Raw genomic sequence first — 226,383 nt, forward strand, 5'->3', positions numbered from 1 at the left:
GCACGGATTAAGCGCTGTTGGGGGCGGTTGAAGATGAGCCATTCTGGATGCCACTGCACGCCAATCAGAAAATCGTGATCCCGAGACTCAATACCCTGGACCAGGCCATCGCGGTCGCGGGCGACAATGTCGATCCCTTGGCCCGCCTGGTTGACAGCTTGATGGTGGAGGCTATTGACGCGGCACCAAGTGACACCTAACAAGCGATGAAGCTGGCTGGCACCCACAATATCCACCGTTTTACGCGGTAGGACAGTGCGTCGACGCTTCAAGCCTTCGTGGGTGGTATAAATATCCGGGTCCAGGGTGCCACCTAAATGCACGTTTATCAGTTGAGCACCACGACAAATGCCCAACACCGGCGTATGCAACGGGATGAAATATTCTAGCAACGTGAGTTCTAGTTCATCCCGGGCAGGATCGAGGCGCACGTCAAGCTGTACTTCCCCCCCATACAGAGAGGCTTGAATATCGTCACCCCCGCCGATAATCAGCCCGTCTAAGTGGTCGGGCATGCGTCGAGAGGGTGATAATCGCAGCGGTCGGCCACCGTGGCGCCAAACCGCAAACCAGTCAAACCACCAGGCAAGCTGGCTTTTTGCATCGGAAGTGGTGATGCCAATTAACGGGCGAACCATGCAGCGGCACTCTTAAAGAAGGTGAAAATATCAGCGTTTCGTTGAAGCGAGGCTGCCCCACCAGTGTTTAACGCGGCTTGCCAGGCGAGTGATCAAAGGCCGGTTATGCTTGGCAATGTAGTCTTCGCAGCGGCTGGCAAGCGTTTCTCGAGAGGCGGCCAGGCGCTCCACCGCCACCCAGCGATTCCATTCCTTGGCGGCCCCCCAATGAGGCTCCGAGAGCTGCGCGTTGGGTAGCCGGTAGTGGAAAGTCGGTCGCGGCTTGATCAATTCGGTATGCAGCAGTTTATGAGGGTGGCTGGGGCGCAGATAAGCAAACAGCGGTAGTAGATCCAGTTCCCGGTTGCGGGTGGGATTGTAATGAAGATAGTCGTCAATCAGCGTATCGATATCCGGCGTGTACTGGCTGCTCAAGACTTTAAACGCATACTCTTTTGGGAAAGGGTTGGCGTGAGGCAGCACCTCGCGTGTGATGTCCACTTTAATCTCATCGCGAAGCCAGCTTGCCAAGAGCAGGTAAGCGCGCAGCATGGCCAGTAAGTAATCTACATCGCTACGTTCAATTTCGAGATTTAGATGCAGCCCAAATCCGTATAGCAGGCTGGCATCCGTGCCCTTGGCACCATGGGCACGAAGTGCTTCAAACAATGCATCTAAATCTTCCAGCTCATTCCACGGAACCGGTGGGCAAACGATTTCAGTGGGGACCAGGCCCGTCACCATATCGCCAATCAGTGCGCGGGTTTTACGGTGGAATTCGAGACGATGTTGGTGCTGCTGACGTGCCCATTCGCCGTCCTGCTCGTGACTCTCTTCCAGTAGCGCCTTATCAGGGTGGGCATACTGGGTATCCAGTTCAATGCCAAATTTACCCCAGCGTGTGCCTTCCACGAGTAGCCGATGAGGACTGACCACGTTAAGCTCGCCACCAAACAGCTCGCGTACAATCTGGGCTGTGTCGCGGGGTGGTAAACCGGCGAACTCGATTTCGACACCGATATGGCGAGTTTGACCCTTAGCATTCTGTCCGTTAGGTGGCGCATCTAACGTCATCTCGGCATCCCGTGAGGTGAACGATTTATGCGCTCAGCCTATCATAGTCACGCACGTGGGCTGAGAATATTCGCTCAGCCCACGCCACGAGAATTGGATCGCGTGGCAATGCCCGTTTACGTCTTGGTTCAGGAGTAATATGTGCGACCGCACTGGCTAATTAATACCGTTCTAAGCCTGGTTTTTATTGTGCTGTTGGGGGGCGTGGCCACCCAGGCTCAAGCGCAATCAATTTCGCTGCCCGGTTTAGGCGGTGATGAGTCTGAACAGCAAACCGACGTTAACAGCGAGGAATTCCAGGGGTCACTTGACGACGTTATCTCGATGCTCGATGACGAAGAGCGACGCAACGAATTACTGGATTCACTACGTGAGCTACAAGCCACGTCAGAAGAGGCGAGCGAAGATGAGGGCATCGTTCGCCAGGGTTTGCTGGGTGCATTGGCTGACACGCTGACCGATATTGGCGAGCAAGCCCAAGCGGGCGGCTCGCCAATCGAGGAGTGGTCGCGGCAGCTGGTGCATGGTGGTGAGGAACTGAAAGCCGTGGTCAGCAGCGCCGATCAAGGGGAGTCCATTCGTGCGGTGGCCGAAGGGGCGGTGCTCGCCTTGATATGGGTGGCGTTGCTGGTAGCGATGATTGGTGCTGGCCGGGTGATTGCCAATCGCCGTGAGTGGCCGCTTGATTTGCCGCGCGATCCTAAAGGCTGGCTGATGGTCGTGCACTTCTTTCGGCGGATACTGCCCTGGATACTGGCATTTGCCATTACCCTCGGGATCGGCCAACTGATGCCTTACAGCCCAGGCCGTACCATGGTGCTGGTGGTCGCCTATATTTGCGTTTGTGGTCGGCTACTGTCGGTGGTGTTTGAAACCGTGGTGGCGTTCTTTAGCCGCGGGCATCGGTTTACTGCCGTTCAGTTGCTACACCAGCAGGCGCTGCGTGGTCTATTCGTGATTGGCGCGCTGATTGCCCTGGGCGACGCGGTAAATTCAAGCCGTATCGTCGAGATGCTAGGCGAAGAGCTTTCCAGTCTTGTCTCAGTACTCGCTAACATGATGGCCGCGCTACTGTCGGCGCGCTTCGTCTTCAAGTTCAAAAGGCCGGTGCGCCACCTGATTCGTAACCGCCCTTACAAGCAACGCCGCGATGCCAGTGCAGCCGTGGAAATGATCCGCAGCCTTGGCGGGTTGTGGCATATCCCCGCGTTGCTGCTAGTGGGCGGTTCGCTGTTGGCAATCTTTATTACCGTGGGCGACGTGGGTACCGCGCTGGCACGCTCAATTATTTCTGCCAGCCTGCTGGTGTTAACGTTGGTGATTACCGGTCTGCTGCGTCGTCAGGCCGAGCGTTTGGGTAAGCGTCGGCATCGCCGCCGGCAAAGTCAGTACCGTAAACGGCTGGAGCGCTTTGGGTTTGTGCTGGCGCATATTTGTGCGTGGGTGGTATTCGCTGAGCTGTCGATGCAGGTGTGGGGCAGTTCAATGTTCGGTTTAGGCCAACGCGGCCTGGCCGGCGCGAAAATCGGCCCAGCCTTGGTGAGCCTGGGTGGGACGGTGCTACTGTCGTGGCTGGTATGGATTTTTGCCGATACCGCAATTCAGCGGGCGCTTGTTTCGTCGACGCGCTCCCGTGGGCGGCGGGTTAATCAGGCCCGCGCGCAAACCATTACGCCGATGATTCGCAATGTCATTTTCGTGACCATTCTGATTATTGCGTTCATCGCCGCGCTCGCCAACTTAGGCGTGAACGTAACGCCACTGCTGGCGGGTGCCGGTGTTATCGGTCTGGCGATTGGTTTTGGGGCGCAAACGCTGGTGCAGGATTTGATAACGGGGATATTTATTCTGATCGAAGACTCCCTCGCAGTGGACGATTTCGTCGAAATCAACAGCCACACGGGCACGGTCGAAGGCCTAACCCTGCGCACCGTCAGGCTGCGCGACCTCGATGGCATCGTACATATCATCACCTTCAGCCGCATCGAGTCGATCCACAATATGTCTCGCCAGTTTGGTATTGCGCTGATGCGGATCCGCATTCCCCACGATATGAAAGTGGATGATGCCATTCATCTGATGCAGGAAACCGCCCAGGAACTGCGCAAAGACCCGATGATGCGCCATTACATTTGGTCGCCGCTGGAGATGCAGGGAATCGACAGTTTCGACGACGGCGGTGCCATTCTGCGCATGCGCTTCCGCACGGCACCGGAAATGCAGTGGGACGTGGCGCGCGCCTTTAATCTGATGCTGAAACAGCGCATGGAAATTGACGGTGTTGACCTTGGCTTGCCCCGCTTGAGTGTCAGCATGGAAGGTCAGATAGGTGGCTCCCTGACGCCGGACGGCAGCGTGGACATGAACCTGGAAGGCGACGGCGAAGCAGCCGAGAACAGCCCGTCAACTGATGAGGCCAGCGGTGCCGAGGAGACACCAGAGGGAAGAGAGAGGCCAACACCGCCAAAACCCGCGCCGCTTCCGACCCAGGCCGAAATCAAAAAGGATGAACGTCAGCGCACAGCGAACAAACAAGACGCTCGTTTATCCGGCGGCAAGCCCCATGCAGAGGGCAAAACCCATTATGATGCCGATACCGGCCCCGGTCGCGAACATGGCGACGAGTAGCCAGGGGCCTCGCCAGCGCCGCCAGCGGTTATACAGAGAGACCGCGTTGCTGACGCGGTCGACCAGCTCATCATGACGCGAAATGGCTTGATCGGGTGGCAATGAAAAATCATTGGCAACATCGCCTTGCCAGTGCGCCCCATGGGTTAAGCCTAAGCGTGCGCGCAGGCAGCCAATATCGCTGAGCGTATGGTGTAGCGTGTCGTAGGCATCGCGGTGCTCGTTGACTGCGAGCACACTCTCCGCATCCTGGCGCAGAGCGCTGTTTTGGCAGCGCATCACGGCGTTGTGGATGTCGTGCTCGCTGGCCTGTGATGAAAGCGATAGGCGTTGATACAAATCGCGCATATGGGTGTTTTTATTCCGTCGGTCGCCGCTGCGTCGGTTTAGTAGGTTTGCATCAGGTAATCATACGCGTTTTTGATGCGCTGAAAACGGGCGGATGCCAGCGCCACTTGATGATCGCTCTCGGTAAAGAAGCGATCTGGATGGTGCAACTGTGCCATGCGCCGGTAAGCAAGCCGCACGTCGCCCCGGCTGGCGCCCGGCGGCAGCCCAAGTACGGCAAGGGCGCGCGTCGTACGGTCGGGAGGTGGTGCGGTGCGCTGCCACTGGCGGCGTTCCCCTCGAGCGCCTTCGTGGCGAGTCCTTTCCTGTCGCGCTTTTTCCCGCTGGGCCTGCTCGCGTCGATACTGTTCATCTTGCTTTCGCTGGCGGTCACGCTCTTGGCGAGTATGCTCTTGGCGCGCATGGGCCTCTTCTTGTTGGCGCTGTTTTTCCTGCTGTTTACGTTGTTTTTTCTGCTCGCGCTGTTGGGCTTGTCGATGCGCCTGCTGTTCCGCTGCCTCGCGCGCCTGCTTCTCGGCGGCGGCATCGCGTGCCTTTTGGCTAAAATAGTCTGGGTTGTGCTGTTGCCAGTAGGTATGACGGCTGGGATCCTCCGGGGATCCCATCTGGCGGCCGGTTAATTCGTAAAACAGAGTGCTCAGCGTGGTAGGCGACACGTTGAGCAAATCAGCCAAAAAACGCAGGATATAATGGTTAGCTAACGACAATTCGCCATCGTCGGTGGCCACGGCGATCGACTGATGCAAGATGCTTAGGCTACGCTCCTGGGAGCATTCTTTGCGTAGAATTTCGGCGGCTAACTGGATCGCCTGAAGATCCTGGCTATGGGCAATGCCCATGACCGGGCCTAACTCATGCCCATGACGAAACTGTGCTGTGACCTGGGCCAAGCGACGCCGCCGCTGGCCTTCCGACACATGCTGGCGGTGCACAAGCACCCAGGCCAGCAATAACAGTGTTGCCGTATCCACTTGGCTGCGGCTTTTTAACAGCACGAGCTCAAAGGGTGAAAAACGGGCCATGGACATTCCCAAGCTCCCAATACGAATAGGTAAACAGCGGGCAATAGTGGCGTTAGGCGCCCATTAAGGCAAGTCCTCCCCATACCCGATGCCGTACCATGTTATCGCATCGTCAGATCCAGGGAAGTAGGAGATTAGTTAGTTGATCAATGTTGAGCGTAAAAATAGCTATCAGCTGCGTATTTCGCGTCGTTTAAAGGAGGAGACCTCTCACACGCTGGATGTCTATCTGTTCGTGCCGGGTGAACTGGGCCTGTCCACCCAACTGATTTCAGAAGAGGCGTTTTATCACTCGGCTATCCAGGTGTCGCGAACCTATTACAGCGACCAACATCACCTGCCGTTGGTACATAGCCGCCTGGCCACTCGCAACCAGATGGGCAGCGACTCCTATCGACTGAGTTTGAGCCTTTACGCATACCAATACGTAGGCGCAATGGAGCGCACCACCCAGACCATGCTGGAAAGCGCGCGAGACATCCGCCGTGGTCAGGACAAGCAGCAGGCCGATCAAGAAAGTATCAATAGTCTGTGCGAGCAGCTTCAAGAGATGAGCGACTTAAGCGAGGGCATCTTGAAGCGCCTGCGCCGCCACCCACCCGAGGACGAGCGACTGTATAAATATTTTGCCAATATCGATAATTATCTGTCGTGGTTTACCGAGCAGCAGCTATTGGCCTTGGTGGCCCATATGCCCAGGGGCGGAGAATTTACCCCGATTCGTCGCCGTTTTGTGGCGATTTGCCAGCGCGAAGCCGAGTACCGCTACGAACAGGATTACAATGCCGTACGGGTCATGGATGACCCCACCCGCATGTCGAATAAGATGCGCTTATTGCGCCGTTTAATCGAGTACCCCATTACCCTGAAACAGCGTTCCCAGGAACTGGGCGGCGGTGAGCAGAAAGCTGTCAAAGCCCTGGCCACCGCCGTGGTCATGGGTTTTGTATCGTTTGGCGTGCTGCGCCTCCGCGATACGCTGGGCGATATTACCGCGCTGTTTGTGATTGCCATGGCGGTGCTTTATGCGATGCGCGAGGTATTCAAAGATGATCTACGCAACACGCTTTGGCGCTGGCTTCGACGTGGGCGTCCCAAGTGGCGGCGGCAATACGTCGACCCCAACCGCAATGTGGCGGTCGGTCACCAGCTCGAGTGGTTCGACTATAAACGCTATGCCGCATTGGACACTGAAATTCAGCAGCTTCGCCGCCGTACGGTCGCTCAGCGTGAAGAGGTAGTGCTGCATTATCGTTCCCAGTCGCGCATGTCGCCGACGCGATTTTTGAGCGGCTATGAGCACACCCAGGAGGGTTTGACGCTGGACATTTCCATGCTGACGCGTCTGATGAGCAAGGGAAAGCATGCCATCTACCGGCTCAAGGAAGGTCAGGCCGTGCGCGAGACCGTCGAACGCCGTCACCTGTTCAACCTGGTGATCCGTGAAACCGGCAGCGAAGACCAGCCTTATCTTGCCCGCTGGAAGGTAGTGGTCAGTCGCTCAGGGATTGTTTCGGTGGAAAAAGTCGAGGAAAGCGATACCGAATAGGTGCAGACGTAAACTGCGCTAGATCAAGTATTGCGTCATCCCATTCAAGCCAGCATAGGCAAATGTCCACGAGGGAACTAGGCTTAAAGATAGGCAATGCACCCTGCATTGGCGACGACATCGCAAGGTTCGTCGCAAGGAGAAGAATGATGCAAGCAATCGATATTATGACACCCAAAGTCGTCAGCGTGTCTCCCGACACGGAGGTGCGTGATATAGCGCAACTGCTACTTAGGCACCGAATTAGTGGCGTCCCAGTAGTGGATGGTCAGGATCGCGTGGTGGGCATGGTCAGCGAGGGTGATCTGATGCGCCGACTGAAAAACGACAGCGGTGAGGACCACGGCGGATGGCTATCGCTGTTCAGCGCCGGTAAGAATGCCGGCGAGTATGTGAAGTCGCATGGGCGCAAAGCTCAAGAAATCATGACCCCTGATCCGCTGACCGTTGAGGAAAATACACCGTTACATAGCATTGCGCGATTGCTGGAAAAGCACCATATCAAACGCGTGCCTGTGCTGCGTGATGGCAAGCTGGTGGGCATCGTCAGCCGCGCTAATTTACTGCAAGGCATTGCCAATGCGGCGGTGGGGGCCACTCAGTCGCCTACCGACGATCGGGCAATTCGAGAAGCTATTCTCAATGAAGTCGAGCATAGCACTGACGTGCGGACCGAAAACATCAGCATCATCGTGGACGGCGGTGCCGTGGAAGTGTGGGGACTGGTGGACTCTCTGGAGCAGAAGCAGGCCGTCAGTGTAGCGGCGGAAAATGTGCCGGGGGTGACGCAAGTCGAAAACAACCTGGGTATGATGCCCCGCGGCGTGGGCTTTATGTAACTGCTTCGCCCGTGTCCGCGTATTGTCGGACCGCCTGTTGGGTTGGGTAAAAAGGCACGCCAAAGCCCGCTAACGCTAATAGCGGGCTTTATTAGTTCTAGCCTACCGCCTTGATGGCGTTTTCCAGGCTATCGACACTGCGTTGGGTGTGGTGAAGCTTATCGAGGCCAAACAGGCCAATGCGGAAGGTCTGGAAGTTGTCGCCCTCATCGCACATCAGCGGTACGCCGCCTGCCACTTGCACACCTGCCTGGGCAAGTTTGCCGACCAGGCCGGCGTCGTTGGTGAAGCACACCACCACGCCAGGCGCCTCAAAGCCCTCGGCGGCAACGCTTACAAACCCGTGGCGTTTCAGCATGGCGCGGACTTCCTGGCCGATCGCCTGCTGCTCGGTTTTGACCTTGGCAAACCCATACTCGCGGGTTTCCTGCATGATGTCGCGAAGCTTGCGCAGCGCATCGGTGGGCATGGTCGCGTGATAGGCGTGGCCGCCGTTTTCGTAGGCCTGCATAATGCTGTGCCACTTGCCCAAATCGCAGGCAAAGCTGTTGCTTTGCGTCTCGGAAAGACGCTCAGTGGCACGTTCTGAAAGCATCACCATGGCGCAGCAGGGCGAGCCGCTCCAACCTTTCTGAGGCGCGCTGACCACCACGTCCACACCTAAATCCTGCATATCCACCCACAGCGTACCCGCGGCAATCGCGTCGAGAACAAACAAGCCGCCTACGTCGCGGGTCGCCTGGGCAACTGTGCGAAGGTAGTCGTCGGGCAGCAACAGCCCGGCTGAGGTTTCCACCTGCGGGGCAAACACCACGGCGGGCTTTTCCTCACGAATGCGCTTGGCGATCTCGTCGGCGGGTACCGGCGCAAAGGGTGACTGAGGATCATCGGCGTTAAAGCGACGCGCTTTCAATACGCTGTGCTGGTCAGTCAGGCGGCCCATCTCGATAATCTGCGTCCAGCGGTAGCTGAACCAGCCGTTACGAATCACCAGGGTTTTCTGGTCGACGGCAAACTGGCGGGCGACCGCTTCCATGCCGAAGGTGCCGCTCCCCGGTACGATCACCGCCGCATGGGCGTTGTACACCTCTTTCAGCGTGGCGGAAATATCGCGCATTACGCCCTGGAACTGTTGCGACATATGGTTTAGCGAGCGGTCGGTATAGACCACCGAATATTCCAGCAAGCCGTCGGGATCGACGTTGGGCAGTAGGCCAGCCATGGCGTTCTCCAAAGAAGTGGTGTGCTCTTGACGGCACACTCTGCGTCAACAAAAGCGTGAGCTTAAGAGTACGAGTAATAAACGCACAAAACCAGCCCGTGGGCTGGTCTGTGGTGGGGTACCTGACGGCTTAGCGCGGCGGCAGTTGCTCGGGGCCGAAGGCGTCGGGTAGCAGCGTTTCCATGGTGTAGGTTTTCAGCACCTCGCCTTCGCGGGAAAGCACCAGGATCTGCGTGTCGGGCGTGGCAAATTCGCGGATACGCTGGCGGCAGTCGCCGCAGGGTGTACACAGATGCTCGCCGGGGCCCATCACATAGACCTTGGCAAGCTCGCGCTGCCCGGCGGTCGCCATGGCGGAAATCGCCGACGCTTCGGCGCACAGCCCCTTGTAGTGGGCGACTTCTACGTTGGCGCCGGCGAACTGCTGGCCGTCGGGCGTCTCCATCACCGATGCCACCGGGTGTTGGGAGTAGGGCGCATAGGCATTGCCCAACGTCTTGAGTAGTGTTTCAACCAGCGCGGGGGCGACTTGGCTCATGGCGATTTCCTCGGTGTTGTCCGCTCAGGCGTGCGCGGCGTCGTCGCGCAGCACCGTATCCAGCGCAATGGTCATCATGTCGTCGAAGGTGGTCTGACGGTCGGCGCTCGACAGCGAGTCGCCTTTCAGAATATGGTCCGACACGGTGCAGATGGTCAGCGCCCGGGCGCCGAATTCCGCCGCCACGCCGTAGAGGCCTGCGGCTTCCATCTCGACGCCGACAATGCCGTAGCGCTTGAGCAGCTCGGCCATCTCGGTCTGCGGGTTGTAGAACAGATCCGCCGAGAAGATGTTGCCCACCTTGACCGGCACGTTCTGTGCGTTGGCGGCGGCTACGGCGTGCTGGGTCAGGTCAAAATCGGCAATCGCGGCGAAGTCGTGGTCGTTGAAGCGCATGCGGTTGACCTTGGAGTCGGTGCAGGCGCCCATACCGATGACCACATCGCGGACGTTGACGTCGTCGCGTACCGCGCCGCAGGAGCCCACGCGAATAACGGATTTAACGCCGTAGTCGGTGATCAGCTCCTTGGCGTAAATCGATACTGAGGGGATGCCCATGCCGTGTCCCATGACCGAAATCTCGCGGCCTTTGTAGGTGCCGGTGTAACCAAACATGCTGCGCACGTCGTTCACCTGGCGAACGTTCTCCAGGTAGGTATCGGCAATGTACTTGGCGCGCAGCGGATCGCCGGGCATCAGCACGGTATCGGCGAAATCACCTGGGGCAGCGTTAATGTGCGGGGTCGCCATGAAATGCTCCTATGTCTATTACGGGAGGTCCGAACAACCCTCCGCGGGGGCGCTGTAAACCCATCCCTGGGCGCTACTTTCGCCATCCATGGCGAAAAACCCCCGCTACGGGTTGATTCTGACCTTGCACTCTATGGTGCTGGTCGTTTGTTAGCCGCACTCAAGCAGCGTTTGGCAAAAAACTGTCGCCGTCGGCCATGGCCTCGAGCGCGAAGTAGTCGGCGAGCGTCTGTCCAATATCGGCGAAGGTGCCGCGTTCGCCCATGGGGCCAGGGGCAAAGCCTGCGCCGCGCACCATGACCGGCACGTATTCACGGGTGTGCTCGGTGCCTTCCCAACTGGGGTCACAGCCGTGGTCAGCGGTGAGCAGCAGCAGGTCGTCATCGTTTAGGGCGGCAAAAAGCTCGGGCAGGCGGGCATCGAAGTGCTCAAGCGCCGCGGCATAGCCCGGCACGTCGCGGCGGTGACCGTAAACCGAGTCAAAATCGACGAAGTTGGCCATGATCATGGTCGGGCGGTCGCTGGTTTCCTTGGCAGTACGCGCTATCTCGCCAAGCGTCGCTTCCATCAGCGCATCGTGGCCGCTGGCTTTGACCTTGTGGGTGATCCCGCAGTGGGCGTAGATATCGGCAATCTTGCCGATCGAGACCACTTCGCCTCCGGCCTCGGCAAGCTTTTGCAGCACGGTAGGCGTCGGCGGCTCAACGCTGTAGTCGCGGCGGTTGCCGGTGCGGGCGAAGCTTGCGCTGTCGTCGCCAACAAACGGGCGGGCGATTACCCGGCCAATGTTGTAGGGCTCAAGCAGTCCGCGCACGGTTTCGCACAGCTCATAAAGCCGTTCAAGGCCATAGTGCTCCTCGTGAGCGGCAATCTGGAACACGGAGTCCGCCGAGGTGTAGACGATCGGCTTGCCGGTAGCGACGTGCTCTTCCCCCAGGCGGGCGATGATCTCGGTGCCCGAGGCGTGGCAATTGCCGATTACACCGGGAAGGTTGGCCTCCTCGACAATCCTGTCGAGCAGCTCAGCCGGGAAGCTATTGGTCTTATCGAGAAAGTAGCCCCAGTCAAAGCGGACGGGGACGCCGGCAATTTCCCAGTGACCGGAAGGCGTGTCCTTGCCGCTGGAAATCTCCTTGGCGTGGGCGTAAGCGCCTTCCAGCGTGTTGGGCAGGTCAACGCCTTCGGCAACGCTGCCAGTGGCATCGCGGTGGGCGTGAAACAACCCCAGCGCGGCCATGTTGGGTAGTTTCAGCGGCCCGGAACGTTCGGCGGTATCGGCCTCACCACGCGCGCAGGCGGCGGCGATGTGGCCCAGGGTGTCGGCCCCCTGGTCACCGAATTTTTCGGCGTCCGGCGCGCTGCCGATGCCAAACGAATCGAGAACCACGACGATGGCACGGCGCATTAGGCTTCTCCTCGGAAAGTGTCTTGAAGTAGCTTGTCGGCGGTAGCGGGCTGCTCGCCCAGCGTAACCGCCGCGCGTAGCTGATCGGCGGCGCGGGCGGCAGCGTCTTCGCTTTGGGCGTGCACCATGGCGATGGGGCGCTGGCTGTCGACACGAACGCCGATTTCGGCGATGTCGCTGAAACCGACGCTATGGTCGACGCTGGCGTCGTTGCGCAGACGGCCACCGCCGAGTTCCACCACGCTCATGCCCACGGCGCGAGTGTCAATACGTTGCACGATGCCATCCTGCTCGGGATAGACCGCCTGAACCACCGACGCGGTGGCCAAATAACTATCCGAGCGCTCCATGAAGTCGGCGGGGCCGCCCAGCTCGTGCACCATGCGGGCGAAGACCTCGGCGGCCGCGCCGGAGGTAAGCGCTTTTTCAAGCTTGGCTAGCGCTTCGTCACGGCTGGCAGCCAGCTTGCCCGCCATCAGCATTTCCACCGCCAGTTCGCGGGTTACCTGCATGACGCGGCTATCGGAGCGCTCGCCGCGCAGCAGCGCCAGGGTTTCGACGATCTCGACCGCATTGCCGGCGCAGGGGGCCAGCGGCTGGCTCATGTCGGTGAGCAGTGCGGTGGTGGGAGTGCCTGCCTGGGTGGCCACGTTGGCGATGCTCTTGGCCAGTTCGCGGGATTTCTCTGGAGTGGGCATAAAAGCGCCGCTGCCGACTTTGACGTCCATCACCAGGGCGTCAAGCCCCGAGGCCAACTTTTTACCCAGAATCGAGGCGGTGATCAACGGGATGGATTCCACCGTGGCGGTCACGTCGCGCACCCCGTAGATACGCTTATCCGCGGGGGCGAGGTTGCCGGTTTGGCCGATAATCGCCACGCCGGTGGATTTCACCACATCGCCGAAGCGTTCCGGGGCGGGGTAGGGGTTGTAGCCGGGAATGGACTCGAGCTTGTCCAGCGTGCCGCCGGTGTGGCCCAGGCCGCGGCCGGAAATCATCGGCACAAAGGCACCGCAGGCCGCGACCCAGGGGCCAAGCACCAGCGATACTAGATCGCCCACGCCGCCGGTGGAGTGTTTATCGACGACCGGCCCCGGTAGGTTGAGTGAGTCCCAGTTCATCACATGGCCCGAATCGCGTGTAGCCGTGGTCAGCGCCACGACTTCTTCGCGGCTCATGCCGTTCAAGAACACCGCCATGGTGAACGCGCTAATTTGCGCATCGCTGATGCGGTCGTCGGCAATGCTTTGTACAAAGGCTTTGATTTCTTCAGCGGGCAGCGGCTGGCCGTCGCGCTTCAGGCGAATCAGTTCTTGGGGAAGCAAGGTGTGCTGGGAAGCCATTAGTAGCCTCCCTCAGTGGTGGATCGCGGGTTGCCATCCAGCGTATTGAGCAAGTTACCCAGCAAACTCGACGCGCCAAAGCGAAAGTGTTTAGCCGAGACCCACTGATTACCCATGATATTGGCCGCCAAGGCTAAATACTCGGCGGCATCTTCTGCTGTTTTGACACCACCGGCTGCTTTGAAGCCAACATCTTTACCACTGGCTTTGATCGCCTTGAGCATGATCTCGGCGGCTTCCAGCGTTGCGTTGACGGCCACCTTGCCGGTTGAGGTTTTGATAAAGTCCGCGCCGCCCTCAATGGCCAACTCGCTTGCCCGTTTAATAAGGGCGGGATCCTTGAGTTCGCCTGATTCGATGATGACTTTTAAGAGCGCCTGGCCGCCGCAGGCCGCGTGGCACATTTCCACCAGTTCGCGGCCAGTATCTTCATCACCTGCCATGAGGGCACGGTAGGGGAACACCACATCGACTTCATCCGCGCCGGAGGCAACGGCTTCACGGGTTTCTCGGGCAGCGCCCATGATGTCGTCACCGCCAAGGGGGAAGTTGGTCACGGTGGCAATTTTGACTTCACCACTAAGCTTGTGGGCGGTGAGTGCGCGACGTGCCGTCACCACAAACTGGGGGTATATGCATACCGCTGCCGGATGGCCATAGGGCGTTTTCGCCTGCTGGCAAAGCGATTCGATGGTCGCATCAGTATCGGTATCGTTAAGACTGGTTAGGTCCATTAGTGAAAGCGCCTGGCGCGCGGCAAGGGTCACGTTAATCGAAGCGGTCATGGACATCTCGCACAGTTATTATCAACGGAAAAAAACGGGCACTACCGTATATGACAGCAGCGCCCGAGATATAGCTTATTATTACGTTAAGTAGCGGCGCTGCCTAGGGCGATAAAGAAGCCTGCAATGGAGGCTGACATCAGGTTAGACAGTGTACCGGCCAATACCGCTTTGACACCAAAACGGGCGATTTCCTTGCGACGTGTCGGGGCAATGCTACCCAGGCCACCCAGCAAAATCGCAATCGACGACAAATTCGCAAAGCCACACAGGGCAAAGGAAAGAATCGCCGTGGTATGCGGCGTCATTGCCTGGCCAGTGGCCGCCACCATCTGCTCGCCCTCAATATAGGGAGCCAGGTTGATATAGGCGACAAACTCATTGACCACCAGTTTTTGGCCGATGAACGAGCCGGCTAGCGTCGCTTCTTCCCAGGGTACGCCCAGTAAAAATGCCAGCGGGGCAAACAGCCAGCCGAGAATCCACTCAAGGCTCAGCGACTCGAAGCCAACCCAGCCGCCGACGCCACCCAAAATGCCATTGATCAGCGCGATTAACGCGATAAACGCTAGTAGCATGGCGCCGACGTTAGCGGCCAGCATAAGACCAGAGGTCGCACCGGATGCAGCCGCGTCCAACACGTTGGTGGGTTTGTCTTCCTGTTCTTTAAGCTCTTCTTCCACTTTGGAGACGCTGTCGCTGTCCTGGGCATCCTGGGTTTCGGGCATAATCAGCTTAGCGAACAGCAGGCCACCGGGGGCTGCCATAAAGGAGGCGGCGACCAGATATTCCATGGGAATGCCCAGGGCGGCGTAGCCCGCGAGCACCGAGCCGGCGACGGAAGCCAGGCCGCCGCACATAACGGCAAATAGCTGAGAAGGGGTCATCCGGGCAATAAACGGACGAACCACCAAGGGCGCTTCGGTTTGACCAACGAAGATGTTAGCCGTGGCCGACAGCGACTCGGTGCGCGAGGTACCCAGTGCTTTTTGCAGCGCGCCACCCAAGATGCGGATCACCCATTGCATGATGCCGAGGTAATACAGTACCGCGATCAGCGAGGAGAAAAAGATAATGACCGGCAGAACTTTAATGGCAAACACGAAGCCGACTTCGTCAGCATTGGCCAAGTCGCCGAACAAGAACTCGATGCCGTCATCGGCAAATACCAGAATCTGGCTGACGCCCGCCGAAATGGTTTGCAGTACCGTCTGGCCAAAAGGGACGTAGAGCACAAAGGCGCCGATACCCGCTTGAATGCCAAACGCGCCGAGCACAGTACGCAAGCGGATCGACTTGCGATCGTAAGAAAAGATCAGGGCGATGGCCACCAGAGTGACCATGCCGACCAGGCTCATCAGGAGTGTCATAGGGAAATCCTTCGCATCGCGTTAGGCGGTGTTACAGCAGGTTGAGCTTCACGGTGTAAATCATCGCATTCTGATAGTTGTCAGGCGTGCCCAACTTTTCATCAGAATAGCGATACTGGACGCCGGTGGTGACCAGCTCAGTCGGGTGCCACCAGAGACTTACCGCGCCATTGGTGCCTACGCTGTTGGCTTTATCGCCCACATAGTTCTGTTCCAGGTACTCATCGTCGCGGCCAAAGGTTTGCTCATGCCAGTTGGTGACGCCAAAGTCCTGTCCGAACGCGGTAAAGTCGTAACCCGCGACCCAGCCCGCCATAAAGCCGTTTGAGCCGGTGTAGCCGTCGCTTTGTACCCGGGCGGCGCCGATAAACGGCTTGAACCACAAACCGTTGTCTAACGTCTTGCGGTAGCCCAGGCCGAGAATCTGGTCCTGTTCACGGCTGTCATAACCGTAGTCCCGGAAGTCGTAAAGATGTGCATAGATAGAGAACGGGCTGTCGCCCAGGTAAATATGTGAGGTCAGCTTGCCCGCCGTGCGAAAGTTGTCCTTACCGCCGCTAGCCTCGTCGAACTGGTCGTTGGTGGGGTTTTCAAAATCAAAAAAGCCGTAAAATTCACCCCATTCGTAGCCCAGGCCGCCTTCGATTTCGAGAAACATGAAATCGCTTTTCGCCGCATTGTCAGCGGTACGGTCTTCGGTGCCGTCAGACCAGTCGAGGTAGTTGACCGATACATTGGCGAATGACCAAATTGGGTCGAAGGTGTCCGCGTTAGCGGTAGTGGCGGTACCGGCCATTAATACGCTGGCGCAAAGCGCTGTGAGCGAAGCGCGAGATGCAATAGCAGTAGTAAAACGAGTACGAGCAGTCATGGTAGCCTCAACAGGTTTGTTAGTTGCAGTTTTGATCCGCCTCGACGACGGACGTGAGGGCTGGCGTTGACCCGAGTCAGCGGGTTTTATTGAGTTGTAATGTTAAAATTATAACATTTAGTGTTATTTTTCTAACGCCAATTTGCAACTTTTATCACTTCAACGTCTATTAAATGAAAAATTGGTAACATAAAGTTTAATGGTCGTTGATTTAATGGTAATTCCGTGAGCGCTCGCTCAGCATAGGGAAGGCCCTCAGTGAAAAGGGATAAGCTCAGCGATAACCCTAGGCCCATCCAACGTACAACAGGCCGTTACCAGGAGAAGCTGTCAATGAAAGACCGAAGCGCGTTGCGCCTGGCAACGTTGCAGGAGACGTTAGCAAACGGTGGGACTCTGCATTTGCGCGATGCGGCTGAGCTGTGCGGTGTGTCCGAAATGACGATTCGACGGGATGTGAATGCCCATCCTCACGTCATTAGCTTGTTAGGTGGCCGGCTGGTCATGGCGCATACCCCAGGCGTTACGCCGGTATACGACTTAACCGAGCAGCAGGCCAGCCATTACCAAGCAAAAAACCGCTTATGCCAACGAGCTCAACGTTTCATAGAGGATGGCGATACGCTATTTGTCGACTGCGGTTCAACGCTCATGCCACTAATGAACCAGTTGGGCAGCTATCGCGAGCTCACCGTGATCACCTATGCCCTAAACGTGGCGAACGCGGTAGCCCCTTTGCCCAACGTACGGCTGGTGCTGCTGGGTGGATTGTTTTATGCCGCGTCGCAAACGTTTGCCAGTGACAGCATGGCGGAGTCAATCGAGCGGTTGGGTATCAATAAGGCGTTTATTTCGGCCGCGGGTGTCGATGTGCAGCGTGGGGTGAGTTGTTTTCACTTCCATGAGGTGCTGCCTAAACAGGCAGCTATGGCTGCTGCCATGCAGCGTCTATTGGTCGTAGATGCAAGCAAATTTGGTGTTGTGCGCCCTGCCTATTTTGCCTCAGTGAGTGAGTTTGATGTGATAGTGACTGACGAAGAGGGCGCATCACCCTTTCTCAGTGATGGGCTCCGTGACCAAGGTCTCGGCCTGCCGACTATTACGGTGGCGTAAGCTTAGTTTTCATTAAATTAGCCAAGTTTTCTTTAAGCCGCAGGCCATTCGTGGCAAAATCCGCCGCGTTTACCTGCGGCAAATCGTCTCTTCTCTTCTGCATCATTGATGCGAGAATAGCGTCCGTCTGCGGTAATTGTGTTTGGCGATAGTCTGCCAAGCGATCCTCTCTCGCGATCAGACGTCGACGTTAAGCGGTTGCTTATCGGCTGCGTTTGCTCAAGAGACTTTGTTGGCTTGCTACCTTAGCAGCTTGTTCACAATGTTTGCCTCCCAGCCCTGACGAGGTCGTAACATGAGAAAAAACCTCTACGCCAAAGCGGCAGGTCTTCTACTGCTGCTTTCTTTATTTTTACTGCTGGGTGGTTGTAGCTCGGCGTTGATGGACCCGAAGGGTCAAATCGGCGCCGAGCAACGCACCCTGATTCTGACAGCCTTTGGCATTATGCAGATCGTCGTGCTTCCCGTTATCGGGATGACGCTGTTCTTTGCCTGGCGTTATCGCCGCGGCAATCATAATGCTGCTTACACGCCTGATTGGGCTCACAACACCTGGGTCGAAGTGGTGGTGTGGCTGATTCCGTGCGTCATCGTTCTCTTCCTTGCCGGGTTGACGTGGTATACCTCGAACAGCCTGGATCCGCACAAGTCCATTGCTGAGGAAGACGAAGAGACGTTTGAAATCCAGGCTGTAGCGATGGATTGGAAGTGGCTGTTCATCTATCCCGAGCAGGGCATTGCCACGGTCAACGAGGTGGCGTTCCCCGCGGATACGCCGATACGGTTCCGGGTGAGTTCTGCGTCAGTGATGAATTCGTTCTTCATCCCTGATCTCGGCAGTCAAATCTATGCCATGGCGGGTATGGATAATGACGTTCATCTGGTTGCTGATGAGGAAGGCACTTACCCAGGCCGTTCCACCAACTACAGCGGTTCAGGCTTCTCTGGCATGACCTTTGAAGCGCATGCGACCTCTGATGAAGGCTTCGATGAGTGGGTGGACGAAGTGAGAGAGTCCTCTGATTCGATAAGCTTCGACGATGGCTATCTCGAGTTGTTAAAGCCAAGCCGTAATCATCCGGTCGAGTACTTCTCTGAAGTATCGCCGACCCTTTATGACGACATTCTCAACACTTACCACAGCGGTGAGCCTGTTGATGTGTTGCCTAATGAGACCGGATACAAACATGCCAGTAGCGATCATCAAGAGCAGGACGGCGATATGGCGATGAACGCGGAGGCAGCGGAGTAAACTATGTTTGGAAAACTCGGTTTAGACTCGATCCCCTTTTACGATCCCATCATCGTATCGCTCATGATCATGACCGCCTTGGGCGGAGCGGTGGTGTTAGGGGGTGTTACCTACTACCGCAAGTGGGGCTATCTGTGGAGCGAGTGGGTAACCTCGGTCGATCATAAAAAGATCGGGATCATGTATTTCATCGTGGCCCTGGTGATGCTGGTCCGCGGTATTGGTGAAGCGCTGATGATGCGTGCCCAGCTGGCGATTGCCTCTGGCGGAGCAGAAGGCTTCCTGCCGCCGGAGCATTACGACCAACTGTTCACGACCCACGGCGTGATCATGATCTTCTTCGTGGCCATGCCCATGGTCATCGGTTTGATGAACTTGGTCGTGCCGCTACAGATCGGTGCCCGCGACGTTGCCTACCCGTTCCTGAACAACCTCAGCTTCTGGCTGTTTGTATCCGGTGCGATGATCGTCAACCTATCTCTGTTTATCGGCGAGTTTGGTACCACTGGCTGGTTGGCCTACGCGCCTCTCTCGGGGATTGAGTACAGTCCAGGGGTCGGGGTCGATTACTGGATATGGGCGTTGCAGATATCCGGGGTAGGGACCACGTTGACGGGTATCAACTTCTTCGTGACGATCCTGAAAATGCGTGCGCCGGGCATGAAGATGTTCCGCATGCCGATCTTTACGTGGACATCGCTGTGCGCCAACGTGCTGATCATCGCGTCGTTCCCGATTCTGACCGCGACGATTGCGCTGCTCACCCTTGATCGTTACCTGGGGATGAACTTCTTCACCAACGATCTTGGCGGCAACGTGATGATGTACGTCAACCTCATCTGGGCCTGGGGCCATCCTGAGGTGTACATCCTGATTCTGCCGGCCTTTGGGGTATTCTCTGAAGTCGTGGCGACGTACGCCCGCAAGCGATTGTTCGGTTACACCACCATGGTCTGGGCGACCGTTGCGATTACGCTGCTGTCCTTCATCGTATGGCTGCACCACTTCTTCACCATGGGGGCGGGGGCCAACGTCAATGCCTTCTTCGGCATCATGACGATGATCATTGCCATTCCCACGGGTGTGAAGGTATTTAACTGGCTGTTCACCATGTACCGCGGCAGCATCGAGCTGTCTGTGCCCATGCTGTGGCTCATCGGTTTCATCATCGTCTTTACCATCGGTGGTATGACCGGTGTGATGCTGTCGGTGCCAGCCGCTAACTTTGTGCTGCATAACAGCCTGTTCGTTATTGCCCACTTCCATAACGTCATCATCGGCGGCGTGGTCTTCGGCATGATGGCGGGAATGTACTACTGGTTCCCGAAGGCGTTTGGCTTCAAGCTCGACGAAAAGTGGGGCAAGCGCAGCTTCTGGTGCTGGTTGATCGGCTTTCTCATGGCCTTTATGCCGCTCTATGTGCTCAGCTTCGATGGGGCCGTGCGTCGCATGTCGTCTTACGAAGCCACTGAATGGCAGCCGTTGATGATCGTCGCCTTTATCGGAGCATGTATCATCATGCTGGGTATCTTATCGACACTGATCATGGTGGCGGTCAGCATCAAGAATCGTCATAGCATGAAGTATGCCGACATGAGCGGTGACCCGTGGGATGGCCGTACCCTGGAGTGGGCAACCTCTTCGCCTGCGCCTTTCTATAACTTCGCGCATCTGCCGAAAATCAGCGGTATCGATGATTTCTGGCGCCAGAAGCAGGAAGGTCGTGAAGCAATTGGTACTGGGCCTTACCAGGACATCCATATGCCGCGGAATACCATTGCGGGACCGGTGATCAGTCTGTTTTCGATGATCTTTGGCTTTGCCCTGGTATGGCACATCTGGTGGTTGGCGATTGTCGGTGGTATCGGCATGTTCGTCGCCTTCATCGCCCGTGTCGCCAATGACGATATCGATTACTACGTGCCGGCGGCTGAAGTCGAGCGTATTGAGACTGAGCATAAGCAACGCCTCGAAGAGTATCGGGAGTGGGTCAAGCAGCATCCCGAAGAAGCGTCTCATCTACAGGTTCGGATGCAGGGGTAACCATGGCGAGCGAAGCAGTAAGTAACCACGACGATCACGCGCATCCAGTGACGCATGATCACCACGATACCGGCAGCATCAAGGTGTTCGGTTTCTGGGTTTACCTGATGAGCGATTTGGTGATCTTCGGAACACTATTCGCAACTTTTGCCGTGCTCCTTCGGGGCACGGCCGGTGGACCCGACGGCTCCGAGATCTTTGATTTACCGCTGATTTTAGCCGGTACATTTGCACTGTTGATCAGTAGTTTTACCTACGGGATGGCGGTGCTGGCAATGACCGCCGAGAAGGTTGACCAAGTCAAGAAATGGCTGTGGATCACCTTCGTGCTGGGGGCGGCCTTTATCGCCATGGAGATTTATGAGTTCCAGCACCTCATTCATCTCGGCTACGGGCCTGATCGCAGCGCCTTTTTATCTGCCTTCTTTACACTGGTTGGCACCCACGGTCTCCACGTGACCTTCGGGCTGATCTGGATCCTGGTGGTACTTTATCAATTGCGCACCAAGGGTCTGAACGACATGACACGTCCGCGTATCCTATGCTTAAGCTTGTTCTGGCACTTCTTGGATATTGTTTGGATTTGTGTGTTTTCATTCGTCTACCTGATGGGGGTTCTGTAATATGGATGATTCACCCACTTCACACGGCAGCGTAAAGTCGTATGTGACAGGCCTCATTCTGTCCATCGTGCTCACTATTATCCCCTTCTCGGTGGTAATGAGTGGTGCGTTGAGCATGAATGCCACCGTTTGGACGATTGTTATAACCGCCATAGCCCAGATTCTGGTGCAGCTTGTGATGTTCATGCACATGGACACTAAGCAAGAGGAAGGTTGGAACTTCATGTCCTTCGTCTTCACCCTGATTATTCTCGGCCTGGTTGTTGGAGGTTCGTTGTGGATCATGCATCACCTGCACCTCAATCTGCACATCGGGTAACGTTTATGGCAAAGATGGGCGATTATTTCGCCCTCACCAAACCGGGTATCATTGGTGGTAATACCATTTCAGTCATGGGCGGCTATTTTTTAGCCGCCCGCGGCGATTTTGATTTGCTGCTGTTTTTGAGCGCGGTGGTGGGCTTGGCGCTGGTGATTGCGTCAGGCTGTGCCTTTAATAACGTGATTGATCGGGACATTGATGCGGTGATGAGCCGCACGCGTACGCGGGCTCTGGTCCAGGGTCGTATCACACCGTTTGCGGCATTGTGCTTTGCGACGCTGCTGGGCATTGCCGGCTTCGCCGTGTTGGCGCTAGGTACCAATGGGTTGACGGTTGCTCTGGCAGGCTTTGGTTACGCTATTTATGTAGGGGCCTATAGCCTCTATATGAAGCGTCATTCTGAGTTTGGCACTTTGGTGGGCAGCCTTTCTGGTGCAGTACCGCCAGTGGTGGGTTATTGCGCCGTGACTAACCAGCTGGACGCCGGGGCCTTAACGCTACTGTTGATTTTCTGTCTTTGGCAAATGCCGCATTCTTATGCGATTGCTATTTTCCGGATGGAAGATTACCGCGCTGCTTCAATTCCGGTCTTGCCGGTGGTACGCGGTATTGCGTCAGCACGTCGCTATATTCTTGGCTACATAATTGCGTTTATTGCCGCATCATTGGCGTTGGTACTGGCCGGCTATGCTGGCGTTGGCTACCTGATCGTAGCATTGGTGATGGGTAGCTACTGGCTTTATCAGGCCGTACAGGGCTATCACGGTAGCGATGAAGTCCGTTGGGCTAAGCGCGTGTTTGGCGTTTCAATCCTGGCGATCACGGTGTTGAGCGTTGCCATGTCACTGGATGCCAGCCTGCTGTCGTTACCACCGTTGTTAGACCGTTGGTTATGAATTTCGTCAGAAATTAGGCAGGAGTGCAATGCTCCTGTCTATACTGTCTGTAAGCCCGATGTGGGTTTGATCGACTATCCCGTCGGTTAGAATAATAAGGACAGTAGGAGACGTACCCATGCTGACACACGTCTGGGGTCTGATGGCCCATCCTCAACGCGAATGGAAACAGATGCACGACGAGCATGAAACGGTGTTTCACCTCTATGCTCACCATGTATTGATTCTCAGCGCTGTCCCCGTTGTCTGCTCTTTTATCGGCACTACCCAGTTCGGCTGGGGACTTGGCGGTGAGCGGACCATTCAGCTTAACCTGCTGGATGCATTTTATGCGGGTATCGTGTTTTATCTGGTCATTCTGGCGGCCGTGTTGTTCATGGGTAACGTTATCCATTGGATGGCCCAACGCTTTGTAGACCCCCCCAATCGTCGGCGCTGCGTAAAATTTGCAGGTTATGTCGCAACCCCCATGCTACTTAGCGGTATTGTCGCCCTCTATCCCATTGTATGGCTGTGCCTGCTAGCCGGGGTGATAGGGCTGTGCTGGTCGGGTTATCTGCTCTACGTCGGAATTCCGAACTTTCTGGATATTTCTGATGAGCAAGGGTTTATCGTTTCCAGTGCCACCCTGGCGATCGGCGTGCTGGTGCTTGAGATGTTGCTGGCCGCGACGGTGCTGCTCTGGGGTTACGGCGAGCAGATTATTCTCGGTATCCTGTCCTAGCCGACCATCGGTAACGTCCTGCCCGTTAAAACCGCTACCTCGCTATGCTGCGAGGTAGCGGTTTGCGCTATGCGTTTTGCTGGCTTGCCTGAATGGCGGTCAAGGCGATGGTATAGACAATATCGTCCACCAATGCCCCGCGGGATAAGTCATTCACGGGCTTATTCAAGCCTTGCAGCATTGGGCCGACGCTTACCACCCGGGCGCTGCGTTGAACCGCCTTGTAAGTGGTGTTTCCCGTATTCAGATCGGGAAACACAAACACCGTTGCGTTACCGGCGACCGGTGAGTCGGGCGCTTTTTGCTTGCCTACACTTTCGATGGCAGCGGCGTCGTATTGCAGTGGACCGTCGATAAGTAAGCCGGGCGCACGCTGTTTGGCGATGCGCGTGGCTTCGCGCACTTTATCGACATCCGCACCAGTCCCCGAATCCCCCGTTGAATAGCTGATCATTGCGACCCGTGGTTCGATTCCAAACGCTTGTGCCGAGTGGGCACTTTGTATAGCGATTTCTGCGAGCGTTTCAGCGTCAGGGTCGGGATTTATTGCGCAATCACCATAGACCACCACTTGTTCGGGTAGCAGCATAAAGAAGATCGACGACACCTGACGGTATTCCGGTGCGGTTTTGATCAACTGGAAGGCGGGTCGCACGGTATTGGCTGTGGTATGGACGGCCCCTGACACCAAGCCGTCGACCTCATCCAACTGAAGCATCATGGTGCCAAGTACCACGTTATCCTGCAGTTGGGCCTCAGCCGTTAACTCATTGAGCTTACCGCGTCGACGCTTAACCATGGGGGCGATGTAATGCGCACGGGTACTTTCTGGGTCAATAATGGTGAGCGCCTCCGGTAGCGTCAATCCCCGGTTGCGGGCGACATCTTCTATGTCATCGCGATTACCCAGCAGTACGCAGTTAGCGATGCCGCGCCGCTGGCAAATAATCGCGGCTTCGATGGTTCTTGGTTCATCGCCTTCAGGCAGCACGATGCGCTTTTTGGCTTGCTGAGCATGCTTGACCAGCTGGTGACGAAAGGCGGAAGGCGAAAGCCGATGCGTGTAGCCACGGCTAAGATTGGTTTTTAGCCAGTCTAAATCGATATGAGCAGCAACATAGCGAGCGACCTGTTCGGCACGCTCGAAATCATCCATGGGAATTTCACTGCTTAACTGGCTTAAGTTTTGCGCGGTGGTCAGGCTGTCGGTGTCGACTGCCAGCACCGGCAAGCCAGTTTTTAGCGCAGGCCGACACATTTCAATCATATTGTCGTTGGGCATAAAGCCGTTGGTTAGCAGCACACCGGCCAGGCGGGTACCGTTCATGGTGGCAAGGGCAGAGGCCAGCACCACGTCATCGCGGTCGCCAGACGCGACCACCAGGCAACCTGGCTTGAAAATATGCAACGCATTGGCGGCACTGCGGGCGCAAAGGCTGGTGGAAAGCACCCGTCGGCTGGCGGCTTCGCCTTCGTTCAGCAGCGTCGCATTCAGCGCCCTGGCGACGTCCAGCGTGCGCGGTGCACTGAGCGCATTGCTGTAGGGGACAACGCCAATCAGATGAAACTTATCCGTGGCAAGCGACGGCGAGTAGCGGCGTAGCTCGTTGAGCAGTGAGGCTTCCAACTGGGGTTTAATGCTCCCTGGTGCCGCGGAAAGATCGTCTTCCTGGCCGTAGGGCAGGTTTTTCATACGCATCAAAATGCCGCCCAGTGTGCGGCTGGAGCTAACGCCGCCGAAGCTTCTTGCGTGCATATCCAGCTCTTCGGCGAGCCGCTGAGGGTCATCCAAATCGCCGGTGCCCACCAGAATAATGCGTGCATTTAATGCATTGGCCAACTGAGTGTTGGTTTGGGTGGCGTAGGTGGTGTACTGGGTGGGGACCACTCCTTCGACCACCACCAAATCCAAGGTGCTACCGTCCCGGTAAGCCTGCTGGGTGACCTGATCGTAAAGCTCGATCACGTTTTCCATCAGCTCGTCGGTTTGATCGTCGCGCAACAGTCGCTCAAGCCGGGCCTGGGAAATAGGCGAGGGCGGTCGTTGATTTAATGTACGCGAAGCCAGCGCCGTTGAGCGGTCCAACCCGGGGCCATTTAACTCTTTTTGCATAAATGGCTTTAGAAAACCCGCTTTAAGACCAATGGTGTCCAGCGCTTGAATCAACCCCAGGCACGCGGAGGTTAGGCCTGCTCCTTGGCTGGTGGGTACCAGCAAAATAGCCTGCGGTGCATCAGCGGGCGTGTTCATGCGTGAGTCTCCAGACAGTGACGGGTTTCCATGGCGATACGGCCTTCTTCATCCGTGGGAATGACCCACACCTGCGCCCCTTGGTGATCAGGGTTATCCAGCCTGCCTTCTTTACCGCGAATCGTGGCCTCGTTGGCTGCGTCATTCAGCGCAACGCCGAAGTGCGGCATCAGGCCAATTACTTGGCGACGTACCTGTGGTGAGTTTTCGCCGATACCGCCGGTGAAAATGACACCATCCAACTGGGGCAGCGCACAGGAAAGCCCCGCCAGTGATTTAGCAATACGGTAGCAGAATACTTCCAGCGCCAGAGTGGCGCCTGTATGGCCCTGGGCGGCGGCCTGTTCTATTTCACGCATATCGTTGGTTAGGCCGGAAAGCCCCAGTAGCCCGCTTTGTTTATTCAGTACCTTGTCGATTTCATCCAGCGACCAGCCAAGCTGGCGATGCAAATGCGCGTGCAGGCCGGGGTCGACATCGCCGCTGCGCGTGCCCATTACCACCCCTTCCAATGGTGTTAATCCCATGCTGGTATCCAGGCTTTGGTTCTGCCACACGGCGCTGGTCGAGCAGCCGTTGCCCAGGTGCGCGGTCAGCCAGCCGCCAGCACCCCGGTCGCTCAGTTCACCGGCGCGCTGGCTAACGAAGGCGTGACTGGTGCCATGAAAGCCGTAGCGGCGAATGCCGTGCTCGGTGTAAAGCGCCTCGGGCAGCGCATAGCGGTAGGCGCGCGGCGGCAGCGTTTGATGAAAAGCGGTATCAAACACGGCGACCTGGGGAAGCGATGGAAAGACTTGTTGTGTGGCGGTAATACCGGTCAGGTTGGCCGGGTTATGTAACGGCGCGAGGGCGGCGGTACTTTCAATAGCGGCGATAACGTGTTCATCAATCAGGGCTGCCTGGGTAAAATGCTCGCCCCCGTGGACAATACGGTGACCAACAGCATTAGGCAGGCGGCCTTCCAAACAGTCTAGAATGGCGCTTATTGCCTGGGCATGGTCGGCGCCGGGCAACGACTTGGTAAAACGCTCACCGGCGCTGTCGTTTCCTTTAAGGCGTGCTTCGGGGCTGCCCAGGCGCTCAGCAATGCCGTCAAGACGCGCTGCCTTTGGGTCTGCATCAATAAGGGCATATTTAATTGAGGAGGAGCCGCAGTTAATGACCAATACCGATGCGTTCATAAAGGGCCTTTTTGACAAAGAGATAAAGTAAAAAGTTAGACCTTAGTATAACATGTAGCAATACTGACCATCAGTTCGTTAATCTCGTTAGCCTTCTAGCTAAAATCTCGGCATGCTAGGCAATGCCGTTACTGCTTTCCATCATCACAAAAAGAGCCCGCTGTTACTATGCAACCCCCTGCGCTCCCGTCTTTTCTTCCACGCCATCTTGCTATCCTATTATTAATGACGGTGGCGACGATGTTCGCGGCCAACCATGTCTCGGCCAGGTTAGCGTTCGATAATGGTACCGGGCTACTACTGGCGGTGCTGACCCGTTCCGGGGTGGCCTGTTTGATCCTGCTGTGCTTGGTGGTCGCTCAAAAAAAGCGTCTCTGGCTGCCGCCGGGTACTTGGCGGTGGCAGCTCGCCGTCGGGCTTTGCATCACAGTGCAGAGCGTTTGCTTGTACTCCGCCGTGGCGCGGTTGCCGGTGGTGATTGCCTTGCTGCTAGTCAACACCTTCCCGATCCAACTGGCGCTGCTCAGTTGGGCATTAGGCGGGCCGCGACCAACGCTGCGCAGCTGCTTGATAATGGGCACAATTTTGATCGGCCTACTTGTGGTGCTCGATATACCCGCATGGTTTGCCAGTGCTGAGGGTATGGGCCCAGGCTGGTTGGCGGGTATCGGCTTTGGTTTAACGGCGGCGTTTGCCTTCGCCTGCGCGCTTTGGACCACCGAGCATAGGCTGGCAGGGGTAGGAAGTACCTTACGTAGCTTGCTTACGATGCAAACAGTGTTCATTGCCATGATCATAGGCGGCTTAGCTGGCGTGGTCCCAGGAGGTATGAGCCTGCCGGAAAACAGTCAAGGCTGGATTGGACTCACACTATTGGCAGTGTTGTATGGTTCGGCCTTTTCGATGCTGTTTATTTTTGTGCCCCGCTTGGATATGGCGCGCAACGCACCGGTGATGAACATCGAGCCCGTCGCCTCGTTAGTGATTGGTTACTTCGTCTTGGGCCAAATGCTCAGCCCTAGCCAGCTAGTCGGCGGGGCGGTGGTTGTGGGTGGAATTGTGGTGTTGAGTCTCTCCAAACAACGGTAAATTTGTTAGCGTGCTAATTAAATGATAAGCTAGTGATGTCATTAACACGCTAATGAGTTCCGCATGTCCCCCGAACAACGCTTTGCCCGCTGGGTAAAGGTGGCGATTGCCGCCTTTATCCTTGTATTTTTATATTTCCTCATCGCCGATAGCTTTATGCCCATCACTCCGGAAGCGCGGGTGATGCGCCCGGTGACGCACATTGCGCCTGAACTGAGCGCGCCTGTTAAAGAAGTTGTGGTGCGCGACCACCAACAGGTCGCAGAAGGGGACGTACTTTTCCGCTTAGACGCTGCGCCTTTTCGCGTGGCCTTGCAACAGGCGCAGCTGGATCGCGAACAAGCCCAGCAAGACAATGCCCGCTTAAAAGCTGAACTAGCCGCGGCGCGTGCCTCCCTGATGTCGGCAGAGGCGACGGCAGAGGAACGCCGCGGCGAACGTCGTCGTGGGGAAGCGCTGCTCGCACGGCAGAGCCTTTCTCGCCAGCAGTACGATCAGCAGGTTGCCGCCGAGCATACGGCGCAGTCGGCGGTGGCCTCGGCCCAGGCAGACATCGAAAGCTTGCAAGTGCAGTTGGGTGAAGAAGGCGAGGCCAATTTGCGCTTACGCAAGGCTGATAACGCCCTGAAAAAAGCACAGCTGGATATGGCGCATACCAACGTCCGAGCGGCCGAGTCGGGGGTGATAACCAACCTACAATTGCAGGCGGGCGACTATGTGCAGGCCGGTCAGCCGGCGTTGGCATTAGTGGCTGATAAGATGGATATTATTGCCGACTTCCGGGAAAAAAGTCTCCGCCATGTGAGCTTGGGCGACTCGGTCAAGGTCGTGCTGGACGGCTGGCCGGGGCAGGTGTTTGAGGGCAAGGTCAGCGCCTTTGATGCAGGCGTCGGCGAAGGGCAAATCGCCCCGAACGGCCAACTGGCGGATATTCCGACAACGGATCGCTGGGTGCGCGATGCCCAGCGTCTGCGACTCCACGTGGCGCTAAACAAATCACTATCTGCGTTACCCGCCAGTGGTGCTCGAGCCACCGTGCAGTTGGTGCCGGGAGATCACCTGCTGGCTAAACCGTTTGCTGCACTGCAGGCGCGTTTAATCAGCTGGCTTCATATGGTGTATTGAGTATGGCGTTCAATAAACGTTTGGAGCGCAAGCGTGCCGTCGCCATAGAGACAACTGCTCAGCGACCCGCCGGGTTAACGGAGAACGGCCTGCGCCAATGCTTGCGAATCGCGGGTGGAGGCTCACTGGGTTTTATTATCAGCCAGTTGATGGGCTGGAATTACGGCGTGTTCTTCACCGTTTTCCCGATGTTTTTACTGGGCATGGTGCCCATCTTGAACGGCCATATCGTGCGACAGTTTCTGGCTAACGTCTCGATCAACGTGCTCGAAGTCAGTTTGGTCGTAGGGCTGCTCAAGCATATGCCCGTAGTGATGACGCTGGTGGTGCTGGCGATCTTCTCGTTTCGCTTTTATCTCATGGCCAAAGGCCCGCTGTTTTTGTTTGGGGCCAACGGCGTACTCACACTAAGTATTCTGCTGCACTTTGCCAGTTACCCAAGCGTCGATTTGAGCGATTTGCTGGCCAGCAATATGGTCGCCAGTGGGCTTGCCGTGTTGATTGCCATGCTGATGCACACCTTGTTTCCCGATGTGGAACCTCGCAACCCACCGCCTAGAGGCGCAAAGCCCGCTGCGCAAATTCGCCATGAAACCCTGATGGGCGGGATCACCGCGACGCTCTCCTTTGTGGTGTTCCAGGTGTTTGATTTGCAGGGCTCGCTGTCGGCCCAGATGGCGACCATTCTGGTGCTGTTCTCACTGGGATATGGCGGTGCCAAAGTATCTGCTGGCAAACGCGCGGTGGGCACGCTATTGGGCTGCAATCTGGCGCTTGCCATGCAGCTGGTGCTGTACACCCAGAGCCATCATTTTTTACTGGTGATGCTGCTCTACTGGCTGGGCCTTATGCTGTTTGCAAGGGAGCATATTCTGGAAGGCGGCGGTTCGGGTATTGGCTTTGGCGGGCTAACCACGCTGGGTATTTTATTTGGCCAGTCCCTCGGGCCCCAGCAGGATCTCGTTTACAGCGCGCTCTATCGTTTTTCGTCAATGAGCGTAGCGCTACTGGTGACGCTGTTGGTGATGGCGTGCTTGCACTTCATTCTTAATCGCTTTGCGCCTACACGCTTACCTAGTGCAGCAGCCTAAAAGAAGTTGAGGCAATTTTGCCGATAACGACTACGCTGATGACTAACCCACGCATGAAGTAAGCATTCACTACAGGCGTGGTATTACCCCACTAACGGATTAGAGGTGTTTGTCATGGCAAATGGTAAAGAAGACAAAGCAAAAGGCGCTGCCAACAAGGCTGCCGGTAAAGTGAAAGAAGCGGCGGGCAAAGCTACCGGCAGCGGCAAGACCGAAGCCAAAGGCAAAGCTCAACAGGCAAAGGGCGGCATCCAAAAAGGCGTGGGTGAGGCCAAGGAGAACCAAAAGAAAAAACGCTAGCCGTATAACACTGACACCAACAGGGGGCTTCGGCCCCCTGTTGACGTTTAACACCGTGAAGCTTGATCCAGCGCAATATGGCGCGTTGCCTTCTGTGCCGTAATGGTGAGGAATTTCGACTTCCCGACTGAGGAGACGTGCCATGCCTGCCATGATGAAAGCGGCCATTTTTGTCGAGCCCGGCCGCATCGAGATTGATGACAAACCCATTCCTGAGATCGGCCCCAATGATGCCTTGATGCGCGTGACCACGACGACGATCTGCGGCACCGACGTGCATATCCTCAAAGGCGAGTACCCGGTGGAGCGCGGCCTGACCATCGGCCACGAGCCGGTGGGCGTTATCGAAAAGCTGGGCGCCAACGTTCAGGGCTACCAGGAAGGCCAGCGGGTGATTGCCGGGGCGATCTGCCCGAGCTTTACCTCCTATGGCTGCCAGGACGGTTGCGCCTCGCAGGATGGCGGCCACCATAGCCACGGCTACAAGCCGATGGGCGGCTGGCGCTTTGGCAATACCATCGACGGCGCACAGGCAGAATATCTGTTGGTGCCCGATGCCCAGGCCAATCTCTCGCCGGTGCCGGATGGCCTGACCGACGAACAAGTGCTGATGTGCCCAGATATTATGTCGACCGGCTTTGCCGGTGCCGAAGCCGGGGGTATCAAAATCGGTGACACGGTAGTGGTCTTCGCCCAAGGCCCGATTGGCCTTTGCGCGACGGCGGGGGCGAGGCTGCGAGGCGCAGGGATGATCATTGCGGTAGACGGCGTGGATGAACGCTTGGCTATCGCCAAGCAGATGGGCGCCGACGTAACGCTGGATTTCCGTAAGGTCGACGTAGTGGATGAAATCCTCAAGCTCACCGGTGGGCGCGGTGTCGACGTTGCCATCGAAGCCCTCGGCCTGCAGCAGACCTTCGAGTCTGCCCTGCGCGTACTAAAACCCGGCGGAACGCTATCCAGCCTCGGCGTTTACTCTGAAGACCTGACGATTCCGCTGGGTGCCTTCTGCGCGGGCCTGGGTGACCACAAGATCATTACCTCGCTGTGCCCCGGCGGCAAAGAGCGCATGCGTCGGCTGATGAGCATCATCGCCGCCGGTCGGTTGGATCTTGGCCCCATGGTCACCCACCGCTACGCGCTTGAGAACATCGTCGATGCCTATGATCTCTTCTCCCATCAGCGCGACGGCGTGCTGAAAGTAGCACTTGAGGTTTCCTGAGTATCAGGCACCGCATAAAACAACGAGGCTATTAAACGAAAAACCCGCTAACGGTCATCTGTATAACCGTCAGCGGGTTTTATTGCTGGCGGCAATAGCCGCTAGGTCTTATTCCAATTCCGCCGAAAAACTCATTTCGACCCCTGCATCATCGACTCGGAGCCAGTACTCCATATTCTTGTAGATATCAGCATACTGCCTGACGGCGTCAATATCAGACGCTGACACCTCGTCGGAAGAAACCTGCTCCATGACATCGGCCAGCGAATGATAAAACTCACTAGTCAGGTGACCATGAAGCAGTAGGTCTTGCTCTGAAGCAGGGGCTTCCAGCGCTTTCTGCAGTGAGGCCGGGTCGCTGATGTCAGCGCCCAGGGCAATGGCATTGTTAGACATAGCAGCATGCAGTGCCGGTGTTTCTGGAGGTAGCATCATGCTTTCGATTTGCTTGGCGTCTCCGCCTGGTTCAAGTTCCAGAGCCCCTAGTTCAGGCACGAAGGCGCTTGCGGTAGTCACCAGCCCCATAGGGTTCGGGGAGGCAAGGGTCAGAATACCGCTGCCGCTGGGTTCGCCATTGGTCATTGTCAGACTGTCGATGCGAGCCCTCAAACCTGATAGCGCTGAACCAATCATCATGGTGGCCGGGTTGTTCATCGCCGTGTTGATTTCGCTCCAGGCGCTGTTCAGGTCCTGCAGCTCATCACAGCTGAAGGGGTTCTGACGCACTTGCTGAGCATATTGCTGAACCGTCTGAAGCAGTAACGGTAAATTCAGGCCCATGCCGATGCTGGCCATACCGTCAGTGCTGCCGAGACCTGGAACCTGGGTCGTCAGGGCGCGCAGGTCGCTGACAATCTCTTCATCGGTTTCCAGAATGACATTCATCTCCATGCGGTCTTGGTTGTACTCACGCATGCCCATAACGAGGCCGGGGAAGCGGCTGGTGATGCGGTCAATATCAGCCTGACAGGCAGACAGATCCAATTGCTCTGCCTCAACGGCGTCCATCAATGCCTGAGTACCTGCATGGGAAGGAGAGCTGAGCTCATTAAGCAGGCGTGAAAAGTCGACCTCCCCGGCGCCATAAGGGGTAAAGTCATGGCGCTGCTCAAGTTCTGCCAGCGCGCCAGAATCTTCGAGGTTACTGTCAGGCAAATCGCTACCCAGTACCTGCGCCATCAACTCGTCACTGGCGTCCTGCGGCACGATAGATATCAGTAACTGCTGGTCAATAATGGCCAGGATCGCCTTGACCGGTGCCTCAGGTGTCAGCACCCAGTAGTCCGTGCCGTTGGTAGTGGCCGTGCTGGGAGTGATCTCTGCCTTGGTCAGGATACGCTGAAGCGTTTCGCGAAACGCTTCTTCATCCTGCAGTTGCATGCGCAACACAGGCAGGATGCCCAGCCCATAGAAGGCGACCTGGGGGCTCATCTTCAGGCCCAGGGCATGCACATCCTCCAGTGATTCAACACCTACCAGTTCTTCACCCATGGCGATTAACAGCGCCCCCAGCGCATGCTGCACTTTATCGTCTTCTAGCTCGGGCAGTGTGTCGCGCAGTTCATCCAGATCAGACTCAAGACTCGACATAGGCTGCATGCGCTGAAAGAGATCAAAGGCCTCCTGTTCAGGCATGGTGTCACTTGAGGCCATGAAGTAGGGAGAATCGGCCGGGATATAACTCAGTGTCGATGCCTCCTTGGCTGACTCTTTATCATCGCTGCAGCCGCTGAGCAGGCCTGCGCTGACCAGGGCCAGGGTAACCGCCAGGGAAAGTTGGGTTTTCATCGTGTACTCATTCCTTGAATAGTTTTGGTTTTAGATGGTTTATTGATCTAATTAATCAGCAAATGATAATAATACACTAAGTTTTCTTTATTACCTTCTCCTTAAGTAAAAAGTGACTCTCGAGATTTGTTAAGACTCAAGAGCCACATTCCATCGCTAGGCCGCTACGTTACACCTCCTGATACAGCTCGCTGCCTTTCTGACGAAACTTCTCCGCCTGCTCTTCCATGCCTTTCATCACCGCTTCCTGATCGCCGTTTAGCCCGTGTTCGTTAGCATAGTCACGCACCTCTTGGCTGATCTTCATGGAGCAGAACTTCGGCCCGCACATGGAGCAGAAGTGGGCTACCTTGGCGGAGTCCTTGGGCAGGGTCTCGTCGTGGTACTCACGGGCGGTGTCCGGGTCCAGGCCCAGGTTGAACTGGTCTTCCCAGCGGAACTCAAACCGCGCCTTGGAAAGCGCATTATCCCGCCGCTGAGCCGCCGGGTGGCCCTTGGCCAAGTCCGCTGCGTGGGCGGCAATCTTGTAGGTGATGATGCCGGTTTTAACGTCGTCTTTATTGGGCAGGCCCAGGTGCTCCTTGGGCGTCACGTAGCAGAGCATCGCACAGCCAAACCAACCGATCATCGCTGCGCCAATGCCCGAGGTAATATGGTCGTAGCCGGGGGCGATATCGGTGACCAGTGGGCCGAGGGTATAGAAGGGCGCCTCGTCGCAGTACTCCAGCTGCTTATCCATGTTCTCTTTCACCAGGTGCATGGGCACGTGGCCGGGGCCTTCGATCATCACCTGCACATCGTGCTTCCAGGCGATATGGGTCAGCTCGCCGAGGGTTTTCAGCTCCGCCATTTGCGCTTCGTCGTTGGCATCCGCCACGGAGCCGGGGCGCAGACCATCGCCCAAGGAGAACGCCACATCGTACTGCTTGCAGATCTCGCAGATGTCTTCGAAGTGGGTGTACAGGAAGCTCTCCTGGTGATGGTACAAACACCACTTGGCCATAATCGAGCCGCCGCGGCTGACTATGCCGGTGACCCGCTTGGCGGTGAGTGGCACATAGCGCAACAGTACGCCCGCGTGAATGGTGAAATAGTCCACGCCCTGTTCCGCCTGCTCAATCAGGGTGTCGCGGAACACTTCCCAGGTAAGGTCTTCGGCCACGCCTTTGACCTTTTCCAGCGCCTGATAGATGGGCACCGTGCCAATGGGCACCGGCGAGTTGCGCAAAATCCACTCGCGGGTTTCGTGGATGTTTTGCCCCGTGGAGAGATCCATGATGGTATCCGCGCCCCAGCGGATGCCCCAGGTCATCTTGTCCACCTCTTCTTCGATAGAAGAAGTCACCGCGGAGTTGCCCAGGTTGCCGTTGATCTTGACCAGGAAGTTGCGGCCAATAATCATCGGCTCGCTTTCCGGGTGGTTGATGTTATTGGGAATAATCGCCCGCCCGCGGGCTACTTCATCGCGCACAAACTCGGGTGTGATCTCTTCTGGTAGGCTGGCGCCAAAGCTCTGACCTTTATGCTGGTGGCCCAGAATGCGCTCCACTTCTTCAGACCCTAACGCCTGGCGGCGCTGGTTTTCGCGAATGGCAATAAACTCCATTTCTGGGGTGATAATGCCCTGTCGCGCGTAATAAAGCTGAGTGACGTTTTTACCCGGCTTGGCCCGCCGTGGAGTGCGGGTTAAATCAAAGCGCAGCTGGGCAAGGGTGGGGTCGTTGGCGCGGCGGTTACCGTACTCGGAGGTGGGGCCGGTGAGAAACTCGGTGTCATCGCGTTCTTCAATCCAGGCCCGGCGTAGGGCGGGTAAGCCTTTGCGTAAATCGTTGTTAGCCTCTGGGTCGGTGTAGGGGCCGGAGGTGTCGTACACCAGCAGCGGCGGGTTCTCTTCATCGATGCCGGTGGTTTTGGTCGGCGACAGTGAAATTTCCCGGAACGGCACGCGAATATCCGGCCGCGAGCCTTCCACGTAAACCTTCCTTGAGCCGGGCAGCGGCGCAATGGCGGCGGCATCGACCTGGGCGGTTTCGGCTAAAAAGTGACTGGTTCTATTGTTGACGGACTTAGTCATTACGGTCTCCATAGGTTGTTGTCGTGCTGCATCAAGCTGTCAGGTCTTGGTCTATCAGCGCTAAGCCCATCTGCCAGAAGTCGATTTCCAGGCGGGTGGCATCGCGGAAAATTTTGCTGAGTTCAGCAAAGCGGGCGGGGGGGACATCGGCTAAGCGGGTATTGAGCCATTCAAGCTCTGCGTGCATGGCGGCCTGAAACTCGTCGCCTTCGTACATGGCGATCCAGGCGTCATAGGGGTTTCGCTCGCCGCGTAAAGTAGATGGCTGGGCGTTTAGCCAGTTGGCGATCTCGCCATAGCCCACCAGGCAGGGGGCCATCGCCACGTGTAAATCCAGCAGGTCGCCACGGTTGCCGGTATCCAATACATAGCGGGTGTAGGCAAGCGTCGCCCTGGCTTCGGGAAGCGCTTCCAATTCCTGTTCGGAAATCCCCCACGCCTGGCAAAAGCCCACGTGCAGACCCAACTCGACATCCACAATGGCTTTCAAGCCTTCATGGGCCTGGCGAAGATCGGCAAGGGTAGGGCTTTTATAGGCCGCCAGCGCGTAGGCACGGGCGAAGTGAATCAAAAACAGGTAGTCCTGCTTCAGGTAGTGGCGAAACGACGCTTCAGGCAGCGTGGCGTTGCCCAACTGGCGCACAAAATCGTGCTCGATATAGGCGCGCCAATCGTTATGGCAGGCGGTGGTGAGATCAGTAAAGCGGTAGCCCATGATGCCTCCGGTAGTAATGATCCGGAAGGCAGGCGGGCGAGATCGAGGAAATGGCGCGGAAGGTGGCGTGCGATCGTAAGAGAGAGCTAGCCATGGCCATCGCTTGATCCCTACGCCGGTACCCGTGCTGCTCGTTATGTTAAGCAGCACATTAGCCGGATCAGGTTCAGCGGGACCAGCGCTCGGCAGCAAAAAATGCTCGCCCTGCGCCATCTCAGCCGGATATCACCGGCACCCCGTCAAGCTGTTCGTTGGTGGAGTGTAGGAGGCGGGTGGGGGAGATGCAAGGGGAGGGAGATGGAGAATCGTTCGGGATACGAATTTTAGGTATACTGCCAAAATTGGCTTTGCTAACAGAAGAATCAATGGGGTAGAGTCGAATTAGGTGGCTGCAAAATCTTAATCAAGGCACCGTCGCGTTCATTAAGGTTTTGCTGCGGGGCGTAGAATCACTGTTAGCTGTACAAGGATGACGATGAGCACATCTACTAAATTAGATAATCCCGAGATTGCGGGGGAAATAAATACAAATTCAATGCGAGTTTTATATATCGAAATGTACTTCGATAATGCAAAACTCTCTTCCGGTACAGCATTCTTTATCAACTCTAAAAAAGGCCCTGTTTTCATAACCAACAGGCACAACATAACTGGGAGACACCAAGAAACAGGAGAGCCTCTTAATAAAAATCTTGGCATTCCCAATAATATTCGATTTCAGATAATTGGCTCTCATGAACCTGTTTGGTATGCATTTGATTTGTATGCTGACAATGAAATGGAGTGCCCTGTATGGGTAGAGCATCCGGAATTTGGAGCTTCAGTTGATGTGGTTGCAGTACCTATATCCGAAATAAGTAATGCCATTCATCACTTCGTTGAAACTAAAGAAGATTGGCATAAGTGGCGCATAGCGGATCAAGTTCATGTATTGGGTTTTCCATTTGGTATGAATGAAAATTTTGCCATTTGGTCAACTGGTTACATTGCCTCAGAACCAGATACAAATTATAAAAAACTCCCTAGTTTCCTAATTGACTGCCGGGCTCGGCCTGGGCAATCTGGATCTTTGGTCATCGCCAGATTTAAAGTAGGCGATATAGTTGATCACAAAGGAAAGCAGTATCAGGCAAAAAAAGAAATGGTACATTTTTTAGGAATATATAGTGGTAGAATCAATTCTGAGTCTGATTTAGGTATCGTCTGGAAAATGGAAATATTGAGAGACTTTCTTGCTGAAATTGAATCGAGAGATGATCTTATTCAAATTAATTGCGCATATAATCGGCTTCGTAATGAGTCTTGAGCAAGCGACATCACCCCCTGATTGAGTAGCGCTACACTTTAGAGTCCGATCCTATGGGTAAGGAGATTGGACATGAAGAAGCGTTTCAGCGAAGAACAGATCATTGGTTTCCTGGGCGAAGCCGAAGCGGGGCTGCCCATCAAAGAGCTATGCCGTCGGCACGGTTTCTCAGAAGCCAGTTACTATCTATGGCGGAGCAAGTTTGGCGGCATGAGCGTCCCCGATGCCAAGCGACTCAAAGAACTCGAAGCCGAAAATGGACGCTTGAAAAAGCTGCTCGCAGAGTCGCTACTGGAAATGGAGGTCACTCGCGAGGCGCTGAGAAAAAAGTGGTGAGCGCCCCGGCACGCCGAGACGTGGTGCGCTTTATGGTGTCACGTGGCCTGAGTGAGCGCAGAGCGCTCCGTGTCATTCGTATGAGTGCCAGTGCATTGCGCTACCAGCCGGCCCCTGACCGCAATGAGACATTGCGTGAACGCATTGTTGCCTTGGCACACCGGCATCGCCGCTATGGCGCTGGCATGATCTACCTGAAGCTGCGTCAGGCCGGAGAACCGGTCAATCACAAGCGTGTTGAGCGTCTGTATGCGGAAGCTCGCTTGCAGGTGAAGCGTCGCAAGCGCAAGAAGGTTCCCATGTCTGAGCGAAAGCCACTTGGTCGCCCTGGGGCTGCCAATCAGGTCTGGTCAATGGATTTTGTGTTTGACCGGACGGCAGACGGACGAGTGATAAAGAGCCTCACGGTTGTCGATGACGCCACCCATGAAGCCGTGGCGATCGTGCCTGAACGTGCCATTAGCGGACTGTTTTTAACACGTATTCTGGATCACCTGGCCCTACAACGTGGCCTACCGAGCGCCATTCGTACGGATAATGGAAAGGAGTTCTGTGGGCGCGCCATGCTGTCATGGGCGCATCTACGTGGCGTTGCCCTGTTTTTAATCGAACCTGGAAAACCCAACCAAAACGCCTACATCGAATCGTTCAATGGGCGCTTTCGAGATGAATGCCTAAATGAGCATTGGTTCACCAGCCTTCAACACGCCCAGGCTGTCATCGAGGCATGGCGGCGGGAGTACAACGAAGAAAGACCGAAGAAGAGTCTTGGAGGGCTGACACCGTCAGCCTATGCCGAGCAACTGGTGGTAAAACACGATAAAGTTATTTCTGACTCTAAACCCGGGTGCTACTGAAGATGGGGTGACGTCGCAAGCTCCACAGCTATCAAAGGGCTCAAGCCAACCAGTTTTCCGCTCCGCTCCAAGCCGGCGGCTGAGCCCAGGCGTCCGGTAGATTGGTAGACAAATATGACGGTTATCGAAATATTTGGTGTAGTAAGCGGGGGAGCATCCATTATTGGCCTCGTATACGCGCTCTATTACGCCAAGCAGAATCGAAGACAGAAGATACTGGCCTATCACCGCTCAGGGTCAATTCCTCTCGCTAGCGTAAAGACTCCGGAGAAAGGGTATGACATTTATGTCGTCTTTAAACCCACAGATCAACCTGAGCAGCGTTTAAAGGGCGTCCACGTTAGTTTCGTTCGTTTTGCAAACTTTGGAACGGAACCGATTCGTCGAAACGATATTGCTTCCGCAAATCCTCTGCAGATCGCGGTGGACAATGTCCGAATACTGGATATCAGTTTGACCGCTGTCAGTAGGGAGGTCTGCCAAGTCGAACTTAAGCAAGACCCGGATGACGGTAGCAAGACGCTCATTGATTTCGATTTTCTTGACTACGAGGATGGCGCACTTCTAAAAATATTGACGGAAGATCGACCTAAGTCGGTCAGACTTGAAGGAGACATTATTGGGATGCCAAGGGGTATTAAAACGACTAAAGAGCTGGGCAATAAGCCCTTCCTTGGTAGGCTCGGCGTTGGGCTTTCTATTCTACTTTTTCTGTCTTCATTCGCCGGTTCTGCATGGCTCTTTCATTGGGCCGTCGGCTCATGGTCGCAGGCATGGGTTCTAATATTGCCCATTGTTGCTCTCATTCTTCCTGGCGCTATCATCGGCATGGTGGCCTCTACCGTTTGGCCTGATGCTACCCCGAAGTTCTCCGACAGTTTGCAAACACCTTCGTGGTTCGGTAGGTCTATACATATGCGCCACATTGAATACCTAGATCATGAGCACTTGGTCTTCTATGGTGGCCAAATTGATGATTATAGTGAAACAAAACCGAACAATAGCGTGCAGCCGACGCCAAAGACCGGCGCGGCTGACGCTTGACGTTGAGCCTGTAGAAAAACCCCGCTGACGGCTATGTTTTGGCAGGATCGAGAAAACAGACGAGGAGTGGTCAGCATGCCGCGCTTCAAGGCTTATAACTGCGATCAGAACGCCATGGTGGTGATCAACTTACCTGATTGAACACCCTCCTCACCAGGGATGGAACAATGCGACCACTTCATCCTCAACTGTCATCGATACCGGCGTGACGATGGAAAATCCGGCTTGTACCAGCAAGAGGCCTTTCAGAAGCATGAACGCTGCCACGCGCTTCCCGCTACAGAGCATGCGTTTCGGGATAGAGTCTCAGTGGCCTTTACAGGCTTTCAAGGAGCGATTATTCATGGTTGTACGCGTTACTCTAAAGTAGGTGTTTATTTTTCCAGGAGGCACCATGCTCTTTCCCAAACGCGGTGCAAATCTCGCTGTCACTCTGTTAGCAAGTTTGCTGGCCATCACCTTGATCACCGGCTGCTCGAACCCGTCCTCGGGCACAGAGGAAGAGGCGGCGCAATCGTCGTCGACCTCGCCGTCAGCCGAGGCGCCCAATGATTCCGACAAACAGGAAAGTGCCGTTCCCTCGGGGCAGACCCAGGGCGGTGATGGTTCCGAGATTACGCTGAACGCTCTTACGGAGGAGGACATGAGCGAGGCCAACCTTCCCGGCGAGCTGGGTTGCCAGTTCACCACGGATAATGGAGAAGTGTTGCTGATTGCCATGGGCAATGTGGGGTCGTCCGATGCGGCGCAAGGGGTGGTCAAGGTTGCCGGTTATGTGGAGCGCGTGTCGGCACCGGGTGGCTTTAATGGCATAACGGAGTCTCCAACCTTCAGTGGCAAGGGCAAGACCGTCCACATTGAGGTCACCGGTGAGCCCACCGAAGGCGGGGAGTCGCCGCCAAGGCCGGCGACGTTGACGTATGACCGGGCCGACGGCGCTCAGCGTGACTGGAAGGGCGAATGGCGTTGCGGGCCTTAAGGCGCTGGGTGTCAAAGCGGCATACACCAATGTCAATCAGCGCTATAGCCGTGGAGTGCCTCTGCGGGGAACTGGCGTTCAAGGTAGAGGGCAAGCTGCCTAATCGGTATTAATACCGCTGTTCGCTATGCCTTCAGTCGACTTTTCTGCCTGGATGGTAGAGTCGTTGGATCGTGAAGTGGCTCAATTCCATTGATTTAATTCCCGTTCGCGATATTAACCGATTGTTCGATCTCCATTTTGAGGCGATTTACCTTGTCGGTGGCCCACTCCTGTGCATCGTCACCAAAGACGAAACGGGCGGGTGGCTCGTTCGACATGCCGAGGGAGACGATTCGTTCTGCGAGCATGGCCGGGTCACCAGGCTGATTATGGTTGGCGGCGGCGATAAACGAGCGAAACTGCTGGGTCGCTTCTGCATAATCGGGAACGTCGATATCACCGTGCTCGGCTGACTTGTCGTCAAGGAAATCCGTACGCAGCATTCCCGGCTCAACCACCATCGATTTAATATTGAGGGGTGCCAGCTCCTGTGCAAATCCCTCGATCCAGCCCTCAATGGCAAATTTTGACGATGCGTAGACGGATCCTCCCGGGTTTGCGAGCAGCCCGTTAACGGAGGAGATGGTAACGATGAGGCCTGACTGGCGCGCACGCATGTGTGGCACTACAGCTCGGGTTACGTTCATCGTGCCGAAAACATTCACCTCGAACTGGCGCCGTACTTGTGCGCTGCTGATCGTCTCAAACCAGCCGAGCTGTGCTTGGCCTGCGTTGTTGACCAACACGTCGATCGTGCCAAGCCTATTCACTGCCTCCTGTGCCACGGCGACGGCCGCATCTTCGTCCGTAATATCGAGTGCCAGCGCGTGTAGTCTGCTGTTGGGTCCAAGTGTTTCCGTAATGTCGTTGGCAGACCGAGCCGTGGCGACGACGGTTTCACCAGCAGCAAGCGCCGCCCGGGCGATCTCCATACCCAATCCACGGCTTGCGCCGGTGACGAGCCAGTTTCTAGCCATAAGTTGCTCCTTATCTGTCATGTTGTTACATAGTATGCTCACTAATAAATCCTGATAACCTGCTTATTAGTTATAGGGTCTATAAGGAGAGCTAACGAATGCGCCCAAGCCTGCTCGGCGATCTGGAAGTTTTCCGCGTCATCGCTGCTGAAGGCAGTTTTACGCGCGCCGCTAAGCGGCTGGGCGTCACTCAGTCGGCGCTCAGCCAAACGCTCAAGCGGTTGGAGGAAGACATTGGGATCAGGCTTCTGGCGCGCACGACGCGCAGCGTTTCCCCTACGCATGCCGGCGCCCGTCTGCTGACAAAACTTTCGCCGGCGCTTGATGAACTGACCAACGAAATCAAGTTGCTCGCCAGCCAGCGCGATGAACCGGTCGGTACTGTCAGGGTGAGTGCCGGAAAACACGCCGCCGACACGATTCTCTGGCCAGCGCTGAGTTCTTTAATCCGACAGCATCCAGGTATTGAAATCGAAGTCTCCGTCGAAAACGACTTCGTGGATCTCATCGCGGGTAGGTTTGACGCTGGCATCCGACTGGGCGAAAGGCTTGAGAGCGATATGGTGGCACTGCCAATTGGCCCTCGGATGCGGGTCGCTGTTGTCGCCGCGCCTTCTTATCTCTCGCAACACGGCGAACCTAAACAACCTTCAGAACTGTCCCAGCATGCCTGCATCAGTTTCAGAAATCGCAGCGGGGAGTTATCGCCTTGGGATTTCGAAAAGGATGGGCGCAGCCTCACCGTTAAGCCTGGTCGAGGCCCCATTTTCAACGACAGCGATTTGATGGTTGCCGCAGCAACCGAGGGGTACGGCGTTGCTTACATCCTTGAGGACATAGTGAGCAGGCAAATAGCGTCCGGTGCGCTGGTACGTGTGCTGGAAGAGTGGTGTGAGCCGTTCGCTGGTTACTACCTCTACTATCCGAGTCGCCGACAGCAAACGTCCGCCTTTACACACTTCAAGAATGCACTGCGGGACGTGGTCTCGTTGAGTTAATGGGGTAAGGTTATCGCGGGATAATAAGCCACAGGATGTGCCTATGACTATGATTGACACCATCAGATTTCCGCGACTCAAGCTCGGCTTGCTCCTGTTCCTTGCAGGTATGCTCGGTGTGGTTGCCCTCACCGTCACGGTGCTTCCCCAGGTGTTGGGCGACGCGTCACTCCCTTTACCCTCGTGGTTCGTTTTGATGGCGAGCATCGCGCAGAGCGGGCTACTTGTCGCGCTTGCCGTGTGGTTGGGCGTGTTGCTTGCACCGAAGGTTGGCCTCAGTGCGCCCGCGTTTGAGGCAGCGGTAACCCGTCAGTCGGTAGCCGTAGCACTCCGACCCCAACTCTTACCCGGGCTTCTTGGTGGGTTGCTGGGAGGACTTGGGCTCTTTGCGATTGGCGGCTACGCCCCTGCGGAGCTTGCTGACGTGGAGCAGCCGTTCACCGTGCCACTCGTCGCCCGGGTTCTCTATGGCGGTATCACGGAGGAGCTGCTTTTACGGTGGGGGCTAATGACGGTGCTGGTTTGGATGGCGTGGCGACTCCTGCAACGTCGAAAAGGTACGCCACAGATCGTCTACATGTGGTTCGCCATTGTCGTAAGCGCACTCTTATTTGGCGCAGGTCACCTGCCAGCTGCTGCAGCGCAGGTAGGGGCGTTGACGGCTGACCTGGTAGCGTTCGTCGTCGGCGCGAACGCTGTCTTTGGGGTACTGTTCGGCTCCCTGTTCTGGCGATACGGCTTGGAGGCAGCGATTATCGCTCACGCGTTTGCGCATGTGGTGAGCCATGTCGTTAGCATTGTAGTGGCATAACAATGCAGGGGGCGCCAGAAAGCATCACACCTTTCGTTTTCACAAAAGCTGCACCGCTAGCCGGCACCGCTGATCGCCGACGTTAAAGACGAACCGTTTTCCGCTCTGAGTCGATGACCGAAGCGCCTCTAGATTCCAGGTAGAGGCGCTTTTTCCAACAAAAACTTACCTGCCGTAACCGAATCTTCCTTGTTTTCGAACAGTGTTCTGCCTATGTTTGATACGTGTCAATCAAACGACTGTCACATTGCGTGAGTCAAGGCAGGACCGCCTTTCAATACCATGACGATTCATAGAATCGTTCTTAGCAAGTCGTCACAAGGAGAATACACGTGAAACTCAGAACCCTACTTACCGCCTCGTTTGCCTCTACCGCTCTGCTCGCCGCGGCACCGTCGGCCTTCGCCGCACCCAATGCTGATGGGCTCTATTTGGGCATCGGTACCGGTTTTAGCTCGCTGGAGAACGACAACGACGATGTCGACGATTTCATTTCCGATGGCGCTGAAGACTTTGATGTGGATGATGACGAAGACAACGTCTTTAAAGGTTTCGTCGGCTACGAATTCAATCCTTACTTCGCTACCGAAATCTTCTATGCCGATCTGGGTCGTACCCGCCTAGAGGGTAATAGTGGCGCCAATACCGATTTGGAATCCAACGCCTACGGGGCGAATCTGGTCGGTCAATTGCCCATCACTTCCTGGTTTACCGCCTTCGCCAAGGCCGGTGTGGCCAAGTGGGAAACCGACGTCGACGGTAATCTTGGCGGTGCTAGCGTTGATCTTGAAGATCAGGACGGCACCGATCCGGTCTACGGTGTCGGCGCGCAGTTCAACTTCGATCCCTTCCTGGTCCGTGCCGAATACGAGCGTTACGACTTCGACAGCGACTACAAGATCGATACCTTTACCGCGTCGGCCGGTTTGCGCTTCTAACCGTCAATTTGTTTTGCCATGTGCGATATCAGCGCCGGGGCTAGCCCCGGCGCTGTCGTTTTCAAGAAGTTGGTTTTCCAGACCACCACCTTGCTCCAGCTCGGCAACGGACTCTAACAAACGGCGGGCGTTCTTAGGTGTACCCAGGAGATAGGCTGTCTCTTGCAGCGCCTCATAGTCTTCGAGAGAGATCATTACCACAGACGGCGCTTTGTTGCGGGTGATGATCATGGGTGAATGGTCTTCACAGACCTGCTCCATGGTTTTTGCTAAATTGGTTCTAGCGGCCGTGTAGCTGATGGCATCCATAATGTCGTTCCTGCGCGGGATGTTTAATGTACAGAATGTCGAACGTTACGAGGTTTGACAATCGACTGCGCAGCGTTCGGTTTACCATCGCTTCGCGGCGCCAGAATTGCCACAAAGTCCTATGCTATGTGTCCAGGGAGCGCCTATGAACCTTCTATTCATCTGCAGCGAAAATAGGCTACGCAGCCCAACCGAGGAAAATGTCTTTTCAGCCTATCCCGGTATCCAGGCAATCGGCGCTGGGACAGGGGCACATGCGCAAACGCCTGTTTCCCGGGACTTGATTGAGTGGGCCAATATCATTCTGGTGATGGAAAAGCACCACCAGGATGAAGTCGCCAGTACGTACAAGGACGTGTTGAAGGGAAAGCCGCTGGTCTGTCTGGATATCCCCGATCACTACGAATTCATGCAGCCCGAACTCATCAAATTGCTCAAGGAAAGGGTGCCAGAGTATGTGCGGTTAGCGACAGTCGAAAAATAGCTAGGTTAGCCACCGCCAAGAAGCGATGCAGCTGAGCTGGGGCGTTAAGCCAACAAATATGATAACTGCTTCAAAAAGGCTGACATTAAGGCACCATAAGCCCGAGGATATCGCTTCAATCTTTGAAAGCTATACTGGTGACCTCAAATCAGCAAGATATCTTGCGAGGCTGCCACACTTCGGTATCGAGCAAACCGAACGGATGCTTCAGATGCTTTCAACCCCGGAAATTACTGTGATCGGCGGCAACAATTTACTCTTTAACGACAAGCACGACCTTGCCTTGAACGCCGCCTTGCATAGCTCGCTGATGCGCAGCCGGTGCTTCTGCCAACGAATAGGTACTGTCGATCACGATCCGAATGGTACGGTTGTCGAGTAAGCGACTGGCCTGCGCCAGCAGCATTCCGTTTGAGTGCACCTGTAGTGAGGAAACCGTAATTCCTAGCCTGTGGGCTTCATCCCTGGCAGAAAAGCCCAAGGGGTTGACCAGAAAGAGCGAGCCGCCTGGTTTAATAATGCTGAGGAAGCGTCCCATGTTCGAACCACCCACAGCGTCAAGCACCAGATCCACGTCATGTGCGACCGTTTCGGCGGCTGCCTTGGTGTAATCAATGAAGTCGTCAGCACCCAGCTCACGAAGAAGCCCTTCATGCTTACCTGAAGCAACCGCGATCACGCGTGCCCCTTTCCATTTGGCGATTTGAACCGCTAGATGCCCCACGCCACCGCCAGCTCCATTGATCAAGACGGCCTTGCCTTCGAGCGGGACAGGCACATGCTGGAATGCCTGGAATGGGTTTAGTCGGTTGTGGCCAGGATCCACCAGAAACTGCCAGACAGTAAGCAGTGACATCGGGGCACCTGCTGCCTCGACATGAGAAATGCCCTTTGGCTTCAACGCCAGGTGGCTTTCAGGAACGCTGACATATTCGGCATAGGCGCCGCTGCCCGTCATCAGGTCTTCGGGAAAACGCACCATTGCAAAGACGTGGTCACCTACGCTGACTTTGGAAACCCCGTCGCCGACGGCAGCAACGACTCCTGACACATCAGTGCCCAATATCAACGGGAAATGTGGGCTAGGCTGCCATTCTGGAGGTAGCGCCCGATAGCCGTCGCGCAGGTAAAGGTCTGGTGGGTTAAGACTTGCCGCACGAACCTGGATAAGCACTTCACCGGTTTGTACTGCGGGTCGGGGCGTATCTTCGTAAAGCAAGACCTCTGGGTCACCGAAACTATGCAGCTGCACTGCTTTCATCATGTCGTTCATCACAATCTCACTCATGAATGGTTACATGGCAAATAGTAAGAAAGTTCCTTGCCGTTGATAATGGTGCGTAGATTCGTTTTAATTGTTCCATGAAAGAACAAATTGGATTAGAACGCCTCACGGGCCTTATCGCATTTGCACGCGCCGGTTCATTAGGCAGCTACACCGCTGCGGCGCGCTCGTTGTCTGTTTCGCCCTCTGCGATAAGCAAAAGCATTCAGCGGTTGGAGCGTCACTTCGGCGTCTCTCTTTTCACTCGCACGACACGATCTCTGTCTTTCACGGCCGAGGGCCGCGACTTGCATGGACGTGTGCTAGAGCTGCTGCGCCAAGCAGAAGAGATAGAGCAGGTGGTCAAGTCTGCTCGTACCGAGCCCGCAGGCACGTTACGAATTGCGACATCACTTCCACTGGGACTGCATCTGATTGCTCCTGCTATTACGGATTTTCGAACACGCTACCCGAAGGTAGCGATCGACCTGCGGCTGAGCGACCACATCGTCGGTATGGTTGAAGAGGGCATTGATCTTGCAGTACGGATCGGTGAACTTGCGGATTCGTCACTTTTGTCCAGGCGACTCTCACCTTACAGGCTCTCTTGCTACGCTTCGCCAGACTACTTGGCTAGGTATGGTGCTCCCGAGCATCCTGATGAGCTGGTGGGGCACGAAACGATCAATTTGCGTTACCAAAGTACGGGACAAATGTTTCGCTGGCCGTTCCGGATCGGCGAGAGGGAGGTTGAGATAGTGCCATCTTCCCCTGTCATCGTTGACTCAAGCGAAGCCGTCATCGCCGCTATGACCGCAGGAGCAGGCATCGGAATGGCTGCAAGTTTCATGGCTGCCCCGCGGGTTAGACGAAGTGAACTTATACCCATCCTGCCTGACTTCGGCGTAGAGCGTCATAATATAGTTGCGTTATGGCCGCAGAGTCGGCGCACCAACCCTGCTGTACGCGCCTTTATTGATATGTTGATCGAACGACTTTGAATACCTAACACTTGATACACACAAAACTCTGTAATCAGCGAACAGCAGTTTTACATCGTTCAGCATAATTGACATACATGCAGCTCCGCAGTGCTTGTGTTAAGTAGGATTTGGCAGTGCTTCCGGCAGCGTTTCAGTGCTTCGCAACAGTCCAGCATCGCGCTCAATAAGGGCGCGCCAATCTTGCTGGCAGGAGGTGATGAGATCATTAAAGCGGTAGCCCATGATGCCTCCGGTGGTAATGATCCGGAAGGCAGGCGAATAAGATCGAGGAAATGGCGCGGAAGCTGGCGTGAAATGAAGCCGTGTCCATCGCTTGATCCCTACGCTGGTACCCGCGCTGCGAACTTGAGTAAGCAGCAGCGCATTAGCCGGATCAGGTTCAGCGGGACCAGCGCTCGGCAGCAAACAATACTACGTCCTGCGCCATTTCAGCCTGATTTCGCCGGCACCCCGTCAAGCTGTTCGTTGGTGGAGTGTAGGAGGCGAGTGGAGGAGCGCGTAAGCATGTGAATTTCGAATATGATGTCAAACTTAGCTTTTCCTTTATTAAAATCAATGGGGTAGAATCAAGGTTGGTGAACGGATAAACTCAATAAATGCTTTTTTTACGTTTATTGGAATTATGTAAATCACTCGTAAGTGTTTGGGTGAACTGGAGTATGTATGAAATTAATCAACATTGACGAAGACGCACCTGACATATTCTATATATTTGTCAATCAGTTTAACCCTATTACTCATCACAATTTTAATCTCACTAAGACATTTTCCTCAGGTGCTGTAGCTTCATGTTCGGATCCAGAATTCATGAAAAAATACATAGCAGGCAAGGTGCGATACCTTCCCTATGAGCCTTGTCATAGTGACGCTCTAGCGGTATCTCCTTACTTCATGACGGCAATCAATGACTACCGTATAGAATATGATGCCGAAGTGTTTCGAGAGAAGTATTACCCGCTATATCCGTCGAGGTTGTCCGCTCTATATGCTTTTGGTGATATGGAAACGTGTAAGCTTGTATCAGCAAAATATGGGTGGCCACTAAATTCTGTTCAGAAATTTATAATTAAAGATTGGCCCCTAACAAGAATTGTAAAAGTAAATATGGAGCATGTTACATTGGCAAGGCATGCCTATAAAGTTTCTATGCTCAAAGATACTAATCGGCTATGGGGCGGATATTGGTCAGGATTTGACAATATTATATTGGAGTTGCCAGCCGCGGGATTTGAGCGCAGGGAATATGATTCAGGTGTAATATGGGAATATTTAATAGAAGGGATTGTTGAATGCGCCTAGTGGAATTGTTGAACATAGCCATGCTATGCGTTCAAGCATTTTGTTGCTTCGCTCGGTGCATTTTGTCCGTGCTAAGCGCCATAAGGAGTAACTATTGAGTATCAAGGAATTCTCAGAATCTGCGAAGGGATTTACCAAAAGTCCCTTAGGGATTATTGCTCTATTTATTGTGCTTGTGTATGGCTTTGCTTCTTTGGTGGTTAGCTTTGGCCAAAATGTATCAGATCACATAACGCCTCTAATTTATTTTATGGTTTTTTTCCCCATCTTGGTTTTTTTGGGATTTCTTTGGCTTGTCGCCAATCATCATAATAAATTATACGGGCCATCGGATTTCAAAAATGAAGAGAACTTTTTGAAGTCACAACTTTCATCTGCCATTTCATTGGCTGCTGCAATATCAAAGCAACCTGGTGGTAGCGAAGTGCTCAATAAAGATCAACTGAATGAAATTGTTGACATTTTTTTGAAAATGAAGAGAAGGCCTTCATCTGATAAATGGAAAAATAGAGTTTTGTGGGTTGATGATTGTCCGGAGAATAATATTTATGAGCGCCAAGCTTTTGAAGATCAAGGCTTACACATAGAGCTTGCTATTTCTACCGAAGAAGCCTTGCAAATATTAGAACATGAAAAATTCGCAATTATTATCTCAGATATGGGTAGAAAGGAAGGATCGGAAGAAGGCTATGTGCTACTCCATGAGCTAAGAAAATCTGGTAATAGAACGCCTTTTGTGATTTATGCGGGTTCTAATCTTTATGAGCATAAAAAGTTGGCTCGTGAACGAGGCGCTATCGGTAGCACTAACAGGCCGCAAGAACTGTTCCAACTAGTAATGCGAACAGTGCAAAATGGCTCTGAATAAGGTCATTAAAATTTCCTTATAGTCACCAGATGTTCACAAGCTCACGCTTTTTGATCCTGCCTCCAAAACTAACGTCATGCATTTGATGAGATATCCAGCTAACCTTGGATAAAGTAGACATAACGTTAACTTATGCGATCCACCCATAGGCGCGAAAAACATCATGGTTGTGTTAGCTCATCGCGGTGCTTGGCCGTTCAAGTGTCGCCTTAATATTGAACAGACCCGTTAACCCCTGAATTCAAACATTAAGCGCGGTACGCAGTGCCTTTGCCTCCGCGTCAAAAGCAACAGTGCTATGACTTTATCGTTTGGATTCAAAACTTTTCCAGGCCAGCCCAATCAGAGCAATCGCCAACACAGAGAACAGCACAGCGGCGCCCGACGAACCCAGCACCTGCAACGTCAGGCCTGAAACGACCAGCCAGAGCGCAGGAATGATGGCGGCGATCCATAGGGCGAAACCCCGCAACATGATAAGCACCAGGCCCAGCGTAGTCACCGCCGTGGGGTCGGCGTGTATGCCGAACACTTCCGCCTGAAGCCAGGCACCACCACTCAGCGGAGCTACCAGCGGCATGATGATCAGGCCGAAGAGGGTGACGGCGATGCCGATAATAACCGGTGGGTGTGTTGCGCGTGTTGCGTTATCCATTCCCCATCCCGTTAGCGCCATCACTACCAGCAGCAAGGCCTGGGCGATGAAAGCGTAACCAACATAGCCCCCGGCCCAGTTAAGTTCTGCATAGCGCTGAATGAAAAACGCCACGGCCACAAAGGCCCATAGCGGGGCGGGTAGTAGGCAGGCTATTCGCGTGCGGTGTCTCAGCGCCAGCACCAGGGTGGCGGCGCCCAGGGCGAGGGTCAGTAATTGCAGCGGCCAGAAGGTTTCGCCCATGCGTTCCAACAGGCGAAAGTACACCTCCGCCGTGAAGGGAATAAAGTCCTGTACCTGGTAGCTTGCCCACGCGTTCATAGCGACTCGATATAGTCAGCCATCCGCTGCCGTGCATCGGCCGAGGGCATGGGGGAGTGGCCGGCGCGCATGTTCTCGCGCATATGTTCGACCTGGGTGGTGGCGGGTATCGCGCAGGTGATCGCCGGATGGCTGACGATGAATTTCAGCAGGAAGTCCGCCCAGGTTGTGCAGCCGCATTCCTCGTTGGCCCATTCGGGCAATTCAGCGTTACGCTGCTTGAGATGCTTGATCAGGCTGCCGCCATCGTAAGGCCGGTTGGCGATCACGCCGATGCCGCGTTCTTCCGCCAGGGGCAGTAGTCGGTTTTCGGCCTCGCGGTGGGTGATGTTGTAGGTGAGCTGAACGAAGTCGATATCCTCTGACGACATGATTTGCTCCACCTCGTCGTGGCGGCGCCCGTGGGAGGTGGTGATACCGACATGGCGAACCGTGCCTTCAGCTTTCATTTCCTGCAGCGCGGCCAGGTGATCGCGCCAGTCGGTCAGGTTGTGCACCTGCACCAGGTCGAAGTGATCCAACGTCCAGCGGTCTTTCAACTCCGCCACCTGCTCCCGGGCGGAACCACCGGCGGGGCTCCAGACCTTTTCGGCGGCAAACAGGCGCTCAGGTGTGCCGAGTTTTTGCAAGGCATAGCCCATCACGTCCGGTGCCGAGCCGTACATGGGCGAGGAGTCGATCAGGCCGCCGCCATGTTCGAAAAAGGCCTTCACCACCTCGGTGCGCGCATCGAGCAGCGTCTCGTCACTGCCAACGTTGAACGTGCGCCAGGTGCCCATGCCAATCACGGGCAGCTTTTTGTCACTCCCCGCAAGGGTCTTCCGGTGCATCCCGTCGGTGTTGGCCAGCAGCGGCATGCTTGGCAACATCATGGCGGCCAGCGTGGCCCCCATGAGCTTGAGGTTTTCTCGGCGCGTGAGGCGATGCTTGATGCGATGGTTCATAGCGGTCGCTCCTTCCATTTTTTGGGGATCGGCACCGTGGCCGCCAACACCAGCACAAAGCAGGTCAGTACAAACACCTTATTCACAAACCAGTTGGTGCGCCAGATCGACCACTCGGGGTCATTGAGGAAGCGCACAAACAGGGTGCCGATGATGAGGATTTCAATAACGGACATACCCACCGCCAAGGCGCGCGTGTAGCGGGGCTGTTTGAGCAGCGCCCAGCCTAGCCAGACGTGCGCCAGCGGCCATAGATCCCAATAGATATACCGCGACCAGGGCTCGCCGTATGCCAGCGCGTAGCCAATGGGGAACAGGTATTTGATGAACAATGTCCACGCCGCAAGAATAAATAGCAGGTGGGCGAGAAAGCGGATCCAGGCATTGGGTGGTGCGGGCTGTGGCATGGCATCGCTCCAGTGCAGGGCCGTTGATGGCCTGGCCTTACACCATCTGCAAGGACTGCTTGCGCGTTGGCGGAGGAAAGGCGGCGTCGATCTGAGCCAGGTCATCGTCGTCGAGTCTGACGTTATCTGCCTTGGCGTTCTGTTTGAGGTGATTCAGGTTAACGGCTTTGGGAATAGCGATCACCTCGGGATGGCGCAGTGACCAGGCGAGGGCGACTTGCGCGGGGGTGGCGCTGTGCTTGTCGGCGATGCGTTGCAGGGTGGCGTCATGCAGTAGCGCGCCGCCTTGCCCGATCGGGCAATAGGCCATGAGCGGCATGTTGTGCTGTGCTTGCCAGGGCAGTAGGTCGACTTCAATGCCTCGTGCGTCGGGGTTATAGAGCACCTGATTGGTGGCGCAAGCGGGCGCGTCGAGCTCTGCCAAGTCGTCAGTGTCGAAGTTGGACACGCCCCAGCGCAGAATCTTGCCCTGCTCGCGCAGCCGCTCAAAGGCGTCCACGGTTTCGCTCAGCGGGTACTGGCCGCGCCAGTGAAGCAGGTACAGATCGATAGTGTCAGTGCCCAATCGGTGCAGGCTGCGCTCGCAGGCAGCTTGAACACCCTGGGTGCTGGCGTTGTGCGGGTAGACCTTGCTGACCAGATACACCTCATCGCGCCGATCACGGATAGCTTCTCCAACGATTTCTTCTGCGCCGCCTTCCGCATACATCTCTGCGGTATCGATTAGCGTCATGCCCAGATCGAGACCTTCACGCAGCGCCCTGACCTCAGCCTGCCGCTGCCCAGCATTCTCGCCCATATGCCAGGTGCCCTGGCCTATTCGGGGTACGCTGACTCCACCTAGCTCAATCGTCTGCATATCTCTATCGCCTGATGTGATACTGCGCTGGCTGCCTGCCGCCATCGCGGTTCATAGATCTACACCAGCATCATACGTATACCGGCTCGTCCTACGATATCAGGCCCCCTATCAATCCAAACAGCGTACCTCCGATATCGGCATGTCGCCAGATCCGCACGGTCTAGAGGCTTAACCACGTAGCTGCCGGTTGCCGTTAATCGGTAATCCGGCATTGATAATGAGGCGCTCAGCGCAGAGTGCGTATCAAGACCGGCTACTCTTCAAACACCAGCGCGTCCGGGTTGGCGCCCAGCTCTTTCAGAGCTGCCATGATGCTCTCGTTGAACGGGTCCGGGCCGCACACGTAGAAGGCCTGGCTCATGTCCTTGATATGCGAAGTCAGAAAGGCCTTGTCGATCACACCATCGGTAAAGATGTGGTCGCCGGACGGCTTTTCGTCGGTGATGACGTTGATGCACTGATCTCCCAGCATCGTCTCGAATTCTTCCTTGAGGATGATGTCCCGTTCGGTCTTGTTGGAGAAGACCAACTGGTTATTGCCGATCTCGCCCTCGTGGTCCGGATAGATTTTAATGACAAATTCCAGCCACGGGTCCGAAACAAGCGAAGAAAAGATGAACGGCCGTTTCTCGCTTGCCCAGGCGTGAAGGTGTATTCCTCAGGCTTGGCAAGTCGTATCTGTGTGGGTGAGACTGCGGATTTCCTGGATTTCGAGTGTATGGTCCATACTTCGCCTTATGCCTCTCATCGATGGGTTGCAATGATGGACAAAGTAGATTCCGCCCATGTGGGATTCTTTGGAGCTTGGTCAGCGCATGTCGCATCGTTTAAAGTTGCCGGGAATATCGGACTTAATAGTTCCTAATCCATTGAAATTAAAAGTTTTGTGGTGCGTTTATATCGATTGGTGTCGGGGCAATGGGAAACAATGCATAATCGCTGTTAACACTTACAAGGCTCGTGGGTGCTCCAGTGCAACGGAAGGCAATATGGAAAATATCTCCAATAAAAAAGAGGTCTGTTATGAAAAAGCTAGTTGCTTTCCTGTTCGCTTCAATGATGATTGTCAGTGTAGCCCATGGCCACTCTGGCGGAACTGATAAAAACGGTTGTCACGCCGGTTCTGAGCCTTATCACTGTCATTGACCAGTAGGTAGCTGCACTGCGGGCGCGGCGTCAGTACTGTTCGGAAAAACGTCAAATGGACAACGAGGCTTACAAAAGGACTACACCGTTTTCCAGCTCACCAGAGCACCCATCGCAACGAAGACAGCGGAAAGAGCGGACACTGACGTGAAGCCCGATCCGGCATAGATGGGGCTCATGATCAACGGTCCGGCAAAAACGGCCGAGTACGTCACTGCGCTATTCATGCCCATTACCGCTCCGCGCGCTTCTGCCGCGTACCGACTTAACAAAACGATCAGTGCGTTCAGCCCCATTTGGTTTAAGGCTCCCCAAACGACGGCCGCCGCGACAGCCGTCGGCCGAGTCTCAAGCGCAAGACTCCAGCAGGCATAACTTATTGTAATGCCTGACAGCACCAGCATCATATAGTGTCGCGTGATATTCGGTGTGACGATGCCCAGCCCGATTCCGGCCAAGCCGAATCCCATCCCGTAGGCCAACACAAATGTTCCGGTACCTTGCGTAGAAAGACGGAAGGCCTGCCGCACACCTTCACCAAAAAAAGCAAAGCTGCCGTAAAAGGCCGTCATATAGGCAAACATCACGACAAGCAGCTTCGCCACGCCCGGCAGTCGCATTGCCTGCCAAGCTGATGTTCGTAACGCAACGCCAGGGTGTACGCCACGCAGGGTAAACATCAACCCGATGGCGGTTAAAACTGAAAGCCCAGCTAGAAGGGCATAGACCATTCGCCAGCCGGCCCGTTCAGCAACGATGGCCGCTAGGGGCACCGCCAACACGAGAGAAAGCGCCCAACCTGTCAGCACAATCCCAAGTCTTGAGGCTTCAGCTCCCTTTGGGGCTGTTGCTGCCGCTGTCGCATACGCTCCGGGCAGAAGCACCCCGATGGCCACTCCAGCGACCCCTTGGGACAAACAGAGCCAGAGCCAGTTCTGGCTTGTGCCGCTTGACGCTTGTGCTAGCGCCAGAATTAACGCGGCACCACCCAAAACTCGCCCGGCCGGCAAGTGGTCGATCAACCGCGCAAGCGTCAACGCCGACACTGCCGTTGCTGCGCCGAAAGCGGATATCGACCAGGTGATACGAAAGGGTTCCGTAGCCAGCCCTTCCGCCACTTCTGAAAGAAGAGGACTGAGGACAAAGGCATTTGACCCGACCAAAAGTACCGCAGCGAGCAATGCGATCACCTGAAGATGCCGAATATAAACAGGCATAATGTCTGATTTGCAGCATGTCATACGACACTATGCTAGCGTGTAGTAAGGTTCAGGCAATTGAAAACGGGGTTTTCAATGATGAAATCGAATGCCATTCGGAAAGATTCCTCACACCCGTCCGGACTCGACCGGACGGACCGAATGCTGTTAAGGCTGCTTGCCGAGCGCGCGGACCGATCTTATGTCGAACTGTCCGAATTGGTTCATCTATCGCCTCCCGCTGTGCACGAGCGTGTGAAGCGTCTACGCCGTGACGGCGTCATTCAGGGTACCGTCGCGAAACTTGATGGTGAAAAAATTGGTTGCCCACTTCTCGCTTTCGTTCACGTGCTGACGGAGGGCTGGGGCATGACGGAGCCCATCCTTAGCCTGCGGCAATTGGCCGACGTGGAAGAAATCCACACGGCGACGGGTGATACATGTCTCATCCTTAAGTTGCGCTGCTCCGGCCCCGCCAACCTTGAAAAACTTCTGTCACGCATTCAGAAGGTTAAAGGAGTGCAATCAACCCATAGCTATGTGGTGTTAGGCACCTATCTCGAACGCGGACCGATACCAGAGGTGCCCGCGTCAATTAATCACTCAGGATCAGACAACCCCTAGACCTCAGCAACTTAACCAGCAGCGGTTGTATCGAACACGCCTACACTGGCACCCCTGGTGCTTCTCAGCGATGGCGTCGCAGATGTCTTAGGATCGCCCGGATAAACTGCTGCTGAGCCTGACGCTGATCCCGCCGTACCTGCTCAATATCGATGCCCCCCATCCCATCTTGGTATCTCAATGGGATGGTTCCCTGGTCGTCGACGCTATTATTTTTAACGTCTACATTATTCCGGTGAGTTAATAGACCACCGGCGTTAAAGGACTGCACTTCTTTTGATTTCATCATGCCTCTGACCTCCATAACGCCGCCCTTGGTAGCAGGACGTTTTGGTTATCTTGTTGCGTTAGGGAGATGCTAGTATTGTTCTAATACGCAAGCTATTCCATAAATATGAGCGTGGACTTTGCAAAAACGAACAGTAAGAAAGGGCAAGCAGCCTTCGATCACCACACAAAAAACACGCAGTTATCTGGCGTGGAATGACTTCGAGATCATCCTTGCCATCGCGACTGAAGGCTCGCTTTCTGGCGCCTCACGCGTTTTGGGGGTCAGTCATGCCACTGTTTTCCGGCGGCTGGGTGAAGTTGAGCAGCGCTTGGGCGTTACTCTCTTTGAGAGGAGCCGTACCGGCTACCGGCCCACGCTGGCAGGGGAAGAGCTTGCCGATACGGCTAGGATTATGGATGAGGCCGCACTGGCCGCGGAGCGTAAAGTCGCTGGTCGCGACTTGGAGCCCAGTGGGGAAATCTATACCACTACAACGGACTCTTTGTTGATGGGGCTGCTGGCGCCTCTGTTCACGCAATTTCAGGATAAATACCCGGCCATTGTTCTGGATGTTGCCGTCTCTAACCAGTTGTTCAACCTGACTCGCAGGGAGGCGGACGTTGCTATTCGCCCCTCCAACCTTCCGCCGGATAACCTGATTGGTCGGCGCCTGGCAACGATAGGCCAGGCTGTCTACGGACATCGAAGCCTTGGTCTAACGCCGGGAGCCTCCATTGACACCCTTGCCAGCCAGCCGTGGATTGGTGCCGGGCCACGACTGCAGGATTCAGCGCTAGACCAGTGGATGACCAAGCATGAACTGAAGGCGGCCTGCGTCTACCGTGTTGATACCTTGGTCAGCATACTCAGCGCTATTCGCTCTCGCATGGGGTTAGCCGTTCTACCGTGTTATTTGGCGGACAACGATCCAGAAATTATCCAGCTCAGCGATCCTATCCCCGAACTTGAATACGGCCTATGGTTTCTGATGCATCCAGATCTTAGAGGCGTGGTGAAGATTCACGCCCTGAAGGACTTCTTGATGGAAGCTGTTCAAATGCAGAAACAGCGTCTGGCCGGGCCACTATTGCGCTAGCCAGCTATTTCAAACTATGCAGGGAGTGCATTGCGGTTACTGGTCCTTCGGTAAGTACGTATTTCGATATTCGGTTCATACTGATGTTGTCATTATTTTACCTGTTTGGGATGGGTCTTGAAGGTGAACGATAGCAATGTAGCCAGCCGCTGTTGCCGGATAATTTTTTATCGCTTTGTTGCTCCAAAATTACCGCAAAGCTGATCGTTAACTGGGGAAGTGACCATGAATCAGAACCTTGCCGATGAACTGGTTATGATCACTCGGCCCCTTGTCTTCATTTCGCTGCGTTAGGACCACGGGTGCGCGCTACATAAGACGCGACATGGTGATATGACTCGCAAAATTTGCTACTCCAGTCAGGGTTGTTGAGACACTAGAGGGTAACGACTGGCATTGCAGTGGATATCCTGACGGGCATTGGTTTCAGGCATCAAGTAGATCGTTGAGGTTATGTATGCAGTTCATCGTAAACATTGATGTGGAAGAGCTTGGGAAAGCCATCTCCTTCTACGAGAGTGGGCTTGGTTTGCAGCTTAGTCGGCGACTATTTGGCGATACGGTTGCAGAAATGGTCGGAGGACCTGCGCCCATTTATCTGATCGAGCAGCCTGAAGCGAGCGCTGCTGCCCCCGGTACTTCCCACCAGCGTGACTATAAGCGCCATTGGACACCAGTACATCTGGATTTCATTGTTGAAGATATAGACGTGGCAGTAAAACAGGCAGTGTCGGCGGGCGCTTCCCAGGAAGGGGAAATCAAGACTTACGCTTGGGGCAGGCTTGCAACAATGAGCGATCCTTTTGGAAATGGGTTCTGTCTACTAGCGTTTGCTGAAGGAGGTTACGGCCATGCGGAGTAATGCCCAATAAATGGCTGCAGCAGGTGATGAACGCAATATCGTCGTGACTTATATCGAGAGGATATTTTCTCATGATTGCTTATACGATGGTGGGCACGAGAGACCTGGAAAAAGCCCTTAAATTTTACGACCCACTTTTTGCAGAAATGAACTTGGAATTATGCTGGCAAGATGAATCATCTGTTTCATACGGTAAAGTGGAGGATATGAGTTTTCCCCGATTCTTTGTTGGGTATCCTTTTGATGGGAAGACGTCGAGCGTTGGCAACGGTTCGATGACTGCCTTCCAGTTTCATGACCCCGGAGTTGTTGACAGACTATATGAAATTGCCATGAATCACGGTGGCAACTCGGAAGGAGCGCCTGGCTACAGGCCTCAGTATGCTGAAGGTTTTTATGCAGCCTACGTGCGTGACCCGGAGGGTAACAAGTTGGCATTTGTTGTGTACCCGCAAGAGTAGCAAAGTAAATAACTAAGCCATTAAGTCGCCCTCTGTGGACGCTGTCCGCTCGTTCCTCGAGCCGTTTATGACGGCCATTGAGAATAAGAAAATACATCGAAGCTTGTCGATTTCGCTCACTCTCGAACGACTAGGTAATAGTTCGGTCATTCGATCGCAGCCCGTTTTGGGTGGGCTCAATGATTTCGTGGATGAACAACATTGATGATTAGCTGCCTACAATCGTCGCTTGGCAGCATAAGGGTCTTCACTACTTTGGTGAAGTTTGTCAGTGCTGGTGCGATGAGAAGGCGCACATGGAATACATAGGAGAGCCTGGTAATGACCACAACTAAACAGCCGTTGCCGAGTGTCGTATCTTCAGAAGAGTGGAAAGTGGCGCTGGATCAGCTGCTTATAAAAGAGAAAGCGCTAACTCGCGCTCGTGACGCGCTAAATGCAGAGCGTAGGCGGTTACCGATGGTTAAGGTAGCTAAGCACTATGCGTTTCAGGGCGATAACGGCACAGTGTCTTTGCTTGACCTGTTTGAAGGGCGTCGTCAACTCATTGTCTATCATTTCATGTTTGCCCCTGAATGGAGCGCGGGCTGTGACGGATGCTCCTGGGTTGCCGATGCCATGACACATCCGGCCCATCTGCATGCCCGCGATACCACGCTGGTGATGGTGTCACGCGCCCCATTGGAAAAGCTCAAGCAGTACAGGTCGCGGATGGGATGGACGTATCCCATTCCATGGTATTCGTCTTACGAAAGCGATTTTAACTATGATGTTGGCGTAACCACCGATGATGGCGAGAGGCACGGTGCCAGTGTGTTTCTGCGTGACGGTGATGCCATATATCGCAGTTATTTTACAGGGGCACGTGGCGTCGAATATCTCGGCAGCCTCTGGACCTATTTAGACTTAACCCCGTTTGGGCGTCAGGAGACCTGGGAAGACTCTCCGGAAGGCTGGCCGCAGACTGAACCGTATGGTTGGACTCGTCGTCACGACGAATACGACCTCTGAAATCCATACGCAGAACTTGAGGGCTTTAAAAGCCAAGGAGAGGCCAATGGATAACGCAGTGTATTGGTACGCCGTCGCGTCGGTGCTGCTTTTTCTAAAGATGTTTGCCATTTCGGTGTATCAAGGATTTCATCGCATCACCAAGATGACCTTCAAGATCCCCGAAGATGCCGCTTTTGTGGGCAGGGAAGCCGCTAAGGAGGAATTGCCCCAGGTACAAAGGGCAGCGCGTGCCTGGTCAAACGATGTTGAAAATATCCCCATCTTTCTGGCGCTTGGCGTTGCTTACGTGTGGGTGGGTGCTGCGCCAGGCTTGGCGGTCTGGCTCTTTTTGACGTTTACCGGCGCCCGTTACGTGCACACCTTGTGCCTGTTGGCAGGGCTTCAGCCATGGCGGACGATGGCATATTTCGTCGGCGTGGGGTGCATGTTTGTGATGTGTGGCCTGATTATGGCGGCGCTTCATTAACTAGGCGCTCGAGGGTGGCCGATAACCGACTAGTGGTTTCGCTTTTACTGCGTAGTTAATTGGGTGTTTTAATTAAAATTAAAAGGCTTAGTGCATGAGTTCGAAAAAGTTTAATTCAGTTGAAGATTACCTGAGTTCATTGGACTCAAAGCAGGGAAATACTCTCAGAGATGTCATTGACGTTATCCTCAAGAATTTTCCTGACTTGGATTGCAAACTATCGTGGAATGTCCCTCAGATTTGTAGAGGCAGTGATTACGTATTCGGCGTTTCGGCGTTGAAAGATCATCTTGCGCTTGCCCCTTGGAGTGCCAGAGTGATGGAGGACTTTAAGACCAGGCTTGAAAACGAAGGATACGTTGTTAAGAAAAATTTATTTCAAATACCTAACAACTGGGAAATTGACGAAAAGTTATTAACTGGCCTTGTAACAGCTAGGCTTGCTGAGCTGGATTAATAGAGCTTCTGCTCTATTGGCAACTGATCCCCATAACGACGGCCGTAGTACTTCGCGATGGGTGCGGCAGTCATGCCATGCACTACCAGTGAGGCGGCCACCAGCAGGCTGGCAACTACCCAGATCGTATCATTGCCGGTCTCGTGGTAGACCAGCATGGCGTAGAAAACCGCCGCCACACCAATGGGCCCGAACCAGCCAGCCAAGAGCGCTACCGGCAGGTCACGCCAAAGCCGGATGGCAGGGCGTAACAACAGTATCACCGGCAGGCGGCGTAGCACCAACACCGCCAGGCTGAGCCCCAACCCGGCCCACCCAAGGTTCAGCCAGTCCGACCAGGGGATCATAAGCCCCACTAGCATGAAGACCGGCAGGGTGAGGAACAGGTTTACCGCCTCCTGAATTTCGCTTTCCTCACTACGGTCCTTGCCGTCCACCCGCTGATCGAAGGCAATGCCGGTGGCAAACACCGCCAGAATACTGTCCGTGCCGAGGAGCTTGGCGGCGCCTAAGGCCAGCAACGTCAGCGCCAGAGTAGTCACCAGAAAAGAAGGCTGGTCGATCAGGTCGCGAGCTTCCGCCGTGCGCAGGGCCGTGCCAGCCAGGTAGCCCAGCAGGGCGCCAATCGCCACCGCCCCAAGCACTTGCCAGCCTAGAACATGGACAAACCATTCATTTAGCGCGGTATCAGAACTTTTGATCAGCAGAATCGGCAACATGACGAGCGGCAGGGCCAGACCGTCATTAAGGGCAGCCTCCGCTGACAGGGTATGGCGGAAACGGTCAGGCAGGTTGTCGGTGGCCACCCCGCCAGTCACGATTGAACTGGAGACTACCGGGTCAGTGGGGCAAACAGAGGCTCCCAGCATGAGCGCAGTCATTAGCGCCACATCGAGAAACCCTAGTGCCAGCCCGCTACTTATCAGCCACATCAGGGGCATTCCGAGCGCCAGAATCACCGTCAAGGGTCGGCCCTGGTCGAACACGAACCGTGGCGGCATACGCAGGGCGATACTCATCAGGCTGACCCCCAGGCTCACTCGAGCGACTTCCTCCAAGATTTTCATCTCATGGCCCCAGCCGGCAGGGTCCAGCCAGCCCAATACGGGGCCTGCCAACACTCCCAGCAGGAATGCTAGCAAGGGCAGCGACAGAATGCTTCGGTTCAGCAGGCGGGAAACCATCCCAATAAATAGTACTGTGGCGCCAACGAGCGCTAGGGAGATGTTGAATTCACTCACGCTACGCCTCTTTTCGGATTGGGGCTCAGGAAAGTCCAATAGAGCTTTGTTAGTTTGGCTTCCATGTGCTGGACTTCAAGGGCTGTCATCGAAGTTATTCGGCTGAAGCTCTATGGCATTAGCGTTTGTTTGGCGTCGGGGATCCTTATCCGTGGTGGCTAGTCGAGCTTTATAATCGCTTTGGAAAAGCCGACTGGCTCGACGATGCGTTCAGCGCGGGGGACATTTTGATGGTGCAGGTTCTGCGCAGACTGAATGGGCTGGGTTTGCGCAATGAGTATCCGAATCTCCCTGCCTATGCCGCCCGCGGCTATCTACCGAAGCAGTTGACAAGGCGTGAAGCTAGCGCCGAACGTCATTTCGAGAAGAACGCGCCGGGCGTCCATCACCCAGCTGCTTAGGCAGGCACCGATGTTGCCTGCGTGCCCCGCAACTGGCTAACGTCAGCCCGTGGCGGCGCGCCAAACATGCGGCTATATTCGCGGCTGAAGTGGGAGGGGCTTTCGTAACCCACCCGGTAGCTGGCGGTGGCCGCCTCAAGCCCCTCGGCGAGCATTAACCGCCGGGCTTCGTGCAGGCGTAGCTTCTTCTGGTACTGCAGGGGCGACATCCGGGTGACCTGGCGGAAGCTGTGATAAAGCGTCGACTCGCTCATATTGGCGCTCGCCGCCAGCTCACGGATCTTGAGCGGCTGCGCATAATGCTCTTTGAGGGCGTAGATGACCTGCGCGATCCGATTGGCCTGGGAGTCCGAGGCGGCAAAGCGGCGCATATGCGGCCCCATTTCGCCCATCAGCGCCCGGTAGATCAGCTCCCGCCGGGCCAGGGGCGAAAGCACCGGTATATCTTCCGGGGCGTCGAGCAGGCTTAACAAGCGGTGAAGCGCACCCTGCATACGGGCATCCATGGGCGCAGATTTCAGGCCGCAGTCCATCTCGGAGCAGATGGCGTCATGGCCAGCAGACGGTGCCTTGTCGCCCAGTTCCAGTATCAGCCCGGCTACCTCCTGAGGATCGACCCTGACCTTTACTGCCAGGAAGGGCTGCTCCGGGGTGGCATGATCGATCCGTCCGACGACCGGCAGGTGAACGGCGCTCGCCATATAGCTCGGACCGCTGTAAACGATCTCCTTGTCTCCCAGCAATACCGTCTTGCTGCCCTGAATGACAAAACACAGGCAGGGTTCGTAAACCGCGCAGTGAAAACTGGTGGGGGCATCAACGCGCACCAGTTGAACTTCGGCAATCGCGGTGTCCTGAATATCTTCCAGGGGCGACCAGCGGCGAACGACCTGCCCCAACTGCTGGGGCAGGCTGTCACTGAAATGGGTAATCTGCTCAGGTGCGATAACGGTCAATGGCTCTCCTCCCTAACCGTTCCCAGTATATGCCTTCGCCCCACTAATCGAAGGTATTTTCAGTGTGTTTTGCAGAATCAGGCAAGCACCCCGCAGAAACCGACAACCCACGCGGTATGTCATCAGATCGTCATAACGCTCATGGGCGGAAACAGGCCGATGTGCTGACGCCCCGCCGCGTATCGCTTTTCAAATGTCGTGACAGAATCAGGCAATCATCCCGCAGGAACCCGCTACCTTGAACACGCTCGCCTCGCCTATGGTGAGTAACGTCGGATAGAGAGTAACCAACTGCTCGTCCATGCCAGCTCCTTCGTCCCTCCCGATGACAATAAATGACTGTCGATTCTGACAGCGGTTAAACGACTAGTAAATCGTCAACCGCCCGCGCGGTGCGACATCCATAACGAACGCTGCTACCGGGGTTCGGTAGCCACTGGAGCAATTCATCATGGGAAGTTTGTATCAAAGCGTCCGCCTGGCAAGCCGCCGGGCGGTGATCCCGTTTCTGCTGCTGATGGCCTTGCTGACGGGGTGCGAGGCCCAGAGCGAAGAGGCGGCAGCGCCTGCAGCGCCGCCACCGCCGGAAGTCGACGTGGCGGAAATCGTCGCCCAGCCGGTGGTGTTGAGCGAGTCATTCACCGGCCGGGTGGAAGCCGCCGAAACGGTCGAGCTAAGAGCCCGGGTGAGCGGCTATATCCAGGAAGTGGCATTTGAAGAGGGCGAACTGGTCGAGCAAGGGGATCTGCTGTTCCAGATCGACCAGCGGCCCTACCAGGCGCGGGTTGGCGCCGCCCAGGCGGATCTTGCCCAGGCCAGAAGCCAACTCGCCCAGGCCGGAAGTGAAGCCGAGCGGGCCCGCGTGCTGCTGGGCCGCCAGGCCATTTCTCAAGAGGTGCATGACCAGCGTCAAGCGGCGCTGAACAATGCCCGCGCCATGGTGGATGCCGCTCAGGCCGCCCTGGATACCGCCGAGCTTGATCTTGAGTATACCCGTATTACCGCGCCCGTCAGCGGCCGCGCCGGCCGGGCCATGGTGACCCTTGGCAATCTGGCCAGTGCCGACCAGAGCCTGCTGACCACACTGGTGAGCATCGATCCGATACACGTCTACTTCGAGGCTGACGAACAGGCTGCCTTTGCCAGCCAGACACTCCTCACCGGTGACGCGTCGAACAGCCTGAATATCGAGCTGGGCGGCGACCCGCAGCGCCAGTACAAAGGCACCCTGGACTTTATCGACAACCGCTTGAACCCCAACACCGGCACCCTGCAGTTCCGGGCGGTGCTGGACAACCCGGACGGCCGCATTCGGCCCGGGGAGTTTGCGCGGGTCGAAATGCCGGTCGCGCGGTTGGAGCAAGCGCTGTTGGTGGATGGCAAGGCGGTGCTGACCGACCAGGATCGCCGCTACGTCTATGTGGTGGATGAGAACAACCTGGCCCAGCGGCGCCCGGTCGCCACAGGGCGCCAGGTGGATGAACGTACGGTCATCAGCGAAGGGCTCTCTGCTGGTGATCGGGTGATCGTCAACGGGGTGCAAAAAGTCTTTATGCCGGGCATGGAAGTGAGCCCTCAAACGGTGCCCGCCGCCCCGGCGGCTGACGCTCAACCCGCCATTGCTGCCAGGGAGGACTAAACCACCATGAATTTCTCGCGTTTCTTCGTGGACCGACCGATATTTGCGGCGGTGCTGTCGATTATTATTCTGGCGGTGGGGCTGATCTCGATTCCCAACCTGCCGATCAGCGAGTACCCGGATGTCGTGCCGCCCTCCGTGGTGGTGCGCACGGTTTACCCCGGCGCCAACCCGAAGGAGATCGCCGAAACGGTCGCCACGCCCCTGGAAGAAGCCATCAATGGCGTCGAGGACATGATGTACCTCAAGTCGGTCGCGGGCTCTGATGGGGTGCTGCAAATGACCGTCACCTTCCGCCCGGGTACCGATGCCGAGGAGGCCGCCGTTCGGGTGCAGAACCGCGTTAGCCAGGCGGAAGCTCGGCTTCCGGAATCCGTGCGTCGGCAAGGCGTCACCACCCAGAAGCAGTCGCCAACGTTTCTGATGGTCGTTCACCTGACCTCGCCCAGCGGCGAATACGATACCCTCTACCTGCGCAACTATGTGCGGCTGAATGTTCGCGACCGTCTGGCACGCCTTGAGGGGGTAGGGGATGCGCAAATCTTCGGTGGAGGGGACTACGCCATGCGGGCATGGCTCGATCCCGAACGAATCGCCGCCCGTGGCCTGACGGCCGGCGATGTGGTCGGCGCCATGCGCGAACAGAACGTCCAGGTCTCCGCCGGGCAGTTGGGGGCCGAACCCATTGAAGACAGTGACTTTCTCACCCTGATCAACGCCCGAGGGCGGCTGGAAACGGTGGAGGAGTTTGGCGACATCGTGCTGAAGCGCGGTGAGGGCGGCGAGATCCTCAGGCTTGCGGATGTGGCCCGGCTGGAAATGGGCGCCGGGGACTATACGCTGCGCTCGCAGTTGGACAGCAACAACGCGGTGGGTGTGGGGATCTTCCAGGCACCGGGGGCCAATGCGCTGGAGATTCGCGAGCAGGTCGTCGCCACCATGGACGAGCTGTCCGAACAGTTTCCGGACGGCGTGGAGTATGAAGCGGTCTACGACACCACCATCTTCGTCAATGACTCGATAAAGTCGGTGATCGCCACCCTGCTGGAAGCCGTGCTGCTGGTGGTGCTGGTCGTCACGCTGTTCCTGCAGACCTGGCGTGCCTCCATTATCCCACTGCTGGCGGTGCCGGTATCGGTGATCGGCACGTTCGCGGCGCTCTACTTGCTGGGCTACTCCATTAACACGCTGACCCTGTTTGGGTTGGTGCTGGCCATCGGTATCGTGGTGGACGACGCCATCGTGGTGGTGGAAAACGTGGAGCGGAATATCGAGGAGGGCCTAAAGCCCCAGGCCGCCGCCCATCAGGCCATGAGAGAAGTCTCCGGGCCTATCATCGCGGTGGGGCTGGTGCTGTGTGCGGTGTTTATCCCCATGGCCTTTCTCTCGGGGGTGACCGGTCAATTCTATAGCCAGTTTGCAGTGACGATTGCCATCTCCACGGTGATCTCCACCATCAACTCGCTGACCCTGTCGCCCGCGCTGGCCGCGATGCTGCTCAAGCCCCATGACGCGCCCAAGGATCGACTCACCCGCGTGATCGATACGCTGTTTGGCTGGATTTTCCGGCCCTTCAACCGCTTCTTTAACGCCAGCTCCAACAAGTACCAGGGCGGCGTGGCCCGCTCCCTGAAGCATCGTGGCGCGGTGTTTGTGGTCTACGCGCTGTTGTTGCTGGGCACTGGCGTGATGTTCAAGGCGGTGCCGCCCGGGTTTATCCCGGTTCAGGACAAGCTGTATCTGATTGCTGGCGTCATCCTTCCGGAAGGGGCTTCGCTGGAGCGAACCGATGAGATGCTTCAGGACGTCGTGGACATCGCCATGGAGACCGAGGGCGTGGAGCACGCCATCGCCTTTCCCGGCCTGAACGCGCTGCAGTTCACCAACACCTCCAACACCGGGGTAGCCTTTCTAACCCTCAGTGCCTTTGGTGAGCGCAGCCTCAGCGCTGCGGAAATAAACGCCCGCATCAACCAGGGCATTGGCGGCCTGAAAGAAGGCTTTGCGTTTTCCTTTATGCCGCCGCCGATTCTGGGACTGGGCAACGGGTCTGGCTTCCAGCTGTTTATCGAGGATCGCGGTAACCTTGGCTATGGGGCATTGCAGCAGGCGGTGAACCAGCTCCAGGGCGCGATTGCGCAAACGCCGGGGATGGGCTTTCCGATCAGCAGCTATCAATCCAACGTCCCGCAGTTGGATGCCGAAGTGGATCGTCTGAGGGCCAAGGCCCAGGGTGTGCCTCTGACAGAGCTGTTCGACACCCTGCAGACCTATCTGGGTTCGACCTATGTGAATGACTTCAACCGCTTTGGCCGCACCTGGCAGGTGATCGCCCAGGCGGACGCTCCTTATCGGGCCAGCGTGGAAGACATCGCCCGGCTGCGCACCCGTAACGACCAGGGCGAAATGGTGCCCATCGGCACCATGGTGGATATCCGTCAAACCTTCGGCCCCGACCCGGTATTGCGCTACAACGGCTACCCGGCGGCGGACCTGGCCGGTGAGTTCGACCCCCGCGTGCTCTCTTCCGCCCAGGCGATGGACACTATCAACGGCCTGGCGGAAGAGCTGCTGCCCCCAGGCATGGCGCTGGAGTGGACTGATCTAAGCTACCAGCAGTCCACCCAGGGTAACGCGGCGCTGGTGGTCTTCCCGCTGTCGATCCTGCTGGTATTCCTGGTGCTGGCGGCCCTCTACGAGAGCTGGACGCTACCGCTGGCGGTGATTCTGATCGTGCCCATGTCGATGCTCGCGGCGCTGATTGGCGTCTGGTTTGGCGGGGGCGATAACAACATCTTCGTGCAGGTGGGGCTGGTGGTGCTAATTGGCCTGGCATGTAAGAACGCCATCCTGATCGTGGAGTTCGCCCGCGAGCTGGAACTGCAGGGCAAGGGCACGGTGGAAGCCGCCCTGGAAGCCTGTCGGTTGCGGCTGCGGCCGATCATCATGACCTCGATCGCCTTCACGGCGGCGGTGTTGCCGTCGGTAGTGGCCACCGGCGCAGGCGCCGAGGTACGGGCGGCGCTGGGTACGGCGGTGTTTGCCGGCATGATTGGGGTGACGCTGTTCGGGCTATTCCTGACCCCGGTATTCTATGTGGCGCTGCGCAAGCTCTCCGGTTCTCGGCCGCTTGTTAGCCATCACAGCGCTACCTCGGACACCACACCTTACCCCGCCAGCCACCCCCAAAGTTGATGATAGAGCGGTATGCCAATCAACACATTGAACGGAAAGGTGAGACCCAGTGAGGCCAACATGGCAAGACCAATGTTGGCCTCTGGAATAGCGGCTCGCACGGCGACAGGCGCGGCAATGTAAGAGGCACTGGCGGTAAGGCTGGCGAGTATCACCGCGGAGCCAGCGGGCAGCCCAAGCCAGAACGCCATCATCAGGCCAAAGCTGGAAAGTACGATAGGTGCTGTCAGTGCGAAAATGATCAGGCGGCTGTGCCCCCAGCGCAGGCTGCGCAGCGTTTCTGCGGCGACCAGGCCCATCTCCAGCAGGAACAGCGCCAGGATGCCCTGGAAGGCGTTGGTATAAAGGCTGGTCACCGATTCACCGGCATTCGGGCCATAGAGCCAGCCGATCAAAACGCCGCCCACTAGCAGAATCACGCCACGATTGGTCAGGGTCTCGTGCCAGAGCCCTGACGTTTTATTCAGCTCTGCTGCTGTGGCACTGCGGTTACCGCGGCTGAAGCGCCGGTAGAGCAATAGCCCGAGCATGATGGCGGGTAGTTCAAGCAGTACCAGGTAAAGCGTGACTTGCCCGCCGGTCACCAGATCATGCGCTTCGGTGTACGCCAAGGCAACGGCAAAGGTCCCGGCGCTCACCGAGCCGTAGTGGGCGGCCAGGCTGGCGCTGTCGGCAAGCGACAGCCGCACCAGGTAGCGAACCACCGGAAACACCACCAGCGGAATGATGATGCCCAAGAGCGTGACACCGGCCAATTCGATCAGCAGTGAGGTGCTTAAGCTGCCGTGCAGCGCCATGCCGCCTTTAAGGCCAATGGTCAGCATCAACAGCAGACTTAGAATGTCGTAAGCGGCTTTGGGAATGCTGAGGTCGGAGCGCACCACGCCGGCGACAACACCTAATACAAAGAACATGACCACAATATCAGGCACGGCAACTCTCCTTGAGGGGGGGCAGCCACTGTAGCGATGTCTAGTAATTGATGAAAACAAATAAACTTTATATAGTTATAGATAATTATCTATAATCTCAGCATGAAGATACGCCAACTAACTTTTCGATTGCTTCAGGTTTATACCGACGTAGTGCGCACGGGTTCGATTACGGCCACCGCCAATCGGCTTCATCTGACCCAGCCGACGGTATCTCAGCAGCTCAAACGTCTGCGGGAAATTGTTGGTGAACCCATTGTTCGCCAGGAAGAAGGGCGCGTGGTGCCCACGGAGGTTGGCCAGGCGCTTTACCAGCTAAGTCAGGACTTACTCAGCCGTGCCGATGTGTTTAGCCAGTATCTGGATGAATACAACCGTGGCAGCCGTGGCCACTTCAGCATTGGCTTGGTCAACACCGCGCAGTACGTGCTACCCCGCCTTTTAGGGCCGTTTAGTCAGGCTAACCCGCAAGTAGATGCCACGGTAGAGATCGGTAATCGTCAGCAGATGCTCAATCGCTTTGAGCGCCATGAGGATGATATCTATGTGTTTAGTCATCCGCCTTCGGATGACGATGTGCTGGCCGCCCCATTTCTGAGCAACCCGTTGGTAGTGGTGGGGCCGGAGACATCCCGCTGGGCCGATGTGAAAGGCCTCACCATGGAGGCCTTGAAAGACGAGCGTTTTCTGCTGCGCGAGCCGGGTTCCGCGACCCGGCATACCTTTGATGCCTGGCTTTACAGTGCGGGCATTGAGCTGCGTTCCACTCAGCAGATTGCCAGCAACGAGGCGATTCGCCTTGCAGTGGCCTCAGGCATGGGCCTGGCGGTGTTGTCCCGCCACGTGGTAGCGGATTCCCCCAAAGGCGTTCAAGAGCTGTCCTTGCCGGGCTTTCCACTAAAAAGTCGCTGGCACTTTGTGGTACGTCGCCAGCGCCGCCTACCGCCAGCTGCCTATCGTTTTTTAAGCTTCGTACAAGGCTCGCTGGCCCAGGCATTTGACGAACCTGAAGGCGAGATGGCTGTGGCTGAACTGCTTGGTGCCATAGCCTCGAGTGGCCAGCGAGGTTAGTTGCTCAACAAATCACGCGCTGCCTGCAATAACGCAATGACTTCGTCATCGCTGGTTTGGGTGAAGTCGTGATAGTGCATACCCACGGCGTTAAAAGGCTCAGGCGTCGCTAGGCAAATCAAGTCGTCTACCTCAGTTGCCAGTTCATCCACTGCAGCCTGAGGGGCGACAGGTACTGCCAGGGTCACCGTGGAGACTCCCGCCAGGCGTAGTCCTCTAACGGCTGCTTTGGCGGTCCCGCCTGTGGCGATACCGTCGTCCACTAGTAATACATGGCGGCCGCTGACGTTTATCGGCGGGCGCTTGCCGATGTAGGCTTGGCGACGGCGGGCAATCTCCTCTAGCTGGCGCTGAGTCTCGGCTTCAAGGTAATCTTCGGATGGTTGAAATAGTTCAACCGCTCGCGGTGTCAGTACCACCTGCGGTGGATCCCCATCTACAACCGCGCCTAATCCAAACTCGGGTTGTCCAGGCGCGCCTATCTTGCGCACTACCACCACATCAAGTGGGCATGGGAGATTGATCGCCACCTCGTAGGCCACCGGCACACCACCGCGCGGTAGGGAAAGTACAACGTCATAGTGTTTGCCGGATAGTGCGTTGGCAAGCTGGCGTCCTGCCTCGCGTCGATTATCGAATAGCTCACGGTGTTTGGACATAAGCAGCTCCTAACAAACGACTACGTGCTTGGTCCTCCCTTGGGCGTTTTCAGTCCTAAAGTTATTGCTGACGTTTCGTTAACGTGGGGGTGGACAACGAGCGTCACCCAAGTCAACTATAGATAAACGCTAGTCTGACTATAGTAAGTAAGTACCGGCTTATCCAAGCCCATGCGATTTGTTAGTTAATCGTCGTTAATAACAGTCGCAAAGGAGGCGTTACGATGCTGCTAGAAGGGTCATGCCATTGCCAGGCCGTCACGTTCAGCGTGAAATCATCCCACCCTTTCCCTTTCAATCGCTGTTACTGCTCGGTATGCCGCAAAACAGCGGGCGGTGGTGGCTACGCGATCAATCTCAGCGGGGATATTAATACGCTCAGGATTAGCGGTAAGGAGCACATTGCTATCTACCAAGCCGTCATAGATGGGGAGCAAAGCACAGGGGAGAGGCATTTTTGCCAGCGGTGCGCCAGTGCCCTCTGGGTTTACGATCCCGAATGGCCTGAGCTTGTTCACCCTTTCGCCTCGGCGATTGATACACCATTACCCTCACCGCCAAAGCTTACCCATATGATGCTGGGCAGCAAGGCGGAATGGGTTGAGGTGAACGCGCAGATCCAGGACAAGTGCTTCTATGCTTACCCTGACGAAAGCCTAGCCGAATGGCATCAACGCCTGGGCTTGGAGCGATAACGCCAGTAGGCGCTATTTAGCGTGCGATTGACGGTACAACCACCACACATCGACCCCAAACGAGTAGATTAAAGACAGCAGCGCGCTTAACGCGAGCAGCCCTGCAACGAAGGGCGAAGTTAACGGCGTTAAGGCCAGCAGCAGCGCGGCTACCTGCCACACACACACGGCTTTGCGGCGGATGCTTACAAAAAGCGGTTGTGAGAGCCATGTGAATTGCCAGCCTGCAGCCACAAACAGGTACCGCATACCGCCAATTAGCAGCACCCACTCGCCTAACGAGTCAAGCCACAGCCCTACGCAGAGCAGCATGATCAGCAGGGCGTCCAGTTCCATATCAAAGCGCGCGCCGAATAATGAGTAGCTGTGCGTGCGACGCGCAACCCAACCATCAATGCCATCCAGAAGGAGGGCAAGCACGGCAATGGCCAGCCAGGACCATATCGAAGTGGCAAAGGCTTGGGAAGCGAGAGCGCCCGCCACCAGTGCGACCAGCACCGCTCGGGCCAACGTTATCCGATTTGCCCAGCCAAGCGACCCATAGGGCCAGTAAGTAATCACCAATCCACTGATTAGCCCATAACACAAAACGGCGATGACCCAATTGTACGGCCCAGAAATCAGTGAAGGTAATAGCCAGCCCGAAAGCCCCAGCGCAATACCGCCCAGAACTACTTCCATGGCTGTCTGACAGCGTTTGGCTGCTGAGATGGGTGGCGTGTTTGTGAAGGAATGCATGGCTTCTCCTGCCATTACGATCATCGCACTAATAAAATAATTCGATGCAAATATTTTTATATGTACCATTCTTGTAGAAGAAGGTAGGGTTGTCTAGTGGTGCCATGTCGAATATCCGTTTGTTTAACGCTACGCTAAAAAGGTCAGCCCAGTGAACACAATTCGAAGCCAGTCCGGTCTATCTGGCCCCGCTTTGCACAACGGCAGACTCCAGGAAAAGCGAGTGGCACAAGGAAGGGGTGCTGATGAGTGAAATCAACAATGCCACTGCATTTTGGGTGACTTACCCAGGCTGCGGTGAGCTGAGACAAGAAGCGTTGCCCGCTGCGGGCGAGGACGATGTTCTTGTACGTACGCTTTACAGCGGGATAAGCCGTGGCACCGAGTCACTGGTGTTTCATGCTCGCGTGCCGGAAAGCGAGTTCACCCGCATGCGGGCTCCCTTCCAGTCGGGCGACTTTCCTACGCCGGTCAAATACGGGTACGCCAATGTCGGCTATGTAACGCATGGGCCCCAGCATTTGATAGATCGGCGGGTGTTTTGTTTGTTTCCCCACCAAGACCAGTTCGTGGTGCCTGCTTCTGCCGTGACACGGCTTCCCGATGATGTGCCGCCTGAGCGCGCCGTACTGGCCGCCAATATGGAAACCGCGATTAATGGCGTTTGGGATGCAGAACCGGTACTAGGCGAGCGTATCAGCGTAATTGGTGCCGGTGTGGTTGGCGCGCTGGTGGCCTATTTATGCGCCCAGATACCAGGCGTCGAGGTGCAACTGGTAGATATTAATCCCTGCCGCGAAGCACTGGCGAAGCAACTGAACGTATCTTTTTGTCTGCCTGATGAGGCCAGTGCTGAACAGGACTGCGTCATTCACGCCAGCGGCCATCCAGATGGCCTGCGCCAAGCACTTAGCTTAGTAGGTAACGAAGGACGCATTATTGAAATGAGTTGGTTTGGCGAAGCCGAACTGGCGCTGCCGCTAGGCGGTGCTTTCCATTCCCAGCGACTTACTCTGCGCGCCAGCCAGGTGGGCCAACTGCCGCCTAAATTACGCCCGCGGTGGGATTACTCAAGGCGGCTGCGCTTAGCGCTGAATCTGCTGGTGGACGACCGCCTGGATGTGCTGATCAGCGGTGAAAGTGACTTTGCCAGCATGCCCGACCTGGCCCTACGGTTGTTTTCAGCCGGCAGCACTGAGCTGTGCCACCGGCTGCGTTATCCCCCCGTAACGTCAACATGACAGGAGTGTCTATGTACCGCTTATGTGTTCGTGATCACTTTATGATTGCCCACAGCTTCAAGGGCGAGGTCTTTGGCCCTGCCCAACGTACCCACGGCGCGACGTACGTGGTGGATGTGATCTTCCAGCGTCCCGAGTTGGACGACGATGGCTTGGTCATCGATATTGGCTTGGCGAGCGAGACTGTAAAAGCGGTGCTGGCGGGCTACAACTACCAGAACTTGGACGAAGTGAGCGAGCTTCAGGGTAAGAACACCACCACCGAGTTCATGGCCAAGGTGATTTTCGACCAGCTCGCCGCGGCGATTAACGCCGGTGAGATGGGCACGACGGCCCGTGGGTTGACCCGTCTGGAAGTCAAGCTGCATGAATCGCATGTGGCCTGGGCAAGCTACGAAGGCGCGCTATGAATCAGCGTTTCAGCTTGATTGTGGCCGGCGACCCTGACCAGCGTACCGGCGGCTACCTTTACGATGCCCATATCGTCGAGGCGCTGCGGGCTCAGCATTGGGCAATTGAGGTGATCGGCCTGGAAGGCACGTTCCCCGATGCCGACGAAAGCGCGGCCCGGGCACTTGAGCAAACGTTGGCAAACCAGCCTGATGGCGCCGCCGTGGTCATTGATGGATTGGCCATGGGAGCACTGCCCGACGTGGTAGCCCGCCACACCGAGCGCCTGGCCATCACTGCGCTGGTGCATCACCCGCTGGGCGATGAGTTGGGACTGAATACGGCTGACCAGCAGAGGCTACACCGCAACGAACTGCACGCGCTTGCTGCTGTACCGCGCATTATTGTGACCAGCCACTTTACCGCCCGCCGCTTGTCGGCGCTTGCCGATGACTACGCCATACCGCTAAGAGCCAACATCAGCGTCGTCGAACCCGGCGTTGAGCAGGCGCCGGTTAGCCCAGCCTGTGAAGCGGGTGAATCGTTGCGGCTGTTGTGTGTGGCCACCTTAACGCCTCGCAAAGGGCAGGATGTGTTGATTGAAGCGCTGGCGGGCCTTGACGCGAGCGGATGGCGCTGCGATTGCTACGGTGGCGCGCGGGATGCCGAGTTCACCCTGCGGCTGCAGTATTTGGTCGAGTTTCACGATCTTGAAGCGAATGTCACCCTGCATGGTGAATGCGACAGCGACACCCTCGAAGCGGCCTATCAGCGCGCCCATGCGCTGGTGCTACCTTCCTGGTACGAGGGTTACGGGATGGTGGTGACCGAAGCGCTGGCCCATGGCCTGCCGGTGATCACTACCACCGGCGGCGCGCTGCGCGATACCTTGCCTGCCGGTGCTGGCTTGAGTGTGGAGCCAGGCGACGTAGAGGCCCTGCAACACGCCATTGAGCAGTTCTGCAATGATGCACCGTTGCGCGCATCGCTGCGTCAAGGGGCCATTGAAGCCCGCCAAGCGCTTAATGACTGGCAGGATGCTGCCACGGCGTTTGCCGGTGCACTGACGTCAGCGCCTGTATCTATGGCCTCGGGTAGCGAGTTTGCAGCCTCGTGGCTGGCGTTGCGTGAACCCGTGGATCGTGCCGCGCGTTCCCAGCGTTTGGCCATGCTGGCCGGAGAGTGGCTAGCTGCTTGCCCCGGTCCTTATCGGCTGGTGGATCTTGGCTGTGGCCGGGGCAGTAATGTTCACTACCTGGCCCCCCGTCTACCTGGCCCGCAAACCTGGACCTTGATCGACCACGACGCGACATTGCTCAGCGAAGCCCGGGCGAGATTGATGACCCTGCGCGACGCAGACGGGCAGTCGATTGTCGCCGAAACCCAGGCGGCATCTTTCGCCCACCTCGATACGCAAGCGTTGAACGGTGCCCATCTGATCACTGCATCGGCGTTGCTCGATTTGGTATCTGAACGCTGGATCGACGCGTTGGTTGCCCACTGCGCGAGGCACCGCCAGGGACTCCTCATGGCGCTTAGCGTTAGCGGTGAATGGTGGTTTACCGATCGCCATCAGCGGCCTATTGCCGACGACGAAGACCGGTGGGTGCTTGAGTTATTTTGCGCTCACCAACAGCGCGACAAAGGCCTCGGTGAGGCACAGGGCGGCCACGCCCATGCAACACTGGCCGCTGCCTTTGAGGGCGTCAATTACCGCATTGAAGAAGCCAATACGCCATGGCAGCTATCCGTGGAAGATGCTGCTCATCGGCCACTGATGGCGTCATTGATTGACGGTTGGGCGACGGCAGCTAGCGAGCACGCGCCTGAGGCCGCTGTACGCATTGCCAACTGGGCCGTGCAGCGCTGTCATGCTGTCGCCAGCGGTGAACTGGGTATTTGGGTCGGCCACCGTGACCTGCTGGCTTTGCCCATGGAAGTTCAACCCCAGGGGCAGGGGTAACGCCATGGCGAATGCACAATGGTGGCGCTCCCCGTGGTTACGCCGCGTGGCCGTCAGCAGTTTGTTGCTGGGGGCGGTTGCGATGTGGGTCGAACCCCAGGCGATTTTTGCGCAGGTTCAGCAGTTGTCGCCAAGCTGGGTGCTGTTGGCGCTGTTGATTAGCGTGGGTCAGGTAGCTCTCAGCGCCTGGCGATGGCAACTGACGGCCAAATTAATACAGGTACCGATGCGCTTTGGTTACGCGCTGCGCGAATATTACCTCGCCTTGCTGGTTAATCAACTGTTGCCGGGGGGCGTATTGGGTGATGTGGGCCGTGCCCATCGGCATGCCGCCCAGTCAGCTTCCCGAGGGCGTGCATGGCGCGCAGTGATTATCGAACGTATCTCGGGGCAGTTGGCTTTAGCCTTGCTGACGTTGGTGGCGCTTGCGCTGTCGCCGCTGTGGCACGCGGCGTTGGGCTGGTCTGCATGGTTATCCATCGGCCTGGTGGCGCTGCTGGCAACAGGGCTTATAGCGGTCGCTTTGAGTCTGGCGTTTCTTAAGGGGGCGGTAACGTTACCCGGCTGGTGTCTGGACGTTGGAAGCGATATCCAGCGTGGACTATTAACGCCTGGCGTTTGGCCTATCCAACTGCTGTCCTCGCTGACGATTGTGGTCAGCTATGGGGTGGTGATGGTGTGTGCGGCGCGGGCAATTGGCGTTGAACTGCCAGTGCTGAGCCTGCTGGCACTGGCACCCGTGGTGCTGCTCGCTATGCTAGTGCCTGTTTCGGTTGCTGGCTGGGGCGTACGTGAAGGTGCGGCCGCGGGCGTGTGGGCCTGGGTGGGCTTGCCTGCTGCGCAGGGCGTAGCGGTATCGCTGGCCTACGGGGTGATCGTGCTGCTTGCCAGTTTGCCGGGCCTTTGGGTGGCCATTGGCCACCGTCAGTCTGCGCTACCTCCCGAAAGCGGCCGGGCGAAGCAGAACGTCGAAAAGGGTGTCTTCTCCGCAGCGGAAAGTTCGCAGGGCAGGGCGCAGCGCACTGTCCAGCGTTTCGATCGGGGTCATTTGCAAGCCGGGGCGGCCCGAGCCGATCAGCAGCGGGGCGACCAACAAATGCAGCCGGTCCACTACTCCCGCCTCGATAAACTGCGAGACCGTGATGCCACCGCCTTCGACCAGAATCCGGCGCAATTGGTGCGTGTCGAGCAGCTCAAGCACATCGCGGGGCACAAATTGGCCGCGGCGATCCAGCGGCAGCACACAACGCTCCACCGCATCGGGCGGGACAGGAAGGCAAGCGTCAGGTCCCACCACATGAAGCGTGGGCGCAAGGTCGCTTTGGAACAGTTGCCGACCCATCGGCACACGGCCACGCGGGTCCAGCACCACGCGCGTGGGGTGGGCACCGCTAACGTGACGCACGGTCAATTGCGGATTATCGGCGTCGGCGGTGCCGGCGCCGATAATCACCGCATCTGCCAGTGCCCGCAACCGGTGCAGATGCACCAGGCTAGCCCGACCATTGATGTAGTGGGAGTGGCCACTTTGGGTGGCGATCCGCCCATCCAGGCTTTGTCCCAGCTGTGCCACCACCCACGACGCTGTTGTCGCCAGGGGAGCCAGGCAGCTCACCAGTTCGTTGGCTTCATCGGATATCGTCTGCCCGTCATCCAGAGGGTACCCCGCCAGCAGTTGCTGCCAGATAGTGTCTGGGATGATGCAAGCGTGGGGGCTCACTCGATTCGTACGTTCCATGGAGTCGGGCATGACGCCTCCGTGTGGGATCAACCGTTGCATCATGCGTTGCACGGTGGCCCAGCGCAAGCGCCATCCGCCCATCGCGCCAGTCAGTCAGGAGACTTCTATGTATCACATTGAACGCGCCATTTTTGATATTAGACGAGGACTTCCCGTGGTGGTTAAAGCGGGTGAACAGCAACTGCTGGTTCAGGCGTTGGAGGGCGGTGAGTCAATTAACGAATTGGCACATTTGTCCGGTTCTCGTCCATCGCTAGTGTTAACGCGACATCGTTTAGAGGCCATAGGCGTATCTATCACCGCGGACGCCGCGCATCTACCCTTGGCTACCCATATCGACGAGCAGGCCCTACACGCGCTTGCGGTGGGACAGCTAAGTGAGGATGAAGCACCTGCCTGGTTGAGCGGCCTGCAGCCAGCCGGCATGGGTGAGCGGGGCGCGGTCGCATTGATGCGCCGGGCTCTGCTAATCCCTGCCGCGTTGATAGCCGTTGTCAGTGATAAGGCAGCAGCAGGCATCGCCCACCGGCTGGCAAAAGGCGAATTGCTCGCGGTAGACGCCCATGATGCTGAAACCTGCCTTGCCGGTGCACCGGGCATGCTAAAGCGCGTCAGCGAGGCCACTATTCCATTAGAAAACGCTGCTGAGAGCCGGTTTGTGTTATTTCGTGAGCCAGACGGGCTGCGTGAGCACGTCGCGGTGGTGATTGGACGTCCTGAGGAAAACACCGAGGCCGTGCCGTTACGTATGCACTCTGCGTGTTTAACCGGCGACCTGTTTGGCAGCCTGCGCTGCGACTGTGGCGAGCAGCTGCGCAATGCCGTTGCCGATATTGAGGCGATGGGGGGTGGCGTGCTGTTGTATCTGGCCCAGGAGGGGCGGGGGATTGGACTGGCTAACAAGCTTCGTGCATACACGTTGCAAGATGGCGGCTTGGATACGGTCGACGCCGATCAGGTACTGGGGTTTGGCGATGATGAGCGTGACTATGCCGTCGCGGTCGACATGCTGCGTGCCCTGGGTATTTCCCGCGTGCAGTTATTGACCAATAATCCATTGAAGATGCAGGCGCTCAGCGAGGGTGGGATTGAGGTAGTCGCTCGCCAGGCGCTGTATGGCCGTTTGACCGACCAGAACCATCGTTATCTCAATGCCAAAGCCACCCGGGCCGGGCACTTTTTGGAAGATGTATTAAGTAGTAAGTAGAAAGAAGGAAGAAGGAAGAAGGAAGAAGGAAGAAGGAAGAAGGAAGAAGCCTAAGTTGTCAGCGCTAAGCCTTTTTAAGTGGCGGCAGGCTGGCGGTTTCGGTCACCACTCTGGCCAACTGGCGGGCGTAATGGTCAACCAAACGCGCGCCTAGTTCGGCGGTTGCCTGGCGTGCATCACCCGCGACGCCTTGCGCGCTTAGATCTTCCGCTAGCCAGGCGAAGGCGGCGGCACCCTCGGGGGCTACCAACCCTTCGCCTTGATAAGCCACAGGCGAGGGGGCTTGGTAGCCGTCTAGTTGAACCAGCGTTGGCGCTAAGTGCAGCATCATGGCGGTTTCAAGCGCGCCGCCGTGCAAGCCGTTACGAAGTTCATCCGCGTCAATCGCATCGTCAAGCGGCGGCAAGCGGGTGTAAGTCGCTTTTACCACGCGCATGCCATGGCGGCGGCGCAGCGTCAGTGCAGCTAAGTCCATCACGGCTTTGTTACCGCCGTGGCTGTTAATTAACACCAGACGATGAATTCCTGTGCGGGCTAGGCTATCGCCGTAGGCCTCCAGAGTGGCGATGGCCAGCGGCGCGGGCAGGCTAAGCGTACCCGGGAAGCTTGCGTGCTCATCGCTGGCGCCCACGGCGATCGGCGGTAGGCAGAGTGCGTCAACACAAGGTGCTAGCTGTTCCAGCATGGCGCTTTGTAGGCCTTCACCGATGGTCAGATCTGTTGCCAAAGGAAGGTGGGTGCCGTGTTGTTCAATGGCGCCAAGCACCAACACCGCCACCGGGTCACGTTGGGCGAACTCGGCTAACTGCGATGCGGTGAGCATTTGCCAGTGGTGAATCATTGGTTAACGTGCCTATTGGGTAGTTAAGAGGTGCGGATGGTCGTCGCGGCAGGCGTAAAGATCGCCGGAAGGCAAAGCCTCGGCTCCGTCACTTAGCCACTGGATGATAGCCTGCGGTGTCTGCCACTCAGCCCAGCGGAAATGGCGTTGCTCTCCGGCCACCACATTGTAGCGATAATCGCCGAGGCGGCTTAACCGGTTAACGCAGGCGTGGGTTACCTCCAAGGCGCCTGCGACAAACTCCACCGAAAGTGCTGCCACCGGGCAGCTTAGCCCGGCCAGCACCTCGGCTTCAAAGCCTTCTACATCAATCTTGATAAAGCTGGGTTCGCCGTAGTCGCTGATTAGCTGATCCAAAGTAGTGACGGGCACGCGAAGCCGTTGTTCCCAGCGTACTTGGCTAAAGCCTGCGTTGCGTTGACCAATCTGCTCGCGCCAGTCAGTCGCCAGTGTCGAAAGCGTGGGGTTGCTTTGGCTAATGGCAATTTCAGCAAACCCCGCGGTGGGTCCTGCGGCCAGCGGTAGTAACGTGACATTTGACGTTTTTATCATGCGTTTGAACCACTTGGCGAGTGCCGGCTGTGGTTCAAGGGCGACGACCCGGGCTCCCAATGCATTGAACGCAGCGCTTCGGTCACCCAGGTGGGCCCCGATATCAAATGCGGGTTTGTTGCTAACAATGAAGGGTTGGTACAGCCGCTTCAACCCTCGCTGGCGCCCAGGTCGCCAGTAGATAAATAGCGATCGGGCAAGTCCGCCCGCATGCCGCAGCTGTTGCGGACACCAACGCTGCATTAATGAGGCTCCTTGAAGGTGGCCGAAGGGTTGGTGGCTGCTTGGCGATCAAATTGTTTGAACGACTGGCAGGGCATCTCACCTCTGTGCTCAGCAGGCGTGGGCACCAATGGGAAAGGATGCTGGGTTGTTGGGTCTAGCGGGTAAGGGTGGCTATTTTCCACCAGGGTTTCAAACGCCTCTAATAACGGTGGTTTTAACGTACTGCTGGGCGTTTTAAGTAGCCCCAGGCGATAGCGAACAACGCCCCCCCAGGTGCCGCTACTTGTGTATTTTACCAACGGGGCGGCACCCACTAACCCAAGCCAAGCGGGAGTTAGCCAGCCAAAAGCCGTTGGTGAAAAGACTACCATAATCCCCGCCCAGAGTAGCCCGCTCAGCGTCATCCAGCCGGTGTGCTGCCAGGTTTCCCGCCAGCTAAGCGAGCGCTCACCGCGTGGTTGGGTTTGCCACTCGATGGAGCGCCCCAGCAATACGTTGATGATGAAAAGACTGTGCCAAGCCATCATCAGCGGGGCGATTAAAGCAGCAAATACCATTTCAAGGCAGGTGCTCACGATCAAGCACAACCGGCCCCCAAAGGCGTGAGGCGCTTGCCATAAAGCCAGCCCCAGCCCGAGTAATTTAGGGGCCAGTAGCATGCCAAGAGTGATCGACAACAGCCCGAGCGACAGTGGCTGAGGTAGGGGATGGCCGGACACTTCACCCAATACATGATAGGTCACCAGCACACTGGTGCAGATCAGCAAGCCTAGCCACACCAGCGATGATAAGTAGGCGAAGGCGCCGTAAAAAAAGTGCAGCCGGCTAAGTGGGTGTAAGCCTGCTCCGCCCAACAGGCGCAAGTGCTGAAGGTTGCCTTGGAGCCAGCGGCGGTCGCGTTTGGCAAAATCGAGTAAATTACTCGGCATGGCTTCGAAGCTGTTGTGCGATGCGCTGACGTAGGGGTTATGACGCGAGACAGCGGTGGTCACCGTGGTGTCCAGCAACACCTGCCAGCCGCCGCGCTTAAGCAGTGCAGCCTCAACAAAATCATGGCTGAGCAGTTCACCGCCCATCGGTGGCTTGCCAGGTAGTGTTGGCAAGCCGGCGTGGTCCATAAAAGCGCGGGTGCGGATGATGGCATTATGCCCCCAGTAGTTGGCGGCATCGCCCTGCCAGAAACTTTGGCCAGCCGCCAGCATGGGGCTATATAGCGCTGAGGCAAACTGGGTAAAACGGCCAAATAGCGTCTTTTGGCCTACCGGGATCGGCACAGTTTGGATCATCCCAATACTTGGTTGGCGCTGCATGCGCTGGACCATTCGTAGCAGCGTGGCACCGCTCATCAAGCTGTCGGCGTCCAGCACGACCATAAAATCGTAACGCCGCCCCCAACGGCGGCAGAATTCCGCGATATTGCCCGCTTTTCGGCCGTTGTTGTTGGGACGCCGCCGGTAATGGATAGCGAGCTCGCCAGCAAAGCGACGTTGCAAAGCCGCTACGTGGGCTTCTTCCAGCTTCGCATGGTCAGTGTCCTGGGTATCGCTGAGAATAAAGACGTCAAAATGCTCGCTCAGCGGATTAGCCGCTTCCTGCTCGTCGTGATCATCAAGCGCATGTGCTAAAAGCGAGCGGCAGGTGGCTTCCAGCCCTGCAAAGGTGGGAATCGGCGGTTCGGCGTAAATCGGCATAACAAGCGCTGTGCGGCTGACCAGCAAGCGTGCATTGGGTATTTCTCGGCTGAGTCGGCGCAGGCTAAGGGGGTCGAGATTCAGTGCGCATACAACAAAGCCGCAGAGCGCCCCCCAAAATGCCAGCGCGATCCAGGTAAAAGTGAGCGCAAACAGCATGAGCATGGCGATCTGCCAACCCATGGCCAGGCTCAACGTTACCCGATACATGGCAATGCACCCCGCCACGCTTGAGACCAGTACCGCGATGGCTAAGAGCGCTCGACGTGTTTTCAGCCAGGGAATCGAGGGTATCAGGGCGCTTGTATCAGTCATCGGGATACCACACGTAATTCCAGGTTTCGCTAACGGGGGCGCCCTCCAGGGTCAGCCGTAGGCGAATATCGCTGGGTTGGTCGTCGGCGGGTAGCCGGAAGCTAGCGCGCCAGCCATTGTTTGGCAGCGGGGTGACCTGGGGCTGTTTTATCTCCCCTTGTTGGGTGCTGATGTCGAGCTCGACGGGACTCTCGGCGGCAATATCGTCAAGCTCGCCGCCCTGGAAATCGACAATAAATTGACGCTCGCCCTCGCGAGACGGTTCTGCTTGACCCGGCACCTCCGCGCGTCCGTGGCGGGTGCGTACCACGCGGCCCAGCGTATGGCTTTCCGGTTGTGTATTGAGCGTATGGGTTTGGTAGTGCAAGCGACGTGATTCACCAGCCTCCAACGGGGCGTCGGCGACCCAGTATGCGACAATATTGTCGTGGGTCTCGTCAGGCGCGGGAATCTCCACCAGTTCAACGTGGCCTTGGCCCCAGTCTTCAAGTGGCTTTACCCATTGGCTGGGGCGACGGTGATACTGCGCTTCGGTGTCCAGGTAACGGTTGAAATCGCGTTCGCGCTGCATCAGCCCAAACCCCTTGGGGTTATCGTCAGTAAAGGACGAAATACGCACGCTTTCGGGGTTATTTAGCGGCCGCCAAATCCACTCGCCGGTTCCCGTTTGTATCAGCAGCCCATCAGAGTCGTGAACTTGAGGGCGGAAGTCATCGGGACGTTCGCGACTGGCTTCGCCGAAGGTGAACATGCTGGTAAGGGGCGCGAGGCCCAATTTGCCGACATCTTCGCGGGCGAATAACTCTGCTTCGACCTCTACCTGAGTATTATCGCCGGGCTTAATCACAAAGCGATAAGCGCCGCTCAGCGACGGGCTATCCATCAGCGCGAGTAATTCTAATTGCTCGGCGTCAGCCTCGGGTTTGTATAGCCAAAATTCACGGAAAGCAGGAAACTCTTCTCCGTCAGCTGAAGCGGTATCGATAGCTAATCCCCGGGTCGATAAGCCGTATGCCTGATCGCGTCCTACCAGCCGGAAATAGCTTGCGCCGAGAAACACCGCAAATTCGTCGGCGTAGTCGTCGCTGTTAAGTGGGTAGTGCAGACGGAACCCAGCATGACCACTGCCTGTTAGGTCATCGTCAAGCAATGCACGGGCATCGTCATCGTAGGAAAAGTCATCTGTCGAGAAGCGTAACGGCGACACCTCGTCGTTCTCAATCACGTTGAGTCGAACCGGCGCCTGGAACAAAAAACCGCTGTGAAATAATTGCAGATTGAAAGGGCTCTCGTCACGCCAGTATGCGTGCGATGGATCAAAGCGAATCTGTCGGTAGGTATCGTAGTCGATCTCGCGGAGCGCAGCAGGCAAATCTTCTTCAGGCGGCTGATAGGGGGTATCGGCCAACTCTCGTGCCTTGTCTAACACGGTTTGGTAATGAGTGTGTTGATCCGCCATCGCTGGCAGCGTGGTCAGCGCGCTAGTAATAATGACGAGCAACGTTCCTTTCGCTATTTGTTGCATCACAATGATGTCCTTTCAGTTGCTGGTCTAATCGCTATCTTCTACCACTTCGTGCAATTTTTAAACAATAGTTATACATTTGGCTAGTAAAGTACATGCTGAGTGTATTTACCAGCACCGCCGTTCTCGTGCGACGATATGGCACTCCTTCACTCTGTTGGCAACGGATGGCAAGCCTGCAATGCGTCGATTATGGATAGGGGCGTTAGCGCTCAATATAGGCTTGGTGGCGCCGCTGTGGTGGCGCTACGGCGACATCCAGGCAAATGTGATCGCCTGGGAGGCCTGGTGGGTCATGCCGATGATGCTGCTGGTGCCCAGAGGGCGCTTCAGCCTTGGGCTGGGCGTTGCACTGGCAAGTTGGCTCATCCTGGCCACGTTGATCAACCTCGGAGACGCTGCTACTTACACCGCCTTTGGTCGACCGCTAAATCTCTATCTCGATACGCCGCTGCTGGGCTCCGTTTATGACTTGCTTGTTGGTAATGTAGGCCAAGTTTGGGCGATTTGCGCAATGTTAGTGGCGGTTATGCTGCTAGCGGGGCTTGCGGTCGGTGTGATCAAGTTGCTGCGCCCGAGAGCGGGTTACCCGCTAACCCTGGGAACGAAGCGAGTAGCGCTTGCAATGCTGGTGTGCGCGAGCCTAGGCATAGGACTTGAGCTTGGCGGTAAGCGTGTCATCGTGCACGCGAGCCTACCGGCGGTGAAGGCCACTCACGACCAGGCGCAACAATTATGGGCCACCCATCAGGCGAAACAAGCATTCACACGCACGCTTGCAGCATCTCCCATTGAGCAGCGTTCGCTAAGCGGCTTGGCGGGGCGCCGGGTGCTGATGACGTTTATCGAATCCTACGGTGTATCGGCGTTGGCAGATGATCGTTATCGCCCGGCGGTGGCCCCGACGCTTGACGAGATTGAGCAACGCCTAGCAGGACGCGATATTGCAGTGGTATCTGGGCTGCTCAAATCGCCGATTCGTGGCGGACAATCCTGGCTTGCCCATGCCACTGCGTTAAGTGGTTATACCATCGACAATCAGCTGTGGTACCAACTGATGCTGGACAGCGAGGCAACCACGCTAGTGGACGATTTTAGTGCCACTGGGCAGCGCACCCTGGCGGTGATGCCCGCCATCACCCAAGCGTGGCCGGAAGGCGCGGCCTATGGATTTGACGAGCTAGTAGTGGAGAAAGACATCGACTACGCCGGGCCCATGTTGAACTGGGTGACCATGCCCGACCAGTTCACTCTGGACTATACTCAGCGCGAACTGCTGGATGAATCGCCGGTCTTTGCTCAACTGGCGCTGATCTCAAGCCATGCGCCTTGGACGCCGATTTTGCCGGTATTGGACGATTGGTCGACCATTGGCGACGGGGCGATTTTCGCCCCATGGGAGGAGGCAGGCGACCCGCCGGAAGTGTTATGGCAGGACATCGAGCGTATCCGCGAGCACTACGCCTGGTCGATCGACTACTCGATTAAAACGGTGGGACGCTGGGCTGAACGTGTAGCGGATGATAATACGTTGCTCATAGTACTTGGCGACCATCAGCCGGCCCCAATGATTACTGGCGACGATGCTAGCGGCGCGGTACCGGTGCACATCATCAGCGGCGACCCCGATTTGCTCGCCCCGTTTCAAGCCAGAGGATTTGTTTCGGGCATGTGGCCCGCGTCTGAAAGCGAAGCGCCCGCCGCCGAGTTAAGCCAACTGCGGCGCTGGCTCCACGCTGATTTTGCCTCTGACACTAACAACTCAAGGACGGCGCCATGATCCAGCCGGTGATTCTTAGCGGTGGCAGCGGAACCCGCTTATGGCCGCTTTCGCGGGAGCAAATGCCCAAGCAGTTTTTGCGCTTAACCTCTCCCCAAAGCCTATTGCAGCAAACCTTGGCGCGGCTGGATGGGATCAATGCATTGCCAGCGATGGTCATTGGCCATCATCGCCACCGCTTTCTTATGGCCGAGCAGCTACGTGAAATAGATGCGGCCGCACGCCTTATACTTGAACCCGAAGGGCGTAATACTGCGCCGGCGATTGCCTGTGCCGCGCTGCTGGCGTGCCAGTCCGGTGATGATCCATTATTGTTGGTGCTCCCCGCGGACCATGTGATTGGCGATGTGGCGGCGTTTCAGCACAGTGTCGACAAAGCGGTGCCGTTGGCTGAGCAGGGGTATCTGGTGACGTTTGGCGTTGTGCCGACACACCCGGAAACGGGCTACGGCTACATTGCTAGTGGTGAACCGCTAGGCGGTGGCTATCACCTGAAGGCGTTTATCGAGAAACCCGATGCCGAACGTGCCGCCCAACTGGTTAAAAACGGCGACACGCTGTGGAATAGCGGTATGTTTTTGCTGCGTGCTTCCACCTATTTAGCCGAGTTGCAGCGGCTTCAGCCGGCCATGGGCGACGCCTGCGCAAGGGCGGTCAGTGGCGCGCATCGCGACCTTGATTTCCTGCGCCTGGGGGAAGACGCATTTTGTCAGTGCCCGGCGGATTCGATTGACTATGCAGTGATGGAGCACTGCCAGCACGCCGCTGTAGTGCCGCTTGCGGCTCAGTGGAGCGATATTGGTAGCTTTGATGCGCTGCGCGCAGCGGCTACGCCGGATGCTAACGGCAATGTAAGTCACGGCGATGTGTGGCTGACCGAGACCCAGGATTCACTGGTGATGGCCGAAAGTCGCTTGGTGGCCACGCTGGGGATCAAGGATCTGGTGGTGGTGGAAACCGCGGATAGCGTGTTAGTAGCCCACCGCGATCAGGCGCAACAGGTCAAACACCTGGTGGCCAGCCTTGGCCAGGCAGGGCGGCGCGAAGTGGATGAAGCGCCGAGGGTGCATCGGCCGTGGGGAAGCTTTCAAGCGATGGACGCAGGGGCGCGCTATCAGGTCAAGCGCATTACCGTTAAGCCCGGCGGTCGGCTTTCGCTGCAGCGCCACCACCACCGGGCCGAGCATTGGGTGGTGGTTAGCGGGACTGCGCGAGTCACGGTGGAGGAGCGCTGCTATCTGGTCAGTGAAAACCAGTCGACGTACATTCCCATTGGCGCACTGCACCGGCTGGAAAACCCCGGCAAGATCCCCCTTGAGCTGATTGAAGTCCAGTCGGGCACTTACCTGGGCGAAGACGATATCGAACGCTTTGATGATGCCTATGAGCGCAACAGTGATGAGTAACGTTGAGCCGAGTTAGTAAAGCCGGTAGTCGCGGAAGTTGGGCCGTTTTTGCTGTTCTTCGGGGGTTTTGCCGTAGCGTTTGTATTCCCACTGATACTGCGCCGGGGAAAGCGCGATGGCGTCTTCCACACTGGCATTGACCCCGGTGGCAGACTGGACATCATCCTCGTTATAGACCCGCTCGTCGGCGTCAAGGAAATGGATTTCAAACCCTTTGCCGGGCACCCGCAAAGCGACCCCGGTTACCACGCGCGCTTGGGTGCGGGCCACCAGTTTGGGCAATAGCGTTGCGGTATAGGCGTCACGGCCAAAAAACGGCGCGAACACGCCGCTACCCCAGCTGGGATCCTGGTCGGGCAGGATGCCGATGGCTTCGCTACGTTTGAGCGCCTTGAGAAGCGCGGCAACGCCGCGAGGGTTGGTGGGCACCAGCGCGGCGCCCATTCGCTCACGGCCATGGCGGATAATGGGGTCAAGCGCGGCCATTTTAGGCGGCTCGTACATGGCGGTGAACGGGAAATGGCTCGACAGCCAGAAGTTAAGTACTTCCCAATTGCCAAAGTGCGGCGCCAGCACAATCACGCCGCGTCCTTCGGCCCTGGCATTGTCGAGCTTGTCGCGCCCATGCACCGCTAGAATGCCGCTCTCTACGCGATCGGGTTCGGCCATCCACGCATGGCCAAGCTCCAGCATGGTGGCGGCGGAGTGGCGCAGGCTATGATGGGCCAGCGTCTTGCGCTCGTCGGCGGTGAGCGTGGGGTAGGCGACGGTCAGGTTGGCGTTGGTGACGTGGCGCTCGCGACGGCTCAGCCGATAGACCTGCGGCCCCAGCCATTTGGCGCAACGCCATAGCCTACTCAGTGGCCAGTCGGCAAGCAATCGCCACAGCCGAGCAATGGCCGAGGCCTGCGGAAAACGCTGCTTGATGCGCTTTAAAAGTGACTGACGTTTCGGCATAACTTAAATCAGCCAGCTATTCACATTGGAGGGGGCACGTTTCTCGTGCAAACACTTAAACCCTTTAACACAGCGGACAATCAACCACACCGCCAGAGCCAACAGCAAAGGAAAGCCGATCAGCACGAGCGTTAGCATAAAGGCTATGCATGCGTAGAGTAGGCCAATCCAAAAGGTACGCACTTGGTAACGGTAGTGCTCATCAAGCCAGACAGGCCCTTTGCCGCGAAACACATAGGCCATCACCACACCGACGACGGCGGTAAAACCGACCACAAAACTCGCCAGGTAAAGGGCGTAAATCACCAGTGCCATGGTGGTGTCGGGCGGCGTTTGAGTCTCTTGGGGGTTGTCAGAGATCATCTCACCTTCAATTGGGCGCTCATCTGGGTTGTGGTTCATATTCGTTCCTTTCGCAAAGTCTTAGCCACTGGCGCGACCATGACGCATTAACGCGCGCTATCATAGCGTGCGTGGCTCGTCTGCGCATTAACTCGGCGCCTAGCGTGCAGGGCGGCAAATCTCGAGCAGGTTGCCGTCCGGGTCGCGTAAGTAAATCGACTCAATCGGTCCGTTAGCTCCCTGGCGCGCGACCGGGCCTAGCTCAATCTCAATGGCCAGGGCGTCTAGGTGCTGTTGGAATTCATCCAGCGGTAGCTGACAGCGCAGGCAGAGGTCTAAACTGCCCGGCGTGGGCGTTGCGGAAATCGGCGCGATATCGGTATCGGTTTGATGTAGACGCAATGCAGTATCGCCGAGCAATAAATCTACCCGCTGAGCGTCTCGGTAGCGCACATCCAGTCCTAGAACACGTGAGTAAAAATCCACCGCGCGACCCATGTCGGTCACGGTCACAACGAGATGGTCCAGACCTGAGAGCATGCCACTTTCCTTAATCCAAAACAGTGAGCCAAAGAATACGACGATGCGACGTTGTCCGCTATGCGATGCGGGGAGTGTCGTGCTGTATCACAGCGATCGTCGTCGAGACTATTACCAGTGTGCCACGTGTGCGTTGGTCTTTGTGCCGCCGGAGCAGCATTTGAGCGCCGCTGACGAAAAGGCGGAGTACGATAAGCACCAAAACTCGCCGTATGATACGGGATATCGACGCTTTTTAGCGCGTTTATTTACCCCGCTGAGGGCTAAGTTGGCGGCCAATGCACACGGGCTTGATTTCGGGTCAGGCCCTGGACCCACGCTCTCGGTGATGTTCGAAGAGCAGGGCTACCCGATGTCAATTTATGACCCCTTTTACGCGCCAGACCAGGCAGCGTTGACCCAGGCATACGATTTTATCACCGCGACGGAGGTGGTGGAGCATTTGGCCCAGCCCGGCCAGGTGCTGGCTCAATTGGCAGCGCTACTTACCCCTGGCGGCTACCTTGGGCTGATGACCAAGCGAGTCACATCGGCCGAGTCATTTGCGCGCTGGCATTATATTGCAGACCCGACCCACGTGAGTTTTTTCAGCGAAGCAACGTTTCGTTGGTGGGCCGCCCAGCAACATTTTAAAGTGGAATTTCCTGAGGCCGATGTGGTTATTCTACATAAACCGCTAACAACAGTGGCAGGGTCGTGAAAAAAGCATTGACTTTGTTCCCTTGGGGGCAATAATTGCGCGCCGTTCCTCTTGCCTGACTGGATGCGCCAGGCGAGATGACCGCTGTTTTGAACTTGGTTGGCAACGTTATTACTCCAGTCGGTAAGGTGAGGTTTGCATGTCGCGGCAACTGCTAGCCATGGCGCTCGCGCCCTTGTTAGGGCTTTTTATTCTCGGAATCGGTAACGGCTTTCTGGCCACCTTGATCACCATTCGCCTGGACGCGGCGGGTGAATCGGCCACGGTGATCGGTATCGTCTCTTCCGCCTATTTTATTGGTCTGGCGCTAGGCGCCATGGTCAACGACCGCTTGTTACTGCGCATTGGCCATATTCGCGCCTACGGTAGCTTTGCCTCCTTAGTGGCAGTGACAGTGTTGCTGCAAGGTCTGTTTTTCGATCCCTGGGCATGGTTTGTGCTGCGCTTAATTGGCGGCTGGGCCACGGTGGGCGTGTACTTGGTCATTGAAAGCTGGCTGCTCACCTCCGGCGACCAGAAAGTGCGTGGTCGCCTGCTCGCGCTGTACATGATTTCGCTGTATGCCGCCGGGGTGTTGGGTCAATTATTGCTGGGGGTAACCGACGCCATGGGCGCCACCGCGCCATTTATGGTGATTGGCCTCTTGGCGTCGCTTTCGGTACTGCCCATGGCGATGATTCCCCGTGTATCGCCGCTTATCGAACACGCCGAACCGCTTCCTCCGCTTCGTCTGATTACCATGACGCCCACCGGTGTGATGGGCAGTCTGGGTTCCGGCATGGTGGTCGCAGCGGCGTATACCTTGCTGCCGCTTTATCTTCAGCGAATTGGTTTGAGCGTCAGTCAGGTCGGCCAAATGATGGCGGTGGTGATACTGGGCGCCATGCTGCTCCAGTATCCCATTGGTCGCTGGTCGGATCGCCACGACCGTCAGATGGTGTTGATCGCAATCAGCGCTTTCTGCGTTTTAATTTCAGCGGCCATGCTGTGGCTGCCGCTTTCCACGCCGCTGCTGGTGGTGCTGTTGTTCCTGTTGGGTGGTGGGGTGTTTGCGCTATACCCAGTGGCCGTCAGCCATGCAGCCGACCGCGCACCGGCCGGTGCCCTGGTGCGTATGAGCCAGGGATTGCTGCTGATCAATTCGATCGGTGCGACGATCAGCCCGCTGATGATTTCACCGGTGATGACCGCCATGGGCGATGCAGGTCTATTCTGGGCCTTTGGCTCGCTGAGTTTATTCTTTTTGCTGTTTTTCGCCTGGCGTCGTCGTGTGCGCCCCGCACCGGTACCGGTGGCACCGTTCACCGCTACAACGCCGATGAGTTCTGCAGGTGCCGAGCTGGTGGTTACTGAAGAACTGATGCAAGGGGCGCTTGAGCACGAGCATTTAGAGGATTTATCTGACCTGGTGCCCGATGTGGATGTGGCGGAGCCCATCGCTGGACCGCCGCCCGAAGACGAAAATCATATCGTTTACTACTCAGATGTAGAGCAGGCAAGCGGGCGACATTAAGGCGTTAACCGCGTTTGGGTGAGACCTTGGGCTAATGGTGTGTAGTGGTGAGGATTACTACTATCTCCTTCAGGCTTTCAAACAATTGTTTAAATTTTCAGCCCGAGGTCTTGTTATGAATTACTACGCCGCGCCGGTACGCGATCTGCGCTTTGTGCTTGAAGAGCTGCTAGCGCATCGTTCGCTGAACCTGCCGGGCTTTGAAGAAGCCACCCCCGATTTGGTCGAGGCAGTGCTTGAAGAAGCTGCCAAGCTGGCCGGTGATGTCTGGGGCCCGCTGAATGATGTCGGCGATAAGCAAGGCGCGACGCGTCATGCCGATGGCAACGTGACAACGCCAGATGGCTTCGCGGCGGCTTACCAGGCGTATGTGGAAGGTGGCTGGAACGGCATTGGCGTTTCAGAGGCGCTAGGCGGGCAAAACCTACCTGAAGTAGTGGCCAGTGCCGTTCAGGAAATGCTCCATGGCGCCAATATGGCGCTGGGTCTCTGCCCTATGCTGACCGCGGGCGCCATTGAAGCCCTGGCCCATCATGGCAGCGACAACCAAAAAGCGAGCTATCTACCCAAGCTGGTGGAAGGCACCTGGACCGGCACTATGAACCTGACCGAGCCCCAGGCCGGCTCGGACCTATCGAAAGTCCGCACCAAAGCGGTGCCGGAAGGTGACCATTACCTTATCAGCGGCCAGAAGATCTACATTACCTGGGGCGAGCACGACGCCGCTGAGAATATCATTCACCTTGTGCTGGCCCGCAAGCCCGACGCGGCGGAAGGCAATAAAGGCATTTCGCTGTTCCTGGTACCTAAGTTCCTGGTCAATGAGGACGGCTCGCTTGGCGAGCGCAACGACGTCACCTGCGCTTCCATCGAGCATAAGTTGGGCATTCACGGTTCACCCACCTGTACCCTAAGCTTTGGCGAAAACGGCGGCGCGATTGGCTATCTGGTCGGCGAAGAAGGCCGTGGTCTCAACCATATGTTCACCATGATGAACGAAGCGCGCCACAAAGTGGGTATTCAGGGCATCGGCGTGGCCGAACGGGCCTGTCAGCATGCGATTGCCTACGCGTTAGAGCGCACCCAGGGCCGCTCCCCCAAAGCACGGGGCGGTAAAGATTGTGCTATCAGTGACCATCTTGACGTGCGCCGCATGCTGCTCTCCATGCGCGCGCGAACCGATGCGCTACGTGCGCTGGCGCTGTATTGCGCCGCCGAGCTGGACACTGCCCGCCATGCTGAGAGTCATGAGGCGCGCAATGCCGCCCAGGCCCGCGCGGACATACTGATCCCCGTCATCAAAAGCTTCTCCACCGACCAGGCGGTGGATATCGCCTCCATGGGCATTCAGGTCCACGGTGGTATGGGCTATGTAGAGGAAACCGGGGCGGCCCAGCTGCTGCGCGACGCGCGTATTGCCCCCATTTACGAAGGCACCAACGGTATTCAGGCGCTTGATCTGGCGGGGCGTAAGCTACAGCGTGACAACGGCGAAGCACTGACCGCGCTGTTGAATGATATCTCAGTGACCGTCGAACAGCTTAAGGCAAAACCGGACTTGGCACTATTGGGCAGCGGCTTAGCTGCGGGGCTTGAAGATTTAAAGGCCGCTCAAGCCATTGTGCTTGCGCAGGGGAAAGACCCGGATAGCGGCGCTGATGCCGTTCAAGCGTATGCGACCCCTTTCCTGAATCTGGCGGGGCATGTGCTCTGCGCATGGCAGATGGGCCAGGCAGCGTTGAGCGCAACAGCCGCCATTGATAATGGCAGCGACGACCCCTTCTATACTACCAAGATGCGCAGCGCTGAATTTGCCATCACCCAGTGGCTGCCGGTCGGCCGCGCCCAGCGGGCGGTGATTGAGGCGGGCATACAGTGTTTAAGCGACTATGAGGTTCACTAACGTTAATTTGCAGCTTCGCACCGCCGCCCTTTGAGGCGGCGGTGCTGTTTCTAGACAATCAAAACAAGTATTTAAAACGAACGCTTTCAATAACAATGTTCTCAACACCACCAGGAGCCGACCATGCCATCGATTTTTGAGCAAGGCTTGCCCAAAACCGTTGCTAACCACGTGCCGCTTTCACCGCTGACCTTTATCGAGCGCTCGGCGTCGATTTACCCTGATTACCCTGCGGTAGTCCACGGTAGTACACGCCGTACCTGGAGCGAGACCTGGGTACGCTGCCGCCAGCTTGCTTCCGCCCTTCAGCAGCGGGGCATCCAACCGGGCCAAACGGTCGCGGCCATGCTGCCCAATGTCCCCGCCATGTTTGAAGTCCATTTTGGGGTGCCGCTCGCGGGCTGCGTGCTCAATACCCTGAATATCCGCCTGGATGCAGAGGCTATCAGCTACATGCTGGCGCATGGCGAGGCTCAGGCCGTACTGGTCGATCCCGAGTTTGCCGACGTCATCCAGCAGGCCGTGGCGAAGCTTGAACATAAGCCGCTGATCATTGACGTCGCCGATGCGGAGTTTTTGGGAGAAACCCAACACATAGGCGATGTCGAGTACGAAGCGCTGCTTAAAGAGGGCGATGCCGATTTCGCCTATCAACTGCCTGCGGATGAATGGGATGCCATCTCGCTTAATTACACCTCGGGCACCACTGGCAAACCCAAAGGCGTGGTTTACCACCACCGTGGTGCCTACCTGAACGCCGTGAGCAATATCATGGAGTGGGCGATGCCCCACCATCCGATCTACCTGTGGACGCTGCCGATGTTCCACTGCAACGGCTGGTGCTTTCCATGGACGATTGCCGCCAACGCCGGGGTAAATATTTGCCTGCGTAAAGTCGATCCCAAAAAGATTATGCAGCTGATCGTCGCCGAGAAAGTTAGCCATTTCAGCGGGGCACCAATTATTCTCAATGGTCTGGTGAACCTGCCTGCGGAAGATAAGCATCAGTTCGACCATCCGGTGAAAGTGACCACCGCTGGTGCTGCGCCACCTGCGTCAGTCATTGCCGGGGTCGAAAACCTCGGTATCGAAGTGACTCATGTGTACGGCCTGACCGAAGTGTATGGCCCCGTTACCGTGTGCGCTTGGCGCGAAGCCTGGGATGAGTTGCCACTGGAGGCGCGGGCCAAGATTAAAGCCCGCCAGGGTGTGCGCTATCACATGCTCGAAGCGCTGTGCGTGGCCGACCCGTTGACCCTGGAGCCGGTACCCAAAGATGGCCAAACTATCGGCGAGATACTGATGCGCGGCAACAACGTCATGAAGGGCTATTTGAAGAACGCCGAGGCGACCGAGCAGGCACTGGAAGGCGGCTGGTACCACACCGGCGACTTGGCCGTGTGGCACCCGGATGGCTACATCGAGATCAAGGACCGTTCCAAGGACATCATTATCTCCGGCGGTGAAAATATCTCGACGATTGAAGTGGAAGACGCCATTTACGGCCACCCCGCCGTTGAGGAAGCGGCTGTTGTCGCTAAACCCGATGAAAAGTGGGGCGAAACGCCCTGCGCCTTTGTGAAGCTCAAAGTCGGCTACGGCGAAGTCACCGAAGCCGATATTATCGCCCACTGCCGCGAGCACTTGGCGGGCTACAAGGTGCCTAAAACGGTGGTATTCAGCGAGCTACCCAAGACCTCAACGGGCAAGATTCAGAAATTCGTATTGCGCGAAGAAGCCAAACAGCATTGATAACCGCCGAGTACTGGTAATCGATAGAGGAGACTATGCATGAATGATCAACAGATTGGCGTGGTAGGCGCCGGCACCATGGGGCAGGGGATTGCCCAGGTGGCGACTGCCAGTGGTTTTCAGGTGCACCTTTACGATGTGGCTGAGGAACAGCTTAGTCGTGCTGAGACGGGCATCGAGAAAGGCCTGGGCAAGCTGGTTGCCAAACAAAAACTCAGTGAGACAGATAAAGACGCCGCGCTGGCGCGTCTTTCAACCACCACTTCCTTGGATGCCTTAAGCGACTGCACGGTGATTATCGAGGCGGCCCCAGAGCAGACTGCGCTCAAAGAGAAATTGTTTCGTGATCTCAGCCACCTGAGTAACGATGCGATTTTGGCCTCTAATACATCATCGTTATCGCTGACCCGCCTAGCCGCGGTGTGTGAGCGACCAGAGCGCGTAGTGGGCATGCACTTCTTTAACCCGGTGCCGGTGCTCAAGCTGGTGGAAGTCATTCGCGCCGAGCAGACCTCGGATGCCACCGTCGAACGTATTGAACAGCTCGCCAAGGCGTTGGGTAAAACCGCTGTGCCGGTGGGTGACGCGCCGGGGTTTGCGGTGAACCGCCTGCTGGTGCCGATGATCAACGAAGCAGCGTTTATCGTCCAAGAAGGCACCGCCACGCCAGAAGCGGTTGACGATGCCATGAAGCTTGGCGCGGCTCATCCCATGGGGCCACTGGCGCTAGCGGATTTGATTGGCCTGGATGTCTGTCTGGCGATTATGGACGTGCTCCAGGAAGGATTTGGCGACCCCAAATACCGGCCCTGCCCGCTGCTTAAGCGGATGGTCAACGCCGGTTACCTTGGCCGTAAAAGCGGGCGTGGTTTCTACGTTTATGAATAAATAGTCGTGATATAAAGAAGTCATTGCCACCCAACCAAGCGTTCGCTAGGGTTGGGCGGTATCCCCTTCACGGTAAAACAACGTTTTGACACAACAACAAGGAGCCCGCCATGAGCGAAGCAGTGATTGAAAAAGTCGATAACGATGGAGTGGTGCGACTGACCATCAATCGCCCCAGCGCCCTGAATGCGCTGAACAGCGATGTACTCACCGCCCTTGAAGCCCACCTGGTGGAGCTTGAAGCCCATCCCCACCTGCGCGCCGTGTTGATCACCGGCGCTGGTGGGAAATCCTTCGTCGCCGGTGCGGATATCACCGAAATGCGCGACAAGACCCCTGAAGAAGCGCGCGCCTTTGCCAGCCAGGCGCTGCGCACCATTAAACGCCTAGAGACGTTGCCCGTGCCGGTGGTCGCGCTGGTGAACGGGTTTTGCCTTGGCGGCGGCTGCGAACTGGCGCTGGCCTGCGACTGGGCGGTAGCCAGCGATAACGCCGTTTTTGGGCAGCCGGAAGTGCTGCTGGGCGTGATCCCCGGCTTTGGCGGCACCCAGCGCCTGCCGCGCCGGGTCGGCCCTGCGATGGCGATCGACCTGGTAACTACCGGGCGCAAGATTGATGCCCAGGAAGCGCTGCGCATCGGTCTGGTCAACCGGGTAATGCCGCAGGCGGAGCTGGAAAACTACGTCGAGGAGCTCACCAAGCAGCTCAAAGGCAACGGCCCGCAGGCAGTGCGCGGCGCCAAACAAGCGGTTCACGATGGCATGGACCAGGATCTGGACAGCGCCCTGGCGCTGGAAACCAGCCTGTTCGCCTTCTGCTTTGCCGGCGACGAGCAGAAAGAGGGCATGGCGGCCTTTGTCGAAAAGCGTAAACCGAACTTCTAAAAGTTGCTCGTTGCAATTTTGCTTATTTAGGGGGTGGCGCTTGCGTCACCCCCGTTTTATTCTCAGGTTTACTATCTTTGACGTTTAGGAAGTTGCCATGCAATGGGCCGCCTTTATCCTCGCTGCGCTTGGTTTTGCCTATCTCCCAGGGCCGGCGATGCTGTACACCGCAGCACAAACCCTGGGGCGCGGTCGAAGGGCAGGCTGGCTGGCGGTCATGGGTGTGCATATGGGCTGTTACGTCCACGTTATTGCCGCCGCGCTTGGCCTGGCGCTGTTATTTGTGGCGATTCCACCTGCCTATATCGCCATGAAAGTCATCGGCGGACTTTACCTGCTCTGGATGGGACTGCGGCTATGGCAGCAGGGCATTCGAGCCCACGGCGATGACGTGCCGCTTGCCTCGACGAAACGCGTGCTGCGCGATAGCTTCCTGGTGGAGGTGCTCAACCCCAAGACCGCACTCTTTTTTGTCGCGTTCCTGCCTCAATTCGTACAGCCCGATAGCGCTATGCCAGTGGCCTGGCAGCTGCTCTGGCTCGGTATCGCCACCAATGTGCTGTTCTCTTCTGCGGATGTCGTGGTGGTGCTATTGGCCAGCCCGTTGCGTGAGTGGTTACAAAAATCTCACGGTTCTTCGCGCCTGATTCAGCGCACAGGTGGTGGCGTATTGATGGGGTTAGGCGGTAATACGCTGGCCCAGGCAACACGTTAGTGGTTGTCACTCCCTCGCTAAATTCAATCTCAAGTAAGGAGCGCTGCAAGATGGATTTATACATTGCCAACAAGAATTACTCGTCCTGGTCGCTGCGCCCCTGGGTTCTGATGAAAACGTTGGAGATTCCGTTTAACGAACACCTGATGCCATTTGAAGGCGGCTTCGGTGCCAGTCATCAAGCCTTTAGGGAGTTTTCGCCGTCGGGGCTGGTGCCTTGTTTGGTTGAGCAGACGGCCGATGGCGAGCTTGCGGTATGGGACTCCTTGGCGATTGTCGAGTATCTGGCCGAGCAGTATCCCAACACCTGGCCGAGTGACAAGGCCGCGCGAGCCTGGGCGCGCTCGGCCAGCGCCGAAATGCACAGCGGTTTTGCGGCGCTACGCGATGAATGTTCCATGAACTGCGGCGTGCGCGTTGAGTTAAATGCCCTGTCTGACACGCTCAGTGCCGATTTAGCCCGCCTCGATGCCCTGTGGCAGCAGGGGCTCGAGCGCTTCGGCGGACCGTTTTTGGCAGGTAACCGCTTTACCGCAGTCGATGCGTTTTATGCCCCCGTGGCCTTTCGTGTGCAGACGTTCAACCTGCCGCTGAGTGATCGCGCCAGCGCCTATGTCGAACACCTGCTGGCGCTGCCGGCCATGCAGGCGTGGTATCAAGCCGCGCTTGAGGAAACGTGGCGCGAACCGATGCACGAGGCCGAAACGCTAAAAAGCGGCACCCTGAAAGCCGATTATCGGCGGTCGTGAACCAGTACGCGCCCGCATCAGGTACACTGGCGAAAATTTTCGTTTGGACACTGCAATGGCTCTTAGCGCAACGCCTTACAAAGTCGATATCAACCTGACTGACCTGGATCGGGGGGTGTACGAAACGCTGCGCTTTACCGTGGCCCGTCACCCGTCAGAAACCGAAGAGCGTATGACCGCACGCCTGCTTGCTTATGTGCTTTGGTATAGCGAGTCGCTCGCCTTCGGCCGTGGGCTTTCTGATGTGGATGAGCCCGCGTTGTGGGAGAAAAGCCTAGATGGTCGTGTGCTGCATTGGATCGAAGTGGGGCTGCCGGATGCAGAGCGAATCACCTGGTGCTCCCGCCGTGCCGAGCGCGTTACCTTACTCGCTTATGGCCGGGTAGACCTATGGGAAAGCAAAGTGCTACCCAATATATCGTCGCTGAAAAATATACATGTGGCAGGACTGCCACAGGAGGCATTAGCCACCATTGCTAAAGACCTGCCAAGGGCTATTAACTGGGCCGTGATGGTTAGCGAAGGTTCGCTGTTTATTACGGATGAAAATGGTCAGCACGAGATTACACCTCAGTGGTTACTGCAGGATCGTTAGCCTTAAAGTTTTGTTTCTTTTAAATTTAACGTATGCAATAGGGTGGCCTAATGGCCATCCTTTTTATTTGGGAGCGTTTTTTCTGGAAAGACAGAAGTATGCTTGCTATATTTTTACATTGTTACATACATACAGGAATGTTTGTCTGTGATTGGCTGTTTTAAACCGCTGCTGCCTCCCTCAACTCAAGGACTTAGCAATGAATGGATATTCCCCTCTGCGTTGGCCACTTGCCAGCCTGTTTGCCTGCGTTAGCCTGCTGCCCGGGTTGGCCAATGCAGCGGATGAAGTGCTATCGGTAAAATTTGAAAATGATAACTTGGCCAGCAGCGACGACGGCCACTTTACCAGCGGCTTTGAACTTAACTGGTCGTTTGAGCCTGCTTCTGACAGCTGGACTCAGCGTCTAGCAACGGCACTGCCTGATAGCCTAATCGGTAGCGCGGATAAAGCTGCTTATCGGCTAGTGCATCAAATTTATACGCCGAACAATATCACGCAGAGTGAATTAATTGAGGATGATCGCCCTTACGCGGGGCTTGTCTACGGCGGTATTTCGCTTTACGAAGATGTGCCAATGGGCAACTGGCAGCAAGCAACCGACGTGCATCTGGATATTGGACTAGCGGGGCCGTCATCACTTGCCGATAGCATTCAGCGCGAAGTGCATCGCTTCACTGATGGCGACCGCCCTAGCGGCTGGGACAACCAGCTAGGTGATGAGGCAATACTCAATGCGGCCATACGCCGCCAGTGGTGGCATAGCACACCGCTGGGCGGTAAGCAGTTTGCCCATGGCCCGAGCGTAAGCGGTGCCTTGGGTAACTTCTACACTTATGCTGGCGCCGGTTACAGCGTGCGCTGGGGCGATGACGCCTCGGGCATACCTACGATGACGCCTAATCCGGGCAGCCGTCATCACCTGACCGGTAATGATGGCTGGCAGTGGTACCTATTTGCCAGTGTGGATGGCTATTACATGGCCCAAAATCTTACCCTGGATGGTAATACTTTCCGCAATAGTCACTCGGTCGACCGCAAGGAGTGGGTGGGTGATGTGTCGGGTGGGCTGGCACTGGCATGGGAGGATTGGCAAGTGACCTATGCCGCCGTGGCGCGCTCGAGAGAGTTTGATGGTCAGGAAGAGCAGGATAAGTTTGGAGCACTGACGCTGTCGAAACGCTTCTAGTTGCACCGCGGTGCTGGCACTGTGCGGCGAAAGACGGTTGACGTAATGGAGGATGCTAATGGCCAGGAAGCAATACCCCCACACGCCCGATGGCCGCTATTTTGTGGCCAAAAATCGCCTCTGGCGCTGTACCGATCCGCGCTTGAGCGAAGACGAGAAACGCACCCACATCAAGGCGCTGATGCAAGCACGCCGTGCGGTGCGAACGGCGCAGCAACAGGATGATGCAGATGCGCTACGCGAGGCTCGTGACGCGGTGCAGGTGGCCAAGGAAGCGCTGGGCGAGCGCGGCCCGGTATGGTGGGACGATGACAGCCCCGATGAAGGCGGCCTGGCGCCCGATAACAGCTCCTACGCGCACTGGTGGGCGAGCCGTCGGTAAGCTTGTTTGACCGTCCTTCGTAATGGAGCGATTGCCACGAGTACCTGGCGATCGTAGCAGTCTTTTATCTTGTTCACTGGGTCCTGCCAGCGGGCGTATCTCCCACAGATGGTCTTTTCTTCTTCTTTCCGCGTTTCACGTACGATCTTTGACAGACGTTATTCCGGTCTTTATATTATGCGCAAATAAAAATCACTATCATTGTTATTAATATTAGCTCCGGGATCAAAATATCATGCAAAAGTCTGCCTTTCATTTGCGCAAGCTATCCAGTGCGGTAGCGCTTGCGTCTCTTATGACGCCTGCGTATGCCACCGCTCAGCAAGCCGAACCCGCTAGTGACGTCGAACTTGAGTCCATGCAGGTCATAGGTACCGCCTTGGATGCAATGGGCTATATCGAAGCGGAAAAACAGCCCAGCGTGGGCAAATTGGACGTGCCGTTAAACGAGCAGCCGTTCTCTATGTCGGTGGTGGATGAGCAGTTCATGCAGGATACCGGCAGTAAAACGATTCAGGATGCGCTGCTTTATACGCCCGGTGTCTACGCTGGTAATTACGGCTTTGACACGCGCATCGACGGAGCCTCGGTGCGCGGTATCGAAGCCGGTCGCTATCTGGACGGCCTGCGCCAGATTTACGGCTCCTACAACTCAGTGCGTACCAACCCCTATGCGCTGGAGAGCCTGGAAGTGCTGAAAGGGCCGTCGTCGATGCTTTACGGGCAGGCGGATCTGGGCGGCATTATCAATGGGGTATCCAAGCTGCCCGAAGAGGAGCGCCAGGGCGAGGTCTGGGCGCAGTACGGTTCGCACAACCGCAAACAGCTTGCCGTGGATGTTACAGGCGCCGCCGATGAGGACGGCAAGCTGCTCTATCGCCTGGTGGCCTTGCAGCGCGATAGCGACACTCAGGTGGATCACGTCGAGGACGATGGCTATGTGGTCTCACCCTCACTGACCTGGCGGCCGAGTGATGACACCGAAATCACGTTGCTGGTTAACCGCCAAGAAAATGAAGGTCAGGTATCGGCCCAGTTCCTGCCCCAGGCGGGGACGCTGGAGCCGGGTTCCCAGGGCTTTATCGGCTCCGAGCGGTTTGTTGGCGAGCCAGGCTGGGATCGCTATGATCGCGAAAAAACCGAGACCACGCTGTTCTTCGACCACCAGTTGAACCGGGACTGGGCGTTTTCCGCGACGGCGCGCTATACCGAATCCAGTACCGAAACCCGCGAGCACTGGGTCGACATTCCAAGCGTGCCCGATGCCAACGGCGAGGTTTCACGGACCATTTTTACTGCTGATGACGAAACGCAAATTTTCAATATCGACGCGCGCTTGGAAGGTGATTTTGAACTAGGCAATACTCAGCATAATCTGATTGCCGGTATTGACAGGCAAGATGCCCACTGGGAACAGGATAATTACTTTTCTACTGGGGCAGGATTGGGCGGTACGATTGATATCTATGATCCTGAATACGGCAATCTGCAACTGGATTCAGTAGATCCTATAGACGGCTCGCAAAACGACATTGAGCAAGTAGGTATTTATCTGGCTGACCATATTGAAGTTGGCCCAGTGGTGGTTTCCGCCGGGCTACGCCATGATTGGGCGGAAAATCGGGAGGTACCGGCTACAGGGACGGAGACGGTCAGCGATGAGGAGGCCACTACTGGCCGTCTCGGGTTGATGTACCAGTTTGATAACGGCATCTCGCCCTATGTGAGCTATTCTGAAGCCTTCACCATGAACCTGGGTACTGACGGCACTGCCAATCAAAGCACCCTAAAACCGACCACCGGCGAGCAGGAAGAGGCGGGCGTTAAGTACCTGTCGCCGGATAAATCGCTGGCGATTAGCGCGGCATATTTTGACATCACCCAGCAAAACCGCATCGAGGAAGGCGCTACCCCCGGTGGCGTTGAACAAACCGGGGCAGTGATCGATGGCTGGGAGTTGCAGATCAACAAGCGTTGGCAGGACTTCGAAACCCAGTTGGGCTACACCAACATGAATGCCAATAATGACAGCACCGGTGAGCGTCTGTCCGCCGTGGCCGAAAAGCAGGCATCGTGGTGGAACAAGCTGTACGTCGGCAATAACTGGCGGTTAGGCGCCGGTGTGCGTTATATCGGTGATAACGTCGGCTCGGGAGGTGCGCCTAAGGTGCCGTCTGAGACCTTATTTGACGCTATGATCGGCTATACCGTTGGGCAGTGGGATCTAAGTCTGGATGCCAAAAACCTGACCGATGAAGAATTTGTCTCCTGGTGCCGTTACGAAGGCGGTGACTGCGGCTACGGCGAGCGGCGCAACGTGACGGCCAACGTGCGCTATCAGTTCTAGCTATCTGTTGAACGAGGTAGTGATACTGAAAAGGGCGACGTATGTCGCCCTTTTTGCGTTAGCTGGACGGCTTTTTGACTAGGAGGGCGACGAGCCGGCGGACTAGGGGTAACACAAGGTTGATGACCGGAAAGGCGACGATAAAAGCAAACAGCCAGGCTTTAAGCCAGATCATCACTATGCCGTCAATGAGGCCGATGTTGTATAGCGTGATCACCAGCGACATAACGCCTGACATGAACAGCGCCATCAAAAAAGTAAACAGCAGTTGGCTGTATTTAGGGTCAATCATGACGTCTCTCTTTATGCGGCTAAGCTTATACACGGCGTGACGCAAAACGACCCGCGATGGGCCGTTTGCGATAACGCTCGTTAATGCAAAAGCGCCATTATTGCTTGTCTTGGGTGCGCAGTTCAAAGTCGCTGGCATCATGACGCTCATGTAACTGCTCATGAGGTTCGCCCCAGGTGCGGTTGACCATGCGGCCCCGCTTGACGGCCGGACGCTCATCGATCTCTTCGGTCCAGCGGATGACATTTTTGTAGGTGTGGGCTTCCAGGAACTCGGCCGCTTCGTAGACCCGGTTTTTGACCAGGGCGCCGTACCAGGGATGTATCGCCATGTCGGCAATGGTGTACGCATCGCCTGCCATGAAGCGATTTTCGGCCAGGTGACGGTCGAGTACATCCAGCTGACGCTTCACTTCCATGGTGTAGCGATCAATGGGGTACTGGTAGCTCTCTGGGGCATAGGCATAAAAGTGCCCGAACCCGCCGCCCAGCATTGGCGCGCTGCCCATTTGCCAGAACAGCCATGACAGGCATTCGGTGCGTGCTGATGGGTCGCTGGGCAGGAAAGCGTCAAACTTTTCGGCCAGGTAGAGAAGAATAGCGCCGGACTCGAACACCCGCTGGGGAGGCGCAGTGCTGTGATCCATCAGAGCAGGAATCTTCGAGTTGGGGTTCACCTCGACAAAACCACTGCTGAACTGATCGCCCTCGCCAATCTGGATCAGGTGGGCGTCGTATTCAGCGCCGCTAATGCCTTTTTCCAGCAGCTCTTCCAGCATCACGGTGACTTTGACCCCGTTGGGGGTGGCCAGCGAATAGAGCTGCAGCGGATGCTTGCCGACCGGCAAGGCCTTGTCGTGCGTCGCACCCGCCGTGGGGCGGTTGATGTTGGCAAATTTGCCGCCGTTGCCGGGTTCCCATTTCCAGACGCGAGGTGGGGTGTAGGTGTTGTCGCTCATTTGCCCTCCTATGAATGCAAAACCACCGCTTGATGCGCAAGCGGTGGCTGATGGTTCGCCGACTACTGACCTTATACCAGCGTCAAGGTGACGTCGATATTACCGCGCGTGGCGTTGGAGTAGGGGCACACCACATGAGCTTTATCGACCAGCGTTTGAGCGACGTCTTTTTCAAGCCCCGGCAAGCTGATTTTCAGCTCGACTTCGATGCCAAAACCGGTGGGAATCGCGCCAATGCCGACGTGACCGTCGATCTGGGTGGCGTCCGGAAGCTTGACCTTTTCCTGGCTGGCGACATGCTTGAGGGCGCCCAGAAAGCAGGCTGAGTAACCCGCCGCAAATAACTGTTCGGGGTTGGTGCCGTCACCGCCCGGGCCGCCGAGTTCCTTGGGCGTGCTCAGTTTGACGTCCAGCGCACCGTCAGATGACTTGGCATTGCCTTCACGGCCGCCGGTGGCGGTTGCGTGTGCACGGTAAGCAATTGTTTCGATCGACATCGTCAAAACTCCCTCAATGGCTCGATAAATGGGTTCACCCAACCTGTACATAATGTTGGCGTGAGTAATAATTTAGTGCAGCTTTAGTTTGCGCGCAAGTTAAATGCCCAAAATATTGATCCCTACCATGGCTCCGGGCTACTGATGGTTGTGTAACTTATCGCGCAGTTTGACGAGGTCGTTTTTAAGCTGGGTCAGTGCTTCGATGGATTGTTCGCTGGCGTTGATCACGCAGCTGGGAATGTGGTGCGCCTGTTCACGCATGGTGCGGCCCCGTTCGGTAAGAAAAAGTTCTACTACCCGCTCATCCTGGCGGCTGCGCTGCCGGCGCAATAGCTGGTCGGCTTCCAGGCGTTTAAGGAGTGGGGTGACCGAGCCAGGATCAGTCAGCAACCGCTTGCTCAAGGTACTGACGGTAATGCCATCTTCCTGCCATAGCACCAGCATGGCGAGGTATTGAGGGTACGTGAGGCCTAACTCTCTGAGCAGCGGTTTATAGACCTTGGTCATCATCAAGGAAGTGGAGTAGAGCGCGAAACAAAGCTGGTTATCGAGCTCCAGCTCGCTGCAGGTCGGGGCGTCGGCCATGAAGGCTCCCTAACAAAATGCGTGCCCCTAATGTAGCGTGATCGACCGTCAGGTGGCTAGCGCTCTATACCTTGGTCGTAATTTACCCGATTAGCTTTGACAGTGTACTGGCAGGTGGCTAGTGTTCGCTTATCGAATGTTACCGGTAACAAGGCGGCGCTGACCGTTGGTGACCGGCAACCTTCCCTCGATAGCGATGGCTGTCTTCGCTATCCACTAAGATGATCAACAACAACGATTCGATTGGAGACACTTCATGACCGCAATTTGGCGCAACACGCTGACCCTGGTTGGGGCGACCACGCTCACAATGGGTATGGCTCATGCTCAAAGCCCTGAACTATCCGACCCGCCGGAGATTGACGGCGACGTAGTGGGTGATCACGGCTCCCACACCCTGCGCATGGGCCTTGGCCTGTCGGAGAACTCCCCGCAGTATATTTCCAGCCAGTATTTCGGCGAGATTCTCGAGAAGCGCACCGATGGGCGTATCACCGTCAACGTTTTCCCCAACAGCCAGTTGGGCGACGACGTACAAATGCTGGAAATGCTGCAGACCGGCACGCTGGATATGACATATCCCTCCAGTTCAGCCGCCACCAGCTACGTCGAAGAACTGGCTGTGTTTGACCTGCCGTTTTTGTTGCCAAGCCGTGAAGCTGCTATCGAAGTGCTGCAAAGCGATGTGGCACTGGAGCTGCTGGAAGGCTTTGAAGACTCCGGCCTGAAGCCGCTGGCATTTTCCGAGAACGGCTACCGCCAGCTTTCTAACAGTGACCGTCCGATCGAGACACCGGAAGACGTTGCGGGCCTTGATGTACGCGGCCTGAGCGTTCGCACCATGGAAAACCCGGTGCACCTGGATATCTGGGAAGCCTTGGGTGCTAATCCCACGCCGATGGCATTTGGTGAGCTTTTCTCGGCGATGGAGCAAGGCGTTGTCGACGGTCAGGAAAACCCCTGGAGCACCATCCTTACGTCCAACTTCCACGAAGTGCAGGATTACGGCACCGAAACCCGTCACGTTTACACGCCGTTCATCATGATGCTGTCTGAGCGTACCTGGGACAAAATGGCGCCTGAGTATCAGGAACTGGTGATGGAAGCGGCGCGTCAGTCCGCCGAGTACGAAATTCAGCTGTCGGCGGAGTACGACGAATGGTCGCGCGAGCAGCTTGAAGAGCGCGGCATGGAGATCACCCGTCTTGATGACGAGCAGTTGGCGGCTTTCCAGGAAGCGGTACAGCCGGTATACGAAGAGTGGGCGCCGCGTATTGGTGAAGAGCTGATCGAAGACATCCAGGCGATCGTCGACGATAGCACCGAATAACCTTCCCTTCAGCCAGTGATCGGGCAGGCCTATTGGCCTGCCCGAGTTGTCAGTACCCTTGGAGTTATCATGACGACTTCCCAGACCACCCCGCTTAACGACCCCGTGATTGAGGATCCTTCAGTATACCTGGATGACCCTAATCGCAAGCAGTTAGAGCTGGATACTGACACCCGCCAGGGGCCAGTGTTATTTCGCTGGCTCACCCTGGGGATGGAATACCTGATAGGGGCCATCTTAGTAGCGCTTATCGTGGCAGTGTCGTGCAATGTGATTGGTCGCGCGGTGTTTAATCATTCGCTGCCCTGGGCCGATGAACTGGCGCGCATGCTGTTTATCTGGCTGGTGTTTGTAGGGGCTGCTGCAGCCTTTGCACGTTATGAACATATTGCGGTGGATGCATTGGTGCGTCGCTTACCAATGCGTTTTGCTCACGTGCTGTATTTTATCCAGCATTTGATCATTACTGGGTTGATGGGCGTCATGCTGGTTGGTGGGTTCCATGTTATGGCGAGCTCCACTGGCCGTTCTGCTATTCTCGGCGTACCTTCCAGCTTGGTAAGCCTCTCGCTGGTGCTGTGCGTTTTATTTATCGCTGTGGTGTCGATATGGAGGATGTGGGTCAGTCTTCGCATCATTCGCCAGCCAGGGCAGGGGGACTAAGTCATGCTATGGATTTTTCTAGCAATCTTGTTGATATCTATAATTTTAGGTTTGCCGATAGCGTTCGGGCTAGGAGTGGCGGCTGTAGTGATGGCGGTCATTTCCGATATCCCATTGTCGATTATGATTGAGCAGTCGATTCGTGGCGTGAATAGTTTCCCACTGCTGGCCATCCCGTTCTTCATTCTCGTGGGTGAGGTGATGAGCCAAGGTGGCATCGCGCGCCGCTTGATGGAGCTTGCCGGCGCCCTGGTCGGCTTTATGCGCGGCGGCCTGGGGCAGGTTGCGATCACCGGTTCAATGTTCTTTGGCGGCATCAGCGGCTCTGCGGTGGCGGATACTGCGGCCACGGGCGCGATGATGATCCCGTCCATGAAGCAGCAGGGCTACACCGCCGCCAATGCCACCGCGATTAATACCGTGTCGTCGGTGATTGGCATTATTATCCCGCCATCTATTCCGCTGATTCTCTATGGCATTGTCACTGAGACCTCAATCAGCCGCCTGTTTATTGCCGGTATCGTGCCGGGGTTATTGATAGGTTTTGCGCTAATGGTGACGACATTCATCATGGCTTCTAAGGATGGTGGCGGGGTGCGGGCCTTCCGTTGGGATGTCCTCTGGAAAGCCTTCAAGGATGCCTGGCTGGCGCTGGTGCTGCCAGTGATCGTCATCGGTGGCATTATCGGTGGTGTGTTTACTGCCACAGAAGCGGCGGTGGCTGCATTGCTTTACGCGCTGGCCATTTCTGTTTTGGTGTACCGTGAGTTCAGCGTGAAAGAGCTGGGCGGAATGTTGATTCGTACCGCACGCCTTACCGGTATGGTCATGATGTTGCTGGCGTTTGCCACCGTTATCGCCTGGTTTTTAACCATTAACATGGTGCCGCAAACCCTGGTCACCCAGGTGCAGGCGATTACCCAGGATCCATTCTTGTTACTGCTGATTGTGGCGGCTTTGCTACTGCTGGTCGGCTTTGTGATGGACCTGACCCCAGCCATGGTAATTATGGCACCCATGCTGGCCCCGATTGTGACCTCGGTGGGCGTAGACGCGGTGTACTTTGGCGTGCTGATGTCGTTTGTGTTGGGTATTGGTCTCTTAACGCCGCCGGTGGGCACCTGCCTTTACGTGGGTTGTGGGGTTGGCAAGGTGTCAATGGAGTCCTTGGTGCGTGCCATGTTGCCGTACTACGCTGCGTTACTGGTCGTACTGGTGATCCTGATTGCGTTTCCTGGCGTGGTAACCTGGCTCCCTGATCTCACCGCTGTGCGCGGCAATTAAGTGGAGCGTCAGGATGGGAAGTGCTTCTCAACGTATTCTAGTGATGGGCGTGTCTGGCTCGGGTAAGTCTCATATAGGACAACAGCTGGCGGCCACGTTGGGTGCGACTTTTATTGACGGTGACGATCATCATTCACCCGCCAATGTGGCCAAAATGGCCAGCGGAACACCGCTTAACGATGATGATCGGCGCGAATGGCTGGACACACTCGCAGGCTTGTTCGCCGAGTATTGCCGTCAGGACCGTTCGCTAGTGATTGCTTGTTCGGGGCTGAAAAAACGCTACCGTGACCGCCTGCGGGTAGGGGATCCAGCGTTGGGTATTCTTTATCTGGAAGGAAGTCGTGACCTGCTCCGCGAGCGGCTTACCACGCGGGCGGGCCACTTTTTTAAGGGGGATACGATGTTGGCAAGCCAGTTGGCTGATCTGGAACCGCCGGGGCAATCTGAAGCGGTTAGCCTCTCAATTGCGTTAACGCCCAGCCAAATTGTGCGCGAGTTTATCGCCACGCTGCCCGCGTCGGCTAAGCCCTCCCACTAAGCGGGTATCGCCTTGGGGCCAAGGCTTCGCTAGTCTAAGGCCCCTGACACTTGCTTAGAAGGCGCCTCGTTTGAAAAAAAAACGCCCCACCTTGCAGGATATCGCGGATCGCGTTGGTGCTACCAAAATGACGGTGAGCCGCTGCCTGCGCGACCCCGAAACGGTGTCAGCAGGCTTGCGCGAACAGATATTTTCCATGGCAGAGCAGGTCGGCTATATCCCTAATCGTGCCCCCGATTTGCTTTCCAGGGCGACCAGTCACTCCATTGGCGTGTTGGTGCCGTCGCTCACTAACCAGGTGTTTGCCGACGTCATCGTCGGCATCGAAGCGCTGACCGAGCCGGCCGGCTATCACCTGATGCTGTCCCACTATGGCTATAGCCCTGAATTTGAAGAGCGCAGCCTGGCCTCGTTGCTGTCCTACAACGTGGACGGCGTGATTCTTTCCGACCGCGAACACACCGCCCGCAGCGTGCGGATGCTAGAAACCGCCGGTATTCCAATTGTCGAGATCATGGATACCCGTCAAGCGCCGCTGCAGCAGGCGGTAGGCTACGACAACGTCAGCGCGGCTTTCGATATGGTCAGCGAGATGATCCGCCGCGGTCGGCGACAAGTTATTTACCTGGCAGTGCGGCTTGACGAGCGTACCCGGCAACGTGAACAGGGCTATCGTGAGGCCATGCAGCTCCATGGTCTAACCCCGGTGACGCTGTATAGCAGTCAGCGGTCGTCTTACACCGTGGGGGCGGCGCTGCTGGAGCAGATAATGGCCGAGTATCCCTCCGCCGATGGGATCTTCTGTACGAACGATGACGTCGCAGTGGGGGCCTATTTTGAATGCCAGCGTCGGGGTATCAAGGTGCCCGAACAAATGGCGATTGCCGGTTTTCACGGCCACGACGTTGGCCAGGCGATGACCCCGAGGCTCGCCAGTGTGATCACGCCCCGCCAGGCTATCGGTAAAGCGGCTGCCGAGGCTTTGCTAGCCCGCATCAATGGAGAGCCGGTTAAGCAAACGGTGATTGACCTGGGCTATGCCATTGAAGCAGGAAAAACGCTTTCGCCAGCTGCATCGCCTGGCGTCGCTTACGACAACTGACTAGAGTAAAGTTTTTTGCACAGGGGCACTATGCTGTGAAGATCACTCAGTTAAACGTTTATCCCGTGAAATCGCTGCAGGGCATCCGCGTTGAGCACGCCAGACTAAACGAGCACGGGCTGGCCTGGGATCGTCGTTGGATGTTGGTCGACGCTCGGCAGCGGTTTGTTACCCAGCGCCAGCTTCCTGTCTTAGCCACCGTTGGGGTTGCGCTTACCGAAAATGCCTTGGTGCTTTCGCACCCGGCGATGGAGCCGCTCGCTGTACCGCTTGAAGAGCCTGAGGGCAATATACGGCTGGTTAGCGTTTGGGACGACCACTGCAAAGCGCTGCCGGAAGGCCCAGAGGTATCGCGTTGGCTCGAGGCCGCGCTCGGTGAGCAGGCTCAAGGGATTAGCTTAGTGCGCTTTGCCACTGAGTTTACCCGTGCTGTCGAAGAGGATTTTCTTGAGGGTGGAGCGGCGCACACCTATTTCTCCGACGGCTATCCCTTTTTACTGACCACCACCGGCTCGCTTGACGCCTTGAACGAGGCGTTGGTATCGGGCGACCACGCGCCCGTGCCGATGAGTCGCTTTCGGCCCAACGTGGTGATCGAGACCGATACCCCGTGGGCCGAAGACCGCTGGGCCACCCTTACCGAATCAACGGGGGCATTTCAGTTTACGCTGCGTAAACCCTGCAAGCGTTGCAAAATTACCACCATTGACCAGCAAACGGCGGTTATTCCTGAACCCGCCGAGCCGCTGAAAACCTTGCTGGCGCTGAATACCCAACCCACCTTGAAAGGCGCTCACTTTGGCCAGAATGCTACCTTGACCAAGGGTGATGGCGAGACTATCCAGGTGGGGGCGGCGCTTGAGGCACGCGAGCGCGACGCCTGATACGCAGCAGGCGTGTGGCAATCGCCGTGCCCAATAGCGTGATCAGCATACCCGCGATAATTTGCAGGCTGAGTGTCTCGCCTAGTAGCAGGTAGCCCCAAAGCAGCGCGCTGACCGGCACCAGAAACGTCACAGTGGAGGTGGCAGTGGCGCCAGCGCTTGAGAGCAAACCAAAGTAAAGTAAAAACGCCAGCGTGGTGCTGAGCATGGCAAGCGCCAGCGCGTTGCCCCATGCCAACGGGGAAATGGGGTCGCTTGGCCACCACAACATCCCCGGTACCAGTAACACGAGCGCTGACATCGCACAGCTACCGGCGGCTAACACGCGGCTGGGTAGATGGCTCAAGCGGGTTTTCGAATAGTTACCGGCAATGCCGTAGCAGAAGGTTGCGCCCAGTACGGCCAGAATAAACCAGCCGTCGCCGCCGACTGCGAAGTCGAGGCGGTTCGCCGACAGTACATAAACGCCCGCCAGCGCCAGCGCTAGCCCCAAGTACTGCTGGCGAATGATTGGCGTGGCAAAAAATAATGCCCCGATAAGCGCGGTAAAAATCGGTGTAGTGGCATTGATCAGCGAGGTGAACCCCGCTTCCAGGCGGGTCGTGGCCAAGGCCAGCAGCGAGAAGGGCAGGACGTGGTTGATAATGCCAAGTAACAGTAGCGGGCCCTTGTGCTGCCATATCAAGCGCAAATAGTGAACGCTGAGTAAAAACGGTATCAGCAGCAGCGCGCCTACCCCCATGCGCACCAGAATCAGCGGAATCGGGCCAAATTCAGGCACGGCAACGCGCATAAAAATAAACGATAATCCCCAAAGAGAGGACAGCAGCATCAATCTCAACGCATCTGCCGACGACATAGCAAATCCTTGCGCAAAAGTGGTGGCATAAGGCCGATAAGCTTACGACCGTCTTACCGGCAATGGAACCTAGCTTGTCGGCAGGGCGACAAAAATCAGCTACTCTGGGTAGGTAGTCGCAGACAAACAGCGGCTCCATCAACAACCTGACTTTTGACGCGAAAGGAGCTATTCATGGATCGTAAAGCAAGCGCACGTTGGGAAGGTGGACTGAAAGACGGCCGTGGCCACGTCGCCACTGAAAGCGGCGTCCTCGACGCTAGTTATTCATTTAAAAAACGTTTTGAAGATGAAAAAGGCACCAATCCAGAAGAGTTAATCGGTGCGGCTCACGCCAGCTGTTTCTCCATGGCTTTGTCGATGGTGCTGGGTGAAAAAGATTTAACGGCCACCTCCATCGAGACCAGCGCCAAGGTGACGCTTTCCCAGAGCGATGCTGGGTTCGATATTTCGAAAATTCATCTGGACGTTGAGGCCCAGGTAGACGGTGCTGATGACGCGACCTTTAAAGAAGCGGCAGAAACGGCCAAGGCCAATTGCCCCGTCTCCAAAGTGCTCAACGCCGACATCAGCATGACGGCCAAGCTCAAGAACTGAGCCTTCGATGGCAATGATTTGACCAAGCTTGAATCACAAGCTGCCTTAGATCGTAACGCCTTGGCATTCGCCAGGGCGTTTTTAATGGGGTGCCTGCTGAATGACTAGCGCGCCGGGTCCAAAACCCCGCCCATAGAGGCATTGCGCCGAAACCAGCCCGCAATGCTGGCGCGTGGCTGGTGGGTGGGGAGCACCTCGTGGGGGATGGTCTCCGACATAAAACAGGCAAAGGTACCTGCCTCCGGCATCACACGGGCGACTTCCTGGTCAGGGGCATCCGGGTGATACAGCACCATTTCGCCGCCGCCATCGGTAGGCCAATCAGGGTTCAGGTAGCCCACCGTTGAGATCACGCGGTTGGCTCTTCCGCGAAAGCTGTCCACATGGCGCTGATAAAACGCCCCTGGCGGGTAGTGAGCAAAATGGGCTTCATACTCAAACAACCCCAAAAACAGCGCTTGGTTGAGCGCCTGCTGTAATTCTTCCATGGTCATTAAATAGCGCCGCTGGGCTTCGCTTGCGCGGTCGAGCCAATGAATGGCGTCGCCACGGATGTCCTTGCGCAGATGGTGCTGCTGGCCGCGGCCAATGCCCGCCTCATCAAGCACATTATGCGCGGCCATGTGATGGAGCTCGTGATGAAGGGCATGGCACAGGTCGAGATCAATAACGCCTTTACCGACGTACCAGCCTTGCTCAACCAGCGCATCCACCAGCGCGACTTGAGTGGCGGGTGCCAGTAAAGAAGGCGATAAACACACGCTTGGGGTCATTCGTTGGGTCTCACAGGCGTTGAACGAGGGGATGACGACGTTTGGGGGCTTTTGCGTGCTGGGTAATGGCGCAGCGCGCCGACCGGTCGTTGGTAAAGGTCAATTTGCATCCCAAAACCTTCGGCCAGCAATTCCACTAGCATCATCGCAGACAGCCCCCAAATAACATGACCGTCTACTTGATAGCTGGGCACGTAGTGGGCGACGCCATCCACCGTAATGACATCGGTATGAGTGCGCTGGTCGTCCAGAAAATGGCTAAGCGGTACCTCGAAAATGGCGTCTAACTCACCCGGGTCTGCCACCAGGGGGAGGTCGGGTGGAATAATGCCCACCCAGGGGGTTACCCGAATGCCGTGTAGTGAGATCACATCGGATAAACGGCCCACCGCTCTGACATCGCTTGGGTCAAGCGCAATTTCTTCCTGGGCCTCACGCAGCGCCGTGGCGTAAAGATCGCGATCATACGCCTCTCGCTTACCGCCAGGAAACGCCACTTGTCCGCTATGCGTACTGAGGTGTCTGGCGCGCCGGGTAAACAGCAATGTGGGGGTGGGGCGCTCGACAATAGGTAACAAAACGGCCGCTTCCGGCATCACAACGTGGTCTAGCCGTTGAGGCGAGAGTTGTTGCAGACGTTTGCGAAGTGTCTCTAACATGGAGCATCCCTAAGCGTTGTTTCCTTTTCCCCAGCAGCCGTAGAGAAATCGCGATGAACTTTTGCAGCCAGTGTGGCAATAACGTGCGTTTTGCCGTTCCTGAAGGCGATGACCGCCCGCGCTATCTGTGCGATGCCTGCGGCACCATCCATTATCAAAACCCGCGCATTGTCGCGGGGACATTACCCATTAGCGGTACCAAGGTGCTGCTATGCAAGCGCGCCATTTCACCGCGTCGAGGGTATTGGACCCTGCCAGCGGGCTACATGGAAAATGCCGAAACCACTGAACAGGCCGCCACTCGCGAGACCCGCGAAGAGGCCTGCGCCGAGGTGGCGTTAGCTAACCTCTACACGCTGATCGACTTACCGCACATCAATCAAGTTTATATGATTTTTCGGGCGGAACTGACCGGTGGCTTCAACGCCGGGCCAGAAAGCCTCGAAGTAGCGTTATTCGAGGAGCACGAAATCCCCTGGGATGAGCTCGCTTTCCCGACGATTGAGCAAACCCTGCGGCACTTTTATGCTGACCGCGTGCGTCATGAGTATCCGCTGCATATTAGCGCGATTAACCCCGAAGACCGCGAGCGCTACGCCGGTAGCGCCTGATAAGCGGGCTATAAATCCGCCAGCGCCCAAACGTCGTAGGCGACTTCTTCATACGGGTGCGCCAGTTTTAACGCTGCAATGGCGGCCTGAATATGGTCGTCACTGCACACTAGCTCAATCTTGAGTTCATCAACGAACTCAAGCTCCCCTACCTGGCCGATATGCGGGTCTGACCCCTCGAGCGGGCGGAACTGACCTGTGCCCTGGGTCTGGAAACAGCAGGCCTCGTAGTCGCCAATGCGCCCCGCGCCGGTTTCAAACACGGCCTCTTTGACGCTTTCCGCTTCCTCGGTGGGAACAAAAAATGCCAGTTTATACATAGGTTAACGCCTCTTGATTTCGCCATGGTGTATGGTTGCGCTACTGTCATATTAGCGAATAGGCGACTTCTGGTCGCCTCGTTTGCTTTGTATGATGACGATTTAACCACCTGGGTAGCGAGCCGGTGAATGGATAAATTCGAGGTAAAAATAGATCAGGCGGCCAGGGCGGCGTGGATGTCCTATGTTGGCGGCATGACGCAGGATGACATTGCCACCCAACTGGGCGTCTCAAGGCCGGGGGTGCAGCGATTGCTGGCCTTGGCACGCCAGGAAGGTCTGGTAAAGGTGCATATCGACCACCCGATTTCCACCTGCATGGCGCTGGGTAGTGCACTGCGTGAGCGCTTTGGGCTCGCCTACTGTGATGTGGTGCCGGCTGATAGCCACGCGCCTGAAAGTGCAGCTTACTACTTGGCAGTGGCTGGGGCAGAGCGGCTTTCAAGACTCGTTGAGCGTAGTGAGCCGCTGACGTTGTCGTTGGGCACAGGCCGTTCTGTGCGTGCGGCGGTAGAAGCGCTGAGCCGCGTTGAACGCCCCCAGCACCGATTTGTCTCGCTGGTGGGCAACGTCGCCCGGGACGGCTCTGCCAACCGCTACGACGCGGTGATGGTGCTAGCGGATAAAACCGGCGGTGAACGCTTCTTGCTGCCCGCCCCGGTGGTGGCCGAGTCGCTGGCCGAGAAGCAGGCCATGCTGTCGCAGCGCTTGTTCAAGGCGATTGCCGATGTGGCTAGAGAGTCGGAGGCGGCGTTTATTGGTGTGGGACGTATCGACCGTCAGGCAACGTTGTTTCAAGACCACTTTATTAGTGAAAGCGAACTCGATGAGCTGCTTGGCCTAGAGGCGGTGGGCGAACTGCTGGGCTGGCCGCTTAATCGGCAGGGCGATGTGATCGATTGCTCGATTACCCGACGGGTCACAAGCTTGCCCCTTGAACGCTTTGGTAAGCACCTGATGGTGGCGATTGCAGGCGGGCGCGACAAAGCCCCTGCTATTCATGCAGCCCTGAAGGGCAACTGGCTAAAGGGCTTGGTTACAGATGAGATGGCGGCTCGGCATATTGTCAATGCAGAAGGGTTAGGGGCGCTATGAGGCCGGGATTCTGCAGTGCAACATGCTGTTTTTCTGATTAATTAGCGTAAAGTCTAAGGTCTGAGGCTTTGCTTTTTTTTGGTTTAAGTACGATCATTTGTTCGATTGATGATCAATGAGATCAAGTTGTAAAACGTCTGGCGACAACAATGCCAACACATAGCCAACAGGAGTGCTTTATGCGACTCGCACGTCACTTACCACTTACCAGCCTAGCGGCAGCCATCGCCTTTGCTGGTCAGGTTCAAGCGGAAACCGAGCTGACCGTTGCCACGGTCAACAATAACGACATGGTTATCATGCAAAGCCTTACCGATGAATTCGAAGAGGCGCACCCCGACATTACCCTGGACTGGGTGGTGCTAGAGGAAAACGTGCTGCGTCAGCGCATGACCACCGACATTGCCACCGAAGGTGGTCAGTTCGACGTGATGACCATCGGTACCTATGAAGTGCCGATCTGGGCTGAACGCGGCTGGCTGTCACCGCTTGACAACCTGCCCGACGATTACAACGAAGACGATCTGCTGACCTCGGTCCGCGATGGTCTTAGCCATGACGACACGCTCCATGCGCTGCCGTTTTACGCTGAAAGCTCGATGATGTATTACCGCAAGGACCTGTTCGAGGAAGCGGGCATCGAGATGACCGATGAGCCCACCTGGGAAGAAGTTCGCGAATGGGCGGGCAAACTGGACGGCATGGAAGACGGTCTAGCCGGTATCTGCCTGCGCGGTAAACCTGGCTGGGGCGAAAACATGGCGTTTGTGTCCACCTTGGTGAACACCTTCGGCGGTCGCTGGTTTGATGAGGATTGGAACCCTGAACTGAACTCCGATGCTTGGGTAGAGGCCATCCAGTTCTACGTTGACCTGCTTAATGATTACGGTCCTTCAGGTGCCAGCTCCAACGGCTTTAACGAAAACCTGGCGCTGTTCTCACGCGGTAACTGCGGCATGTGGGTCGATGCCACCTCAGCGGCGGGCAAGCTGTACGACCCAGATGAGTCAGAAGTGGCGGACAGCCTTGGCTATGCCCCTGCACCGGTAGCCGAAACGCCTAAAGGCTCCCACTGGCTATGGTCCTGGGCGCTAGCCATCCCGGCGTCTTCCGAGAACCAGGAGGCTGCGGAGAAGTTTGTTACCTGGGCCACCTCTGAAGAATATATCGAGCTGGTGGGTGAAACTGAAGGCTGGACCAGCGTACCTCCCGGCACGCGTAAATCGACTTACGAAGATGAGCGCTATACCGACGCCGCGCCGTTTGCCGACTTTGTGCTCAAGGCGATTCAGGAGGCCGACCCAACCGACTCAACTCTGGAACCCAATCCTTACATTGGTGTGCAGTTCGTCGGCATTCCTGAGTTCCAGTCGATTGGCACCCAGGTTGGCCAGACCATCTCTTCCGCGCTAACGGGTGATGTCTCGGTGGAACAGGCGCTCGACAGCGCCCAGCGTGCCACTGAACGCGCCATGCAACGGGCGGGTTACCTGGACTAACGCTGTTAACGCCTGAGCCAATAGGCTCAGGCGTCTTTCCTTGTGCTTTCTGGCAGGTACTTCCATGACTAAAACACGTGCTTCCGGCCGTACCGTCGGCGGGCTAAGAACGCTGTCGCTTCAAGCACCCGCTGTGACGCTCTTGCTGCTGTGGATGATTGTGCCGCTCGGCATGACGATATGGTTTTCGCTGCAGCGCTATAACCTGTTAATGCCTGAAGTGACTGGCTTTGTCGGGTTCGAAAACTATGAGTATTTACTGACCGATCCGTCGCTATGGGCGGCGATGGGCAACACCCTGCTGCTGGTCGGCTGGGTGTTGGCGATTACCGTGGTGGGCGGCACGCTACTGGCCGTGCTGTTTCAACAAGATTTCGCCGGGCGGGGCATTGCCCGCGTGCTGGCGATTTCGCCGTTTTTCGTCATGCCCACCGTCAGCGCCTTGGTGTGGAAAAACATGATGATGCATCCATCCAACGGCGTGCTGGCTTGGCTCGCGGAGTCATTCGGGCTGCCCGCGTTGGACTGGTTTTCGTCGCTGCCGTTAACCTCGATTGTGATTATTGTCGCCTGGCAGTGGCTACCGTTTGCGCTGCTGATCCTGCTCACCGCCATGCAGTCACTGGATGAAGACCAGGTTGAAGCCGCGCGTATGGACGGCGCTGGCCCCGTCGCCATTTTCTTCTTTATCACGCTGCCCCATCTCAAGCGTGCTATCAGCGTGGTGATCATGATCGAAATGATCTTCCTGCTGACCATCTTTGCGGAAATTTTCGTGACCACGTCCGGCGGGCCAGGGCTTGCTACGACGAACTTGGCCTATCTGATTTACATCCGCGCGTTGCTCGATTTCGACGTGGGTACCGCTTCAGCCGGTGGGGTAATTGCGATCATTCTCGCCAATATCGTCGCTATCTTCCTGGTCCGTATGGTGGCCAAAAACCTGGAAGACTAACCGGCACGTAAGTGTCTTAGGAGACTTGTTATGACAAGCTTACGTTCCTCTAACAGCGCGTCCCCGTGGCGCTCGGCTGCGAGTAAAAGAGTGCTGCTGGCGGTCTTCGGCTGGTCGGTGGCGCTGGTGATTTTCTTCCCCATCTTCTGGATGATATTAACCGGCTTTAAAACCGAGTCGGCGGCGATTGCCGATCCGACGCTGATTTTTTCGCCCACCCTGGAAAGCTACCAGGCGGTGCAGGCGCGCTCTGGCTATGCACGCTTCGCGCTTAACAGCGTCGCTGTCGCCTTTGGCTCGACGCTGCTGGCGCTTCTGATCGCCATTCCATCGGCCTATGCGATGGCCTTTTTACCGACCAAACGCACCAAGGGCACCCTGCTATGGATGCTCTCGACCAAAATGCTGCCGTCGGTCGGGGTGCTGGTGCCCATTTACCTGATTTATCGCAGCACAGGGCTTTTGGATACGCGAACCGGGTTGATCATCATCTATACGCTGATGAATCTGCCGATCGTGGTGTGGATGCTTTATACCTTTTTCAAAGATATGCCCAAAGACATTCTCGAAGCCGGACGCATGGACGGCGCCTCAACGCTGCAAGAGGTGTTCTTTTTGCTGTTACCGCTGACCCTGCCGGGCATTGCTTCCACGGGGCTGTTGTCGGTCATCTTAAGTTGGAATGAAGCCTTCTGGAGCCTCAATCTCACCTCGTCCAAGGCGGCTCCGCTAACCGCTTATATTGCCTCGTTCTCAAGCCCCGAAGGGCTCTTTTGGGCCAAGCTGTCGGCGGCCTCGACGATGGCGATCGCGCCGATCTTAATTTTCGGCTGGCTAACCCAAAAACAAATGGTGCGCGGGCTGACTTTCGGTGCCGTCAAGTAAAGGAGTTTTCCTATGGCAACCTTACAACTGAATAATATTACCAAGCGCTTTGGCGACACCGAGGTCATCAAAGGCATTGATTTGGACGTCAATGACCGCGAGTTTGTGGTGTTTGTTGGTCCTTCCGGGTGTGGTAAGTCCACCTTGATGCGCATGATTGCCGGTCTGGAAAACGCCACAGACGGCGATATCTTGATCGACGGCCAGCGGATGAACGAAGTGGGCCCCGCTGATCGCGGCCTCGCCATGGTGTTCCAGAGCTACGCGCTTTACCCGCACATGACGGTGGAAGACAACATGGGCTTTAGCATGCGCCTGGCAAAGGTGCCTAAAGAGCAGCGCCGGGCCAAAGTGCTGGAAGCCGCCAAAATTCTGCAGCTTGAGCCGCTGCTCGACCGCAAGCCCAAAGCGCTTTCCGGCGGCCAGCGCCAGCGCGTGGCTATTGGCCGCGCGATTGTCCGCAACCCGAGTATTTTCCTGTTCGATGAGCCGCTTTCCAACCTGGATGCGGCGCTGCGCGTGCAGATGCGCATTGAGCTTGCGCGCCTGCACGACGAACTCGACGCCACGATGATCTACGTGACCCACGACCAGATCGAAGCCATGACCATGGCGGATAAAATCGTCGTGCTGCGCGATGGGGTGGTCGAGCAGGTGGGCTCGCCCATGGCGCTATATCACCATCCCCAAAACCGGTTCGTGGCGGGCTTTATCGGTTCGCCCAAGATGAACTTTCTTGACGTCACGCTGGTTGACGTTACGCCTAGCGGGGTGAGTATTCGGATGCCTGGCGGCGGCGAGCGCCAAGTGCCGGTAGACGGTCAGCACCTGAGTAACGACGCCGCCCTGGAGCTGGGTATCCGGCCCGAGCACCTGGTGCTTGACGAGCAAGGGCCGTTGGTCGGGCAAATACAGGTGCTGGAGCGTCTAGGCGGCCAAACCTCGCTCTACGTCAAGACGGACGAACAGCTCATCACCATCATGGCCGATGGCGATGTGGCGTACCGGGTTAACGATACGGTGCGCTTTGGCTTTGCCCCCGAGCGAGCGCACCTGTTTGACGCTGACGGTATGGCCCTGCCGAGTCTGCAGCAGCATCCGCTGGCTGGGCTCACACGCGGGGACAATCGCGCCAACGGTGAAGACGCCTCTCCCGAGGCGTCCGCATGACGGCGCTTATTTTCGACTGCGATGGCGTGCTGGTCGATAGCGAAGCCTTGGCCGAGGGCACCTTGGCGGAACATCTGAGCCGCTGGCTGCCGGACATTGATATTGAGCAGTCGCTTGGCCAGGCATTGGGCATGACCACTGCCAATATTCTGCGCCACGCCGAACAGTTAAGCGTCTACCCGTTACCCGTCAATGCCGCGGAGCGGGTCGACACCGCCATCGAGGCGAGGTTGGCCCGCGAACTAACCGCGATTGATGGTGCCGAGGTGGCGGTGCGGGCGGTGACGCTGCCCAAGGCGGTGGTTTCCAACAGTCGTCGCTGTCGGGTGCTGGCCTCGCTGTCGGGTACTGGGCTGGACGCTGCCCTCGGTGATGTGCCGATTTTTACCGCGGAGCAAGTGGAACATCCCAAGCCAGATCCCGCGCTTTATCAGTTGGCGGCCACCACACTGGGCGAAGCCCCCAGTAACTGTCTAGTGGTCGAAGACAGCGTGGCGGGCGTCACGGCGGCCACTGCAGCAGGCATGTGGGTGATTGGGTTTGTGGGCGCCAGTCATGTGGATGACGGGCAGTCGGAGCGGCTTCGTCAGGCGGGTGCCTGGCGCATCTTGTCTCATATGCAGGGGCTAAATGACCTGGTTAATGAATGGCAAGGTCTTATCAGTGTGGGAGATAGACATGAAGCTAACCAATAACGTCGCCGTAGTGACCGGTGGGGCAAAAGGCATCGGGCTGGCAATCGCCCAGCGTTACCTGGCCGAAGGGGCCCGCGTGGTCGTCGCCGATATCGACACGGCGGCGATCGATGAGGCGGTTAGCCTGCTGCGTCAGGACGTGGACGCTGAGCGAGTACTGGGCGTTGAGCTGAATGTCTGCGATGCAGCGTCGATAGACGCGATGGTGGTAAAGGTTCGCGAGCGTATGGGGCGTATCGATATTTTGGTGAACAACGCGGCGGTGTTTGATATGGCGCCGGTGCTTGAAGTCACCGAGGCGAGCTTCGATAAGCAATTCGCCGTTAACACCAAAGGTATGTTTTTCACCCTGCAGGCGGTCGCCAAGGCCATGGTCGATCAGGGGCAGGGTGGCAAAATCATCAATATGGCCTCCCAGGCGGGGCGGCGGGGCGAAGCGCTGGTAAGCGTTTACTGCGCCAGCAAAGCGGCGGTGATCAGCCTTACCCAGTCCTGCGGGCTGGATTTGATCAAGCACGGTATCAACGTCAACGGTATTGCGCCCGGCGTGGTCGATACGCCGATGTGGAAAGACGTCGATGCCCTGTTTGCCCGCTATGAAAACCGTCCGCTAGGCGAGAAAAAACGCCTGGTTGGCGAGGCCGTGCCGTTTGGCCGCATGGGATTACCGGAAGACCATACCGGGGCGGCGGTTTTCCTGGCCAGCCAGGACAGTGACTACGTGGTCGCCCAGACGCTTAATGTCGATGGCGGCAATTGGATGAGTTGATCTGCCATGACGACTGATCTTGACACCCTGAGCCGCCAGATTATTCAGGCGGCCACCGACCTGCCGCGCTACATGGTGGCGCTGGCAGGCCCGCCGGGGGCGGGCAAGTCCTATCGCAGCGAGCAGCTTTGCGCGGCAATCAATCGCCAGGCGCCGGGGCAGGCCGGGGTGGTGCCGATGGACGGTTACCACTTCGATAACGCCGTGATCGGCGAGTCGCAGCTGCCGCTCAAGGGCGCGCCGCATACCTTCGACGTGGATGGCCTGCGCGTGGATCTGGAGCGCATCCGCTGCGCCGACAGGCCGGTTGCGGTGCCGGTCTTCGACCGTCCGCTGGACCTGGCGCGGGCCGGTGGACGGCTGATCACCACCGAGCAGCGCATCGTGATTGTCGAGGGCAACTACTTGTTGCTCGACCGCCCCGGGTGGCGTGACCTGCGGCCCTTGTTTGATTGGACGCTGATGCTCGACGTTGAAGACGACGTCCTCGTCCAACGCTTGGTGGCCCGCTGGTTGGCCATGGGCCAAGACCGCGCTGGGGCCCTGGAGCGCACCCATCAAAAAGACATGCTCAACGCCCAACTGGTGAAAACGTGCAGTTTTTCACCGGATCAGTATTGGCGTTAGCCCGTCATACCCTAGGACTAACCTGGAGAGCGATAATGACCCAACTCAATAATCACAATGTGGGCACACTAGGCTCCCCCATTGCCACCCCCGACTATGACCGCAGCGCCGTCACCCCCGGCATCGTGCATATTGGTGTCGGCGGCTTTCACCGTGCCCACCAGGCCATGTACCTGGACGGCCTGATGAACCAGGGCGAAGCGCTGGACTGGGGCATCGTCGGGGTCGGCGTCATGCCCGGCGACAAGCGCATGCAGCAGGCGTTGGCCGCGCAGGATCATCTTTACACGCTGGTCGTCAAACACCCTGACGGCCAGTATGAGCCGCGGGTGATTGGCAGCATGGTCGACTACCTGTTTGCGCCGGAGGCTACCGAGGCGGTGATCGAGCAAATGGCCGACCCGGCGATTCGTATCGTGTCGTTGACGGTTACCGAAGGCGGCTACAATTTCCATCCAGTGACCGGCGAATTTGACCTGGATAATCCTCAAATACGCGACGATTTGGCGAATCCTACCCAGCCCTCGTCCAGCTTTGGCTTGGTGGTAGAAGCATTGGTTCGTCGTCGGGAGCGCGGTATCGCGCCTTTCACGGTGATGTCCTGCGACAACATACAAAGCAACGGCGATGTGGCCAAGCGGATGTTCAGTGCCTATGCCCAGGCCCGTGATCCGGCGCTGGGCGCCTGGCTGGCCGACGAAGTGGCGTTCCCCAATGCCATGGTGGATCGCATTACCCCAGTCACGTCTGAGACGGATATCAGCGAACTGGCGGCGCATTTCGGTATCGATGACGCCTGGCCGGTGGTATGCGAGCCGTTTACGCAGTGGGTGCTGGAAGACCACTTCCCGCTTGGTCGCCCGGCGTTTGATAAAGTGGGCGTTCAAATCGTGGATGACGTTGAACCCTACGAGCTCATGAAGCTGCGGCTGCTCAACGCCAGCCACCAGGCGCTCACCTACTTTGGCTATCTGGCCGGTTACCGTTACGCTCATGAGGTGTGTCAGGACCCGCTGTTCGTGGATTTCTTGCTCGGCTACATGCGCGAAGAGGGCTCGCCTACGCTTTCGCCGGTACCCGGCGTTGATCTTGAGGACTACCGGATGACGCTGATTGAGCGGTTTGCCAATCCGCAGATCAAGGACACCCTGGCCCGGCTGTGCGCGGAAAGCTCCGACCGGATCCCCAAGTGGCTGGTGCCGGTGATTCGTCAGCAGTTGGCGCAGGGCGGCGAAATCCGCCGCAGCGCCGCGGTGGTGGCCAGCTGGGCCCGCTACGCCGAAGGCCGGGACGAGCAGGGTGAGCCCATCGACATCGTCGATCGCCTGAAAACCTCGCTGATGGAGATTGCCGCCCAGAACCGCACTCGGCCTACGGCGTTCGTCGAAAATCGCGAGCTGTTCGGCGATCTGGCCGACCAGCCGCGCTTCCTGGCGGCCTATCTGGCGGCGCTTGCATCGCTGCACGATCGCGGCGCACGCGCTACGCTTGAGGATCTGGTCTCGTCCAAAGGAATTAAGTGATGTATATCGGCGTCGATTGTGGCACGCAAAGTACCAAAGTGGTGGTGGTAGATGTAGAGCAAGGCCTGATCCGCGGCGAGGCTAGCCGTCCTCACCATCTCGACGAAGGCGAGCACGGCCGCCGCGAGCAGGCCCCAAGCGAATGGTTGTCCGCCCTGAAGGGCGCCTTCTTTGAAGCCCTGGAGCGCGCGGGTGTCGACGCCGGGCAGGTGCGCGGTATCGGGGTTTCTGGCCAGCAGCACGGCATGGTGGCGCTGGACGCTGACGGTGTGCCGGTGTATCCGGCCAAGCTATGGTGCGATACCGAAACCAGCGCTCACAATAGCGATCTTGTCGCCCGCCTGGGCGGTGAAGCCGGCTGCCTGGAGAAGCTCGGCCTGGTGCTGCAGACCGGCTATACCGCCTCCAAGGTGGCATGGCTGCGCGATCACCACCCCGATGCCTACGCGCGTATTGACAGCCTGTTGCTGCCTCACGATTACCTCAATTTCTGGCTGACCGGCAACCGCGTGACCGAGGCAGGCGATGCGTCCGGCACCGGCTACTTCGACACCCTGAGGCGCCGTTGGCGGCTGGATGTGTTCGCCGAAATCGCCCCCGAGCTGGACCCGAAGCGTGTGCTGCCGCGACTGCTCGAGGCCCATGAGCCCGCCGGCGTGGTGCAAAGCGCTGTGGCTGCTGAACTGGGGTTATCTGATAACGTCGTGGTGTCCTCCGGCGGCGGGGACAATATGCTGGGGGCGATTGGCACCGGCAATATTACCCCGGGGCTGATTACGTTAAGCTTGGGGACATCGGGCACGGTGTGTGCGTATTCGCCTGCGCCGGTGGTCCTCGACAATGCCATGGTCGCCAATTTCTGCTCGAGCACCGGCGGGTGGCTGCCGTTGATCTGCACCATGAACGTCACCTCGGCGACTACCCGGGTGCGCGAGCTGTTTGGTCTGGATCTAGACGCCTTTGGCCAGCGCGTGGCGAGTGCGCCCATCGGCGCGGAAGGCGTGACCGTGCTGCCGTTTTTCAACGGCGAGCGGGTACCCATGCTGCCGGAAGCCTCGGCGGATTTCCTCGGCCTGACCAGCCTCAATACCACCCAGGCCAATCTATGCCGGGCGGTGATGGAAGGGGCGACATTCGGGCTGCGCTATGGCCTTGAGCTGCTCGGGGATCTGACCGCCGGCGCCAGCCAGATTCGCCTGATTGGCGGCGGCGCCAAGAGCGCGGTGTGGCGCCAGATGGTGGCGGATATAACCGATACCCAGGTGATCTGCCCCGAAATTACCGATGCCGCCGCGCTGGGCGGGGCCCTCCAGGCAGCGTGGTGCGACCAGCGCGCGTCAGGCGTTACCCTGGAAGCGCTATGTGAACGGCTGGTAACCTTGGATGCCCACTCCCAGGCGGACCCAGACCCAGCGCGGGTGGCAGCTTACCAGACGGCGTATGCGCGTTATTGCAGTGCGCTTCAACAGCGCCACGGCCACACTGATTAACAGACAGGTACGCGGTCAACAAGGAGATTTAGATATGGCTGATCAATTACAGCAGTTAAAACAACACTCACTGGTGGTGGCCGATACCGGTGACCTGGAAGCGATTCGCCGCTACCAGCCGCAGGACGCCACCACTAATCCGTCGCTACTGCTCAAGGCGTTCAGTCTGCCGGGCTATCAGGCGATGATCGACGAAGAACTGAGCCAGGTGAAAGCCGCAGGCGGCGGGCGCGAGCAGCAGCTGCCCCACGCCGTGGACCGGTTGGCGGTGGCGGTAGGCAGCGAAATCGCCGCCGTGGTGCCTGGGCGCGTGTCCACCGAAGTGGCTGCCCGGCTGTCGTTCGATACCCAGGCAAGCATCGCCAAGGCCCACGAGCTCATCGAGCTTTATCAAGCCCGGGGCGTTGGCCGCGACCGCGTGCTGATCAAACTGGCGTCCACCTGGGAGGGTATTCGCGCCGCCGAGGTGCTTGAGCGCGAAGGCATTCAGTGCAACCTGACGCTGCTGTTCAGCGACGCCCAGGCCCAGGCCTGCTTTGATGCGGGCGTGTTTCTAATTTCGCCGTTTGTGGGTCGCGTAACGGATTGGTATAAAAACGCCACCGGCAAGGAGTATGCGCCGCAAGACGATCCAGGCGTTTTGTTTGTACGCGGTGTGTGTGAACGTGCCAGCCAGGGCGGCTACGATACTGTAGTGATGGGGGCTAGTTTCCGTACTACCGGCCAGGTGCTGGCGCTGGCGGGCTGCCCCCGTTTGACCATTTCCCCGGCGCTGCTTGAGGAGTTGGCTTCTGCAGAGGGTCAGGTAACGCCTCAGATTGCCGCGCCTACCGGCAGTGGTCAGCCATTCCCCGCCCTGAATGAAGCGGATTTCCGGTGGGGGCACAACCAGGATGCCATGGCCAACGACAAGCTGGCGGAAGGTATTCGTCGCTTCCACGACGACCAGCTTGAGCTGGAAACGCTGATCAATCAGCGGCTGGGGTGAGTCGACGTCGCCCCCTGTTGCCAGTCACAATGGACTGGCATTCAGCGCACGGGAGCATGTAATGGACTCAGACCTAGGCGCGTTACTGGAAACACTCGACCTTACACCCAAGGGCGCATTAACACCGCTTAGCGGCGGTGATATTGCCGTTGTCTATCAGCTTGATACCCAACAGGGCCGTGTCGTCGTCAAGCATGACGACGTCGATCGACTGCGTGGCGAAGCTGAGGCGTTGCGCGCATTAAGCGGGGCGTGCTCCGTATTGATTGTCCCCCAGGTGCTAGGCCTTTCCGAGGGCTGGCTGATCATGGAGGCCCTTGAAACGTCTGGCAAACGTGATAATGCCGCGCTGGGTGAGGGCCTGAAAGAGCTCCATTCAAACGTTGGAGAGCAGCATGGCTGGCACTGGGATAATGCCTGCGGCCGTACTCCTCAACCCAATGCGCCGTTGAACGATGGGCGGGCATTTCAGCGCGAACGGCGGCTATTGCCGCTCAGCGATGCCTGCTATCAGCGCGGTTTGCTCGACAAAAAGCTGTTTGATCGCATCGTTCGCCAGGCACATGCGCTGGAAGACTGGCTGCCCGATAGGCCAGCGAGCTTGGTACACGGTGACCTTTGGTCAGGCAATGTGCTGTTCACGTCGCGTGGCCCCGCGATCATCGACCCGGCGATATACCGACACTACCCGGAAGTCGATATTGCCATGTTAACGCTCTTTGGCTCGCTGGATGACCACTTTTATAACGCTTACTGGAACGGCGACGCCCCGACCGATTGGCCGAGGCGTGAAGCACTATTCCAGCTTTACCCGCTGCTTAACCATCTGCTGCTCTTTGGGGCCAGCTACCGCAGCGGGGTGGAGCGCAGCGTTGCTACGCTTGAGGCTTACCAGGATTTGTAAGGCAAGAACTTGCCGTTGAGGGTAAGCAGGACGCGGTCGCCTTTGGGGTCTTTTACCTTATCGACCTCCATGGTGAAATCGATGGCGCTCATGATGCCGTCGCCAAACTGCTCCTGCACCACATCCTTGAGTGTCTCGCCGTACACGCCGACGACCTCATAGAGACGATAAATGAAGGGATCCTGGGGAATCGCTTCATCCCACGCCTTGGTGGGAAATGTCACCAGGGCATCGGCGACATCGCTTTCAACGTCCAGAGTGTTGCAGATCTTTTGGGCAACATCGGGGCTTGCACTGTTCATGCCATAGCAAGCCGACGCTACCCATACCGGCGACATCCCCACAGCACTGGCAATATCGTCCCAGCTCATTTTCTTGCGTGCTTTGGCAGCAAGCAGAGTGTGGCGCATTTCAAGTTTATCCATGATAGGTCTCCTGTGAAGAGGGGGACGCGTAGCGCCCCGTTGTTGGCTGGATGGCGATCAAGATAAATTTTTCTTGGGCTGGGTGCGGACGTGGGTGGTATAGAGCACAAGGCCAACTAGTGTGAGGCCGCCCACCAGATTGCCCAGCACCGTGGGGATTTCGTTCCACATGATGTACTGATACAGCGTGAAGTCAGCGCCCATTAGCAGGCCAATGGGGAACAGGAACATGTTGACCACGGAATGCTCGAAGCCAAGATAGAAAAACACGATGATCGGCATCCACATGGCCATGATTTTGCCGGATACCGTGGTGGAGATGGCTGCACCTACAACGCCCATGGACACCATCCAGTTACAGAACATGCCGCGCAGGAAGAGCACAATCCAGCCGGCAAGCCCCGCATCCTGGTAGCCCACGGTACGGCTTTCACCGACCTCCATCATGGTGAGGCCCACCTCGTTGATTTCTTCGGTGCCGCCCATGGTGAAGTTCATGTAGCCAAAGATGGCAATGAACAGGGCACCGGCAAGGTTGCCGATTCCCACCAGCCCCCAGCACTTCAACATACGGGGCAGGGTGACGCCCGGTCGTTTATCGAGCCAGGCAATGGGCACCAATGTGAAAACCCCAGTGAGCAGGTCATAGCCCATCAGGTAGAGCATCACAAAACCAACGGGAAAGAGCAGTGCTCCAATCAAAAAGTTTCCGGTTTGTGTCGCGATGGTGATGGCAAAAATAACTGCCAACGCCAGGGTAGCTCCCGCCATAAAGGCACGAATAAGCGTATCCCGGGTACCCATATAAACTTTTGATTCACCCTGATCTACCAACTTAGTGACAAACTCACTGGGCATTAGATACGACATAAATTAGTTATCCTGTGTCATTTGGGTTAATTAACGCTGCGCTTAAGCGTCCAGTGCTAATCCTTTGGCCAAATCTGGATATCGCAGGCACTTTGTTCGTGCACTGACAACTGCATTTGGTATGCCAAGTTATTAACTGGTTGCCTGCCAAAACCTTAAAATCGATTTATATCATCAATTTATATTTTTTTGGCGTGGGACCAACGGTTGGGAGAATTAGCCTGAGGAAAAGCTGGCGCAAGATGACTCGATGAAAATTGCACCATTAAAAGGCGTTTGATTAGTCGCCATGCACTTATTGAAGGCATACATACGCGGCCAGGATATAAGGCGTATCGTCAATGCATTCGACATGGCTAATTTCCAATACCAATGGCGCTGTTGCACTTCTTTAGCACAATTTATTTAGGATGGTGGGTGGCGATCTGAGTGCATTATTTTGGGAAGTTGGCCTTTTACCGGTCAGGCGTTGATTACCCTGGTTAATAGCGTTGACCATGTGGCGGAAGGAAAATTGACGGGATAGCGACCTAGTGCTAATTTACATTCATAAATGTATGTTATGGTGCATTTTTTTGCGCCATAATAACAAGCGATCCAGGCGTAACTGGCAGCGCTAGTTGCGGCTTCGTCGTTGAACGCTCGCGTCAAGGAAGACGGCCTGCGGTTGGTAAAGGCATTGCTTCCTCTGTTCACCACAACATTGAGTTTCACTACATCGAGATTATTTGCTATGCCAAATTCAGCATTAAGTAGGTTCCGCCCTGTGTGGCGCACGGCAGCGTTATCCACGCTGCTGATGATTGCATCTGGCAGTGCCATGGCGCAGTGGGAAGGCAGCGTGGGCGCCGGGGTGTTTAGCGTACCTGAGTACCTGGGTAGCGATGAAAATGAAACCCGTGTCTGGCCGAGCGGCAGCATCACCTATGGCGATACCTTCTATGCCAGCGTGCGCGACGGTATTGGCTTTAACCTGTTACGCCAGGGAGATTGGGAGGTTTCGCCATTTATCAGTTATCTCTCCGGGCGGGATAATGACGGTGAGCTACGTGGGCTAGACGAGGTGGATGACGGCGCGGCTGTAGGTTTACGCGCTCGCTATTCAAACGGCCCCTGGGGACTAGAAGCAGCTACCAAAACCCCGCTAGGCGGTGATGTGGATGGCTATGCAGCCGACTTGAAGGCAAGCTGGCGCACCATGCTATCTGAGCAAATGGCCTTCACAATTGGTCCTGAACTAACCTACTCAAGCGACGACTGGACCGATGATATGTTCGGTATTTCGCCGGCTGAAAGCGCTCGTTCAGGGCTTGCCGTCTACCGCCCTAACGATGGCTATTTCAGTTATGGACTGACCAGCAGCTTAAGCTACTACCTAAGTCGTGATTGGTCGGTGACAGGGCTGCTGGGCGTCTCCCGTTTAACCGGCGATGCCGCCGATAGCCCGATTGTGGATGACGTGGGCGATGAAACCCAAGTGATGGGTGGCGCGCTGATTAACTATCATTTTTAATCGCGTTGATGAACGAAGCGTTGCCACCACTGGCTGAGCCGCTGCTTTGGGCTTGCGGTTAGAGATTCGCTAACGCCGCCATTACGAATCAAAAAGCGCATGAGCGGCGCTACCTGTTGTGCATTGTTGAGCATGGGGGCATGGCCACAACCCGCTGCCTCAAGTGTTTCAAGGCTTGGTTGGTCACGCTGCATTTGCGTCACGCTTTCAGCGCGCAATAATGTCGAATGTTCACCGCGAATGACCATTAGCGGGCAACGGATACGCTGCCAATCGCTCCAGGTGTCGCGTGGTGTATCGTGTAAAAACTGCTCGCCTATGCGGGGATCGTAATGGAAGCTCCAACTACCGTCGGGCAGTCGCCTAGCGCTACTGAGCGCCATTTGCTGCCATTCTCGGCGGCTCAGTTCGCCAAACCCCTGGTAATGTTGTTCAAGGGCCTGTTGCAGCTCGCTAAGCGTAGAGAAACGTTTGATCACGCTAAAGTAGGTGGCCATTTCGGTCAGCGCTTGGTTATCCAGTTCAGGGCCAACATCGTTAAGTACCAGGCAGCGAATTCGCTTTGCGGTGGCGTCATTAGCGGCCAGCAGCATACCCAGCAAGCCGCCCATCGACGTGCCGATCCAGGCAGCACGATCAATATTAAAGTGATCGAGTAACGCCAATGCGATCGTCATATAGTGGCTATATAAGTAATCATTGGCAGGATACAAAGACCAGCTGGAAAGGCCGCGCCCAGGTGTATCGGGGGCGATGACTCGCCACTTGGGGCCTAATTGGCGGGCTAGGGACGCAAAATCGCCGCCGTGTCGGGCGAGTCCGTGCCAAGCAATCACGGTGTTTGGAGCATCGGGATGCCAGATGCGAACGGCGATCTCGAGTTGACGTACGCTGATATATTCGATGCGATCCATGGTGCTCCTCAGTGATTTGTATATTGCTGTGCAGCATGTTGACGTACAGCATAGCTGAGTGAGGCGGATATGCACGGTGACACAACAGTGCAGTCTGGGTGCAAAGAAAAGTGAAAAATAAGCCGAAAATCTGACCAGGGTCTGGTATCGCTAAAAAAACATGCGACAATGTATGTAAGCACCCAGATCGATATTATTGAGGAAAAACGCTATGCTGCGACTCCCTTCCACGTTGGCTTTTAAGGCCTCTCGTCCTCTTGCCACGCAGCGTATGCTGCTCCCTGCGCTGCTGCTATCGATATGGTCGGTTCCCGCATGGTCGGCGGACCTGATCACCATCACCCGCGATGCGCTGGAAAACAATGCCGAATTGAGTTCGGTGCGTTCGGAAAGCCAAAGCGTCGAAGCGGGGCGGGACGTCGCCCGTGGCGACCTGCTGCCCCAGGTGAATGCTTCGGGCAACGTGGCGCACAACCGCCAGTATGAAAGCCAAAGCGGCGCCCAGGCCGGACAGGCGGGGGATGGCACAGGCAACACCGCCGGCAATGACGATCCTTTCAATAGCGTCAGCCTGACGCTCGAAGCCTCGCAGGCGCTGTTTGACGCGCGCAACAGCCGTGAAGTAACGCAAGCCGAGCGGCAGATCGACCAGCAGGTCTACGTGCTGGCGTCCACCGAGCAGCAAGTGCTGATCGATGTGGCAACGGCGTACTTTGATATTTTGCGCGCCAACGACATTCTCGATGCGCGCCTAGCTCAGGAACGCGCCATTGGCCGTCAGTTGGAGCAAGCCGAAGAGCAGTTTGAGGTCGGTCTGATCGCAATTACCGAAGTGGAAGAGGCTCAGGCGAGTTTCGATCAGTCGCGTGCTGAACGGATCGCCGCGCAGAGTGACTTGCAGGTGAGCTTTGAGGCGCTTGAGCGTTTGACCGGCCAGCGTTATGCCAACATTGAAGCGCTGAGTGACGACTACCCCATTGAACAGCCCAGCCCCAGTGATCGCGACCAATGGGTGGATCTGGCCGTGGAGAACAACCCGCTGGTGCTCGCCGAACAGGCGGGCGTTGAAGTTTCCCGCAGCGGTGTCGGCGTGGCAGAAGCCCAGCGCTTGCCTACCTTGGAAGCCTTCGCGAACTATCAGTACGCCGATAACGATATCGATGGTATCGAAGGGCACGACACGTCTAGCCAGGTGGGGCTAAGCGCCAGTTGGCCGCTGTATACAGGTGGCAGCACCCAAGCCAGCATTCGCCAAAGTACTTATCAGTTGGAAGCCAGCCAGTTCGACTTTGAGGCTCAGCGCCGTGACACCGTTCAGCAGGTGCGCTCGCTTTACACCCAGGTGAGCAACGATGTCTCTACGGTAGATGCTCGCGAGCAAGCGATCGTTTCCAACCAAAGCGCGTTGGATGCTACACGAGCTGGCTACGAAGTAGGCACCCGTAATATTGTCGATGTATTGAACGCCGAGCAAAACCTGTACAACGCGATCTCCGACTATGCCCAGGCGCGCTACGACTACGTGGTTAATCTGCTGTCGCTGCGCCAGCAGTCCGGCCGTTTGGACGTTGAGGCCGTAGAAGACATCAACGCGTGGCTACAAGGCGATGAGATCACCTTTACGTTGCCAGAGGATAGTGACTCAAGCAGCGTTACCAACATTGGTGAGCGTCCAGAACTTGAGCAATAAAGATACTTGTTAGCGGCGCCAGTGGCTGTCAAATATTTTACATTCATACATGTATGGTTGTAGTCTGTGTCGGTTTATAGGCGCCTCAAGGGAAGAAAGTAATGAAAAAGATGTTTTATGGCGCTCGCAGCGCGCTCTTGGTGGCGGGTGTTAGCGCGTTGCTGGTGGCCTGCGGCCAAGAAGAGCAAGCGGAGCAGCAAAGCAGCGAACAGCAAGAAGCCCCACCACGCCCCGTTGAGGTCATGGAAGCGGAAAGGCAAGATCTCCCCCTGGATAAAACCTACTCATCACTACTGCGCAGCGACGAAGAAGTCACCTTGGTAACTCGCGTGAGTGGCTATTTAGAAGAGCGTCACTTTGAGCCGGGCGGGTTTGTTGAAGAAGGTGAGCGCCTTTACTCCATTGAGCCCGACGTCTACCGAGCTACCGTTAACCAGCGTGAAGCCGATTTACAGAGCGCCCAAGCTGAGCTTTCCCGAGCCCAGCGTGATGCTGAACGCTTTGAGCGGCTGCTAAGCCAAAACTCAGTAAGCCGCCAGGAATATGACCAGGCCCGCGCCGACCTTGGCGTCGCGCAAGCCAGCGTTGCCCAGGCGTCAGCGTCGCTGGAAAGCGCGCAGATAGACCTGGACTACGCCGAGGTCACCGCCCCGGTCGGCGGCATGATCAGCTTAAGTGAAGTCAACGTGGGTAATTTCGTTGAATCAGGAACCGAGCTCGCCACCATTACGCCGCTAGACCCGCTGGAAGTGCGTTTTCAAATGCCGCAAAACGACGCTTTTGAGCTGCGTCGTCAACTGCGTGAAGGCGAGTCGGTGGAAGATATTGGTGCCAGCCTAACTCTGCCAGGGCGCGGCGGCGAGCAAGACAGCAGCCTTGAAGGGCGCTTGGAATACCTAGGCTCGCGCGTTAGCGACAGCACCAGCACCGTTCAGGCCAGTGCCACCTTCGACAACCCCGACGGCGATATTCTGCCAGGCCAGTTTGTGCGCGTCAGAATTGATGGCTTGAAGCGCTATGACGTTTACGCGGTGCCTGAAATTGCCGTCACCCAAGGCTTAATGGGCCCGCAGGTGTTTGTACTGGATGAAGATGACCGTGCTCGCTCACGCACGGTTAGCCTGGGCGAAGTGGCTGGCCCCTGGCAAATTCTGCGCGATGGCCTGGAAGAGGGTGACCGCGTTGTGGTCGGCGACCCAGCGGGTATTGAGCCAGGCACTGCCATTGATCCGCAGCCGTTTGACGGTGATGCAGACGAAGTCGTCGAAAACGTTGAGGAAGAACAGGCCGAACAAGAGGAAGAAGCTGCCGAGCAGGCCGAGCAAGCCCAGGGCGGCGGTGCCGGTGGTGGTGAAGAAAGCGAAGAGGAAGGAGACTCCTCGCAATGAATTTCTCAAACTTCTTCATCAGTCGGCCGATTTTTGCCTCAGTTCTGGCGATTATCCTGACCATTATCGGCATCGTCAGCATGCGGGTGCTGCCCATTGAGCAGTACCCAAGCGTGGTGCCGCCTACTGTCTCGGTTCAGGCGCAGTTCCCCGGGGCCGATGCCGAAACCGTCGCGCAGACGGTGGCCGCACCGCTTGCCGAGTCGATTAACGGCGTTGAGGACATGCTCTACATGACCTCAAACAGCAGTGACAACGGCAGCGTATCACTTAATGTTGCGTTTGATATTGGTACCGAAGGCGATACCAATACGATCAACGTCAACAACCGCGTTCAGGGTGCGCTGTCGCAACTTCCTGAAGCGGTACAGCAGCAGGGCGTTACCGTTGAGCTGCGTTCAAGCTCGATTTTGATGTTTGTGGCGCTGACCTCGCCCGAAGGCGACTACAACAACGTCTTTATGCAGAACTACGCCACCCTGAACATTATTGACGAACTACGCCAGGTGCCCGGGGTCGGCGAAGCCGAAGTGCTGGGTGGCGGTGAGTTCGCCATGCGCATCTGGATGGATCCGGAAAAACTCTCGCAATACGATTTGACTCCCAGCGAAGTTTCCAGCGCTATTCAAGCGCAAAACACTGAAATTCCAGCGGGCAGCTTGGCGGCAACGCCACAGAGCGAGCCGCGTTCGTATACCTATACGATTACCGCAGGCGGCCGCCTGAGCGACGTTGACGATTTTCGTGACATAGCGCTGCGCACCAATTCAGACGGCTCGACCTTAAGGCTTGAAGACGTTGCCCGCATTGAGCTGGGTGCTTCCTCTTATGGTGTTGATGCGAAGCTGAATGGCGACTCCATGACGCCCATCATCATTAACCAGCAGCCGGGTGCCAACGCCTTGGAAACGGCAAGCGCGGTTAACGACACCATGGAAGAGCTGGGGGAACGTTTCCCGCCTGGGCTTGAATACGTGGTGCCTTACGACACCACGCTGTTTATTGATGCATCGGTTAGCACCGTGGTGAAGGTGTTTATTGAGGCATTTTTAATCGTCGGTGTGATTCTGTTTATCTTCCTGCAGAACTGGCGGTTCACGGTGATTGCCATGTCGGTGGTGCCGGTCTCGGTACTGGCGACGTTCGCTGGCTTCTACATGTTCGACTTCTCAATCAACCTGCTAACGCTGTTTGCGCTGGTGCTGTCGATAGGGATAGTGGTGGACGACGCGATACTGGTGGTCGAAAACGTTGAACGGGTGCTAAGCGAAGAAGAGGATATTAGCGTCAAAGACGCGACCATTCGCGCCATGAAAGAGGTGGGTGGCCCGGTTATCGCCACGTCGTTGATTATGGCGGCGGTGTTTATTCCGGTGGCATTTTTGGGTGGCTTTACCGGGCAGATATATCAGCAGTTTGCCTTGACGGTGGCGATTTCCGTGGCGTTCTCGGCACTTATGGCACTGACCTTTACGCCCGCGCTATCCGCCATCTTTATCAAACATAAGCCAAAGCACGCCCAGTCCAAATTTATGCGCGCGGTACAAACGCCGCTGCGTTTATTTGACAGGCTATTTGCCGCCATCACCGCAGGCTTTATGGCCATAGTGAAAGTGCTGGTGCGCTTTTGGGTGCTGACATTGGCGCTAACGGCCTTGGTCATTGCCGGCTCCTCGTGGCTGTATCAAAGCAACCCCACGACGCTGGTGCCGGAAACGGACCAGGGCATAGTGCTGGCCAGCGTGCAGTTGCCCGATGCAGCGTCGCTGGACCGCACCGAAGAGTACATGGCAGCGCTGAGCGAGCGGGTCGAGGCAATCCCAGGGGTGCGCTACTCCTCGGCGATTGCGGGCTATGACATTTTGTCGAGCTCGGTCAACACCGCCCGTGGCGTCATGTTTATTAACCTTGAGTCTTGGGAAGACCGTGATCTTAGTGCCAACGATCTGGTCGGGCAGATTATGCAGATTGGCGCTGAAATCCCCGGTGGCTCGGCCATGGCGTTTAACGCACCGCCCATACAGGGACTGTCGACCACCGGCGGCTTTACCGGCTACTTGCAATCGTTTGGCGGGGCCAGCTCCCAAGAGCTTTACGAGGCCGCACTTCAGGTAACCCAAAAAGCCAGCGAGCACCCGGCGCTTGAGCAGGTCTTCTCGACCTTCAGCGTTAACGTGCCCGGCTACCGCGCCGATATCGACCAGCAAAAAGCGCTGAGCTATGGCGTATCGCTGGAAGATTTGCAGACGACGCTTGCTAACACCTTCGGTAACGGCTTTGTTAACTATTTCAGTTATCAAAACCGTAACTTCCAGGTGTATATGCAAAACGAAGACGACTTCCGCTTAACCCCTGATGACACCAATCACATTTATGTGCGTGGGGGCGACGGCGAGCGGATTCCGCTGTCAGAGTTCGTCACCTTGGAGCGCGAGGCCAAGCCCGCGGTGGTGTCACGCTTCGGGGTTTACTTAGGGGCGCAGTTCCAGGGTGGCCCGGCGGAAGGCTACAGCTCAGCCCAGGCGATCGAAGCCATGGATGAGATCGTTGAAGAAACCCTGGGCCGCGACTGGGGTATGGGCTGGACAGGTACCGCTTACCAGGAAGCCGAGCTAGGCAATGCGGCTGTGCTTGCGATTGTCTTCGGCATCCTGATGGTGTTCTTGATTCTGGCGGCCCAGTACGAGAGTTGGTCTTTACCACTCGCGGTACTGACCTCTACCCCATTTGCCTTCTTGGGCGGCGTAGGCGGTATTGTGCTGCGCGGGCTGGATACCAGTGTGTACGTGGAAATCGGCCTGTTGGTGGTGGTGGGCCTGGCGGCCAAAAATGCCATACTGATTGTGGAGTTTGCTGAGCTACAGCGTAAAGAACAGGGCAAGAGCATTCGCGAAGCGGCAATCACCGCCGCCGAGCTGCGCTTCAGGCCGATTGTGATGACGTCGCTGGCGTTTATCCTCGGCACCTTGCCGCTAGCGCTGGCCACCGGTGCAAGCGATGTAAGTAGCCACCACATCGGCACCACGGTGGCGGTGGGCATGGCCACCGTGGCGATTTTGGGCAGCCTGTTCGTGCCCAGCTACTATGCCATGATCGCGCATGTTTCCGACTGGCTGGGGCGTAAATTCCGCGGTAAATCTCACGCGAATGAGCAACCGGCCCTGGAGCATCGCGAGCGCTAAACCCTCTACCCTCCAGTAGAAAATTGACGGGCATCATCGCAAGCGGTGATGCCCGTTTTTTATGCTGCGCTGCTACATGTTATTGACGGTTCGTAAGGCTACGCTGAAAGGACAAGGCTCACTATATTGAGCCTAAGCCTAGGAGGGATGCGATATGGATACCGTACGCCAGCTGTTGGTTAGTTTTCCGTTTATCCTGTTTAGCTTATTGCTACCGCTAGTTGGGCTTTATTGGCTATTGGTCCTGATACGGTTAGCGCCTGTCGAGCTGTTCGAGAAAGACAGTTTGCGCGATGATCATTTGGCGAGCGCTTTGGTCGCGCTAGGGTTTGTGGGGGTGCCAACCACTGTCGCCTTGAGTTGGCTGATTGTGCTGGCGGGCAGTATTACCCTAGCAGTAGAGTTGCTGGTACTGCGCTGGCTGTCGGTAGGGCTGTTTATCATCCCCATCGGGGTGGTTTTATTGTGGGCAAGCTTTGCCCTGGCCTCGCCCATCGCGGAAAGCCTGTGTCGGCAGGTAGGGCCGTGGTTTCATCGCCACAATGCCCGTCGTAGCTTATTAGGCGAGTGCGTAAAGGTGACCCAAGTGGCCAGCGATGGGCAACCAGGGCGTGCCATTCTCATCGATGACCCCTCTTGTGAGGTGCGGCTGTTGGGCAAGCATGACAGCTTAGAAAACGCGGGAGAATACCGCGTGCTGGTCAAATATCTGCCTAAAGAGGATGCTTTCCGCAGTGTCGCACAAGAGTCGTTTCTCGAGACCCGCACGCGGCTGCGTATGCTAAGAGGAAAGTCTGGATCTGCTGGGCCTTTAGCTCATCATTAACGCCTAGCTTTTGCTGCTGGGGTCGGCTGAACGGCGCATCATGCCAATCAGTTGGTTAACCAGCAGCACTCCCCGTTCATAGATCGAAAAGCGCGAAGGGTCTCTAATCCATTCATGGAACAGGCCGGCTAGCATTGCCTGCAGTATGTCGGTGGCGACTTCGGGCGATAGATCTTCGGCGAGCATGTGTTGTTTTTTTGAGATTAGCATATGCTGGTAAAGCGAGTCGCGGCATTCATCAGCGATTTCCTGTTGCATGGCGATAGGATCAATGTCGCTGAAAAATTCACAGCGATGGATCAAAATTGCATGCACTCGGTGTGAGCGTGGATGCTGCTCAAAGCGCTGTAAGCCTTGCAAGCAGGCAAGCCGAATAGCCTCTAAAGATGAAACATCGTGTTCCAAAGCTTCAATCTCGTCTACCAAGTCCTGAAACGGCATACGTACCCGCTCAAGCATAGCGCGAAAAATATCGCCCTTATTTTTAAAGTGCCAATAAACTGCGCCTCGTGTCATGCCAGCATGGCGAGCGATTTGCTCCAGCGAGGTCCGCGCGACGCCGTGTTCCATAAACATATCTTCAGCAGCATCGAGTAGCGCCTCGCGCGTGGCCGCTGCTTCAGCCTTTGTTTTTCTCGCCATGGAAACACAACCTCAGTAACAATATTTGTGTACAGATTTTATCTGATTTGGCAATTATTTTACATTCATTTGTGTATGGAAACGCATTGAAGTGCCTAACTAGCTTTGGGGGCTGCTATTTTTGTGCGACGCGGGTATAAAGAAGTGTAAGAAACGCTGTTTTTAAATGCCCGTAATGCGAGACAAACCACCATGGCTCGAGCCTCATTTCAATTAGCTGGGCATACCATTGCGCCCGGTAAACGATTACAAATCGACGTGCCGGTCGCACGCCTGTATACCCACACGCCGCTGCATATTCCCGTCGAGGTGGTTCACGGACGAAGGAACGGCCCGGTAATGCTGGTGTGCGGTGGGATTCATGGCGATGAAATCAACGGCGTGGAAATCGTGCGCCGTGTCTTACGCGCAAAAGCGATTACCAGCCTGAGAGGAACGTTGATTGCCGTGCCAGTGGTCAATGTGTTCGCTTTTTTGCAGCAAACCCGCTATTTACCCGACCGGCGTGATTTGAATCGCTGCTTCCCAGGTAGCGAATCCGGCTCCTTGGGCGGGCGTATTGCCGCGTTGTTCCGTGAAGAAATTGTTGATCACGCGACGCATATTATTGATCTGCACACCGGAGCGATTCACCGCACTAACCTGCCGCAAATTCGCGCCCAACTGAGCCCGGGCAGTGAAACCGAGCGTATGGCCGACGCATTTGGTGCGCCGGTTGTGCTCAACGCTGAGCTGCGCGAAGGCAGCCTGCGCCATTATGCGCAAAGTCGCGGCATTCCCGTGCTGACGTATGAGGCCGGTGAAGCGCTGCGCTTTGATGAGTGGGCGATTGCACCGGGGGTTCGCGGCGTGCTGCGAGTGATGCGTCGCTTGGGCATGCTCAGTGGTGAGCAACGCCGACGTTCCCCAGCGCCGGCGGAAGTGGCCAATGGTTCAAGCTGGGCGCGGGCGCCGATCGACGGCATTTTGCGGCCTAAAGTCCGCCTGGGTGCGCGGGTGGCAAAAGGCGAAGTGTTGGGCAAGGTCGCAGACCCGTTTGGCAACGATGAAGACGACGTTCGTGCGATAGCCGATGGCATTGTGATCGGCATGAGTCGTTTGCCATTGGCAAATGAAGGCGAAGCCCTTTTTCACATTGCCCGTTTTGATGCCATAGAAGAAGCTGAAACGGCGATAGAAAGCTTTCATTCGAGCCTCACACCGCCGCCCGATTCGCTTTACTGAATGGTTGTTGATAACCAAAAACTATCGTTGTAATAGTTAGCGCCCTTCGGCCACGGATGGCGGGAAGGCCGTTCTTTAACTATAACTGATGACGTGACTAACGCAGCCAACTAGCCAGCCGCCGACGATTGGCAGCATAGACGGTGGCTGGGTGGTGACCGCGCCACCTCGAATGAAGGGAGAACTAACGATGGCAGGCGACAAGCCCAACTATACAACGACCGAAGCAGGCAACCCGGTTGCAAGCGATGAGCATTCGCTCACGGTGGGTCAAGATGGCCCAATCGTCATGCACGACCACTATTTGATGGAGCAGATGGCGGCGTTTAACCGAGAAATGATTCCCGACCGTCAGCCCCATGCCAAGGGTAGCGGCGCGTTTGGCCATTTTGAGGTAACCCATGACGTCAGCCAATACACCAAAGCCAACTTCTTGCAGAAAGGCGCCAAAACCGATGTGTTGATTCGCTTTTCAACCGTAGCCGGGGAAAGCGGCAGCCCAGATACGTGGCGTGATCCACGCGGTTTCGCCGTGAAGTTTTACACCGAAGAGGGCAACTTTGACATGGTGGGTAACAATACCCCCGTGTTCTTTGTCCGCGACCCGATGAAGTTTCAGCACTTTATCCACTCGCAAAAGCGTCGTGCTGACAATGGCTTGCGCGACCACGATATGCAGTGGGATTTCTGGACGCTTTCGCCTGAATCCGCTCACCAGGTGACATGGCTAATGGGCGACCGGGGCATTCCGGCCACCTGGCGGCACATGAACGGCTACTCAAGCCATACTTACATGTGGGTCAATGCACAAGGCGAGCGCTTCTGGGTGAAGTATCACTTCAAGACCGATCAGGGCATCAAATGCATGACCCAGGAACAGGCAGATGAAATGGCCGGTACTGATGCGGACTATCACCGTCGTGATCTGTTCGAGGCGATCAAACGGGGTGATTACCCGACCTGGACGCTGAAGATGCAAATCATGCCGTTCGACGACGCCAAAACCTACCGCATCAACCCCTTTGATCTGACCAAGGTGTGGCCCCACGACGACTACCCGATGATTGAGGTCGGCAAGCTAACGCTTAATGAGAACCCGACGGATTTTCACAGCCAGATCGAACAGGCCGCGTTCGAACCCAACAACATGGTGCCGGGAACCGGCCTCTCGCCGGACAAAATGCTTTTGGCGCGCTCAATCTCCTACGCCGACGCGCACCGTGCCCGGTTAGGAGTAAACTATAAGCATATACCGGTGAATACGCCCAAGAGCCCTGTTAATAGCTATGCGCAGGGTGGCGCCATGCGTATTCGTCATTCGACCGATCCGGTGTATACGCCGAACAGCAAAGGCGGCCCGGTACCTGACTCGCAGCGCTATCCGGAAGATGCCGTTTGGTCGACGGATGGTCAGTTTGTTCGTGCGGCTTACACGCTACGCCCCGACGATGATGACTGGAGCCAACCGGGCGCGCTGGTCCGTGAGGTAATGGACGATGCAGAGCGAGAGCGGTTGGTAAACAACGTGGTGGGCCACCTTTCCGGTGGCGTCACCGAGCCGGTCCTGGTGCGTGCGTTCGAATACTGGCGCAACGTCGACCCGGACATTGGCAGGCGCATCGAACAAGGCGTGCGCGGGCAGTAAGTCATCACTCCGGCCGTGGACTAAGCACAGCCCGTCATCGTTAAGCGGTGGCGGGCTGTTTTGCGTCTGAGGTGTGTGCGTCTGATGCGTAGCTTACTGACGGGTTAGCTGGCTCGCGTACCAGACTCAGCGCTTCGTCAAACAGGCGTAACCCCGCGCCGTCTTTATGGGCGTGTTCCGACAGATGCCGACGGAAACGCCGCCCGCCCGGGCAGCCTTGAAACAGCCCCAGTAAATGGCGCGTGATGTGGTTGAGCTTGGCGCCTTCGTCTAACCGCTTCTGGATATAGGGGCGAAACGCGCGTGCAGCGTCCATACGGCTGGCGGCAGGTCCCGGCGTGCCGAACAGCTGCTCGTCCACGCCCGCCAGCAGCCACGGGTTCTGGTAGGCTTCACGGCCCACCATGACGCTATCCACGTGTTCAAGCTGCGCCTGGCATTCTGCCAGCGTTTTAATGCCGCCGTTAATGCCGATGCGCAGTTCTGGATGCTGCTGCTTCAGGCGATGCACGCGGGGATAATTAAGCGGGGGGACATCGCGGTTTTCCTTGGGTGATAAGCCTTGCAGCCACGCTTTACGCGCGTGAACGGTAAACGTCTGGCAGCCCGCATCCGCCACAATATCAATAAAGCGTGCCAAGTCAGCGTCTTCATCCTGGTCATCGATGCCGATACGGCATTTAACGGTCACCGGGATCGACACCCCCGCCTGCATGGCCTTGACCGCCGCGGCGACCTTCTCCGGGTAGCCCATCAAGCAGGCGCCGATCATATTGTTCTGCACCCGATCGCTCGGGCAGCCGACGTTCAGATTGACCTCGTCATAGCCCCACGCCTCGGCAATCGCCGCGCACTCGGCAAGCTCAACGGCATCGCTGCCGCCAAGCTGCAACGCAATCGGGTGCTCAACCTCATCAAAGCCCAGAAAGCGCGCACGCGGCGAGCCATGCAAGATAGCACCGGTTGTCACCATCTCGGTATACAGCAACGCACGCGTGGTTAAGGTGCGCGCGAACGCTCTGTAGTCGCGTGTGGTCCAGTCCATCATGGGTGCAACCGAAAACCGGCGTCCAGCGTCTGCTGGGTTAACGTTCGTCATATCAATCACTTGCATCATATTGATGCGGTATGAAAAGCGTTTAAATACCCATCCTATTTCTCATCACCGAATTAACGGCACTCATCAGAGTGTGGCGACGACGGAACGAAAGGGCAGTACACCCAGCGTATTCGCGCAGGGCGTTTAATGGCGAGCAATTGTACGCAAAAAAGGCCCCTCAGCCCAGAGCCACCAGCGGCAAGTATTGCGAGAAGGGGCAATCGTCCTGGCGTATGTCAGTTGAGTAGTACATGTTGCCACTATGCTACTGCAGTAGTGCCAGTAGAACAGGCTGACCGAGCTGGAAGAAAGCCCCCAGACCCAGCAAAAGGATCAAGGATCCTAGGCTGAACCGAATGAATGGAGACGCGGGGAAATCGAACTTTAACCAGAGCCATTGGACATAGGCCCTGCCTGGTCTACGATGTGCCATGCAATAACCCTGTGTTGAAGGCGCGCCAACGCCTGATGTAATTAAGCCTCTGTCCCTCAAGACTGAGGCTTTTCATTATGGGCCCTACTCTACTGCTTTTTTCCATGAAGGATATGTGGCCATGCCCACATATCCTTCCGCTATTTCCTTACGTTCTGCTGCGTATCATTGACCTTCATTGTGGAGGTGTAGAATGCGGACTGCGAGGGCCTGGTAAATCTGAATAGGATCCGATGACACATTGTGTGCCAAACGCACCATTATTTACTGGCGCACCACTTTCGTCGCCAGCCATTCGATATCGTTGTTTTCTGATTTGTAGTTCTGTGAGTTGACCTCGGCTTCGCTTGCGAGTCGGGCGTTGTCGCTGGTGGTTAGCGATCCGCTTTCCACGGTGAAGAGCTGGCCTTCGGCGGCAAGGTCAGCGGCCAGTCGTTTGGCACATCTGCGGTATCCCCACCACGCATGAACCTGCTGCGCATTGAAGAAGATCTCAACGCTGCCCACCTGCGCCTGGCGCGCACCCTGGTTGAGCAACTGGACTGGGCAGAGTGCATCAATCGCTACGATCGGGAAGGGACTTTGTTTTATCATCTTGACCCGCCGTATTGGGGTGCCGCTGGCTATGACGATGACTTCCCGATCAAGGAGTATTACCGCATGGGCGAGCTGGCCCGAACAGGGCAGGGGCAGTTCGTGATCAGCGTCAATGACACCCCCGAAATGCGCGACACCTTCCAAGGCTTAACCCATCACACCACACAAATTAGGTACACTGTAGGCCAGCAGGCAACCGAGCCCCGCGGCGAGCTGATCATCACCAACCGCTAGGCAACCGTTAGGCTTCAGCCAGTTTACTTACAAAAACCGCTCCAATGAGGGCGGTTTCTTATGTTCACGATTAAGGAGTTTGCCCATGCAGGCGCTTATTCTGACTTTGATTTCACAGTTCTTCAGTCGTCAGCGTAATCTCGATGAGCTTTGGGAAGCGCTTGACTATTATGAGGCTAATGAAAAAAGCCCAGCTAGGCAGCTTCGATTGGAAGCTGCTTTTTTCAAAGCTTATAAGAAACCTGCTTCAGCTAAATTTCTCGCACGTCTCGCATATAGTAACTGGGGCCCGCGTGAGGCATTTAACGTCTTTGGGCGGACTTCAGTAGCAGTGAGCTGCGACTTCAATACTCATAATATTAGGCTTAGCCGATGGTTCAATCACGGCAGCTCTAAGCGTGTGCTAATTGCTTTGATGCTTGGGCTGACATTTTTAATGTTAGGTATGGCCTCTGTGTTATCTGGGTTTGTGCTTATGATTGGGACTGTTTCGCAGGTGTATTTAGCAGGTGGAGATGAAATATTAAAAGTAGGCGTTGAGAAGGGCATTAAGGTCTTTTCCACTGGTAGCATTGGAATAGCTGTGACTGTCTTTGGTGGTTTTTTGGGCTATATGGGCTGGGGGCTTATAATGGCTTTAGAAATTGAGTCCAAAGCATTGAAACTATATGAGGAGCTCAACCCAACAGATTCCTAGCACTTTCAGCCCACGGCGCGCCGTCGACTCCCCGCCTGCGCGCTAAACCTGTTTGTTTTTATGCACCCATGCACATGCCGCAAAGCTGCGCCGGAACTAGGGTTCACGACTTGATCGCCTGGGCTCGTTCTCATGCGGAATCCTGCGAATTTCTTCACAAAGCGGATGGTCGTGACTCAGGCAGACTGGGTTGCTCTGAGAAGTATGGGAAGCGTCGGAAAAAGGTAAGTTAGGTGATTTGGTTGTTTTTTTAACGCAACTAAATGATTTAAAACGATATATAGATTGCCTCTAAAAGGTAATTTTCCCGTAAGCTGTTGATAATTAATTATTTTAATAATTGATCATTTCACCTTATAAAAAGGTAATGTGGTTACCTATTGATCACCTTTTGAACGACTGTTTTAAATTTATTAATTTCAGTAGTTTATGCCATATTTTCGAGTTTGGTTACCTTTATTACCTTTTTCCGAGACCACCAAACATTCTGACGTACCCTTCTCGCATGATGCGCACGCACACGCGTCATGTGTGTATTTACCAAGGAAGGCAAACAGAGCAAAAAGCCTGATTTAGTTGGCACAATTTTGGTACTTGTTCTGTACGAGAGGCGTAACGGCGGGGTTTCGTTCTAATCAATCATCGGGGCCACAGAAAACCGGCGAGCTACGTTAGCGGGGCTTTGATTTGTCATATCAATCACTTGCATCATATCGATGCGGTATGAAAAGCGTTTAAATACCCATCCTATTTGTCATCACCGAATTAACGGCACTCATCAGAGTGTGGCGACGACGGAACGAAAGGGCAGCACACCCAGCGTATTCGCGCAGGGCGTTTAATGGCGAGCAATTGTACGCAAAAAAGGCCCCTCAGCCCAGACCAACAGTCTGCGGGAGTCGGAGCGCAGCTCGAGCGCCGCAGATCGTTGGTCATCCGTGGATAAATTGACTTCGGGATGATGGTGTTAGCGCTGAGCATGGGTTAGGGTTTGTTAATTAAGTTAATGAAATGCTGTGCGGCGAGCGGCAGATCAAACGAGTACAGCGCCTGGCGGGCGGTGCGCTGTACTGTACTGTACCTGATCAGCGACAAAGATCACTACCAGCCGGAAATGATCAAGCCTCAGGATATGCACAATGTGGAGATTTTGGGGCGGTGTGAGATTCGGATTGGGCGGGTTGTGTGACTGCATAACCATAAAGGCAGCTTTGTGGTTTTGAGGCCGTTAATAAATAAGCTACGGAGCTTTAGTAGATGGAAGATTTTTCTCCAATTGCCAGATTGAATAGAATTATTACCGATGCTAAGGGTTGCAATCGAACTTTTCCTACAAAGCGGGTATGGGGTAAGGTTCTCGATTTTGATTACTCAGATAGAGTTGAGATTTATGAGCACTCTGTAGAGTTTTATAGTCTTGTGCAATACGTTGAAAACACTTTAGGGGTTTTAGTTCAGGATCAAGTGACACGGGATCTATATGAAAAAGAATTTGAAAAGTTAAAGGCTCTTGCTTTTACTTTTTTGACGAATGAAAAATGGAACTCTTACCATGCTAAGATAGACGAGGGTGTGCTTCTTTCATTGAATATGGGCAAGGCTCTTTATAATAGTCTGGTAGATAAAAGTGAAAAGAGAGCAGGTGACGAGTACCTATTGAATCTAAGGGAAGCTGCAGAAGAGTTGTTTGGTAATATTTTGCATAGCGATTTGCCTCGTGATTTGCGACTAAAACTTTGCGGTGATGTTATAAGAATAAAAAAAGCACTATCTCGCTATGAGCTGCATGGCTTGGATGGTATCGAAGAAGCAGTATCGACGCTTGGTGGGCGAGTAGGGTTACACACAACTGAGCTTGATAAGAGTAAGTTCAGTGATTTCCATGCAAAGCTAAATGATATGTTGCATGCTTATATTAAAGTGGCTGAAGCTGCCAATGTGACAACGTCGCTCATTGAGAATATGGGAAAGTTTGCAAGATCTATAGGCCTTAATATAGGCGATTAGATGTTATGTTTTTTTGAGAGGGCGTAATGAATGAAAAGTTAAAGTTTATATTTGAAGCGTTTGCAGCGTATTTTATACTGTTACAGATTTTTTCTGTGATTTATTTGTATTTTTTTTGGAAGGTCTTAGGTGTCGATTTTTTTGATTATGTTGCAATTCAAGACGTTATATTTTCTTCAGGCGAGTTTTCATTATATTTCACAGCATTTGTTATTTTGGGAGTGGCGTTTTTTTATAAATTTGAATTATTTCAAGGTAGGTCGCTTCTGTCTTTAAAGTGGTATTTGATATTTTTAATATTTACTATGTCACTAAGTGTGGTTGCATCTTTACATTTGCCATATGAGTATAAATGGTTGTGGAGGTATATTTTGTTATCCAATGCAGTTGCCGTGCATTATTTCTCATCTTCATTAGCAAGTAAAGGTGAAATAGCTAATTTTTTTACAAACAGATTATACGCTTATGTCTCAATATTTGTAATAATATCAGGTGTGAGCTTTTCCATATCTGTACCTGTTTGGGAGGGTTTAAGAATTCATGATTCAAATTTGGGTAAGGTGCGATATGTGAAAGTTAAAGATTGTGACGAATGTTATCATTGGCTTTTAGGCAGACTGGGCGAGTTCTCATTTGTTACGGTCAGAGATAAAAGCAAGGTGGTGGCTATTCCTAATGGAAATATAGAAAATATCACTCATCATTCTTACAGGTGATGGTTAATTTTTTATATGTCTCATTTGGTTTAGATTTTCATAGTGTTATGACACATAGGTAGTGAGCATAAATGGCCTGGTTAAGCCAATTTCTTACTTACATTTCTATTTTTTTGCCGCCCCCTCATCCATATACGCTCGCATCAACTTATCCCAACGCGTCGTATAACACGGGCTGCGGTGGGCACACCGTAGGTGCCAGGGGCCGTTCTTTTCCGATATCCCCAGTCTAACCGCTTCCTTTCCCATCTTCTCGTTCAGCGTATCCATGGTGGCCATGAGCTTGTACCCGAGCTGGCGTTCTTCTCGGGTATCCATCAGGCTGCTTCGCTGCAAGCATAAATGACACTTTTTGCAACGCTGGGGGTGTCGCTTTGAAAGACGCGGGATGATTACCTACTCGCCAGAAGGATGCGGCAACGGCCCCTGATATCAGGGGCAATCTCACTGGATGAAAAGAGGTGCTCAATGGCTAATTTCACGAGGACGAACTTAAGCCTGGATCACTATACCTGCGACGTCACCCCATCTTCAGTAGCACCCGGGTTTAGAGTCAGAAATAACTTTATCGTGTTTTACCACCAGTTGCTCGGCATAGGCTGACGGTGTCAGCCCTCCAAGACTCTTCTTCGGTCTTTCTTCGTTGTACTCCCGCCGCCATGCCTCGATGACAGCCTGGGCGTGTTGAAGGCTGGTGAACCAATGCTCATTTAGGCATTCATCTCGAAAGCGCCCATTGAACGATTCGATGTAGGCGTTTTGGTTGGGTTTTCCAGGTTCGATTAAAAACAGGGCAACGCCACGTAGATGCGCCCATGACAGCATGGCGCGCCCACAGAACTCCTTTCCATTATCCGTACGAATGGCGCTCGGTAGGCCACGTTGTAGGGCCAGGTGATCCAGAATACGTGTTAAAAACAGTCCGCTAATGGCACGTTCAGGCACGATCGCCACGGCTTCATGGGTGGCGTCATCGACAACCGTGAGGCTCTTTATCACTCGTCCGTCTGCCGTCCGGTCAAACACAAAATCCATTGACCAGACCTGATTGGCAGCCCCAGGGCGACCAAGTGGCTTTCGCTCAGACATGGGAACCTTCTTGCGCTTGCGACGCTTCACCTGCAAGCGAGCTTCCGCATACAGACGCTCAACACGCTTGTGATTGACCGGTTCTCCGGCCTGACGCAGCTTCAGGTAGATCATGCCAGCGCCATAGCGGCGATGCCGGTGTGCCAAGGCAACAATGCGTTCACGCAATGTCTCATTGCGGTCAGGGGCCGGCTGGTAGCGCAATGCACTGGCACTCATACGAATGACACGGAGCGCTCTGCGCTCACTCAGGCCACGTGACACCATAAAGCGCACCACGTCTCGGCGTGCCGGGGCGCTCACCACTTTTTTCTCAGCGCCTCGCGAGTGACCTCCATTTCCAGTAGCGACTCTGCGAGCAGCTTTTTCAAGCGTCCATTTTCGGCTTCGAGTTCTTTGAGTCGCTTGGCATCGGGGACGCTCATGCCGCCAAACTTGCTCCGCCATAGATAGTAACTGGCTTCTGAGAAACCGTGCCGACGGCATAGCTCTTTGATGGGCAGCCCCGCTTCGGCTTCGCCCAGGAAACCAATGATCTGTTCTTCGCTGAAACGCTTCTTCATGTCCAATCTCCTTACCCATAGGATCGGACTCTAAAGTGTAGCGCTACTCAATCAGGGGGTGATGTCGTAACCGCCAGCAGGGTTACGAAGTGCTTTATATGTTGAATACGGTCCTTTCGGCGTCAGCGCCCATCACTGCGCTACATAAGGGCGAGCTATTAATTCGTGATGAGCTGCCGAGTGATACACGCCAACAGTTGGATGTGAAGAAATGGCTAGAGGCTCGTCTATAAATTGTTGAAATATCGATAGCAAATGCCCAAAGAAACCTCTTTCCTGGCCATCGGTTGGCCGGGGAAGGGCGGATGACATGAACGTTTAAGCCCGTAGATTTCTCCTCGCACCTCCCATCTTCACCTGTACACCTTATGTTTGGCCATGTTCCCTATGATTTAGCGTATGGATACCCTCTGTCGTTCGCCAAGGGGTGGCATTGGTGTGGGGCTTTTGGCGGCTTAGCTGAGCGATGACGTCTGAGTGAGGTTGGCACTGTAGGGAACAGCAATCCTTTCCTTAATCAGCGGCTTATTTCACTGTGCATGGGGCGGGGGAGTGATAAGCTGGCGGCTATGGTGGTCGAGGAGCGGATATGCATAAGTTGAAAACAGGGTTTTTGCTAATAATAGTTGGCATTGCGTTATCCACCATGACGCTGCTTGTCGGCTGCAGCGATTCCGAGGAGCAGCCCCGTGAGGCGGAAAATGCCGCGGCCGAGCAGGAGGAAGCAGCAAGCCGTGAGGCGCAAGAGCAACGCGAAGCCGCTGAAGAGAAAGAGCCGCTAGACGTGCGTATCCTGGTGTCGGCGTCGATCGGTTCGGACCGTCGCTTGCAGGTCGAGGGCGAGAGCAACCTGCCTGATGGTGCTCAGGTGCAAGTCATTGTCGAGCGTGAGCTCAGTCGTGTTCGCTGGCGGGAGCGAGTCGATATACAGCAGGGGCAGTTTGTCGCAGGGCCGTTTGGCCCCGGCAGTGGTTTGCCAGACGGGGGCTATAGCGTCAGCGTGGAGCTGTCCGAAGCCACCGTTCAGCCTGAATCTGTACAGCAACGCATTGGTGAAAAAGGTGAATATCTGGCAGGTGAGTTGGTCACTCAATCCCGCCACGGCCTAGGTCAGATTGCCGTCTACACCACACGCTTTATGGTGGGCAATGAACCTAGGCAGTCACGGGGTAACGCGGAGTTACTCCAAACGCCTTGAAAGGCACCCGCTAGGCTGAACGCCAGTGGGCTAACAATACCGCTTGGATTGTGGCTTCGCTTGTCGCTTTGCTTAACTGTTTAAGCTGCAGTTTGCCGTCTTGCTCTACCAGGTAAAGGCCTGCTTTATGAAATACATGGGTGGGGCCGAGCAGCAATAAATCGCCTGGCTTTGCAGGCGCAAAATCAGTCTCAGGTCCTGGCGTGACCATCATGCAGGGGGCTTTCCAGTTGGCCTTAAGCGGTAAATGTTCGGGTACAGTCATTGCCGTTGACTGCACTTGCTCCCAGGGGAGCGGGCCTTCATGGCTAAGAGTCAGCAGAAGTGGGGCGCTGTCGCCCTCAAGTAACGTGGCCAGTGAGCAGTCCAAGGCTTCAGCCAACGCCACTAACCGCTCGTGGCCAATTTGCTTAATCGCCCCAGACTCCCAATAAGAAATGGTGACATCTGATACGCCAACTTTACGTGCAAGGGCAGCTTTGTTGAGCTTGGCCCGAAGCCGCAGTTGCTTGATACGTGAGCCTAGCGATTCCATTTCGTTATCCTGTTGTTGAGCAAGGTCGCTCGTTAAAAATTGTCCATCAAAACGATGGCGTTAAAAAAATGCTCTCACCTGAAAATGAGACTTGAATTCACATAGTCAGCTTTACGATATATTAAGCGATTGTGCAATAACGCGCATCCGTTGCCAGACAACGGTGATTTAACTGACTTGTGACGCTTTCCCACGGAAGTCGTTCCCTAGGTGATGGTGCTGGTTAACCTTAGGGTGCGTATAATATCGCCACGCTTTATTGCCAAAAGGACGTTCCCATGACCGTACGTACCCGTATTGCGCCATCGCCAACGGGAGATCCCCACGTTGGTACCGCGTATATTGCGCTGTTCAATCTATGCTTCGCGCGTCAGCACGGCGGCCAATTTATCCTGCGTATCGAAGACACCGACCGCGTGCGCTCTACGCCCGAGTCGGAGCAGATGATTCTTGATTCGCTGCGCTGGTTGGGCCTTGAGTGGGATGAAGGCCCCGATGTGGGTGGCCCGCACGGTCCGTATCGGCAAAGCGAGCGTGGCGATATTTATGCGCAATACGCTCAGCAACTACTGGATGCCGGACATGCGTTCAAATGCTATCGCACCAGCGAGGAACTGGATGAGTTGCGTGAAGCACGCAAAGCTGCGGGTATGCAGCTGGCGCTAAAGCCGGCTGACTTGGCCCTGGATGAAGCTGAAGCAACGCGCCGTGCCCAGGAAAACTGGCCCTATGTGGTACGCATGAAGGTACCCATTGATGGCGTGTGTGTAGTGAGCGACATGCTGCGTGGCCGCATTGAAGTGGAATGGGCGCAGGTCGACGCTCAGATTTTGCTGAAATCTGACGGCATGCCCACCTATCATCTGGCCAACGTGGTCGATGATCATCTGATGGGCATTACCCATGTGCTGCGGGGGGAGGAGTGGATCAATTCCGCGCCCAAGCACCAGTTGCTTTACGAGTATTTTGGTTGGGACATGCCGCAGCTTTGCCATATGCCGCTGTTGCGCAACCCGGATAAGTCGAAGCTGTCAAAGCGTAAAAATCCGACGTCGATTAATTATTATCGCCGCATGGGTTTCTTGCCCCAGGCGGTAACCAACTACCTGGGCCGTATGGGTTGGTCGATGCCCGACGAGCGCGAAAAATTCAGTCTTTCAGAAATGATGGCAGCGTTCGATGTTCAGCGCGTTTCGCTGGGCGGGCCGGTGTTCGATCTGGAAAAGCTGACCTGGTTGAACGGAGTTTATATCCGTGAAGATCTGGATGATGACGGGTTATTGAAGGCATTGCGTGAGTGGGCCTTTAATGAGGACTACGTAAAGCAGATTCTGCCGCAGATTCGCCCCCGTATCGAAACGCTTGCTCAGGCGACGCCATTAGCGGGGCATTTCTTCTCCGGGTTGCCCGAACTGAAAGAGCAGGACTTCGACAGCGTCAAGCTTGAAAAAGACGACTTGGTGAAACTATTGCAATTCCTGGTCTGGCGTTTTGAGGCGGTGCCAGCGTGGCACAAAGAGGCGTTGCTCGAAGAAGTGAAAATACTGGCTGCACACTTTGATTTAAAAATGAAGGCGTTCCTGGCACCCGTGTTTATCGCGATTACCGGAAGTAGTACCAGTACCTCAGTGATGGATGCGATGGCGATTCTAGGCTCAGACGTTACTCGTGCCAGGTTGCGCCATGCAATTGAGGTGCTGGGCGGCGTTTCCAAGAAGCAGGCGAAGCGCTTTGAAAAAGAGTTCCGTGTACTCTGACGGTAGGTAAACCGCCCAACAAAGCAGCGATAAAATTTGGGCGTTTTCCTGGTTGACGAAGGCGAGCGTAATCAGTAATATACGCCCGTCTTCGCGACAAGTGGGGCCTTAGCTCAGCTGGGAGAGCGCAACACTGGCAGTGTTGAGGTCAGCGGTTCGATCCCGCTAGGCTCCACCATTATTGACTTCGTCATAACGCGAAGCGCGTATGAAACGTCCCATTCGTCTAGTGGTCTAGGACACCGCCCTTTCACGGCGGTAACAGGGGTTCGAACCCCCTATGGGACGCCATCATTTTTTCGTATCACCCCTTCCTTTTTGCCTGCGTTATAAAGCTCATTTTATGTGCTTTGCAGCAACGGTGTCTGCTCGTTTTACAACCCTCATTATATGCTGAAAATACGCCGATTTAGCATATTTTGTACTTGACTTGTCCACTTTTACGCTTTTGTGAGACAGGTTGTGCACAACCCCGCGGGCTTTTGTCTCTAACCTATTGTTTTGCCATTATCTCTTTAAAAACAACAGGTTATATTAGGTTAAAAAATGACCAATTTAAGTCTTCCCCACTGATCATGGCGATTGTGGGACGTTTTCTAGTGGTTGTGAACAGGGTTATCCACAGATAGTGTGGAAAACCCTGTCGGGGTAAAAAGGTAGGTGGAAAGTCAAGCATCTATTGCGCTTTGCGCAGACGTTTTAGTAGCGATGAGGTATCCCATCGGCCGCCACCAAGACGCTGCACATCGGCGTAAAACTGATCTACCAGTGCAGTGACTGGAAGAGTGGCGTCGAAGTGACGTGCCTGGGCTAAACAGATAGCAAGATCCTTGCGCATCCAGTCCACTGCAAAGCCGTGTTGATATTCATCGGCAATCATCGTTTTATGACGATTTTCCATTTGCCATGAACCAGCAGCCCCTTTGGATACCACGTCGATCACCTGTTGTTGATCGAGTCCAGCCTGTTCGGCAAAATGCAGGCCTTCAGCCAGCCCCTGTACTAACCCTGCAATGCAGATCTGGTTGACCATTTTGGTTAGCTGCCCACTGCTGGCGCTGCCCATCAGCGTCACGGCACGGGCATAGTGATCAAGAGTCGGTGCTACCGTATCGAAGTGCGCTTGCTGGCCGCCGCACATAATGGTGAGGGCGCCGTTTTCTGCACCCTGTTGGCCGCCGGAGACGGGCGCGTCAATAAAGGCGATGTCTTGCTTGCGGCAGGCGGCATCGAGTTCCAGAGCAAGGTCAGCCGAGGCGGTGGTGTGATCCACCAGGAAGCTGCCGCTGCCCATGGTGTGAAGCACGCCGTTTTCCCCGGTTGTCACTTCTCTTACATCGTTATCATTGCCAACGCACACCAATACAAGGTCAGCGCCTGCAGCGGCTTCGCGAGGCGTGGCGTGAGCGCTTCCGCCATATTCGTTTACCCAGGCGTCAGCCTTGCTGGCGGTTCGGTTGTAAACCCGGGTGGCAAGGCCTTGCTTGGCAAGATGGCCCGCCATGGGGTAGCCCATAACACCTAAGCCGATAAATGCGACGGTCTTAATCGTAGCCATACATCACCTGACGTTGTCGTGTTTTAAAGTGGCAATGGCAAAAACGCAAAAGGCCACCCAGAGGCGGCCTTTAGATGCTCGTTTCACCGTGCGAAGCGCGACTTATTTAGTCGGGTAGTCGCGTTGGTCGTGGCCAATGTAAAGCTGGCGAGGGCGACCGATTTTGTAGCTTTCGCTGAGCATTTCGTGCCAGTGAGAAATCCAACCAATAGTGCGTGATACCGCAAAAATCACGGTGAACATATTGGTTGGGACGCCCATAGCCTTCAAGATAATACCTGAATAGAAATCAACATTCGGGTACAGCTTGCGCTCGATGAAGTATTCGTCTTCAAGGGCAATCTGTTCCAGGCGCTTGGCGATTTTAAGCTGTGGATCGTTGGCCATGCCCAGTTCGTTGAGAACTTCGTCGCAGGTTTCTTTCATAACCTTGGCGCGCGGATCGAAGTTGCGATACACGCGGTGACCGAAGCCCATCAGCTTGAACGGGTCGTCTTTATCCTTGGCCTTGTCGATAAAGCGCTGGATGTTCTCTTCGGAGTCTTCACCGATTTCGTCGAGCATCGCCAGAACGGCTTCGTTGGCGCCGCCGTGTGCTGGGCCCCAGAGGGCGGCAATGCCCGCGCTGATACAGGCGAACGGGTTGGCACCGGTTGAGCCCGCCAGGCGCACGGTAGATGTGGACGCGTTCTGCTCGTGATCCGCATGCAGCATAAAGATGCGATCCATGGCCTTGGCGTACACCGGGTTGATTTTGTACTCCTCGCACGGGTTGCTGAACATCATGTAGAGGAAGTTCTCTGCATAGCTCAGGTCGTTGCGCGGGTAGTTGAACGGCTGGCCCACATTATATTTGTGCGACATTGCCGCGATGGTCGGCATCTTGGCGATCAGGCGAATCGCGCTGATCACGCGGTCTTCTTCTTTGGTGATGTCCATGTGGTCATGGTAGAACGCCGCAAGGCCACCTACCACGCCGCACAGAATCGACATCGGGTGCGCATCGCGGCGGAACCCTTTGAAGAAGTTGTTGATTTGGTCGTGAACCATGGTGTGGTTGCGAATCCGCGATTCAAAATCCGCGTACTGCTCGTCGTTGGGTAGCTCACCAAATAGCAGGGTATAGCAAACCTCAACGAAATTAGACTCTTTGGCCAGTTGATCAATGGGGTAGCCGCGGTGCAGCAACACGCCCTTGCCGCCATCAATATAGGTAATGGCAGATTGGCACGAAGAGGTGGCCATAAAGCCGGGGTCGTAGGTGAACAGGCCTTCGGCACCTAAGCCGCGTACGTCGATAACGTCGGGGCCAAGTGAGCCGGAGTACATCGGCAGTTCGATCGTTTTGTCTAGACCGTCTACCGTTAATGTTGCTTTCCTGTCAGCCATGCTGGCCTCCTTTCGAGTTCGGGTTGGGACGTAAAGTCGGTGTTGCGCATACCGCGCCGGCGAAAAGGCCTGCCCACTATAGAAGCGTGCGTCATTTTGTCAATTAGCCCTACCGCTAGGTATGCTTGTACGATGCTTGTTATCTTGGTTGATGTTTGTCCATGGTTGAGGTGCCGCTTTGCGCAGCTAATAGTGTCGTTAGGGTTAATACGTTAACCTGCTTACGAACGTGCTGGTTATCGACACTATAACCATGCTGCGATGCAAAATCGACTCACAAGATGGGGTTTTTTCTAGCACAATGGTCGAGTAAAACCTTAGTTCGGTTTGTCAGCAGGGGCTAAGCTTCTTATAATCTTCGGCGCGCGACCGGCAGGCAGGTGGTCGTGCCTGACTTGGCAACGGCCGAGCCCCTTCCAGTAATCACTGCCCGCTCGGGCTTCGCCCGACCTGTCGCAGAGCGGGCCAATAAGAGTGTGTATAAGCCGTGAATAGCAAACGACCCGTAAATTTAGACCTAACGACGATACACTTTCCCCTTCCGGCATTAACGTCGATCGCACACCGCATCACAGGTGTCATCCTGTTTGTTGGCCTCATTTTCGCTTTTTGGGCGCTAGGTAAATCGCTGTCTTCACCGGCAGGCTTTGATGCCGTGAGCAGTGCCCTGGCCAATAACTTCTTTGCAAAGTTTGTGGCGTGGGGCCTGCTGTCGGCGCTGGCGTTTCATTTCGTCGCGGGTATCAAGCACCTGCTGATGGATGTAAACATAGGTGTAACGCTTGAGGGTGGTGTTAAAAAAGCGCAAATCACCGTGGTGGCAAGCGCGATTCTGATTATTTTGGCAGGAGTCTGGGTATGGTAACCAACATCACAAGCTTTGGCCGTAGTGGCCTATCCGACTGGCTGATGCAGCGTGTTTCTGCAGTGGTGCTGGCCCTTTACACCGTCTTTATGGTGGCCTACCTGCTATTTAATCCTGATCTGGATTATTACGCCTGGAGCGCGCTGTTCGACCAAACCTGGATGCGCATATTCTCTTTGCTGGCCTTTATTTCTGTGGCAGCGCACGCCTGGATCGGCCTGTGGACCGTGACGACCGATTACCTTAAATCCACCTACGTTCGCGTTGGTGCCCAGTCTTTCATCATTCTGGCCATCTTTGTGTATCTGGTGTGGGGCATTCAAATTCTGTGGGGAGCTTGATACATGTCTAACCTACGTAGCCTGACCTTTGACGCCATTATCGTCGGTGGCGGTGGCTCTGGCCTGCGCGCTGCTCTAGAGCTTGCGAAATCCGGTAAAAAGACAGCCGTATTATCGAAAGTGTTCCCGACGCGCTCCCACACTGTGTCAGCCCAGGGCGGTATCACCTGTGCCATTGCCTCGGCAGACCCAGAAGATGACTGGCGTTGGCATATGTATGACACCGTCAAGGGCGGTGACTATATCGCTGACCAGGATGCCTCGGAGTACATGTGTTCTGAAGGCCCGAAAGCGGTCTTCGAGCTTGAGCACATGGGCCTGCCATTCTCACGTTTTGACAACGGCCGCATTTACCAGCGCCCGTTCGGTGGCCAGTCGAAAAACTTCGGCGAAGGCGGCCAGGCGGCACGTACTTGTGCTGCGGCCGACCGTACCGGCCATGCGCTGCTGCATACGCTGTACCAGAACAACCTCAAGAACAACACGACGTTCTTGAACGAGTGGTACGCAGTGGACCTGGTCAAGAATGCCGAAGGCGATGTAGTGGGCTGTATTGCCATGTGCATCGAGACCGGTGAAGTGGTTCACGTGAAATCGAAAGCCACGGTGCTGGCCACCGGCGGCGCGGGTCGTATCTACGCCTCGACCACCAACGCCCTGATCAACACCGGCGACGGTATCGGTATGGCGCTGCGCGCTGGCTTCCCGATGCAGGACATGGAAATGTGGCAGTTCCACCCGACCGGTATTTATGGCGCGGGCACGCTGGTCACCGAGGGTTGCCGTGGTGAAGGCGGCTACCTGATCAATAAGGACGGCGAGCGCTTCATGGAGCGTTATGCACCGAACGCTAAAGACCTGGCCGGTCGCGACGTGGTTGCGCGTTCCATGGTTATGGAAATTCTCGAAGGCCGTGGCTGCGGCGAGAAGGGCGATCACGTCTTCCTGAAGCTTGATCACCTGGGCGAAGAAGTCCTTGGCAAGCGCCTGCCCGGTATTGTTGAACTTTCCAAGACCTTCGCGCATGTCGACCCGGCCAAAGACCCGATTCCGGTCGTGCCGACCTGCCACTACATGATGGGCGGTATCCCGACCAACATTCATGGTCAGGCGATCACTCAAGATGACAGCGGTAAAGACCACATCGTCAACGGCCTCTACGCCTGCGGTGAAGCGGCGTGCGTATCGGTTCACGGGGCCAACCGTCTGGGCGGTAACTCGCTGCTTGATCTGGTGGTCTTCGGCCGTGCCGCGGGTATGTTTATCGAAGGCGCGCTGAACGAAGGTATCGAGTACCTCGACGCTTCCGAGTCGGACGTCGAATTCGCCATGAAGCGTATTACCCGCTGGAACGAGTCCGAAGGCGGCGAAAGCATTCCTGCGCTTAAGGCAGAGCTTCAAGACATCATGCAGACGTCTTTCGGTGTATTCCGTGAAGAGGAAAACATGCAGGAAGGTGTCAAGAAGCTGGAGGAGCTGCGCAGCCGTATTGCGAACGCCCACCTGCCGGACAAGTCCAACGCCTTTAACACCGCACGTGTTGAAGCCTTGGAACTCGACAACCTGATGGAAGTGGCCGAAGCGACGGCGATCGCGGCCCTCGAACGTAAAGAAAGCCGTGGTGCTCACTCGCGCTACGACTATCCTGACCGTGATGATGTCAACTGGTTGAAGCACTCGCTCTACTTCCCGGCCACCAAAGAGCTGAAGCAGCGAGACGTTAACTTCAAGCCGAAAACCGTTGATACCTTCGAGCCTAAGGTTCGTACCTACTAATCTCTGTAATGAGAGGGAGTCACCATGTCCAATCTTCAGGTATCCGTATACCGCTATAACCCGGAAACCGACTCCGCACCTTATATGCAGGAGTTTCAGGTCGATACCAAAGGCCGTGATGTAATGGTGCTGGATGTTCTTCACATGATGAAGGAGCAGGACAGCGGGCTGGCATTCCGTCGCAGCTGCCGCGAAGGGGTTTGCGGTTCCGACGGCATGAACATGAACGGTAAGAACGGCCTGGCATGCATTACGCCGCTGTCAGATGTTGTGAAAGGCAACAAGCTGACGCTGCGCCCGCTGCCTGGCCTGCCGGTCATTCGCGATATGGTCGTCGATATGGGGCTGTTCTATAAGCAGTACGAGCGTATTCAGCCGTACCTGCAGAACGACACCCCGGCACCGGCGATTGAGCGCCTGCAGTCGCCAGAAGAGCGCGACAAGCTGGATGGCTTGTATGAGTGTATTCTGTGCGCCTGCTGTTCAACTTCGTGCCCGTCGTTCTGGTGGAACCCGGACAAGTTTGTTGGCCCGGCCGGTCTGCTGCAGTCGTATCGTTTCCTGGCGGATTCGCGTGATACGGCCACCAGCGAGCGTTTGACCGATCTGGAAGATCCGTTTTCCGTGTTCCGTTGCCGCGGCATCATGAACTGCGTGGCGGTTTGTCCGAAAGGACTCAACCCCACGCGGGCGATTGGCAAAATCCGTGAAATGCTGTTGGCGGATGCCACGTAAAAGAAGGGGTTTTTATGCATAAAAAGCGAATACCACTTAAGTTGTGCATCAATGCCACTTAAATCGTGGCGCTTCGCTTGTTATCATAGGGCCTGTCATGTGGTGCGGCGTCGCGTCGCACCACTGACCAGTCAAGTTTAAAAGCCGGTGCCGCGAGTACCGGCTTTTGAGCATGAGCTGATAAGAAATTGAATTGAAAAGGGTTTCCGGCCATTGGTCGGTGCCGCCGGCAAATGTCCCGCCCCGCCGGCAGGGCAATACCGTTGTCGCCGCGGTGACGCGACGATACCGATACCACCCCATCAGTGCAGGGTGACCGAGAAATGCAACAAGGCATAATGGAGTTGATGTGGCGTTCCTCTCACGTTAGTGGTGGCAATGCCCACTACGTGGAAGCGCTTTACGAGCAGTACCTTGACGATTCTGAATCTGTCCCTGACGAGTGGCGCAGCTATTTTGACCAGTTGCCCCGGCCCGAGGGCAGTGCCTCCCACGATGTTCCACTAAGCCCTATTCGTGATCAGTTCTATCAGTTGGGCCGTGAAAATCGCCCTGCTCGGGTAGTTGCCGCTGAGAGTGGCGAGAATAAAAAGCAGGTGAAAGTCCTGCAGCTGATTAACGCTTACCGCTTTCGTGGCCATCAAAAGGCCAATATCGATCCGCTTGGGCTGCGTAATCCCACCCCCGTCCCCGACCTCGACCTTTCTTTCCATCAGCTTTCCAAAGCTGACCTGGATACCGAGTTTCAGACTGGTTCGTTCTTCTTAGGCATCGACAAAGCACCGTTGCGCGAGATTGTGGATGCGCTGGAACGCACCTACTGTCGCTCGATCGGCTGCGAGATCATGCACATTGTCGATACCGAAGAGAAACGCTGGCTACAACGGCGCTTCGAGTCGGTACGCAGTGCGCCCAAGTTCAGCGATGACGTGCGCAAGCACGTGCTGGAACGCCTGACCGCCGCCGAAGGGCTGGAAAACTATCTGGCGTCCAAGTATCCGGGCACCAAGCGCTTCGGTCTGGAAGGCGGCGAAGCCTTTGTACCGATGATGGACGAACTTATCCAGCGGGCGGGCGGTTACGGCACTAAAGAAGTCGTAATTGGTATGGCTCACCGCGGGCGCCTCAACCTGCTGGTCAATATCCTGGGTAAAAACCCGGCTGAGTTGATCGACGAGTTCGACGGCAAAAAAGTCATCGAGCGCGGTTCGGGTGACGTGAAGTATCACCAGGGTTTCAGTTCGAACGTCATGTCACCGGGCGGCGAAGTCCACCTGGCGATGTCGTTCAACCCGTCGCATCTGGAAATAGTCGCGCCGGTGGTGGAAGGCTCAGTACGCGCACGTCAGGACCGTCGTAACGACGAAGAAGGCAGCAAAGTACTGCCGATTAATGTCCATGGCGATGCGGCGTTTGCAGGGCAGGGTGTGGTCATGGAGACATTCCAGATGTCTCAAACCCGCGCTTATAAAACTGGCGGCACGATCCACATCGTGATCAATAATCAGGTGGGCTTTACCACGTCCCACCCGCTGGATGCACGCTCCACCGAATACTGTACCGATATCGCTAAAATGGTTCAGGCGCCGATTTTTCACGTTAACGGCGATGATGCGGACGCAGTGCTCCATGCTACCCAGGTAGCACTAGACTACCGTCAGGAATTTAAGAAAGACGTGGTGATTGATCTTGTCTGCTACCGTCGGCGCGGTCATAACGAAGCCGATGAGCCTTCTGGCACCCAGCCGATGATGTACTCGAAGATCAAAGACCATCCCTCTTCGCGCTCGCTATATGCCAAGCGGCTGGTGGAGCAAGGCGTTTTGTCTGAAGAAGACGCCAAGGCGATGATCGAAACCTACCGCGACGATCTGGTGGCCGGTAACCACGTGGCCAACGCCTTGGTTCAAGAGCCTAACAAATCGCTATTTGTCGACTGGACGCCGTACCTCGGCCACGAATGGACCGGCGATGCTGATACCACCTTCGACATGAAGCAGCTGCAGCAGCTGGCCGCGAAAATGTGCGAGGTTCCAGACGGAATCGATGTACAGCGCCAGGTGGCTAAGATCTATGAAGATCGCCGCAAGATGCAGGCCGGTGGTATGGGGCTCAACTGGGGGTTTGCGGAAACCCTGGCTTACGCAACGCTACTTGAGCAGGGCCACCCGATCCGTATTACCGGTCAGGATGTAGGGCGCGGTACTTTCTCGCATCGCCATGCCGTGGTGCATAACCAGAAAGATGGCTCTACCTATGTGCCACTGCAGAATATGTCAGACGGCCAACCGCGTTTTACTATTCACGACTCTTTCCTCTCGGAAGAAGCGGTGCTGGCGTTCGAATATGGCTACTCGACCACGGCACCGAATGACTTGGTGATTTGGGAAGCCCAGTTCGGTGACTTCTTCAATGGCGCGCAGGTCGTTGTGGATCAGTTCATCTCTTCGGGTGAAACCAAGTGGGGCCGTTTGTGCGGCTTAACCATGCTTCTACCCCATGGCTATGAAGGGCAGGGCCCCGAGCATTCCTCGGCTCGCTTAGAGCGGTTCTTGCAAATGTGTGCTGAGCACAACATGCAGGTATGTGTGCCGACCACGCCCGCGCAGATTTACCATCTACTGCGCCGTCAGGTGATTCGTCCGCTGCGTAAGCCGCTGGTGGTGATGTCACCTAAATCGCTGTTGCGTCATAAACAAGCGACGTCGAGCCTTGAAGACTTGGCCCATGGCAAGTTCCACATGGTACTGCCCGACCAGGCAGAGCTGGCAGCCGAGAAGGTTACGCGCGTCGTCCTGTGTGCGGGCAAGGTCTACTATGATCTTGCCAATTGGCGGGCTGAAAACGAGCGTCAAGATACGGCGATCCTGCGCCTTGAGCAGCTTTACCCCTTCCCGAAAGAAGAGCTTTTAGAAGCCCTTCAGGCATATACCCAGTTGGAAGACATTGTCTGGTGCCAGGAAGAACCGTTGAATCAAGGCGCTTGGTACTCCAGCCAGCACCATATGCGCACCGTGGCCGATATGCTGAAAGATGGCCTAGGACGTGAGTTGAAATTCGCAGGACGTCCTGCCTCTGCCGCACCGGCAGCCGGCTATATGTCCGTTCATACTGAACAGCAGCGCCAGCTGGTGGAAGACGCGTTTAATCTTTAATCGCCCACCGGATTTAGAGAACACATAAGGGAAACGACATGGCTACCGAGATCAAAGCGCCAACCTTTCCGGAATCCGTTGCCGAAGGCACTGTGGCCGCGTGGCATAAGAAGCCGGGCGACAGCGTTGAGCGTGACGAGCTAATTGTTGAAATTGAAACCGACAAAGTGGTGCTCGAAGTCGTCGCACCGGAAGCGGGTACCCTGACCGACGTGATGGCCGAGGAAGGCGATACCGTCGAGTCTGAGCAGGTGCTGGGTAAAATCGGCGAAGGCGAAGCCTCCGGCGATAGCGGCAAGAAAGAAGGTGCGTCTTCTAGCGATGACAGCGCGGAGAAGTCAGAAAAGAAATCTGACGACAAGAAAGAAGCTAAAAAAGCCAGCGGCGGTAACGGCGGTGGTAAGCAGCATGAGGTGAAAGCACCGAGCTTCCCTGAGTCCATCCAGGAAGGCACCGTTGCTACATGGCACAAAAAAGTTGGCGAAGCGGTGAAGCGCGATGACGTGCTGGCCGACATCGAAACCGACAAAGTGGTGCTTGAAGTCGTCGCGCCCGCTGATGGCGCCCTGGCCGAGATCAAAGCCGAAGAAGGCAGCCAGGTTGAGTCAGAAGCTGTGCTTGCGACCTTCACCGAAGGCGCAGGCGGTGAAAGTAGTGGCGATAGCGGTGGCGATTCAGCGCCCGCAAAAGCAGACAGCAGCGATGGTGATGATGCCGATGAGAAAGTTGGTGACAAAATCCTCGCCCCGGCCGCCCGCAAAATGGTCGCCGAGCATGACCTGGACGTAGCCAAGATTGAGGGCACCGGCAAAGGTGGCCGTATCTTGAAAGAAGACGTTCAAAAAGTGGTAAAAGATGGTTCGGCCAAGAAAGCTGCAAAATCTGCTGCCCCTGCGAAAGCGGCCGCAGCCCCCGCTGCTGAAGGTGAGCGCGTTGAGAAACGCGTTCCTATGAGCCGTCTGCGTCAAACCATCGCCAAGCGTCTGGTCCAGGCACAGCAAACCGCTGCCATGCTGACCACGTATAACGAAGTGGACATGACAGCGGTCATGGAATTACGTGCGCAGTACAAGGATACGTTCCTGAAAGCGCACGATACCAAGCTCGGCTTTATGGGCTTTTTCGTCAAGGCTGCCTCCGAGGCGCTCAAGCGCTTCCCGGACGTTAATGCCTCCATCGACGGTACTGAAATCGTGTACCACGGCTACCAGGATATCGGCGTTGCGGTGTCGACGCCGCGTGGCCTGGTCGTGCCGGTATTGCGCGACACTGATAGCATGAAAATCGCCGATGTCGAGAAGACAATCGTCGACTTCGGTAAGCGTGCACGTGACGGTAAGCTTGGCATCGACGAAATGCAGGGCGGCACCTTTACGATTACCAACGGCGGTATCTTCGGTTCGCTGATGTCGACCCCGATTATTAACCCGCCGCAAACCGCCATTCTGGGGATGCACAAGATTCAGGAACGTCCCATGGCGGTTAATGGCAAGGTCGAGATTCGCCCCATGATGTACCTGGCGGTTTCCTACGACCACCGGATGATCGACGGCAAAGACGCCGTGCAATTCCTGGTGACCATTAAAGAGCTGCTGGAAGATCCCGCACGCCTGTTGCTGGACGTGTAAGGTCATCGCGACCTACCCAAGCACTCACGTTCAATCGCACCCTGCCTTCTGCCCCACAAGGGAGAAGGCACCCAAGCTAAAGGAGCCAACATGGCTGACAAGTTTGATGTGATCGTTATTGGTGCCGGCCCTGGTGGTTATGTAGCGGCCATCCGTGCGGCGCAACTCGGGCTGAAAACCGCCTGTGTGGAAAAGTGGATCGGCAAGGAAGGTAACGTCGTACACGGCGGTACCTGCCTGAACGTTGGCTGTATCCCGTCTAAAGCGTTGCTTGAAGCGTCGCATAAGTTCGTCGAAGCGAAAGACGATTTCGACGACCTGGGTATCCAAGCCGGTGACGTCACCATGGATGTTAAGAAGATGATGGCGCGCAAGGACAAGATCGTTAAGAACTTGACCGGCGGCATCTCGGGCTTGTTCAAGGCCAACGGCGTCACCGCCATTGACGGCACTGGTAAAGTCATTTCCGGCAAGCAAGTGGAAGTGACCGATAAAGACGGCAAAGCGACTACCTACGACGCCGATAACATCGTCGTGGCGGCGGGCTCGGTGCCGGTGGAAATTCCACCGACCCCGCTGACCGAAGGTCTGATTGTCGACTCCACCGGTGCGCTTGAGTTCACTGAAACGCCGAAGCGCTTGGGTGTGATTGGAGCGGGCGTGATCGGCTTGGAGCTGGGCAGCGTGTGGAACCGCTTGGGTTCCGAGGTGACGGTTCTCGAAGCCATGGACTCCTTCCTGCCCATGGTCGACGGTGCCATCGGTAAGGAAACCCAGAAGCTGCTCAAGAAGCAGGGCCTGGATATCAAACTCGGTGCTCGCGTGACTGGGTCGGAAACCAACGGCGACGAAGTCACCGTCAAGTACACCGACGCCGAAGGCGAGCAGGAAATAACCTTCGACAAGCTGATTGTCTGCGTGGGTCGTCGTCCTTACACCAAAGGCGTGATTGCCGATGGGGTCAGCGTTGAGCTGGACGAGCGTGGCTTCATCTTCGTTGACGACCAGTGCCGCACCAATGTCCCGGGCGTTTACGCCATCGGTGACTGCGTACGTGGCCCGATGCTGGCGCACAAGGCTTCCGAAGAAGGCATCATGGTGGCGGATATTATCGCCGGCCATAAGGCCGAGATGAACTACGACGCCATTCCCAACGTCATCTACACCTTCCCGGAAGTCGCTTGGGTGGGGATTACCGAGGAAGAAGCCAAGGCGAAAGGTATCGAGGTGAAAACCGGTAGTTTCCCCTTCGCGGCCAGCGGCCGTGCGATGGCCAACAATGCCACCGAAGGCAACGCCAAGATCATCGCGGATGCGGAAACCGATCGCATTCTGGGCATGCACATTGTGGGTCAGCACGCCGGTGAGATGATTGCCCAGGGCGTGATTGCGATGGAATTCGGCTCCAGCGCTGAAGACCTCGCGCTGACTTGCTATGCCCACCCGACGATGTCGGAAGCGGTACATGAAGCGGCGCTCGCGGTAGAAGGCCATGCTATTCATATGGCTAACCGCAAGAAACGCAAGTAATCCAGTAAGCAACAACGAAGCGCCACCGACAGGTGGCGCAACACTTTCGGCCTTGGCGTTACGTTCAAGACACGAAAGCACGGGGATGATCAGTACCTCAATGGACTGGTCATCATTCGAGTCACATGCAACCAATGGCATGAATCGATGAACCTTCACGAGTATCAAGGCAAACAGCTGTTTGCTGACTATGGTCTGCCAGTGTCCAAAAGCTTTGCTGTGGACACTCCCGAAGAAGCTGAAGAAGCATGTAAAAAGATCGGCGGCAACATGTGGGTGGTTAAAGCCCAGGTGCACGCAGGCGGTCGTGGTAAGGCGGGCGGCGTTAAGCTGATTAAAGATCCTGCTGATGCCAAAGCCTTTGCCGCGCAGTGGCTGGGTAAAAACCTGGTGACGTTCCAGACTGACGAACATGGCCAGCCGGTCGCCAAGATTCTGGTTGAGACCTGCACCGATATCGCCGATGAGCTTTATCTGGGTGCTGTCGTCGACCGTACGACCCGCCGTGTGGTCTTTATGGCCTCTACCGAAGGCGGCGTCGAGATCGAGAAGGTTGCCGAAGAAACGCCCGAAAAAATTCTCAAAGCTGAGATCGATCCGCTGGTCGGTGCGCAGCCTTACCAGGCGCGTGAGCTGGCATTTGCGTTGGGTCTTTCCGGTGACCAGATCAAACAGTTCACCAAGATTTTCTTAGGTCTGTCAAAGCTGTTCCACGATAAAGATCTAGCTCTGCTGGAAATTAACCCGCTGGTGGTTACTGACGAAGGCAACCTACACTGCCTCGACGCCAAACTGGGCCTCGACAGCAACGCGCTGTACCGTCACCCGGACCTTCAGGCGATGCGTGACCCGTCTCAGGAAGACGAGCGCGAAGCTGAAGCCGCTGCATGGGAACTTAACTATGTCGCGCTGGATGGCAACATCGGTTGCATGGTAAACGGCGCTGGCCTGGCCATGGGCACCATGGATATCGTCAATCTGAATGGTGGCAAACCGGCCAACTTCCTTGACGTTGGCGGCGGCGCGACCAAAGAGCGCGTAGCAGAAGCCTTCAAACTGATTTTGTCTGACGACTCCGTCAAGGCCGTTCTGGTTAACATCTTCGGCGGCATCGTGCGTTGCGACATGATTGCTGAAGGCATTATCGGTGCCGTTGAGCAGGTCGGTGTCAACGTGCCGGTAGTGGTGCGTCTGGAAGGTAACAACGCCGAGCTAGGTACGGAAAAACTCGCGTCTAGCGGTCTGAATATCATCGCGGCTACCAGTCTGACCGACGCGGCTCAGCAGGTCGTTAAAGCGGCGGAGGGCAAGTAATGAGCATCCTGATCGACAAGAACACCAAGGTAATCTGCCAAGGGTTTACCGGTGGCCAGGGTACCTTCCACTCCGAGCAGGCGATTGCCTACGGCACGCAGATGGTCGGTGGTGTGACACCTGGTAAAGGCGGCCAGGAGCACCTGGGCCTGCCCGTTTTCAACACCGTGAAAGAAGCGGTCGAGAAAACCGGCGCGGAAGCCAGCGTAATCTACGTACCGGCCCCGTTCTGCAAAGACTCGATCCTTGAAGCGGCAAATTCTGGCATCAAGCTGATTGTGTGCATCACCGAAGGCATCGCCACGCTTGATATGCTCGAAGCGAAAGTAAAATGCGACGAGCTGGGCGTGCGCCTGATTGGCCCGAACTGCCCCGGTGTTATCACCCCGGGTGAATGCAAAATCGGCATTATGCCAGGCCATATTCACCAGCCGGGCCGTGTAGGCATCGTATCGCGCTCTGGTACCTTGACCTATGAAGCCGTTAAACAGACCACGGATCATGGTTTCGGTCAGTCTACCTGTGTTGGTATCGGCGGTGACCCGATTCCGGGCTCCAACTTCATCGACATTCTAGAAATGTTCGAGAAGGACCCGAAAACTGAAGCGATCGTCATGATCGGTGAAATCGGTGGTACTGCCGAAGAAGAAGCGGCGGCTTACATTAAAGCCAACGTTTCCAAGCCGGTGGTTTCCTACATTGCCGGTGTGACGGCACCTCCTGGCAAGCGTATGGGCCACGCCGGCGCGATCATCTCTGGCGGTAAAGGCACCGCTGACGAGAAGTTCTCTGCCCTGGAAGATGCCGGTGTCAAAACCGTGCGTTCGCTCGCCGAGATCGGCGACGCGTTGAAGGAAGTAACCGGCTGGTAAGCGGGTTACCTTGAAAGGCGCGCGATACAGCGTGCCCGATCGAAAAAGAGCACCTAAGGGTGCTCTTTTTTTGTGCCGATGTTTTGGCGCTCGGGTAATTTCGCTGGTTTGAGCAGACGGAACCCATAACTCAGAAAAAACGGCGCGCCGACAGCTAAATACAGGTGATAGCTGACCAGTCGCCAGATCAGCACGGCGGCGGCCGCCTGTTCAGCGGCCATCAACGGCAGCAGCAGCGAGCCCACGCCGACTTCCGCAGCCCCGGCACCGCCGGGCAAAAAGCTCAGCTGGCTGGCGGCCATGGCCAGCATTTGGGTTAAGAACGTCCATACCCAATCGACGTTGCCGCCGACGCCCAGCACGGCCAAGTAGAGCAGGCTGTAGCGCATCAGCCAGTGCGCGGTGGTTAATAAGAGCATCGCAAGCAGCGTGGACCGTGGCAGCGACAGGGTTACCTTCAGCGCCTGGCGAAACCCCAAAAAGCCACGGGCAAGCCGCCGCCGTCGGTAACGACTGAGCCAGGTGAGCCTGAAGCGCTGCGCGCGCAGCAGGCGGGGAAGGTGGTAGACCAGCAGGCAGATCAGAGTGGCGACGGTTACCAGCCCCGCCAGCGCCGACTGCACCAGTGCCTGATGTGGCCAGTGAACATCACCGATCAGCGACCACAGCACCAGCCCGCCGAGCATGCTGAGAAAGAACAGCATGTCGCAGCCCTGGTCAATCAAGAACACGGCACTGCCTTTGGAAGGCGGCAGGCCGCGCTGGGCCAACAGCACCAGCAGCGTGGCGGCACCGCCGCTACCGCCTGGCGTGGCGCACAGGGCGAACTTGGAGGCCAGCTCAATACCCAGGGCACCGCGCTGCCCGAGCGCGCCTGCCCGGCCGCCCAACATCAAACGCAGCCGCGCGGCGTTCAGGTTCCAGCATAGCGCGGCGAGGGTCAGCATCAGCAGCAGTATACCTAGCGGGAACTGCCTCACCCGCTGCCAGGCCTCGCTGCCGCCGACCCAGGCGGTGAGCAGCAAGGGCAAACCCAGCGCCAGGACGATCATCACGATAGGCAGCGACCGCCAGCGACGCCCGTTGCCGGGTTTAACGCGGTTGGGGGAGCGCATAAGGCAGGGCAGTATTGGTCAGACTTTCATAGTGCGCTAGCAGCGCGTGCATCACGCTATCCCAGTTGAAGTGACGTTCCACATGGCGGCGCGCATAACGGCCGCTGGCGGCGATGTCGTTGCTGAATAGCGCGTCGCAGGCCTCAGCCATCGCGATTGCGTCCAACGGGCGACATAAAATGCCCGCGCCAAGCGGCACGTTCTCGGCAAGCGCGCCGGCGCGTGCGGCGACCACAGGGATGCCGCAGGCCATGGCTTCCTGAGCGATCAAGCCAAAGGTTTCCCGCGTGCCAGCGTGTAGCAATGCATCGCTGCTGGCCAGCGCCTTGGCCACCTCATGAGCCCCGCAACAGCGGTCGACAACGGTGACGTTGGCAGGTACCTGATGCGGCATACCCGGGCCCATCAGCAAAAGGTGGTAGTCACTGCCCAACTTACGCATGGTGGTCAGCAGTACATCGATATTCTTTTCTCTGGAATAGCGGCCAACGAAAATCAGCAGCTTTTTATGCTGGGGAATGCCCATGCTGGCGCGAAAGTCAGCGTCGTACTGATTGGGATGGAAATGTTTGATGTCGACCCCAAGTGGCTGTACGCGGACATGCTCGACGCCCCAATCCTGTAGACGGTCCGCCATGGCCTGGCAGGGGGCGAGGACGCTGTCAAACTGGCGGTACAGAGACGCTACGTAGCGGATTAAGCGTCGTCGGACATGCTGCCCAAAGCGGTCGCCCATCAAGCGTGGTAGATCCGAGTGATAAAACCCGACCACAGGAATGCCCAGTCGTTGTCCGGCCTCAAGCGCTGCCCAGGCGGTTACATAGGGATCACCCGCCTCAATGATGTCTGGGCTAAGGCCCATCAGTGCATCGCGCCAAGGGCGGGTGCGCAGAGGAAAGCGATAGCCTTGCCCAAGGGGTAAGCGAAACGCCGGTAACGTGTATTGATCGCCCAGGCTGTCCCACTCAGCGCCCGGGACCAGCAGGCTGGTGCGCAGTTCAGGATAGCGGGCAAAGACGCGATGTTTGGCCTGAAGGTAGGTACGCACGCCGCCACTGGCGGGGGCGTGAAACATGGTGACATCGGCGATGTGCAAGGTAACCTCCGTGCCGCTTGGGTGACGTTAATCACCTTAACCAACAAATAAGTCAGTTCGACGACAGTGGCCTGTTCCGTGTTTATGGGCCGTATTGCGTAGCTAACGCTTGACTAATGCCGGGATAGGTCCAAGATACCATCTATATGGATGGTATATGGATTCCAATTGGATGTTAAATTGGTTGGGTAATCACTTCCAGGGCAGCGAGGCATACCCGATGAGCGTGCATGAACTGCGCCGCCGATCCGGCGACACAAGCGAGAAAATCACCATCAACCTGGGGGTTGTTGACCTGGGGAAAATCGATTTGCTAGTTCAAGAAGGCTTCTATTCCAACCGAACCGACTTGATTCGTACGGCTATTCGCAATCAGTTGGCGACCCATGCCGAGGACGTGAAAGAGACCGTTACCCGCAAGGCATTCGTGTTGGGGCTTGAGCATTACAGTCGCGGGGACCTTGAAGCCCGGCAGGCGGCGGGCGAGATGCTGCAGATTCAGGTGCTGGGGATGGCCAGCATCTCGGATGACGTTACCCCGGAGCTTGCCCGCGCCACTATTGAGTCGGTCGTGGTGCTTGGCGCCTTGCATGCCAGCGCGGCCGTCAAGGCCGCCCTGGCGGATCGAATCCACTAATGAGGGACATGACCATGATCAGCGACAGCATCACCCAACGGATGGAAGAAGCAACCCGGCTCACGCGTGCGGGCAAGCTCCACGACGCCATGGCCCTCCTGAAGGGTGCCATGCCTGAAACGCAGGGCAGGCAAACGCCGAAACAACCTTCCTGGAGAGGCAATACCTTCGAAGGCACCTGGGAGGTCGTCGATGATCCGGCTGCGCCGACTTTATCGCCCGGCAACGCGCGGCGAGCGCATACCAGCGCGTTCACCACCGGCAGTTTTAGTTGCCGAGCGGGCACGCGTGATTACAAGCTCTTTATTCCCAGCGGCTATCACGGGCAGGCGCTTCCATTGGTGGTGATGCTGCATGGCTGCACGCAGAACCCCGATGACTTTGCGGCCGGAACCGATATGAACCGGCTTGCCGAAGACCAGCAATTTTGTGTGCTCTATCCGGCCCAGCCAATGACTGCCAACAGTTCGAAGTGCTGGAACTGGTTCAAGGCCGAAGATCAGCAGCGTGAGGGCGGCGAGCCCGCCATCCTTGCAGGCATGGCCCGGCAAATTATCCACCAGTATGGGCTCGATGCCTCGCGCGTCTACGTCGCCGGGCTTTCCGCCGGTGCCGCCATGGCGACGACACTGGCGATGACCTATCCAGACCTGTTTGCAGCGGTGGGCGTGCACTCCGGCCTTCCCCACGGCGTGGCAAAAAGCCTACCCGATGCGTTGGGCGCTATGCAGGGCGGCACCGGACCTCTCAGCAGCGCTGCGCAAAGTGCCAAGTGGGCATCGCAGGTGCCGGCAATCATCTTCCATGGTGACCGCGACACCACCGTACACCCCAGCAATGCCGACCGCGTTGCCGCCCAGTACGCCTCGCACCCAGCGGGCGAAAAGGGCAGGCCTCGCGAAGTTGGCGGCCAACCCACCGTCGAGCAGGGCCGCGTGGCCAACGGGCATGCCTACACGCGTACAGTTCATCTCGATGCCAGCGGCAAACCAAGCATGGAGCAGTGGCAGGTACACGGGGCGGGCCACGCCTGGTCAGGAGGCAGTGCGAAGGGCAGCTACACCGACCCAAAAGGTCCCGATGCGACAGGCGAAATGCTACGTTTCTTCTTTCAGCACCAGCTGGCTTAGGTCGGCAAACAGAAGCACAGCAGCAGACATAACCACGGCGCCTTGAGGCGCCGTGGTTGTGGTGCATAAGCTGAAGCCACTTGTAAGTGACCTATAGAGGCAGAAAGTTAGTTTTGGATAGTGGTCGCTTTGTTGCTGCTACCACCCGATTGGTGGTGCGTGGTGATAGCCGCACCGCCGCTCTGGTGGATGGTTGATGTTTGGAGATTATCCAGTTGTGTCGCTTTGGCATAGTGGCCGTCGCCCTCTTGAATTATATCGGATATAGAGCCGCTACCATCGCGTTGGATAACGATTGCATCATTCGAGTTGCCGATTTGGAGAATGTCTGAATCGGACTCGGGCGCATTTTCTTGGGTTACATCAGCGCTGTTGTCATCTCCTACTTGGAAAATATCACTAAAAGAGGCTTTGGCATTGGTTTGGTTTACATTAGAAAAATTAAGATCGCCAGTTTGGTAAATGTGGCTCTCATTGAAGTCGAGGGTGTAGGGATGGCTTTGTTGGTTTACGGTAGCGTCATTATCAGACCCACTCTGTACAATAACAGAACCAGTAACGGCTGATTGGACTTGTGTAACAGTTGCTGTGTTGCTATTTCCTTGGTATTGATCAACCCAAGAGTATGTGTATTGGTTAGCATTGCCGGACTGGTTGATATCGGCTACATGGCTGTTACCTTCTTGCCTAACCCGTGAGTAGGTAATATGTGAGTCTTGGGTTACTTCTGAAAGGTTTTCATTACCCGTTTGATCGACCACCGAGTAAGCACCAAGAGTACCACCGCCATTGCCCGTTTGTTTTGTTGTGGCTTCATTATCAGACCCGTCTTGAGTTATGTGGGACTCCTTATCATCAAAGTCATGATCTGCCATTTCGGTTCTGATGTTTGGATCTTGTGCTTGCTGTGCAAATACTGTCCCTGCGCTAAAGGCAAAAGCGATTGCGGTAGCCAAGGTGGTGTATTTAAATTTCATAATCTTTCTCCTGATGGGAGTCGCCGTTTGAAAGCAAAGTCGGTTTTTAGTGATTTTTGGTTCAGTAGTGGTGTTTGTTTTTTATCCACCCTTGTTTTTTAAAGGGTGTATTGATGTTGGCTTTTGATTATTATTGTTTCCATATCAATTGTTTGATAATTTATTTTATTTTTTTAATCTTTACTTTTAAAATCTTGGTTGTGTGGTCTATTTAATTATTTTTTAAATGTCATTTGTTATCAATGAATGGGTTGATTTCGGGTTGTCTATTTCATTTCTGTCTAATTTTAAGAAAAGTAACGTCCGTACAAGCAATTGAAGTTATTTTGTTTTTATGTTGGTTGGCCGTTATAAAGATTGAGATTCAAGAGGGGCTGGATAAGTAAACAGATAGATTAGATTTTTGATTCAATGATAGAAATAGCTTATGAGTTATGCGTCATCATATAGCCGCTATACTCCTATCGTATGGGGGAACTTATTTTATGAGGGGGTTCATAAAAAAACGGCAGCCTATAGGCTGCCGTTCAAGTTTGTACTAAAAAGTGCTTAAGCGGCAGGGCGTGCCACCAGCGACCGGGTCTCTTCGCGAGCCTCGGTCAGCACCACGCGTAGCGGGTCGCCAAGCTTGTAGCGTTCTTCACCTTCGATCTGGATGCGGCCCTCTTTGTCGTCAATCACCACCTTGCTGCGGTCACTGTGCATCAAGGGGGCGGGTACAAAGGCCGTCGCGCCATTTTCCAGCAGTCGAACGCGCATACCGCCCCGGTTGATGGCCATGATTTCGGCCTCAAAGGTGTCCTGGTTTTGCGCGGCCGGGGTCAGGTAGCGCACGTAGAGCCAGTCTTTGACGTCACGCTCGGCCATGCGGTTGAGGCGGCGGCGTTCGGTCAGCTGCTCGGTGAGCTGCTGGCTGGCTTCGGCCGGGGCTTGTTCACCCTTCAGCACGCGCTTGATCAAGCGGTGGTTGACCATATCGCCATACTTACGAATCGGCGAGGTCCAAGTGGCGTAGGCCGCCAGACCCAGGCCAAAGTGCGGGCCAGGCTGGGCGGACATGCTGGTAAAACCCTGGAAGCGGCGCAGGCGCGCATCCAGCCAGGCATCGTCACGGCTTTCAAGCGCACGCTTGAGGTCTTTATAGTGAGCAAGCTCGGTTAATGCTTGCTGGTCCACCTCAATCTCCTGGCCGGCCAGAAACTCCTGGGCGGCTTCGGCCTTTTCGGGCTCAAAGGCGCGGTGCACATTGAAGATGCCGTGGCCGATGTGCTTGGCGAGGAAGTCAGCGCAGCAGGCATTCGCCGCAATCATCGACTCTTCGATCATGCGGTTGGCAATGCGGCGATCTTCAGTGCGAATCGCCAGTACGTTGCCGGCATCGTCCAGGTCGAAGACGTAATCCGGACGATCTTTAAATACCAGGGCATGCTCGTTACGCCAAGCCGTGCGCGCCTCGGTCAAATCGCGTAGCGCGGTCAGCTGCTCGGCGATGTTGTCCGCCGGTGCCCAGTCGCCTTGACCGTCAATCCAGTCGGACACGTGGTCGTAAGCGAGTTTGGCGTGGGATTTAACGTTGGCAGCAAAAAAGCGGTAATCGCCAAGGCTGCCGTCAGCATTAATATCCAGCGTACAAGCCAGCGCCGGGCGATCCTTGCCTTCCCACAGCGAGCAGAGGTCATCGGCCAACTGCTCGGGCAGCATGGTGACGTTCTGACCCGGCAGGTAAACCGTAAAGGCGCGGGTGCGCGCTTCCAGGTCAGCCGCGTGGCCTTCTTTGACGTAGGCGGTGGGGTCGGCGATGGCGACGCTCAACTGCCAGCCGCCTTCCTCGCGCTGGGTAACGCGCAGGGCGTCATCCATGTCGCGGGTTTTTTCGCCGTCGATCGTGAAGAAGGGGAGCGCCGTGAGGTCTTCACGGGTCAGGCCTTCATCCATCAGCGGCCAGTCGCTGCCCGCATCAGGGCATTCCTGCTCAAGCGCGTGACGCGCCAGAGTGACACGCCACGGCACGGCGGGATCGTCGGATTTGGCCACCAGCTCGTCAATCTGGCTGAAGAAGCCGCGGTCGTTCTCTTTCAGCGGGTGACGCACCAAGCGCGCGACGACCCAGTCGCCATCGGCAATGGTGGATTCGTCCAGGCTGTTCTTAATGCGCGCCTTGAGTACGTTGCGAATTGAGGGATGGTCGGGCACCACTGCCAGACGATCTTCGCGCTTTTGCACCCGAGCAACAAAGCGGTCGAGCCCCGCTTCAATCAACTTCTCAGGCTCGACGGACTTTTTATCACCGTTCTCGTGAATCACGCCTTCCACCCGGTCGCCGTGAAGCACTTGCTTCATGGCGGGGGGCGGTACGAAATAGGATTCACCGTCGTCGGTTTCGAGAAACCCAAAGCCTTTCTCGGTAGCTTTAATCACCCCTTCGGCACGCGGAGTGGTGTCACGAATCTGTTGCTTGAGGGAAGCAAGCACGGAATTGTTTTGCAGCATGAGGTCAATCAGTTGGCGAAGGTAGGTTGCCACTATACGGATTCACACTGGCTGCGCCAATTGTCGTTGTGGTTGGTTGCTTTCAAACACGACAAGACAACCACTTACATGCCTTTTGCTGAATCGGTTAAGCTACCGATACAACTTTCGGGAGCGCGCTATGACACCAAGGCTAATTGTTTCGGATCTTGATGGAACCCTACTAGGAAGCGACCACACTTTGCATGAAAGTACCGTTGAGGTGCTGCGAGCACTGGTGAAGCAAGGTCATCACGTCGCGCTCGCCTCTGGTCGCCATTACCACGATATGAAGGTGTTTCGTGATCAGTTGGATATTCCTGCCCATTTGATCAGTACCAACGGCGCCTATGTTCACGACCCGAAAGATACCTTGCTGACGGCTAATCATCTTGCGCCTGAACATGCCAAGACGCTGATTGATCTTCCACGTCCGCCTCAGGTGCGGCTTAACCTATATCGCGAAAGCGGCTGGCATATTGATGCAGAGGCCCCGCACTTATTATCGCTCCACGTTTCCACCGGCTTTGAATATGACGTAGTGCCCCCATCGCAGATGGACACTAATGGCGTGGGCAAAGTGCTCTATATAGGCGACCCGCAGTCGCTGAAAAAGCTGGAAGCTCAGGCCCAATCGTCCTACGGCGATGCGCTGCATATTACCTACTCAACGATTGACTCGTTGGAGATCATGGCGGGCGGGGTCAACAAAGGCGTGGCGTTGGCGTCACTACTTGAACGGTTGGAATTAACCCCAGCAGAGTGCTTGGCGTTTGGTGATAACCTTAACGATACTGAAATGCTCGACATAGCGGGGGAGGCCCAGATAATGGCTAACGCCCACCCAGCGCTATTTGATCGTATAAAGGGCGCCGAGCGTATCGGCCACCACGGTGAAGCTGCCGTTGCCGGTTGGCTTAAAAAGCGGTTTGGTCTTTAGGCGCAATAGATCACGATGCTAATGCAACCTTGGTCGTAGCGGTATTGCTACTAGTTAATCCCTAGACCATCATCAAGGCCCAATAACGACAACAACGTAGGGCTGAAACTGCTGCGATGACCACCACGCCCGCTACCTTGATTGTGATCGATGATGACCCGGAAATTTGTGAACTGCTCGCCGACTACCTTGGGCGGCACGGTTATCGGGTATTCACCGGGGATGGCGCCGACGCGCTAAATGCTCTGTGCGTGGAACATACCCCCGACTTATTAATTGTCGATTTGATGCTCCCCGGTGATGACGGCTTCACCATCTGTCGCGATGTCAGAAAGCACAGCGATGTGCCGATTATTATGCTCACCGCCAGTGCCGATGAGACGGACCGTATCCTCGGCCTCGAGTTGGGGGCTGATGACTATCTGGGCAAGCCGTTCAATCCCCGGGAATTGCTGGCACGCATCAAGGCGGTGCTGCGCCGTACCCGCAGTGCTCCAACTGCGCTGCCCGCCGGGCAGGCGCGTTGGGTCAGTTTTGGCAACTGGCAGCTTGACCGCATGACGCGCGAACTAATTGACCTGCAAGGCGGGCGAACCGCGCTTTCGGGGGCTGATTTTCAGCTGCTGCAGGTGTTTTTAGAGCACCCGGCCAAGGTGCTCACCCGCGACGATCTCTATGCGCTTACCCGCGGGCGGGATGCGCCGCCACTTGATCGCTCTATTGATGTTCACGTTTGCCGCCTGCGCCAACGGCTGGGTGAAGACGCCCAGCACTCGCAGCTGATTCGTACGGTGCGCGGGTCGGGTTACGTATTAACCGCTCAGGTAGACGCATTAACGTGAAACCCGTGAAGTGGGTAAAATTGCGTCGTGGGCTTGCCCGCTGGTTACCGGCTTCGCTGCGCGGGCGCTTCGTAATTATTATGATCGCCGGTGTGCTGGTTGCCCAGGGGGCCAGCTACGCGATCTGGACGTCCCAGGTGCGCTCTAGCCACTTGTCCCAGCTTGATGAGTTGTCCACCAATATGGCGTTTAGCATCGCCTCTACCATGAAGTTTTTTCGCTCACTGCCTGTCGACTACCGTCATATCGTGCTGGATCAGTTGCGTAATATGGGCGGCACGCGGTTTTTTGTCAGCGTCAACGAACGCAGGCTGACCATTGACGATATCGGCTCTGGGCCGGAAAAACAGGTGGTGGTGAATAATGTGCGCTCGGTGCTTACCCAGCAGCTCAATATTGACGATGTGATTGTCGAGTTTTCTCGCCCCGAAAACCTGCGGGTGCTCAATAACGAAGTACTGCTCTACGATCTGCCACCGCGCTGGGGGCAGCACAGCCTGCTGATGGAGCCGCTTTCCCCGCCGATTTTAGTCGTTCAGTTAGAGCTTGCCCCGGACACCTGGCTCTACGTTGCGACGCTGCTGGGTGTGCCGGATATTTTTAGCGGCTATCGCTGGCTCTCCGAGGAGCGTTTGCTGGTCGGGTTGCTGGTGCTGCTTAGCGTGCTGGGGCTCTCACTGTGGGGGATTACCAGTGTGACAAGGCCGTTGGCGCGGCTATCCCGAGCGGCGAATCAGTTGGGCGACGATCTGGATATGCCGCCGCTAAAAGAGAGCGGTCCCAAGGAAGTTGCCGCTACCTCTGTGGCGTTCAACCGTATGCAACGGCGCATCCGCGAGCAAATCGAAGAGCGTGAGCGGCTCTTCTCGGCGATTTCCCACGATTTAAAAACGCCCTTAACCCGTATGCGTCTGCGCGCCGAAATGCTTGATGATGCCCACCAGCGCGAGCGCTTTTGCGCCTCGCTGGATGAGCTGGATAGTCTGGTAAAGGGCGCCTTAGCCTCGGTGAAAGGCTTGGATCTGCATGAGGAGCCAGCCCCCGTCGCGCTGGAGCCTCTGCTTGAAGAACTGGCGGAAGAGCTTAGCCTCCAGGGTGGCCAAGTGAAGATTGAGAAGCCCAGCCAGCCCGCTGCACCGCTGATCGCCAAACCGTTGGCGCTCAAGCGCTGTCTGGCCAATCTGCTTGAGAACGCCGTTTTCTACGGCAAGCAGGCCGACGTGCAGCTAATCGACCAGGGCAACGTGATTACCTTACGTATCCGCGATCACGGCCCCGGCATTCACGAGGAGCAGCTAGGGCGCGTGTTTTCGCCCTTTGTCCGCCTGGAGCCGTCGCGCAGTCGGCATACCGGCGGCAGTGGTCTGGGGCTGGGCATCGCTCGGCATATTGCGCGTGCCCACGGCGGCGATATTCAGCTCGCCAACCATCCTGAAGGCGGGTTGGTTGTCTCCCTCAGCCTGCCGCGCCGAGAGCAGAGCAATACTTTGCAGCATTAGGAAACATGGCGCGGCTTCAGATATCGGTTAGGTTAAAGGTTCATCGCTGCCAAGGATTCGCACATGGATTTCTACGATATCGCCTCACTCCAGGCTCACATCAGCAAGACGATGGCGTTCTATCACCCACGGGCCATTGATCCGGAGGGGGGCTTCTTTCATTACCTGCGTGACGATGGCGAAATCTATAATCGCCGCCACCGCCATCTGGTTTCCAGCGCTCGCTACGTATTTACCTATGCCCGCTACGGCGAGCACTTCAAGCGTCCAGAATATCTAGATTGGGCGCGACATGGCCTGGCATTTATCGAACGCTTCCATTTTCAGCCCGACTACCAGGGCTACGCCTGGACGCTTGACGGAAAGAGCATCGAGGATGACACCAACCACTGCTATGGTTTGGCCTTTGTGCTACTGGCCTATGCGACGGCACTTAAGGCTGGCATTGAAGAGGCGCGCGAAGGCCTGTATCGCGTGCACGAACTTCAAACGAGCCGCTTCTGGGAAGCGCCTTGGCAGCGCTACGCTGACGAGGCGGATCGAGACTGGCAGGTGTCTGACTATCGTGGGCAGAATGCCAATATGCATAGCTGCGAAGCGCTGATTGCTGCTTACGATGCGACGGGGGACCGCGCATTTCTTGAGCGTGCGCTCCAGCTTGCTAGAGCCTTTTGCCTAGCGTCTGCGCAGCATGACGCAGCAATTGCCAATAAGCCCGAGCAGGGAGGCTGGATCTGGGAGCACTATGATCGACAGTGGCAACCAGACCTGGAGTATAACCGCGACAATCCTCGCCACCTATTCCGCCCCTGGGGCTATCAGGTGGGCCATCAGACCGAGTGGGCCAAACTGCTGATGCTGTTGGAGCATCGAGCGCCAGAGGCTTGGCTTCTGCCCACCGCCAGCCGACTGTTTCTTACCAGTGTAGAGGCCGGTTGGCATCCCGAGCACGGTGGGTTGGTGTATGGCCTGGATCTAGCCGGGAACATATTCGACGCGGATAAATATTTCTGGGTTCAGGCCGAGAGCCTGGCCTGCGCGGCTATGCTCGGCCAGCGTACAGGTGAACCGAGATTCTGGCAGTGGTATGAGCGGCTATGGGAATTTAGCTGGTCGCATATGATCGATCATCGTCACGGTGCCTGGTATCGCATCCTGACCCCGGATAATCGGTGTTATTCCGACGAGAAGAGCCCGGCGGGAAAAGTTGATTATCACACCATGGGGGCTTGCTACGACGTCATCAAGACCTTGCGGAATGTTTCAAGCCTGCAATAACCACGCAATACTATCCATTACTAGGTAACCCTGCGCTTGTAACGAATGGGATATGGTTATCTTTGGTCGTCTCTTAAACGGCTGACAATATACTAACAATATCGGAGATACGCCCTATGCGTGCATTCACACCATTCCCTTCGTTTCATAAAACACTACTCGGCCTTGCCGTTGTTACCGCTATGTCCACAACTCAGGCACAGGCAGGTGAAGTTGAAGTGTTGCACTGGTGGACTTCCGGCGGTGAAGCTGAGGCCGTAGGGGTGCTGAAGGATCTCGTCGAGGCTGAAGGCCACACGTGGGAGGATTTTGCGGTGGCTGGCGGTGCAGGGGATAGCGCCATGACGGTACTCAAGTCACGTGCTATGTCGGGCAATCCTCCGTCGGCAGCGCAGATTAATGGACCATCAATCCAGGAGTGGGGCGAGCTGGGCCTGCTGGGTAATCTTGATGAAGTGGCTGAGCAAGGCGACTGGGATGAATTGTTGCCTGATGTCGTTGCCGACATGATGAGTTACGAGGGGAATTACGTGGCGGTCCCGGCCAACGTGCACCGGGTCAACTGGTTATGGGCTAATCCTGAGGTGTTCGACGATGCCGGTGTCGAGATTCCCACCACCTGGGATGAGATGTTTGAAGTTGGTGAACAGTTGCGTGAAGCAGGCTATGTGCCACTCGCGCATGGTGGTCAGCCCTGGCAGGACGCGACCATTTTCGAAAGCGTTGTGCTCAGCTTGGGAGGCAGTGATTTTTATCGCCAAGTATTCGTCGACCTCGATGTCGAAGCGATCGAGAGCGACACTATGATCGAGGCACTTGAGACCTTCAAGCAGCTCCGTGAGCTGATGGATGATGGCATGTCAGGGCGTGACTGGAACATCGCTACGTCCATGGTCATCAATGGGGAGGCGGCCATGCAATTGATGGGGGACTGGGCCAAGGGTGAGTTCACCGCAGCCGGGTTGACCGCCGGGGAAGATTACCTCTGTGTAGCCGCTCCAGGCACCGAAGACGCCTTTACGTTCAACATCGATAGCTTTGCGATGTTCCGAGTCACTGAGCCAGACGTCCAGGAAGCACAGCAAACACTCGCTCGCCTGGTGCTTGAACCTGAATTTCAGGAGGCGTTCAACAAGGTAAAGGGGTCGATTCCTGCGCGGCCTGATCTGGACATGAGCGAGTTCGACAGCTGTGCCCAACAGTCGCTAGCCGATTTTCAGCGCACCGCTGAAGAGGGTGGTCTCGTGCCTAGCCTGGCCCATAATATGGCCGTTCGTTCCGATGTCCAGGGGGCTATTTTCGATGTCGTGACCAACTACTTCAATGACGACGACATGCAAGCCGAAGAAGCTGCTGAACGGCTGGTCAACGCCGCTGAAGCGGCCTCGTTCTAACGTTCATTCGCAACCTGTATAGGCGCTGACCGGCGCCGCCGTGATGGCGGTGCCACCGCTTCTTGGCGAGGACGTTTCTCCATGAAAAATTTCTTTTCGACGCCTACCCCTACCGGGCAACCTGCTCCGCCTGCCGCGACCTCGAGTGGGTTGCAGGCGTGGCTGCCGCGCTTGGTGCTTGCCCCTTCGGTGGCTATTTCATTGTTCTTTGTTTACGGCTTCATGCTGTGGACCTTTGTTTTGTCGCTCACCAGTTCACGCATGCTACCCAGCTACGACTTTGTTGGCTTTGGTCAGTATGCCCGGCTGATGCAAAACGAACGCTGGTGGGTGGCGTCTACCAACCTGATGATTTTTGGCACGCTGTTTGTGGTGATTTGCTTGGTCATTGGTGCGTTACTGGCGATGTTGCTCGACCAAAAAATCCGCCAGGAAGGCGCACTGCGCACGATCTACCTCTATCCCATGGCATTGTCCTTCATCGTCACAGGGGTGGTCTGGAAATGGTTACTTAACCCCAGCCTGGGCATTCAGGCGATGGTTCGCAGTTGGGGCTTCGAATCGTTCCGGTTCGACTGGTTGGTCGACCCGCAGATGGCGGTTTATACCCTGGTAATTGCGGCCGTATGGCAAGCCTCGGGGTTTGTCATGGCATTGTTTTTAGCAGGGCTTAGGGGAATCGACGACAGCATCGTCAAAGCGGCTCAGCTTGACGGTGCCAGCCTGCCGCGCATCTATTGGCGGGTGGTGATGCCATGCCTGCGCCCGGTGGTTTTCAGCGCCGTGATGATCCTGGCGCATATTGCGATCAAAAGTTTTGATCTTGTCGTCGCGCTAACCGGCGGTGGGCCAGGCTATGCGTCAGATCTCCCCGCTACCTTCATGTACGCATACGCCTTTAACCGCTCGCAAATTGGCCTGGGTTCTGCCAGTGCCATGCTAATGCTGGGCGGTGTATTGGCCATTCTTATTCCGTACCTGTATTCCGAATTGAGGGGTCGCCGGCATGGCTAATGTGATTCGTCGTCAAACGCTCGCTGCGCGCATCAGTCGACTGGCGGTATACGGCGTGCTGATCCTCGCGGCCCTGTTCTACCTGTTACCGCTGGTGGTGATGTTGATGACCTCGGTGAAGCCGCTCAGTGAAATCAGCGCAGGCACACTGCTTATGCTGCCGCAAAACCCGACGCTGGCCCCGTGGACCAAAGCCTGGGGAGAGGCCTGTACCGGTATGCGCTGCGATGGCGTTGGCGGTTACTTCTGGAATTCGTTCGCGATTGTGATTCCAGCTGTATTGATCTCCACGGCGATTGGTGCGCTGAACGGCTATGCGCTAACCAAATGGCGCTTTAAAGGCTCGGAGCTGGTTTTCGCGCTGATGCTGTTTGGCTGTTTCATTCCGTTTCAGGTGGTATTGCTTCCCATGGCGCAAACCCTTGGGTGGCTGGGCATTTCTAGCTCCCGTGTGGGGTTGATCCTGGTTCACGTGGTGTTCGGTATTGCCTTTACCACGCTTTTTTTCCGAAATTTTTATGTAGGCATACCCAATGAACTAGTGTCAGCGGCGAAGCTGGACGGTGCCGGCTTTTTCCGCATTTTCTGGCGTATTTTAGTGCCCGTTTCAACGCCGATTATCGTGGTGTCGGTGATCTGGCAGTTCACCCAAATCTGGAACGACTTCCTGTTCGGCGTGGCGTTTTCTGGCCACAACACCCAGCCCGTCACCGTCGCACTTAATAACCTGGTCAACACCTCAACTGGCGTGCGCGAATACAACGTCAATATGGCGGCGGCGATGATTGCTGCGCTGCCCACCCTGGTGGTGTACGTGCTGGCGGGAAAATACTTCGTGCGCGGGCTCACGGCCGGCTCAGTGAAAGGCTAACAATAACAAGGTGAACCATTATGGCAGCGTTAGAAATCCACAACGTGCGCAAAGACTTCGGCACCGAGCGAGTGCTGAAAGATGTCAGTATATCGATCGATTCCGGCGAGTTCCTGATTCTGGTCGGCCCGTCCGGATGCGGTAAATCAACGTTGATGAATGCCATTGCCGGGCTTGAGCCCGTCACCAGCGGCAATATTTATATCGACGGCGAAGACGTCACATGGCGAACACCCTCCGAGCGGGATATTGCCATGGTGTTCCAGTCCTACGCGCTCTACCCGAGCATGACGGTACGTCAGAACATCAGCTTCGGGCTTGAAATGCGCAAGGTGCCTAAGCCCGAGCGTGAGGCCGCCGTCGAGCGTGTCGCCGACCTGCTGCAGATTTCTCCCCTGCTAGAGCGTAAACCGTCTCAGTTGTCAGGTGGGCAGCGTCAGCGGGTCGCCATGGGACGTGCCCTGGCCCGTGAACCCAAGGTGTATTTGTTCGATGAGCCACTGTCGAATCTGGATGCCAAGCTGCGTGTTGATATGCGCACCGAGATCAAAAAGCTCCACCAGCGCCTGGGCACAACGATTGTCTATGTGACCCACGATCAGGTTGAGGCAATGACGCTAGCCGACTGTATAGCGGTGATGCGCGATGGGTGTATTTTGCAGCTTGGCAGCCCCGACGAGGTCTACAACAACCCGGTGGATATGTTCGTGGCCGGCTTTATGGGCTCGCCATCAATGAACTTCATTCGCGCTACCTTGGAAGATAACAACGGCGGTTATCAACTTCGCATTGCCACGCCGGGTGAGGATGAGCTGGTGCTGCCCTGGCCGGAAGAGCGCATCGCCCCAGATATGGCCGAACGGCTTAACCAGCAGGTCATTCTTGGCCTACGCCCAGAGCACTTCAGCGAAGAGGATGAGCGGTTAACGTCCCAAGCCGAAGGAACTCTGCTGAGTGCCAGTGTGGCGGTGGTAGAACCTACCGGGGCGGATATCTTGCTGCGCTTACCGCTGGGTGAACAGGAAGTGACCGCCCGCGTTGGGCCTAAATGCGCGGTGGTTGCAGGGGAGCGCTTATCGCTGCGTGTTGATATGGGGCGGGCGATTCTATTTGATGCCGAAACCGGGCAGCGTATTGCTTAATGAATCAGCTTCCCACAGCGTAGTGTGTCGCTACGTTGTGGGAGGAAGCTCTTGCTATTGGGATGCTCTAGGTAGGCTTTAAAAGGAGGCGCCTTTGAAAAGTTTGTGTAAGCCATGTCGGAAAATTTTGTAAGAGACGGCTTACAAGAGACTAATGCGAAGAGCGCCTTGATATTTAATAACTATTTGTTTTTATTTGATTTTATAGGTTGGCTCAGTAACGCGTGATTTTTCTCCCACCAGCCCGCTAGCCCCGAAGGACGTTGCAACCTCTCGCCATCCTATTACCCTTATCGCCTCTTATTAGTAAAAAAATGATTCAGGGAGTGGTGTGATGGCGAACGGTAACGGCCTTTCCTTTACTCTCACCTTGCCCGGCGTAGACGATATCGCCGTGGTGGATTTCTCCCACCGAGAAAAACTGTCAGCACCCTTCGAGCTATCGCTCAACCTTGCCAGCCGCAACGGCCAACTTGCCGCCAGCGAGCTATTGGATCGTGAAGCCACCTTAACTATCTGGCATAGCGGCGAAGCGCTGCGCCATATTCACGGCATTGTCAGCGAATTTTCCCAGGGCGACCGCGGCCACCGCCGCACCTTCTACTCCCTGGTAATGCGCCCCGCGCTTTGGCGACTCTTCCTGCGTCACAACTCGCGCATCTTTCAAGCGCTCTCGCCGCTTGAGATTATCCGCACCCTTTGTCAGGAGCGCGGCGTCAGTGACGTCACTTTTGATGTTACCCGCGAGCCAGCCGAGCGTGAATACTGCGTACAGTACCGTGAAACGGACCTTGCGTTTATCGAGCGTCTGGCTGCCGAAGAAGGGCTGTTCTACTACCATGCTTTCGAAGAAGGGGCGCATCGCCTCATCTTCACCGATGATCCTAAAACGTTACCCAGCCTGGGCGAGCGCACCTACCACAGCCGTGCGGGGGGAACACCGCCCACGCGCCATGTGCGTAAGCTTCGCCATACGGCGCGGGTAGCCAGCTCCTCCGCGACGCTAAAGGACTACAGTTTCAAGAACCCTAGCTATGCACAGCTGCATGAGCATCAGGGGCAGGATGTTGAACAGCACGGTCAACAAGCTGACTACGAACATTATGACTATCCTGGACGCTACAAACAGGATGCCTCCGGCAAACCGTTTACCCGTATTCGTTTAGAGCACCTGCGCCGCGAAGCGGTGACCGCTCACGCCGAGAGTGACCTGCCGGAACTTGCCCCCGGCGTTTGCTTTACGCTGACTGACCATGATAACGACAGCCTCAATCGTGACTGGCAGCTTATCGAGGTAATTCATCACGGCGAACAGCCCCAGGCGTTGGAAGAAGACAGTATTTCCAGTAGCGATACCGCAGGGATGACTCGCTACCACAACACGCTGGTGCTAGGGCCTGCCGACACCGCCTGGCGGGCAACACTCAATGTGAAACCGCGTGTCGATGGGCCTCAGGTAGCGTTTGTCGTAGGCCCCTCAGGGGAAGAGATTCACTGCGACGAATACGGTCGGGTCAAGGTACAGTTCCCCTGGGATCGCGACTCAGAACCCAATGAAAAAGCCAGCTGTTGGGTGCGGGTTTCTCAAGGCTGGGCGGGTGGCGGCTACGGCAGCATCGCGATACCCCGTATCGGCCATGAAGTGATCGTTTCTTTCCTGGAAGGCGACCCGGATCAGCCGTTGATCACCGGCCGTACCTACCACGCCGCCAATACCGCGCCGTATCCCTTGCCCGAGCATAAAACCCGCATAGCGATCAAAACCCAGACCCACCAAGGGGAAGGCTTTAACGAGCTGTGCTTTGAAGACAAGGCCGGGGAAGAATTTATCTACATGCACGCCCAGAAAAATATGGAACTGCATGTCCTCAACTCGCGGCAGAAGCGGGTCGAGTTCGACGATACCGCGACTATCGGCAATAACTCCCACTTGGCGGTCGCCAAGGATCGCGTCGAAACTATCGACGGCAACCGCGATATCACCGTGCGCACCAACCACACCGAACAGATAGACGGCGAGCGCGGATTAACGGTGGGTGGCAGCTATCAAACACATGCCAACGGCGATATCACCTTTAAAGCAGATGGCGAATTGATACTGGATGCCAGCAAAATAACCCTGGTCGCCGGTGGTGCCGCGTTGGTAGTTGCTGGCGGCAGCGTAGACGTGACGCCCACCCTTAATGTGGGTTCGGCATCGCCCAGTTCAGCGGCGCTCCCTCCCATCCCCGCTGTGCTTGAGGCCGCCGCAGGCGAAGGCAGTCCGTTTGTCTCCCACTGCCCGCTCGAAGAGGAGTAATCCATGGTAACGGCTGACTACTGGCTGGCCCGCTGCCATGTCATGGCCCATTTCCCCAGCACCCGACGCTGGGAAGAGGACGCCGACGAAGCCGTCACCGTCGCCGCCGTGCTGGCCGAGGATGAAGCCCAGGTAAGGGCGCTATTACAGCAGCAGTGTCACGATGATGGCCTGGGGTTGATACGCCTTGATGCCATTGAAACCCTGCTTCAGCGCTGTCGACGCGAAGGCCTGGTTCAAAGGCTGGTGGAACTGGCCCACACCACCTCGCCACAACAGCCGGTAGCTTATGGCGAGATGCTACCCCTTTTATCGGAGAAAGCGCCCGGGCCCGAACCCGCAGTGACCCTCCCGCCGGTAAACTACCAGGAGATCACTTGGCAAGCGCTGTTTGCCCTCCATCAGCCACCGCTATGGGCGGTCATCGACGGGGTTAACTGCCGGGACGCCATGGCACGCCTTGGCCAAGCCGAGGCCCAAAGCGCCTGCCTCTATGCCTCTACGGATACCGCCACCCAGGCCAATGCCCCCTGGCTGGTACGCCTTGAAGCAGACAGCGACCTACGCGAATGGCTGGAAAGCCTTCCCCAGGATCAGCACTGGGGGATACTCCTGCAATCAAACGCAACGATAAAGCAACTGCGCAGCCACCTGCGCAAGTTCACGATGCTATGGACGCCCGCCAACGATCAGGCCCCGGTGTACTTTCGCTTTTACGACCCCCGAGTGGCGCTGGACATGGGCCAAGCGCTGGAGCCCTGGAAGCTGGCCGCTTTTATGGCACCGATAGAGGCACTGATCCTTCCTGTCTCTCCCCTGATGGCGTTGCCGCCTGAGCTTGAGTTCGCACCCGCGATGGCGCTGGATACCGATGCCAGCGAGGTGCAAGGATGCCTAGTGTGTATCAGCCTTAGCGACGATGCCCGCGCCGTCAACGGCCAGGGGCGGCAGTTTGCGATAGGGCAAGCGGAGTACCAGCATTTTGGCGAGCTTGCACAGTCAAGGGCGAGCCAAGCCCTCGCACGGTCGCTCAAAGAGCGTTACCCCCAGGTATCCGAAGGTGAGCGGATGCGTGCGGTGATCGAGGCCACACAGTTAGGGCAGCGGTATGGGGTGCAATCCAAAAAACAGATAAAAACGCTGGCCATTTGTGTGCTGGAGGTTGGTGCAGACTTTCCCCAGCGTCACCCCGACGCACAGCGAATACTCGACAACGCTAAACTCGCTGGCTGGCGGAAGTGCCAGCTATTAGAAGAGTGGCTACCTCGAGGGCGTATACGGCATGCGCTACTAGCCCCCTATCCACAATCGGGTGAGCATGAAGACAACTATCGGCCCATCGCTGACGAGGAACGTCCATGAGCTATCAACCAAGCATCGAAGACATTGCGTATTTAGCGGAACACCAGCCGGAGCGCTTCTCCAGCCCTGCGACAACGCTAAGATCGATCCAAAATGCTATGCAAGCAGACGACGTTCAGCGTGACGCACTGGAAGCGGCCACGGCCCAAAACCACTACAACGACTTCTTGGCAAATGGTGGGCAACCAATCACGGAAAGCCCGATTCCGCCGGAACCCGCAGACGAAGAAAGCCGTCAGGACCCTGAATTTGGCGCCATGTGCGTTGAGTGTGCCTCACTAACACCTTGTATCGAACAGGTGGAGGTCGTTTGCCACGCCGGTGAGAATACCCGCGTAGTACTGCAAGGAGAAAATGAACTCTCTGCTACGGACTGCAAAATATATTTTGTTGCGGATCAGTTTGTGACGGGCGAGGGAACCTTCGAAGATTTTCTAGCTGGTACGCAGCTCAAGGATGAAGGCCAAGTAACGATCAATCTGGCCAGCAACTGCCCCCATGAGCAGCACACGCTCTATTGGACCGACGAGATTAACGGTACTGCGCTCGCCCCAGGAGCGACCTCCACCGTTGATTTTACGGTGATGACCCAGCCCGTTCCGCCCATCACCCTACCCAGCGTGCTGATGGGGGTGGTCTCTACGAATGAAGAGCTCGCCTTTAAAGCTGCCGTCATGTTGCTGAATGTACTCATGAACCGTACCGCCATGGTAAACGAAGAGCGTTTTCGCATCAGTTATGACGGCACGAACGACTTCCATTTCACGACAGTGACGCTACCGCAGCTAAAGTTCGACGGCTTGGTGACTATCGCGCCGCCTACGATCGATACCCGTCCGGTCGAAAAAAGGGAAGGCCGTATGATCGCCGCAGAACAGAGCATGGGGTCGCGGGTAAGGCAGGTAACCGCACGGCAAGGCTGGGGCATCCACGCTGACCTCACTGTCGTATGTGGTGCTAAAAACACCACAATAACCGTGGGTAAAAGTCCCAGCGAAACCGAGACCCTTGATACTGGTTCCTCACTTCGCCAAGCAGAGAGCCAGCGGCAACAGCAAAACACGGTTGAGCGATTTATTGGCACTCTGACCGAGGCGTCGCAGCGTATCGCCAAAAACCTGAGTGGCACCGAAAATGACGATAGCAAGCTATTCAGCTTCTACACCCGTGGCCCGGAGTTAATGCTGGGCGCGACCACTGAGCAGGTGGAAGAGAGCGGTGGCCCCGGAACGAGCTGGGAAATTACACCGAGGCTTTCGCTAGCGTATGAGTGTGGGGTGCAGCTCGATATCTACGAAGCATTGAAAATAGCCGCCAGGGGAACCGGCGGTGGCGCCGCGCTCGTCACGTTTCTGGAAAGTGTTGAAGGTGGCTTTAATGTGTATTTTGCCGAAGGCCAGTTGATGCCCGCTTTATTCATGGAGGTTGGGTTGGGTGTTGGCCCCGAGGGTACGGAAAATATGCTTCGTGCCACCTACAACGTACAAGTCAACGCCTTCGAGCAACCGGAAGGGCAGGTGAGCATCACCCTAAGCGCCCTGGTCAGCGGCGGCATGATGGGGTACTTCGACAGCCTGTTCACCGAGCGAACCGTATTCAAGTACGGCGTTCAGGTGGCAACCAGCGGCAGTATCACAATTGCCATCGAAAACGGCCAATGGGGTTACCAGCTTTCCCATGCCGGTGCGATGCTCAGTGTACAGGGGTATAAAAAGGCGGATGTAGAGTCAGGTGGGAATGAGCCAGTTGCTGGTGGTCGTAGCCGACAAGCCCAGCACAGCAGTTCCCAAGTGGTTGAGACGGACGACGGTACTCGCTGGCAAGAAGATGGTGAAACCCATCGCTACCGTTTGGCCGATAGCTGGACGGGAACGTTTCATCCATTTAACAACGCAGGTTAAAGGCATCACATGAAATTACTTATTACTTTCGTTTTATCGGTATTGCTCAATATGGGGGTACAGGCAATGGCACAGGAAACCGAGTATCAGTTTGGCGTACGCTGGAGCGTTAATGGCTTAGCCTCTTCGATTGACGTACAAGATATTATGTTAGATTTCTCCGGCACGTCGAGCAATCGGGATACTCTTCTGCCCATTTCTCAATACATCAAAAATGGTAAGAATACGGTCAAGTTATATACGTGGCCGCTTGAATATGAGTCTGATCACGAGCTACGAGTATCGTTACTTTATTGGGAGCCGGGTGACAACCCTAACACCGATGCGAAAACTGCTTTTGAAGTTGTCATGATGCCTGGTCAGGATAATGCAGAACCCGAAGTCATTTCTATAGAGCCAGAAGCCCCTTTACAGCCACGGCAAAACGGTATTCGTTTTAATCGTAACGAGGATAACGATACATTGGAAGTCGCGTTCAATAACCGCCAGCAGATGCCCACATGGTGCTGGGAAGAGGGCGATGTTCTAAAGGATAACGACGCTACCCGCGATAGCTTGACCCGCGAATACCGCCGACTGCATGCGCTGTTTGCAGCGGGCGATAACGATGCCCTGTTAGCGGCTGCGTCGACAAGGACAAAAGAACTTGCCCTGGCTTCGGGTACGCCGGAAGACTACGTGCGTCACCGGTTCAGCTACACCATGTACTTCGATAACCCGGATATCTACCAGTTAAATGATTTTCCCGAAGAGCCCATGACGTTGAACTTAGGAGCAGATAATCGCGTGGCATGGCTAACAACGGAAGGCGTCCAAGTCCCGATAAGGTTTAATCATATTCAAGAGAATGATGTTTCAAGCCGAGTAAGGCCTTACTTCATTCGCCGCGATGGCCAGTGGGAAATCTGCCGATGAAACCCATCGCACGCAAAGGCGACCTGCACTGCTGTCCGATTCCCGGTCACGGCACTACGGAAATTGTCTCCGGTTCGCCCTCTCAGGTAGAGGGCCAGCCCGTGGCGCGGGTGGGTGATAAAACCGGCTGCGGCGCCACCATCATCGAAGGTTCCAGCCACTCCAACCACGATGGTAAGCCCACCGCCTACCTGGGCTGCAAAACCGATCATGGTGGTGAGATTATTACCGCATCGAGCAGTGCCAAGGTGGAGCCTTAAAGGGTCGTGTCAGTTTATAGAGTTGGCCAAGGCATTTGATAGCATGAAGAAATGGATAGCTCACGGTTGGCTTGTTGCGCTGACACTTACTAGTGCACCAGCTATGGCACAGGAAACCGAGTATCAGTTTGGCGTACGCTGGAACGTCAATGGATTAGCCACCGGTACGCACATCCAAGATATTCTACTCGACTTCAAAGGCGAGCCTAGTGCGCAGAATACGATGCTGCCAGTCACTCAGTATGTGCGTAATGGACGTAACGAAATTCAATTTTACGCTTGGCCAGTGCCTTTTGCAGAGGGGCATGAGATACGACTCTCTATGGAGTATTGGGAGTCAGATCAAAACCCGAATACGGAGGCTAAGACCGCTTTTGAAATCATGATCAAACCGGAGGAAGAGGATGTAGAGCCTGAAGTCGTATCAAGAGACCCTAACGCCCCCCTGCAACCAGTAGAGAATAGTATTCGGTGGGAGGATCATGTTGGTCACTTCAGGTTGCATGTGCCGTTCCAAAACCGTCAACAGATGCCCACTTGGTGCTGGGAAGAAGGCGATGTTCTAAAGGACAACGACGCTACTCGCGATAGCCTGACCCGCGAATACCGCCGACTGCATGCGCTATTTGCAGCGGGCGATAACGATGCCCTGTTAGCGGCCGCGTCGACAAGGACAAAAGAACTCGCCCGGGCTTCGGGCACCCCCGAAGACTATGTGCGGGATCGGTTTAGCTACAGTATGTATTTTGACAATCCTGATATTTACCAGTTAGACGATTTCCCCGAAGAGCCTATGACGCTAAACCTGGGAGCAGATAATCGCGTGGCATGGCTGACCACAAAAGGGGTAAGTGAACCCATTCGTTTTAATAATGTTTCACAGGAAGGTCGTGCTAGCTACGTAAGTCTCTACTTCACCCGCCGCGATGGCCAGTGGGAAATCTGCCGATGAAACCCGTTGCCCGCAAAGGCGATCTACACCGCTGCCCCATCCACGGTCATGGCACTACGGAAATTGTCTCCGGTTCGCCCTCTCAGGTAGAGGGCCAGCCCGTGGCGCGGGTAGGTGACAAAACCGGTTGTGGTGCCACCATCATCGAAGGTTCCAGTCACTCCAACCACGATGGTAAGCCCACCGCCTACCTGGGCTGCAAAACCGATCATGGTGGCGAGATTATTACGGTGTCGAGCAGTGCCAAGGTGGCGCCTTAATGCATCGCATCATTTTATTGAGTTACTGAAGATCGGAAACTGGTGTAACGACGGATATGTTTATCGCGCGTTATGAGCAAAATTTGGCATCATCTAGCGGAAGGCGAGATATTGGTACCCTTTGAATATCAATCAGTGAATACAGATGCGCCTTGGCCTGTTTTTACCGATTCAGACGGCAGGGAAAAGCGCTATCCGGATGATTTTAGACAATGACGGCTAATGTGCGGCGAATGGGGTTAGCCTCGGAGGAGCTTCCGAGGCTAACCCCTTTTTGAATGGTGGAATCTCAACTGCGTAAGTGCCGCAATTCCCCATTGAGCGCTTTGATGATTGAGTAGCACATCAGCAGCATCACGATGGAGAACGGAATCGCCGTGGCGGTTACGCCCGCCTGAAGCGCTGTCAGACCACCCCCGATAAGCAGCACGATCGCGATGAGACCTTCCACGACCGCCCAAAACATCCGCTGAGGACGGGGCGCGTCGATCTTACCGCCCGCGGTGATGGTATCGATCACCAGGGATCCAGAATCCGAGGAGGTGACAAAGAAGATCAATGCCAGAATGATGCCTAGGGTCGACATCAGCCCCGTCAGCGGCAGCTCGTTGAGCATGCCGAACAGCGACAGTTCAGGCCTATAATTGTCGATTACATATTCCTTGACCAGACTACTGGCTGGGTTGGCATAGAGCTGATCAAGCGCGGTGGAGCCGAAGACGCCCATCCAGATAAAAATAAACAGACTGGGTACCAGCAGTACACAGAGCACGAATTCGCGCACCGTGCGGCCCTTCGACACTCGAGCGATAAACATGCCCACGAAAGGCGCCCAACTGACCCACCAGGCCCAGTAGAAAATTGTCCAGGCCTGACGATAGTCATCATCGTCCCGACCGAAGGGCGCCGATAAAGGCATAAACTCAGTCACATAGGTCGAAAGCCCCGACCAGAACCCGCTTAGGGCGATCAGCGTAGGGCCTGCAAACAATACGAAAAAGAAAAATAATACGGCCAGGACCATATTGATCTCGGAAAGCTTCTTTACGCCTCCCTCGAGTCCGCGCCAGACCGATATCATGGCAACCGCCGTCACCAGCAAGATGACGATGACCTGGGTCGTCGTGCTAACTTCCAGGCCGAAGACGAAGTTCATCCCCGCATTGGCCTGCTGAGCCCCGAGTCCCAGCGATGTCGCCAGGCCAAACAGCGTGGAGAACACTGCCAGAATATCGATCACATGGCCCCACCAGCCCCAGACGCGTTCGCCGAGGATCGGAAAAAACGCCGAGCGAATCGAGAAGGGCAGGCCCTTGTTATAGGTAAAGATGCCCAAGGCCAGCGCCATGACCACGTACACCGCCCAGCCATGGATCCCCCAATGCAGGTAGGTGCCGGCAAGTCCCATGGCGCTGGCCTCGCCGATTGCGTCAGGATTCAGCTCTCCATCGGCGTTGAAAGGGGATTCAATCCCCAGCGGCAGAGAGACGTTGGCATGATAAACCGGTTCCAGCACGCCGAAAAACAGCAAGCCGATACCGATACCAGCGGTAAACAGCATCGCGAACCAGGACAGGTAACTGTGCTCCGGACGGGCATCGGGCCCGCCTAGCCTTACCGACCCGTAAGGCAGCACGACCAGCGCCAGGCAGAACACAATGAAGAAATCCACCAGGATCATGAAATACCAATCCAAGGTGCCCGTAGAGAAGGCGACGATGGACTGGAACAGGTTTCCTGCACGTTCTGGAAATAGCAGAGTGAGGACAATGAAGATGACTGAGGCAAGCGCAGATACTAGGAAAACTCGGTTGTGAATATCAAAACCAAAAGGGCCGAGCTGCCCCTTGATATTGTCCTGGCCGACGACATAGTCGGTCTGCATGTCGTTCGCCCCAGGAGCAGGCTCGGACTCGTTCGAGTGATTCATAAAATACCTCTTCTAGTCGGTCAGAAGATGCTGCGTTGAAACACCATCATGGCGCTAACTAGCGTTGAATCCTAACTTGTTGCCAACGCAGCGGTATTATGGACGGTTTCGAACTACCCTGTTATCGCAGGTTTTATGTCGAGGTTAGTGGTCCTGCGAGCCCGCTTCCTTGTCGAGCCGTTTGATTTGCCGCCACAGGTCCTGACGCAGGTCGGCAAGCCTGGGCTGTTCATCGTGGGTGAACGCTACGGGGCGGCATAGCCGCTGGGCGCGCAGCCCCAAGCGGGCGCTAAGTAGCCCGGTGGCGAGTCCCTGGCCAGCGCGTGCGGAAAGGCGGCTGGCCAAGTCCAACGACAACATGTCCATACTGGCGTCGGTGACCAATTCGCTCGCCCCGGCAAACGCCATGTTGTGCAAAACGTGGCGGAATAGCCGCAGGCGGCTGGCGTATCCCAGTTCCAATCCATAAAGCCGACATAGTCTGTCCACCATCGCGAGACTGCGCCAGGCGACCAGCGCCATATCGACCAGCGTTAATGGGCTTACCGCTACCATAATGGCGGTTTCGCCGGACATTCGCGTGATTAAACGCTGTGCCTCGCGGTCACGTGGTGCTAGCAGGTGATAGCGCAGCAATGTCTGGATCTCTACGCCACTATGGTGAGGCTGGCAGGCGTGTTTAAAAGCTTGCCAGTGTGGGTCGTCATCGGCCAGTTTGAGTTGCCGCTTGAGTTGCTCAGCCATGCTCTGAGCCTGCTTGGTCGAACGTTCGGGCAGTTCGGCCAAGTCGCTACGCAGTCGGTCGTGGCGCTTTAGGCGGCGAAGACGGCCGAGTTCTTTAAGCAGTGATATCCCGCCCAGGCCAATCAACCCAATGCCAAATACCTGCCAGGCCACCGTCATCCATTGGGATTGCCTTAGGGCCTCGGGGATGCCGGTGACAAACTCAAGAACCCCCAGGGTTGCGCCACCTGCCAGCGCCAACATAAGTCCCCAGCGACGTTTGCGCGGCGCGCCCAGCCGAGCCTCGGGGAGGGCTTTTTCCTCGGCAGTGGGGGGCAGGGGCTGGTGATGGTCGGTAGGCGCAAACGTTTCGCGCTGGCGAAGCTCGACATCAGGGCCATCGCGGGTTTCCATGGGTTCATCAAGGTTGAAGTGCCGACGTGGCTGTGGGGTGGTCATGTGAGTTTATCTCCAATCAGCCAGTCGATGGCGGCGTCCATGCGGATGTGGGCAAGCGCGTCAGACTCAGTGTCCATGGGGCGAAAGCTGGGAAAGTCAAAGCCTTGCTGTTGCCAAAAATCGGGCGTTGGCAAGCGGGGCGGCACATCGCCGGGATACACCAGAACGTCTTCACCCTCAAGGGTTGTGCCTCTCAAAGCAGGCGAGCGCTTACTATTGTGCACCACTTCACGCGCCTCGGTAGCGCGAATGGCGGCCAGCGAGAGCGCCTTGACGGGCACGTTGGCAAACCGTAAATCCTTAAGCGGCTCGGCTAACAAGGCTTCGAGCAACTGCACAACATGGCCATGCTGCTCGGGCGTGACATGATCCGCTTTGGTGGCCGCAATGGCCAGCCTATCGATTTTGGGCGCAAATAGCCGGGATAGCAGGCTGCGCTTGCCGTAATCAAAACTTTGCATCAGTTGGCTTAGCGCCTGGGAAAGATCTTCGAACCGCTCAGGCCCGGCATTAAGGGCGCCCAAAACGTCCACCAATACAATTTGGCGATCAAAGCGACGGAAATGGTCGCGGTAAAAAGGCCGTACCACCTGCTGCTGGTAATAGCGAAAGCGCGCCGCCAAGGTGGCATACACACTGTCAGGCGGTAGTGCGTCAAGTTCCTCTTTGGGCATAGTGAGCTGGGGCAGCGGGAAAAACTGCAAGACCGGCGCGCCGTCGAGTTCACCCGGCAATAGAAAACGCCCCGGCTGAAGGTTGGAAAAACCTGCTTGCTTTGCGCGCCTTAGGCCCTGTGCGTAAGCCTCAGCAAGGCTTGCCAATTGCGCTTCGTCCGCCTCGGCAGCAGGGTCGAGGTTTTCTACCTCGGCAAGCCATTCGCTAAATAGCCCACGGCGTTGATCGCCTGAGTGCTGCGGCTGGGTCTGGCACCAGCTGTAAAAATCGTGCTGTAACAGCGGTAAATCGAGCAGCCACTCGCCGGGGTAGTCGAATAGGTCCAGTGTCAGATGGGCAATGTCCGGCGAAAGCCAGCCCTGCTGAGCGGGTCGATAGCGTAACTGCAAGCGCAGTTCGCTAATTCCCCGGGTAGGCTCAGGCCAGCGGGGCGGGGTATCGCGTAGCGCGGCCATCCCCGGGTCGTAGGGAAAGCGCGGTACGCCTAGGTCCGGCTGATTTAGTCGTTGTGCGCCGAGTAAGCGCCCTTCGCGTGCCGCCGGTAGTAGGTCTAATTGAGCCTCCACTCCCGCGTGGCGAAGCTGATTCACCAGCGAGGTCAAAAAGGCTGTTTTGCCGGCTTGGGAGAGACCGGTTACCGCCAAGCGAAGCTGGCGATCCCGGCCACGTTCTATCAGGTTACTCAGCTCGCGACGTAACGGCTGGCGCATGGCGCGATGTCCTCAATTAAGGGTAGGAATGCCGTGGCGCTACGCTCTGCTTAATGTGGTGCCTAATAAATGCTGAGCACCGGGAACTAGCCATACTGGGTCTAATCGGGTATTCGCAGCTTCTACACACACAAAACGTTTGGCAGCGTCGATGGAGGTATCGGCGGGTGGCTGCTGATCCGGGTGCCATACTACAGTGGAATCGCTCGACTGTTTGCCGATGCGCAGTGTGCGCGGGCCGTCGTGGAGCATAACGGCTTCATTGGAGTGATAGATGCGATCTACTGCGCCACGAATCGCCAGCGTGCCTTGCTGCTCGCTTTCCGCAAAGTCACGCAGCTTGTCGAGATAGCGTGCCCCGGTTAACCCTTCCAGGCGACATTGATGTGCATCATCGACCGCCAAATACGAATGCAGTGCGCCACTCACCTTAACCGGGGTGTCGCCGATGTTTTCGCTGATCAATTCGACGGCCAGGCGCTGTGCATTGGCTTGGATAATTGCGCGTACCGTCAGTTGCGAATGCAACCGTTGGGTTGGGGATAGGTGGAGCTCGATCCCTTCGGCATGCTCATCCGCCGCTTCGAGTCGCCACTCAGCGTGGCGTGCCAAACCATGGAAGGTGCCGCTGCGGTCAGGCGTTTCGTCAGCGTAGCGCTCATCGGCGAACCACGGCCAGCAAAGCGGAATGCCGCCACGGATGGCGCCCGGCATCGGTTGCGGTGTGGGGGTTACCCACAGCCAGCCACGGTCCTGTGGCGGGCGAAAGTGCAGCACCTGAGCACCCTGCAGCGATATAATCAATTCACCCCAGGGGGCGTTGAACAAGACAAGCTCGCGTCCTTGCCAGTGAGACGTCTGTTGGCCGTCTACACCGTCAAGCAATTGCTGGAGGGTGTCGGGAATCATGGGCAATCCTTTTTCAGCAGGGCCACTATCAATCAATGAATATTAGCGCGAGACCTTAACGCTGTGTGCTATGTTAGAACAAGCAAGTAAACAGCGTAAAATTAACCACACGTACAGAAAGGAGGCGACATGGGTTTTATTGCTTGGTTAATTATTGGTGGTTTGGCTGGCTGGATTGCCGGCAACATCATGCGGGGCGGCGGCTTTGGTGTGCTGGGTAATATCGGTGTCGGGATTGTTGGTGCCGTGCTAGGCGGCTTCTTATTTAGCCTGTTGGGTCTACAAGCAGGTGGCTTTATAGGATCGCTCGTCACCGCCATTGTTGGGGCCGTTGTCTTACTGTGGATTATCAGTAAGGTGAAGCAGGCCTAAGGTCTTGAGCGATAAGCGACTGTAATACTCTTGCCATGGACCCGCGACGTTAAGCGTCGCGGGTCCATGTGTTTCTGGGCGGTTACCAGCCGCCTTGCCCCTCCAGCAAGCTACGCGTGTTATTGTTAAGCGGCAGCTTGAAATCGGCACTGCCCAATACCATCGCATCACCGGAGCGTACCACCCGCGCGCTGACATAGACATAGTCTTGCCCTTGAGCATAGGTGCCCATCAGAATGGAGCGCGCGTCGTGCTGGGCGCTTAAGCGTTGAACCTCGCGTGATAGGATCAACTCGCCCACGCTCTCTTCGATAAACATGCTGTCGCGCATTTTGACCTCGCGCACTTGCATGCCTTGACGCCCCAGTGCCGACGCCATGAGTTCAGAACTCATGCGCCCTAAGGTAGAGGATTGGCTCAAGTCGTCGATGCTAACAAACGTCGCGGCAATCATGGGGCTATAACGCGTCAGGTCGGGGTTACTCGCCACCATCTGTTCAGCGGCTGCCTGAGCGAGTTCTGGTAGGTCCGGATCGGGCTCTTGCTGTTGCATATTGTTGCCGCCAAGCGAGCTACAGCCTGCAAGGCCAAGTACCAAAAGGCTGACAGTTAACCACTTGGCAGCAGCCAGCGGGCGCGTTACATAAGTAAAGGCAAATGACATCATGGACATCGCATTACCACCTGTCCGTAATCGAGACCGACGGCGTTGACGGTGCGGAAGGAACACGGTCAGGCGCGTATTGACGCCGGTCGCCGCGGTTAATGTAGTAGATGTTCGACGAAGAATAGAGGATATGCTCACCGTCGAGAATCTGGGTGGTGATGATGACTTCTTCTTCGCCAGTGTGCGTCCAGCTGCCGCTGGTGACGTCAGCGGCTATGGCGGCGGGGATCAGGCCCAGGGCAGGTTCAGCCCACTGATTAAGCGGGATGGCGGCCACTGCAATACCACCTGCCAGCGCAGTGAATGCACCAACCGGCGGGCGAACGAAGTCCCGGTCACGGTGTTCGACTACTTCAACGCCAATATGAATTTCGGCGCTGTTAGGTTGCGGTTGGGTGGTAAGATTGGCACCGCGTGAGACTAGCTCACTGGTCAGTAATGTGCGAAAACCGCGGCCAAATTCCCCGCCGCTGTAGGCATGGGGTGTGTCTTGAGATGCTTCAGCTATGTGCAAATCTCGGAAGCGAACGCGCTCACGCTGGAGGATCTGAGTGGCCTCGTGGCGGGCCAATACATTCCAATGATGGGCAGCCTGCATGCGTTGCTGTTCGCTGTACGGATAGGTAGTGGCGATTGGGGCTTGCGAGGTATTCGCGTAGAAACAACCGCTTAGCGCAAGACTCGCCATGCCGATGGCCAGCGGATGTAGCGCCAATGAGGATAAATCGATAAAACGGATGCGCACCGGATGGTTCCTTCTCGCTACGAAACGGCTTTTTGATAGACTAGGCGGCGTTTGATCAACAGCGCGCCAACCTCAGCTGAGCAGACAGCGGTTCAGCGTCTTTAATAACACAGGGTTTGTGCTTTCAGGCACGCATTAAAACCGATAACCGTAGGGTTAGCGTGACATATTGCATTAGATCGGCCACGGGGTTAAAAACTTGAATGAGTAATCACACGGATGCTTGAAGATCACCGCAGCGGACCTCGCCACGATTCGCTTATGTCCCCGTACCGCGAAGACGACAGCGGTAGTGTGTGGATGGTGAGCTACATCGATATCATGACGCTTCTGGTAGCGCTGTTTGTAATCATTATCGCGGCGGCTGATGCCACGAGTCCGGCTTGGTTTGCGTCTGAAACACCTCCTGACCCCGTTTTTCAGTCGCCTGCGCCGCCGCTTGAAGTCCCATTGCCCGAACCGTTGGCGAATGCGCGGGATGAGCGACTTAACCAAGCGACTTGGCTGGGGGGGCCATTGCTGGCCAGTACGATAACGGCCGCTCAAGGGGTGGCCGGACGCCCACCGCGCACAACGAGAGGTGTCCCCCCGTTGCTCGCTATGCCTGACGATATATTAGAACCGTTAGCAGCGTTGCCTGAACCGCGTTTGCCGATGCCCCTGGCCCCTGTTGAGCAACCACCGTTGCCGTTTCCTCTGGTCAATTACATGGTGGTGCTGACGGATAAGCCGCCTAGTAATGTCGAAGAAATCAGCAACGATGCCGTTGATGGCGCCTTATCACTCAACGAACAACTTGACCGTTCAACATATTTACCCGACTTAGAAGGGGTGGAAGTATCCCGAGTTGAAGAGGGTATTAGTCTGCGGGTGCAAGACCAACTGCTGTTTCCTTCCGCAGATGCGGGGTTAACCGATGACGGTAGCGACTTGATCGGCACATTGCTCGATACTATTCAGCGTTACGATGGGGAAGTGTGGGTTGAAGGGCATACCGATAGTCAAACCATTGACACACCCGAATATTCGTCCAACTGGGCGTTATCCAGCGCCCGGGCCATTGCCATTGTGGAAGCGTTGGAAGCTTCAGGGGTGGCAACAGAGCGCCTGCGTGCCGTTGGACTGGCGGCTACTCAACCGTTGGCAGATAACGACACCTCCGAAGGACGAGGGCGTAACCGCCGAGTCGAAGTGGTAATACACGTGGAATAAATGCTGATTTTTCAATTTACTTTCCCTGTCATCGCCAGCGCATAAAAAAGCCCGCCGGGGGAGGCGGGCATAAAGGGCTTGGCTCACTGCAGCTCACTGGCAAAGGGGGGGGTGTACATGGTTGCCAGTGAGTACAACTCCAGTATAGCTATTTATAAGGCTCTGCCAAGGGTTGTCTTGGTTTTTTTGTAATTGATTGTAAAACCATGTTGGTGCCTTAAAGGTGCAGTTCTGATGAGTTTGTATCGTGATATTGCACTATAAAAGTGCATGGAGAGTTTGGCGTTACGTCAACTCCCTAGCAGCATCCGCCAGCGCTGCGACTCCTTATATTGATATCAATGCGTTACCAGCATTGGCACGTATCGTGCTAAGCAAGAGATACGCTGTTATCGCCTTCTTTATTTAGTGCGATAACGAGCGACCACCGCTTAGCAGTAGAGAGGCTGTGCCATGCTTGAACACGCCAGCGCTTCAGCGCCCCCCGATAATAGAGCGCATGATATAGGCCCACCTCGCCTTGTGGTGACCGACCTAGATGGCTCCCTGCTTGACCACCACAGCTACGACGCCACCCCTGCAAAGGCATGGCTTGCCCAGTTAAAACAAGCGAAAGTGCCCGTCATCCCCGTTACCAGTAAGACTCGTGCTGAGTTACTTCCCTTGCGTGAGGCCCTGGGGCTAACCGCAACACCCTTTATTGCCGAGAATGGCGCCGTAATCGGTCTTCCTCCTGGCTGGTGCCATGCTCGTCTGGACCGACCAGGAAACGGACGTGACGGGATGGTGATTAAACAGCCCAGCGTTGATATAGGCTTTATTCGCGCCCGACTGCGCGTCTGGCGTAAGCGACTTGGGGTGCGCTTTACCCCCATGAGTGAGTTAACCCTTGACGACCTAATTGGACTGACCGGCCTTGATGCAACACAGGCGAAATTAGCCCGCCAGCGTGAGGGAAGCGAGCCGCTACTTTGGCACGACGACGACACAGCGCTTGAGACATTCCGCTGCGCGCTGGAGGGCGACGGCCTGCAACTTACCCAAGGCGGACGCTTTTGCCACGTCATGGGTAGCGCATCCGATAAGGGTAGCGCGGTCACATGGCTAATTGGACGCTTTCGAGCGCTACGTGGGCGTGACCCTCTTTCGCTTGGTTTGGGTGATGGCCCCAACGACGTATCAATGTTAAACGCCGTTGATCAGGCGGTGGTGATCCGAGGTCGTCATGACTTGGTGGTAGAGCCAAGCAATCCTCATCTTTACCGGACGCAGGCCACTGGCCCCGAGGGCTGGGTTGAAGGGGTGTCCCACTGGTGGGGCGATGCGCTTAGCCCTGCCAATCCGCGTGATGCAAAGGAGGCAAACGCATGAGTGATTTTCATCAAAACGGTGTGATTACCGATTTTCATAACCTGACGCGTCGCCCGGTTGAGGCGTTGGAAAAGGAGTTATGTCAGTTTGCCCGGCGCCGCCCGATGGGGTTGATTCTGCCCTCGTTATTTTCAGAGCTTGAAGGCCCGGCGCTTTCGGCCATTGTCGATGAGCTGGTTAAGGTGCCTTATCTCGGTGAGATCGTGATTGGCCTGGATCGGGCCGACCGTGAGCAGTTTTTATATGCGCGGGAGTTCTTCTCACGCTTGCCTCAGCACACACGTATTTTATGGAACGATGGGCCTCGCTTACGCGCGTTGGATGCAGAGCTGGAACAGCACGGGTTAGGTTCGCTCGAACCAGGGAAAGGCCGCAATGTATGGTATTGCGCAGGCTATATACTGGCCTCTGGTCGTTCATCGGTTGTTGGGCTGCACGACTGCGATATTTTGACTTATGACCGAGGCCTGTTGGCGCGCTTGATGTACCCGGTTGCCCACCCGCGCTTTAACTACAGCTTCTGTAAGGGCTATTACCCGCGCATTGCCGAAGGAAAGCTCAACGGACGCGTCTCGCGCCTGATGGTAACGCCATTATTACGAGCGCTTAAAACCGTATGTGGTCCCTTACCTTACCTCGACTATTTGGATAGCTTCCGCTATCCGCTTTCGGGCGAATTTGCTATGCGCAGCGACGTTTTAGAGGGGATTCGTATTCCAGCGGATTGGGGGCTTGAGATTGGCGTTCTCTCTGAACTTCAGCGAAACTACTCACCGCGCCAGCTTTGCCAAGTCGACATTGCCGATGCCTACGACCATAAGCACCAGCCGGTCAGCGAAGAGAACCCCGATGCCGGACTGAATCGGATGAGCTTGGATATCGCCAAAGCGCTATATCGCAAACTGGCCACCCAGGGGATTACGTTCAGCAGTGAAGATTTCCGCACACTTAAGGCAACCTATTACCGGCTGGCGTTGGACTTGATCGAGGCCTACGATCACGATGCCACCATGAACGGTTTGAGTCTTGATCGTCACAGCGAAGAGCAGGCCGTTGAGTTATTCGCTAGCAATCTGTTGGAAGCAGGTAATTTGTTTCTGGATAACCCCCGCGAACGGCCCTTTATTCCCAGTTGGAACCGCGTACAGGCAGCCGTCCCTGACCTGCTCATGCGCATGCACGAAGCCGTGGAGCTGGATAATCAGGGCGATGTTTAAGTTGCTTTGATTCGGATAGGGGAGGGCTAGCTGGGCGTATCATGGGTGATGCGCCCAGCCAGACTGAAGGTTAGTGATTAACCCTGATGAGAGGAAGGCAGGGCCTGGGTTGAAGAGGCTTGAGATCCGGCAATTTGGAAATGTGCAACCCGCTGGCGTAATTCAAAGCTGAGGTCTGCTAAACGTTGTGTTGCCCCGGTACTTTGTTGTACCAGCCCGGCATTTTGCTGAGTCATTTGATCCATCTGAGTGACAGCTTGGTTGACCTGCTCAATGCCATAGCTTTGTTCCTTGGTAGCCGCTGAGATTTCTTTCACTAACGTATTAAGCTGCTTAATGTTGTCGACGATACCGCTAATCACGCTGCCGGTGTCGCGTACTTGGCGACTTCCTTGCACGACCTGGGCGTCGGAGTTATCAATTAGCGTTTTAATTTCCTGTGCTGCCGCCGCCGAGCGGCTAGCCAATTGGCGGACTTCGCTGGCGACAACGGCAAAGCCACGCCCCTGTTCGCCTGCGCGTGCGGCCTCTACCGAGGCGTTAAGTGCCAATATATTGGTTTGAAATGCAATCGAATCGATTGTGGCGACGATACTGCTCATCTGTGTCGCGCTGTCGTTAATCGTCGACATGGTATCAATCACCGATGTCATCGCCTCGCTACCCTTTTGCGCACTGTCGGTGGTTTTGCTTGCCAACTGGCTTGCATGATCAGCGTGCTCAGCGTTTTGTTTTACCGTAGCCGTTAGCTGTTCCATGCTGGAGGCGGTCTCGGCGAGCGAAGCAGCTTGCTGCTCGGTACGTGTGGATAACTCTTCGTTAACTCCGACGATCTGTTCGACCGAGGTATTCACGTTATCCGCACTGTGGTGAATGCTACCAATGGTTGCTGATAACGTCTCGCGCATGCGGTCAATATCAAACAGCAGGCTTTGCTGGTCGCGGGCGGAAAGGTTTGTCGTGCGCGTTAAGTCGCCATCGGCGATATGACGTACCACGCTTGCGGCATAGCGCGGGTCGCCTCCCAAGCGGCGTGATACATCACGAATCACCCAGCCCATTAATAAGGTGACGGGGACTCCGATGATCAACAAGATGACACCTGAGCGGATCAGGCTCGATACAAAAGCCGTATTAATGTCATCGACATACACACCAGAAGCCAGCGACCATTCCCATTCGGGCAAGTGGCCAACGTAGCTTAGCTTGGGTACCTGCTCGTCACCGCCTAAACGGGTGGAATAGTATCCTACGTGACCGCCTCCTGACTGCGCCATTTCGAGTAGTTCGGCATACAGCAGTAGGCCACTGGAATCCTGGTAGTCGCTCATGTCTGTGCCGGAATCGCGGCTTGGGTGAGAGACGATTTTCAGATCGTTATCGAATGCAAAGATATATTCGCCGTCACCAAAGCGAACGCTGGCCATGTTGTCAATGGCGCGCTCCTGCGCTTCTTCGAGGCTTAACTCGCCTGCTTCTACTTTTGCCTGCAATGCCTCAATTTGGCTATGCACACTTTCAATAACGTATTGCAGGCTATCCCGCCGTTCATTCTCAATGGTTTGCCGATTTTCCCACGAGAGCCAGCCCACCAGTAACAGCATGGCGACCAAGATGATGGCTAACGTACCCCACAGTTTTTGTGTCGTTGTCAAACGTGTCATAAGGCTTTCCGGTAGTGTCGATTGTGTGTTTTTGAATTGATAGAACCAGCCGCTTAGGGTTATCGGCCTGATTGGATAAACCTTAATGATGTGACCGCTCATCTTGTCCTGTTTTTACGATTGGCACATTTTATGCATTTTCTCTAATTGAAATGGCTTAGGCAGGGAACGCCTCAAGCATTAACGGCGTAAGCCTTGATATATAAAAAAATTAGGAAAAATTAGGGGTTCTCCATGCAAGATGCCTATTCCATAGCATCCCAGCCGCTTGAGCTGTCGGATGACGAAGTGCTGATTTCCCGATCGGACTTGGAGGGAAATATTACCTATGCCAACCAAGCGCTTATTGATGTTAGTGGGTATTCGCTTAACGACATGATTGGCGCGCCGCACCGACTGTTTCGCCACCCGGATATGCCTAGCGAAGTGTTCAAAAATTTATGGACAACGCTGGAGCGCGGACGTACGTGGCAGGGAGTGATCAAAAACCGCTGCCAAAACGGACGAGGTTACTGGGTACATACCACTATTGCCCCCTTGCTAGACGGTGAGAGAGTAGTGGGGTACACCTCAATTCGTCGAAAGGCGACCGACGCCGCCATTGCCAAGGCTGAGAAAGTTTATGCGCGAATGCAAACAGGTCGTATGCGAGGCTTTACGCTGCATGATGGTGCAATAAAACGCTCGGGAGTTATCGGATGGGGGCAGCGTTTTAGTTTCCGTAGTATGCAAGCTAAGCTTATCGGGATGGTGTTAGCGGCGGTTGTGTTACTGGTGATAGGTGGTATCGCCGGGGTGTATGGGGTGACCAGCTCTGCAGATCGGTTACGTACGCTCAACCAGACCGGCCTTGAGGGCATCGCGGATTTACAGCGCGTTGAGCAACGCGTTAGCCAGGCGATTCAAGCGTTGGAGCCTGCCGTGAGCAATCCTAGACGGTCGGACTTAGATACGCTGGAAACACAGCTAGCCGATAATCGGCGTGACATTGAAGACGTGTTACAGCGTGTTGACGCCAGCGCGGAGGAAAACGAAGTCGAACAAGCGTTAGTTACTTATCTTACGCAATTTATGGATGCGATCGACACGACCTTCTCGGCAATTCGCGATGCTAACGGGTTTGCCGCATTTGAGGCCTTTAACGATAACGTACAGCCTACCTCTGAACGCATCAGTAGTACTGTCAATCAACTCGTGGCGCAAGAGCGAGAGGCTGCCCAGGCGCTAATGGCAAGCGCTGAACGTCAGCAGAATACGTTGCTGTATACGCAACTTGGCGTATTGCTGCTGGGTATTGTGATTTTGGTTACCTTAAGCACAGCGGTGCTGCGCTCGCTGATTAAATCGTTGAACGAGGCTCGGCGTGTAACCTTTCAAATTGCTGCTGGCAATTTGGCCAATCGCGTAACGCTTAAGCGTAAAGACGAACTCGGCGAGCTTTTGGGGTCGCTTGAAACCATGCGCGCAAGCCTTTCGGGTTTGATTACCGATGTCGGCGCCAAAGTCGAGGTTGTTACCCCCGCTTCCCAGCAGATTTATCAGGAAAATGAGGCGTTGGCCACGCGAACTGAACAGCAGGCATCGTCGCTTCAGCAGACCGCATCCAGTATGGATGAACTGACCGCGACGGTTCAGCAAAACACTGAAAACGCCCGTCAAGCGAACCAACTTGCCACGCAGAATGCTGCCACTAGCCGGGAGACCGGTGAGCGCATGGAGGCACTGGTTTCGCGTATGGAGCGGATCGCCAGCAGTGCCGAGAAAATGACCGATATTATTGGCGTGATCGATGGTATTGCGTTTCAAACCAATATATTAGCGCTTAACGCGTCGGTAGAGGCGGCTCGCGCGGGCGAACAGGGGCGCGGCTTTGCCGTGGTCGCCAATGAGGTGCGCAGTCTGGCCGGGCGAAGCGCAGATGCCGCGGGCGAAATCCGGCGTTTAATTGAGGCCTCTTCTCAAGAAATTAGCGGTGGAACCTCAGCGGTTAAAGACGCAGAACAGGCGATTGAGCGTGTGGTGACACAAGTAATGAAAGTCAGTGATATTATGGCCGAGATCAACACCGCTTCGGATGAGCAAAGTAGCGGTATTGCCCAAATCAATTCGGCCGTGGCCGAGATGGATCACGTAACCCAGCAGAATGCCACGCGGGTGCAGTCGGTTTCCGGTGCGGCGCAACAGCTTACTCGTCAGGCCTTGGAGCTGGCTAACGTGATTGCTGCTTTCCGATTAGAGGGCGCGAATGAGGAAAACACGCAGTCTGCACGCGGCCGCCTGGCAGGCACACAATTGAGTGAGGGGTTGCCGCCGCTGGCGTCATCATCGTTGGCTATGCTCCAGCGAGCTGAGGCTGCTGAGCATGATCAAGATGCTAAGGTAGTGTTTTAACGCAAAAACCCTGAGGCGGCAGGGTGGGCGCCTCAGGGTTGGTGCAATCGCCTAGTTGGGGCTTTGTTTATCAAGCGCCATGTCAGCTGGCGCGTGCGTGCGTTAGCGTATCAAATGCACTTCGCGGTAGAGATTCACTGATTTGGCAATGTAAACAGCGCACGACAGCGCTATGCTTGCCGGTGCCTTCAAGTCGAAAGTGACTTAAAAACGCTGACGTGGGCGACTCAAAATTGCCGCAGTGGCGGCAAATGATGTCGACCCCGCGGACTTTGTAGCTGATGGTGATGTGCTGCACGCTGACCTCCTCCCCGTGGGTATGATCGGTCTAGCCGTGAACCGCTTCTCACTCAACCTGACAGTGGCAAGCGGCAGAATATTAACCATAGGCTATTGCAATGACATCGGTGAGCAAAAATATCATTTTTTTTCGGCTTTCATAGCCTAGGTTAGATAATCGGCTGGTTTTAAAGTGCATGGTGGACATCTAGCGCAACGGAAGCGCAACAGGGAAGACCAAGCAGGACGCTTGATGGACTCATGGAGGCACGAACAGGACGTTCGTGAAGAATGTTCAAGGAAGACCTGATGAAACCCCGGCCAGTGACGGCCGGGGTTTTTTTATGTGCCCGTTAAGAAGCGGCTGGCTTATCGGTAGCCTCGGCCTCGCCGTCAGGCTTCTCGCTGCCCTGGTGGCCAAGTGGCTGGGCTTGATCAAGACGCGGATGATTATCCAGAAATTCGCGCTTAAGATCAGGCAGTTTGTCCAGCGCTTTGAGCGTGTGCGTCAACGCATGAATGGCGGCCAGCACGTCCTGGGTGTTGCCGGTTTCCGAAATCGTATGCATGTTGCGGATCGGAAAGCCGATGGAAGTAGCCGCGCTGTCCACTGAGGCGAGCACCCCGGCCATACCGTCGGTACCCGTATCGACGCCCACCATATCCCGCTGCATGGGAATCTCGTTGGCCTTGGCTGCCTGGGCAATCACACGGTTCAGCTGTTCGCTGGCAATCGAGCCGACGGCCATGGTGAAGCCTTTGCCCATTTCCAGCGGCTGCATGCGCTTCTCGCCAATGCCCGGCGCGGCCACATAGTCATGGTTCACATCCACGCCAATCAGCGCGTCGGGTTTTAGCTCGCCGGCCATCACGCGGCTACCAAAACGGCCGATTTCTTCGTAGCTGGCGATGGCAAATAGCACGCGCACCTGCTCGGTACCGCCGGCCTCGGCGATCAGCTTGGCGACTTCAGCGGCCACAAAACAACCCAGGCCGTTATCCAGGTAGGCGCCGTAGAAGGTGTTGGGGCTGAAGCCAGGGCGGATAGGGCGATCAAAAATAATCGAATCGCCAGGCCGAACACCCAAGTTCAATACCTGCTGCTTCTTGTTCTCGCCGTGGATCTGCAGGTCCAGATAGATCTGTTCCTTCTTGATACCTTTGCTACCGTCGCGCATGGCAGGATCGGAAAAGTGAATGGCGCCCAGCGCTTCCACGGTGCCGCCTTCAATGCAGCGATAGCTGCCCGGGGCGTCCGGATCTTCGCTGAACAGCTTCACTTCATGGCCGATCAGGACGGTCGGCAGGAAGGAGTCGGTATTGATCCAGATCTTGCCGTCATCGCCGATAGAGCGCACCTGCATGCGAATTTTATCCGCATGGCCGATGATCATGACCTTGAACATGTCGTCGCGGCCTGGATGCGTATCGAGCACAACCCCCGCGTTACCGCGGAACTGGTGAAGCTGCCAGTCGCTCGGGGCGAAGCTTTCAAAATAGGGTTTCAGCACGCCGTAGGTCATCGCGCCTTCCAACCCCACGGGGCTGGGGGCTGCCAAGATGTCGCGCATCAGTTTGAACTGCGCGTCGGGCATCGGTTGCGTCCAAGGGGGGGCGCTATCGCTCATAAGGCAATCTCCAGTCAGTGGGTGATAAACGATGCCTAGTTTGCCAGATTCCCACGCGGCGTGTAGAGCAAGTCGGGCGAAATCCCTTATTCGTGTTCATGAATCAGTTGACGTAGGGCGCTGGTTGCGGCGGAAGGAGGGTGGCGGCGGCTCAATACGATTCCCAGCTCACGGCGAATCGTCGGTTCGACCAGCGGGCGGTGCTCAATGCCTTCAGTGGCAATTTGGCGAAAACTGAGTGAGGGCAGCACGCTAATACCTAACCCCGCAGCCACCATGCGGCCAACCGTGGCGATCTGGCGGGCATCACATAAGATATCCAGCCGCGCCCCAATGCTTTGCATAATACGGTCAATATCCTGGCGTGAGCTGGAAAGGCGGTTAATGCCGATAAACGGATAGGCCGCCAATTGGCTCCAGGCAACGGCTGGTTGCGCCAGTAGCGGGTGTCCGTAGGGGCAAACGGCCACATAGTTATCTTCGAGAACGGGTTCAAATGTGAGGTCGTCTGTGTCGCCTGGTGGTACCGAAAGCCCTAAATCTACACGGCCTTCGCGTACCATCTGATTGATCTGCTCGGCTAACACATCGTGCAGGCTAAGATTAATACGTGGATAAGACTCATGAAAACGCTTAATAACCCTTGGGAATAATCCTGCTGCCAGGGTGGGCAAAGCGGCCACTGTCACCTTGCCGCGCTGTTTTGAAAACTGGTCGTTAAGATCCTCAAAGGCTTCGTTCCAATCATTCAATAGCCTCACCGCAACTGGCAGAAACGCTTCCCCTTCAGGGGTTAAGGCGAGTTGCCGGGTGGTTCGCGCAAATAGAGCCCCGCCTACATTCTCTTCTAATTTGCGCAGCGCAATGGAAATTGCCGGTTGGGAAAGATGTACTTGCTCGCTGGCTTCCGCAAGGCTGCGAGAGTGGGCGACGGCAATAAAAACACGAAGCTGCTGGATGCTTGGATTCATTTATAAAGTAAAACATAAATTAAAAACTATTCAATATACAAAATTAAATCAGCAGACCATGCTTGTTTTATCGCATGCACATGCATAGCGATTCCCATTTTTTATAAAAACAATAGCTCGTTTAGCGAGCTTCGGAGACACGATGAAAACGCTACTTACCACGATGGTGGCGAGCGCCGCTTTGCTAGCCGGTTCCGCCGTCCATGCCGATGAGCGTCTGCTGATTGGTTCTACTTCTAGCTCTTCAAGCCACTACAGTTACTTTGTTGCAGTTAATCAGATCATCAATAACCAATTGGATGGGGTGAGTTCTTCGGTGGCAGAAACCGGCGCTACAGTGGATAACCTGCGTCGTTTAGGTCGTGACCAGATCGACATGGGGTTGGTGACTACCAATACCGGGTATCAGGCCTACGCTGGCGAAGGGGACTTTGAAGGCCGCCCGGTCGATAATCGCCTGCTGTGGGTGTACACCGTGGCACCACAGAATGCCGTGATGCGTCAGGATGCAGAGGTGGAAACGTTCGCTGACTTAGACGGCGTCCGTTTTAATCCCGGGATCACGGGGTCAGCTACTGAGAAAACTACCGAAGCAGTGATGCGCACGCTAGGTATTGAGCCGGATTACGTGCGGGGTTCCACAACCGATATTGTCGACGCCATGAAGGATGATCGGGTCAAAGGTTCAGTAAAATCAGGTGTGGGTGAAAAACTGGACGGCTCTACTATGGATATCGCCACCTTTACCCCCATCAGCGTATTGTCCCTTAACGAGGACGAAGCACAAACATTACGTAGCGAGATGCCTGATATAGCCATCGTCGACGTGCCAGAGGGTGCCGGTGAGGATATTCCTGCCTATACCACATGGGCTTTTGGCGTCGCTGTGCATGCAGACCCAGATATGGATGAAGAGACGGCTTATCAAATCGTTAAAGCGGTGATGGAAAACCCTGAGCCTCAAGTCAATGCTTTCTCGGCAATGCGTGATGTGGATATGGCGGAGATGACCCTAGAGGTTGGCACCGTCCCGCTACACCCCGGTGCTGCTCGCTATTTTGAAGAGCAGGGGCATGACATCCCCGATTCCTTACAGCCTGAACAGTAAGGCTAACCGGAGGCAATGATCATGCGCGAGACAGTCACCAAAGGCCTGGCGCTTTTGTTAGGTGGACTAATTCTTTATACCTCCGCCACTGGACCGTTTGAAAGCTTGATTCAGCGGAGTATCTTTCTCGCGCTGGTTATCCTGCTGGGGCTTGCGGTTTACCCATTAGGTGAAGGCAAACGCTGGCGCCCGCTTGGCGTTGCTATCGATATCGTATTGGCCATTGGTGTTGTGCTGGCCTGTGGCTATGTGACGCTGAATTACGAACAAATTCTGGTTGAGCTACCCTGGGCCACGCCCCGGGATATGTTACTTACCGGCATACTTCTGGTGGCTATTTTAGAGCTTTCCCGGCGCGCCATAGGGGGTATCTTTCCCCTACTGGTCTTGTTGGGACTGGCCTACGCATGGTTGGGCGCTGTCATTCCCGGTCCACTGGGCCACCGAGGCTTTGACCCTTATTACATGACTGAGACCATCTTCCTCGGCGATTTAGGCGTATGGGGCATGCTAGTGGGTGTCGCCGCGACGACGATTGCAGCTTTTGTGCTGTTCGGTTGTTTGCTGCTGCATACCGGGGGAGGCAAGACCTTTATGGACCTGGCGCTGCGCATTAGTGGTCGTTCGCCGGGTGGTGCTGCCAAAGTAGCCACCGTAGCCTCTGGTCTATTTGGGATGGTGAGCGGTAGCGCGGTGGCCAATGTGGCCACCACGGGTAACTTCACGATACCCATGATGAAGCGTTTGAACTATCCCCGGCCATTCGCGGCCGGGGTGGAAGCCGTGGCTTCTACTGGCGGTCAAATCGCGCCGCCGATTTTAGGCGCGGCGGCGTTTATTATGGCGGAAATTCTAGGCGAAAGTTATCTGCGTATTGCGCTAGCGGCTTTACTGCCAGCGATTCTTTTCTATCTTGGCGTCTTCGCCACTATTCACCTGGTCGCCAAGCGCCGCCAGCTCCAAGTAGTGCCTGATGATGAGTTGCCTGCTTGGTCTGAGGTGATACGCCCAGAGCGCATTATTCCCATTTTGGCCGCGCTGGGTGGGCTTTTCTACGGCGTGCTCAGCGGCCGTTCGATTCAGATGTCAGCGTTCTACGGCATCTTAATGACCGTGCTGACGTTTGTGCCTTTTGCGCTAATAGCCAAGATGCCGCTGCGCGAAATTGTCGGCAAGTTAGTAGCAGGCTTGGTGGATGCAGGCAAAGGCATGGTGATTATCGGCGTGCTGCTGGCTGGCGCGCAGATTCTGGTCGCGATGATCGGTATGACCGGTATCGGCGTTACGCTGGCGAGCCTTATTGTGACGGTGGGAGGAGAGTCGCTGTTCCTGGTAGCCCTGATCGTCGGCGGTGTGTGTCTGATTTTAGGCATGGGGATTCCCACCACGGCAGCGTATGTGCTGGTGGCGTCCGTATTAGCCCCTGCGCTCACAGAGATTGGGGTTGAGCCACTGATTGCCCATCTATTCGTATTCTACTTCGCTACGCTCTCGGTGATTACGCCTCCCGTTTGCATTGCGGTCTTTGTGGCCTCAGGTATTGCCGACACTAATTGGCTACCAGCGGCTATTGAATCGGTACGCCTAGCAGCAGCTATCTATGTGATTCCTTTCTTGCTGCTGATTTACCCAGCGCTGGCAGGGTTTGGCTCTGGTTGGGAGATTGCGCTAGCCAGTTGTCAGGGTGTGGTGTTTGTGATTGCGTTTGCCGCCCTCATGTCCCGGGTGGCCATGACGGGTAAACGGTTGGTTGATGTCGTAGCGCTGGTAGCCGTCATTGGCCTTGCGCTCACACCTGGCTGGCTTTCTACGTTCGCTGCGCTTGCGTTAATCGTGGGTCTTTTCATTCGTCGGCGTGCACTGCTGGATAATGAGCCTGCGCCTGTCTCCAGTGACCGTCACATTCTTCAGGCCAAGGAGACGCACCTATGAGTTTTTTATTAGGCAGCGGCGCAGGCTTTTCTGGTGATCGTACCGATGCTGCCGTCGCGGTAGTTGCCGAATTAATCAAGCGCCAGCAACCCTCCGCCTTAGTGTTTGAAACCTTGGGTGAACGTACGCTAGCGGCGGCTCATCGAGCCATGCGCGACGATCCGGAAAGCGGTTTTGAGCCGCTACTAGATGAACTGCTGGCGCCGGTGCTACGCGACTGCCTGGATCACAAGATTAAAATTCTAGGCAACTTTGGCGCGGCGAACCCTAGCGGCGCTTGTCAGGTGATTACTGATTTGGCCATTCAGCTTGGCCGGGGTGATATTCGTATTGCTCAGGTACATGGTGACGATATTCGTCAGCAGCTTCATGCGCTGGATTTACAGCGCTGGGAAGCTGAGCGCCTTGATATACCCGGTGATGACGCCTTGATTTCAGCTAACGTTTATCTAGGCGCAAAGGCCTTGGCCGATGCATTAGCCATGCAAGCGGATGTGGTGGTTACCGGGCGGGTTGCTGATCCTGCGCTGTTTTTAGCTCCCTTAATGCATCACTTTGATTGGCGTTGGGACGATTGGGATCGCTTGGCCTGCGGCATGATGGCGGGCCACTTAGCCGAGTGTGGCGCACAGGTGAGCGGCGGCTATTTTGCCGATCCAGGCTTTAAAGACGTGGAAGGGCTCGCCACGGTGGGCTATCCGATTATCGAAGTAGAGCAGGATGGCAGCTTGATTATTACTAAGCCTAGTGGTTCAGGTGGCTGCGTCACTGATCGAACGGTGAAAGAACAACTTCTCTATGAGGTTCACGACCCCGCTAATTATCTGACACCGGATGTCACGGTGGATCTCTCCCAGGTTGAGGTTTGCCAACTGGGGGAAAACCGTGTTGCGGTAACGGGCATTCGTGGCAAGCCAGCCCCTGAGCGGCTGAAGACAACGGTGTGCTACGAAGGCGGCTGGCAGGGGGAGGCGGAGATTTCCTATGCAGGTCCAAACGCGCTAGCGCGAGCGCAGCTTGCCGCGCAGGTGCTTCGGGAGCGGTTGGTGTTTCGTGCGCCTGCTGAACTGCGTACTCGCCTGGATATTATTGGACTCGCTAGCGTATTTGATAGCGACAGCGGTGAACTGCAACGTAGCGCATTGCCTTCCACGAGCGGTGATTACCGGTTGCGACTAGCGGCTGAACATGGCGAACGGCGCTGGGTGGCGCGTGCGACTCAAGAGTTATTGGCGCTTTACTGCGCCGGACCTGCGGGCGGTGGTGGCGTGCGGCGCCAGTTTCAGCGCCGAGTATTTACCGCTTCCTATTTAGTCAAGCGTAGCGATATTCATGCCCATGCCAGCATATTTGAAACAAATGTAATAGGTACTACTGGGAGCGACCGCTATGTTGCAAGCTGAATACTCCCAAGCCAAGGGGCACTCGCAATCCTCGGTCACTCTGCACCAACTTGCCCACGCCCGAGCAGGGGACAAGGGGGAACGCCTTAATGTGGCGCTGTTTGCCTATGACCCAGATCACTATACCGCCTTACTGGAGCAAGTGACAGAGGAGCGAGTACTAGCTCTGTTTGCCCACCGTGGTGCCAGTCGGGTACGACGTTACCTCTTGCCTAGCTTGGCTGGCATGAACTTTGTCATTGATGACGTGCTGCAGGGCGGTGTCAACGGCGCGCTTAATTTAGATGGGCACGGCAAAACGCTGTCATTTTTGCTGCTGAGCCTGGAGGTTACTCTCTAGTTCAACCTATCACACACCCTCGACCTAGGTGGCCATGACGTGCTGCCCAGAACGCCGTACTATGTTCTTTAATGCATGTTCTTTAATGTATGTTTGCTAATGCATGCGTGCTAATGAATATAACGATAAATAACGGTGTTCAAGGAGCAGGCCGATGACCATCGCTTCGCTAGGCTCGCAGCGCTTCAAGGTGCTGCTGGCGGGCGTATTCAGTCAGTTGCTGTGTATCGGGGTGGCGCGGTTTGCCTATACGCCGCTACTGCCGGTCATGCAGCAGCAGAGCTGGATAGGCGACGCCGATGGCGGCTGGCTGGCGGCGCTGAACTACGCCGGCTATATGTTCGGCGCCCTGCTGGCGGCGACCGTGCGCAGCATCCATGTCAAAGACACCCTGTATCGGCTGTGTCTGGTGCTCGCTGTGCTGACCACGGCCGGCATGGCATTGACCGAGCATTTCTGGTTGTGGGCGGGGCTGCGCTTTTTGGCGGGTTTTTCAAGCAGCGGCGCGATGCTGCTGGCGTCGGGGCTGATCATGCACTGGCTGATTCAGCACCACCAGCGCGTTGAACTGGGCATTCATTTTGCCGGGTTGGGCCTGGGTATTGTGCTCGCCGCCGTGGCGGTGGAGGCGATGCTGGCGCTGTCGATGAACTGGCAGGCGCAGTGGTGGGGATTCAGCGTGCTTGCGGTGGGGCTGTTGGTGCCTGCCTGGCGCTGGCTGCCGCGACCAACGCCCGCCGTGCCCGGTGCCTCCGGGAGCGAAGCCGCTGCCACGCCGCCCACCCGGACCTTCATGCGCTGGATGCTTGCGGCCTATTTTTGCGCCGGCTATGGCTATGTAATCAGCGCCACCTTTATCGTCACGATTGTGGAGCGGGAGCCGCTGCTGGCCGGTGCCGGGAACTGGACCTTTGCGCTGGTGGGGCTGGCGGCAGCCCCAGCGGTGATGCTCTGGGATCTGGTCGCGCGTCGGATCGGCTATTTGAGTGCGTTGATTGTGGCCATGGGGCTGCAGGTCATCGGCATCGTCCTGCCGGCGGTGACCACGAGCCTGGCCGCCGTGTTATTCAGCGCGGTGCTTTACGGTGGCACCTTCCTTGGCTGTGTCAGTCTGGTGCTGACCATGGCGGGGCGGTTGTATCCCGCAAGCCCCGCACGGCTGATGGGTAAAATGACCCTGGCCTACGGTAGCGCGCAGATCATCGCCCCGGCGCTTACCGGCATGCTGGCTGAGGCGACCGGCCGCTATAGCGTCGGCCTCTGGCTGGCCGGTGGCTTTGTGGCCCTGGGGGCGCTGTTGCTCGCCTGGCTGCGGCGCGTCGACCAGACCGCTCAACGTCTCGATGCCGATGCCAAAGCGGCGGTTTACGCCACGTAACCGGCGAGAGCGTGTCAGGATTTTTTGGGCATTCGCGCCAAAATCCTCTAGGATATGCGCTTTTTTCCAACAGGGTAGCGGGTCATGGCGTCTTCTGAGCAACCTCGTATCCAATGGCTTGGCCGCTGGGGCTTTATGCTGGCCGCCACGGGCTCGGCCGTTGGGTTGGGCAATATCTGGAAGTTTCCTTATATCACCGGGGAGTTTGGCGGCGGCGCCTTCGTGCTGGTCTACCTCGCCTGTATTCTGGCGGTGGGCGTGCCGGTGATGATGACCGAAATTGCCTTTGGACGGCGTGGCCTGGGCAGCCCGGTGGACGCCATTCGCCGGGTGGTCAGGGAATCCGGCCGTTCGTCGGCGTGGTCATTGGTCGGCTGGATGGCGATGCTCTGCGGCTTCATGATCCTGTCGTTTTACGTGGTCGTGGCGGGCTGGTCGTTTGCCTACCTGTGGAAAATGCTCACCGGCGGGCTGGCGGGTAGCAGCGTTGACGATATGGCCGCGGTGTTCGAGGCCAACAATGCCAACCCCTGGAACCTTGGCTTCTGGAGCACGCTGGTGACGCTTTTGACCATGCTGATTGTCGGCAAAGGCGTGCAGGAAGGCATCGAAAAAAGCGTCAGTTGGATGATGCCGGGGCTGGTGCTGATGCTCGCGCTGCTGATCGCCTTCGGGGTCTTCTCGGGCGGTTTTGCTCAGGCGTTCAGCTTCCTGTTTTCCTTCGATGCCGGCAGTCTTTCCAGCGAGGGCATGCTGGCGGCTCTGGGGCATGCGTTTTTCACCCTGTCGCTGGCGTCCGGGGCGATTCTTACTTACGGCAGCTACCTGCCCAAAGGCACTTCGATCGCCCGCACCACGCTGAGTGTCGCGATAGCCGACACGGTGGTCGCATTGATGGCCGGGCTTGCGATCTTCCCCGTGATCTTTGCCAACGGCATGAATCCCGCCGAAGGGCCGGGGCTCATCTTCATGAGCCTGCCGCTGGCCTTTCAGGCGATGCCACTCGGCACGCTGTTCGGTACCCTGTTCTTCCTGATGCTGTCGATGGCCGCGCTCACCTCGGCGATTTCGATGGTCGAGGCAACGGTGTCCTGGCTGTGCGATAACAAAGGCATTTCACGGCGCACCGCCTCGTGGAGCACGGGTATCGTGCTGTGGCTGATCAGTACCCTGGCGATGCTGTCATTCAATCTGGGCGCCGACTGGACGCTGGCCGGTAAAAGCGTTTTCGATTGGCTGGATTACCTGACTTCACGCTTGATGATGCCGCTGGGCGGTTTGGGCATGGTCGTGCTGGCAGGCTTTGTGCTGAAGAGCGAGACGTTCCGTGATGAGCTTGGGCTGGCGCCGTTGCCCTATGCGCTGTGGCTGTCCATGGTGCGTTACGTTAGCCCGCTGGGCATTGTGGTGATTTTTATCGATGCATTGGGGATTTATCAGGTGTCGTTTGCCGCGCACTGGCCGTGGTTGCTGGCCATTCTGGTCGCCATGGTGGCGCTGGGTGAAGCTCTAAGTCCGCGGTTGCGCTTTGCGCTACAGGTTCGCTGAGCGCTGCCGTTTTGACCTGGCGTCAGCAATGGCACCGGGATGCGTGCCGGCTTCCATCAGCTCATCCCAATGCGTGGTAAAGCGGTTGGAGCGATGGGCACAGCGCAGTTGCCAGGGGGCATCGTCATCGGTCATGCCAAAGCGGATCGTGCCTTGCCCCATGCGCTGGTTAATGGCGTCCACCGTGGCCATCAACCGCGGATGGTGGTGGGCCGGGGCGTTCAGCAACGATAGCTGGTGCTGCTGGGCATCGACGAGGTCGAGCAGCATCACGCCCGCCTTCATGAACCGGTAGCGGGGGCGGTATATCTGTTCGAGGCCCTGGCGCACGGCGTCGAGAATCACCCGCGTATCGTCGCTGGGCGTGGGTAGCGGGATCAGCGCGTGGGGAAAATACTGCGGCTGGTCACGACGGTGGCGGTTGGTTTTCAGGAACAGCATCACCGAGCGCGCCAGACTGTGCTGCTGGCGGAGTTTTTCGGCGCTGCGCTGGGCGTGGCGGCGCAGCGCATCGTGTACCTGATGTTTTACGCCAGTGGCTTGCCCAAACGAGCGCGACGTCATGATGCGCTGGCGTGGTTGGTCCACTGCGTTCATGTCCAGGCAGGACGTGCCGCGCAGCTCAAGCGCGGTGCGTGCCAGCACTACCGAAAAGCGCTTGCGCAGCTGTTTGGTATCGCTCTCGCGCAGGTCCCAGGCGGTATGAATGCCGCCAATGGCAAGCCGTTCGGCCAGCCGTCGGCCCACGCCCCACACTTCGCTGACCGGCGTTTGCGCCAGTAGCGCCTTGGTCGTCGCATCCTGTCCGTTGAGCAGACAGACGCCCTGGAAATGCGGCTGTTGCTTGGCGGCGTGATTGGCGAGCTTGGCCAGCGTGTGCGTCGTGGCCAGCCCAACGCATACCGGCAGCCCCAGGCAGCGGCGAATGCGTCGGCGCAGCGTTTCACCCAGGGTTTGGCACTGGCGCTCGCTCAGCCCGTCCAGATAGATGAACATTTCATCGATGGAGTAGGGGGCGATGTCCGGGCAGGCGTCGCGCAGCAGCTGGGCAAGCCGGGCTGACATGTCGCCATACAGTTCGTAGTTGGACGACAGCAAGTGAATCGCTCCGCGCTGGCGCAGCCCTTCGAGCTTGAAGGCGGGAGTGCCCATGGGGATGTCCAGCGCTTTCATCTCCGCCGAGCGGGCAATCACGCAGCCGTCGTTGTTGGACATCACGCCCACGGCCTTGCCTTCCAGGTGGGGCTGAAAGACGCGCTCGCAGCTGACGTAGAAGTTGTTGGCGTCGACCAGCCCGATCATAGCCGTCCTCTCAGCGCAGGTATTCGTGAACGACTGCGCGCACAACGCCCCATACCTGGCAGTCGGTGTCTTCCAGCGGGAGCGGCGGATAGTGGGGGTGGGCCGAGCACAGGTGCGGGGTGCCGCGATGCAGGGCGTAGCGCTTGATCAGCACTTCGTCGTTGAACATGGCGACCAGAATATGGCCCAGGCGTGGCGCAACGCTGCGATCCACGACCAGCAGGTCGCCGTCAAAGATCCCCCAGCCTTCCATGCTGTCGCCGGTCGCTGACAGATAGAAGGTGTGGGTCGGGTTCTTGATCAGGCGCGCGTTGAGATCCAGCGTACGCGGTTCATAATCCTGGGCGGGCGAGGGGAAACCGCTAACGCCCGCGCGGCCGTGCAGCGGCGGAAAAGGCAGCGGCTGCGACATCAACGGCAAGGCGGGCGCGACCGGTGATAGGGGCTGCGTCATTGTCGGCATCCTCACGGCTTGAGATATGTATTTATATACAGTATTCAGCCGGGAGGATTAAATTGCAAGCGTCAGGCGACTTGAAGCATCTCGTTGCTACCGCGCCAGCCAAAGGCCCACCACGATGGCGCTGGTAACGGCGATAAAAAAGACCCAGTTGCGCGCACGGGTATCACGGTGGGGTTTCATATAAAGCCTCATCAAAAGCAGCAGGGTATGTCGGCAGGCGTGGGTAATTTTCTACAGGCCCATCAGGCTGGCATGGTACCGTTTGTGATTTATGCCGTCACCCGGCCGCGCGTAAAGCGGCTGGCTTGTTTAGGATACGTTTGATGATGCATCCCTCTTCAACCCACGCCCCTCAGCCGCTTGCCCTTGCCGAGGGGCGCCTGGCGGCCCTGAGCTGGGGGCGTGACGATGCCCCCGTGTGGCTGGCGCTGCACGGCTGGCTGGATAATGCGGCAAGCTTTACGCGCCTGGCACCCTTGCTTTCGGACGCGCTGGATATCCGCATTGTGGCGCTCGATTTTCGTGGCCACGGGCAGTCGGCGCACGCCCCGGCGGGCAGCGACTATGCGTTGTGGGACTATTGCCACGATGTCTTGGATGCCATGGATGAACTGGCCATTGAGCGGGTTGCGTTGCTTGGCCACTCCATGGGCGCAGCGGTGGCCTGCCTGCTGGCGGCCGCCATGCCGGCGCGGATTGCGCGGCTAACCCTGCTGGATGGTCTGGGCGCGCTGAATACGCCCGCCAATGAAACGGCCGGTCAGCTACGCAAGGGGCTGATGGCCCACCGACGGCCTCTCTCCCAAGCGCCGCGCTACCCCGATCTGGCCAGTGCCGTGGCCGCGCGCGTGGCGGGTGGCGTCACCCCGCTGGATACGCTTACGGCGACCCCGCTGGTGGAGCGCAACGCCGCGCCAACGGCCGACGGACACGTACAAATGCGTACCGACAGTCGGCTGCTGAAACCGTCACTGGTGCGTTTTACCCCTGCGCAGGTGTTGGCGCTACTGGCGGATATTCAGGCCCCGGTGCTATTGATAGAAGGGGAGCAGGGCATTCTGGGCGAGCGAGACTGGGCGGCCAAAGCCCGCCAGGCGGTGCCGCAGTTGACCCGCCACGTGGTGGCGGGCGGCCATCATCTGCACCTGGAGCCCGAGGCCGTGGCGCAGGTGGCTCAGGTGATCACGGCGCATGAGCTCGCAATGCCTGAATCAGTAAAAGGACGTGCGCGATGAACGAAGTGACCAACGCCAATGAACAGAGCGGCAATAAGGTGGCGTTAGTGCTGGGCAGCGGCGGGGCCCGGGGCTACGCGCATATCGGCGTGATCGAAGCGCTCGAGGCGCGGGGCTTCGAGATTATTTCCATCGCCGGATGCTCCATGGGCGCACTGATCGGTGGGATTTACGCGTCGGGCAAGCTGCCGGAATACCGCGAATGGGTGTGTAACCTGGACTACCTGGACGTGCTCAGGCTGGTGGACGTGACCTGGAGTCCGATGGGCGCCATGCGCGCCAGCAAAGTGATGAGCAAGCTCGAAGGGCTGGTCGGCGACAGGCTGATCGAAGACCTGCCGATTCCGGTAACCACCGTGGCCACCGACCTGGTACGCCAACGCGAGGTATGGTTTCAGAATGGCCCGCTGCTGCGCGCGATACGCGCCTCGATTGCGGTACCCGGCGTGATTACCCCCGTGCATATCGGCGAGCAGGTGCTGGTGGACGGCGGGCTGCTGAATCCGTTGCCGATGATGCCCATTTTAGCGGCCCACGAGGCCGACTTTGTGGTGGCGGTGAACGTCACCGCCCATAGCCCGCAGCCAGTCACGCTGGAGGAGTTGCTGCCTCAGGGGGAGAGTGAGGACAGCCGTACTGAGTTGGAGAGGGACCGGGACGCCAACATTGGCGGCTGGATGGAAGAGGTCCGCGCGACGACGCGGCGGCTATGGGGCGGTTTAGGCGGCAGCAGTGACGACAGTGATGACGATGAAACGGTGGACCTTCGCGGCAAGCGCGAATGGGGCAAGCTTGATATGATTCTCGAATCGTTCGATATCACCCAGGCGGCGCTCGCCAAGTACAAGATTGCTGGTTATCCGCCGGATGTGCTGATCGAAATTCCCAAAACCGTCTGCAGTACCTACGAATTCCACCGCGCCAAAGATCTTATCCGACTGGGCCGCCACCTGGCCGATGAGGCCCTGGAGCGCAGAATGCCGGGCATTGCCTCGGACGCGGCAGAATAGCCCGCCTACTGCCCGCGTTTACGCAGCAGGATATACACCGCGCCGGTGCCGCCGTCGAGCTCGGTGGCGGAGCAGAACGCCAGTACCCCGGGCCATTCCCGCAGCCAGGCGTTGGTGTGGCTTTTCAGGACCGGGAAGTCGGCCGTGGTGCCCCAGGCTTTGCCATGCACCACCAGCACGCAGCGCAGCCCCTGGGAGGCGGCGTCGCGCAGAAAGCTTTCGAGCTCGGCGCGGGCCTCTTCCAGGGTATAGCCGTGCAGGTCGAGGCCTGCTTGCCACGCCATCTGGCCACGTTTCAACTGGCTGAAGGTGCGCCACGGCAAATCGGCAACGCTGAACTCCAGATATTCGGAAGGGCGCACCGCCTCGACCCGGCCATCGGAGGTGCGGCCGCTGGTGGCAAGGGTGTTGCTTTCCACCGCCGCCTGGCGGCGTATCTGTTGGGCATCGTCGTTGCGTCTGGGCTTGCCGGGGTCGGCCTGATTGGAGTCAATACGGCGCACGCCCGCGGCTTTCAGCGCTTGGCGAAACGCGCTGATATCGTCGTCGTCGGGCAGGTGGCGGCGTCTTGTCATGACAGGCTCAGGTGGCAAAGGGGCAAGGAAGGTTGCAAGCGCACAGTATAGCGAGCTGAGCGTTGCTGTGAACCGGGCGGCGTCAAAGGTACAATCTTTTCTTTCGCCATGCCATGCCCTCTAGCATCAGGGGATGGGGACCTCAGTTGATCAGGAGCCGATGTGACCACGCATCTCAACGCCGATACTTCACACTCCGCTCTCTCCCTGCCGGATTCGGCACTGGTGAGCGAGCTCTTAAGCTTACGCGACTACCTGCGCTGGGTGTCCAGCGAGTTCTATCTGGCGGGGCTGTATTATGGCCACGGTACCGAGTCGGCCTGGGATGAAGCCGTGGCACTGTGTCTAGGGGCGCTGCATTTGCCCTGGAACGTTGACCCCGGCGTGCAGGATGCGCGCCTGTTGCCGATGGAGCGTGAGCGCATCGTGGCGCTCACCCGTGAACGCATTACCACCCGTCGACCGCTGCCTTATCTGCTGGGCGAGGCGTTTTTTGCCGGCTACCCGTTCGACGTTGATGAACGCGTGCTGATCCCGCGCTCGCCAATGGCCGAGCTTATCGAAGATGGCTTTGCCGCGTGGTTTCCGGAAGAGCCGCCCGCCAGGGTGTTGGACCTCTGCGCCGGCTCGGGCTGCATCGGCATTGCCACTGCGCTGTACCTGCCCACCTGCGAGGTCGTCCTGGCCGATATCAGTCAGGACGCGCTGGCGGTGGCGCGCCAGAACATCACCCGTCACGATGTTGGCGAGCGCGTCCGTGCGCTGGAAGCCAATGTGTTCGACGGGCTTGCGGGCCAGCGCTTTGACCTGATCGTCTCCAATCCGCCCTACGTGGATGCCCGTGACCTGGCCACCATGCCCGCCGAGTTCCGCCACGAACCGTCACTGGCGCTGGGCGCGGGCAATGACGGCCTGGACATCGTGCGGCGCATTCTACGCCAGGCGCGCGAGCACCTGACCGACGAGGGATGGCTGATTGTGGAAGTCGGCAACTCTGACCGCCATCTGGAGGCCGCCTTTCCCGAGGTGCCCTTCATGTGGCTTGAATTCGAGCGTGGCGGCCAAGGCGTGTTTGCCTTGAGCGCCGCTGAACTCGACGCCCATGCGGCGTCTTTTGCATGAGGAATTAACGCCCATGTCAGGCAATACATTTGGCAAGCTGTTTACCGTGACCACCTTTGGCGAAAGCCACGGCCCGGCACTTGGCGCGATCGTCGACGGCTGCCCGCCGGGGCTGCCCCTGTGCGAAGCGGATCTGCAGCGTGACCTGGACCGTCGGCGCCCCGGCAGTTCGCGGCACACCACCCAGCGCAAAGAAGCGGATCAGGTAAAAATCTTATCGGGTGTCTTTGAAGGCAAGACCACGGGTACGTCGATCGGCCTGTTGATCGAGAATACCGATCAGCGCTCGAAAGACTATTCAAAAATCAAAGACCAGTTTCGCCCGGCCCACGCCGACTACACCTACCACCACAAGTACGGACACCGTGATTACCGAGGCGGTGGTCGCTCGAGCGCCCGGGAAACCGCGGTGCGCGTGGCCGCAGGCGCCATCGCCAAGCAGTACCTCGCGACACAGGGCGTGCAGGTGCGCGGCTACATGAGCCAGTTGGGGCCGATCAAGATTGATTTCGGCTCCTGGGAGGCCGTCGAGGAGAATGCGTTTTTCTGCCCCGACCCGGCCAAGGTTCCTGAGCTCGAGGACTACATGGATCAGCTGCGCCGCGATCAGGACTCCGTCGGGGCGGAAATTACCGTGATCGCCGACGGCGTACCGGTCGGGCTTGGCGAGCCGGTATTTGATCGCCTGGATGCTGATCTGGCGCATGGTTTGATGAGCATCAATGCGGTAAAAGGGGTCGAGATTGGCGCTGGGTTTGGCTGCGTTGCCCAGCGCGGCAGCGAACACCGTGACGAGATGACCCCCGAGGGTTTTCTTTCCAATCACGCCGGGGGCGTGCTGGGCGGCATTTCCAGCGGCCAGCCGGTGGTGGCGCGCCTGGCGCTGAAGCCGACCTCGAGCATCACTACGCCCGGCCGTTCGATCGACGTGCACGGCCAGGCGGTCGAGGTGGTCACCAAGGGGCGCCATGATCCCTGCGTGGGCATTCGGGCAACGCCGATCGCCGAAGCGATGATGGCCATTACGCTGCTCGACCACTGGTTGCGCCAGCGCGGGCAGAACGGTTCGGTAAGCGTTGATACGCCACGCTTGATACAACGCTAGCGGCACGGTGTAGTTGGCATAACGCTGCTACACTCATGGGAGTTGGTTGAGGAGTTGCCTATGAAGATTAACGTTGAGTTTGATCTCACCCCCGATGAGTTCCGCCAGGCGTTGGGTCTGCCGGACGTTGAAGCGTTCCAGCAGAACCTGCTTGAGAACATTCAGCGGCAAATGGAGTCCGGTGTTGAAGGGTATGACCCCATGAGCCTGATGCGTCCCTACCTGCAGCAGCCGATGATGCAGCAGGGACTATCACAGGGGTTGTCCAACTTCGGCACCTATCAGCAGATGATGCTGGATATGCTCAAGCAGGCCGGTAATGCCAGCAGCAATACCTCCGACGAGGAAAAGGCGAAAAGCAGCAGTAACACCTCAAGCGGATCGTCGGGCAGCAAGCGTAGCGATGCAAACGCATCGGCCTCGTCCCGCTCGAGGACCAAGCGGAAAGCGGAGTAATGCGGCGAAGGGGGCACGACTAAAGCAGTAACGTCGTGACCGTCGGTGTGGTTGCAAAGCACCCCGTCAATCATTACTCTTTTTGCAGTGCAGCAATTTGCGTTTATGTGAGTCGCTCAAGGCTCATGCCAAGGAACGAAAAGAGGAGCAGAAACGATGCAAGATAAAATGATGGACGCCTTCAACGCCCAGACACGCCAGATGTTCGAGCCCATGCGCAAGATCAACTCGCTGATGCTCAACAACATGGAAAAAATGACTCAGTACCAGCTGGAAGCGATGAAGCGCTACAGCCAGATGGGGACTGAACGTATCCGCAACGCCACCGATGTGCAGGATGCGGAAAGCCTGCGCGACTTCGGCACCCAGCAGGCAGCGATGATGAACGAGCTGTCCCAGCAGATGCAGGAAGACGCCCGCGTGATGAGCGAGATGAGCCTCGAGTTCAAAGCGGAAATGGAAAAACTGTTTGGCGAAGCGGGCAAGCAGATGGCCGACCAGGCCAGCTCCGCCGCGAAAGGTGAACAGCCCGCCAAGGCGAGCAGCCAGTCGTCGCGCAAGAGCTAATACCCCTATATCGCGGCGCCCAAGGGCGCCGCGCCTCATTTTGAGCCCTTGATTACCTGCCATCCTACGGGCTGCGTAAGCGTTGCCGCGCCGGTAAAGGAGAACGAAGATGTCAGCAGAGTGGGAATTACCGCCCCATGGCCTTTCTCAAGAAGAGCTGGACGCGTGGAACGCGCAGCTAAAAGATATTGGTGAGCAGTATCAAGGTCTCATGCAGGATCTGTTATCGCGGATTGCACCGAGCGAAGCGGCCGACTCGATTTACAGTGACATGCGGGAAAGCTTCGAGGCCGGCGCGCAGGCGCTGATGCAGAACCCGACGCTGCTGTGGGAGACCCAGTCGCGCCTGCTGCAGGATCAGTGGCTTTTGTGGCAGCAGGGCATGCGGGCCATGGCCGGAGAAGAAGTGGCGCCATTGGTGATGCCCGATAAAGGCGACCGGCGCTTCAAGGACGAGGCCTGGACCCAGGAACCCCACTTCATGGCCATCATGCAGCAGTACCTGCTGTTTTCGCAGATGGTGGATGAGCTGGTGGACAGCCTGAGCGGGATGGACGAGACCCATCAGCGCAACCTGGCCTTTTATGCCCGCCAGGTGGTCAACGCCATGTCGCCGACCAACTTTGTCTCGACGAATCCTGAAGTCATGCGTCGCACGCTGGAAACCAAGGGCCAGAACCTGGTCGAGGGGCTCGAGCGCCTGCGCGAGGACCTGGCCAATTCAGCCGAAGGTATCAATGTCCGCATGACCGACCGCAGCGCCTTTGGCGTGGGTGAGAACCTTGCCGTCACCCCAGGGGCCGTGGTGTATGAAAATGAGCTGATCCAGCTGATCCAGTACACGCCGACCACTGAAAAGACCTATAAGACGCCGCTGCTGGTCGTGCCGCCGTGGATCAACAAGTACTACGTGCTTGATCTCCGCCAGGAAAACTCGATGATGAAGTGGCTGGTCGACCAGGGACATAGCGTGTTCCTGATTTCCTGGCGCAACCCCGGCCCGGAACAGCACGACATCACCTGGGCCGACTACATGCAATTGGGCCCCATTGCGGCCATGGAGGCGATTGAGAAAGCCTGCGGCGAGAAGTCGGTCAACCTCTTGAGCTATTGCGTCGGTGGTACCCTGACAGCGTCGACCGTAGCCTACCTCACCAGCACGCGCCGCGGCCGCAAGGTGAAATCAGTCACCTACATGGCGACCCTGCAGGACTTCCGCGACCCTGGC

The 226,383-nt window shown here is 56.4% G+C and carries 211 protein-coding genes, 2 tRNA genes, 3 pseudogenes and 1 riboswitch (2 of these 217 cut by a window edge); of the genes and pseudogenes, 138 read left to right on the plus strand and 78 right to left on the minus strand.

All coding sequences use genetic code 11. From position 1 onward, the window contains the following. Both GA0071314_RS05130 and GA0071314_RS05135 read right to left on the minus strand, forming a co-directional pair. Positions 1-638: the 5' portion of a gamma-glutamyl-gamma-aminobutyrate hydrolase family protein gene (locus GA0071314_RS05130; protein WP_074395648.1), read on the minus strand. The gene continues 46 nt to the left of window position 1, outside the view; 638 of the gene's 684 nt are visible here — the first part of the coding sequence; it begins with the start codon at positions 636-638; the stop codon falls past the left edge of the window. A 30-nt stretch (positions 639-668) separates the two neighbouring features. Next, entirely contained in the window at positions 669-1,691 is a 1,023-nt protein-coding gene (locus GA0071314_RS05135; protein WP_074395649.1) for an amidoligase family protein, read from the minus strand. A 141-nt stretch (positions 1,692-1,832) separates the two neighbouring features. Between GA0071314_RS05135 and GA0071314_RS05140 the strand changes: the two genes are divergently transcribed. Continuing rightward, on the plus strand, positions 1,833-4,319 hold the full coding sequence (locus GA0071314_RS05140) for a mechanosensitive ion channel family protein (RefSeq protein WP_074395650.1): 2,487 nt from the start codon (positions 1,833-1,835) through the stop codon (positions 4,317-4,319). Here the strand turns inward: GA0071314_RS05140 and GA0071314_RS05145 are convergent. Beyond that, the gene (locus tag GA0071314_RS05145) at positions 4,236-4,667 is read right to left on the minus strand and encodes a hypothetical protein (protein WP_074395651.1); all 432 of its coding nucleotides are present in this window, start codon (positions 4,665-4,667) and stop codon (positions 4,236-4,238) included. The two genes, GA0071314_RS05140 and GA0071314_RS05145, sit on opposite strands and share 84 nt — an antisense overlap. A 38-nt stretch (positions 4,668-4,705) precedes the next feature. Next, the gene (locus tag GA0071314_RS05150) at positions 4,706-5,695 is read right to left on the minus strand and encodes a J domain-containing protein (RefSeq protein WP_074395652.1); all 990 of its coding nucleotides are present in this window, start codon (positions 5,693-5,695) and stop codon (positions 4,706-4,708) included. 136 nt (positions 5,696-5,831) lie between these two features. Between GA0071314_RS05150 and GA0071314_RS05155 the strand changes: the two genes are divergently transcribed. Both GA0071314_RS05155 and GA0071314_RS05160 read left to right on the plus strand, forming a co-directional pair. Next, positions 5,832-7,238, plus strand: a complete 1,407-nt coding sequence (locus GA0071314_RS05155; protein ID WP_074395653.1) for a hypothetical protein — start codon at positions 5,832-5,834, stop codon at positions 7,236-7,238. A gap of 149 nt (positions 7,239-7,387) precedes the next feature. Beyond that, on the plus strand, positions 7,388-8,077 hold the full coding sequence (locus GA0071314_RS05160; RefSeq protein ID WP_074395654.1) for a CBS domain-containing protein: 690 nt from the start codon (positions 7,388-7,390) through the stop codon (positions 8,075-8,077). A 97-nt stretch (positions 8,078-8,174) separates the two neighbouring features. On the opposite strand, the gene GA0071314_RS05165 is transcribed toward GA0071314_RS05160, so the two are convergent. The 8 genes from GA0071314_RS05165 to GA0071314_RS05200 all read right to left on the minus strand — a co-directional run bounded on the left by GA0071314_RS05165 (position 8,175) and on the right by GA0071314_RS05200 (position 16,361). Beyond that, positions 8,175-9,299, minus strand: a complete 1,125-nt coding sequence (locus GA0071314_RS05165) for an aminotransferase class V-fold PLP-dependent enzyme (RefSeq protein ID WP_074395655.1) — start codon at positions 9,297-9,299, stop codon at positions 8,175-8,177. Between the two features lie 130 nt (positions 9,300-9,429). Next, entirely contained in the window at positions 9,430-9,837 is a 408-nt protein-coding gene (gene cdd, locus GA0071314_RS05170; RefSeq protein ID WP_074395656.1) for a cytidine deaminase, read from the minus strand. 24 nt (positions 9,838-9,861) lie between these two features. Further along, entirely contained in the window at positions 9,862-10,587 is a 726-nt protein-coding gene (gene deoD / locus GA0071314_RS05175; protein ID WP_074395657.1) for a purine-nucleoside phosphorylase, read from the minus strand. Positions 10,588-10,747: 160 nt separating this feature from the next. Next, positions 10,748-11,992 carry a phosphopentomutase gene (locus GA0071314_RS05180; RefSeq protein WP_074395658.1) on the minus strand — a complete coding sequence of 415 codons (1,245 nt, stop codon included), beginning with the start codon at positions 11,990-11,992 and terminating at the stop codon, positions 10,748-10,750. Further along, entirely contained in the window at positions 11,992-13,335 is a 1,344-nt protein-coding gene (gene deoA / locus GA0071314_RS05185) for a thymidine phosphorylase (protein ID WP_074395659.1), read from the minus strand. The genes GA0071314_RS05180 and deoA overlap by 1 nt, the downstream gene beginning before the upstream one ends. Next, complete coding sequence (gene deoC, locus GA0071314_RS05190; RefSeq protein WP_074395660.1) at positions 13,335-14,126, minus strand: deoxyribose-phosphate aldolase; 792 nt, start codon at positions 14,124-14,126, stop codon at positions 13,335-13,337. Before deoC ends, deoA begins: the two co-directional genes overlap by 1 nt. Before the next feature lie 80 nt (positions 14,127-14,206). Further along, on the minus strand, positions 14,207-15,490 hold the full coding sequence (locus tag GA0071314_RS05195; protein ID WP_074395661.1) for a NupC/NupG family nucleoside CNT transporter: 1,284 nt from the start codon (positions 15,488-15,490) through the stop codon (positions 14,207-14,209). Positions 15,491-15,521: 31 nt separating this feature from the next. Beyond that, the gene (locus GA0071314_RS05200; RefSeq protein ID WP_082934204.1) at positions 15,522-16,361 is read right to left on the minus strand and encodes an outer membrane protein OmpK; all 840 of its coding nucleotides are present in this window, start codon (positions 16,359-16,361) and stop codon (positions 15,522-15,524) included. 333 nt (positions 16,362-16,694) lie between these two features. Between GA0071314_RS05200 and GA0071314_RS05205 the strand changes: the two genes are divergently transcribed. Then, on the plus strand, positions 16,695-17,474 hold the full coding sequence (locus tag GA0071314_RS05205; RefSeq protein WP_074395662.1) for a DeoR family transcriptional regulator: 780 nt from the start codon (positions 16,695-16,697) through the stop codon (positions 17,472-17,474). On the opposite strand, the gene GA0071314_RS19475 is transcribed toward GA0071314_RS05205, so the two are convergent. Then, positions 17,461-17,634: a hypothetical protein gene (locus GA0071314_RS19475; protein ID WP_156524096.1), complete on the minus strand. Its 174-nt coding sequence runs from the start codon at positions 17,632-17,634 to the stop codon at positions 17,461-17,463. The genes GA0071314_RS05205 and GA0071314_RS19475 overlap by 14 nt on opposite strands. Positions 17,635-17,769: 135 nt before the next feature. On the opposite strand from GA0071314_RS19475, the gene cyoA reads away from it, so the two are divergent. From cyoA to GA0071314_RS05235, 6 genes are all read left to right on the plus strand, one after another. Next, positions 17,770-18,726 carry a ubiquinol oxidase subunit II gene (gene cyoA / locus GA0071314_RS05210; protein ID WP_074395663.1) on the plus strand — a complete coding sequence of 319 codons (957 nt, stop codon included), beginning with the start codon at positions 17,770-17,772 and terminating at the stop codon, positions 18,724-18,726. Between the two features lie 3 nt (positions 18,727-18,729). Further along, positions 18,730-20,769 carry a cytochrome o ubiquinol oxidase subunit I gene (gene cyoB, locus GA0071314_RS05215; RefSeq protein ID WP_074395664.1) on the plus strand — a complete coding sequence of 680 codons (2,040 nt, stop codon included), beginning with the start codon at positions 18,730-18,732 and terminating at the stop codon, positions 20,767-20,769. A 2-nt stretch (positions 20,770-20,771) separates the two neighbouring features. Next, positions 20,772-21,392, plus strand: a complete 621-nt coding sequence (cyoC, locus tag GA0071314_RS05220; protein WP_074395665.1) for a cytochrome o ubiquinol oxidase subunit III — start codon at positions 20,772-20,774, stop codon at positions 21,390-21,392. 1 nt (position 21,393) lies between these two features. Continuing rightward, the gene (gene cyoD, locus GA0071314_RS05225; protein WP_074395666.1) at positions 21,394-21,711 is read left to right on the plus strand and encodes a cytochrome o ubiquinol oxidase subunit IV; all 318 of its coding nucleotides are present in this window, start codon (positions 21,394-21,396) and stop codon (positions 21,709-21,711) included. A 5-nt stretch (positions 21,712-21,716) separates the two neighbouring features. Next, positions 21,717-22,610, plus strand: a complete 894-nt coding sequence (gene cyoE, locus GA0071314_RS05230; RefSeq protein ID WP_082934205.1) for a heme o synthase — start codon at positions 21,717-21,719, stop codon at positions 22,608-22,610. A 118-nt stretch (positions 22,611-22,728) separates the two neighbouring features. Continuing rightward, a complete protein-coding gene (locus GA0071314_RS05235; RefSeq protein ID WP_074395668.1) occupies positions 22,729-23,334 on the plus strand; it encodes a Yip1 family protein in 606 nt (201 codons plus the stop codon). 67 nt (positions 23,335-23,401) lie between these two features. Here GA0071314_RS05235 and pta read toward each other — a convergent pair whose 3' ends face one another. Both pta and GA0071314_RS05245 read right to left on the minus strand, forming a co-directional pair. Then, positions 23,402-25,585, minus strand: coding sequence for a phosphate acetyltransferase (gene pta, locus GA0071314_RS05240; RefSeq protein ID WP_074395669.1), 2,184 nt, complete (start codon positions 25,583-25,585; stop codon positions 23,402-23,404). Next, complete coding sequence (locus GA0071314_RS05245) at positions 25,582-26,766, minus strand: acetate/propionate family kinase (RefSeq protein WP_074395670.1); 1,185 nt, start codon at positions 26,764-26,766, stop codon at positions 25,582-25,584. The genes pta and GA0071314_RS05245 overlap by 4 nt, the downstream gene beginning before the upstream one ends. Before the next feature lie 168 nt (positions 26,767-26,934). On the opposite strand from GA0071314_RS05245, the gene GA0071314_RS05250 reads away from it, so the two are divergent. The 5 genes from GA0071314_RS05250 to GA0071314_RS05270 all read left to right on the plus strand — a co-directional run bounded on the left by GA0071314_RS05250 (position 26,935) and on the right by GA0071314_RS05270 (position 31,593). Next, complete coding sequence (locus tag GA0071314_RS05250; RefSeq protein ID WP_074395671.1) at positions 26,935-27,855, plus strand: EamA family transporter; 921 nt, start codon at positions 26,935-26,937, stop codon at positions 27,853-27,855. A gap of 63 nt (positions 27,856-27,918) precedes the next feature. Next, complete coding sequence (locus GA0071314_RS05255) at positions 27,919-28,980, plus strand: HlyD family secretion protein (protein ID WP_074395672.1); 1,062 nt, start codon at positions 27,919-27,921, stop codon at positions 28,978-28,980. 2 nt (positions 28,981-28,982) lie between these two features. Further along, positions 28,983-30,071 carry a DUF2955 domain-containing protein gene (locus tag GA0071314_RS05260; protein WP_074395673.1) on the plus strand — a complete coding sequence of 363 codons (1,089 nt, stop codon included), beginning with the start codon at positions 28,983-28,985 and terminating at the stop codon, positions 30,069-30,071. Positions 30,072-30,185: 114 nt separating this feature from the next. Next, positions 30,186-30,371, plus strand: coding sequence for a CsbD family protein (locus GA0071314_RS05265; RefSeq protein WP_074395674.1), 186 nt, complete (start codon positions 30,186-30,188; stop codon positions 30,369-30,371). 142 nt (positions 30,372-30,513) lie between these two features. Further along, positions 30,514-31,593, plus strand: coding sequence for an NAD(P)-dependent alcohol dehydrogenase (locus GA0071314_RS05270; protein WP_074395675.1), 1,080 nt, complete (start codon positions 30,514-30,516; stop codon positions 31,591-31,593). Between the two features lie 108 nt (positions 31,594-31,701). Here the strand turns inward: GA0071314_RS05270 and GA0071314_RS05275 are convergent, their stop codons facing one another. From GA0071314_RS05275 to tenA, 3 genes are all read right to left on the minus strand, one after another. Next, positions 31,702-33,381, minus strand: a complete 1,680-nt coding sequence (locus GA0071314_RS05275) for a hypothetical protein (protein WP_074395676.1) — start codon at positions 33,379-33,381, stop codon at positions 31,702-31,704. 169 nt (positions 33,382-33,550) lie between these two features. Beyond that, the gene (gene thiC, locus GA0071314_RS05280) at positions 33,551-35,455 is read right to left on the minus strand and encodes a phosphomethylpyrimidine synthase ThiC (protein WP_074395677.1); all 1,905 of its coding nucleotides are present in this window, start codon (positions 35,453-35,455) and stop codon (positions 33,551-33,553) included. 31 nt (positions 35,456-35,486) lie between these two features. After that, positions 35,487-36,170: a thiaminase II gene (tenA, locus tag GA0071314_RS05285; RefSeq protein ID WP_074395678.1), complete on the minus strand. Its 684-nt coding sequence runs from the start codon at positions 36,168-36,170 to the stop codon at positions 35,487-35,489. A 90-nt stretch (positions 36,171-36,260) separates the two neighbouring features. Beyond that, positions 36,261-36,419, minus strand: a riboswitch (TPP riboswitch). Between the two features lie 226 nt (positions 36,420-36,645). Between tenA and GA0071314_RS05290 the strand changes: the two genes are divergently transcribed. From GA0071314_RS05290 to GA0071314_RS05305, 5 genes and pseudogenes are all read left to right on the plus strand, one after another. Next, positions 36,646-37,476, plus strand: a complete 831-nt coding sequence (locus GA0071314_RS05290) for a trypsin-like peptidase domain-containing protein (protein ID WP_074395679.1) — start codon at positions 36,646-36,648, stop codon at positions 37,474-37,476. A gap of 72 nt (positions 37,477-37,548) precedes the next feature. Continuing rightward, positions 37,549-37,698, plus strand: a pseudogene (locus GA0071314_RS19735) (transposase); the annotation flags it as partial. Continuing rightward, positions 37,665-38,669 carry an IS3 family transposase gene (locus tag GA0071314_RS05295; protein ID WP_231896491.1) on the plus strand — a complete coding sequence of 335 codons (1,005 nt, stop codon included), beginning with the start codon at positions 37,665-37,667 and terminating at the stop codon, positions 38,667-38,669. The pseudogene GA0071314_RS19735 and the gene GA0071314_RS05295, both read left to right, overlap by 34 nt. 114 nt (positions 38,670-38,783) lie before the next feature. Continuing rightward, entirely contained in the window at positions 38,784-39,713 is a 930-nt protein-coding gene (locus GA0071314_RS05300; RefSeq protein ID WP_074395680.1) for a hypothetical protein, read from the plus strand. 370 nt (positions 39,714-40,083) lie between these two features. Further along, complete coding sequence (locus GA0071314_RS05305; RefSeq protein WP_156524097.1) at positions 40,084-40,692, plus strand: hypothetical protein; 609 nt, start codon at positions 40,084-40,086, stop codon at positions 40,690-40,692. A gap of 197 nt (positions 40,693-40,889) precedes the next feature. Here GA0071314_RS05305 and GA0071314_RS05310 read toward each other — a convergent pair whose 3' ends face one another. Next, positions 40,890-41,711 carry an SDR family NAD(P)-dependent oxidoreductase gene (locus GA0071314_RS05310; RefSeq protein ID WP_074395682.1) on the minus strand — a complete coding sequence of 274 codons (822 nt, stop codon included), beginning with the start codon at positions 41,709-41,711 and terminating at the stop codon, positions 40,890-40,892. A gap of 98 nt (positions 41,712-41,809) precedes the next feature. On the opposite strand from GA0071314_RS05310, the gene GA0071314_RS05315 reads away from it, so the two are divergent. The 3 genes from GA0071314_RS05315 (at position 41,810) to GA0071314_RS05325 (ending at position 44,458) form a co-directional block, all read left to right on the plus strand. Continuing rightward, the gene (locus GA0071314_RS05315) at positions 41,810-42,709 is read left to right on the plus strand and encodes a LysR family transcriptional regulator (protein ID WP_074395683.1); all 900 of its coding nucleotides are present in this window, start codon (positions 41,810-41,812) and stop codon (positions 42,707-42,709) included. Positions 42,710-42,752: 43 nt separating this feature from the next. Continuing rightward, positions 42,753-43,520 carry a CPBP family glutamic-type intramembrane protease gene (locus GA0071314_RS05320; protein WP_172822089.1) on the plus strand — a complete coding sequence of 256 codons (768 nt, stop codon included), beginning with the start codon at positions 42,753-42,755 and terminating at the stop codon, positions 43,518-43,520. Between the two features lie 332 nt (positions 43,521-43,852). Further along, the gene (locus GA0071314_RS05325) at positions 43,853-44,458 is read left to right on the plus strand and encodes a porin family protein (protein ID WP_074395684.1); all 606 of its coding nucleotides are present in this window, start codon (positions 43,853-43,855) and stop codon (positions 44,456-44,458) included. Between the two features lie 3 nt (positions 44,459-44,461). Here GA0071314_RS05325 and GA0071314_RS05330 read toward each other — a convergent pair whose 3' ends face one another. Further along, positions 44,462-44,767: a type II toxin-antitoxin system Phd/YefM family antitoxin gene (locus tag GA0071314_RS05330; RefSeq protein WP_074395685.1), complete on the minus strand. Its 306-nt coding sequence runs from the start codon at positions 44,765-44,767 to the stop codon at positions 44,462-44,464. Between the two features lie 145 nt (positions 44,768-44,912). On the opposite strand from GA0071314_RS05330, the gene GA0071314_RS05335 reads away from it, so the two are divergent. Beyond that, positions 44,913-45,251 (plus strand): low molecular weight protein tyrosine phosphatase family protein, encoded by a 339-nt coding sequence (locus tag GA0071314_RS05335; protein WP_074395686.1) that lies wholly within the window; start codon positions 44,913-44,915, stop codon positions 45,249-45,251. A gap of 253 nt (positions 45,252-45,504) precedes the next feature. On the opposite strand, the gene GA0071314_RS05340 is transcribed toward GA0071314_RS05335, so the two are convergent. Then, positions 45,505-46,539 (minus strand): NADP-dependent oxidoreductase, encoded by a 1,035-nt coding sequence (locus GA0071314_RS05340; protein WP_197668829.1) that lies wholly within the window; start codon positions 46,537-46,539, stop codon positions 45,505-45,507. 74 nt (positions 46,540-46,613) lie between these two features. On the opposite strand from GA0071314_RS05340, the gene GA0071314_RS05345 reads away from it, so the two are divergent. Beyond that, a complete protein-coding gene (locus tag GA0071314_RS05345) occupies positions 46,614-47,516 on the plus strand; it encodes a LysR family transcriptional regulator (protein WP_074395687.1) in 903 nt (300 codons plus the stop codon). Between the two features lie 99 nt (positions 47,517-47,615). On the opposite strand, the gene GA0071314_RS19865 is transcribed toward GA0071314_RS05345, so the two are convergent. Further along, positions 47,616-47,741: a hypothetical protein gene (locus tag GA0071314_RS19865; protein ID WP_269449427.1), complete on the minus strand. Its 126-nt coding sequence runs from the start codon at positions 47,739-47,741 to the stop codon at positions 47,616-47,618. Positions 47,742-48,182: 441 nt separating this feature from the next. Between GA0071314_RS19865 and GA0071314_RS05350 the strand changes: the two genes are divergently transcribed. Both GA0071314_RS05350 and GA0071314_RS05355 read left to right on the plus strand, forming a co-directional pair. Beyond that, complete coding sequence (locus GA0071314_RS05350) at positions 48,183-48,818, plus strand: hypothetical protein (protein WP_074395688.1); 636 nt, start codon at positions 48,183-48,185, stop codon at positions 48,816-48,818. A 94-nt stretch (positions 48,819-48,912) separates the two neighbouring features. After that, positions 48,913-49,686 (plus strand): response regulator, encoded by a 774-nt coding sequence (locus GA0071314_RS05355; RefSeq protein ID WP_074395689.1) that lies wholly within the window; start codon positions 48,913-48,915, stop codon positions 49,684-49,686. A 304-nt stretch (positions 49,687-49,990) separates the two neighbouring features. Here GA0071314_RS05355 and GA0071314_RS05360 read toward each other — a convergent pair whose 3' ends face one another. From GA0071314_RS05360 to GA0071314_RS05385, 6 genes are all read right to left on the minus strand, one after another. Next, positions 49,991-50,662 (minus strand): DUF6064 family protein, encoded by a 672-nt coding sequence (locus tag GA0071314_RS05360; RefSeq protein WP_074395690.1) that lies wholly within the window; start codon positions 50,660-50,662, stop codon positions 49,991-49,993. After that, positions 50,659-51,606: an aldo/keto reductase gene (locus GA0071314_RS05365; RefSeq protein WP_082934206.1), complete on the minus strand. Its 948-nt coding sequence runs from the start codon at positions 51,604-51,606 to the stop codon at positions 50,659-50,661. The genes GA0071314_RS05360 and GA0071314_RS05365 overlap by 4 nt, the downstream gene beginning before the upstream one ends. Continuing rightward, positions 51,603-52,013 (minus strand): hypothetical protein, encoded by a 411-nt coding sequence (locus GA0071314_RS05370; RefSeq protein ID WP_074395691.1) that lies wholly within the window; start codon positions 52,011-52,013, stop codon positions 51,603-51,605. Before GA0071314_RS05370 ends, GA0071314_RS05365 begins: the two co-directional genes overlap by 4 nt. Positions 52,014-52,050: 37 nt before the next feature. Next, positions 52,051-52,872, minus strand: a complete 822-nt coding sequence (locus GA0071314_RS05375) for an aldo/keto reductase (protein ID WP_074398442.1) — start codon at positions 52,870-52,872, stop codon at positions 52,051-52,053. A gap of 256 nt (positions 52,873-53,128) precedes the next feature. Then, on the minus strand, positions 53,129-53,530 hold the full coding sequence (locus GA0071314_RS19315; RefSeq protein ID WP_197668840.1) for a hypothetical protein: 402 nt from the start codon (positions 53,528-53,530) through the stop codon (positions 53,129-53,131). Between the two features lie 571 nt (positions 53,531-54,101). Next, complete coding sequence (locus GA0071314_RS05385; RefSeq protein WP_074395693.1) at positions 54,102-55,262, minus strand: MFS transporter; 1,161 nt, start codon at positions 55,260-55,262, stop codon at positions 54,102-54,104. A 54-nt stretch (positions 55,263-55,316) separates the two neighbouring features. On the opposite strand from GA0071314_RS05385, the gene GA0071314_RS05390 reads away from it, so the two are divergent. Next, the gene (locus GA0071314_RS05390) at positions 55,317-55,844 is read left to right on the plus strand and encodes an Lrp/AsnC family transcriptional regulator (protein ID WP_074395694.1); all 528 of its coding nucleotides are present in this window, start codon (positions 55,317-55,319) and stop codon (positions 55,842-55,844) included. A gap of 64 nt (positions 55,845-55,908) precedes the next feature. Here the strand turns inward: GA0071314_RS05390 and GA0071314_RS05395 are convergent, their stop codons facing one another. Continuing rightward, positions 55,909-56,133, minus strand: coding sequence for a hypothetical protein (locus GA0071314_RS05395; RefSeq protein ID WP_074395695.1), 225 nt, complete (start codon positions 56,131-56,133; stop codon positions 55,909-55,911). A gap of 118 nt (positions 56,134-56,251) precedes the next feature. Here GA0071314_RS05395 and GA0071314_RS05400 point away from each other — a divergent pair, with 118 nt between their 5' ends. From GA0071314_RS05400 to GA0071314_RS05425, 6 genes are all read left to right on the plus strand, one after another. Further along, positions 56,252-57,211 (plus strand): LysR family transcriptional regulator, encoded by a 960-nt coding sequence (locus tag GA0071314_RS05400; protein WP_074395696.1) that lies wholly within the window; start codon positions 56,252-56,254, stop codon positions 57,209-57,211. A gap of 457 nt (positions 57,212-57,668) precedes the next feature. Continuing rightward, positions 57,669-58,073 (plus strand): VOC family protein, encoded by a 405-nt coding sequence (locus GA0071314_RS05405; RefSeq protein WP_074395697.1) that lies wholly within the window; start codon positions 57,669-57,671, stop codon positions 58,071-58,073. 71 nt (positions 58,074-58,144) lie between these two features. Then, positions 58,145-58,534: a VOC family protein gene (locus GA0071314_RS05410; RefSeq protein WP_074395698.1), complete on the plus strand. Its 390-nt coding sequence runs from the start codon at positions 58,145-58,147 to the stop codon at positions 58,532-58,534. 321 nt (positions 58,535-58,855) lie between these two features. Continuing rightward, positions 58,856-59,545 carry a DUF899 domain-containing protein gene (locus GA0071314_RS05415; protein ID WP_074395699.1) on the plus strand — a complete coding sequence of 230 codons (690 nt, stop codon included), beginning with the start codon at positions 58,856-58,858 and terminating at the stop codon, positions 59,543-59,545. 46 nt (positions 59,546-59,591) lie between these two features. Continuing rightward, complete coding sequence (locus tag GA0071314_RS05420; protein ID WP_074395700.1) at positions 59,592-60,014, plus strand: MAPEG family protein; 423 nt, start codon at positions 59,592-59,594, stop codon at positions 60,012-60,014. Positions 60,015-60,108: 94 nt separating this feature from the next. Beyond that, positions 60,109-60,471, plus strand: coding sequence for an iron chaperone (locus GA0071314_RS05425; RefSeq protein WP_074395701.1), 363 nt, complete (start codon positions 60,109-60,111; stop codon positions 60,469-60,471). Here the strand turns inward: GA0071314_RS05425 and GA0071314_RS05430 are convergent. Then, on the minus strand, positions 60,468-61,712 hold the full coding sequence (locus GA0071314_RS05430) for a cation:proton antiporter domain-containing protein (protein WP_074395702.1): 1,245 nt from the start codon (positions 61,710-61,712) through the stop codon (positions 60,468-60,470). The two genes, GA0071314_RS05425 and GA0071314_RS05430, sit on opposite strands and share 4 nt — an antisense overlap. Before the next feature lie 125 nt (positions 61,713-61,837). Between GA0071314_RS05430 and GA0071314_RS19660 the strand changes: the two genes are divergently transcribed. Further along, positions 61,838-62,113 (plus strand): hypothetical protein, encoded by a 276-nt coding sequence (locus GA0071314_RS19660; protein WP_197668830.1) that lies wholly within the window; start codon positions 61,838-61,840, stop codon positions 62,111-62,113. On the opposite strand, the gene GA0071314_RS05440 is transcribed toward GA0071314_RS19660, so the two are convergent. After that, positions 62,110-63,069: an AraC family transcriptional regulator gene (locus tag GA0071314_RS05440; protein WP_074395703.1), complete on the minus strand. Its 960-nt coding sequence runs from the start codon at positions 63,067-63,069 to the stop codon at positions 62,110-62,112. The two genes, GA0071314_RS19660 and GA0071314_RS05440, sit on opposite strands and share 4 nt — an antisense overlap. A gap of 451 nt (positions 63,070-63,520) precedes the next feature. On the opposite strand from GA0071314_RS05440, the gene GA0071314_RS05445 reads away from it, so the two are divergent. Both GA0071314_RS05445 and GA0071314_RS05450 read left to right on the plus strand, forming a co-directional pair. Then, a complete protein-coding gene (locus GA0071314_RS05445; RefSeq protein ID WP_074395704.1) occupies positions 63,521-64,708 on the plus strand; it encodes an efflux RND transporter periplasmic adaptor subunit in 1,188 nt (395 codons plus the stop codon). 6 nt (positions 64,709-64,714) lie between these two features. Continuing rightward, positions 64,715-67,903, plus strand: coding sequence for an efflux RND transporter permease subunit (locus tag GA0071314_RS05450; protein WP_074395705.1), 3,189 nt, complete (start codon positions 64,715-64,717; stop codon positions 67,901-67,903). Here the strand turns inward: GA0071314_RS05450 and GA0071314_RS05455 are convergent. Then, the gene (locus tag GA0071314_RS05455) at positions 67,876-68,835 is read right to left on the minus strand and encodes a sodium-dependent bicarbonate transport family permease (RefSeq protein WP_074395706.1); all 960 of its coding nucleotides are present in this window, start codon (positions 68,833-68,835) and stop codon (positions 67,876-67,878) included. The genes GA0071314_RS05450 and GA0071314_RS05455 overlap by 28 nt on opposite strands. 102 nt (positions 68,836-68,937) lie before the next feature. Between GA0071314_RS05455 and GA0071314_RS05460 the strand changes: the two genes are divergently transcribed. Then, on the plus strand, positions 68,938-69,906 hold the full coding sequence (locus GA0071314_RS05460; protein WP_074395707.1) for a LysR substrate-binding domain-containing protein: 969 nt from the start codon (positions 68,938-68,940) through the stop codon (positions 69,904-69,906). Here GA0071314_RS05460 and GA0071314_RS05465 read toward each other — a convergent pair. Further along, positions 69,903-70,565 (minus strand): phosphoribosyltransferase, encoded by a 663-nt coding sequence (locus GA0071314_RS05465; RefSeq protein ID WP_074395708.1) that lies wholly within the window; start codon positions 70,563-70,565, stop codon positions 69,903-69,905. The genes GA0071314_RS05460 and GA0071314_RS05465 overlap by 4 nt on opposite strands. Before the next feature lie 224 nt (positions 70,566-70,789). Between GA0071314_RS05465 and GA0071314_RS05470 the strand changes: the two genes are divergently transcribed. After that, entirely contained in the window at positions 70,790-71,260 is a 471-nt protein-coding gene (locus GA0071314_RS05470) for a GFA family protein (RefSeq protein WP_074395709.1), read from the plus strand. Between the two features lie 12 nt (positions 71,261-71,272). On the opposite strand, the gene GA0071314_RS05475 is transcribed toward GA0071314_RS05470, so the two are convergent. Continuing rightward, positions 71,273-71,998, minus strand: coding sequence for a CDP-alcohol phosphatidyltransferase family protein (locus GA0071314_RS05475; RefSeq protein WP_074395710.1), 726 nt, complete (start codon positions 71,996-71,998; stop codon positions 71,273-71,275). A 245-nt stretch (positions 71,999-72,243) separates the two neighbouring features. On the opposite strand from GA0071314_RS05475, the gene GA0071314_RS05480 reads away from it, so the two are divergent. From GA0071314_RS05480 to GA0071314_RS19740, 4 genes and pseudogenes are all read left to right on the plus strand, one after another. Further along, positions 72,244-73,239 (plus strand): zinc-dependent alcohol dehydrogenase, encoded by a 996-nt coding sequence (locus tag GA0071314_RS05480; RefSeq protein ID WP_074395711.1) that lies wholly within the window; start codon positions 72,244-72,246, stop codon positions 73,237-73,239. An 11-nt stretch (positions 73,240-73,250) separates the two neighbouring features. Then, positions 73,251-73,649, plus strand: coding sequence for a 6-pyruvoyl trahydropterin synthase family protein (locus GA0071314_RS05485; RefSeq protein WP_074395712.1), 399 nt, complete (start codon positions 73,251-73,253; stop codon positions 73,647-73,649). Further along, positions 73,646-75,592, plus strand: a complete 1,947-nt coding sequence (locus tag GA0071314_RS05490) for a glycosyltransferase (RefSeq protein ID WP_074395713.1) — start codon at positions 73,646-73,648, stop codon at positions 75,590-75,592. Before GA0071314_RS05485 ends, GA0071314_RS05490 begins: the two co-directional genes overlap by 4 nt. Positions 75,593-75,596: 4 nt before the next feature. Then, positions 75,597-76,478 (plus strand): annotated as a pseudogene (locus tag GA0071314_RS19740) (lysylphosphatidylglycerol synthase transmembrane domain-containing protein); the annotation flags it as partial. A gap of 48 nt (positions 76,479-76,526) precedes the next feature. Here the strand turns inward: GA0071314_RS19740 and GA0071314_RS19620 are convergent. Beyond that, entirely contained in the window at positions 76,527-77,414 is an 888-nt protein-coding gene (locus GA0071314_RS19620; RefSeq protein ID WP_331710478.1) for a RibD family protein, read from the minus strand. Between the two features lie 25 nt (positions 77,415-77,439). Between GA0071314_RS19620 and ribA the strand changes: the two genes are divergently transcribed. Beyond that, on the plus strand, positions 77,440-78,540 hold the full coding sequence (ribA, locus tag GA0071314_RS05505; RefSeq protein WP_074395714.1) for a GTP cyclohydrolase II RibA: 1,101 nt from the start codon (positions 77,440-77,442) through the stop codon (positions 78,538-78,540). A gap of 64 nt (positions 78,541-78,604) precedes the next feature. Here ribA and GA0071314_RS05510 read toward each other — a convergent pair whose 3' ends face one another. From GA0071314_RS05510 to GA0071314_RS05525, 4 genes are read right to left on the minus strand one after another with little or no spacing between them, the layout of a single operon-like run. Next, the gene (locus tag GA0071314_RS05510) at positions 78,605-79,381 is read right to left on the minus strand and encodes a creatininase family protein (RefSeq protein WP_074395715.1); all 777 of its coding nucleotides are present in this window, start codon (positions 79,379-79,381) and stop codon (positions 78,605-78,607) included. A gap of 12 nt (positions 79,382-79,393) precedes the next feature. Then, positions 79,394-80,176, minus strand: a complete 783-nt coding sequence (locus GA0071314_RS05515; RefSeq protein ID WP_074395716.1) for an FkbM family methyltransferase — start codon at positions 80,174-80,176, stop codon at positions 79,394-79,396. Then, positions 80,176-82,164, minus strand: a complete 1,989-nt coding sequence (gene mdoH, locus GA0071314_RS05520) for a glucans biosynthesis glucosyltransferase MdoH (protein ID WP_074395717.1) — start codon at positions 82,162-82,164, stop codon at positions 80,176-80,178. Before mdoH ends, GA0071314_RS05515 begins: the two co-directional genes overlap by 1 nt. Then, a complete protein-coding gene (locus GA0071314_RS05525; RefSeq protein WP_074395718.1) occupies positions 82,157-83,689 on the minus strand; it encodes a glucan biosynthesis protein in 1,533 nt (510 codons plus the stop codon). Before GA0071314_RS05525 ends, mdoH begins: the two co-directional genes overlap by 8 nt. A gap of 181 nt (positions 83,690-83,870) precedes the next feature. On the opposite strand from GA0071314_RS05525, the gene GA0071314_RS05530 reads away from it, so the two are divergent. Together GA0071314_RS05530 and GA0071314_RS05535 are read left to right on the plus strand one after the other, a co-directional pair. Further along, positions 83,871-85,469, plus strand: coding sequence for an alkaline phosphatase (locus tag GA0071314_RS05530; RefSeq protein ID WP_074395719.1), 1,599 nt, complete (start codon positions 83,871-83,873; stop codon positions 85,467-85,469). Then, the gene (locus GA0071314_RS05535) at positions 85,466-86,875 is read left to right on the plus strand and encodes a mannose-1-phosphate guanylyltransferase/mannose-6-phosphate isomerase (RefSeq protein ID WP_074395720.1); all 1,410 of its coding nucleotides are present in this window, start codon (positions 85,466-85,468) and stop codon (positions 86,873-86,875) included. Before GA0071314_RS05530 ends, GA0071314_RS05535 begins: the two co-directional genes overlap by 4 nt. A gap of 12 nt (positions 86,876-86,887) precedes the next feature. Here the strand turns inward: GA0071314_RS05535 and GA0071314_RS05540 are convergent, their stop codons facing one another. The 3 genes from GA0071314_RS05540 to GA0071314_RS05550 all read right to left on the minus strand — a co-directional run bounded on the left by GA0071314_RS05540 (position 86,888) and on the right by GA0071314_RS05550 (position 88,714). Then, complete coding sequence (locus tag GA0071314_RS05540; RefSeq protein ID WP_074395721.1) at positions 86,888-87,832, minus strand: lysophospholipid acyltransferase family protein; 945 nt, start codon at positions 87,830-87,832, stop codon at positions 86,888-86,890. Between the two features lie 3 nt (positions 87,833-87,835). Beyond that, positions 87,836-88,234, minus strand: a complete 399-nt coding sequence (locus GA0071314_RS05545; RefSeq protein WP_074395722.1) for a DUF4870 family protein — start codon at positions 88,232-88,234, stop codon at positions 87,836-87,838. 99 nt (positions 88,235-88,333) lie between these two features. After that, complete coding sequence (locus tag GA0071314_RS05550) at positions 88,334-88,714, minus strand: VOC family protein (RefSeq protein WP_074395723.1); 381 nt, start codon at positions 88,712-88,714, stop codon at positions 88,334-88,336. A 43-nt stretch (positions 88,715-88,757) separates the two neighbouring features. Between GA0071314_RS05550 and GA0071314_RS05555 the strand changes: the two genes are divergently transcribed. From GA0071314_RS05555 to GA0071314_RS05610, 12 genes are all read left to right on the plus strand, one after another. Then, the gene (locus GA0071314_RS05555) at positions 88,758-89,414 is read left to right on the plus strand and encodes a class I SAM-dependent methyltransferase (RefSeq protein ID WP_074395724.1); all 657 of its coding nucleotides are present in this window, start codon (positions 88,758-88,760) and stop codon (positions 89,412-89,414) included. A 139-nt stretch (positions 89,415-89,553) separates the two neighbouring features. After that, positions 89,554-90,927 carry an MFS transporter gene (locus GA0071314_RS05560; RefSeq protein WP_074395725.1) on the plus strand — a complete coding sequence of 458 codons (1,374 nt, stop codon included), beginning with the start codon at positions 89,554-89,556 and terminating at the stop codon, positions 90,925-90,927. Between the two features lie 115 nt (positions 90,928-91,042). After that, positions 91,043-92,830, plus strand: coding sequence for an acyl-CoA dehydrogenase (locus GA0071314_RS05565; RefSeq protein WP_074398444.1), 1,788 nt, complete (start codon positions 91,043-91,045; stop codon positions 92,828-92,830). A 123-nt stretch (positions 92,831-92,953) separates the two neighbouring features. Next, positions 92,954-94,582 carry an acyl-CoA synthetase gene (locus GA0071314_RS05570; protein ID WP_074395726.1) on the plus strand — a complete coding sequence of 543 codons (1,629 nt, stop codon included), beginning with the start codon at positions 92,954-92,956 and terminating at the stop codon, positions 94,580-94,582. A gap of 39 nt (positions 94,583-94,621) precedes the next feature. Continuing rightward, entirely contained in the window at positions 94,622-95,470 is an 849-nt protein-coding gene (locus GA0071314_RS05575) for a 3-hydroxybutyryl-CoA dehydrogenase (RefSeq protein ID WP_074395727.1), read from the plus strand. A 110-nt stretch (positions 95,471-95,580) separates the two neighbouring features. Beyond that, a complete protein-coding gene (locus tag GA0071314_RS05580; protein ID WP_074395728.1) occupies positions 95,581-96,354 on the plus strand; it encodes an enoyl-CoA hydratase/isomerase family protein in 774 nt (257 codons plus the stop codon). A gap of 97 nt (positions 96,355-96,451) precedes the next feature. Continuing rightward, positions 96,452-97,069, plus strand: coding sequence for a LysE family translocator (locus GA0071314_RS05585; protein WP_074395729.1), 618 nt, complete (start codon positions 96,452-96,454; stop codon positions 97,067-97,069). A gap of 50 nt (positions 97,070-97,119) precedes the next feature. Next, positions 97,120-97,818 (plus strand): glutathione S-transferase family protein, encoded by a 699-nt coding sequence (locus tag GA0071314_RS05590; RefSeq protein WP_074395730.1) that lies wholly within the window; start codon positions 97,120-97,122, stop codon positions 97,816-97,818. A 55-nt stretch (positions 97,819-97,873) separates the two neighbouring features. Beyond that, complete coding sequence (locus tag GA0071314_RS05595; RefSeq protein WP_074395731.1) at positions 97,874-98,413, plus strand: YaeQ family protein; 540 nt, start codon at positions 97,874-97,876, stop codon at positions 98,411-98,413. Between the two features lie 199 nt (positions 98,414-98,612). Next, positions 98,613-99,602, plus strand: coding sequence for a lipid A deacylase LpxR family protein (locus GA0071314_RS05600; protein ID WP_074395732.1), 990 nt, complete (start codon positions 98,613-98,615; stop codon positions 99,600-99,602). A gap of 58 nt (positions 99,603-99,660) precedes the next feature. Beyond that, the gene (locus GA0071314_RS05605) at positions 99,661-99,984 is read left to right on the plus strand and encodes a hypothetical protein (protein ID WP_074395733.1); all 324 of its coding nucleotides are present in this window, start codon (positions 99,661-99,663) and stop codon (positions 99,982-99,984) included. 235 nt (positions 99,985-100,219) lie between these two features. Continuing rightward, on the plus strand, positions 100,220-102,331 hold the full coding sequence (locus tag GA0071314_RS05610) for a TonB-dependent siderophore receptor (RefSeq protein WP_074395734.1): 2,112 nt from the start codon (positions 100,220-100,222) through the stop codon (positions 102,329-102,331). A 58-nt stretch (positions 102,332-102,389) separates the two neighbouring features. Here the strand turns inward: GA0071314_RS05610 and GA0071314_RS05615 are convergent, their stop codons facing one another. The 4 genes from GA0071314_RS05615 to GA0071314_RS05630 all read right to left on the minus strand — a co-directional run bounded on the left by GA0071314_RS05615 (position 102,390) and on the right by GA0071314_RS05630 (position 104,666). Further along, positions 102,390-102,623 (minus strand): DUF2798 domain-containing protein, encoded by a 234-nt coding sequence (locus GA0071314_RS05615; protein WP_074395735.1) that lies wholly within the window; start codon positions 102,621-102,623, stop codon positions 102,390-102,392. Between the two features lie 97 nt (positions 102,624-102,720). Next, a complete protein-coding gene (yghU, locus tag GA0071314_RS05620; protein WP_074395736.1) occupies positions 102,721-103,581 on the minus strand; it encodes a glutathione-dependent disulfide-bond oxidoreductase in 861 nt (286 codons plus the stop codon). A 71-nt stretch (positions 103,582-103,652) separates the two neighbouring features. Further along, complete coding sequence (locus tag GA0071314_RS05625) at positions 103,653-104,078, minus strand: organic hydroperoxide resistance protein (protein ID WP_172822090.1); 426 nt, start codon at positions 104,076-104,078, stop codon at positions 103,653-103,655. Positions 104,079-104,216: 138 nt separating this feature from the next. After that, positions 104,217-104,666 (minus strand): MarR family winged helix-turn-helix transcriptional regulator, encoded by a 450-nt coding sequence (locus GA0071314_RS05630; protein ID WP_074395738.1) that lies wholly within the window; start codon positions 104,664-104,666, stop codon positions 104,217-104,219. Positions 104,667-104,922: 256 nt separating this feature from the next. Between GA0071314_RS05630 and GA0071314_RS05635 the strand changes: the two genes are divergently transcribed. The 6 genes from GA0071314_RS05635 to GA0071314_RS05660 all read left to right on the plus strand — a co-directional run bounded on the left by GA0071314_RS05635 (position 104,923) and on the right by GA0071314_RS05660 (position 110,470). Beyond that, entirely contained in the window at positions 104,923-105,996 is a 1,074-nt protein-coding gene (locus GA0071314_RS05635; RefSeq protein WP_074395739.1) for a TRAP transporter substrate-binding protein, read from the plus strand. 69 nt (positions 105,997-106,065) lie between these two features. Beyond that, a complete protein-coding gene (locus GA0071314_RS05640; RefSeq protein ID WP_074395740.1) occupies positions 106,066-106,659 on the plus strand; it encodes a TRAP transporter small permease in 594 nt (197 codons plus the stop codon). Between the two features lie 3 nt (positions 106,660-106,662). Continuing rightward, the gene (locus tag GA0071314_RS05645; protein WP_074395741.1) at positions 106,663-107,943 is read left to right on the plus strand and encodes a TRAP transporter large permease; all 1,281 of its coding nucleotides are present in this window, start codon (positions 106,663-106,665) and stop codon (positions 107,941-107,943) included. Between the two features lie 13 nt (positions 107,944-107,956). Further along, the gene (locus GA0071314_RS05650) at positions 107,957-108,484 is read left to right on the plus strand and encodes a gluconokinase (RefSeq protein ID WP_074395742.1); all 528 of its coding nucleotides are present in this window, start codon (positions 107,957-107,959) and stop codon (positions 108,482-108,484) included. A gap of 70 nt (positions 108,485-108,554) precedes the next feature. Next, entirely contained in the window at positions 108,555-109,586 is a 1,032-nt protein-coding gene (gene gntR, locus GA0071314_RS05655; protein WP_074395743.1) for a gluconate operon transcriptional repressor GntR, read from the plus strand. A gap of 35 nt (positions 109,587-109,621) precedes the next feature. After that, on the plus strand, positions 109,622-110,470 hold the full coding sequence (locus GA0071314_RS05660) for an MOSC domain-containing protein (protein ID WP_074395744.1): 849 nt from the start codon (positions 109,622-109,624) through the stop codon (positions 110,468-110,470). Here GA0071314_RS05660 and GA0071314_RS05665 read toward each other — a convergent pair. Continuing rightward, the gene (locus GA0071314_RS05665) at positions 110,424-111,329 is read right to left on the minus strand and encodes a DMT family transporter (RefSeq protein ID WP_074395745.1); all 906 of its coding nucleotides are present in this window, start codon (positions 111,327-111,329) and stop codon (positions 110,424-110,426) included. The two genes, GA0071314_RS05660 and GA0071314_RS05665, sit on opposite strands and share 47 nt — an antisense overlap. A 174-nt stretch (positions 111,330-111,503) precedes the next feature. On the opposite strand from GA0071314_RS05665, the gene GA0071314_RS05670 reads away from it, so the two are divergent. Next, entirely contained in the window at positions 111,504-111,926 is a 423-nt protein-coding gene (locus GA0071314_RS05670; RefSeq protein WP_074395746.1) for an OsmC family protein, read from the plus strand. A 104-nt stretch (positions 111,927-112,030) separates the two neighbouring features. Here the strand turns inward: GA0071314_RS05670 and GA0071314_RS05675 are convergent, their stop codons facing one another. Both GA0071314_RS05675 and GA0071314_RS05680 read right to left on the minus strand, forming a co-directional pair. After that, positions 112,031-112,699, minus strand: a complete 669-nt coding sequence (locus GA0071314_RS05675; RefSeq protein WP_074395747.1) for a 2OG-Fe(II) oxygenase — start codon at positions 112,697-112,699, stop codon at positions 112,031-112,033. Beyond that, on the minus strand, positions 112,696-113,358 hold the full coding sequence (locus tag GA0071314_RS05680; protein WP_074395748.1) for a CoA pyrophosphatase: 663 nt from the start codon (positions 113,356-113,358) through the stop codon (positions 112,696-112,698). Before GA0071314_RS05680 ends, GA0071314_RS05675 begins: the two co-directional genes overlap by 4 nt. A gap of 53 nt (positions 113,359-113,411) precedes the next feature. Between GA0071314_RS05680 and GA0071314_RS05685 the strand changes: the two genes are divergently transcribed. Further along, complete coding sequence (locus GA0071314_RS05685) at positions 113,412-113,969, plus strand: NUDIX hydrolase (RefSeq protein ID WP_074395749.1); 558 nt, start codon at positions 113,412-113,414, stop codon at positions 113,967-113,969. Between the two features lie 8 nt (positions 113,970-113,977). On the opposite strand, the gene GA0071314_RS05690 is transcribed toward GA0071314_RS05685, so the two are convergent. Then, positions 113,978-114,289, minus strand: coding sequence for a Nif3-like dinuclear metal center hexameric protein (locus GA0071314_RS05690; RefSeq protein ID WP_074395750.1), 312 nt, complete (start codon positions 114,287-114,289; stop codon positions 113,978-113,980). A 129-nt stretch (positions 114,290-114,418) separates the two neighbouring features. Between GA0071314_RS05690 and GA0071314_RS05695 the strand changes: the two genes are divergently transcribed. From GA0071314_RS05695 to GA0071314_RS05750, 12 genes are all read left to right on the plus strand, one after another. Then, positions 114,419-115,384 carry a sugar-binding transcriptional regulator gene (locus GA0071314_RS05695; protein ID WP_074395751.1) on the plus strand — a complete coding sequence of 322 codons (966 nt, stop codon included), beginning with the start codon at positions 114,419-114,421 and terminating at the stop codon, positions 115,382-115,384. 179 nt (positions 115,385-115,563) lie between these two features. Next, the gene (locus tag GA0071314_RS05700) at positions 115,564-116,883 is read left to right on the plus strand and encodes an ABC transporter substrate-binding protein (RefSeq protein ID WP_074395752.1); all 1,320 of its coding nucleotides are present in this window, start codon (positions 115,564-115,566) and stop codon (positions 116,881-116,883) included. A 64-nt stretch (positions 116,884-116,947) separates the two neighbouring features. Further along, positions 116,948-117,838 carry a carbohydrate ABC transporter permease gene (locus GA0071314_RS05705; RefSeq protein ID WP_074395753.1) on the plus strand — a complete coding sequence of 297 codons (891 nt, stop codon included), beginning with the start codon at positions 116,948-116,950 and terminating at the stop codon, positions 117,836-117,838. Between the two features lie 30 nt (positions 117,839-117,868). Further along, positions 117,869-118,723 (plus strand): carbohydrate ABC transporter permease, encoded by an 855-nt coding sequence (locus GA0071314_RS05710; RefSeq protein WP_074395754.1) that lies wholly within the window; start codon positions 117,869-117,871, stop codon positions 118,721-118,723. Between the two features lie 12 nt (positions 118,724-118,735). Continuing rightward, positions 118,736-119,893, plus strand: a complete 1,158-nt coding sequence (locus GA0071314_RS05715) for an ABC transporter ATP-binding protein (protein WP_074395755.1) — start codon at positions 118,736-118,738, stop codon at positions 119,891-119,893. Continuing rightward, positions 119,890-120,588, plus strand: coding sequence for an HAD family hydrolase (locus GA0071314_RS05720; protein ID WP_074395756.1), 699 nt, complete (start codon positions 119,890-119,892; stop codon positions 120,586-120,588). Before GA0071314_RS05715 ends, GA0071314_RS05720 begins: the two co-directional genes overlap by 4 nt. After that, complete coding sequence (locus tag GA0071314_RS05725) at positions 120,572-121,357, plus strand: L-iditol 2-dehydrogenase (RefSeq protein ID WP_074395757.1); 786 nt, start codon at positions 120,572-120,574, stop codon at positions 121,355-121,357. Before GA0071314_RS05720 ends, GA0071314_RS05725 begins: the two co-directional genes overlap by 17 nt. A 6-nt stretch (positions 121,358-121,363) precedes the next feature. Continuing rightward, positions 121,364-121,984 carry a nucleoside/nucleotide kinase family protein gene (locus GA0071314_RS05730; protein ID WP_074395758.1) on the plus strand — a complete coding sequence of 207 codons (621 nt, stop codon included), beginning with the start codon at positions 121,364-121,366 and terminating at the stop codon, positions 121,982-121,984. Between the two features lie 35 nt (positions 121,985-122,019). After that, entirely contained in the window at positions 122,020-123,507 is a 1,488-nt protein-coding gene (locus GA0071314_RS05735) for a mannitol dehydrogenase family protein (protein ID WP_074395759.1), read from the plus strand. After that, positions 123,507-124,997 (plus strand): xylulokinase, encoded by a 1,491-nt coding sequence (gene xylB, locus GA0071314_RS05740; RefSeq protein WP_074395760.1) that lies wholly within the window; start codon positions 123,507-123,509, stop codon positions 124,995-124,997. Before GA0071314_RS05735 ends, xylB begins: the two co-directional genes overlap by 1 nt. 34 nt (positions 124,998-125,031) lie before the next feature. Beyond that, positions 125,032-125,985, plus strand: a complete 954-nt coding sequence (gene tal / locus GA0071314_RS05745) for a transaldolase (RefSeq protein ID WP_074395761.1) — start codon at positions 125,032-125,034, stop codon at positions 125,983-125,985. Positions 125,986-126,046: 61 nt separating this feature from the next. Next, positions 126,047-126,889, plus strand: coding sequence for a fructosamine kinase family protein (locus GA0071314_RS05750; RefSeq protein WP_074395762.1), 843 nt, complete (start codon positions 126,047-126,049; stop codon positions 126,887-126,889). Here GA0071314_RS05750 and cynS read toward each other — a convergent pair. Both cynS and GA0071314_RS05760 read right to left on the minus strand, forming a co-directional pair. Next, on the minus strand, positions 126,874-127,314 hold the full coding sequence (gene cynS, locus GA0071314_RS05755) for a cyanase (protein WP_074395763.1): 441 nt from the start codon (positions 127,312-127,314) through the stop codon (positions 126,874-126,876). The genes GA0071314_RS05750 and cynS overlap by 16 nt on opposite strands. A gap of 57 nt (positions 127,315-127,371) precedes the next feature. Further along, positions 127,372-128,184, minus strand: a complete 813-nt coding sequence (locus GA0071314_RS05760) for a formate/nitrite transporter family protein (protein WP_074395764.1) — start codon at positions 128,182-128,184, stop codon at positions 127,372-127,374. A gap of 766 nt (positions 128,185-128,950) precedes the next feature. Here GA0071314_RS05760 and GA0071314_RS05765 point away from each other — a divergent pair. Next, positions 128,951-129,697: a MipA/OmpV family protein gene (locus tag GA0071314_RS05765; protein WP_231896517.1), complete on the plus strand. Its 747-nt coding sequence runs from the start codon at positions 128,951-128,953 to the stop codon at positions 129,695-129,697. Here GA0071314_RS05765 and GA0071314_RS05770 read toward each other — a convergent pair. Then, positions 129,694-130,611, minus strand: coding sequence for an alpha/beta fold hydrolase (locus GA0071314_RS05770; protein ID WP_074395766.1), 918 nt, complete (start codon positions 130,609-130,611; stop codon positions 129,694-129,696). The two genes, GA0071314_RS05765 and GA0071314_RS05770, sit on opposite strands and share 4 nt — an antisense overlap. 211 nt (positions 130,612-130,822) lie before the next feature. Between GA0071314_RS05770 and GA0071314_RS05775 the strand changes: the two genes are divergently transcribed. The 4 genes from GA0071314_RS05775 (at position 130,823) to GA0071314_RS05790 (ending at position 137,697) form a co-directional block, all read left to right on the plus strand. Beyond that, positions 130,823-132,301, plus strand: a complete 1,479-nt coding sequence (locus GA0071314_RS05775; RefSeq protein ID WP_074395767.1) for a TolC family outer membrane protein — start codon at positions 130,823-130,825, stop codon at positions 132,299-132,301. Between the two features lie 101 nt (positions 132,302-132,402). After that, complete coding sequence (locus GA0071314_RS05780) at positions 132,403-133,689, plus strand: efflux RND transporter periplasmic adaptor subunit (RefSeq protein ID WP_074395768.1); 1,287 nt, start codon at positions 132,403-132,405, stop codon at positions 133,687-133,689. Further along, positions 133,686-136,871, plus strand: coding sequence for an efflux RND transporter permease subunit (locus GA0071314_RS05785; RefSeq protein ID WP_074395769.1), 3,186 nt, complete (start codon positions 133,686-133,688; stop codon positions 136,869-136,871). Before GA0071314_RS05780 ends, GA0071314_RS05785 begins: the two co-directional genes overlap by 4 nt. 154 nt (positions 136,872-137,025) lie before the next feature. Next, entirely contained in the window at positions 137,026-137,697 is a 672-nt protein-coding gene (locus tag GA0071314_RS05790) for a hypothetical protein (protein ID WP_074395770.1), read from the plus strand. A 3-nt stretch (positions 137,698-137,700) separates the two neighbouring features. On the opposite strand, the gene GA0071314_RS05795 is transcribed toward GA0071314_RS05790, so the two are convergent. Continuing rightward, on the minus strand, positions 137,701-138,339 hold the full coding sequence (locus tag GA0071314_RS05795; protein ID WP_074395771.1) for a TetR family transcriptional regulator: 639 nt from the start codon (positions 138,337-138,339) through the stop codon (positions 137,701-137,703). A 192-nt stretch (positions 138,340-138,531) separates the two neighbouring features. On the opposite strand from GA0071314_RS05795, the gene GA0071314_RS05800 reads away from it, so the two are divergent. Further along, entirely contained in the window at positions 138,532-139,563 is a 1,032-nt protein-coding gene (locus GA0071314_RS05800) for a succinylglutamate desuccinylase/aspartoacylase family protein (protein WP_074395772.1), read from the plus strand. A gap of 190 nt (positions 139,564-139,753) precedes the next feature. Then, a complete protein-coding gene (locus GA0071314_RS05805) occupies positions 139,754-141,208 on the plus strand; it encodes a catalase (RefSeq protein WP_074395773.1) in 1,455 nt (484 codons plus the stop codon). A gap of 40 nt (positions 141,209-141,248) precedes the next feature. On the opposite strand, the gene dusA is transcribed toward GA0071314_RS05805, so the two are convergent. Next, positions 141,249-142,307 carry a tRNA dihydrouridine(20/20a) synthase DusA gene (gene dusA, locus GA0071314_RS05810; RefSeq protein WP_074398445.1) on the minus strand — a complete coding sequence of 353 codons (1,059 nt, stop codon included), beginning with the start codon at positions 142,305-142,307 and terminating at the stop codon, positions 141,249-141,251. Between the two features lie 697 nt (positions 142,308-143,004). Further along, positions 143,005-143,334 carry a hypothetical protein gene (locus GA0071314_RS05815; protein ID WP_074395774.1) on the minus strand — a complete coding sequence of 110 codons (330 nt, stop codon included), beginning with the start codon at positions 143,332-143,334 and terminating at the stop codon, positions 143,005-143,007. Here GA0071314_RS05815 and GA0071314_RS19480 point away from each other — a divergent pair. The 4 genes from GA0071314_RS19480 to GA0071314_RS05830 all read left to right on the plus strand — a co-directional run bounded on the left by GA0071314_RS19480 (position 143,323) and on the right by GA0071314_RS05830 (position 146,991). Next, positions 143,323-143,571 (plus strand): hypothetical protein, encoded by a 249-nt coding sequence (locus GA0071314_RS19480; RefSeq protein WP_156524098.1) that lies wholly within the window; start codon positions 143,323-143,325, stop codon positions 143,569-143,571. The genes GA0071314_RS05815 and GA0071314_RS19480 overlap by 12 nt on opposite strands. A gap of 85 nt (positions 143,572-143,656) precedes the next feature. Further along, positions 143,657-144,268 (plus strand): hypothetical protein, encoded by a 612-nt coding sequence (locus GA0071314_RS05820; RefSeq protein ID WP_074395775.1) that lies wholly within the window; start codon positions 143,657-143,659, stop codon positions 144,266-144,268. A gap of 1,257 nt (positions 144,269-145,525) precedes the next feature. Continuing rightward, complete coding sequence (locus GA0071314_RS05825) at positions 145,526-146,275, plus strand: hypothetical protein (RefSeq protein WP_074395776.1); 750 nt, start codon at positions 145,526-145,528, stop codon at positions 146,273-146,275. A 26-nt stretch (positions 146,276-146,301) separates the two neighbouring features. After that, complete coding sequence (locus tag GA0071314_RS05830) at positions 146,302-146,991, plus strand: hypothetical protein (protein ID WP_074395777.1); 690 nt, start codon at positions 146,302-146,304, stop codon at positions 146,989-146,991. A 105-nt stretch (positions 146,992-147,096) separates the two neighbouring features. On the opposite strand, the gene GA0071314_RS19965 is transcribed toward GA0071314_RS05830, so the two are convergent. The 3 genes and pseudogenes from GA0071314_RS19965 to GA0071314_RS19745 all read right to left on the minus strand — a co-directional run. Continuing rightward, a complete protein-coding gene (locus GA0071314_RS19965) occupies positions 147,097-147,309 on the minus strand; it encodes a DUF4113 domain-containing protein (RefSeq protein ID WP_074395778.1) in 213 nt (70 codons plus the stop codon). Between the two features lie 213 nt (positions 147,310-147,522). After that, positions 147,523-148,566: an IS3 family transposase gene (locus GA0071314_RS05840; protein ID WP_074394834.1), complete on the minus strand. Its 1,044-nt coding sequence runs from the start codon at positions 148,564-148,566 to the stop codon at positions 147,523-147,525. Further along, positions 148,494-148,643 (minus strand): annotated as a pseudogene (locus GA0071314_RS19745) (transposase); the annotation flags it as partial. The pseudogene GA0071314_RS19745 and the gene GA0071314_RS05840, both read right to left, overlap by 73 nt. Before the next feature lie 98 nt (positions 148,644-148,741). Between GA0071314_RS19745 and GA0071314_RS19870 the strand changes: the two are divergent. Continuing rightward, entirely contained in the window at positions 148,742-148,876 is a 135-nt protein-coding gene (locus GA0071314_RS19870; protein WP_269449428.1) for a hypothetical protein, read from the plus strand. A 356-nt stretch (positions 148,877-149,232) separates the two neighbouring features. Then, positions 149,233-149,841, plus strand: a complete 609-nt coding sequence (locus tag GA0071314_RS05845) for a hypothetical protein (protein WP_074395779.1) — start codon at positions 149,233-149,235, stop codon at positions 149,839-149,841. 10 nt (positions 149,842-149,851) lie between these two features. On the opposite strand, the gene GA0071314_RS05850 is transcribed toward GA0071314_RS05845, so the two are convergent. Continuing rightward, a complete protein-coding gene (locus tag GA0071314_RS05850; RefSeq protein ID WP_074395780.1) occupies positions 149,852-150,376 on the minus strand; it encodes a helix-turn-helix domain-containing protein in 525 nt (174 codons plus the stop codon). 278 nt (positions 150,377-150,654) lie between these two features. Here GA0071314_RS05850 and gltX point away from each other — a divergent pair, with 278 nt between their 5' ends. The 3 genes from gltX (at position 150,655) to GA0071314_RS05865 (ending at position 152,424) form a co-directional block, all read left to right on the plus strand. Next, positions 150,655-152,133 carry a glutamate--tRNA ligase gene (gene gltX, locus GA0071314_RS05855; RefSeq protein WP_074395781.1) on the plus strand — a complete coding sequence of 493 codons (1,479 nt, stop codon included), beginning with the start codon at positions 150,655-150,657 and terminating at the stop codon, positions 152,131-152,133. Between the two features lie 102 nt (positions 152,134-152,235). Then, positions 152,236-152,311: transfer RNA gene (locus GA0071314_RS05860), tRNA-Ala, on the plus strand. A 37-nt stretch (positions 152,312-152,348) separates the two neighbouring features. After that, positions 152,349-152,424, plus strand: a tRNA-Glu gene (locus GA0071314_RS05865). Between the two features lie 385 nt (positions 152,425-152,809). Here GA0071314_RS05865 and GA0071314_RS05870 read toward each other — a convergent pair. Then, positions 152,810-153,691, minus strand: a complete 882-nt coding sequence (locus GA0071314_RS05870) for an NAD(P)-dependent oxidoreductase (RefSeq protein ID WP_074395782.1) — start codon at positions 153,689-153,691, stop codon at positions 152,810-152,812. A gap of 102 nt (positions 153,692-153,793) precedes the next feature. Beyond that, entirely contained in the window at positions 153,794-155,080 is a 1,287-nt protein-coding gene (gltA, locus tag GA0071314_RS05875; protein WP_074395783.1) for a citrate synthase, read from the minus strand. A 487-nt stretch (positions 155,081-155,567) separates the two neighbouring features. On the opposite strand from gltA, the gene sdhC reads away from it, so the two are divergent. The 9 genes from sdhC to sucD all read left to right on the plus strand — a co-directional run bounded on the left by sdhC (position 155,568) and on the right by sucD (position 167,296). Then, positions 155,568-155,945: a succinate dehydrogenase, cytochrome b556 subunit gene (gene sdhC, locus GA0071314_RS05880; protein WP_074395784.1), complete on the plus strand. Its 378-nt coding sequence runs from the start codon at positions 155,568-155,570 to the stop codon at positions 155,943-155,945. Next, positions 155,939-156,286 carry a succinate dehydrogenase, hydrophobic membrane anchor protein gene (sdhD, locus tag GA0071314_RS05885; protein ID WP_074395785.1) on the plus strand — a complete coding sequence of 116 codons (348 nt, stop codon included), beginning with the start codon at positions 155,939-155,941 and terminating at the stop codon, positions 156,284-156,286. Before sdhC ends, sdhD begins: the two co-directional genes overlap by 7 nt. Before the next feature lie 3 nt (positions 156,287-156,289). Then, positions 156,290-158,062, plus strand: coding sequence for a succinate dehydrogenase flavoprotein subunit (gene sdhA, locus GA0071314_RS05890; protein WP_074395786.1), 1,773 nt, complete (start codon positions 156,290-156,292; stop codon positions 158,060-158,062). 24 nt (positions 158,063-158,086) lie between these two features. After that, positions 158,087-158,797: a succinate dehydrogenase iron-sulfur subunit gene (locus GA0071314_RS05895; protein WP_074395787.1), complete on the plus strand. Its 711-nt coding sequence runs from the start codon at positions 158,087-158,089 to the stop codon at positions 158,795-158,797. A 323-nt stretch (positions 158,798-159,120) separates the two neighbouring features. Further along, a complete protein-coding gene (locus tag GA0071314_RS05900) occupies positions 159,121-161,952 on the plus strand; it encodes a 2-oxoglutarate dehydrogenase E1 component (protein ID WP_074395788.1) in 2,832 nt (943 codons plus the stop codon). Between the two features lie 38 nt (positions 161,953-161,990). Continuing rightward, positions 161,991-163,580 carry a 2-oxoglutarate dehydrogenase complex dihydrolipoyllysine-residue succinyltransferase gene (odhB, locus tag GA0071314_RS05905; RefSeq protein WP_074395789.1) on the plus strand — a complete coding sequence of 530 codons (1,590 nt, stop codon included), beginning with the start codon at positions 161,991-161,993 and terminating at the stop codon, positions 163,578-163,580. Positions 163,581-163,670: 90 nt separating this feature from the next. Then, entirely contained in the window at positions 163,671-165,110 is a 1,440-nt protein-coding gene (lpdA, locus tag GA0071314_RS05910) for a dihydrolipoyl dehydrogenase (RefSeq protein WP_074395790.1), read from the plus strand. Between the two features lie 147 nt (positions 165,111-165,257). Further along, positions 165,258-166,424, plus strand: coding sequence for an ADP-forming succinate--CoA ligase subunit beta (gene sucC / locus GA0071314_RS05915; protein ID WP_074395791.1), 1,167 nt, complete (start codon positions 165,258-165,260; stop codon positions 166,422-166,424). Beyond that, positions 166,424-167,296, plus strand: a complete 873-nt coding sequence (sucD, locus tag GA0071314_RS05920) for a succinate--CoA ligase subunit alpha (protein ID WP_074395792.1) — start codon at positions 166,424-166,426, stop codon at positions 167,294-167,296. Before sucC ends, sucD begins: the two co-directional genes overlap by 1 nt. 53 nt (positions 167,297-167,349) lie before the next feature. Here the strand turns inward: sucD and GA0071314_RS05925 are convergent, their stop codons facing one another. Both GA0071314_RS05925 and GA0071314_RS05930 read right to left on the minus strand, forming a co-directional pair. Continuing rightward, entirely contained in the window at positions 167,350-168,411 is a 1,062-nt protein-coding gene (locus GA0071314_RS05925) for a lysylphosphatidylglycerol synthase transmembrane domain-containing protein (RefSeq protein WP_074395793.1), read from the minus strand. Beyond that, entirely contained in the window at positions 168,389-169,507 is a 1,119-nt protein-coding gene (locus tag GA0071314_RS05930) for a glycosyltransferase (RefSeq protein WP_074395794.1), read from the minus strand. Before GA0071314_RS05930 ends, GA0071314_RS05925 begins: the two co-directional genes overlap by 23 nt. Before the next feature lie 157 nt (positions 169,508-169,664). Here GA0071314_RS05930 and GA0071314_RS05935 point away from each other — a divergent pair, with 157 nt between their 5' ends. Together GA0071314_RS05935 and GA0071314_RS05940 are read left to right on the plus strand one after the other, a co-directional pair. After that, complete coding sequence (locus GA0071314_RS05935; protein ID WP_231896518.1) at positions 169,665-170,144, plus strand: CopG family transcriptional regulator; 480 nt, start codon at positions 169,665-169,667, stop codon at positions 170,142-170,144. Between the two features lie 14 nt (positions 170,145-170,158). After that, positions 170,159-171,274, plus strand: coding sequence for an extracellular catalytic domain type 1 short-chain-length polyhydroxyalkanoate depolymerase (locus GA0071314_RS05940; RefSeq protein WP_074398447.1), 1,116 nt, complete (start codon positions 170,159-170,161; stop codon positions 171,272-171,274). A 107-nt stretch (positions 171,275-171,381) separates the two neighbouring features. Here GA0071314_RS05940 and GA0071314_RS05945 read toward each other — a convergent pair whose 3' ends face one another. Together GA0071314_RS05945 and GA0071314_RS05950 are read right to left on the minus strand one after the other, a co-directional pair. Next, positions 171,382-172,251 (minus strand): hypothetical protein, encoded by an 870-nt coding sequence (locus GA0071314_RS05945; RefSeq protein WP_074395795.1) that lies wholly within the window; start codon positions 172,249-172,251, stop codon positions 171,382-171,384. 549 nt (positions 172,252-172,800) lie between these two features. Beyond that, positions 172,801-174,741 carry an exoribonuclease II gene (locus GA0071314_RS05950; protein ID WP_074398448.1) on the minus strand — a complete coding sequence of 647 codons (1,941 nt, stop codon included), beginning with the start codon at positions 174,739-174,741 and terminating at the stop codon, positions 172,801-172,803. Positions 174,742-174,901: 160 nt separating this feature from the next. Between GA0071314_RS05950 and GA0071314_RS05955 the strand changes: the two genes are divergently transcribed. From GA0071314_RS05955 to GA0071314_RS06025, 15 genes are all read left to right on the plus strand, one after another. Continuing rightward, positions 174,902-175,699 (plus strand): Cof-type HAD-IIB family hydrolase, encoded by a 798-nt coding sequence (locus GA0071314_RS05955; protein ID WP_074395796.1) that lies wholly within the window; start codon positions 174,902-174,904, stop codon positions 175,697-175,699. Positions 175,700-175,815: 116 nt separating this feature from the next. After that, a complete protein-coding gene (locus GA0071314_RS05960; protein ID WP_074395797.1) occupies positions 175,816-176,541 on the plus strand; it encodes a response regulator in 726 nt (241 codons plus the stop codon). A gap of 80 nt (positions 176,542-176,621) precedes the next feature. Then, positions 176,622-178,040, plus strand: a complete 1,419-nt coding sequence (locus GA0071314_RS05965) for an ATP-binding protein (protein ID WP_441316777.1) — start codon at positions 176,622-176,624, stop codon at positions 178,038-178,040. Positions 178,041-178,103: 63 nt separating this feature from the next. Beyond that, a complete protein-coding gene (locus GA0071314_RS05970; RefSeq protein ID WP_074395799.1) occupies positions 178,104-179,318 on the plus strand; it encodes an AGE family epimerase/isomerase in 1,215 nt (404 codons plus the stop codon). Positions 179,319-179,434: 116 nt separating this feature from the next. Then, entirely contained in the window at positions 179,435-180,712 is a 1,278-nt protein-coding gene (locus GA0071314_RS05975) for an ABC transporter substrate-binding protein (protein WP_074395800.1), read from the plus strand. Between the two features lie 81 nt (positions 180,713-180,793). Further along, on the plus strand, positions 180,794-181,726 hold the full coding sequence (locus GA0071314_RS05980; protein ID WP_172822092.1) for a carbohydrate ABC transporter permease: 933 nt from the start codon (positions 180,794-180,796) through the stop codon (positions 181,724-181,726). Beyond that, positions 181,719-182,597 carry a carbohydrate ABC transporter permease gene (locus tag GA0071314_RS05985; protein ID WP_074395801.1) on the plus strand — a complete coding sequence of 293 codons (879 nt, stop codon included), beginning with the start codon at positions 181,719-181,721 and terminating at the stop codon, positions 182,595-182,597. Before GA0071314_RS05980 ends, GA0071314_RS05985 begins: the two co-directional genes overlap by 8 nt. Positions 182,598-182,617: 20 nt before the next feature. Continuing rightward, complete coding sequence (locus GA0071314_RS05990) at positions 182,618-183,739, plus strand: ABC transporter ATP-binding protein (protein ID WP_074395802.1); 1,122 nt, start codon at positions 182,618-182,620, stop codon at positions 183,737-183,739. 334 nt (positions 183,740-184,073) lie between these two features. Further along, positions 184,074-186,038, plus strand: a complete 1,965-nt coding sequence (locus tag GA0071314_RS05995; RefSeq protein WP_074395803.1) for a type VI secretion system Vgr family protein — start codon at positions 184,074-184,076, stop codon at positions 186,036-186,038. Between the two features lie 3 nt (positions 186,039-186,041). Next, positions 186,042-187,400 (plus strand): DUF4123 domain-containing protein, encoded by a 1,359-nt coding sequence (locus GA0071314_RS06000; RefSeq protein WP_074395804.1) that lies wholly within the window; start codon positions 186,042-186,044, stop codon positions 187,398-187,400. Next, entirely contained in the window at positions 187,397-189,301 is a 1,905-nt protein-coding gene (locus tag GA0071314_RS06005; protein ID WP_074395805.1) for a hypothetical protein, read from the plus strand. The genes GA0071314_RS06000 and GA0071314_RS06005 overlap by 4 nt, the downstream gene beginning before the upstream one ends. A gap of 9 nt (positions 189,302-189,310) precedes the next feature. Continuing rightward, positions 189,311-190,216 carry a hypothetical protein gene (locus GA0071314_RS06010; protein WP_074395806.1) on the plus strand — a complete coding sequence of 302 codons (906 nt, stop codon included), beginning with the start codon at positions 189,311-189,313 and terminating at the stop codon, positions 190,214-190,216. After that, positions 190,213-190,476, plus strand: coding sequence for a PAAR domain-containing protein (locus tag GA0071314_RS06015; RefSeq protein ID WP_074395807.1), 264 nt, complete (start codon positions 190,213-190,215; stop codon positions 190,474-190,476). Before GA0071314_RS06010 ends, GA0071314_RS06015 begins: the two co-directional genes overlap by 4 nt. A 103-nt stretch (positions 190,477-190,579) precedes the next feature. After that, entirely contained in the window at positions 190,580-191,428 is an 849-nt protein-coding gene (locus GA0071314_RS06020; protein ID WP_082934317.1) for a hypothetical protein, read from the plus strand. After that, positions 191,425-191,688 (plus strand): PAAR domain-containing protein, encoded by a 264-nt coding sequence (locus GA0071314_RS06025; RefSeq protein ID WP_074395809.1) that lies wholly within the window; start codon positions 191,425-191,427, stop codon positions 191,686-191,688. The genes GA0071314_RS06020 and GA0071314_RS06025 overlap by 4 nt, the downstream gene beginning before the upstream one ends. Positions 191,689-191,977: 289 nt before the next feature. On the opposite strand, the gene GA0071314_RS06030 is transcribed toward GA0071314_RS06025, so the two are convergent. From GA0071314_RS06030 to GA0071314_RS06045, 4 genes are all read right to left on the minus strand, one after another. Then, complete coding sequence (locus tag GA0071314_RS06030; protein ID WP_074395810.1) at positions 191,978-193,618, minus strand: BCCT family transporter; 1,641 nt, start codon at positions 193,616-193,618, stop codon at positions 191,978-191,980. 144 nt (positions 193,619-193,762) lie between these two features. Continuing rightward, positions 193,763-194,800, minus strand: a complete 1,038-nt coding sequence (locus GA0071314_RS06035) for a YcjF family protein (RefSeq protein ID WP_074395811.1) — start codon at positions 194,798-194,800, stop codon at positions 193,763-193,765. Beyond that, complete coding sequence (locus tag GA0071314_RS06040; RefSeq protein WP_074395812.1) at positions 194,797-196,185, minus strand: YcjX family protein; 1,389 nt, start codon at positions 196,183-196,185, stop codon at positions 194,797-194,799. Before GA0071314_RS06040 ends, GA0071314_RS06035 begins: the two co-directional genes overlap by 4 nt. A 39-nt stretch (positions 196,186-196,224) precedes the next feature. Next, positions 196,225-197,094 carry a D-hexose-6-phosphate mutarotase gene (locus GA0071314_RS06045; RefSeq protein ID WP_074395813.1) on the minus strand — a complete coding sequence of 290 codons (870 nt, stop codon included), beginning with the start codon at positions 197,092-197,094 and terminating at the stop codon, positions 196,225-196,227. A 129-nt stretch (positions 197,095-197,223) separates the two neighbouring features. Between GA0071314_RS06045 and GA0071314_RS06050 the strand changes: the two genes are divergently transcribed. After that, positions 197,224-197,466, plus strand: coding sequence for a GlsB/YeaQ/YmgE family stress response membrane protein (locus GA0071314_RS06050; RefSeq protein WP_074395814.1), 243 nt, complete (start codon positions 197,224-197,226; stop codon positions 197,464-197,466). A gap of 82 nt (positions 197,467-197,548) precedes the next feature. Here the strand turns inward: GA0071314_RS06050 and GA0071314_RS06055 are convergent, their stop codons facing one another. Both GA0071314_RS06055 and GA0071314_RS06060 read right to left on the minus strand, forming a co-directional pair. Further along, positions 197,549-198,139 (minus strand): FlgO family outer membrane protein, encoded by a 591-nt coding sequence (locus tag GA0071314_RS06055; protein ID WP_231896519.1) that lies wholly within the window; start codon positions 198,137-198,139, stop codon positions 197,549-197,551. A 4-nt stretch (positions 198,140-198,143) separates the two neighbouring features. Continuing rightward, positions 198,144-198,821 (minus strand): hypothetical protein, encoded by a 678-nt coding sequence (locus tag GA0071314_RS06060; RefSeq protein WP_074398451.1) that lies wholly within the window; start codon positions 198,819-198,821, stop codon positions 198,144-198,146. A gap of 318 nt (positions 198,822-199,139) precedes the next feature. Here GA0071314_RS06060 and GA0071314_RS06065 point away from each other — a divergent pair, with 318 nt between their 5' ends. From GA0071314_RS06065 to GA0071314_RS06075, 3 genes are all read left to right on the plus strand, one after another. Continuing rightward, positions 199,140-200,090: an OmpA family protein gene (locus GA0071314_RS06065; RefSeq protein WP_331710476.1), complete on the plus strand. Its 951-nt coding sequence runs from the start codon at positions 199,140-199,142 to the stop codon at positions 200,088-200,090. A 453-nt stretch (positions 200,091-200,543) separates the two neighbouring features. Next, on the plus strand, positions 200,544-201,461 hold the full coding sequence (locus GA0071314_RS06070) for an HAD-IIB family hydrolase (RefSeq protein WP_074395816.1): 918 nt from the start codon (positions 200,544-200,546) through the stop codon (positions 201,459-201,461). Then, a complete protein-coding gene (locus GA0071314_RS06075; protein WP_074395817.1) occupies positions 201,458-202,678 on the plus strand; it encodes a glycosyl transferase in 1,221 nt (406 codons plus the stop codon). The genes GA0071314_RS06070 and GA0071314_RS06075 overlap by 4 nt, the downstream gene beginning before the upstream one ends. A 77-nt stretch (positions 202,679-202,755) precedes the next feature. Here the strand turns inward: GA0071314_RS06075 and GA0071314_RS06080 are convergent, their stop codons facing one another. Then, the gene (locus GA0071314_RS06080) at positions 202,756-204,342 is read right to left on the minus strand and encodes a methyl-accepting chemotaxis protein (RefSeq protein WP_074395818.1); all 1,587 of its coding nucleotides are present in this window, start codon (positions 204,340-204,342) and stop codon (positions 202,756-202,758) included. A gap of 234 nt (positions 204,343-204,576) precedes the next feature. Here GA0071314_RS06080 and GA0071314_RS06085 point away from each other — a divergent pair, with 234 nt between their 5' ends. Continuing rightward, positions 204,577-206,733: a methyl-accepting chemotaxis protein gene (locus GA0071314_RS06085; protein ID WP_074395819.1), complete on the plus strand. Its 2,157-nt coding sequence runs from the start codon at positions 204,577-204,579 to the stop codon at positions 206,731-206,733. Between the two features lie 632 nt (positions 206,734-207,365). On the opposite strand, the gene GA0071314_RS06095 is transcribed toward GA0071314_RS06085, so the two are convergent. Together GA0071314_RS06095 and GA0071314_RS06100 are read right to left on the minus strand one after the other, a co-directional pair. Continuing rightward, positions 207,366-208,640, minus strand: a complete 1,275-nt coding sequence (locus GA0071314_RS06095; protein ID WP_074395821.1) for a M20/M25/M40 family metallo-hydrolase — start codon at positions 208,638-208,640, stop codon at positions 207,366-207,368. Positions 208,641-208,726: 86 nt separating this feature from the next. Further along, the gene (locus GA0071314_RS06100; protein ID WP_074395822.1) at positions 208,727-209,611 is read right to left on the minus strand and encodes a LysR family transcriptional regulator; all 885 of its coding nucleotides are present in this window, start codon (positions 209,609-209,611) and stop codon (positions 208,727-208,729) included. Positions 209,612-209,753: 142 nt separating this feature from the next. On the opposite strand from GA0071314_RS06100, the gene GA0071314_RS06105 reads away from it, so the two are divergent. From GA0071314_RS06105 to GA0071314_RS06130, 6 genes are all read left to right on the plus strand, one after another. Then, complete coding sequence (locus tag GA0071314_RS06105; protein WP_074395823.1) at positions 209,754-210,719, plus strand: TAXI family TRAP transporter solute-binding subunit; 966 nt, start codon at positions 209,754-209,756, stop codon at positions 210,717-210,719. Positions 210,720-210,740: 21 nt separating this feature from the next. After that, on the plus strand, positions 210,741-212,651 hold the full coding sequence (locus GA0071314_RS06110; RefSeq protein WP_231896521.1) for a TRAP transporter permease: 1,911 nt from the start codon (positions 210,741-210,743) through the stop codon (positions 212,649-212,651). Next, complete coding sequence (locus tag GA0071314_RS06115; protein ID WP_074395825.1) at positions 212,648-214,054, plus strand: acyclic terpene utilization AtuA family protein; 1,407 nt, start codon at positions 212,648-212,650, stop codon at positions 214,052-214,054. Before GA0071314_RS06110 ends, GA0071314_RS06115 begins: the two co-directional genes overlap by 4 nt. Then, complete coding sequence (locus GA0071314_RS06120) at positions 214,041-214,394, plus strand: AtuA-related protein (protein WP_074395826.1); 354 nt, start codon at positions 214,041-214,043, stop codon at positions 214,392-214,394. The genes GA0071314_RS06115 and GA0071314_RS06120 overlap by 14 nt, the downstream gene beginning before the upstream one ends. A 154-nt stretch (positions 214,395-214,548) precedes the next feature. Beyond that, the gene (locus GA0071314_RS06125; RefSeq protein ID WP_074395827.1) at positions 214,549-215,772 is read left to right on the plus strand and encodes a YbfB/YjiJ family MFS transporter; all 1,224 of its coding nucleotides are present in this window, start codon (positions 214,549-214,551) and stop codon (positions 215,770-215,772) included. A gap of 84 nt (positions 215,773-215,856) precedes the next feature. Continuing rightward, entirely contained in the window at positions 215,857-217,320 is a 1,464-nt protein-coding gene (locus tag GA0071314_RS06130; RefSeq protein ID WP_074395828.1) for a sodium-dependent transporter, read from the plus strand. Here the strand turns inward: GA0071314_RS06130 and GA0071314_RS06135 are convergent. Both GA0071314_RS06135 and GA0071314_RS06140 read right to left on the minus strand, forming a co-directional pair. Next, on the minus strand, positions 217,306-218,622 hold the full coding sequence (locus GA0071314_RS06135) for a Y-family DNA polymerase (RefSeq protein ID WP_074395829.1): 1,317 nt from the start codon (positions 218,620-218,622) through the stop codon (positions 217,306-217,308). The genes GA0071314_RS06130 and GA0071314_RS06135 overlap by 15 nt on opposite strands. Positions 218,623-218,632: 10 nt before the next feature. Then, positions 218,633-219,076, minus strand: coding sequence for a LexA family protein (locus GA0071314_RS06140; RefSeq protein WP_442905948.1), 444 nt, complete (start codon positions 219,074-219,076; stop codon positions 218,633-218,635). A gap of 332 nt (positions 219,077-219,408) precedes the next feature. On the opposite strand from GA0071314_RS06140, the gene GA0071314_RS06145 reads away from it, so the two are divergent. Together GA0071314_RS06145 and GA0071314_RS06150 are read left to right on the plus strand one after the other, a co-directional pair. Next, on the plus strand, positions 219,409-220,320 hold the full coding sequence (locus tag GA0071314_RS06145) for an alpha/beta fold hydrolase (protein ID WP_074395831.1): 912 nt from the start codon (positions 219,409-219,411) through the stop codon (positions 220,318-220,320). After that, positions 220,317-221,330, plus strand: coding sequence for a patatin-like phospholipase family protein (locus tag GA0071314_RS06150; RefSeq protein ID WP_074395832.1), 1,014 nt, complete (start codon positions 220,317-220,319; stop codon positions 221,328-221,330). The genes GA0071314_RS06145 and GA0071314_RS06150 overlap by 4 nt, the downstream gene beginning before the upstream one ends. A gap of 5 nt (positions 221,331-221,335) precedes the next feature. Here GA0071314_RS06150 and GA0071314_RS06155 read toward each other — a convergent pair whose 3' ends face one another. After that, positions 221,336-221,905: a Smr/MutS family protein gene (locus GA0071314_RS06155; RefSeq protein ID WP_074395833.1), complete on the minus strand. Its 570-nt coding sequence runs from the start codon at positions 221,903-221,905 to the stop codon at positions 221,336-221,338. A 162-nt stretch (positions 221,906-222,067) separates the two neighbouring features. Between GA0071314_RS06155 and prmB the strand changes: the two genes are divergently transcribed. The 5 genes from prmB to phaC all read left to right on the plus strand — a co-directional run. Beyond that, complete coding sequence (prmB, locus tag GA0071314_RS06160) at positions 222,068-223,027, plus strand: 50S ribosomal protein L3 N(5)-glutamine methyltransferase (RefSeq protein WP_074395834.1); 960 nt, start codon at positions 222,068-222,070, stop codon at positions 223,025-223,027. 13 nt (positions 223,028-223,040) lie between these two features. After that, positions 223,041-224,132, plus strand: coding sequence for a chorismate synthase (aroC, locus tag GA0071314_RS06165; RefSeq protein ID WP_027336263.1), 1,092 nt, complete (start codon positions 223,041-223,043; stop codon positions 224,130-224,132). Between the two features lie 60 nt (positions 224,133-224,192). Beyond that, positions 224,193-224,588: a hypothetical protein gene (locus GA0071314_RS06170; protein WP_074395835.1), complete on the plus strand. Its 396-nt coding sequence runs from the start codon at positions 224,193-224,195 to the stop codon at positions 224,586-224,588. Between the two features lie 156 nt (positions 224,589-224,744). Beyond that, on the plus strand, positions 224,745-225,155 hold the full coding sequence (locus tag GA0071314_RS06175; protein ID WP_027336261.1) for a phasin family protein: 411 nt from the start codon (positions 224,745-224,747) through the stop codon (positions 225,153-225,155). A gap of 109 nt (positions 225,156-225,264) precedes the next feature. Beyond that, positions 225,265-226,383 carry the 5' portion of a class I poly(R)-hydroxyalkanoic acid synthase gene (phaC, locus tag GA0071314_RS06180; RefSeq protein WP_074395836.1) on the plus strand. The gene runs 741 nt beyond the window's last position, so 1,119 of the gene's 1,860 nt are visible here — the first part of the coding sequence; its start codon is at positions 225,265-225,267; its stop codon lies off the right edge, out of view.

Origin of the sequence: Halomonas sp. HL-93, assembly GCF_900086985.1 — a bacterium.
GTDB lineage: Bacteria > Pseudomonadota > Gammaproteobacteria > Pseudomonadales > Halomonadaceae > Vreelandella.

What these genes read in the sequence shown, in the direction of transcription:
- GA0071314_RS05135 (WP_074395649.1), bottom strand. Translation starts at nt 1,691, where the DNA reads ATGACGTTAGATGCGCCACCTAACGGACAGAATGCTAAGGGTCAAACT.
- GA0071314_RS05145 (WP_074395651.1), bottom strand. Translation starts at nt 4,667, where the DNA reads ATGCGCGATTTGTATCAACGCCTATCGCTTTCATCACAGGCCAGCGAG.
- GA0071314_RS05150 (WP_074395652.1), bottom strand. Translation starts at nt 5,695, where the DNA reads ATGTCCATGGCCCGTTTTTCACCCTTTGAGCTCGTGCTGTTAAAAAGC.
- GA0071314_RS05160 (WP_074395654.1), top strand. Translation starts at nt 7,388, where the DNA reads ATGCAAGCAATCGATATTATGACACCCAAAGTCGTCAGCGTGTCTCCC.
- GA0071314_RS05165 (WP_074395655.1), bottom strand. Translation starts at nt 9,299, where the DNA reads ATGGCTGGCCTACTGCCCAACGTCGATCCCGACGGCTTGCTGGAATAT.
- cdd (WP_074395656.1), bottom strand. Translation starts at nt 9,837, where the DNA reads ATGAGCCAAGTCGCCCCCGCGCTGGTTGAAACACTACTCAAGACGTTG.
- deoD (WP_074395657.1), bottom strand. Translation starts at nt 10,587, where the DNA reads ATGGCGACCCCGCACATTAACGCTGCCCCAGGTGATTTCGCCGATACC.
- GA0071314_RS05180 (WP_074395658.1), bottom strand. Translation starts at nt 11,992, where the DNA reads ATGCGCCGTGCCATCGTCGTGGTTCTCGATTCGTTTGGCATCGGCAGC.
- deoA (WP_074395659.1), bottom strand. Translation starts at nt 13,335, where the DNA reads ATGGCTTCCCAGCACACCTTGCTTCCCCAAGAACTGATTCGCCTGAAG.
- deoC (WP_074395660.1), bottom strand. Translation starts at nt 14,126, where the DNA reads ATGTCCATGACCGCTTCGATTAACGTGACCCTTGCCGCGCGCCAGGCG.
- GA0071314_RS05195 (WP_074395661.1), bottom strand. Translation starts at nt 15,490, where the DNA reads ATGACACTCCTGATGAGCCTGGTCGGCATGGTCACTCTGGTGGCCATC.
- GA0071314_RS05200 (WP_082934204.1), bottom strand. Translation starts at nt 16,361, where the DNA reads ATGACTGCTCGTACTCGTTTTACTACTGCTATTGCATCTCGCGCTTCG.
- GA0071314_RS05205 (WP_074395662.1), top strand. Translation starts at nt 16,695, where the DNA reads ATGAAAGACCGAAGCGCGTTGCGCCTGGCAACGTTGCAGGAGACGTTA.
- cyoA (WP_074395663.1), top strand. Translation starts at nt 17,770, where the DNA reads ATGAGAAAAAACCTCTACGCCAAAGCGGCAGGTCTTCTACTGCTGCTT.
- cyoB (WP_074395664.1), top strand. Translation starts at nt 18,730, where the DNA reads ATGTTTGGAAAACTCGGTTTAGACTCGATCCCCTTTTACGATCCCATC.
- cyoC (WP_074395665.1), top strand. Translation starts at nt 20,772, where the DNA reads ATGGCGAGCGAAGCAGTAAGTAACCACGACGATCACGCGCATCCAGTG.
- cyoD (WP_074395666.1), top strand. Translation starts at nt 21,394, where the DNA reads ATGGATGATTCACCCACTTCACACGGCAGCGTAAAGTCGTATGTGACA.
- cyoE (WP_082934205.1), top strand. Translation starts at nt 21,717, where the DNA reads ATGGCAAAGATGGGCGATTATTTCGCCCTCACCAAACCGGGTATCATT.
- GA0071314_RS05235 (WP_074395668.1), top strand. Translation starts at nt 22,729, where the DNA reads ATGCTGACACACGTCTGGGGTCTGATGGCCCATCCTCAACGCGAATGG.
- pta (WP_074395669.1), bottom strand. Translation starts at nt 25,585, where the DNA reads ATGAACACGCCCGCTGATGCACCGCAGGCTATTTTGCTGGTACCCACC.
- GA0071314_RS05245 (WP_074395670.1), bottom strand. Translation starts at nt 26,766, where the DNA reads ATGAACGCATCGGTATTGGTCATTAACTGCGGCTCCTCCTCAATTAAA.
- GA0071314_RS05250 (WP_074395671.1), top strand. Translation starts at nt 26,935, where the DNA reads ATGCAACCCCCTGCGCTCCCGTCTTTTCTTCCACGCCATCTTGCTATC.
- GA0071314_RS05255 (WP_074395672.1), top strand. Translation starts at nt 27,919, where the DNA reads ATGTCCCCCGAACAACGCTTTGCCCGCTGGGTAAAGGTGGCGATTGCC.
- GA0071314_RS05260 (WP_074395673.1), top strand. Translation starts at nt 28,983, where the DNA reads ATGGCGTTCAATAAACGTTTGGAGCGCAAGCGTGCCGTCGCCATAGAG.
- GA0071314_RS05265 (WP_074395674.1), top strand. Translation starts at nt 30,186, where the DNA reads ATGGCAAATGGTAAAGAAGACAAAGCAAAAGGCGCTGCCAACAAGGCT.
- GA0071314_RS05270 (WP_074395675.1), top strand. Translation starts at nt 30,514, where the DNA reads ATGCCTGCCATGATGAAAGCGGCCATTTTTGTCGAGCCCGGCCGCATC.
- GA0071314_RS05275 (WP_074395676.1), bottom strand. Translation starts at nt 33,381, where the DNA reads ATGAAAACCCAACTTTCCCTGGCGGTTACCCTGGCCCTGGTCAGCGCA.
- thiC (WP_074395677.1), bottom strand. Translation starts at nt 35,455, where the DNA reads ATGACTAAGTCCGTCAACAATAGAACCAGTCACTTTTTAGCCGAAACC.
- tenA (WP_074395678.1), bottom strand. Translation starts at nt 36,170, where the DNA reads ATGGGCTACCGCTTTACTGATCTCACCACCGCCTGCCATAACGATTGG.
- GA0071314_RS05290 (WP_074395679.1), top strand. Translation starts at nt 36,646, where the DNA reads ATGAGCACATCTACTAAATTAGATAATCCCGAGATTGCGGGGGAAATA.
- GA0071314_RS05295 (WP_231896491.1), top strand. Translation starts at nt 37,665, where the DNA reads ATGGCGGAGCAAGTTTGGCGGCATGAGCGTCCCCGATGCCAAGCGACT.
- GA0071314_RS05300 (WP_074395680.1), top strand. Translation starts at nt 38,784, where the DNA reads ATGACGGTTATCGAAATATTTGGTGTAGTAAGCGGGGGAGCATCCATT.
- GA0071314_RS05310 (WP_074395682.1), bottom strand. Translation starts at nt 41,711, where the DNA reads ATGGCTAGAAACTGGCTCGTCACCGGCGCAAGCCGTGGATTGGGTATG.
- GA0071314_RS05315 (WP_074395683.1), top strand. Translation starts at nt 41,810, where the DNA reads ATGCGCCCAAGCCTGCTCGGCGATCTGGAAGTTTTCCGCGTCATCGCT.
- GA0071314_RS05320 (WP_172822089.1), top strand. Translation starts at nt 42,753, where the DNA reads ATGACTATGATTGACACCATCAGATTTCCGCGACTCAAGCTCGGCTTG.
- GA0071314_RS05330 (WP_074395685.1), bottom strand. Translation starts at nt 44,767, where the DNA reads ATGGATGCCATCAGCTACACGGCCGCTAGAACCAATTTAGCAAAAACC.
- GA0071314_RS05335 (WP_074395686.1), top strand. Translation starts at nt 44,913, where the DNA reads ATGAACCTTCTATTCATCTGCAGCGAAAATAGGCTACGCAGCCCAACC.
- GA0071314_RS05340 (WP_197668829.1), bottom strand. Translation starts at nt 46,539, where the DNA reads ATGAGTGAGATTGTGATGAACGACATGATGAAAGCAGTGCAGCTGCAT.
- GA0071314_RS05345 (WP_074395687.1), top strand. Translation starts at nt 46,614, where the DNA reads ATGAAAGAACAAATTGGATTAGAACGCCTCACGGGCCTTATCGCATTT.
- GA0071314_RS19865 (WP_269449427.1), bottom strand. Translation starts at nt 47,741, where the DNA reads ATGGGCTACCGCTTTAATGATCTCATCACCTCCTGCCAGCAAGATTGG.
- GA0071314_RS05350 (WP_074395688.1), top strand. Translation starts at nt 48,183, where the DNA reads ATGAAATTAATCAACATTGACGAAGACGCACCTGACATATTCTATATA.
- GA0071314_RS05360 (WP_074395690.1), bottom strand. Translation starts at nt 50,662, where the DNA reads ATGAACGCGTGGGCAAGCTACCAGGTACAGGACTTTATTCCCTTCACG.
- GA0071314_RS05365 (WP_082934206.1), bottom strand. Translation starts at nt 51,606, where the DNA reads ATGAACCATCGCATCAAGCATCGCCTCACGCGCCGAGAAAACCTCAAG.
- GA0071314_RS05370 (WP_074395691.1), bottom strand. Translation starts at nt 52,013, where the DNA reads ATGCCACAGCCCGCACCACCCAATGCCTGGATCCGCTTTCTCGCCCAC.
- GA0071314_RS05375 (WP_074398442.1), bottom strand. Translation starts at nt 52,872, where the DNA reads ATGCAGACGATTGAGCTAGGTGGAGTCAGCGTACCCCGAATAGGCCAG.
- GA0071314_RS05385 (WP_074395693.1), bottom strand. Translation starts at nt 55,262, where the DNA reads ATGACATGCTGCAAATCAGACATTATGCCTGTTTATATTCGGCATCTT.
- GA0071314_RS05390 (WP_074395694.1), top strand. Translation starts at nt 55,317, where the DNA reads ATGATGAAATCGAATGCCATTCGGAAAGATTCCTCACACCCGTCCGGA.
- GA0071314_RS05395 (WP_074395695.1), bottom strand. Translation starts at nt 56,133, where the DNA reads ATGATGAAATCAAAAGAAGTGCAGTCCTTTAACGCCGGTGGTCTATTA.
- GA0071314_RS05405 (WP_074395697.1), top strand. Translation starts at nt 57,669, where the DNA reads ATGCAGTTCATCGTAAACATTGATGTGGAAGAGCTTGGGAAAGCCATC.
- GA0071314_RS05410 (WP_074395698.1), top strand. Translation starts at nt 58,145, where the DNA reads ATGATTGCTTATACGATGGTGGGCACGAGAGACCTGGAAAAAGCCCTT.
- GA0071314_RS05415 (WP_074395699.1), top strand. Translation starts at nt 58,856, where the DNA reads ATGACCACAACTAAACAGCCGTTGCCGAGTGTCGTATCTTCAGAAGAG.
- GA0071314_RS05420 (WP_074395700.1), top strand. Translation starts at nt 59,592, where the DNA reads ATGGATAACGCAGTGTATTGGTACGCCGTCGCGTCGGTGCTGCTTTTT.
- GA0071314_RS05425 (WP_074395701.1), top strand. Translation starts at nt 60,109, where the DNA reads ATGAGTTCGAAAAAGTTTAATTCAGTTGAAGATTACCTGAGTTCATTG.
- GA0071314_RS05445 (WP_074395704.1), top strand. Translation starts at nt 63,521, where the DNA reads ATGGGAAGTTTGTATCAAAGCGTCCGCCTGGCAAGCCGCCGGGCGGTG.
- GA0071314_RS05450 (WP_074395705.1), top strand. Translation starts at nt 64,715, where the DNA reads ATGAATTTCTCGCGTTTCTTCGTGGACCGACCGATATTTGCGGCGGTG.
- GA0071314_RS05460 (WP_074395707.1), top strand. Translation starts at nt 68,938, where the DNA reads ATGAAGATACGCCAACTAACTTTTCGATTGCTTCAGGTTTATACCGAC.
- GA0071314_RS05465 (WP_074395708.1), bottom strand. Translation starts at nt 70,565, where the DNA reads ATGTCCAAACACCGTGAGCTATTCGATAATCGACGCGAGGCAGGACGC.
- GA0071314_RS05470 (WP_074395709.1), top strand. Translation starts at nt 70,790, where the DNA reads ATGCTGCTAGAAGGGTCATGCCATTGCCAGGCCGTCACGTTCAGCGTG.
- GA0071314_RS05475 (WP_074395710.1), bottom strand. Translation starts at nt 71,998, where the DNA reads ATGCATTCCTTCACAAACACGCCACCCATCTCAGCAGCCAAACGCTGT.
- GA0071314_RS05480 (WP_074395711.1), top strand. Translation starts at nt 72,244, where the DNA reads ATGAGTGAAATCAACAATGCCACTGCATTTTGGGTGACTTACCCAGGC.
- GA0071314_RS05485 (WP_074395712.1), top strand. Translation starts at nt 73,251, where the DNA reads ATGTACCGCTTATGTGTTCGTGATCACTTTATGATTGCCCACAGCTTC.
- GA0071314_RS05490 (WP_074395713.1), top strand. Translation starts at nt 73,646, where the DNA reads ATGAATCAGCGTTTCAGCTTGATTGTGGCCGGCGACCCTGACCAGCGT.
- GA0071314_RS19620 (WP_331710478.1), bottom strand. Translation starts at nt 77,414, where the DNA reads ATGGGCGGATGGCGCTTGCGCTGGGCCACCGTGCAACGCATGATGCAA.
- ribA (WP_074395714.1), top strand. Translation starts at nt 77,440, where the DNA reads ATGTATCACATTGAACGCGCCATTTTTGATATTAGACGAGGACTTCCC.
- GA0071314_RS05510 (WP_074395715.1), bottom strand. Translation starts at nt 79,381, where the DNA reads ATGATTCACCACTGGCAAATGCTCACCGCATCGCAGTTAGCCGAGTTC.
- GA0071314_RS05515 (WP_074395716.1), bottom strand. Translation starts at nt 80,176, where the DNA reads ATGCAGCGTTGGTGTCCGCAACAGCTGCGGCATGCGGGCGGACTTGCC.
- mdoH (WP_074395717.1), bottom strand. Translation starts at nt 82,164, where the DNA reads ATGACTGATACAAGCGCCCTGATACCCTCGATTCCCTGGCTGAAAACA.
- GA0071314_RS05525 (WP_074395718.1), bottom strand. Translation starts at nt 83,689, where the DNA reads ATGCAACAAATAGCGAAAGGAACGTTGCTCGTCATTATTACTAGCGCG.
- GA0071314_RS05530 (WP_074395719.1), top strand. Translation starts at nt 83,871, where the DNA reads ATGCGTCGATTATGGATAGGGGCGTTAGCGCTCAATATAGGCTTGGTG.
- GA0071314_RS05535 (WP_074395720.1), top strand. Translation starts at nt 85,466, where the DNA reads ATGATCCAGCCGGTGATTCTTAGCGGTGGCAGCGGAACCCGCTTATGG.
- GA0071314_RS05540 (WP_074395721.1), bottom strand. Translation starts at nt 87,832, where the DNA reads ATGCCGAAACGTCAGTCACTTTTAAAGCGCATCAAGCAGCGTTTTCCG.
- GA0071314_RS05545 (WP_074395722.1), bottom strand. Translation starts at nt 88,234, where the DNA reads ATGAACCACAACCCAGATGAGCGCCCAATTGAAGGTGAGATGATCTCT.
- GA0071314_RS05550 (WP_074395723.1), bottom strand. Translation starts at nt 88,714, where the DNA reads ATGCTCTCAGGTCTGGACCATCTCGTTGTGACCGTGACCGACATGGGT.
- GA0071314_RS05555 (WP_074395724.1), top strand. Translation starts at nt 88,758, where the DNA reads ATGCGACGTTGTCCGCTATGCGATGCGGGGAGTGTCGTGCTGTATCAC.
- GA0071314_RS05560 (WP_074395725.1), top strand. Translation starts at nt 89,554, where the DNA reads ATGTCGCGGCAACTGCTAGCCATGGCGCTCGCGCCCTTGTTAGGGCTT.
- GA0071314_RS05565 (WP_074398444.1), top strand. Translation starts at nt 91,043, where the DNA reads ATGAATTACTACGCCGCGCCGGTACGCGATCTGCGCTTTGTGCTTGAA.
- GA0071314_RS05570 (WP_074395726.1), top strand. Translation starts at nt 92,954, where the DNA reads ATGCCATCGATTTTTGAGCAAGGCTTGCCCAAAACCGTTGCTAACCAC.
- GA0071314_RS05575 (WP_074395727.1), top strand. Translation starts at nt 94,622, where the DNA reads ATGAATGATCAACAGATTGGCGTGGTAGGCGCCGGCACCATGGGGCAG.
- GA0071314_RS05580 (WP_074395728.1), top strand. Translation starts at nt 95,581, where the DNA reads ATGAGCGAAGCAGTGATTGAAAAAGTCGATAACGATGGAGTGGTGCGA.
- GA0071314_RS05585 (WP_074395729.1), top strand. Translation starts at nt 96,452, where the DNA reads ATGCAATGGGCCGCCTTTATCCTCGCTGCGCTTGGTTTTGCCTATCTC.
- GA0071314_RS05590 (WP_074395730.1), top strand. Translation starts at nt 97,120, where the DNA reads ATGGATTTATACATTGCCAACAAGAATTACTCGTCCTGGTCGCTGCGC.
- GA0071314_RS05595 (WP_074395731.1), top strand. Translation starts at nt 97,874, where the DNA reads ATGGCTCTTAGCGCAACGCCTTACAAAGTCGATATCAACCTGACTGAC.
- GA0071314_RS05600 (WP_074395732.1), top strand. Translation starts at nt 98,613, where the DNA reads ATGAATGGATATTCCCCTCTGCGTTGGCCACTTGCCAGCCTGTTTGCC.
- GA0071314_RS05605 (WP_074395733.1), top strand. Translation starts at nt 99,661, where the DNA reads ATGGCCAGGAAGCAATACCCCCACACGCCCGATGGCCGCTATTTTGTG.
- GA0071314_RS05610 (WP_074395734.1), top strand. Translation starts at nt 100,220, where the DNA reads ATGCAAAAGTCTGCCTTTCATTTGCGCAAGCTATCCAGTGCGGTAGCG.
- GA0071314_RS05615 (WP_074395735.1), bottom strand. Translation starts at nt 102,623, where the DNA reads ATGATTGACCCTAAATACAGCCAACTGCTGTTTACTTTTTTGATGGCG.
- yghU (WP_074395736.1), bottom strand. Translation starts at nt 103,581, where the DNA reads ATGAGCGACAACACCTACACCCCACCTCGCGTCTGGAAATGGGAACCC.
- GA0071314_RS05625 (WP_172822090.1), bottom strand. Translation starts at nt 104,078, where the DNA reads ATGTCGATCGAAACAATTGCTTACCGTGCACACGCAACCGCCACCGGC.
- GA0071314_RS05630 (WP_074395738.1), bottom strand. Translation starts at nt 104,666, where the DNA reads ATGGCCGACGCCCCGACCTGCAGCGAGCTGGAGCTCGATAACCAGCTT.
- GA0071314_RS05635 (WP_074395739.1), top strand. Translation starts at nt 104,923, where the DNA reads ATGACCGCAATTTGGCGCAACACGCTGACCCTGGTTGGGGCGACCACG.
- GA0071314_RS05640 (WP_074395740.1), top strand. Translation starts at nt 106,066, where the DNA reads ATGACGACTTCCCAGACCACCCCGCTTAACGACCCCGTGATTGAGGAT.
- GA0071314_RS05645 (WP_074395741.1), top strand. Translation starts at nt 106,663, where the DNA reads ATGCTATGGATTTTTCTAGCAATCTTGTTGATATCTATAATTTTAGGT.
- GA0071314_RS05650 (WP_074395742.1), top strand. Translation starts at nt 107,957, where the DNA reads ATGGGAAGTGCTTCTCAACGTATTCTAGTGATGGGCGTGTCTGGCTCG.
- GA0071314_RS05665 (WP_074395745.1), bottom strand. Translation starts at nt 111,329, where the DNA reads ATGTCGTCGGCAGATGCGTTGAGATTGATGCTGCTGTCCTCTCTTTGG.
- GA0071314_RS05670 (WP_074395746.1), top strand. Translation starts at nt 111,504, where the DNA reads ATGGATCGTAAAGCAAGCGCACGTTGGGAAGGTGGACTGAAAGACGGC.
- GA0071314_RS05675 (WP_074395747.1), bottom strand. Translation starts at nt 112,699, where the DNA reads ATGACCCCAAGCGTGTGTTTATCGCCTTCTTTACTGGCACCCGCCACT.
- GA0071314_RS05680 (WP_074395748.1), bottom strand. Translation starts at nt 113,358, where the DNA reads ATGTTAGAGACACTTCGCAAACGTCTGCAACAACTCTCGCCTCAACGG.
- GA0071314_RS05685 (WP_074395749.1), top strand. Translation starts at nt 113,412, where the DNA reads ATGAACTTTTGCAGCCAGTGTGGCAATAACGTGCGTTTTGCCGTTCCT.
- GA0071314_RS05690 (WP_074395750.1), bottom strand. Translation starts at nt 114,289, where the DNA reads ATGTATAAACTGGCATTTTTTGTTCCCACCGAGGAAGCGGAAAGCGTC.
- GA0071314_RS05695 (WP_074395751.1), top strand. Translation starts at nt 114,419, where the DNA reads ATGGATAAATTCGAGGTAAAAATAGATCAGGCGGCCAGGGCGGCGTGG.
- GA0071314_RS05700 (WP_074395752.1), top strand. Translation starts at nt 115,564, where the DNA reads ATGCGACTCGCACGTCACTTACCACTTACCAGCCTAGCGGCAGCCATC.
- GA0071314_RS05705 (WP_074395753.1), top strand. Translation starts at nt 116,948, where the DNA reads ATGACTAAAACACGTGCTTCCGGCCGTACCGTCGGCGGGCTAAGAACG.
- GA0071314_RS05710 (WP_074395754.1), top strand. Translation starts at nt 117,869, where the DNA reads ATGACAAGCTTACGTTCCTCTAACAGCGCGTCCCCGTGGCGCTCGGCT.
- GA0071314_RS05715 (WP_074395755.1), top strand. Translation starts at nt 118,736, where the DNA reads ATGGCAACCTTACAACTGAATAATATTACCAAGCGCTTTGGCGACACC.
- GA0071314_RS05720 (WP_074395756.1), top strand. Translation starts at nt 119,890, where the DNA reads ATGACGGCGCTTATTTTCGACTGCGATGGCGTGCTGGTCGATAGCGAA.
- GA0071314_RS05725 (WP_074395757.1), top strand. Translation starts at nt 120,572, where the DNA reads ATGAAGCTAACCAATAACGTCGCCGTAGTGACCGGTGGGGCAAAAGGC.
- GA0071314_RS05730 (WP_074395758.1), top strand. Translation starts at nt 121,364, where the DNA reads ATGACGACTGATCTTGACACCCTGAGCCGCCAGATTATTCAGGCGGCC.
- GA0071314_RS05735 (WP_074395759.1), top strand. Translation starts at nt 122,020, where the DNA reads ATGACCCAACTCAATAATCACAATGTGGGCACACTAGGCTCCCCCATT.
- xylB (WP_074395760.1), top strand. Translation starts at nt 123,507, where the DNA reads ATGTATATCGGCGTCGATTGTGGCACGCAAAGTACCAAAGTGGTGGTG.
- tal (WP_074395761.1), top strand. Translation starts at nt 125,032, where the DNA reads ATGGCTGATCAATTACAGCAGTTAAAACAACACTCACTGGTGGTGGCC.
- GA0071314_RS05750 (WP_074395762.1), top strand. Translation starts at nt 126,047, where the DNA reads ATGGACTCAGACCTAGGCGCGTTACTGGAAACACTCGACCTTACACCC.
- cynS (WP_074395763.1), bottom strand. Translation starts at nt 127,314, where the DNA reads ATGGATAAACTTGAAATGCGCCACACTCTGCTTGCTGCCAAAGCACGC.
- GA0071314_RS05760 (WP_074395764.1), bottom strand. Translation starts at nt 128,184, where the DNA reads ATGTCGTATCTAATGCCCAGTGAGTTTGTCACTAAGTTGGTAGATCAG.
- GA0071314_RS05770 (WP_074395766.1), bottom strand. Translation starts at nt 130,611, where the DNA reads ATGGATCGCATCGAATATATCAGCGTACGTCAACTCGAGATCGCCGTT.
- GA0071314_RS05775 (WP_074395767.1), top strand. Translation starts at nt 130,823, where the DNA reads ATGCTGCGACTCCCTTCCACGTTGGCTTTTAAGGCCTCTCGTCCTCTT.
- GA0071314_RS05780 (WP_074395768.1), top strand. Translation starts at nt 132,403, where the DNA reads ATGAAAAAGATGTTTTATGGCGCTCGCAGCGCGCTCTTGGTGGCGGGT.
- GA0071314_RS05785 (WP_074395769.1), top strand. Translation starts at nt 133,686, where the DNA reads ATGAATTTCTCAAACTTCTTCATCAGTCGGCCGATTTTTGCCTCAGTT.
- GA0071314_RS05790 (WP_074395770.1), top strand. Translation starts at nt 137,026, where the DNA reads ATGGATACCGTACGCCAGCTGTTGGTTAGTTTTCCGTTTATCCTGTTT.
- GA0071314_RS05795 (WP_074395771.1), bottom strand. Translation starts at nt 138,339, where the DNA reads ATGGCGAGAAAAACAAAGGCTGAAGCAGCGGCCACGCGCGAGGCGCTA.
- GA0071314_RS05800 (WP_074395772.1), top strand. Translation starts at nt 138,532, where the DNA reads ATGGCTCGAGCCTCATTTCAATTAGCTGGGCATACCATTGCGCCCGGT.
- GA0071314_RS05805 (WP_074395773.1), top strand. Translation starts at nt 139,754, where the DNA reads ATGGCAGGCGACAAGCCCAACTATACAACGACCGAAGCAGGCAACCCG.
- dusA (WP_074398445.1), bottom strand. Translation starts at nt 142,307, where the DNA reads ATGACGAACGTTAACCCAGCAGACGCTGGACGCCGGTTTTCGGTTGCA.
- GA0071314_RS05815 (WP_074395774.1), bottom strand. Translation starts at nt 143,334, where the DNA reads ATGATAAAACAAAGTCCCTTCCCGATCGTAGCGATTGATGCACTCTGC.
- GA0071314_RS05820 (WP_074395775.1), top strand. Translation starts at nt 143,657, where the DNA reads ATGCAGGCGCTTATTCTGACTTTGATTTCACAGTTCTTCAGTCGTCAG.
- GA0071314_RS05825 (WP_074395776.1), top strand. Translation starts at nt 145,526, where the DNA reads ATGGAAGATTTTTCTCCAATTGCCAGATTGAATAGAATTATTACCGAT.
- GA0071314_RS05830 (WP_074395777.1), top strand. Translation starts at nt 146,302, where the DNA reads ATGAATGAAAAGTTAAAGTTTATATTTGAAGCGTTTGCAGCGTATTTT.
- GA0071314_RS19965 (WP_074395778.1), bottom strand. Translation starts at nt 147,309, where the DNA reads ATGGATACCCGAGAAGAACGCCAGCTCGGGTACAAGCTCATGGCCACC.
- GA0071314_RS05840 (WP_074394834.1), bottom strand. Translation starts at nt 148,566, where the DNA reads ATGCCGTCGGCACGGTTTCTCAGAAGCCAGTTACTATCTATGGCGGAG.
- GA0071314_RS19870 (WP_269449428.1), top strand. Translation starts at nt 148,742, where the DNA reads ATGTTGAATACGGTCCTTTCGGCGTCAGCGCCCATCACTGCGCTACAT.
- GA0071314_RS05845 (WP_074395779.1), top strand. Translation starts at nt 149,233, where the DNA reads ATGCATAAGTTGAAAACAGGGTTTTTGCTAATAATAGTTGGCATTGCG.
- GA0071314_RS05850 (WP_074395780.1), bottom strand. Translation starts at nt 150,376, where the DNA reads ATGGAATCGCTAGGCTCACGTATCAAGCAACTGCGGCTTCGGGCCAAG.
- gltX (WP_074395781.1), top strand. Translation starts at nt 150,655, where the DNA reads ATGACCGTACGTACCCGTATTGCGCCATCGCCAACGGGAGATCCCCAC.
- GA0071314_RS05870 (WP_074395782.1), bottom strand. Translation starts at nt 153,691, where the DNA reads ATGGCTACGATTAAGACCGTCGCATTTATCGGCTTAGGTGTTATGGGC.
- gltA (WP_074395783.1), bottom strand. Translation starts at nt 155,080, where the DNA reads ATGGCTGACAGGAAAGCAACATTAACGGTAGACGGTCTAGACAAAACG.
- sdhD (WP_074395785.1), top strand. Translation starts at nt 155,939, where the DNA reads ATGGTAACCAACATCACAAGCTTTGGCCGTAGTGGCCTATCCGACTGG.
- sdhA (WP_074395786.1), top strand. Translation starts at nt 156,290, where the DNA reads ATGTCTAACCTACGTAGCCTGACCTTTGACGCCATTATCGTCGGTGGC.
- GA0071314_RS05895 (WP_074395787.1), top strand. Translation starts at nt 158,087, where the DNA reads ATGTCCAATCTTCAGGTATCCGTATACCGCTATAACCCGGAAACCGAC.
- GA0071314_RS05900 (WP_074395788.1), top strand. Translation starts at nt 159,121, where the DNA reads ATGCAACAAGGCATAATGGAGTTGATGTGGCGTTCCTCTCACGTTAGT.
- odhB (WP_074395789.1), top strand. Translation starts at nt 161,991, where the DNA reads ATGGCTACCGAGATCAAAGCGCCAACCTTTCCGGAATCCGTTGCCGAA.
- lpdA (WP_074395790.1), top strand. Translation starts at nt 163,671, where the DNA reads ATGGCTGACAAGTTTGATGTGATCGTTATTGGTGCCGGCCCTGGTGGT.
- sucC (WP_074395791.1), top strand. Translation starts at nt 165,258, where the DNA reads ATGAACCTTCACGAGTATCAAGGCAAACAGCTGTTTGCTGACTATGGT.
- sucD (WP_074395792.1), top strand. Translation starts at nt 166,424, where the DNA reads ATGAGCATCCTGATCGACAAGAACACCAAGGTAATCTGCCAAGGGTTT.
- GA0071314_RS05925 (WP_074395793.1), bottom strand. Translation starts at nt 168,411, where the DNA reads ATGCGCTCCCCCAACCGCGTTAAACCCGGCAACGGGCGTCGCTGGCGG.
- GA0071314_RS05935 (WP_231896518.1), top strand. Translation starts at nt 169,665, where the DNA reads ATGGATTCCAATTGGATGTTAAATTGGTTGGGTAATCACTTCCAGGGC.
- GA0071314_RS05940 (WP_074398447.1), top strand. Translation starts at nt 170,159, where the DNA reads ATGATCAGCGACAGCATCACCCAACGGATGGAAGAAGCAACCCGGCTC.
- GA0071314_RS05945 (WP_074395795.1), bottom strand. Translation starts at nt 172,251, where the DNA reads ATGAAATTTAAATACACCACCTTGGCTACCGCAATCGCTTTTGCCTTT.
- GA0071314_RS05950 (WP_074398448.1), bottom strand. Translation starts at nt 174,741, where the DNA reads ATGCTGCAAAACAATTCCGTGCTTGCTTCCCTCAAGCAACAGATTCGT.
- GA0071314_RS05955 (WP_074395796.1), top strand. Translation starts at nt 174,902, where the DNA reads ATGACACCAAGGCTAATTGTTTCGGATCTTGATGGAACCCTACTAGGA.
- GA0071314_RS05960 (WP_074395797.1), top strand. Translation starts at nt 175,816, where the DNA reads ATGACCACCACGCCCGCTACCTTGATTGTGATCGATGATGACCCGGAA.
- GA0071314_RS05965 (WP_441316777.1), top strand. Translation starts at nt 176,622, where the DNA reads ATGATCGCCGGTGTGCTGGTTGCCCAGGGGGCCAGCTACGCGATCTGG.
- GA0071314_RS05970 (WP_074395799.1), top strand. Translation starts at nt 178,104, where the DNA reads ATGGATTTCTACGATATCGCCTCACTCCAGGCTCACATCAGCAAGACG.
- GA0071314_RS05975 (WP_074395800.1), top strand. Translation starts at nt 179,435, where the DNA reads ATGCGTGCATTCACACCATTCCCTTCGTTTCATAAAACACTACTCGGC.
- GA0071314_RS05980 (WP_172822092.1), top strand. Translation starts at nt 180,794, where the DNA reads ATGAAAAATTTCTTTTCGACGCCTACCCCTACCGGGCAACCTGCTCCG.
- GA0071314_RS05985 (WP_074395801.1), top strand. Translation starts at nt 181,719, where the DNA reads ATGGCTAATGTGATTCGTCGTCAAACGCTCGCTGCGCGCATCAGTCGA.
- GA0071314_RS05990 (WP_074395802.1), top strand. Translation starts at nt 182,618, where the DNA reads ATGGCAGCGTTAGAAATCCACAACGTGCGCAAAGACTTCGGCACCGAG.
- GA0071314_RS05995 (WP_074395803.1), top strand. Translation starts at nt 184,074, where the DNA reads ATGGCGAACGGTAACGGCCTTTCCTTTACTCTCACCTTGCCCGGCGTA.
- GA0071314_RS06000 (WP_074395804.1), top strand. Translation starts at nt 186,042, where the DNA reads ATGGTAACGGCTGACTACTGGCTGGCCCGCTGCCATGTCATGGCCCAT.
- GA0071314_RS06005 (WP_074395805.1), top strand. Translation starts at nt 187,397, where the DNA reads ATGAGCTATCAACCAAGCATCGAAGACATTGCGTATTTAGCGGAACAC.
- GA0071314_RS06010 (WP_074395806.1), top strand. Translation starts at nt 189,311, where the DNA reads ATGAAATTACTTATTACTTTCGTTTTATCGGTATTGCTCAATATGGGG.
- GA0071314_RS06015 (WP_074395807.1), top strand. Translation starts at nt 190,213, where the DNA reads ATGAAACCCATCGCACGCAAAGGCGACCTGCACTGCTGTCCGATTCCC.
- GA0071314_RS06020 (WP_082934317.1), top strand. Translation starts at nt 190,580, where the DNA reads ATGGCACAGGAAACCGAGTATCAGTTTGGCGTACGCTGGAACGTCAAT.
- GA0071314_RS06025 (WP_074395809.1), top strand. Translation starts at nt 191,425, where the DNA reads ATGAAACCCGTTGCCCGCAAAGGCGATCTACACCGCTGCCCCATCCAC.
- GA0071314_RS06030 (WP_074395810.1), bottom strand. Translation starts at nt 193,618, where the DNA reads ATGAATCACTCGAACGAGTCCGAGCCTGCTCCTGGGGCGAACGACATG.
- GA0071314_RS06035 (WP_074395811.1), bottom strand. Translation starts at nt 194,800, where the DNA reads ATGACCACCCCACAGCCACGTCGGCACTTCAACCTTGATGAACCCATG.
- GA0071314_RS06040 (WP_074395812.1), bottom strand. Translation starts at nt 196,185, where the DNA reads ATGCGCCAGCCGTTACGTCGCGAGCTGAGTAACCTGATAGAACGTGGC.
- GA0071314_RS06045 (WP_074395813.1), bottom strand. Translation starts at nt 197,094, where the DNA reads ATGATTCCCGACACCCTCCAGCAATTGCTTGACGGTGTAGACGGCCAA.
- GA0071314_RS06050 (WP_074395814.1), top strand. Translation starts at nt 197,224, where the DNA reads ATGGGTTTTATTGCTTGGTTAATTATTGGTGGTTTGGCTGGCTGGATT.
- GA0071314_RS06055 (WP_231896519.1), bottom strand. Translation starts at nt 198,139, where the DNA reads ATGTCCATGATGTCATTTGCCTTTACTTATGTAACGCGCCCGCTGGCT.
- GA0071314_RS06060 (WP_074398451.1), bottom strand. Translation starts at nt 198,821, where the DNA reads ATGGCGAGTCTTGCGCTAAGCGGTTGTTTCTACGCGAATACCTCGCAA.
- GA0071314_RS06065 (WP_331710476.1), top strand. Translation starts at nt 199,140, where the DNA reads ATGTCCCCGTACCGCGAAGACGACAGCGGTAGTGTGTGGATGGTGAGC.
- GA0071314_RS06070 (WP_074395816.1), top strand. Translation starts at nt 200,544, where the DNA reads ATGCTTGAACACGCCAGCGCTTCAGCGCCCCCCGATAATAGAGCGCAT.
- GA0071314_RS06075 (WP_074395817.1), top strand. Translation starts at nt 201,458, where the DNA reads ATGAGTGATTTTCATCAAAACGGTGTGATTACCGATTTTCATAACCTG.
- GA0071314_RS06080 (WP_074395818.1), bottom strand. Translation starts at nt 204,342, where the DNA reads ATGACACGTTTGACAACGACACAAAAACTGTGGGGTACGTTAGCCATC.
- GA0071314_RS06085 (WP_074395819.1), top strand. Translation starts at nt 204,577, where the DNA reads ATGCAAGATGCCTATTCCATAGCATCCCAGCCGCTTGAGCTGTCGGAT.
- GA0071314_RS06095 (WP_074395821.1), bottom strand. Translation starts at nt 208,640, where the DNA reads ATGAGCGATAGCGCCCCCCCTTGGACGCAACCGATGCCCGACGCGCAG.
- GA0071314_RS06100 (WP_074395822.1), bottom strand. Translation starts at nt 209,611, where the DNA reads ATGAATCCAAGCATCCAGCAGCTTCGTGTTTTTATTGCCGTCGCCCAC.
- GA0071314_RS06105 (WP_074395823.1), top strand. Translation starts at nt 209,754, where the DNA reads ATGAAAACGCTACTTACCACGATGGTGGCGAGCGCCGCTTTGCTAGCC.
- GA0071314_RS06110 (WP_231896521.1), top strand. Translation starts at nt 210,741, where the DNA reads ATGCGCGAGACAGTCACCAAAGGCCTGGCGCTTTTGTTAGGTGGACTA.
- GA0071314_RS06115 (WP_074395825.1), top strand. Translation starts at nt 212,648, where the DNA reads ATGAGTTTTTTATTAGGCAGCGGCGCAGGCTTTTCTGGTGATCGTACC.
- GA0071314_RS06120 (WP_074395826.1), top strand. Translation starts at nt 214,041, where the DNA reads ATGTTGCAAGCTGAATACTCCCAAGCCAAGGGGCACTCGCAATCCTCG.
- GA0071314_RS06125 (WP_074395827.1), top strand. Translation starts at nt 214,549, where the DNA reads ATGACCATCGCTTCGCTAGGCTCGCAGCGCTTCAAGGTGCTGCTGGCG.
- GA0071314_RS06130 (WP_074395828.1), top strand. Translation starts at nt 215,857, where the DNA reads ATGGCGTCTTCTGAGCAACCTCGTATCCAATGGCTTGGCCGCTGGGGC.
- GA0071314_RS06135 (WP_074395829.1), bottom strand. Translation starts at nt 218,622, where the DNA reads ATGATCGGGCTGGTCGACGCCAACAACTTCTACGTCAGCTGCGAGCGC.
- GA0071314_RS06140 (WP_442905948.1), bottom strand. Translation starts at nt 219,076, where the DNA reads ATGACGCAGCCCCTATCACCGGTCGCGCCCGCCTTGCCGTTGATGTCG.
- GA0071314_RS06145 (WP_074395831.1), top strand. Translation starts at nt 219,409, where the DNA reads ATGATGCATCCCTCTTCAACCCACGCCCCTCAGCCGCTTGCCCTTGCC.
- GA0071314_RS06150 (WP_074395832.1), top strand. Translation starts at nt 220,317, where the DNA reads ATGAACGAAGTGACCAACGCCAATGAACAGAGCGGCAATAAGGTGGCG.
- GA0071314_RS06155 (WP_074395833.1), bottom strand. Translation starts at nt 221,905, where the DNA reads ATGACAAGACGCCGCCACCTGCCCGACGACGACGATATCAGCGCGTTT.
- aroC (WP_027336263.1), top strand. Translation starts at nt 223,041, where the DNA reads ATGTCAGGCAATACATTTGGCAAGCTGTTTACCGTGACCACCTTTGGC.
- GA0071314_RS06170 (WP_074395835.1), top strand. Translation starts at nt 224,193, where the DNA reads ATGAAGATTAACGTTGAGTTTGATCTCACCCCCGATGAGTTCCGCCAG.
- GA0071314_RS06175 (WP_027336261.1), top strand. Translation starts at nt 224,745, where the DNA reads ATGCAAGATAAAATGATGGACGCCTTCAACGCCCAGACACGCCAGATG.